At 72.4% G+C, this 230,686-nt stretch carries 194 protein-coding genes, 1 tRNA gene and 1 pseudogene (1 of these 196 only partly in view); 103 read left to right on the top strand and 93 right to left on the bottom strand.

Translation table 11 applies throughout. The features are described 5' to 3' along the window. Window positions 1-227: 227 nt before the first annotated feature. Complete coding sequence (locus tag DQ392_RS20735; RefSeq protein ID WP_114017142.1) at window positions 228-860, bottom strand: TIGR03085 family metal-binding protein; 633 nt, start codon at window positions 858-860, stop codon at window positions 228-230. Window positions 861-954: 94 nt separating this feature from the next. Between DQ392_RS20735 and hisI the strand changes: the two genes are divergently transcribed. The 18 genes from hisI to DQ392_RS20650 all read left to right on the top strand — a co-directional run bounded on the left by hisI (window position 955) and on the right by DQ392_RS20650 (window position 17,898). Continuing rightward, complete coding sequence (hisI, locus tag DQ392_RS20730) at window positions 955-1,311, top strand: phosphoribosyl-AMP cyclohydrolase (RefSeq protein ID WP_114017141.1); 357 nt, start codon at window positions 955-957, stop codon at window positions 1,309-1,311. 37 nt (window positions 1,312-1,348) lie between these two features. Further along, window positions 1,349-2,866 carry an anthranilate synthase component I gene (locus DQ392_RS20725; protein ID WP_114017140.1) on the top strand — a complete coding sequence of 506 codons (1,518 nt, stop codon included), beginning with the start codon at window positions 1,349-1,351 and terminating at the stop codon, window positions 2,864-2,866. Continuing rightward, the gene (locus DQ392_RS20720; RefSeq protein WP_114017139.1) at window positions 2,863-3,624 is read left to right on the top strand and encodes a TIGR02234 family membrane protein; all 762 of its coding nucleotides are present in this window, start codon (window positions 2,863-2,865) and stop codon (window positions 3,622-3,624) included. The genes DQ392_RS20725 and DQ392_RS20720 overlap by 4 nt, the downstream gene beginning before the upstream one ends. 153 nt (window positions 3,625-3,777) lie before the next feature. Continuing rightward, window positions 3,778-4,062 (top strand): HGxxPAAW family protein, encoded by a 285-nt coding sequence (locus DQ392_RS20715; protein ID WP_114017138.1) that lies wholly within the window; start codon window positions 3,778-3,780, stop codon window positions 4,060-4,062. 23 nt (window positions 4,063-4,085) lie between these two features. Beyond that, complete coding sequence (locus DQ392_RS20710) at window positions 4,086-4,505, top strand: DUF2752 domain-containing protein (RefSeq protein ID WP_245981711.1); 420 nt, start codon at window positions 4,086-4,088, stop codon at window positions 4,503-4,505. A gap of 223 nt (window positions 4,506-4,728) precedes the next feature. Then, window positions 4,729-5,538 (top strand): indole-3-glycerol phosphate synthase TrpC, encoded by an 810-nt coding sequence (trpC, locus tag DQ392_RS20705; protein WP_114017137.1) that lies wholly within the window; start codon window positions 4,729-4,731, stop codon window positions 5,536-5,538. 4 nt (window positions 5,539-5,542) lie between these two features. After that, window positions 5,543-5,695 carry a tryptophan biosynthesis modulator TrpM gene (gene trpM / locus DQ392_RS36235; RefSeq protein ID WP_369126522.1) on the top strand — a complete coding sequence of 51 codons (153 nt, stop codon included), beginning with the start codon at window positions 5,543-5,545 and terminating at the stop codon, window positions 5,693-5,695. Between the two features lie 91 nt (window positions 5,696-5,786). Beyond that, a complete protein-coding gene (gene trpB / locus DQ392_RS20700) occupies window positions 5,787-7,025 on the top strand; it encodes a tryptophan synthase subunit beta (protein ID WP_114017136.1) in 1,239 nt (412 codons plus the stop codon). Continuing rightward, the gene (trpA, locus tag DQ392_RS20695; protein WP_114017135.1) at window positions 7,022-7,834 is read left to right on the top strand and encodes a tryptophan synthase subunit alpha; all 813 of its coding nucleotides are present in this window, start codon (window positions 7,022-7,024) and stop codon (window positions 7,832-7,834) included. Before trpB ends, trpA begins: the two co-directional genes overlap by 4 nt. A gap of 352 nt (window positions 7,835-8,186) precedes the next feature. Next, window positions 8,187-8,918, top strand: a complete 732-nt coding sequence (locus DQ392_RS20690) for a DsbA family protein (protein ID WP_114017134.1) — start codon at window positions 8,187-8,189, stop codon at window positions 8,916-8,918. A gap of 96 nt (window positions 8,919-9,014) precedes the next feature. Next, complete coding sequence (gene lgt, locus DQ392_RS20685) at window positions 9,015-10,067, top strand: prolipoprotein diacylglyceryl transferase (protein WP_245981709.1); 1,053 nt, start codon at window positions 9,015-9,017, stop codon at window positions 10,065-10,067. Between the two features lie 108 nt (window positions 10,068-10,175). Beyond that, window positions 10,176-13,259, top strand: coding sequence for a Na+/H+ antiporter subunit A (locus DQ392_RS20680; protein WP_114017133.1), 3,084 nt, complete (start codon window positions 10,176-10,178; stop codon window positions 13,257-13,259). Then, complete coding sequence (locus DQ392_RS20675) at window positions 13,256-13,888, top strand: Na(+)/H(+) antiporter subunit C (RefSeq protein ID WP_114017132.1); 633 nt, start codon at window positions 13,256-13,258, stop codon at window positions 13,886-13,888. Before DQ392_RS20680 ends, DQ392_RS20675 begins: the two co-directional genes overlap by 4 nt. A 130-nt stretch (window positions 13,889-14,018) precedes the next feature. Next, window positions 14,019-15,680, top strand: coding sequence for a Na+/H+ antiporter subunit D (locus DQ392_RS20670; protein WP_181856522.1), 1,662 nt, complete (start codon window positions 14,019-14,021; stop codon window positions 15,678-15,680). Continuing rightward, on the top strand, window positions 15,680-16,264 hold the full coding sequence (locus DQ392_RS20665) for a Na+/H+ antiporter subunit E (protein ID WP_114017130.1): 585 nt from the start codon (window positions 15,680-15,682) through the stop codon (window positions 16,262-16,264). The genes DQ392_RS20670 and DQ392_RS20665 overlap by 1 nt, the downstream gene beginning before the upstream one ends. Continuing rightward, window positions 16,261-16,677: an MrpF/PhaF family protein gene (locus DQ392_RS20660; protein ID WP_114017320.1), complete on the top strand. Its 417-nt coding sequence runs from the start codon at window positions 16,261-16,263 to the stop codon at window positions 16,675-16,677. Before DQ392_RS20665 ends, DQ392_RS20660 begins: the two co-directional genes overlap by 4 nt. Beyond that, a complete protein-coding gene (mnhG, locus tag DQ392_RS20655; RefSeq protein ID WP_114017129.1) occupies window positions 16,674-17,051 on the top strand; it encodes a monovalent cation/H(+) antiporter subunit G in 378 nt (125 codons plus the stop codon). The genes DQ392_RS20660 and mnhG overlap by 4 nt, the downstream gene beginning before the upstream one ends. 115 nt (window positions 17,052-17,166) lie before the next feature. After that, a complete protein-coding gene (locus tag DQ392_RS20650; RefSeq protein ID WP_114017128.1) occupies window positions 17,167-17,898 on the top strand; it encodes a VIT1/CCC1 transporter family protein in 732 nt (243 codons plus the stop codon). Window positions 17,899-17,929: 31 nt separating this feature from the next. Here DQ392_RS20650 and DQ392_RS20645 read toward each other — a convergent pair whose 3' ends face one another. The 10 genes from DQ392_RS20645 to DQ392_RS20600 all read right to left on the bottom strand — a co-directional run bounded on the left by DQ392_RS20645 (window position 17,930) and on the right by DQ392_RS20600 (window position 29,638). Continuing rightward, entirely contained in the window at window positions 17,930-18,814 is an 885-nt protein-coding gene (locus DQ392_RS20645) for an HpcH/HpaI aldolase/citrate lyase family protein (RefSeq protein ID WP_425470572.1), read from the bottom strand. Between the two features lie 20 nt (window positions 18,815-18,834). Next, window positions 18,835-20,109: a CaiB/BaiF CoA transferase family protein gene (locus DQ392_RS20640; protein WP_114017127.1), complete on the bottom strand. Its 1,275-nt coding sequence runs from the start codon at window positions 20,107-20,109 to the stop codon at window positions 18,835-18,837. After that, window positions 20,106-21,596 (bottom strand): ADP-ribosylglycohydrolase family protein, encoded by a 1,491-nt coding sequence (locus DQ392_RS20635; protein WP_114017126.1) that lies wholly within the window; start codon window positions 21,594-21,596, stop codon window positions 20,106-20,108. Before DQ392_RS20635 ends, DQ392_RS20640 begins: the two co-directional genes overlap by 4 nt. Next, window positions 21,593-22,765 carry an ADP-ribosylglycohydrolase family protein gene (locus tag DQ392_RS20630; protein WP_114017125.1) on the bottom strand — a complete coding sequence of 391 codons (1,173 nt, stop codon included), beginning with the start codon at window positions 22,763-22,765 and terminating at the stop codon, window positions 21,593-21,595. The genes DQ392_RS20635 and DQ392_RS20630 overlap by 4 nt, the downstream gene beginning before the upstream one ends. Beyond that, the gene (locus DQ392_RS20625) at window positions 22,762-24,000 is read right to left on the bottom strand and encodes an ADP-ribosylglycohydrolase family protein (protein WP_114017124.1); all 1,239 of its coding nucleotides are present in this window, start codon (window positions 23,998-24,000) and stop codon (window positions 22,762-22,764) included. The genes DQ392_RS20630 and DQ392_RS20625 overlap by 4 nt, the downstream gene beginning before the upstream one ends. Next, the gene (locus DQ392_RS20620) at window positions 23,997-24,992 is read right to left on the bottom strand and encodes an ADP-ribosylglycohydrolase family protein (protein ID WP_245981742.1); all 996 of its coding nucleotides are present in this window, start codon (window positions 24,990-24,992) and stop codon (window positions 23,997-23,999) included. The genes DQ392_RS20625 and DQ392_RS20620 overlap by 4 nt, the downstream gene beginning before the upstream one ends. 317 nt (window positions 24,993-25,309) lie before the next feature. Continuing rightward, on the bottom strand, window positions 25,310-26,659 hold the full coding sequence (locus tag DQ392_RS20615) for an ABC transporter substrate-binding protein (protein WP_114017122.1): 1,350 nt from the start codon (window positions 26,657-26,659) through the stop codon (window positions 25,310-25,312). Further along, window positions 26,659-27,564, bottom strand: a complete 906-nt coding sequence (locus DQ392_RS20610; protein ID WP_114017121.1) for a carbohydrate ABC transporter permease — start codon at window positions 27,562-27,564, stop codon at window positions 26,659-26,661. The genes DQ392_RS20615 and DQ392_RS20610 overlap by 1 nt, the downstream gene beginning before the upstream one ends. Further along, window positions 27,561-28,559 carry a carbohydrate ABC transporter permease gene (locus DQ392_RS20605; protein WP_114017120.1) on the bottom strand — a complete coding sequence of 333 codons (999 nt, stop codon included), beginning with the start codon at window positions 28,557-28,559 and terminating at the stop codon, window positions 27,561-27,563. The genes DQ392_RS20610 and DQ392_RS20605 overlap by 4 nt, the downstream gene beginning before the upstream one ends. Beyond that, the gene (locus DQ392_RS20600) at window positions 28,556-29,638 is read right to left on the bottom strand and encodes a LacI family DNA-binding transcriptional regulator (RefSeq protein ID WP_114017119.1); all 1,083 of its coding nucleotides are present in this window, start codon (window positions 29,636-29,638) and stop codon (window positions 28,556-28,558) included. The genes DQ392_RS20605 and DQ392_RS20600 overlap by 4 nt, the downstream gene beginning before the upstream one ends. 310 nt (window positions 29,639-29,948) lie before the next feature. Here DQ392_RS20600 and DQ392_RS20595 point away from each other — a divergent pair, with 310 nt between their 5' ends. The 4 genes from DQ392_RS20595 (at window position 29,949) to DQ392_RS20580 (ending at window position 39,196) form a co-directional block, all read left to right on the top strand. Beyond that, window positions 29,949-31,256 carry a cytochrome P450 gene (locus DQ392_RS20595; protein WP_425470563.1) on the top strand — a complete coding sequence of 436 codons (1,308 nt, stop codon included), beginning with the start codon at window positions 29,949-29,951 and terminating at the stop codon, window positions 31,254-31,256. Beyond that, a complete protein-coding gene (locus tag DQ392_RS20590) occupies window positions 31,256-32,581 on the top strand; it encodes a cytochrome P450 family protein (protein WP_114017117.1) in 1,326 nt (441 codons plus the stop codon). Before DQ392_RS20595 ends, DQ392_RS20590 begins: the two co-directional genes overlap by 1 nt. 539 nt (window positions 32,582-33,120) lie before the next feature. Next, on the top strand, window positions 33,121-37,737 hold the full coding sequence (gltB, locus tag DQ392_RS20585; RefSeq protein WP_114017116.1) for a glutamate synthase large subunit: 4,617 nt from the start codon (window positions 33,121-33,123) through the stop codon (window positions 37,735-37,737). Continuing rightward, a complete protein-coding gene (locus DQ392_RS20580; RefSeq protein WP_114017115.1) occupies window positions 37,730-39,196 on the top strand; it encodes a glutamate synthase subunit beta in 1,467 nt (488 codons plus the stop codon). Before gltB ends, DQ392_RS20580 begins: the two co-directional genes overlap by 8 nt. A gap of 118 nt (window positions 39,197-39,314) precedes the next feature. Here DQ392_RS20580 and DQ392_RS35365 read toward each other — a convergent pair whose 3' ends face one another. From DQ392_RS35365 to DQ392_RS20555, 6 genes are all read right to left on the bottom strand, one after another. Further along, entirely contained in the window at window positions 39,315-39,920 is a 606-nt protein-coding gene (locus tag DQ392_RS35365; RefSeq protein WP_245981708.1) for a hypothetical protein, read from the bottom strand. Between the two features lie 9 nt (window positions 39,921-39,929). Then, a complete protein-coding gene (locus DQ392_RS35360) occupies window positions 39,930-40,388 on the bottom strand; it encodes a hypothetical protein (RefSeq protein WP_245981706.1) in 459 nt (152 codons plus the stop codon). Next, window positions 40,376-41,029: a hypothetical protein gene (locus DQ392_RS20570; protein WP_114017114.1), complete on the bottom strand. Its 654-nt coding sequence runs from the start codon at window positions 41,027-41,029 to the stop codon at window positions 40,376-40,378. The genes DQ392_RS35360 and DQ392_RS20570 overlap by 13 nt, the downstream gene beginning before the upstream one ends. A gap of 103 nt (window positions 41,030-41,132) precedes the next feature. Further along, the gene (locus DQ392_RS20565; RefSeq protein WP_114017113.1) at window positions 41,133-42,194 is read right to left on the bottom strand and encodes a hypothetical protein; all 1,062 of its coding nucleotides are present in this window, start codon (window positions 42,192-42,194) and stop codon (window positions 41,133-41,135) included. After that, window positions 42,182-42,835, bottom strand: coding sequence for a hypothetical protein (locus tag DQ392_RS20560; RefSeq protein WP_114017112.1), 654 nt, complete (start codon window positions 42,833-42,835; stop codon window positions 42,182-42,184). Before DQ392_RS20560 ends, DQ392_RS20565 begins: the two co-directional genes overlap by 13 nt. An 84-nt stretch (window positions 42,836-42,919) precedes the next feature. Then, window positions 42,920-43,507, bottom strand: a complete 588-nt coding sequence (locus DQ392_RS20555) for a MarR family winged helix-turn-helix transcriptional regulator (RefSeq protein WP_114017111.1) — start codon at window positions 43,505-43,507, stop codon at window positions 42,920-42,922. A gap of 66 nt (window positions 43,508-43,573) precedes the next feature. Between DQ392_RS20555 and DQ392_RS20550 the strand changes: the two genes are divergently transcribed. Further along, window positions 43,574-44,302: an SDR family NAD(P)-dependent oxidoreductase gene (locus DQ392_RS20550; RefSeq protein ID WP_114017110.1), complete on the top strand. Its 729-nt coding sequence runs from the start codon at window positions 43,574-43,576 to the stop codon at window positions 44,300-44,302. A 290-nt stretch (window positions 44,303-44,592) separates the two neighbouring features. Here DQ392_RS20550 and DQ392_RS20545 read toward each other — a convergent pair. Together DQ392_RS20545 and DQ392_RS20540 are read right to left on the bottom strand one after the other, a co-directional pair. Then, window positions 44,593-44,910, bottom strand: a pseudogene (locus tag DQ392_RS20545) (TetR-like C-terminal domain-containing protein); the annotation flags it as partial. Between the two features lie 124 nt (window positions 44,911-45,034). Beyond that, on the bottom strand, window positions 45,035-45,649 hold the full coding sequence (locus DQ392_RS20540; RefSeq protein ID WP_114017108.1) for an HD domain-containing protein: 615 nt from the start codon (window positions 45,647-45,649) through the stop codon (window positions 45,035-45,037). A 179-nt stretch (window positions 45,650-45,828) separates the two neighbouring features. On the opposite strand from DQ392_RS20540, the gene DQ392_RS20535 reads away from it, so the two are divergent. Further along, the gene (locus DQ392_RS20535) at window positions 45,829-46,296 is read left to right on the top strand and encodes a hypothetical protein (protein ID WP_114017107.1); all 468 of its coding nucleotides are present in this window, start codon (window positions 45,829-45,831) and stop codon (window positions 46,294-46,296) included. 35 nt (window positions 46,297-46,331) lie between these two features. Here DQ392_RS20535 and DQ392_RS20530 read toward each other — a convergent pair whose 3' ends face one another. The 9 genes from DQ392_RS20530 to DQ392_RS20490 all read right to left on the bottom strand — a co-directional run bounded on the left by DQ392_RS20530 (window position 46,332) and on the right by DQ392_RS20490 (window position 55,820). Continuing rightward, entirely contained in the window at window positions 46,332-47,333 is a 1,002-nt protein-coding gene (locus DQ392_RS20530; protein ID WP_114017106.1) for a proline racemase family protein, read from the bottom strand. Further along, a complete protein-coding gene (locus DQ392_RS20525) occupies window positions 47,333-48,274 on the bottom strand; it encodes a dihydrodipicolinate synthase family protein (protein ID WP_114017105.1) in 942 nt (313 codons plus the stop codon). The genes DQ392_RS20530 and DQ392_RS20525 overlap by 1 nt, the downstream gene beginning before the upstream one ends. Next, window positions 48,271-49,857, bottom strand: coding sequence for an FAD-dependent oxidoreductase (locus DQ392_RS20520; RefSeq protein WP_114017318.1), 1,587 nt, complete (start codon window positions 49,855-49,857; stop codon window positions 48,271-48,273). The genes DQ392_RS20525 and DQ392_RS20520 overlap by 4 nt, the downstream gene beginning before the upstream one ends. A 2-nt stretch (window positions 49,858-49,859) precedes the next feature. Beyond that, window positions 49,860-50,207 carry a (2Fe-2S)-binding protein gene (locus tag DQ392_RS20515; RefSeq protein ID WP_114017104.1) on the bottom strand — a complete coding sequence of 116 codons (348 nt, stop codon included), beginning with the start codon at window positions 50,205-50,207 and terminating at the stop codon, window positions 49,860-49,862. Further along, the gene (locus tag DQ392_RS20510; RefSeq protein ID WP_114017103.1) at window positions 50,204-51,409 is read right to left on the bottom strand and encodes an NAD(P)/FAD-dependent oxidoreductase; all 1,206 of its coding nucleotides are present in this window, start codon (window positions 51,407-51,409) and stop codon (window positions 50,204-50,206) included. The genes DQ392_RS20515 and DQ392_RS20510 overlap by 4 nt, the downstream gene beginning before the upstream one ends. Window positions 51,410-51,568: 159 nt before the next feature. Then, a complete protein-coding gene (locus DQ392_RS20505) occupies window positions 51,569-52,201 on the bottom strand; it encodes a helix-turn-helix domain-containing protein (RefSeq protein WP_220182649.1) in 633 nt (210 codons plus the stop codon). Between the two features lie 157 nt (window positions 52,202-52,358). Next, window positions 52,359-54,467, bottom strand: coding sequence for an ABC transporter permease (locus DQ392_RS20500; protein WP_114017101.1), 2,109 nt, complete (start codon window positions 54,465-54,467; stop codon window positions 52,359-52,361). Next, window positions 54,464-55,333: a molybdate ABC transporter substrate-binding protein gene (gene modA / locus DQ392_RS20495; RefSeq protein WP_114017100.1), complete on the bottom strand. Its 870-nt coding sequence runs from the start codon at window positions 55,331-55,333 to the stop codon at window positions 54,464-54,466. Before modA ends, DQ392_RS20500 begins: the two co-directional genes overlap by 4 nt. 91 nt (window positions 55,334-55,424) lie before the next feature. Then, window positions 55,425-55,820, bottom strand: a complete 396-nt coding sequence (locus DQ392_RS20490) for a TOBE domain-containing protein (RefSeq protein ID WP_114017099.1) — start codon at window positions 55,818-55,820, stop codon at window positions 55,425-55,427. A gap of 327 nt (window positions 55,821-56,147) precedes the next feature. Here DQ392_RS20490 and DQ392_RS20485 point away from each other — a divergent pair, with 327 nt between their 5' ends. From DQ392_RS20485 to DQ392_RS20460, 7 genes are all read left to right on the top strand, one after another. Beyond that, window positions 56,148-56,957 (top strand): SAM-dependent methyltransferase, encoded by an 810-nt coding sequence (locus DQ392_RS20485; protein ID WP_114017098.1) that lies wholly within the window; start codon window positions 56,148-56,150, stop codon window positions 56,955-56,957. A gap of 83 nt (window positions 56,958-57,040) precedes the next feature. Further along, the gene (locus DQ392_RS20480) at window positions 57,041-57,961 is read left to right on the top strand and encodes a pentapeptide repeat-containing protein (RefSeq protein WP_342774965.1); all 921 of its coding nucleotides are present in this window, start codon (window positions 57,041-57,043) and stop codon (window positions 57,959-57,961) included. Between the two features lie 281 nt (window positions 57,962-58,242). Continuing rightward, window positions 58,243-59,262 carry a thiopeptide-type bacteriocin biosynthesis protein gene (locus DQ392_RS20475; protein WP_114017096.1) on the top strand — a complete coding sequence of 340 codons (1,020 nt, stop codon included), beginning with the start codon at window positions 58,243-58,245 and terminating at the stop codon, window positions 59,260-59,262. After that, window positions 59,237-62,338, top strand: a complete 3,102-nt coding sequence (locus DQ392_RS35885; RefSeq protein WP_114017095.1) for a lantibiotic dehydratase — start codon at window positions 59,237-59,239, stop codon at window positions 62,336-62,338. The genes DQ392_RS20475 and DQ392_RS35885 overlap by 26 nt, the downstream gene beginning before the upstream one ends. 19 nt (window positions 62,339-62,357) lie before the next feature. Further along, window positions 62,358-62,519 carry a hypothetical protein gene (locus DQ392_RS34515; RefSeq protein WP_181856501.1) on the top strand — a complete coding sequence of 54 codons (162 nt, stop codon included), beginning with the start codon at window positions 62,358-62,360 and terminating at the stop codon, window positions 62,517-62,519. A 296-nt stretch (window positions 62,520-62,815) separates the two neighbouring features. Next, a complete protein-coding gene (locus tag DQ392_RS20465; protein WP_245981703.1) occupies window positions 62,816-64,345 on the top strand; it encodes a lanthionine synthetase LanC family protein in 1,530 nt (509 codons plus the stop codon). A gap of 120 nt (window positions 64,346-64,465) precedes the next feature. Continuing rightward, the gene (locus tag DQ392_RS20460) at window positions 64,466-65,440 is read left to right on the top strand and encodes an urea transporter (RefSeq protein ID WP_114017094.1); all 975 of its coding nucleotides are present in this window, start codon (window positions 64,466-64,468) and stop codon (window positions 65,438-65,440) included. Window positions 65,441-65,463: 23 nt separating this feature from the next. On the opposite strand, the gene DQ392_RS20455 is transcribed toward DQ392_RS20460, so the two are convergent. Together DQ392_RS20455 and DQ392_RS20450 are read right to left on the bottom strand one after the other, a co-directional pair. After that, a complete protein-coding gene (locus DQ392_RS20455; protein WP_114017093.1) occupies window positions 65,464-66,414 on the bottom strand; it encodes an ornithine cyclodeaminase family protein in 951 nt (316 codons plus the stop codon). A gap of 85 nt (window positions 66,415-66,499) precedes the next feature. Continuing rightward, on the bottom strand, window positions 66,500-67,192 hold the full coding sequence (locus DQ392_RS20450; protein WP_114017092.1) for a FadR/GntR family transcriptional regulator: 693 nt from the start codon (window positions 67,190-67,192) through the stop codon (window positions 66,500-66,502). 261 nt (window positions 67,193-67,453) lie between these two features. On the opposite strand from DQ392_RS20450, the gene DQ392_RS20445 reads away from it, so the two are divergent. The 8 genes from DQ392_RS20445 to DQ392_RS20410 all read left to right on the top strand — a co-directional run bounded on the left by DQ392_RS20445 (window position 67,454) and on the right by DQ392_RS20410 (window position 77,255). Continuing rightward, the gene (locus DQ392_RS20445) at window positions 67,454-68,776 is read left to right on the top strand and encodes an aminotransferase class V-fold PLP-dependent enzyme (RefSeq protein ID WP_114017091.1); all 1,323 of its coding nucleotides are present in this window, start codon (window positions 67,454-67,456) and stop codon (window positions 68,774-68,776) included. 11 nt (window positions 68,777-68,787) lie between these two features. Continuing rightward, window positions 68,788-70,338 (top strand): APC family permease, encoded by a 1,551-nt coding sequence (locus DQ392_RS20440; RefSeq protein ID WP_114017090.1) that lies wholly within the window; start codon window positions 68,788-68,790, stop codon window positions 70,336-70,338. Between the two features lie 81 nt (window positions 70,339-70,419). Next, window positions 70,420-71,343 carry an NADP-dependent oxidoreductase gene (locus DQ392_RS20435; protein WP_114017316.1) on the top strand — a complete coding sequence of 308 codons (924 nt, stop codon included), beginning with the start codon at window positions 70,420-70,422 and terminating at the stop codon, window positions 71,341-71,343. Between the two features lie 147 nt (window positions 71,344-71,490). After that, the gene (locus DQ392_RS20430; RefSeq protein WP_114017089.1) at window positions 71,491-72,087 is read left to right on the top strand and encodes a TetR/AcrR family transcriptional regulator; all 597 of its coding nucleotides are present in this window, start codon (window positions 71,491-71,493) and stop codon (window positions 72,085-72,087) included. Between the two features lie 121 nt (window positions 72,088-72,208). After that, window positions 72,209-74,509: an MMPL family transporter gene (locus DQ392_RS20425; RefSeq protein ID WP_114017088.1), complete on the top strand. Its 2,301-nt coding sequence runs from the start codon at window positions 72,209-72,211 to the stop codon at window positions 74,507-74,509. 94 nt (window positions 74,510-74,603) lie between these two features. Then, window positions 74,604-75,464 (top strand): hypothetical protein, encoded by an 861-nt coding sequence (locus tag DQ392_RS20420; protein WP_114017087.1) that lies wholly within the window; start codon window positions 74,604-74,606, stop codon window positions 75,462-75,464. 108 nt (window positions 75,465-75,572) lie between these two features. Next, window positions 75,573-76,034, top strand: a complete 462-nt coding sequence (locus DQ392_RS20415) for a hypothetical protein (protein WP_114017086.1) — start codon at window positions 75,573-75,575, stop codon at window positions 76,032-76,034. Between the two features lie 33 nt (window positions 76,035-76,067). Beyond that, window positions 76,068-77,255 (top strand): glutathionylspermidine synthase family protein, encoded by a 1,188-nt coding sequence (locus DQ392_RS20410; protein WP_114017085.1) that lies wholly within the window; start codon window positions 76,068-76,070, stop codon window positions 77,253-77,255. Between the two features lie 141 nt (window positions 77,256-77,396). Here DQ392_RS20410 and DQ392_RS20405 read toward each other — a convergent pair whose 3' ends face one another. The 3 genes from DQ392_RS20405 to DQ392_RS20395 form a co-directional block, all read right to left on the bottom strand. Next, window positions 77,397-77,861 (bottom strand): PPOX class F420-dependent oxidoreductase, encoded by a 465-nt coding sequence (locus DQ392_RS20405; RefSeq protein WP_114017084.1) that lies wholly within the window; start codon window positions 77,859-77,861, stop codon window positions 77,397-77,399. Window positions 77,862-77,922: 61 nt separating this feature from the next. After that, on the bottom strand, window positions 77,923-78,813 hold the full coding sequence (locus DQ392_RS20400) for a zinc ribbon domain-containing protein (protein ID WP_114017083.1): 891 nt from the start codon (window positions 78,811-78,813) through the stop codon (window positions 77,923-77,925). Window positions 78,814-78,840: 27 nt separating this feature from the next. Then, on the bottom strand, window positions 78,841-81,282 hold the full coding sequence (locus tag DQ392_RS20395; RefSeq protein WP_147266554.1) for an ATP-binding SpoIIE family protein phosphatase: 2,442 nt from the start codon (window positions 81,280-81,282) through the stop codon (window positions 78,841-78,843). Between the two features lie 292 nt (window positions 81,283-81,574). Between DQ392_RS20395 and DQ392_RS20390 the strand changes: the two genes are divergently transcribed. Next, window positions 81,575-84,700: an endo-alpha-N-acetylgalactosaminidase family protein gene (locus DQ392_RS20390; protein ID WP_114017081.1), complete on the top strand. Its 3,126-nt coding sequence runs from the start codon at window positions 81,575-81,577 to the stop codon at window positions 84,698-84,700. Between the two features lie 113 nt (window positions 84,701-84,813). Further along, window positions 84,814-85,713, top strand: a complete 900-nt coding sequence (locus tag DQ392_RS20385; RefSeq protein ID WP_114017315.1) for a helix-turn-helix domain-containing protein — start codon at window positions 84,814-84,816, stop codon at window positions 85,711-85,713. Window positions 85,714-85,788: 75 nt separating this feature from the next. Here DQ392_RS20385 and DQ392_RS20380 read toward each other — a convergent pair whose 3' ends face one another. The 4 genes from DQ392_RS20380 to DQ392_RS20365 all read right to left on the bottom strand — a co-directional run bounded on the left by DQ392_RS20380 (window position 85,789) and on the right by DQ392_RS20365 (window position 90,503). Then, window positions 85,789-86,754 (bottom strand): PfkB family carbohydrate kinase, encoded by a 966-nt coding sequence (locus tag DQ392_RS20380; protein WP_114017080.1) that lies wholly within the window; start codon window positions 86,752-86,754, stop codon window positions 85,789-85,791. Next, the gene (locus tag DQ392_RS20375; RefSeq protein WP_245981701.1) at window positions 86,751-88,307 is read right to left on the bottom strand and encodes a purine-cytosine permease family protein; all 1,557 of its coding nucleotides are present in this window, start codon (window positions 88,305-88,307) and stop codon (window positions 86,751-86,753) included. The genes DQ392_RS20380 and DQ392_RS20375 overlap by 4 nt, the downstream gene beginning before the upstream one ends. Window positions 88,308-88,598: 291 nt before the next feature. Continuing rightward, window positions 88,599-89,648: an ADP-ribosylglycohydrolase family protein gene (locus tag DQ392_RS20370; protein ID WP_114017079.1), complete on the bottom strand. Its 1,050-nt coding sequence runs from the start codon at window positions 89,646-89,648 to the stop codon at window positions 88,599-88,601. A 138-nt stretch (window positions 89,649-89,786) separates the two neighbouring features. Next, window positions 89,787-90,503, bottom strand: a complete 717-nt coding sequence (locus DQ392_RS20365) for a GntR family transcriptional regulator (protein WP_114017078.1) — start codon at window positions 90,501-90,503, stop codon at window positions 89,787-89,789. A 136-nt stretch (window positions 90,504-90,639) separates the two neighbouring features. Here DQ392_RS20365 and DQ392_RS20360 point away from each other — a divergent pair, with 136 nt between their 5' ends. Next, a complete protein-coding gene (locus tag DQ392_RS20360; protein ID WP_114017077.1) occupies window positions 90,640-90,993 on the top strand; it encodes a chorismate mutase in 354 nt (117 codons plus the stop codon). Window positions 90,994-91,008: 15 nt separating this feature from the next. Here the strand turns inward: DQ392_RS20360 and DQ392_RS20355 are convergent, their stop codons facing one another. The 8 genes from DQ392_RS20355 to DQ392_RS20320 all read right to left on the bottom strand — a co-directional run bounded on the left by DQ392_RS20355 (window position 91,009) and on the right by DQ392_RS20320 (window position 100,394). Next, a complete protein-coding gene (locus DQ392_RS20355) occupies window positions 91,009-91,200 on the bottom strand; it encodes a hypothetical protein (protein WP_114017076.1) in 192 nt (63 codons plus the stop codon). A gap of 54 nt (window positions 91,201-91,254) precedes the next feature. Beyond that, window positions 91,255-92,682 carry a pyruvate kinase gene (gene pyk, locus DQ392_RS20350; RefSeq protein WP_114017075.1) on the bottom strand — a complete coding sequence of 476 codons (1,428 nt, stop codon included), beginning with the start codon at window positions 92,680-92,682 and terminating at the stop codon, window positions 91,255-91,257. Between the two features lie 152 nt (window positions 92,683-92,834). Continuing rightward, window positions 92,835-93,626 carry an SIMPL domain-containing protein gene (locus DQ392_RS20345; protein ID WP_114017074.1) on the bottom strand — a complete coding sequence of 264 codons (792 nt, stop codon included), beginning with the start codon at window positions 93,624-93,626 and terminating at the stop codon, window positions 92,835-92,837. After that, a complete protein-coding gene (locus DQ392_RS20340) occupies window positions 93,623-95,044 on the bottom strand; it encodes a lysine N(6)-hydroxylase/L-ornithine N(5)-oxygenase family protein (protein ID WP_245981700.1) in 1,422 nt (473 codons plus the stop codon). Before DQ392_RS20340 ends, DQ392_RS20345 begins: the two co-directional genes overlap by 4 nt. Then, window positions 95,041-96,585, bottom strand: coding sequence for a pyridoxal phosphate-dependent decarboxylase family protein (locus tag DQ392_RS20335; RefSeq protein ID WP_114017073.1), 1,545 nt, complete (start codon window positions 96,583-96,585; stop codon window positions 95,041-95,043). The genes DQ392_RS20340 and DQ392_RS20335 overlap by 4 nt, the downstream gene beginning before the upstream one ends. A 189-nt stretch (window positions 96,586-96,774) precedes the next feature. Beyond that, complete coding sequence (pepN, locus tag DQ392_RS20330; protein WP_114017313.1) at window positions 96,775-99,378, bottom strand: aminopeptidase N; 2,604 nt, start codon at window positions 99,376-99,378, stop codon at window positions 96,775-96,777. Between the two features lie 43 nt (window positions 99,379-99,421). After that, window positions 99,422-100,225, bottom strand: coding sequence for a helix-turn-helix domain-containing protein (locus DQ392_RS20325; RefSeq protein ID WP_114017072.1), 804 nt, complete (start codon window positions 100,223-100,225; stop codon window positions 99,422-99,424). Between the two features lie 85 nt (window positions 100,226-100,310). Then, a tRNA-Leu gene (locus tag DQ392_RS20320) sits at window positions 100,311-100,394 on the bottom strand. Between the two features lie 101 nt (window positions 100,395-100,495). On the opposite strand from DQ392_RS20320, the gene DQ392_RS20315 reads away from it, so the two are divergent. Then, on the top strand, window positions 100,496-101,179 hold the full coding sequence (locus DQ392_RS20315; protein ID WP_245981698.1) for an ANTAR domain-containing response regulator: 684 nt from the start codon (window positions 100,496-100,498) through the stop codon (window positions 101,177-101,179). 92 nt (window positions 101,180-101,271) lie between these two features. Here the strand turns inward: DQ392_RS20315 and DQ392_RS20310 are convergent, their stop codons facing one another. From DQ392_RS20310 to DQ392_RS20280, 7 genes are all read right to left on the bottom strand, one after another. Continuing rightward, a complete protein-coding gene (locus DQ392_RS20310; RefSeq protein ID WP_114017071.1) occupies window positions 101,272-101,988 on the bottom strand; it encodes an ABC transporter ATP-binding protein in 717 nt (238 codons plus the stop codon). After that, on the bottom strand, window positions 101,985-102,944 hold the full coding sequence (locus tag DQ392_RS20305) for an ABC transporter ATP-binding protein (RefSeq protein WP_245981696.1): 960 nt from the start codon (window positions 102,942-102,944) through the stop codon (window positions 101,985-101,987). The genes DQ392_RS20310 and DQ392_RS20305 overlap by 4 nt, the downstream gene beginning before the upstream one ends. Window positions 102,945-102,951: 7 nt before the next feature. Then, a complete protein-coding gene (locus DQ392_RS20300; RefSeq protein WP_114017070.1) occupies window positions 102,952-104,817 on the bottom strand; it encodes a branched-chain amino acid ABC transporter permease in 1,866 nt (621 codons plus the stop codon). A 5-nt stretch (window positions 104,818-104,822) separates the two neighbouring features. After that, complete coding sequence (locus DQ392_RS20295; protein WP_114017069.1) at window positions 104,823-105,752, bottom strand: branched-chain amino acid ABC transporter permease; 930 nt, start codon at window positions 105,750-105,752, stop codon at window positions 104,823-104,825. Window positions 105,753-105,854: 102 nt separating this feature from the next. Then, on the bottom strand, window positions 105,855-107,099 hold the full coding sequence (locus tag DQ392_RS20290) for a branched-chain amino acid ABC transporter substrate-binding protein (protein WP_114017068.1): 1,245 nt from the start codon (window positions 107,097-107,099) through the stop codon (window positions 105,855-105,857). A 653-nt stretch (window positions 107,100-107,752) separates the two neighbouring features. Then, a complete protein-coding gene (locus tag DQ392_RS20285; RefSeq protein WP_114017067.1) occupies window positions 107,753-108,205 on the bottom strand; it encodes a PaaI family thioesterase in 453 nt (150 codons plus the stop codon). A gap of 83 nt (window positions 108,206-108,288) precedes the next feature. Then, window positions 108,289-110,571, bottom strand: coding sequence for an FdhF/YdeP family oxidoreductase (locus tag DQ392_RS20280; protein WP_114017066.1), 2,283 nt, complete (start codon window positions 110,569-110,571; stop codon window positions 108,289-108,291). A gap of 88 nt (window positions 110,572-110,659) precedes the next feature. Between DQ392_RS20280 and polA the strand changes: the two genes are divergently transcribed. The 4 genes from polA to pgfA all read left to right on the top strand — a co-directional run bounded on the left by polA (window position 110,660) and on the right by pgfA (window position 116,769). Then, entirely contained in the window at window positions 110,660-113,401 is a 2,742-nt protein-coding gene (gene polA / locus DQ392_RS20275; RefSeq protein WP_114017065.1) for a DNA polymerase I, read from the top strand. A 247-nt stretch (window positions 113,402-113,648) separates the two neighbouring features. Next, window positions 113,649-115,367 (top strand): lytic transglycosylase domain-containing protein, encoded by a 1,719-nt coding sequence (locus DQ392_RS20270; RefSeq protein WP_114017064.1) that lies wholly within the window; start codon window positions 113,649-113,651, stop codon window positions 115,365-115,367. A 150-nt stretch (window positions 115,368-115,517) separates the two neighbouring features. Then, complete coding sequence (locus DQ392_RS20265; protein WP_114017063.1) at window positions 115,518-115,652, top strand: SPW_0924 family protein; 135 nt, start codon at window positions 115,518-115,520, stop codon at window positions 115,650-115,652. Window positions 115,653-115,665: 13 nt separating this feature from the next. Then, a complete protein-coding gene (pgfA, locus tag DQ392_RS20260) occupies window positions 115,666-116,769 on the top strand; it encodes a cell envelope lipid trafficking protein PgfA (protein ID WP_114017062.1) in 1,104 nt (367 codons plus the stop codon). Window positions 116,770-116,800: 31 nt separating this feature from the next. On the opposite strand, the gene hrpB is transcribed toward pgfA, so the two are convergent. Next, window positions 116,801-119,347, bottom strand: coding sequence for an ATP-dependent helicase HrpB (gene hrpB / locus DQ392_RS20255; protein ID WP_114017061.1), 2,547 nt, complete (start codon window positions 119,345-119,347; stop codon window positions 116,801-116,803). Window positions 119,348-119,407: 60 nt separating this feature from the next. Next, complete coding sequence (locus DQ392_RS20250) at window positions 119,408-120,340, bottom strand: class I SAM-dependent methyltransferase (RefSeq protein WP_181856500.1); 933 nt, start codon at window positions 120,338-120,340, stop codon at window positions 119,408-119,410. Between the two features lie 379 nt (window positions 120,341-120,719). On the opposite strand from DQ392_RS20250, the gene rpsA reads away from it, so the two are divergent. From rpsA to DQ392_RS20230, 4 genes are all read left to right on the top strand, one after another. After that, window positions 120,720-122,234 carry a 30S ribosomal protein S1 gene (gene rpsA / locus DQ392_RS20245; protein ID WP_114017060.1) on the top strand — a complete coding sequence of 505 codons (1,515 nt, stop codon included), beginning with the start codon at window positions 120,720-120,722 and terminating at the stop codon, window positions 122,232-122,234. Window positions 122,235-122,662: 428 nt separating this feature from the next. Beyond that, entirely contained in the window at window positions 122,663-123,643 is a 981-nt protein-coding gene (locus DQ392_RS20240) for a proteasome assembly chaperone family protein (RefSeq protein WP_114017059.1), read from the top strand. Window positions 123,644-123,681: 38 nt separating this feature from the next. Then, window positions 123,682-124,329: a dephospho-CoA kinase gene (gene coaE, locus DQ392_RS20235; RefSeq protein ID WP_114017058.1), complete on the top strand. Its 648-nt coding sequence runs from the start codon at window positions 123,682-123,684 to the stop codon at window positions 124,327-124,329. 124 nt (window positions 124,330-124,453) lie between these two features. After that, on the top strand, window positions 124,454-124,852 hold the full coding sequence (locus tag DQ392_RS20230; protein WP_114017057.1) for a tetratricopeptide repeat protein: 399 nt from the start codon (window positions 124,454-124,456) through the stop codon (window positions 124,850-124,852). A gap of 407 nt (window positions 124,853-125,259) precedes the next feature. Here DQ392_RS20230 and DQ392_RS20220 read toward each other — a convergent pair whose 3' ends face one another. After that, window positions 125,260-126,594: an amidase family protein gene (locus DQ392_RS20220; RefSeq protein WP_114017055.1), complete on the bottom strand. Its 1,335-nt coding sequence runs from the start codon at window positions 126,592-126,594 to the stop codon at window positions 125,260-125,262. Between the two features lie 114 nt (window positions 126,595-126,708). On the opposite strand from DQ392_RS20220, the gene DQ392_RS20215 reads away from it, so the two are divergent. Next, window positions 126,709-127,110, top strand: coding sequence for a hypothetical protein (locus DQ392_RS20215; RefSeq protein ID WP_114017054.1), 402 nt, complete (start codon window positions 126,709-126,711; stop codon window positions 127,108-127,110). Window positions 127,111-127,116: 6 nt separating this feature from the next. On the opposite strand, the gene DQ392_RS20210 is transcribed toward DQ392_RS20215, so the two are convergent. Further along, window positions 127,117-127,938 carry an endonuclease/exonuclease/phosphatase family protein gene (locus tag DQ392_RS20210; RefSeq protein ID WP_114017053.1) on the bottom strand — a complete coding sequence of 274 codons (822 nt, stop codon included), beginning with the start codon at window positions 127,936-127,938 and terminating at the stop codon, window positions 127,117-127,119. Window positions 127,939-128,162: 224 nt separating this feature from the next. On the opposite strand from DQ392_RS20210, the gene DQ392_RS20205 reads away from it, so the two are divergent. After that, complete coding sequence (locus tag DQ392_RS20205) at window positions 128,163-131,243, top strand: DEAD/DEAH box helicase (protein WP_245981694.1); 3,081 nt, start codon at window positions 128,163-128,165, stop codon at window positions 131,241-131,243. 110 nt (window positions 131,244-131,353) lie between these two features. Then, window positions 131,354-133,255: an SWIM zinc finger family protein gene (locus DQ392_RS34840; protein ID WP_245981692.1), complete on the top strand. Its 1,902-nt coding sequence runs from the start codon at window positions 131,354-131,356 to the stop codon at window positions 133,253-133,255. 7 nt (window positions 133,256-133,262) lie between these two features. Here the strand turns inward: DQ392_RS34840 and DQ392_RS20195 are convergent, their stop codons facing one another. After that, window positions 133,263-134,378: an NAD(P)/FAD-dependent oxidoreductase gene (locus tag DQ392_RS20195; RefSeq protein ID WP_114017051.1), complete on the bottom strand. Its 1,116-nt coding sequence runs from the start codon at window positions 134,376-134,378 to the stop codon at window positions 133,263-133,265. A gap of 80 nt (window positions 134,379-134,458) precedes the next feature. On the opposite strand from DQ392_RS20195, the gene DQ392_RS20190 reads away from it, so the two are divergent. From DQ392_RS20190 to DQ392_RS20175, 4 genes are all read left to right on the top strand, one after another. Further along, the gene (locus DQ392_RS20190; protein WP_114017050.1) at window positions 134,459-135,049 is read left to right on the top strand and encodes a helix-turn-helix domain-containing protein; all 591 of its coding nucleotides are present in this window, start codon (window positions 134,459-134,461) and stop codon (window positions 135,047-135,049) included. A gap of 64 nt (window positions 135,050-135,113) precedes the next feature. After that, the gene (locus DQ392_RS20185) at window positions 135,114-135,830 is read left to right on the top strand and encodes a GOLPH3/VPS74 family protein (protein ID WP_114017049.1); all 717 of its coding nucleotides are present in this window, start codon (window positions 135,114-135,116) and stop codon (window positions 135,828-135,830) included. 346 nt (window positions 135,831-136,176) lie between these two features. Further along, complete coding sequence (locus tag DQ392_RS20180; RefSeq protein ID WP_114017048.1) at window positions 136,177-136,914, top strand: hypothetical protein; 738 nt, start codon at window positions 136,177-136,179, stop codon at window positions 136,912-136,914. Window positions 136,915-137,377: 463 nt separating this feature from the next. Next, complete coding sequence (locus DQ392_RS20175) at window positions 137,378-138,160, top strand: PIG-L deacetylase family protein (RefSeq protein WP_114017047.1); 783 nt, start codon at window positions 137,378-137,380, stop codon at window positions 138,158-138,160. Window positions 138,161-138,272: 112 nt separating this feature from the next. On the opposite strand, the gene DQ392_RS20170 is transcribed toward DQ392_RS20175, so the two are convergent. From DQ392_RS20170 to DQ392_RS20160, 3 genes are all read right to left on the bottom strand, one after another. Next, window positions 138,273-139,646: an MFS transporter gene (locus DQ392_RS20170; protein ID WP_245981736.1), complete on the bottom strand. Its 1,374-nt coding sequence runs from the start codon at window positions 139,644-139,646 to the stop codon at window positions 138,273-138,275. A 232-nt stretch (window positions 139,647-139,878) separates the two neighbouring features. Then, complete coding sequence (locus tag DQ392_RS20165) at window positions 139,879-140,502, bottom strand: methylated-DNA--[protein]-cysteine S-methyltransferase (protein WP_114017046.1); 624 nt, start codon at window positions 140,500-140,502, stop codon at window positions 139,879-139,881. A gap of 307 nt (window positions 140,503-140,809) precedes the next feature. Then, window positions 140,810-141,793 (bottom strand): glycerophosphodiester phosphodiesterase, encoded by a 984-nt coding sequence (locus tag DQ392_RS20160; protein WP_114017045.1) that lies wholly within the window; start codon window positions 141,791-141,793, stop codon window positions 140,810-140,812. Window positions 141,794-141,998: 205 nt separating this feature from the next. Between DQ392_RS20160 and uvrB the strand changes: the two genes are divergently transcribed. The 4 genes from uvrB to DQ392_RS20140 all read left to right on the top strand — a co-directional run bounded on the left by uvrB (window position 141,999) and on the right by DQ392_RS20140 (window position 148,224). Further along, window positions 141,999-144,122, top strand: coding sequence for an excinuclease ABC subunit UvrB (uvrB, locus tag DQ392_RS20155; protein ID WP_114017044.1), 2,124 nt, complete (start codon window positions 141,999-142,001; stop codon window positions 144,120-144,122). 173 nt (window positions 144,123-144,295) lie between these two features. Next, window positions 144,296-144,874: a TerD family protein gene (locus tag DQ392_RS20150; RefSeq protein WP_114017043.1), complete on the top strand. Its 579-nt coding sequence runs from the start codon at window positions 144,296-144,298 to the stop codon at window positions 144,872-144,874. A gap of 55 nt (window positions 144,875-144,929) precedes the next feature. Then, window positions 144,930-146,930: a TerD family protein gene (locus tag DQ392_RS20145; RefSeq protein ID WP_114017042.1), complete on the top strand. Its 2,001-nt coding sequence runs from the start codon at window positions 144,930-144,932 to the stop codon at window positions 146,928-146,930. 256 nt (window positions 146,931-147,186) lie between these two features. Next, window positions 147,187-148,224 (top strand): TerC family protein, encoded by a 1,038-nt coding sequence (locus DQ392_RS20140; protein WP_114017041.1) that lies wholly within the window; start codon window positions 147,187-147,189, stop codon window positions 148,222-148,224. 100 nt (window positions 148,225-148,324) lie between these two features. Here DQ392_RS20140 and DQ392_RS20135 read toward each other — a convergent pair whose 3' ends face one another. Further along, the gene (locus DQ392_RS20135) at window positions 148,325-151,591 is read right to left on the bottom strand and encodes a phosphodiester glycosidase family protein (RefSeq protein ID WP_114017309.1); all 3,267 of its coding nucleotides are present in this window, start codon (window positions 151,589-151,591) and stop codon (window positions 148,325-148,327) included. 654 nt (window positions 151,592-152,245) lie between these two features. On the opposite strand from DQ392_RS20135, the gene DQ392_RS20130 reads away from it, so the two are divergent. Further along, complete coding sequence (locus tag DQ392_RS20130) at window positions 152,246-153,742, top strand: sugar porter family MFS transporter (protein ID WP_114017040.1); 1,497 nt, start codon at window positions 152,246-152,248, stop codon at window positions 153,740-153,742. Between the two features lie 3 nt (window positions 153,743-153,745). Here the strand turns inward: DQ392_RS20130 and DQ392_RS20125 are convergent, their stop codons facing one another. Then, window positions 153,746-154,180, bottom strand: a complete 435-nt coding sequence (locus tag DQ392_RS20125; protein ID WP_181856499.1) for a Rieske (2Fe-2S) protein — start codon at window positions 154,178-154,180, stop codon at window positions 153,746-153,748. A 187-nt stretch (window positions 154,181-154,367) separates the two neighbouring features. Between DQ392_RS20125 and DQ392_RS20120 the strand changes: the two genes are divergently transcribed. Both DQ392_RS20120 and DQ392_RS20115 read left to right on the top strand, forming a co-directional pair. Beyond that, window positions 154,368-155,195 carry an alpha/beta fold hydrolase gene (locus DQ392_RS20120; protein WP_245981690.1) on the top strand — a complete coding sequence of 276 codons (828 nt, stop codon included), beginning with the start codon at window positions 154,368-154,370 and terminating at the stop codon, window positions 155,193-155,195. Window positions 155,196-155,204: 9 nt separating this feature from the next. After that, on the top strand, window positions 155,205-156,104 hold the full coding sequence (locus tag DQ392_RS20115) for a helix-turn-helix domain-containing protein (RefSeq protein ID WP_245981688.1): 900 nt from the start codon (window positions 155,205-155,207) through the stop codon (window positions 156,102-156,104). 924 nt (window positions 156,105-157,028) lie between these two features. Here the strand turns inward: DQ392_RS20115 and uvrA are convergent. Continuing rightward, complete coding sequence (gene uvrA, locus DQ392_RS20110; RefSeq protein WP_114017039.1) at window positions 157,029-160,094, bottom strand: excinuclease ABC subunit UvrA; 3,066 nt, start codon at window positions 160,092-160,094, stop codon at window positions 157,029-157,031. Window positions 160,095-160,301: 207 nt separating this feature from the next. Between uvrA and DQ392_RS20105 the strand changes: the two genes are divergently transcribed. From DQ392_RS20105 to pgi, 12 genes are all read left to right on the top strand, one after another. Then, on the top strand, window positions 160,302-161,003 hold the full coding sequence (locus DQ392_RS20105; RefSeq protein WP_114017038.1) for a maleylpyruvate isomerase family mycothiol-dependent enzyme: 702 nt from the start codon (window positions 160,302-160,304) through the stop codon (window positions 161,001-161,003). Window positions 161,004-161,013: 10 nt separating this feature from the next. After that, the gene (locus DQ392_RS20100) at window positions 161,014-161,670 is read left to right on the top strand and encodes an MBL fold metallo-hydrolase (RefSeq protein ID WP_114017037.1); all 657 of its coding nucleotides are present in this window, start codon (window positions 161,014-161,016) and stop codon (window positions 161,668-161,670) included. Window positions 161,671-161,796: 126 nt separating this feature from the next. Then, window positions 161,797-163,920, top strand: coding sequence for an excinuclease ABC subunit UvrC (gene uvrC, locus DQ392_RS20095; RefSeq protein ID WP_114017036.1), 2,124 nt, complete (start codon window positions 161,797-161,799; stop codon window positions 163,918-163,920). A 110-nt stretch (window positions 163,921-164,030) separates the two neighbouring features. Beyond that, window positions 164,031-164,975 carry an RNase adapter RapZ gene (gene rapZ, locus DQ392_RS20090; RefSeq protein ID WP_114017305.1) on the top strand — a complete coding sequence of 315 codons (945 nt, stop codon included), beginning with the start codon at window positions 164,031-164,033 and terminating at the stop codon, window positions 164,973-164,975. Between the two features lie 5 nt (window positions 164,976-164,980). Then, window positions 164,981-166,006, top strand: coding sequence for a gluconeogenesis factor YvcK family protein (locus DQ392_RS20085; protein WP_114017035.1), 1,026 nt, complete (start codon window positions 164,981-164,983; stop codon window positions 166,004-166,006). Further along, window positions 165,997-166,974, top strand: coding sequence for a DNA-binding protein WhiA (gene whiA / locus DQ392_RS20080; protein ID WP_027736604.1), 978 nt, complete (start codon window positions 165,997-165,999; stop codon window positions 166,972-166,974). Before DQ392_RS20085 ends, whiA begins: the two co-directional genes overlap by 10 nt. Window positions 166,975-167,233: 259 nt before the next feature. Beyond that, window positions 167,234-168,238 (top strand): type I glyceraldehyde-3-phosphate dehydrogenase, encoded by a 1,005-nt coding sequence (gap, locus tag DQ392_RS20075; RefSeq protein WP_114017034.1) that lies wholly within the window; start codon window positions 167,234-167,236, stop codon window positions 168,236-168,238. A gap of 118 nt (window positions 168,239-168,356) precedes the next feature. Beyond that, window positions 168,357-169,589: a phosphoglycerate kinase gene (locus DQ392_RS20070; RefSeq protein ID WP_114017033.1), complete on the top strand. Its 1,233-nt coding sequence runs from the start codon at window positions 168,357-168,359 to the stop codon at window positions 169,587-169,589. Window positions 169,590-169,685: 96 nt separating this feature from the next. Beyond that, complete coding sequence (tpiA, locus tag DQ392_RS20065; protein WP_114017032.1) at window positions 169,686-170,462, top strand: triose-phosphate isomerase; 777 nt, start codon at window positions 169,686-169,688, stop codon at window positions 170,460-170,462. A gap of 209 nt (window positions 170,463-170,671) precedes the next feature. Next, complete coding sequence (gene secG, locus DQ392_RS20060) at window positions 170,672-170,905, top strand: preprotein translocase subunit SecG (RefSeq protein WP_181856498.1); 234 nt, start codon at window positions 170,672-170,674, stop codon at window positions 170,903-170,905. Between the two features lie 209 nt (window positions 170,906-171,114). After that, a complete protein-coding gene (locus DQ392_RS20055; protein ID WP_114017031.1) occupies window positions 171,115-171,450 on the top strand; it encodes an RNA polymerase-binding protein RbpA in 336 nt (111 codons plus the stop codon). Window positions 171,451-171,651: 201 nt separating this feature from the next. Next, entirely contained in the window at window positions 171,652-173,307 is a 1,656-nt protein-coding gene (gene pgi, locus DQ392_RS20050; RefSeq protein WP_114017030.1) for a glucose-6-phosphate isomerase, read from the top strand. Between the two features lie 474 nt (window positions 173,308-173,781). Here pgi and DQ392_RS20045 read toward each other — a convergent pair whose 3' ends face one another. The 6 genes from DQ392_RS20045 to tkt all read right to left on the bottom strand — a co-directional run bounded on the left by DQ392_RS20045 (window position 173,782) and on the right by tkt (window position 181,252). After that, on the bottom strand, window positions 173,782-174,204 hold the full coding sequence (locus DQ392_RS20045) for a hypothetical protein (RefSeq protein WP_147266553.1): 423 nt from the start codon (window positions 174,202-174,204) through the stop codon (window positions 173,782-173,784). A gap of 243 nt (window positions 174,205-174,447) precedes the next feature. Next, window positions 174,448-175,224 carry a 6-phosphogluconolactonase gene (pgl, locus tag DQ392_RS20040; RefSeq protein ID WP_114017028.1) on the bottom strand — a complete coding sequence of 259 codons (777 nt, stop codon included), beginning with the start codon at window positions 175,222-175,224 and terminating at the stop codon, window positions 174,448-174,450. Then, window positions 175,221-176,399 carry a glucose-6-phosphate dehydrogenase assembly protein OpcA gene (gene opcA / locus DQ392_RS20035; RefSeq protein ID WP_114017303.1) on the bottom strand — a complete coding sequence of 393 codons (1,179 nt, stop codon included), beginning with the start codon at window positions 176,397-176,399 and terminating at the stop codon, window positions 175,221-175,223. The genes pgl and opcA overlap by 4 nt, the downstream gene beginning before the upstream one ends. Continuing rightward, window positions 176,396-177,931, bottom strand: coding sequence for a glucose-6-phosphate dehydrogenase (zwf, locus tag DQ392_RS20030; protein ID WP_114017027.1), 1,536 nt, complete (start codon window positions 177,929-177,931; stop codon window positions 176,396-176,398). The genes opcA and zwf overlap by 4 nt, the downstream gene beginning before the upstream one ends. A gap of 5 nt (window positions 177,932-177,936) precedes the next feature. Further along, window positions 177,937-179,055 (bottom strand): transaldolase, encoded by a 1,119-nt coding sequence (gene tal / locus DQ392_RS20025; protein WP_114017026.1) that lies wholly within the window; start codon window positions 179,053-179,055, stop codon window positions 177,937-177,939. Window positions 179,056-179,176: 121 nt separating this feature from the next. After that, window positions 179,177-181,252 (bottom strand): transketolase, encoded by a 2,076-nt coding sequence (tkt, locus tag DQ392_RS20020; RefSeq protein WP_114017025.1) that lies wholly within the window; start codon window positions 181,250-181,252, stop codon window positions 179,177-179,179. Window positions 181,253-181,727: 475 nt separating this feature from the next. Between tkt and DQ392_RS20015 the strand changes: the two genes are divergently transcribed. Then, window positions 181,728-182,687, top strand: coding sequence for a heme o synthase (locus DQ392_RS20015; RefSeq protein ID WP_114017024.1), 960 nt, complete (start codon window positions 181,728-181,730; stop codon window positions 182,685-182,687). 242 nt (window positions 182,688-182,929) lie between these two features. Here the strand turns inward: DQ392_RS20015 and DQ392_RS20010 are convergent, their stop codons facing one another. The 4 genes from DQ392_RS20010 to DQ392_RS19995 all read right to left on the bottom strand — a co-directional run bounded on the left by DQ392_RS20010 (window position 182,930) and on the right by DQ392_RS19995 (window position 186,174). Beyond that, window positions 182,930-183,247, bottom strand: coding sequence for a hypothetical protein (locus tag DQ392_RS20010; RefSeq protein WP_114017023.1), 318 nt, complete (start codon window positions 183,245-183,247; stop codon window positions 182,930-182,932). Between the two features lie 107 nt (window positions 183,248-183,354). After that, window positions 183,355-184,386, bottom strand: coding sequence for a COX15/CtaA family protein (locus DQ392_RS20005; protein WP_114017022.1), 1,032 nt, complete (start codon window positions 184,384-184,386; stop codon window positions 183,355-183,357). Between the two features lie 85 nt (window positions 184,387-184,471). Then, a complete protein-coding gene (locus tag DQ392_RS20000) occupies window positions 184,472-185,188 on the bottom strand; it encodes an ABC transporter permease (RefSeq protein ID WP_245981734.1) in 717 nt (238 codons plus the stop codon). Between the two features lie 59 nt (window positions 185,189-185,247). After that, on the bottom strand, window positions 185,248-186,174 hold the full coding sequence (locus DQ392_RS19995; RefSeq protein ID WP_114017020.1) for an ABC transporter ATP-binding protein: 927 nt from the start codon (window positions 186,172-186,174) through the stop codon (window positions 185,248-185,250). Window positions 186,175-186,347: 173 nt separating this feature from the next. Here DQ392_RS19995 and DQ392_RS19990 point away from each other — a divergent pair, with 173 nt between their 5' ends. The 13 genes from DQ392_RS19990 to DQ392_RS19930 all read left to right on the top strand — a co-directional run bounded on the left by DQ392_RS19990 (window position 186,348) and on the right by DQ392_RS19930 (window position 196,733). Then, entirely contained in the window at window positions 186,348-187,304 is a 957-nt protein-coding gene (locus DQ392_RS19990) for a helix-turn-helix transcriptional regulator (RefSeq protein WP_114017019.1), read from the top strand. Then, the gene (sufB, locus tag DQ392_RS19985) at window positions 187,301-188,722 is read left to right on the top strand and encodes a Fe-S cluster assembly protein SufB (RefSeq protein WP_114017018.1); all 1,422 of its coding nucleotides are present in this window, start codon (window positions 187,301-187,303) and stop codon (window positions 188,720-188,722) included. Before DQ392_RS19990 ends, sufB begins: the two co-directional genes overlap by 4 nt. Before the next feature lie 138 nt (window positions 188,723-188,860). Next, on the top strand, window positions 188,861-190,042 hold the full coding sequence (gene sufD / locus DQ392_RS19980; protein ID WP_114017017.1) for a Fe-S cluster assembly protein SufD: 1,182 nt from the start codon (window positions 188,861-188,863) through the stop codon (window positions 190,040-190,042). Beyond that, window positions 190,039-190,377 carry a non-heme iron oxygenase ferredoxin subunit gene (locus DQ392_RS19975; protein ID WP_114017016.1) on the top strand — a complete coding sequence of 113 codons (339 nt, stop codon included), beginning with the start codon at window positions 190,039-190,041 and terminating at the stop codon, window positions 190,375-190,377. The genes sufD and DQ392_RS19975 overlap by 4 nt, the downstream gene beginning before the upstream one ends. Window positions 190,378-190,384: 7 nt before the next feature. Beyond that, window positions 190,385-191,149, top strand: coding sequence for a Fe-S cluster assembly ATPase SufC (sufC, locus tag DQ392_RS19970; protein ID WP_114017015.1), 765 nt, complete (start codon window positions 190,385-190,387; stop codon window positions 191,147-191,149). Continuing rightward, window positions 191,146-192,402, top strand: coding sequence for a cysteine desulfurase (locus DQ392_RS19965; RefSeq protein WP_114017014.1), 1,257 nt, complete (start codon window positions 191,146-191,148; stop codon window positions 192,400-192,402). Before sufC ends, DQ392_RS19965 begins: the two co-directional genes overlap by 4 nt. A gap of 9 nt (window positions 192,403-192,411) precedes the next feature. Then, on the top strand, window positions 192,412-192,888 hold the full coding sequence (gene sufU / locus DQ392_RS19960; protein ID WP_114017013.1) for a Fe-S cluster assembly sulfur transfer protein SufU: 477 nt from the start codon (window positions 192,412-192,414) through the stop codon (window positions 192,886-192,888). Continuing rightward, window positions 192,885-193,214, top strand: a complete 330-nt coding sequence (locus DQ392_RS19955; protein WP_027736579.1) for a metal-sulfur cluster assembly factor — start codon at window positions 192,885-192,887, stop codon at window positions 193,212-193,214. The genes sufU and DQ392_RS19955 overlap by 4 nt, the downstream gene beginning before the upstream one ends. Window positions 193,215-193,273: 59 nt before the next feature. Further along, window positions 193,274-193,648 (top strand): VOC family protein, encoded by a 375-nt coding sequence (locus tag DQ392_RS19950; RefSeq protein WP_114017012.1) that lies wholly within the window; start codon window positions 193,274-193,276, stop codon window positions 193,646-193,648. A gap of 121 nt (window positions 193,649-193,769) precedes the next feature. After that, complete coding sequence (locus DQ392_RS19945) at window positions 193,770-194,090, top strand: DMT family transporter (RefSeq protein WP_114017011.1); 321 nt, start codon at window positions 193,770-193,772, stop codon at window positions 194,088-194,090. Beyond that, window positions 194,090-194,644 (top strand): TetR/AcrR family transcriptional regulator, encoded by a 555-nt coding sequence (locus tag DQ392_RS19940; protein WP_181856497.1) that lies wholly within the window; start codon window positions 194,090-194,092, stop codon window positions 194,642-194,644. The genes DQ392_RS19945 and DQ392_RS19940 overlap by 1 nt, the downstream gene beginning before the upstream one ends. Before the next feature lie 54 nt (window positions 194,645-194,698). Then, window positions 194,699-195,688: a 2,3,4,5-tetrahydropyridine-2,6-dicarboxylate N-succinyltransferase gene (gene dapD, locus DQ392_RS19935; RefSeq protein ID WP_114017009.1), complete on the top strand. Its 990-nt coding sequence runs from the start codon at window positions 194,699-194,701 to the stop codon at window positions 195,686-195,688. A 67-nt stretch (window positions 195,689-195,755) separates the two neighbouring features. Next, the gene (locus DQ392_RS19930; RefSeq protein ID WP_114017008.1) at window positions 195,756-196,733 is read left to right on the top strand and encodes an EI24 domain-containing protein; all 978 of its coding nucleotides are present in this window, start codon (window positions 195,756-195,758) and stop codon (window positions 196,731-196,733) included. A 33-nt stretch (window positions 196,734-196,766) separates the two neighbouring features. Here the strand turns inward: DQ392_RS19930 and DQ392_RS19925 are convergent, their stop codons facing one another. Continuing rightward, window positions 196,767-198,611, bottom strand: coding sequence for an endonuclease/exonuclease/phosphatase family protein (locus DQ392_RS19925; RefSeq protein WP_114017302.1), 1,845 nt, complete (start codon window positions 198,609-198,611; stop codon window positions 196,767-196,769). Between the two features lie 434 nt (window positions 198,612-199,045). Here DQ392_RS19925 and DQ392_RS19920 point away from each other — a divergent pair, with 434 nt between their 5' ends. The 3 genes from DQ392_RS19920 to DQ392_RS19910 all read left to right on the top strand — a co-directional run bounded on the left by DQ392_RS19920 (window position 199,046) and on the right by DQ392_RS19910 (window position 204,171). Beyond that, window positions 199,046-200,626 carry a hypothetical protein gene (locus DQ392_RS19920; RefSeq protein WP_114017007.1) on the top strand — a complete coding sequence of 527 codons (1,581 nt, stop codon included), beginning with the start codon at window positions 199,046-199,048 and terminating at the stop codon, window positions 200,624-200,626. A 534-nt stretch (window positions 200,627-201,160) separates the two neighbouring features. Then, the gene (locus DQ392_RS19915) at window positions 201,161-202,435 is read left to right on the top strand and encodes a YeeE/YedE family protein (RefSeq protein WP_114017006.1); all 1,275 of its coding nucleotides are present in this window, start codon (window positions 201,161-201,163) and stop codon (window positions 202,433-202,435) included. A gap of 203 nt (window positions 202,436-202,638) precedes the next feature. Continuing rightward, a complete protein-coding gene (locus tag DQ392_RS19910; protein WP_114017301.1) occupies window positions 202,639-204,171 on the top strand; it encodes an MFS transporter in 1,533 nt (510 codons plus the stop codon). Here the strand turns inward: DQ392_RS19910 and DQ392_RS19905 are convergent. Together DQ392_RS19905 and DQ392_RS19900 are read right to left on the bottom strand one after the other, a co-directional pair. Beyond that, complete coding sequence (locus DQ392_RS19905; protein WP_114017005.1) at window positions 204,155-204,736, bottom strand: DUF1648 domain-containing protein; 582 nt, start codon at window positions 204,734-204,736, stop codon at window positions 204,155-204,157. The genes DQ392_RS19910 and DQ392_RS19905 overlap by 17 nt on opposite strands. A 55-nt stretch (window positions 204,737-204,791) precedes the next feature. Next, on the bottom strand, window positions 204,792-205,007 hold the full coding sequence (locus tag DQ392_RS19900; protein WP_114017004.1) for a hypothetical protein: 216 nt from the start codon (window positions 205,005-205,007) through the stop codon (window positions 204,792-204,794). A gap of 437 nt (window positions 205,008-205,444) precedes the next feature. On the opposite strand from DQ392_RS19900, the gene DQ392_RS19890 reads away from it, so the two are divergent. Both DQ392_RS19890 and DQ392_RS19885 read left to right on the top strand, forming a co-directional pair. Next, window positions 205,445-205,813, top strand: a complete 369-nt coding sequence (locus DQ392_RS19890; protein WP_114017002.1) for a hypothetical protein — start codon at window positions 205,445-205,447, stop codon at window positions 205,811-205,813. A gap of 123 nt (window positions 205,814-205,936) precedes the next feature. Then, complete coding sequence (locus DQ392_RS19885; RefSeq protein WP_114017001.1) at window positions 205,937-206,329, top strand: DUF2267 domain-containing protein; 393 nt, start codon at window positions 205,937-205,939, stop codon at window positions 206,327-206,329. Here DQ392_RS19885 and DQ392_RS19880 read toward each other — a convergent pair. After that, window positions 206,326-206,919, bottom strand: coding sequence for a TetR/AcrR family transcriptional regulator (locus DQ392_RS19880; protein ID WP_114017000.1), 594 nt, complete (start codon window positions 206,917-206,919; stop codon window positions 206,326-206,328). The two genes, DQ392_RS19885 and DQ392_RS19880, sit on opposite strands and share 4 nt — an antisense overlap. Before the next feature lie 188 nt (window positions 206,920-207,107). Between DQ392_RS19880 and DQ392_RS19875 the strand changes: the two genes are divergently transcribed. Next, window positions 207,108-208,325: a TerD family protein gene (locus DQ392_RS19875; RefSeq protein ID WP_147266557.1), complete on the top strand. Its 1,218-nt coding sequence runs from the start codon at window positions 207,108-207,110 to the stop codon at window positions 208,323-208,325. A gap of 130 nt (window positions 208,326-208,455) precedes the next feature. Here DQ392_RS19875 and DQ392_RS35345 read toward each other — a convergent pair whose 3' ends face one another. From DQ392_RS35345 to DQ392_RS19845, 7 genes are all read right to left on the bottom strand, one after another. Then, on the bottom strand, window positions 208,456-208,890 hold the full coding sequence (locus DQ392_RS35345; protein ID WP_245981687.1) for an SSI family serine proteinase inhibitor: 435 nt from the start codon (window positions 208,888-208,890) through the stop codon (window positions 208,456-208,458). Between the two features lie 207 nt (window positions 208,891-209,097). Further along, complete coding sequence (locus tag DQ392_RS36395) at window positions 209,098-209,175, bottom strand: hypothetical protein (protein ID WP_469818005.1); 78 nt, start codon at window positions 209,173-209,175, stop codon at window positions 209,098-209,100. A gap of 161 nt (window positions 209,176-209,336) precedes the next feature. Further along, window positions 209,337-209,600 (bottom strand): GlsB/YeaQ/YmgE family stress response membrane protein, encoded by a 264-nt coding sequence (locus DQ392_RS19865; RefSeq protein ID WP_245981732.1) that lies wholly within the window; start codon window positions 209,598-209,600, stop codon window positions 209,337-209,339. A 551-nt stretch (window positions 209,601-210,151) separates the two neighbouring features. Further along, window positions 210,152-210,862 (bottom strand): cation efflux transmembrane domain-containing protein, encoded by a 711-nt coding sequence (locus tag DQ392_RS19860; protein WP_114016998.1) that lies wholly within the window; start codon window positions 210,860-210,862, stop codon window positions 210,152-210,154. Then, window positions 210,863-211,198 carry an ArsR/SmtB family transcription factor gene (locus DQ392_RS19855; RefSeq protein WP_114016997.1) on the bottom strand — a complete coding sequence of 112 codons (336 nt, stop codon included), beginning with the start codon at window positions 211,196-211,198 and terminating at the stop codon, window positions 210,863-210,865. 75 nt (window positions 211,199-211,273) lie between these two features. Beyond that, window positions 211,274-212,746 (bottom strand): penicillin-binding transpeptidase domain-containing protein, encoded by a 1,473-nt coding sequence (locus DQ392_RS19850; protein WP_114016996.1) that lies wholly within the window; start codon window positions 212,744-212,746, stop codon window positions 211,274-211,276. A gap of 152 nt (window positions 212,747-212,898) precedes the next feature. Further along, window positions 212,899-214,482 (bottom strand): MFS transporter, encoded by a 1,584-nt coding sequence (locus DQ392_RS19845; protein ID WP_114016995.1) that lies wholly within the window; start codon window positions 214,480-214,482, stop codon window positions 212,899-212,901. A gap of 129 nt (window positions 214,483-214,611) precedes the next feature. Between DQ392_RS19845 and DQ392_RS19840 the strand changes: the two genes are divergently transcribed. Then, window positions 214,612-215,448, top strand: a complete 837-nt coding sequence (locus DQ392_RS19840) for a YihY/virulence factor BrkB family protein (RefSeq protein ID WP_114016994.1) — start codon at window positions 214,612-214,614, stop codon at window positions 215,446-215,448. A gap of 70 nt (window positions 215,449-215,518) precedes the next feature. Here DQ392_RS19840 and DQ392_RS19835 read toward each other — a convergent pair whose 3' ends face one another. The 4 genes from DQ392_RS19835 to DQ392_RS19820 all read right to left on the bottom strand — a co-directional run bounded on the left by DQ392_RS19835 (window position 215,519) and on the right by DQ392_RS19820 (window position 219,465). Continuing rightward, window positions 215,519-216,199 carry a response regulator transcription factor gene (locus DQ392_RS19835; protein ID WP_114016993.1) on the bottom strand — a complete coding sequence of 227 codons (681 nt, stop codon included), beginning with the start codon at window positions 216,197-216,199 and terminating at the stop codon, window positions 215,519-215,521. After that, a complete protein-coding gene (locus DQ392_RS19830; RefSeq protein WP_114016992.1) occupies window positions 216,196-217,515 on the bottom strand; it encodes a sensor histidine kinase in 1,320 nt (439 codons plus the stop codon). Before DQ392_RS19830 ends, DQ392_RS19835 begins: the two co-directional genes overlap by 4 nt. A gap of 56 nt (window positions 217,516-217,571) precedes the next feature. Next, window positions 217,572-218,531: a hypothetical protein gene (locus tag DQ392_RS19825; protein ID WP_114016991.1), complete on the bottom strand. Its 960-nt coding sequence runs from the start codon at window positions 218,529-218,531 to the stop codon at window positions 217,572-217,574. A 163-nt stretch (window positions 218,532-218,694) separates the two neighbouring features. Beyond that, entirely contained in the window at window positions 218,695-219,465 is a 771-nt protein-coding gene (locus DQ392_RS19820) for an IclR family transcriptional regulator (RefSeq protein ID WP_114016990.1), read from the bottom strand. A 179-nt stretch (window positions 219,466-219,644) separates the two neighbouring features. Between DQ392_RS19820 and DQ392_RS19815 the strand changes: the two genes are divergently transcribed. Then, entirely contained in the window at window positions 219,645-221,180 is a 1,536-nt protein-coding gene (locus tag DQ392_RS19815) for an aldehyde dehydrogenase (NADP(+)) (protein ID WP_245981685.1), read from the top strand. A 73-nt stretch (window positions 221,181-221,253) separates the two neighbouring features. Beyond that, a complete protein-coding gene (locus DQ392_RS19810; protein ID WP_114017298.1) occupies window positions 221,254-222,318 on the top strand; it encodes an aminotransferase class V-fold PLP-dependent enzyme in 1,065 nt (354 codons plus the stop codon). A 114-nt stretch (window positions 222,319-222,432) separates the two neighbouring features. Here DQ392_RS19810 and thpD read toward each other — a convergent pair whose 3' ends face one another. From thpD to ectA, 4 genes are all read right to left on the bottom strand, one after another. Then, window positions 222,433-223,332 (bottom strand): ectoine hydroxylase, encoded by a 900-nt coding sequence (thpD, locus tag DQ392_RS19805; protein WP_114016988.1) that lies wholly within the window; start codon window positions 223,330-223,332, stop codon window positions 222,433-222,435. A 136-nt stretch (window positions 223,333-223,468) separates the two neighbouring features. Beyond that, window positions 223,469-223,873 (bottom strand): ectoine synthase, encoded by a 405-nt coding sequence (locus DQ392_RS19800; protein ID WP_114016987.1) that lies wholly within the window; start codon window positions 223,871-223,873, stop codon window positions 223,469-223,471. A 78-nt stretch (window positions 223,874-223,951) separates the two neighbouring features. After that, complete coding sequence (gene ectB / locus DQ392_RS19795) at window positions 223,952-225,220, bottom strand: diaminobutyrate--2-oxoglutarate transaminase (protein WP_114016986.1); 1,269 nt, start codon at window positions 225,218-225,220, stop codon at window positions 223,952-223,954. Between the two features lie 94 nt (window positions 225,221-225,314). Continuing rightward, on the bottom strand, window positions 225,315-225,830 hold the full coding sequence (gene ectA / locus DQ392_RS19790) for a diaminobutyrate acetyltransferase (RefSeq protein ID WP_114016985.1): 516 nt from the start codon (window positions 225,828-225,830) through the stop codon (window positions 225,315-225,317). Window positions 225,831-226,364: 534 nt separating this feature from the next. Here ectA and DQ392_RS19785 point away from each other — a divergent pair. From DQ392_RS19785 to DQ392_RS19775, 3 genes are all read left to right on the top strand, one after another. Then, window positions 226,365-227,465, top strand: coding sequence for an amidohydrolase family protein (locus DQ392_RS19785; RefSeq protein ID WP_114016984.1), 1,101 nt, complete (start codon window positions 226,365-226,367; stop codon window positions 227,463-227,465). A 60-nt stretch (window positions 227,466-227,525) separates the two neighbouring features. Beyond that, complete coding sequence (locus DQ392_RS19780) at window positions 227,526-229,295, top strand: carboxyl transferase domain-containing protein (protein WP_245981683.1); 1,770 nt, start codon at window positions 227,526-227,528, stop codon at window positions 229,293-229,295. A gap of 218 nt (window positions 229,296-229,513) precedes the next feature. Beyond that, window positions 229,514-229,921, top strand: a complete 408-nt coding sequence (locus tag DQ392_RS19775) for a DnaJ family domain-containing protein (protein ID WP_114016983.1) — start codon at window positions 229,514-229,516, stop codon at window positions 229,919-229,921. A 10-nt stretch (window positions 229,922-229,931) separates the two neighbouring features. On the opposite strand, the gene DQ392_RS19770 is transcribed toward DQ392_RS19775, so the two are convergent. After that, on the bottom strand, window positions 229,932-230,686 hold the 3' end of the coding sequence (locus DQ392_RS19770) for an MOSC domain-containing protein (RefSeq protein ID WP_114016982.1). It continues 1,012 nt past the right edge of the window; only the last 755 of its 1,767 coding nucleotides appear in the window; its start codon lies off the right edge, out of view; the stop codon is at window positions 229,932-229,934.

The raw sequence follows: 230,686 nt of genomic DNA, 5'->3' as shown, positions 1-230,686 counted from the left end.
GGAGCGCCAGGTCGGCGACGGCCGCGCGCGACGCCCGCCCGACGGGCGGCCGCCGCGCCGCCGGCGACACCGGTGAGCAGGGCTCTGCGGGAGGGGAGGCGCCGGGAGAGAGGAGAAGGTGAGGAGGCCGGGCCTCCGCACTCCGGGGCCACGGCCGCCCCTCCTCCATCAGGGGGGAGGCCCTGAACCCTCCCTGCCCCGGCTCTGGTTCGGCCCTCCGGCCCGTGTCACATGCCCAGCTTCGCCTGGCGCAGGCGGTCGACGGCCTCCTTCTCGCCGTCCAGTTCGACGTCGGCGTGCTCCTGGCGGCCCGAGGCGAGCAGCAGCAGCTCCGAGGGGGCCCCCACACCCGTGACGACGGGGGTGCCGCGGTGGGCGACGGCGGTCTGCCCGTTCGGCCGCCGCAGCACGAGACCGACGGGGGACTTGCGGCCGTACATCCGCGCCGCGGTCTCCAGGCGGCGCCACAGCGCGTCCTCGAAGACGGAGTCCAGCTCGCGCGGCGCCCAGTCGGGCTGCGCGCGGCGGATGTCCTCGGTGTGGAGGAAGAACTCCACCGTGTTCGCCGCCTCGTCCACCTGCTTGAGGGCGAAGGGCGACATCCGCGGCGGTCCGGTGCGGATGAGCTGGATCAGTTCGTCGTAAGGCTTCGCGGCGAACTCGGCCTGCACCCGTTCGAGTCGGGCGGCGAGCGGCTTGATCAGCAGGCCGCCCGCGGCGTCGCTGCGGCGCTCCCGCACGACGACGTGCGCCGCCAGGTCGCGGGTCTGCCAGCCCTCGCACAGGGTGGGGGCCTCGGGGCCGTGCGTCTCCAACAGATCGGCGAAAAGGAGTCGTTCTCGCTTCGCATGGGTCGACATGCCCGCCAGGGTACGGCGGGCACGCGGTGAGTGCCCGGCTGTGCGCGAGGTGTGTCCGCGGCCGCTGCCGCGCGGAGTGCGGGACAATGGGTCCATGTCCCAGCGCAGCTCCCTCGACCCCGCCGTCGCCGCCCGCCTCAAGCGCAACGCGGACGGCCTCCTCCCCGCGATCGCCCAGCAGTACGACACCGGGGAGGTGCTGATGCTGGGGTGGATGGACGACGAGGCGCTCCACCGCACCCTGACCTCGGGGCGTGCCACCTACTGGAGCCGCAGCAGGCAGGAGTACTGGGTCAAGGGCGACACCTCGGGCCACGTGCAGCGGGTCAGGTCCGTCGCGCTGGACTGCGACGCCGACACCGTCCTGCTCAAGGTCGACCAGGCCGGTGCCGCCTGCCACACCGGCGAGCGGACGTGCTTCGACGCCGATGTGCTGCTGTCCCACGGCTGAACGGGAGGCGCCGCGCCTCCCAGTAGGGTGAGGGGCCATGACGGCGCCCGACCTCGAAACGTTCCGCAGGCTCGCCAAGGACCGGCGGGTCATCCCCGTGACCCGCCGCGTGCTGGCCGACGGCGACACCCCCATCGCCCTGTACCGCAAGCTGGCCGCCGAGCGCCCCGGCACCTTCCTGCTGGAGTCCGCCGAGAACAACAGGACCTGGTCGCGGTACTCCTTCGTGGGCGTGCGCAGCGACGCCGCGCTGACCGTGCGGGACGGCCAGGCGCACTGGCGTGGCACCCCGCCGGTGGGGGTGCCCGTCGACGGCGACCCGCTGGCGGCGCTGCGGGCGACAGTGGAGACCCTGCACACCCCGCGCGACCTGCACGAGAGCGGGGATCTCCCGCCGTTCACCGGCGGCATGGTCGGCTACCTCGGCTACGACATCGTCCAGCGGCTGGAAAAGGTGGGCCACCACCCCGACACCATCGACGACCTCGACCTGCCCGAGCTGACGATGCTGCTCACCTCGGACCTGGCCGTGCTCGACCACCGCGACGGCACGGTTTTGCTGATCGCCAACGCGATCAACCACAACGACCTCGACACCGGGGTCGAGGAGGCGCACGCCGACGCCGTCCGGCGGCTGGACGCGATGGCCGCCGACCTCGCCCGCCCGGCACAGGTCGCCCCCGTCTCCCTCCCGCCGTCCGCGTCCCCCGACGCCGACGCCAGGTCGGGCGGCGCCACCTACCGGGCCTGGGTCGAGGACATCAAGGAGCGCATCCGCGGCGGCGAGGCGTTCCAGGTGGTGCCCTCGCAGCGCTTCGAGACCCGCTGCGGTGCGAGCGCGCTGGACGTCTACCGGGTGCTGCGGGCCACCAACCCGAGCCCGTACATGTACCTCCTGCGCTTCGACGGCTTCGACATCGTCGGCTCCAGCCCCGAGGCGCTGGTCAAGGTCGAGGACGGGCACGCGATGATGCACCCCATCGCGGGCACGCGCCCGCGCGGCGCCACCCCGGGCGAGGACACCGCGCTGGCGGACGAGCTGCTGGCCGACCCCAAGGAGCGGGCCGAGCACCTGATGCTGGTGGACCTGGGCCGCAACGACCTGGGGCGGGTGTGCGAGCCCGGCAGCGTCGAGGTCGTCGACTTCATGTCGATCGAGCGCTACAGCCACGTCATGCACATCGTCTCCACCGTCACGGGGCAACTCGCCCAGGGCCGTACGGCGTTCGACGCGCTGACCGCCTGCTTCCCCGCCGGCACCCTGTCGGGGGCGCCGAAACCGCGGGCGCTGCGGATCATCGAGGAACTGGAGCCGACCAGGCGCGGGGTCTACGGCGGATGTGTCGGATATCTCGACTTCGCCGGCGACTCCGACACCGCCATCGCCATCCGCACCGCGCTGCTGCGCGACGGGGTGGCGTACGTGCAGGCGGGCGCGGGTGTCGTCGCCGACTCCGACCCGGCGGCCGAGGACACCGAGTGCGCCAACAAGGCCGCGGCCGTGCTGAGGGCGGTCCGAACGGCCGAACGGCTCGGGGGTAGCGTGGAAGGGTGACTTCTCCATCCCCCGCTCCGGACGCCGAGACGGACCCGGCCGCCGAGGCCGACACCGGCACCCCGGCCGCCGAGGCCGACTCCGGCACCGGTGCCCCGGCCTCCAAGGGCGAGGCCGACGCCGGAACCGCGGCCCACGACGCCGGTGGCGCGCGCTCCCGCGCGCCCCGCCTCGCGCTCGCGGTGGCGCTGCTGTGCGGCGCGGTGGGCGCCGCGCTCGCGCTGGTCGCCGCGGGGCAGACGTGGAGCGAGTCGCGCGCCGCGTTCGCGCAGGGCACGGTGCCCGTCAGCGCCGAGGGCAGCGACGTCACGGGTCTGCCCAGCGCGCTCGCCCTGGTCGGCCTCGCCGCGCTCGTCGCCGTCTTCGCCGTACGCCGCCTGGGGCGCTACCTCGTCGCCGCGCTGCTCACCGTCTGCGGCGCTGCCGTCATGGCCGCCGCGCTGCTGGGCGCCGACGACACCGGGCCGCTGACCGAGCAGGCGGCCAAGACCAGCGGCCTGACGGACAGCGGGATCGGCGCCGTCGACGTCACCGCCTGGCCGTACGTCTCGGCAGCGGGTGGCGCGCTGCTGCTGCTCGCCGGCCTGCTGGCCCTGCGCTACGGGCGGACCTGGCCCTCCATGTCGGGCAGCGCCCGCTACGAGCGCGTGCCGCTGCGGCAGCGGGCCACACGCGCGCAGCGGGTCGACCCCGACCGTCCCGAGGACCTGTGGAAGGCCCTGGACCGCGGCGAGGACCCCACGCACGGCACCGCCTGAACCGCGGGCACCGGAAGGCGCGTGCGGACGCCCGGTGAGCCCCGCGTGGCCCGCACGGGCGACCCCCGTGCTGTCGCCGGGGCGGGGAAGGGGGAGAATGAGCAGGCAACGGGCCGGGTGGCCCTCTCTCACGTTGTGACTCAAGGAGTATTCATGGCGCACAGCCACGGACACACCCCGGCCGCCTGGACCGGCGTGCTCATCGCCTTCGTCGGTTTCTGCGTCGGCTCGGTCTTCACGGTGATGGCGCAGCCGGCCGGTGTGATCGCCGGGCTGGCCCTTCTCCTGCTGGCCGCCGTGGTCGGCGGCGTCATGAGCGCGATGGGGCTGGGTCAGGGGAAGTCGAAGGGCATGAACGCCGAGCAGGCCCGGGCGCACAAGCAGCAGCACGACGAGGCTCGCAGGACGCACGAGCCCCACGCCAAGGCGCACTCCTGAGGCAACGGCAGTACGCCGCGACGGTGCGGCACCGCCTGACCGGCGCGGTGCCGCGGCTGGCCGCGCCCCTCGGCTCCCTCGCCGCGGTGGGCGCGGCCTTCGTGTACGTGGCCGCCGTCGACCCGAACCAGCCGGGGCACTACCCGGCCTGCCCCTTCCTGGCCGTCACCGGGCTCTACTGCCCCGCCTGCGGCGGGCTGCGCAGCGCCCACGCCGTCGCCCACGGTGACGTGGTCACCGCGCTGGGCGCGAACGCGGCAGCCGTGCTCCTCTTCGCCGTCCTCGCCCTCGGCTGGCTGTACTGGACGATCAGGGCCGCCGGGGCGCGCTCCTTCGCCCTCCCGGTGCGGCCCCGGGTGTGGCACGCCTGGGCGGCGGGGGTGCTGCTGGCGGCGTTCACGGTTGTCCGGAACACGCCCCTGGGGACGGCGCTGACTCCGTGAGCCGCAGCGGCCCGCTGTGGCCTGTGGTGACGAGTGGTGACGAGACCGTCACCCGCAATACGTGCCGCGCCCTCGATTTGTCCGCTATGTGGGATTCGGTGCAACCGGATGCGAGACCTCCGTCCACCGGCGGATACCATCGCAGTGCCCCACCTGACCACCCTCCGCCGCCGGCGAGGGGGCTCGTCAGCCAGCCAAACCCAGCCAGCAAGGAGGTCGCTCGGTGAGTGTGCTCAACGAGATCATCGAAGGCGTACGTGAGGACCTCGCCGAGCGGCAGGCGCGCGTCAGCCTCGACGAGCTCAAAGAGCGTGCCGCCCGAGCGCCCCAGGCCAAGGACGGGCTCGCCGCACTCAAGGGCGACAGCGTCCGGGTGATCTGCGAGGTCAAGCGCTCCAGCCCCTCCAAGGGCGCGCTCGCCGCCATCGCCGACCCCGCCGGGCTCGCCGCCGACTACGAGGCGGGCGGCGCGGCCGTCATCTCCGTCCTCACCGAACGCCGCCGCTTCGGCGGCTCACTCGCCGACCTCGAGGCCGTCCGCGCCCGCGTGGACATCCCCGTACTGCGCAAGGACTTCGTCTTCTCCTCCTACCAGCTGTGGGAGGCCCGCGCGCACGGCGCCGACGTCATCCTGCTGATCGTCGCCGCACTCGAACAGGAAGCCCTCGTATCCCTCATCGAGCGCGCCGAGTCCATCGGGCTCACGCCGCTGGTCGAGGTCCACGACGAGGAGGAGACCGAACGGGCCCTCGACGCCGGAGCCAAGATCATCGGCGTCAACGCGCGCAACCTCAAGACCCTGGAGGTCGACCGGGGCAACTTCACCCGCATCGCCCCGGAGATCCCCGACCACGTCGTCAAGGTCGCCGAGTCCGGCGTGCGCGGCCCCCACGACCTGATCGCCTACGCGAACGAGGGCGCCGACGCCGTGCTGGTGGGGGAGTCCCTGGTGACCGGCAAGGACCCCAGGACCGCCGTCTCCGACCTGGTCGCGGCCGGCGCGCACCCGGCCCTGAGGCACGGCAGGGGCTGAGACCGTGACCGCCTCCGTCTCCCTGTGCTCCCTCGCGCTGGCGCGCGGATGCAGGCCGCGCGGCTGCCGTGCCCCCGCGCGGCGGGTGAGGGGGCGTTCGGTGCGGTATCACATCGGCTGCGAGCCCGGTGTGATCCGCGGCCGCCGATGGCGCTGACCTCTCCCCGCTCTCTCCCCCGGACTCCGTCCGGGGGAGAGAGCGGGGTCGGTGAACTCAGCGACAGCCCACATCAAGGAGCACCATCGGCATGCCATCCGACTACTTCGTTCCGGACCCGGAGGGGCTGAGTCCCAACATCTCGGGCTACTTCGGCGCGTTCGGCGGAAAGTTCATCCCCGAGGCCCTCGTCGCCGCCGTCGACGAGGTGGCAGCGGAGTACGAGAAGGCGAAGGCGGACCCTGCCTTCGCCGCCGAGCTCGACGAGCTGCTCGTCGACTACACGGGCCGCCCCAGCGCCCTGACCGAGGCCAAGCGGTTCGCCGAACACGCGGGCGGCGCCCGGGTGTTCCTCAAGCGCGAGGACCTCAACCACACCGGCTCCCACAAGATCAACAACGTGCTCGGCCAGGCGCTGCTCACCAAGCGCATGGGCAAGCCCCGGGTGATCGCCGAGACCGGCGCGGGCCAGCACGGGGTGGCCACCGCCACCGCGTGTGCCCTCTTCGGGCTCGAGTGCACCATCTACATGGGGGAGATCGACACCGAGCGCCAGGCGCTGAACGTCGCCCGCATGCGGATGCTCGGCGCCGAGGTCGTGCCCGTCACCTCGGGCAGCCGCACCCTCAAGGACGCCATCAACGAGGCGTTCCGCGACTGGGTGGCGAACGTGGACCGCACCCACTACCTCTTCGGCACCGTCGCCGGCCCGCACCCCTTCCCGCAGATCGTCCGCGACTTCCACCGCGTCATCGGCGTCGAGGCGCGCCGCCAGATCCTTCAGCGCACCGGACGACTGCCGGACGCCGTCGCGGCCTGCGTGGGCGGCGGCTCCAACGCGATCGGCCTCTTCCACGCGTTCCTGCCCGACACCGACGTGCGGATCGTCGGCTTCGAGGCGGCCGGGCACGGCGTCGACTCCGGCGAGCACGCCGCCACCCTGACGGCGGGCGAGCCCGGCATCCTGCACGGTTCGCGCTCCTACGTCCTCCAGGACGACGAGGGGCAGATCACCGAGCCCTACTCGATCTCCGCAGGGCTCGACTACCCGGGCATCGGCCCCGAGCACGCCTACCTCAAGGACAGCGGGCGCGGCGAGTACCGTCCCGTCACCGACGAGGCGGCGATGCGCGCACTGCGGCTGCTCTCGGAGACCGAGGGCATCATCCCGGCGATCGAGAGCGCGCACGCACTCGCGGGCGCCCTCGACCTGGGCCGGGAGCTGGGCCCCGAGTCCACCGTCTTGGTGAACCTCTCCGGACGCGGCGACAAGGACATGGACACGGCCGCGCGCTACTTCGGCCTCTACGACGGGGAGGACCAGGCATGAGCAGCGGGAACATCGCACTGCTGGATCAGACCCTGGCGCGCGCGAAGGCCGAGAACCGAGCCGCGCTCGTCGGCTACCTGCCCGCCGGATTCCCCACCGTCGAGGGCTCCATCGCGGCCTGCACGGCGCTCCTGGAGAGCGGCTGCGACGTCGTCGAGGTCGGGCTGCCGCACAGCGACCCCGTCATGGACGGGCCCGTCATCCAGACGGCCGACACCATCGCCCTCCAGGGCGGCGTGAAGATCGCGGACGTGATCCGCACCGTCCGCGAGGCACACGCCGCCACCGGCAAGCCGGTCTTGATCATGACCTATTGGAACCCCGTCGACCGGTACGGTCTCGAGCGCTTCGCCGAGGAACTGGCAGCCGCGGGAGGCGCCGGGTGCATCCTGCCCGACCTGCCCGTCGAGGAGTCCGACGGCTGGCGCAAGGCCGCCGAGCGGGCCGGCCTCGCGACGGTCTTCGTCGTCGCCCCCAGCAGCCGCGACGCGCGCCTCGCCCGGATCACCGAGGCAGGCACCGGCTTCGTCTACGCGGCGTCCCTGATGGGCGTCACCGGCACGCGTGAGTCCGTGGGCGCCGACGCCCAGGACTTGGTCTCCCGCGTCCGTACCGCCGCCGACCTGCCGGTCTGCGTCGGCCTGGGCGTCTCCACCCCCGCGCAGGCCGCGGAGGTCGCGACCTTCGCCGACGGTGTGATCGTGGGCTCGGCGTTCGTCAAACTCCTCCTGGCCGCGGACGACCTGGAATCGGGGCTCGCGGACGTCCGCGAGCTGGCGACCTCCCTCGCCGAGGGCGTCCGCCGCTGATCCGCCACGAGTGGCGGACGTGCGCCATGTGCGTCTGCCACTCGTGCCCTGGCCCCTGACGGCATGGTCTTCCCCTTCTGTCGTGAGGGTGCTCTCGGCCGTGGTTGGGGCGCTCCGCCCCCAAACCCCCGGGGCCTCGCCGGCCGGGCGTTGGGGCGGCTCCGCCCCCCAACTGCCCCCCGCTACGGGGGCTCCGCCCCCCCCTAGGAGCCCCCGTAGGGAGAAAGTGCTCCCTTCCATAGCGAGAGACGGCCCGGCGACTTCGTGGAGGGGGCGGGGCAACCCTCTATCTTTCGGGTGAAGTCATCACGTCGGCCCCCCGCCACCGGCGGAACCCCTCGTTGGGCCCCACGTGACTCACAACAAGACCTCGGCCCGCGACCGCTTGCGGGCCGAACAGCAGCGACACAAGACCTCCGAGAAGCGCCGCCGCACCGTCAAGGTCGCCGCGGCGGTGATCGGCGCGCTGGCGGTCGCCACGGGCGTCGGGGCGACCGTCGCCACCCAGACCGGCGGCGACGGGGAGGGCAGCAGCCAGTCCGCGAAGCCGATCACCGTGGGCGACAAGGGCGCGCCGGCCGAACTCACCGTCTACGAGGACTTCCGCTGTCCGGCGTGCGGGCAGTTCGAGAACACCTACCGCAGCACGATCAGGAGCTTGGAGAAGGCGGGCAAGCTGAGGGCCGAGTACCACCTGGTGGCGCTGATCGACAAGAACATGGGCGGCCGCGGCTCCCAGGAGGCGGCCAACGCGGCGGCCTGCGCCAGGGACCGGGGGAAGTTCGAGGCGTACCACGACGTGCTCTACCGCAACCAGCCGGCGGAGCAGGACGACGCGTTCGCGAGTACGAAGCACCTGATCCGGTTGGCGAAGAAGGTCGAGGGGCTGGTCTCTCCGGCGTTCGAGGACTGCGTGACCTCGGGGGAGCACGACGCGTGGGTGAACCGTTCCAGCGAGAGCTTCGGCGCGTCGGGCCATCAGGGGACGCCCACGGTTCTGCTGGACGGCAAGAACGTCTACGCCGACCAGTCGAACCCGCTGACACCGCGGAAGCTGAGGAAGATGGTGGAGCAGAAGGGCTAGCGAGGCTGCCGGCTCCGCTCCGCTGCGGCCGTTATGCAGCCGTTGTGCGGCCTGATTGCCCGGGGCGCCGCCGGGCACGGTAGCGTCGGGTGCGCCATGGAGACCCTTGCCTTTATCCCCAGTCCATCGGCCGGCGAGATCCATCTCGGGCCGATTCCGCTGCGCGGTTACGCGCTCTGCATCATCGTCGGCGTCTTCCTCGCCGTCTGGCTCGGTGGGCGCCGGTGGGTCGCTCGGGGCGGGCGGCCGGGGACGGTCGCCGACATCGCCGTGTGGGCCGTGCCGTTCGGCCTGGTCGGCGGCCGGCTCTACCACGTCGTCACCGACTACCAGCTCTACTTCGGTGAGGGCCGCAACCCGGTGGACGCCTTCCGCATCTGGGACGGCGGCCTGGGGATCTGGGGTGCGATCGCGCTGGGCGCGCTGGGCGCGTGGATCGGCTGCCGCCGTCGCGGTATTCCGCTGCCCGCCTACGCGGACGCCGTGGCGCCCGGCATCGTGCTGGCGCAGGCGCTGGGCCGCTGGGGCAACTGGTTCAACCAGGAGCTGTTCGGGCGGCCGACCGACCTGCCCTGGGCGTTGGAGATCGATCCGGCGCACCGTCCCGTCGACACCCCCGACATGGCGACGTACCACCCGACGTTCCTCTACGAGTCGCTGTGGTGCGTCGGTGTGGCGCTCGTGGTGATCTGGGCGGACCGGCGGTTCAAGCTGGGGCACGGCAGGGCGTTCGCGCTGTACGTCGCCGCCTACACCGTGGGGCGTTTCTGGATCGAGTACATGCGGGTGGACGACGCCCACCACGTGCTGGGCATGCGGCTCAACAACTGGACGGCGATCGTCGTCTTCCTCGCCGCGGCCGCCTACATCGCCGTCTCGGCGAAGAAGCGGCCGGGCCGCGAGACCGTCGTCGAGCCGGTCGAACCGGGGGACGGGGAGGACGGCGGAGGCGCCGCGGGCGACGCGTCGCGGGACGGTCAGGCGGAGGGCGCCCGCGAGCAGGACGCCCCGGCCGAGGACGCCACTGCCAAGAGCGCCTCGGCCAAGGACGCCGCTGATGAGGACGCCGACGGGCTCGACGAGACCGGCACGGCCGAGAGCGCCGCCGACAAGACGGCCGGCAAGACAGCCGACAAGCCGAAGGCCTGAGGCACCCGGCCCGGCGCGCCAAAGCCGCCTCCGTAGCGCGCGGCCACCCGGCGTGCACCGCAGGGCCGCCTGTCCGAATTGCATGGTTATGTATGCAATTCTCTGTGCGTGCTGTGGTTGATCGTCGTCCACTTCGCCGTCGCGTGCTGCGCCGGGCCACTGGTGCGGTGGCTGGGGCCGCGCGCCTTCCTCGCGCTCGCGGCGGCACCCGCGAGCGCGGCCGTGTGGGCGGCGGTGCACTACGGCGACGTCTCCGGCGGAGAGGCGCTCAGCGAGCACACCGCCTGGGTTCCCTCCCTCGGCCTCGACATCGCGCTGCGGTGCGACCCGCTCGCCCTGGAGATGGTGCTGGTCGCCGGCGGCGTCGGCGCCCTGGTGATGGTCTACTGCGCGGGCTACTTCAGCTCCTACGCGCCGCGGCTGGGCTCCTTCGCCGGAGCCCTCACCGCGTTCGCCGGGGCCATGCTCGGGCTGATCCTGGCCGACGACCTGATCCTGCTGTACGTGCTGTGGGAGCTGACCAGCGTCTTCTCCTTCCTGCTCATCGGCCACGACTCCGCACGCAGGACCAACAGGCGCGCCGCGCTACAGGCGCTGCTGGTCACCACGGTCGGCGGTCTTGTGATGCTCGTCGGGTTCCTGATGCTGGGGCACGCCGCAGGCACCTACCGGATCTCGCGGCTGGTGGCGGACCCGCCAGGCGGCGGGGCGCTCGTCTCGGGCGGCCTGGTGCTCGTCCTGGTGGGGGCGCTGTCGAAGAGCGCGGTGTGGCCGTTCAGCTTCTGGCTGCCGGGGGCGATGGCCGCGCCCACGCCGGTGTCCGCCTATCTGCACGCGGCCGCCATGGTCAAGGCGGGCGTCTATCTGATCGCGCGGCTCGCCCCGGGATTCGCCGACGTGGTGCCCTGGCGGGCGCTGGTGCTCGTGCTGGGCAGCGTGACGATGCTGATCGGCGGCTGGCGGGCGCTGCGCGAGACGGACCTGAAGCGGCTGCTGGCCTTCGGCACCGTCAGCCAACTGGGCTTCCTCACCCTGCTGGTCGGTGACGGCGACCGGAACGCCGAGCTGGCCGGCACCGCGATGATCCTGGCGCACGCGCTGTTCAAGGCGCCGCTCTTCCTCGTCGTCGGCGCCATCGACCACCACACGGGAACCCGCGACATCGACCGGCTCTCCGGGCTGGGCCGCGCCCTGCCCGTGCTGTGCGGTGTCGCGGTGACGGCCGGGCTGTCGATGGCAGCGCTGCCACCGCTGCTGGGGTTCGCCGCGAAGGAGGCGGCCGTCTCCGCGCTGCTGCACGGCGGCGCCGCGCACGCCTGGACCCTGGCGGCCGTGATCGCCGGGTCGGCGCTGACCACCGCCTACACGCTGCGCTTCCTGTGGGGCGCCTTCGCCACCAAGGGCGGCTCCCCGCCGCTGCAACCGGTCACCGTCGAGAAGGGCACCAGGACCTCGCTGCCGCTGCTCGCGCCGCCCCTGCTGTGCGCGCTGGCCGGGCTCGCGCTCGGGCCCGCGGCGGCGTGGATCGACCCGCTGCTGGGCCGGTACGCCGACAACCTGCCCAGCGAGGGCGCCCCCTACCACCTGGCGCTGTGGCACGGCCTCGGTCCCGCGCTGGGGCTCTCGGCGCTGGCCTGGGTGCTGGGCGTGGCGCTCTTCCGGGCCGGACGGCCGCTCGCGGACCTGGGCGACAGGATCTCCCAGGTCGACGGCGACCAGGTGTTCGCCCGCGCGCTGTGGGGTCTCGAAAGGCTCTCCCTCCAGGCCACCGGCGCCGTGCAGCGCGGCTCGCTCCCCGTCTACCTGGGCACCATCCTCGTCGTCCTGCTCGGCTTCGAAGGCGCGCAGCTGCTGGCCGACGGGCCGTGGCGGCAGTCGGAGGGGCTGCGCTGGTACGACTCCGTCCCGCAGCTCGTCGTGGCTGTCGGGGTCTGCGGCGTGGCGGTGCTCTGCGTCATCGCGCGGCAGCGGATGAAGGCGGCCGTGCTGGCGGGCGTCACCGGGTACGGGGCAGGGCTGCTGTACGTGCTGCACGGCGCGCCCGACCTGGCGCTGACGCAGTTCGCCGTCGAGACGGTGTCGCTGACGGTGTTCGTGCTGGTGCTGCGCAGGCTCCCGGCCCGCTTCCCCGACGGCCACCGGACCTGGCGGGTGCGGCGAGGCGTCCAGCTGATGATCTCCGTGGCCGCCGGCGGGCTCGTCGCCGGGCTCATCCACCTCTCCCTCGCGGCCAGGACGGGACCGCCCTCCGGCCCCGCGCTGCTGAGCGCGACCGCGCACGAGGACGTCAAGAACGTGGTGGCGACCACCCTGGTGGACCTGCGGGCCTGGGACACCATGGGCGAGTCCGCCGTGCTCGCGGTCGCCGCCGTCGGCGTCACCAGCCTGGTCTACCTGCGCCGCCGCGCCCGGGTGCCCGTCGCCCAGCCGGTGCCGGGATCCGAGGGCCCCGGCGGCGGACCCGCGCCCTCGGCCCCCGTCGCGGGCCCGGGCAGACCGTCCGTCGGCCCGCTGCGCACCCCGGGCTCCGCGAGCGTCGCGCTCGACCAGTCGGCCGCGGCCTCGGGCACGTCCGGCGCGGACAAGCCGGCGGCGGGCCGCTGGGACGCGTGGAAGCAGCCGGTCAGGGCCGGTGCGCGACCGTCCCGGGGCTCGCCCGTCGCCCCGCGCCGCACCTGGCTGGCGGCCAGCTCCACTCTCGCCCCGGAGGGGCGCTCGGTGATGTTCGAGGTGGTGGCCAGGCTGGTCTTCCACCCGATCCTGGTGCTCTCCCTCTACCTGCTCTTCTCCGCCGAGAACCTGCCGGGCGGCGGCTTCACCGCCGGGCTCGTCGCCGGGCTCGCGCTGGCCGTGCGGTACCTGGCGGGCGGGCGTCTGGAGCTGGCGGCCGCGGCACCCGTGGACCCGGGTTTCCTGCTCGGGCTGGGGCTGCTGCTGGTCACCGGCACGGGTCTCGCGGGCATCTGGCTGGGCGGCAGCGTGCTGCAAGCGGGCAAGGTGACCGGCGCGTTCTGGCCGGTGGGCCACTTCCACGCCGCCAGCCCCGTCCTCTTCGACACCGGCGTCTACCTGCTCGTCCTCGGCGTCGTCCTGGACGTGCTGCGCAGCCTCGGGTCCGAGATCGACCGCCGCATGGAGCGCGAGCGCGCCCGCCGCGAGGCGGACCGACCCTCGAAGGAGAGCGGATCATGACGGGGACGCTCGCCCTGGTGTGCTGCGGCGGTGTGCTGTTCGCCTCGGGTACGGCGCTGCTGATGGCCCGTCCGCTCACCCGCATCCTGCTCGGCATCGTGCTGATCGGCAACGGGGTCAACATCCTGGTCCTGGCCACCTCGGGGGCCGCGGGCCGCGCCGCGCTGCTGTATCCGGAATCGGATCCCGGCCGGATGGCCGACCCGCTGCCGCAGGCGTTCATCCTCACCGCCATCGTCATCACCCTCGCCGTCACGGCCTTCCTGGTGACCATGGCCTACCGCTCGTGGCAGCACTCGGGCAACGACGACGTCCCCGACGACATCGAGGACATCCGCGTCGTACGCCGCGCCACCTACGCGGAGGAGCGCGAGCGGTTGCGCGCCGCCTACCGCAAGCGCCGCCACGAGTACCGCGCGCTGGCCCGCGGCGAGGAGGAGCGGGAGGCCCGCGAGCACAGCGCCTACCAGCGGCTGGGCACCGCCCGCGACCGCTACCGGGAGATGCGCAGGCGCGCCCGCGCCGACGCCCGCGTCTTCCGCGCACGCCAGGCCCGCGCCGAGGAGACGGCCGAGGAGATCGAAGGGGAGGACGACCCGTGGCAGACCATCCTGGGCGCCGACCGGTGAGCGCCGAGCGGCGCCCGGAAAGCGCCGGCGCCGCCGCTCGGGGCGCCGCCGCATGGGGCGAAGGCGGCGGCGCCGGCGCGGAGGGCGGGCGGTGAGCGGCGGGGGCGAGCCGTCCCATGCGGCGGCCGTGATGTCGGCGCTGGTGCCGTTGCCGGTGATCCTGCCGCTGTGCGCTGCCGGGCTGAAGCTGGCGATCGGGGCGCGCCTGGAGCGGTTGCAGCGGTTCATCAGCGCCGGCGTGCTGGCCGCGGTGCTCGTCGTCTCGCTGGTGCTGCTGGTGGCCGCCGACCGGCACGGGCCGCAGGTGATGTTCGCGGGCGGGTGGGCGCCGCCGGTGGGCATCGTGCTGGTCGCCGACCGGCTCTCCGCGCTGATGCTGGTCATCTCCTCAGCGGTGACGCTGTGCGTGCTCGTCTACTCCGTGGGCCAGGGCATGGCCGACAACGACGAGGTCACGCCGCTGTCCGTCTTCCACCCCTCCTACCTGGTGCTGGTCGCCGGGGTCTCGGACACGTTCCTGGCGGGGGACCTGTTCAACCTGTACGTCGGCTTCGAGCTGATGCTGACCGCCAGCTACGTGCTGATGACCATCGGCGGCACTCTGTCGCGGATCCGTGCGGGCGCCACGTACGCGGTCGTCTCGCTGCTGTCGTCCATGCTGTTCCTGGCCGCCGTCGCCATGGTCTACGCGGCCACGGGCACCGTCACCATGGCGCGACTGCCCGCGCGGCTGGACGCGTTGCCCGACGGGGTCGGCATGCTCATCCAGATCGCCCTGCTGGGGGTGTTCGCCATCAAGGCCGCCGTCTTCCCGATGGCCGCCTGGCTGCCCGACTCCTACCCGACGGCCCCCGCCCCGGTGACGGCCGTCTTCGCCGGGCTGCTGACCAAGGTGGGCGTCTACGCCATACTCCGCACCCAGACCCTGCTCTTCCCCGGGCACCGCATCGGCGACGTCCTGATGGTGCTCGCGCTGCTGTCGCTGCTCGTCGGCATCCTCGGGGCCGTCGCACAGACCGACCTCAAGCGGCTGCTGTCCTTCACTCTCATCAGCCACATGGGCTACATGGTCTTCGGGATCGGCCTGGCCACCCGCGGCGGCATCTCAGGGGCCGTCTTCTACGTCGCCCACCACATCACCGTGCAGACCACCCTCTTCCTCGTGGCCGGGCTGGTCGAACGCCGCAGCGGCACGACCGACCTGCAAAGCCTCGGCGGTCTGGCACGGCTCTCCCCGCTGCTGGGCGTGATGTTCTTCATCCCCGCGATGAACCTGGCCGGCATCCCGCCGCTCTCCGGCTTCCTCGGCAAGCTCGGGCTGCTGCGCGCCGGGATCGACGACGGGGGAGCGCTCGCCTATCTGCTGGTCGCCGGGGGCACGGCCACCAGCCTGCTCACCCTGTACGCGCTCGCAAAAGCCTGGAACCTGGCCTTCTGGCGCGCCCCCACACCCGAGATGTGCGCCGCCGGAACGGTGCTGGAGGACACCGAGGCGGACAGCGACGACGACGAGGAGGCCACCTCCGGCCAGGGCACGCGCACCACGGGGCCGCGCGCGGTCCTGGACCGGTGGGAGCCGGCACCGGTGCGGCGCCGGGGCGCGGCCACGTTCGGCGGCCAGGAGATCACCACCAGCGCCACGCTGCCGCTGAGCATGACCGTCGCCACCGTCGCCCTGGTGCTCTTCGGGCTCGCCTTCACCGTCCTCGCCGGCCCCCTGTTCTCCCTGACCGACCGCGCCGCCGGCGAACTCATCGCGCGGACCCCCTACGTGGAGGCGGTGACCCGCTGATGACCTCACCCCAGCGACTGCCCGAGGCCAGCAGGCTGCGCGCCACCCAGTGGCCCATGGTGCTCGGCCTGACCCTGCTGTGGATGCTGCTGTGGGGCACCCCGACGCCCGCCAACATCGTGACCGGGGTGCTCGTCGCGCTCTTCGTGGTGCTGGTCTTCCCGCTGCCGCCGATCGAGAAGCAGGCGCGCCCGCACCCGCTGGGCATCGTGCGCTTCACCGCGCGCTTCGCGCTGGACCTCGTCGTCTCCAGCTGGCGCGTCAACCGCTACCTCCTCGCCCCCAGCCGCCCGCGCTGCGCCGTCCTCGGCGTCACGATGCGCTGCCCCGGCGACCTGATGCTGACGGTGACCGCCGTCTGCGTCACCGCGGTGCCAGGCAGCACCGTGCTGGAGGTGGACCGCCGCTCTGGCACCCTCTACCTCCACGTGATGGGCGGCGAGCTGGAGGAGGAGCGGGACCGTGCCCGGCGCGACGCGCTGCGCCTGGAGACCCGCGTCGTGCGGGCGTTCGGCACCCGCGCCGACATCGACGCGATCCGCGCCTCCGAGAGCGCGCAGGAGCTGTTCGGGCGGTGGCGATGACCGCGGCAACGGCACACGAGGTGGTCGCCACAGTGATCGCGGGGCTGTTGCTGGCCGCCGGGCTGATGGTGACCCTGCGCATGGTCCTGGGCCCCTCCACGCTGGACCGCGCGGTCGCCCTCGACGCGCTGGTGGCCGTCGTCATGGCCGGTATCGGCCTCCAGACGGCCGTCCGCGGCAACGCCTTCTACCTGCCCGTCCTGCTGGTGCTCTCCTTCCTCGGCTTCACGGGTTCTGTCGGCGTCGCCCGCTTCATGGCGCTGCGGGACGAGGCGGGAACCGGTGACGTGGACGAGAGCCAGGACACGGGCGAGGAGGGCAACGGCGAGGGGGACAACGGCGGGGCAGGTGAGGCCGGGCCGGCCGGGGAGACCGGGCCGCGGCCCGGCCGGGGGTCCGGTGATCCGCGGTGACCTGGACCGCCGTGGCGGACGTCGCGGGCGCCGTGTGCCTGCTGGCGGGCGGCGTGCTCTGCCTCCTGGCCGGCGTCGGACTGCTGCGACTGCCCGACGTGCTCACCCGGATCCACGCCGCGACCAAGCCGCAGTCCTTCGGCCTGCTGCTCGTGCTCGTCGGCTCGGGCCTGTGGCTGCGCAGCCTGGTCGACCTGGGCATTCTCCTGCTCGTCGGCCTCTTCCAACTGGCGACCTCCCCGGTGGCCGCCCACATGGTCGGCCGCGCCGCCTACCGGACGGGCCGCATGGACAGCGAGGACGTCGTGCTCGACGAGCTGGAGGAGGCACTGCAACGGGCCGCCACCGAGGACGAGGGGGAAAACCGCAGGTGAGCGGGGTAAGTACGGCCTTCCTTGCTGGCAGCCCGGCCGGTTTCGTGCCTACTCTTCGAACGTCAGCGCACGGAGGACGTAACGCACCGCTCAGCGTGAAGGAGCCGTACCGGCCATGTCCGAAGCCGGAGTCTCAGACCCGACACACGTCGCCCACCGCGACAACCACACCCACCGCGACGTCAACGGAGGCTGGCTGCGCCCCGCCGTCTTCGGCGCGATGGACGGTCTGGTCTCCAACCTGGGTCTGATGACCGGCGTGGCAGGGAGCTCGGCCGCACCGCAGACCATCGTCATCTCCGGCCTCGCGGGCCTGGCGGCCGGTGCCTTCTCGATGGCCGCGGGCGAGTACACCTCCGTCGCCTCCCAGCGGGAGCTCGTCCAGGCCGAACTGGAGGTCGAACGCAGGGAGCTGCGGCGCAGCCCCGGCGAGGAGATCAGGGAGCTCGCCGCGCTGTACGAGGCGCGCGGCGTGGACGGCGACCTGGCGTTCCAGGTGGCCGAGCAGCTGCACCGCGACCCGGAACAGGCGCTGGAGATACACGCGCGGGAGGAGCTGGGCGTCGACCCCGCCGACCTGCCCTCGCCGACCGTCGCCGCGGTCTCCTCCTTCTTCTCCTTCTCGCTGGGAGCCGTACTGCCCGTGCTCCCGTACCTGTTCGGCACCACCGCGCTGTGGCCCGCCGTCGTGCTGGCCCTGGTGGGCCTGTTCGCCTGCGGCGCCCTCGTCGCACGGGTCACCGCACGCCCCTGGTGGTTCAGCGGCCTGCGCCAGCTCGGCCTCGGTGCCGCCGCCGCGGGCGTCACCTACGGCCTGGGCGTACTGTTCGGGGTCGCGGTCGGCTGACGCGGCCCCCGCCCGCCGGGCCCGGTTCACCTCAGCGGACCCCGCCCCCGGGCGAGCCGCAGGACCTGCGGGCCAGCGCGAGCGTGCGCCGCGCGCCCGCGACCACCGCCGCGTCGACGAAACGGCCGTCCGCCAGCGCGAGGGCGCCCGCCTCCTCCTCGGCGGCCGACACGATCTCCTCCGCCGCCTCGACCTGGGCGGACGTGGGGCGGTATGCGGCCTCGATGACGGGGAGCTGGCGCGGATGGATGGCGGTACGGCCCAGGAAGCCGAGCGCGCGGCCCTCGGCGCAGTCGCGGGCCAGGCCCTCGGTGTCCCGGACGTCGGGGTAGACCGACTGCGGCGGCGGCGCAAGACCGGCGGCGCGTGCGGCGACGACCGCCCGGCCCCGCGCGTAGCCGAGCCCGCCCGGTCCGACACCCAGGTCGGCCCGCAGATCGGCCTCGCCGAGCGCCAGGCCCCGCACCGCGCCGTGCCCCGTGGCGATCTCGAAGGCGCGCTCGATGCCGAGCGCGGACTCCAACAGGGGGTACAGCGGCGGTGTGTGCGTGCCGTTGCGGGCCCATCCGGCCGTGCGCCGCAGGTCGTCCGGGCCCGTCACCTTCGGCAGCCGCAGCCCTGCCAGCCCCGGCAGGGGGGCGAGCGTGCGGATGTCGTCCGCGCCCAGCGGCCCGTCCAGCGCGTTGACCCGCACGTGGACGGGCACGGGCCCTGGCGGACCCTGCGCCAGCAGTTCGGCGGTGGCCGCGCGCGCGTACGCCTTCCGCTCCGGCGCGACGGCGTCCTCCAGGTCGACGAGCACCACGTCGGCGCCCGAACGCAGCGCCTTGGCGACGACCTCGGGCCGGTCACCGGGTACGTAGAGCCAGGTGAGCCAGGTCAAGAAGGTGTCAGCGGCCGGGTGCGAGCGGCCCACAGCGGCCGGCGACGAGGCGTTCACCGCACCACACCCGCCTCGCGCAGCGCCGCTATCTCCTCCTCGCTCAGGCCGACGCCGCCGAGCACGGCGTCGGTGTCGGCGCCGTGCCGCCGCCCCGCCCAGCGGATCGCGCCGGGTGTCTCCGACAGCCGGAAGAGGACGTTCTGCATCCTGAGCGTCCCGAGTTCGTCGTCCTCGACGCTGGTGACCGAGTCGAGAGCCCGGTACTGCGGGTCGGCCATCACGTCGCGCACGTCGTAGACGGGCGCGACGGCCGCCTGGGCCTGCTCGAAGGCGCTCACGACCTCGTCCCTGCTATGGCGGGCTATCCAGCCGCCGACCGCCTCGTCCAGCTCGGCGGCGTGCTCGGCGCGCCCGGCCCCCGTCGCGAACCAGGGCTCCTGGAGGAACTCGGGCCGCCCCACCAGCCGCAGCACGCGCTCGGCCACGGACTGCGCTGAGGTGGAGACGGCCACCCAGCGGCCGTCGGCCGTGCGGTAGGTGTTGCGCGGCGCGTTGTTGGCCGAACGGTTGCCGGTGCGCGGCTGGACGTAGCCGAGCTGGTCGTACCAGAGCGGCTGCGGCCCCAGCACCGTCAGCATCGGCTCGATGATGGCCATGTCCACCACCTGGCCGCGCCCGGTGTGCGCGCGTCCCGCCAGTGCCGTCATCACGGCGTACGCCGTCGAGAGCGCCGCGATGGAGTCGGCGAGCCCGAACGGCGGCAGCGTCGGCGGCCCGTCGGGTTCGCCGGTGACGGCGGCGAACCCGCTCATCGCCTCGGCGAGGGTGCCGAACCCGGGCCGCTGCGCGTACGGGCCGCGCTGCCCGAATCCGGTCACCCGCGCCAGCACGAGACGCGGATTGGCCTCGGACAGCGCCTCCCAGCCCAGGCCCCACCGCTCCAGGGTGCCGGGGCGGAAGTTCTCGATGACCACGTCGGCGTCAGCGGCGAGCTTGAGCAGGACCTCACGCCCCTGGGGAGAGGACAGGTCGAGCGTGACCGTCCGCTTGTTGCGGCCCAGCAGCTTCCACCACAGGCCGACCCCGTCCTTGCTGGGGCCGTGCCCCCGCGACGGGTCCGGCTTGCGCGGGTGCTCCACCTTGACGACCTCCGCGCCGAAGTCGCCGAGCATGGTCGCGGCGAGAGGTCCCGCGAAGAGCGTGGCGAGGTCGAGCACGCGCAGGCCGCGCAGCGGGGCGGCCGCCCCGGGCGAAGGGGCTGGAGGCGAAGGGGTCCCGGACTCGGCAGGCTCGTGCGAAGTGGTCGCGTGCGAGCGGGTCTCGTTCATGGCGTGGCGTCTCCTGTGGCGTCGCGGGACGAGGGGGACGAGGGGGACGAGGGGGCGGTGGCGGCGAGCGCGCGGGTACGGGCCGCCAGCGCGTCGAAGCCGATGCCGTCCATGCCGCCCACGCTCGTCGCCAGGCGGTTCTTCAGCGGGGCCGTCCAGCGGGCGGGGAGGGCCGCGGGCGCTCCGGCGAGCAGCCCCGTCAGGGAACCGGCGCTCGCGCCGTTGGAGTCGGTGTCCCAGCCGCCGGAGACCACCCGGCAGACGGCGCCTTCGAAGTCGCCCCGCGCGTGGGTCAGCGCGGCGGCGAGCAGCGCCGCGTTGGGCAGCACGTGGACCCAGTGGTGGTCCCCGTAGGCGGCGTGCAGCCCGTCCACCACGTGCGCGAAACCCGCGGGGGAGTCGTCGGGCGCCTCGCGCGCCGCGGCGATGCCCGTGCGGACGGCGGTCGCGTACCGCGAAGCGGGCGGGACGACGGACAGCCCCGCCTCCAGGCACCCCTCCGCCGTCGCCCCGTCGCCGAGGCCCGCCGCGTGGGCGAGCGCCGCGGCGGCGAACATGGCCCCGTAGACGCCGTTCGCCGTATGGGTCAGCGTGGCGTCCCGCCACGCCGCCTCGGCCGCGGCACCCGGGTCGCCCGGGTGGGTCCAGCCGAAGACGTCGGCGCGGATCTGCGCTCCGATCCACTCGCGGAACGGGTTGCGGTACGCGCCCGTGAGCGGCGGCTCGACGCCGGCCAGCAGGTTGCGGTACGCCACCCGCTCGGCCGTGAACGTGCGCCCCGCCGGCAGTTCGTCCAGCCACAGCCGCGCCACGTCGCCTGTGGTGAAGCCGTGCCCGTACCGCTCCAGCAGCACCACCCCGAGCAGCGGATAGTTGAGGTCGTCGTCCTCGGGCGCCCCGTCGATGTTCTCGGCGAGCGACGTCGCGGCGGAGCGGCGGTTCCACGGGTGTGCCGCGGCCGTCGCGGCGTCGAGGCCGCGCTCGGTGAACCAGCCGGACAGCGGCCAGTTGCCGGTGGCCCCGGCCAGCGCCCTGATGCCCTCCAGGGTCACCTTCTCCACCGGCTTGCCCAGCACGCATCCGGCCGCACGGCCCAGCCAGGCGGCGTGCAGCCGTTCCGCGTACCCGCCGCGCACCTGGTGGCGTCGGGCGGGCCAGCCCGGGCAGGCGGCGCGGATCGCGTCGAGACCGGTCGGCTCGTACGCGGCGGCGGGCGCCTCGATCCCGGCGAGCTCGTCCAGCAACTCCCCGGCGAGCGCGCGCAGTCGACGGGAGGCCGGCTCGGGGGAAGCGCCGGCCCTGGCGGGGGCGAGGCCGCCGCCCGCCTCGCGCCACCGCCGCTCCACGTCCGAGGCGTCCCGGCCGTCCTGCGCCGCCTGCCGCAGCTCGTGCCCGACCAGGTCCTCGGGCTGCACCCAGGTCAGCCGGACCAGCGGCTCCCCGCGGCCGGGTGCCACCGTCGCCCTGTCACCGTGCCCGGGCGTCATCGTGCACCCGCCAGCGCCTCGAACGCCGCCTCGTGCGCGCGCCGCCGCTCCACGTCGCGCGCGTACACGTCGCGCGCCACGGCGGCCAGTGACAGCGCGGGGGAGCGCAGGTCCAGCTTGCTGGCCGCGGTGATCTCCTCGCTCCACTCGGCGGGGACGGCCGCCTCGCCGTGCAGGGCGCCGACCAGAGCGCCGCTCATGGAGGCGATGGAGTCGCAGTCGCGGCCGTAGTTGACGGAGCCGAGGACGGTGGCGCGGTAGTCGCCGCCGCCCACCAGCAGCATGCCCATCGCGATCGGCAACTCCTCGATGGCGTGCAGCCGGGACGGACGGCGGGCGCCCAGCGAGGGGCTGCGGTACTCGGCGCCCACGGTGTCGAACGGGGCGACGGCCTCGCGCAGCGGCGCCAGCGCCGCCTCCCAGTCGTCGTACCCGGCGGCCGTCTCGCTCACGGCCTCGAGGGCGGCCCGGGTGCCGTCCTTGGCGAGCCGCAGCGCCTCGGCGACGACGGATTCCGGCGTGGCGCCGGGCCGGAACGCGGCGGCCACGGCGGCGGCGAACACCCCTGCGGCCTCCCGCCCGTACGAGGACTGGTGGGCGCCGGCCACATCGAGCGCCTCCGCGTAGGCGGCGTCCGGGTTGCCCGCGTTGACCGCGCCGACCGGCGCCATGTACATCGCGGCTCCGCAGTTGACGATGTTGCCGACGCCCGCCTCGCGCGGGTCGACGTGCCCGTAGTGGATCCGCGCGACCAGCCACTTCTCGGCCAGGAAGATCCGCTGCAACAGCAGCGCCTCGGCTTCCAGTTCGGGTATCCAGCGGGGCTCGCCGATCAGGTCGGGCACCAGGTGGTCGGCCACGGCGTAGGCGTCCAGATGGTCGCGGACCTTCTCGTAGACGCGGACGAGGGCGTGCGTCATGAGAGTGTCGTCGGTGACGTGCCCGTCACCCTTGTGGTACGGGGCGATGGGGCGGGCGGTGCGCCAGGCGTCCTTGTGGAACGGCTCGACGATGCCGCGGACGCGGCCGCCGTGCCGCTCGGCGATCGCCGCGGGCGACCAGCCCTCGACGGGTCCGCCGAGCGCGTCACCGACAGCGGCGCCGACCAGGCAGCCCACGGTCCGTTCGGTGAGGGAGAGCGTCGCGGCGGGTGCGGTGGGGGAGCTCATGGCTTCTGGGGTCCTTCCGGGGCGTGGGCTGGACGGGCGGTGACCGCACGGCGGTCGGTGGGCGCCGGGTGGTGCGCGGCCAGCCGGCCCGCCGTCTCCACCAGGTCGGCGCCCGCGAACTGGGGCAGCGCGCAGCCGGACAGCCTGCGGCAGCTCTCGCGCCACGAGGCGGGCACCGCGCGCGCCCCGCCGAGCGCGCCGGCCAGGGCCCCGGTCAGCGCGGGCGCCGAGTCGGCGACCCGGGACAGGCACACGGCGGCCGGTACCGCCTCGCTCAGCCGGCCCCGGGCCGCGGTCGCCACCGCGAGCGCCACGGGCACCGTCTCGGCGGCGGCGATGCCGTAGCTGTAGACGTGGTCGACGATCTCGTGCTCCAACACGGGGACCAGCGCGAACGCGCTGCCCGGCAGCCCGGCGCTCTCCTTGAGCGCCGCGTGCGCCAGCCGCAGGGCCGCCAGCGTGTTGCGGCGGATCTCGGTGCCGTCGGGGAGCTGGTCGAGCGCGGCCGCGACGCAGGCGTCCGTCTCGCCGCCCGCCAGCGCGACCGCGACGGCGGCGGCCATCGCACGGGCGCCGTGCACGCCGTCGTCGTCCTGGGTGTAGCGGGCGTCGAACTCGGCGAGACGGGCCGCCGCGGCGGGGTCGCCCGGGTGGACGACGGCCAGCACGGCGGCGCGCCCGCAGGCGGCGTCGTCGAAGTAGTGCGGATTGTCGTGCCCGGTCGCCGGGGGCCGCAGCCCGGCGGCGAGGTTGCCGAGACCCGCCCGTACGGAGATGCGGGCGCGCAGCGGGATCTGCGCCGACTCGATCTCCTCGGCCCGCTCGGCCGCCGCCGCCACCTCGTCGGCCAGCGCGTTCCACGCCAGGGTCAGCGCGGCGCGCACCCGCTGGTCGGGTGCCAGGTCGCTGTGCGCCGCCGGGTCGGCGGACAGCACGGCGTACGCGGTGAAGGCGGCCCACTCGGCGTCGTCGGAGGGGCCGAGACGCAGCGGTTCCGGCGGCTGGTTGAGCGCGATGGGCACCGGCAGGGTGGTGGTGGCGTTCTGTTCGGCGAAGGTGTCCAGCTCGCGGGTCAGCCTGCGGGTCCAGTCCGGCAGCCGGGCGGCGCGGTGCCGCCCCGAGGGCCAGCCCGCTGCGTCCCCCGCGGCCAGCCCCAGCAGCAGCCCCTCGATCCTGGCCGCGCCGTCGTCGCCGGACAGGTCTGCTCTCGTGGGCGCGGCGGTGGTGGTGCTCATGAGGCGTCCCGCGCCGCGTCGGAGTCGGCGGGCAGCGCTTCGGCGGCGGCCACGAGCCGGTCGGCGATATCGCGTACGTGCCGCCCCGCCATGGCGGGCAGGCAGCTGCCCCGTACGGGACGGATCGCGGACGACCACCGCTCGGGGATCGCCGCCTGTCCGCGCAGCGCACCGGCGAGCGCGCCGGCGACGGCTGCCGTGGTGTCGGCGTCGCGGCCCATGTTGACGGCGGTGAGCACCGCGTGGGTGAAGTCGCCGCGCGCCGCGGTGAACGCGCCGAACGCGAGCCCGATCGCCTCGGGTGCCAGATCCGTCCACGGATAGCCGCCGATGACGACGGACGAGCGCACGGCGCGCTCGACGCTCAGCCGCGTCGCGTCGGGCCGCAGTGGCGCACGGCGCGCGGCCGAGACGGCACGTTGGAGGGAGCGGGAGGTCCAGGAGTTCTCCGGGATCACCGACAGCGCGGCCTGCACGGCGGCGCCGGGGCTGTCGCTCACCATGGCCGCCGCGACACCCGCGGCCACCGCACGGCCGCCGTAGATGCCCTCGCCCTCGTGGCTGACGGTGCCGTCGATGGCCACCAGCCGTGCGGCTTCGGCGGGCCGCCCCGCGGCGAACACCCCGAACGGCGCGGCCCGCATGGCCAGTCCGTCGCTCCAGGCGTGCCGGTGCTGCGCCGAGATGGGCGCCGCCAGGCCCCTGCGCAGGTTCTCCAGCGTGCCGCGCTCGCTGAAGCCCGCACCGCGGAAGGAGCCCTCGTCCAGGTCGGCGATCCACCGGTGCCAGGCCGCCTCCACGTGCTCCACGGTGAGCGCGGAGCCGTGCTCGGCGAGCAGCAGCCCGGAGAAGAGGGCGTACTCGGTGTCGTCCGTGCCGGCCGGATCGTCGCTGACGAACCCCTCGATGCGGCCCCACCTTTCGCGGATCTGCGACGGTTTCATGTTCTCGGCGGGGGCTCCGAGCGCGTCCCCCACGGCGAGCCCCACCATCGCGCCCCTGGCGCGGTCGGTCGGTGAGGGGGACAGGGCGCGAGGAGCGAGCGGCAGGGAGGGGGCGGGCGCGGAGGAGGGGGCGGGCGAGGGAGCGGAGGACGCGGATCGTGCGGGCGGTGCTGCGGCCGACAGCTCGGCGCTCATGCGGAGCTCTTTCTGTGCGGTTTTCCGTGCCGTGCGCTGGGGCGCACTCTCTCCGCCGCGACGGCGGAGAACCGGGGGCACCTGGCGGCCTGCGGCCGGTCCTGGTGCGGGTCAGGCGGCGGGTGAGGGCGGGGGTCGGGCCGTCGCGTGCTCTTCCCGCCGCACCTGGGTCATCGCTGGTAGCGGTCGAGGATCAGGTTGCCGTCGTCGACCAGCGCGTCACGCAGCGCCTCCAGGCCGGTGTCGGCTCTGTAGTAGCGCTGGAAGGCGGGGGTGGCGACCTTGTCGGCCCACTCCGCGTAGCCGCGCACGCCGAGCGTCGGCGAGGGCCGCAGGGTGCGGGCGATCCGGGCGCCCGTGCGCCAGCCGTCCTCGCGCCGGTTGATCTCGGGGTCCGTGAGGGCCTCCTTCGCGGTGGGCAGCAGCCAGTCGCCCTTGGCGAGCGCTGCCTGGTGCTCGGGGGTGGTCATGTAGGCGACGAAGTCGGCGGCGGCCTTCTTGTGCTCGCTCTCCTGCGCCACCGAGAGGGTCTGCGGGACGACGCCTTGCGCGTTCTCGCCCTCGCGCTGACCGCGCGGCAGCGGCAGCACGGTCCACTCGAAGCCGTCCGGGGCCTGTTGCTGCACCTGCTGGCGGAAGGAGAAGTTGAGCGGCACCATCGCGTAGCGCCCGGCGAAGAAGCCGGGCAGTGTGTCGGAGCCGCCCATGCCGAGCCCGCTGCGCGGCGCGGTGCGGTCCTTGTTGACCTGGCGGTGGATGAGCTCGCTGACGGCCGCGTCGCGCTCGGCGAACCGCACGGTGTTCTTGGTGCCGTCGCCGGTCCGCTCGCGGGTGAAGAGGCGTCCGCCGGTGGACAGTGAGAGGTTGACGGACTGTTTGACCGGCTCCTTCATCGGCCACACAGTGCCGTACCGCTCGGGTTTGCCGTTGCCGTCCTCGTCGCGGGTCAGCTTCTTCGCGGCCTGCTCGAACTCCTGCCACGTCCAGGGGTGGCGCGCCGTCGGTATCCGCACGCCGGAGCGCTCCAGCAGTTTCTTGTCGGCGACGAGCACCTTGGGTTCCTGGAGGAACGGCACGCCGTAGACGCGTCCGCCGTTCATCGTCACGGCGTCCCAGCCGGCCTGCGGGATGGCGGCGCGGGACTTCTTCGGCAGGTAGTCGCGCAGGTCGGCCAGGTAGCCGCCGTAGGCGAAGTCGGTCAGGTCGCTGGCGTCGTCGTGGATGACGTCGGGCGCCTCGCCGCCCTCGAAGGAGGTCAGCAGCTGGTCGTGGACGGTGTCCCAGGCGCCCTGCACGTAGCGGACCTTCACCTTCTCGTGGGTCCTGTTCCACCGCGCGACCAGCTTCTTGTTCGCGGCGACGGACTCCTTCTGCCAGGCGAGGCTGTAGTAGTCCAGGGTGACGGTGCCCTCGCCCTCGCCCTCGCCGCCGCCCGCGCAGGAGGTGAGCAGGGCGCAGGCCAGCAGGGCCGCGGTCGCGGCGCGGACGGTCGCGCGCGTACCCCTCGGTGCGCGGCGCATCAGCCCTTCACCGCCCCGGCCAGCATCCCGGAGGCCAGCCGCCGCTGGAGCAGGGCGAAGAAGAGCAGGCTGGGGATCGTCGCGAGCACCGAGGCGGCGGCCAGCGGGCCCAGGTCGGCGACGCCCTCGTCGCCGAGGAAGCGGGTGAGGATGACGGACATCGTCTGGGTCTCCGGGGACTTGAGCAAAACGAGGGCGAAGAAGAACTCGTTCCAGGCGGTGACGAAGGAGAACATCAGCGTCGCCACGAGGCCGGGCGCCAGCAGGGGCAGCACGACACTGCGCAGGATGCGCGGCCTGCTCGCCCCGTCCACCGCGGCGGCCTCCTCCAGCGAGACGGGCACCGCCTTGACGTAGCCCTGGAGCATCCACAGCGAGAACGGCAGGTTCCAGACGACGTAGACGATGATCAGCCCGCCGAGAGAGTTGACCAGGTGCAGGTTCTTCAGGACGAGGAAGAGCGGGATGATCACCAGCACGAACGGGAACATCTGGCTGACCAGCACCCACCCGTTGGCGGCCGTGCTCACCCGGGAGCGGTGGCGCACCAGGGCGTAGGCGGCGGGCACGGCGAGCGCCACGGAGACGAGGGTGGCGCCGCCCGCCACGATCAGGCTGTTGAGCGCCGAGCGGGCCAGCGGCTGGGCCTCGAAGGCGGCGCGGAAGTTCTCCAGCGTGGGATGGCGCGGCAGCCACGTCGGGTCGATCCTGCCCAGCTCCTGCGGTGACTTGAAGGAGGTGGAGACCAGCCACACCAGGGGGAAGGCGAGGAAGACGAGGTAGCACAGGAGCCCGGCGTACTGTCCGGTGCGGCCCGCGAGCCGAAGGGTGCGCCGCCGCCCGTGTCCCTCGGAAGGCGCGCTCGTGCGCGCGGTCGGCGCTCCGGCGCTGCTCGTGGCGCTCATATGGCGTCCTCCTTGAGGCGCTTGCGCAAAAACACCGTGAGGAACACGGCGACGACGGCGATCATCACGACGCCCATCGCGGCGGCGTAGCCGAACTGGCCGTACGTGAAGGCCTCCTCGTAGGCGAAGAGCATCGGCAGCCGCGTCTGGCCGCCCGGCCCGCCCTGGGTGAGCACGTAGACCAGGCCGAAGGAGTTGAAGTTCCAGATGAAGTTCAGCGCGGTCATCGCCACCGCCACCGGCTTGAGCGCGGGCCAGGTCACCGAGGTGAACCGCCGCCACACCCCGGCGCCGTCCAGCTGCGCGGCCTCCGTCAGCTCGTGGGGCACGTTCTGCAGCCCGGCCAGCAGCACGACGGTGGTCTGCGGCATGCCCGCCCACACGCCGACGAGGATGACGGCGGGCAGCGCGAGGGAGAGGTTCGTCAGCCAGTCGACGTTTTCACCGATAAGCCCGAGCTGCCGCAGCGTCTTGTTGAGGATGCCGGCGTCCTGGTGGTAGACGAGCCGCCACATGATGCCGACCACGACCTCCGGCATCGCCCAGGGCACCAGCGCCAGCGTGCGGGCCAGCCAGCGGAAGCGCAGGTTCTGGTTGAGCAGCAGCGCCAGCCCCAGCGCCAGCACCAGTTGCAGCGCGGTGACGGCCACCGCCCACACCAGGCCGATGCGGAACGAGTCCCAGAACAGCGAGTCCAGGCGCAGGTCGGCGAAGTTGGTGGCGCCGATGAAGTCGGTCTCCACGGTCCGCCCGAACTGGGCGTCGGTGAAGGAGAGCGAGATGGCGTACAGCAGCGGTCCCACGCTCAGCACCAGGATCGGCAGCAGCGCGGGCAGCAGCAGGAACCAGGCGCCGTGGTCGAGTCCGAGGAGGCGCTTGCGGGCCGCGGGGGTGCGTGGCGGCGGGGTACCGCGCCCGCCCCTCCCGCCGCTCCGGGCCGCGGGGAGGGCGCCTGTCGTCTCGTCGCCGAGCGACGCGGGGGAGGCCGTGCTCACCGGGCACCGCCTCTCGCCGTGGTCGCGGGAGCGGACGGGGCCGACGAGGCGCGGACGACCAGCCGGGGCGCCGTGGTCACGCGCCGCGCCGCGCCGGCGCGTGGCGCTTCGGGGCCGGGGCCCGGCCGTTCGTCGGGGGTGTCGGACAGCCGCTCCAGCAGCATGCGCGCCGCGGCCCTGCCGCGCTCCTCGGAGCCGAGGTCCACGCTGCTCAGCGGCGGCCAGCAGGCGCGGGCGAGGTCGCTGTCGTCCATGCCGACGACGGCCATCTCCTCGGGTATGCGCAGGCCCCGCTCGTGTGCGGCCTGCGCAGCGCCGAGGGCGAGCTGGTCGTTGGCGCAGAAGACGGCGTCGGGGGCCGCGCCCGCGTCGAGCAGGTCGTGCAGCGCCTCGCGTCCGGCGCCCAGCCCGAAGGAGGTGGCGCGCTCCAGCTCCGGATCCGGCACGATGCCGCCCTCGGCGAGCGCCTTGAGGTAGCCCTGGCGGCGGTTGTGGCCCGGCACCGTGTCGAGGGGGCCGTTGACGAACGCGATCCGCCGCCTGCCGCTCTCGACAAGGTGGGTGACGGCCAGCCGGGCGCCGAGCACCGAGTCGGCCTGCACCGCGTCGACCGGCACACCCCGGGGCAGCGAGCCGATCACGACCACGGGTCCGGCCGCCGCCGTCAGCACCTCCACGTGCTCGGGGGTGATGCGGATCGGGCACAGGATCAGCCCGTCACTCGTGCGGTCCCCGAGGCTGCGCACCACGGCGAGTTCGTCCTCGATCACCGCATCGGTGGAGTGCAGCAGCAGCCGGTACCCGGCGGCCCGGGTGACGGCCTGGATCTGGCGGACCATCGCCACGTAGACGGGGTTGCCGATGTCCTGCATGGCGAACGTCAACTGCTTGGTGCGCCCGCCCTTGAGGGACTGGGCCACCGCGTTGGGCACGTAGCCGAGCTCGGCCGCGGCCCGCTCGACCCGCCGTACGGTCTCGGGGCGCGCTCCCACGCCGTTGAGGACGCGGGAGACGGAGGCGATCGAGACGCCGGCGCGCTCCGCGATCGACACGACGGTCGGTGGTCCGCCGTCAGACATCACTTCGTCCCCTTCGCGATGGAGGTCCGCCGGAGATTCCGCCGGAGTGTCCGATGAGGCAGCCGCCACGCGGGCTGTAAACCTTTACAGCGGCTGAAAACGTTTACAGATACTGGGTGCGCCCTCCCCTCCTGTCAAGGGGTCGAGCACCTCCGGATGTTCGCGGGGCGACCTGTGGAGAGGAGTGGAGAGAACGAGGAGACGCGGATCGTCAAGAACCGCCTCCCGCTGATCGGGAACGTGTCTAAGGTGTGCAGGAAGTGACACGTGCAGACACCAAGTGCCGCCGCTCACAGGGGAATCAGCGACCATGACCAGTCAGCCCCGGCCCGCCCGGAGCGCCTCCGCACACACCGCGGACAGGTGCCCCGCAGACACTCGGAACGCCACCGCGGCCCCACCGGGCGCGGTCCCCCTCATGGGGCCCAGGTTCCACACCGACCTGGAGGCCCTCCACCGGGACATGCGCCGCGACCACGGCCCCGTCGTCCCCGTGACCCTCCCCGGCGGCGTCCCCGCCTGGCTCGTCATCGGCTACCGCGAACTCCTCCGCGTCACCGGCGACCCGCTGCTCTTCCCCCGCGACCAGGGCCTGTGGAACCAGTGGCCCAACGTGCCCGAGGACTGGCCACTGCGCCCGATGATCGGCACCCCCCAGCCCTCGGTCTACTTCACCGTCGGCGAGGAGCACCGCCGCCACCTCGCGATGGTCCAGGACGCGCTCGAGAGCGTCGACCACATCGAACTGCGCCGCAGCACCGAGGAGATCGCCGACCGGCTCATCGACGGCTTCTGCGGCACGGGCGAAGCCGAGATCATCTCCGCCTACGCCCGGCCGCTCACCATCCTCGCCCTGGCCCGCGTCCTCGGCTTCCCCGACTCCGAAGGACCCGCGCTCATCCGCTCGCTCAGCGACATGTGCGACGGCGGACCCGACGCGCTCACAGGGTTCCAGGACGCGCTCGCCGCGATGAGCCGGCTCGTCGAACGCGCCCACCACCAGACCGGCGCCGACATGATCTCCGCGATGACGGCACACCCCGCGCCCTTCACCGACGAGGAGTACGTCCTCAACCTGATGGCGCTCACCTCTGCCGGATTCCTGCCGACGTCCGACTGGCTCGGCAACTCGGTGCGCCTCATGCTCACCGACGACCGCTTCGCCGCCTCGCTGACCGGCGGCCGCCACAGCATCCCCGAGGCCATGAACGAGGTGCTGTGGGAGGACACCCCCACCCAGATCCTCGCCGGCCGCTGGGCCGCCCGCGACACCCGGCTGGCCGGGCGCCACATCGCCAGGGGCGACATGCTGCTGCTCGGCCTGGCGGGCGCCAACGCCGACCCCGACGCCCACACCCCGCACGCCGCCGACGGGCTCCGCAACAACAACTTCGCCCACTTCGCCTTCAGCCACGGCGAGTACCAGTGCCCCTTCCCCGCCCAGGAGATCGCCGAAATCCTCGCCCGCACCGGTATCGAGGTGCTCCTCGACAGGCTGCCCGGGATCGAACTCGCCGTCCCGGCCCAGGCGCTGGCGCGCCGCCCCTCGCCCTTCCTGCGCGGCATGACGGTGCTCCCCGTCAGGTTCGAGACCACCCCGCCCCACGGAGGACACTGATGTACCCACAGCCCACGGCCGGGAGCTCCCTCGCCGAGGCGCCCGAGGACCGCTGCCCCGCCCACGGCCCCGCGGCGCCCGCGCAGGACACGCCCGCGAGCTGCCCCCTGGAGATCGACCCGCTCGTCGGCGGCCTCGCCGAGGAGACCGAGGCGCTGCGGACCGCGGGACCCGTGGCCCGGATCGCTCTCATGGGCGCCGAGGCGTGGACGATCACCACCCACGCCGAGGCCCGCAAGCTGCTCACCGACAGCCGGCTCGTCAAGGACATCGGGCGCTGGAACCTGTGGCGCAGCGGCCGCGTCGACCACACCTGGCCGCTCATCGGCATGGTCGACGCCGGCCGCTCCATGTTCACCGTCGACGGCGCCGAACACCGCCGCCTGCGGGTGAAGACGGCGCAGGCCCTCACCCCGCGCCGGCTTGAGGCCAACAGGGGCGTGATCGAGGGGATCACCGCCGCGCTCCTGGACCGGATGGCCGAGCGCGGCCCCGAGGAGACCGTCGATCTGAAGGCGGACTTCGCGCAGCCGCTGCCCATGTCGGTCGTCTGCTCCCTGATGGGCGTCGACCCCGCTCTCGAACCCCGGCTGCACGAGCTCTACGAGGCCTTCTTCTCGCTGCTGACCCCGCAGGACGAGCGCCTCGCGGTCATCGAGGAGCTCGACGGGCTGTACCACGACATGGTCCGCGCCAAGACCGCGGCCCCCGGTGACGACCTCACCAGCGCCCTCGTCCTCGCCGACGAGGGCGGCGAACCGCTCACGCCCGAGGAGGTGCGCGGCAACCTCGAAGCCATGGTCGCCGCGGGACACGAGACGACCGTGACCCTCATCCTGTGCGCCGTGCGGGCCCTGCTCACCCATCCGGAGCAGCTGCGGCTCGTGCTCGACGGCGAGGTCGGCTGGGACGCGGTCATCGAGGAGACGCTGCGCTGGGAGTCGCCCTCCACGCACCTGCTCATGCGGTTCGCGACCGAGGACATCGAGGTCGCCGGCACGGTCATCGAGGAGGGCGAGGGCGTCGTCATGTCCTACCGCGCCATCGGCCGGGACCGCGCGCAGCACGGGGACGACGCCGACCGCTTCGACCTGCGCAGGGCGGCCGGCGGGCCGGTGCGGCACCTGGCCTTCGGACACGGGCCGCACATCTGTCCGGGCGCCGCGCTCTCCCGGCTGGAGGCGTCGATCGCCCTCCCCGCGCTGTTCGGCCGGTTCCCGGCGCTGCGGCTCGCCGTCCCGGCCGAGCGGATCCGCAACCGTCCGGTACTCAGCCAGAACGAACTGGAGGCGCTGCCGGTGGTCCTGGGCGCCGCCGCCCGCTGACCCCGGCCGAGCCCTTCCCTTCCGCCGCTTCCTCCCCGTTTCTCACGCCCGCTCCCGGACCCCGCCCGCCCTCCGGGCCTCGCCGGCGCTCCCGGGCCCCCGCCTTCCCCTCCGGGCACCGGCGGCCTCCCGGGTGTCCACCCCTCCGGGCCCCGGCAGCCGGGCGGACCGGCACACCGGTCCGCCCGGCTGCCGGCAGGCCGTGGGCCAGGTCACAGCGTCGGGCGGGCCTTCCGGGGCATGATCCGCGTGTTACCCGGCGGTTTCATTTCGTGTGGCCCCGGGCAGTAGTCCGTAACGCCGCCGGCAACGACGCGGGTGGTGGACAAGCTGTTCCTCACCCGGGGTCACCACCTTCGACCCCGCCCCCTCCGTGCGGGTCCCACGAGGACAGGCCGCCCGCGTCCGCATCGCGAGACGCGGCTTCCACTTTCCGGGAAATCGGCCACCCTGTAGCCTGCTCGAAAATTCTTCTGCCACAAGAGGGCCAACGTCGTCCCTCGGTATGTACCACTGCCACGAGACGACGGGAGCTGCCGATGCGTGCTGTGCCGACAGCGGATTGGGCCGCCCACCGCCCTGCCAAGCAGGGCATGTACGACCCCCGATACGAGCACGACGCCTGCGGTGTCGGCTTCGTGGCGACCCTGACCGGCGAGGCCGACCACGACCTCGTCGAACAGGCGCTGACCGTCCTGCGCAACCTCGAACACCGCGGTGCCACGGGGTCCGACCCCGACACCGGCGACGGGGCCGGCATCCTCCTCCAGATCCCCGACGCCTTCCTGCGCGAGAACGTCCCCTTCGCCCTGCCCGAGCCCGGGTCCTACGCCGTCGGCATCGGCTTCCTGCCGCACGAGGACGAGGACGCCGAAGCCACCTCGGCAGCCGTCTCACAGATCGAGACACTGGCGTCCGAAGAGGGCCTGACGGTGCTCGGCTGGCGCGACGTGCCCGTCGCACCCGAGCTGCTGGGCCCCGGCGCCCGCGCCACCATGCCGACCTTCCGCCAGCTGTTCGTCGCCGCAGCGGACGGCGGACGCGAGGGCATCGCACTCGACCGGCTCGCCTTCGTGCTGCGCAAGCGCGCCGAACGCGAGGCCGGCGTCTACTTCCCCTCGCTGTCAGCGCGCACCCTCGTCTACAAGGGCATGCTGACCACCGGACAGCTCGAGCCGTTCTTCCCCGACCTGTCCGACCGCCGCTTCGCCACCGCCATCGCGCTGGTCCACTCGCGCTTCTCCACCAACACCTTCCCGAGCTGGCCGCTGGCCCACCCCTACCGGTTCGTCGCCCACAACGGCGAGATCAACACCGTGCAGGGCAACCGCAACTGGATGCGGGCCCGCGAGTCGCAGCTGGCCTCGGGGCTGTTCGGCGACCACGAGACGCTGGAGCGGATCTTCCCGATCAACACCCCGGGCGCCTCCGACTCGGCCACCTTCGACGAGGTGCTCGAACTGCTGCACCTCGGCGGCCGTTCGCTGCCGCACTCGGTGCTGATGATGGTGCCCGAGGCCTGGGAGTCCGCCGAGTCCCAGGACTCCATGGATTCCGCCCGCCGCGCCTTCTACCAGTACCACTCCACGATGATGGAGCCCTGGGACGGCCCCGCCTGCGTCACCTTCACCGACGGCACCCAGGTCGGAGCCGTTCTCGACCGCAACGGGCTGCGTCCAGGGCGCTACTGGGTCACCGACGACGGCCTCGTCGTCCTGGCCTCCGAGGTCGGCGTCCTGGACGTCGACCCCGCCAAGGTCGTCCGCAAGGGCCGCCTCCAGCCGGGACGGATGTTCCTCGTGGACACCGCGGAGCGGCGCATCATCGAGGACGACGAGATCAAGGCCCAGCTCGCCGCCGAACACCCCTACCAGGAGTGGCTGGACGCGGGCCTCATCGACCTCGCGGAGCTGCCCGAGCGCGAACACGTCGTGCACACCCACGCCTCGGTCACCCGCCGCCAGCAGACCTTCGGGTACACCGAGGAGGAGCTGCGGGTCCTCCTCGCGCCGATGGCGCGCACCGGCGCCGAACCGATCGGCTCCATGGGCACCGATGCGCCCATCGCCGCGCTCTCCGAGCGGCCCCGGCTGATCTTCGACTACTTCACCCAACTGTTCGCGCAGGTCACCAACCCGCCGCTGGACGCCATCCGCGAGGAGCTGGTCACCTCGCTGCACTCGCCGCTGGGCGCCCAGGGCAACCTGCTGGAGCCGAGCGCCGCCTCCTGTCGCAGCGTCACGCTGCCCTTCCCCGTCATCGACAACGACGAGCTCGCCAAGCTCATCCACATCAACGCCGACGGCGACATGCCGGGCTTCAAGTCCGCCACGCTCTCCGGGCTCTACCGTGTCGCCGAAGGAGGGGACGGCCTCGCGGCCCGGATCGAGCAGATCTGTGTGGAGGCCGACGAGGCGATCGAGTCGGGAGCCCGGCTCATCGTGCTGTCCGACCGGCACTCGGACGCCGAGCACGCGCCGATCCCGTCGCTGCTGCTCACCTCCGCCGTACACCACCACCTCATCCGCACCAAGCAGCGCACCCAGGTCGGGCTGCTGGTCGAGGCCGGTGACGTGCGCGAGGTCCACCACATCGCCCTGCTCATCGGCTACGGCGCGGCCGCGGTCAACCCCTACCTGGCCATGGAGTCGGTCGAGGACCTCGTCCGCGCCGGCACCTTCCTGCCGGGCACCGGGGGAGAGCTCGCGCCCGAGCAGGCCATCCGCAACCTGATCCACGCGCTGGGCAAGGGCGTGCTGAAGGCGATGTCCAAGATGGGCATCTCCACCGTCGCCTCCTACCGCGGCGCGCAGGTCTTCGAGGCGGTCGGCCTGGACGAGGCGTTCGTCGACCGCTACTTCCACGGCACCACCACCAAGGTCGGCGGCGCAGGACTCGACGTCGTCGCCCAGGAGGTCGCGGCCCGGCACGTCAAGGCCTACCCCGTCTCCGGCATCGCCCCGGCCCACCGCGCCCTCGACATCGGCGGCGAGTACCAGTGGCGCCGCGAGGGCGAGCCGCACCTGTTCGACCCCGACACGGTCTTCCGCCTCCAGCACTCCACCCGACAGCGCCGCTACGACATCTTCAAGCAGTACACCCAGCGCGTCGACGAGCAGTCCGAGCGCCTGATGACGCTCCGCGGCCTCTTCTCCTTCAAGGGCGAGCGGTCCTCGATCCCCGTCGAGGAGGTCGAGCCCGCGAGCGAGATCGTCAAGCGGTTCTCCACCGGCGCCATGTCCTACGGTTCCATCTCGCAGGAGGCGCACGAGACGCTCGCCATCGCCATGAACCAGCTCGGCGGCAAGTCCAACACCGGCGAGGGCGGCGAAGACCCCGAGCGGCTGTACGACCCGGCGCGGCGCTCCGCCATCAAGCAGGTGGCCTCCGGACGCTTCGGGGTCACGAGCGAGTACCTCGTCAACGCCGACGACATCCAGATCAAGATGGCCCAGGGCGCCAAGCCCGGCGAGGGCGGCCAGCTGCCGGGACACAAGGTCTACCCGTGGGTGGCCAGGACCCGGCACTCCACGCCCGGCGTCGGCCTCATCTCGCCGCCGCCGCACCACGACATCTACTCCATCGAGGATCTCGCCCAGCTCATCCACGACCTGAAGAACGCCAACCCGGCGGCCCGCATCCACGTGAAGCTGGTCTCCGAGGTCGGCGTCGGCACCGTCGCGGCGGGCGTGTCCAAGGCACACGCGGACGTCGTCCTGGTCTCCGGGCACGACGGCGGCACCGGCGCCTCCCCGCTCACCTCGCTCAAGCACGCGGGCGGCCCCTGGGAGCTGGGCCTGGCCGAGACCCAGCAGACCCTCCTGCTCAACGGGTTGCGCGACCGGATCGTCGTACAGACCGACGGCCAGCTCAAGACGGGCCGCGACGTCGTGATCGCCGCACTCCTCGGCGCGGAGGAGTTCGGCTTCGCCACCGCGCCGCTGGTCGTCTCGGGATGCGTCATGATGCGCGTCTGCCACCTCGACACCTGCCCGGTCGGCATCGCCACCCAGAACCCCGCGCTGCGCGAGCGCTACAGCGGCAAGGCCGAGTACGTCGTCAACTTCTTCCAGTTCATCGCCGAAGAGGTCCGCGAACTCCTCGCCGAACTCGGCTTCCGCACCCTCGACGAGGCCATCGGCCACGCCGAACTCCTCGACACCTCCCGCGCCGTGGACCACTGGAAGGCACGCGGCCTCGACCTGGCCCCGCTCCTGCACGTCCCCGAACTGCCCGAAGGCGCCGTCCGCCACCACGCCACCCCCCAGGACCACGCGCTGGAGAAGGCGCTCGACAACCAGCTGATCAAGCTGGCCGCCGACGCGCTGGAGGCCGACACCGCCGAGAACGCGCAGCCGGTACGCGCCCAGGTCGCGATCCGCAACGTCAACCGGACCGTCGGCACCATGCTGGGACACGAGGTCACCAGGAAGTTCGGCGGCGCGGGACTGCCAGACGACACCGTCGACATCACCTTCACGGGATCGGCGGGACAGTCCTTCGGCGCCTTCCTCCCGCGCGGCATCACCCTGCGTCTCGAGGGGGACGCCAACGACTACGTCGGCAAGGGCCTCTCCGGCGGCCGCGTGATCGTCCGTCCCGACCGGGCCGCCGACCACCTGGCCGAGTACTCCGCCATCGCCGGCAACACCCTCGCCTACGGCGCCACCGGCGGCGAGCTCTTCCTCCGCGGCCGGGTCGGCGAACGCTTCTGTGTCCGCAACTCCGGTGCGCTGGTCGTCTCCGAGGGCGTGGGCGACCACGGCTGCGAGTACATGACCGGCGGCGCTGCCGTCGTCCTGGGCCCCACGGGACGCAACTTCGGCGCCGGCATGTCCGGCGGCGCCGCCTACGTCATCGACCTCCACCTCGGACACGTCAACGCGGGAGTGCGCGGAGCGGTCGAGGACCTGACCGACGAGGACAGGAAGTGGCTGCACGAGGTCGTGCGCCGCCACCAGGAGGAGACCGGCTCCACCGTCGCCGCCGGGCTCCTCGCCGACTGGGACGGGCCGAAGGGAGCGGCAGGCCGCTTCCGCAAGGTCCTCCCCGCCACCTACAAGGCCGTGCTCGCCGCCAAGGACGCCGCCGAGCGAGCGGGTCTCTCCGAGACCGAGACCCACGAGAAGATGATGGAGGCGGCGACCCATGGCTGACCCCAAGGGCTTCCTGACCACCGACCGCGAGGTCGCACAGTCCCGGCCCGTCGACGAGCGGGTCAAGGACTGGAACGAGGTCTACGTCCCCGGCTCCCTGCTGCCCATCATCAGCAAGCAGGCCGGACGCTGCATGGACTGCGGCATCCCCTTCTGCCACAACGGCTGCCCCCTGGGCAACCTGATCCCCGAGTGGAACGACTACGCCTACCGCGGCGACTGGACGGCGGCCTCCGAACGCCTGCACGCCACCAACAACTTCCCCGAGTTCACCGGACGGCTCTGTCCCGCCCCCTGCGAGTCGGCGTGCGTGCTGGGCATCAACCAGCCGCCCGTCACCATCAAGAACGTCGAGGTCTCCATCGTCGACAAGGCGTGGGAGAGCGGCGGCGTCGCCCCGCAGCCGCCCGAGCGGCTCTCCGGCAAGACGGTCGCCGTCATCGGCTCGGGCCCCTCGGGGCTGGCCGCGGCCCAGCAGCTCACCCGCGCGGGACACACCGTCGTCGTCTACGAGCGCGCCGACCGCCTCGGGGGCCTCCTGCGCTACGGCATCCCCGAGTTCAAGATGGAGAAGCGGCACATCAACCGCCGCATCGAGCAGATGCGCGCCGAGGGCACCAAGTTCCGCACCGGTGTCGAGATCGGCCGCGACCTCGACGCGAAGAAGCTGCGCAAGCGGTACGACGCGGTGGTCGTCGCGGCCGGCGCCACCACGGCCCGCGACCTGCCCGTCCCCGGCCGGGAACTGAACGGCGTCCACCAGGCGATGGAGTACCTGCCGCTGTCCAACAAGGTGCAGGAGGGCGACTACGTCGACTCCCCCCTCAGCGCGGAGGGCAAGCACGTCGTCGTCATCGGCGGCGGCGACACCGGTGCCGACTGCGTCGGGACCGCGCACCGCCAGGGCGCCGCCTCCGTCACCCAGCTGGAGATCATGCCCAAGCCGGGCGAGGAGCGGGACCCGGCCCGCCAGCCGTGGCCGACCTTCCCCCTGCTCTACAAGGTGACCTCCGCGCACGAGGAGGGCGGAGAGCGGGTCTACTCCGTCAACACCACCCACTTCGAGGGGGACGAGGACGGCAACGTCCAATGGCTCCACCTGGTCGAGGTCGAGATGGTCGACGGCAAGCTGGAACCCAAGCCGGGCACCGAACGCAGGATCCCCGCCCAACTGGTCACCCTCGCCATGGGCTTCACCGGCGTCGACCGGGAGAACGGCCTGGTCGAACAGTTCGGCGTCGACCTCGACGCGCGCGGCAACATCGCGCGCGACGACTCCTACGCCACCAACGTCCCCGGCGTCTACGTCGCCGGGGACGCCGGCCGCGGCCAGTCCCTCATCGTGTGGGCCATCGCGGAGGGCCGCTCCGCCGCGAAGGCCGTCGACCGCCACCTGACGGGCACCGCCAGCACCCTGCACGCCCCCATCCGCCCCACGGACCGCTCCTTGACCGTCTGAGGTCCCCGAACCTCCGGAACCTCCGTACAAGGACGTACGGATACCGCGGCGCCTGCCAGTCCCCGACCGGGTCACGGCAGGCGCCGCGGCGTGTTCCGTGTGCGCGTCGTCGAAGTCCTCAGTCGCGCACGATCGACTGGATTTCCTTGACGGTGAGGTCTTCGGTGGTGCTGAAGGTGCCTGCCGGCAGTGTGGCGCCGCTTCCGTCGGATCCCTTCCAGGAGATCTCCCAGGTGAGGGTGGCCTTGAGGGGGTAGGTGCCGTTTTTGCTGGTGGCGCGGAGATAGCGGACGCCGCAGGGTGGTGTCTGATCCTTCTTCCCCGCGGAGTAGGGCTCTCCGAGCTTGCAGGTGCCCGAGCCGGGGTAGGTTTTGGCGTCTTCGGTGCCGGGTTCGAGGGTGAGGGAGACGGGTTTGGCGGTGGTGGTGGCGGAGATGGCGGGATTCTCCAGCGAGGCCGTCACGCTGACCTTCTTGAACCTCTTCTTGTCGGCCCACACCCAGGTGTCGAGGTTGACCGTCTGCTTGCCCTTGGGGTTCAGCGATATTGCGGTGCGCGGAATGGGCAGCCGCTCGTACGCGTACTCGGCCAGCACTTTGGGGCTGACGGCGAGAGGAACGCCTTTCGGGGTTTCACCATCCGGCACCCAGTACGCGTGCTGGCTGCACTTGTACGCATCCGGATCGTCAGCGCGGTCGGGGTTCCTCACCCCTTCCCAGAACATGCCCTCGCCCTATTTGTCGATGTTGTAGTCCTCGTACTTGTCCGTCTGGTAGTAGTCCTCGTAGAGACCGACCACCTGGTTGGACACCGCGTCCGCGGCATCCTGGTTGCTCTCCTCGAGATCGTCGAAGATCGTCTCCGGCTTCTTCTTCTTCGGCTTCCGCTTCTCGGGCTTCGCGCTCTCGATCTTCTCCTTGAGCTCCTTCGGCGACGTCTTCGGCTCGTACCAGCACGCCGGCGGCTCCCAGTCGGAGTTCTGCGGAGTCAGTTCGACGGTGTCCTTACCGGTGTCGCCGCCACCGGTGATCTGCACGCGGGAGACCTCGGTGACGATGTCCCCGCGGTCGGTGTCACCGGAAGCCTTGCTCGTGCCCGTGCCCTTGGGGTCCGCTTGCGTGGGCCAGGAAGCTGCGAAGAGCAGGCCAGTGGCGACGACTGCAACTGAACTTCTCCGGATCAGTCCATGCATTTCTCGGCCTTCGCGGTCTCGGATCCCGACATCGCCTGCCAGACACCGTCCTTGTTGCGCTCCAGGATGAGTTTGCTGAAGATGTAGTTCACGTCGCCCCCGTGGTTCGGCGCGAGTTCCCCGCTTTTGAGATCCTTGTTCTTCGCCTTGCTCTCGTCGGCGCAGAAGCTCACTTCCGCGAGAGTGTCGCTTTTCAGCTCGACCTTCTGGTCGTAGTAGCGGGTGACTCCCGCCCAGCCTTGATTCTCTTTGATGGCGTCAAGGATGTACTTGTTCGCCGCGATCAGAGACTCGCCCTTGGAGTACTTCTTCACCAAAGCGGTGTCCTTGCGCGTGGTGACCACCCTGTCGATGGAGTTGATCCGCCGCCGGTTGTCCGCCAGGACCTCCCGCTTCCTCGGGTCGTCCGTCTTGGCGTCCTCGAAGATGTTCTTGGCGTCCTTCGCCAGCTTGATCTCCGAGTCCTCGGGCTCCGGGGGAGCGGAACTCTTCGACGCCGGGGCGGACTTCGAGGGCTTGTTGTCGCCCGCGCCCTTGATCTCGTCCTGGGAGCCGTCGTCGTCGCTTCCGCATGCTCCCAACAGCAGGGCCGCGGCAACGGCTCCTGCGGTCCACATCGCTGTACTCGCCTGCTTGTTCATACGCAACGAATCTCTCAGCTCTCTGCCCGCAGTTCGGTCACCCGAAGTTACTACAGTGGAAATAGGGGTGACGGGGGTCAAACGATTGTTTCCGTGGGAGTTCTCAGTCGCGCACGATCGACTGGATTTCCTTGACGGTGAGGTCTTCGGTGGTGCTGAAGGTGCCTGCCGGCAGTGTGGCGCCGCTTCCGTCGGATCCCTTCCAGGAGATCTCCCAGGTGAGGGTGGCCTTGAGGGGGTAGGTGCCGTTCTTGCTGGTGGCGCGGAGATAGCGGACGCCGCAGGGTGGTGTCTGATCCTTCTTCCCCGCGGAGTAGGGCTCTCCGAGCTTGCAGGTGCCCGAGCCGGGGTAGGTTTTGGCGTCTTCGGTGCCGGGTTCGAGGGTGAGTGAGACGGGTTTGGCGGTGGTGGTGGCGGAGATGGCGGGATTCTCCAGCGAGGCCGTCACGCTGACCTTCTTGAACCTCTTCTTGTCGGCCCACACCCAGGTGTCGAGGTTGACCGTCTGCTTGCCCTTGGGGTTCAGCGATATTGCGGTGCGTGGAATGGGCAGTTCTTCGTAGGCGTATTGTGCGAGCACCTCAGGGGTGACGGCGAGGGGGATGTTCTCCGGCGTCTGGCCCTTGTCCACCCAGTGAGCGTGTTGGCTGCACTCGTCTGCTGCGGGGTCGTCCTTCCGGTTCGGGTTCTTCACTCCCTCCCAGAACATGCCCTCGCCTTGTTTGTCGATGTTGTAGTTTTTGTACTTGTCGGTCTGGTAGTAATCCTCGTAGATGTTGGTGATCTGGCCGCGGACGGCGTCTGCGATCTTCAGCGGATCGATGTTCCCGGTGAGCGGTCCTTCGCCCCCGCCCTTCTTTCTTTCCTTGGGCTTCAAGCCCTCGATTTTCTCTTTTAGTTGCTTGGGGGTGGTCTTGGGTTCGTACCAGCAGGCAGGGGGCTCCCAGTTGGAGTTCTGTGAGGTCAGCTTGACGGTGTCGTTGTTTGTGGCGCCGTGCCTACCGGATATCTTGACCCGGGAGACTTCGGCGATTATGTCAGTATTCTTCACGGAGCCGGCGCTCTGGCTTCTGCGTCTCTTCTCTGCCTGCGCGGGGCTTCCCATCGAGATGAGTACTCCGATGGCCAAGGAGAGAGCAACCGTCGCGCTCGTTACTCTTCGCATTCCTTTGCCTCCTGTTTCCTCTTGCTCGAATATGCCTGCCAGATTCCGTTCTTGTTCTGCTCTACACGGTTGGTCTCCAGCGTGTCCCTCTTTTTGCCGGAGTCGTAGTGATCGAGCTTTCCGGTTTTCAGGTTCTTGTCGTTGGCCTTCGAATCGTCGACGCAGTAGGTGATCTGTGCTTTGGTATCGCTGAAGAACTCGACGCGGTGATTATAGTAGCGGGTCACCCCGGCCCAGCTGTATTTGTCGTCGGCATAAGCGGTGATGTACTCACTGGCTGCGACGAACGCCTGACGCTTCGCATAGTTTTTCAGGTCGTCAACGTTCTTTCCGGTGGTGATGATCCGGTCCGTCAGGTTGATACGTCGCCGGTTGTCCGCCAGGGCCTCGTCCTTCTTCGGATCCCCCGTCTCCATGTCCTCGAACACGTTCTTGGCGTCCTTGGCCAATTTGTACCGCGGCGCATCATCGGGTGAGGGCTCCGAACTCTTGCTCGGCTCGGCGGACTTCGAGGGCTTGTTGTCGCCCGCGCCCTTGATCTCGTCCTGGGAGCCGTCGTCGTCGCTTCCGCATGCTCCCAACAGCAGGGCCGCGGCAACGGCTCCTGCGGTCCACATCGCTGTACTCGCCTGCTTGTTCATACGCAACGAATCTCTCAGCTCTCTGCCCGCAGTTCGGTCACCCGAAGTTACTACAGTGCATGAAGGGTCGACAGGCTTCGGGGTTCAGTCGGGTTCGCCCACCTGTGTCAGCCGGTGGTCGTCCAGGCGCTGTTGGACATCTCGCAGCAGAACACGCAGAAGGCCGGCCAGTTGGTTCTGCTGTTCGGGCGCGAGCCCGCTCACCAGGTCGGCCTCGCGGGTGAGGACCTGGTCGACGGTGGTTTCGACCAGGGCGTGCCCGGCGTCGGTCAGTTCGACGAGGACGGAGCGGCGGCGGCCCTCGCCGGGGCGGCGGGTGACGAGCCCCTCGCGTTCGGCGCGGGCGACGCGTTGGGAGACGGCGCCCGCGGTGATCATCGAGCGGTCGGCGAGCTCACGTGTGGTGAGCGTGTACGGCTCGCCCGCGCGCCGCAACATGCTGAGCAGGTCGAGGGTGGCGGTGTCGACGCCGGCGCGGGCGAGCACCCGGCGGCGGTCGTCGCCGAACAGTTTGGCCAGGCGCCACAGCGGGGTGACGATCCCGATGGAGGAGACGGGGGTGCCGGGGCGTTCGCGCCGCCAGGCGGCGGCGATGGCCTCGACGGGGTTGTCGGGCGCGTGGGGGTCGTCGCGCTGTGCAGAGGTGGTGGTGTCGGGGTTCTCGCTTGCCATGGGTCCTCCCCGCAGTGTTACGTTTAGGGCTAAATTTAGGACTGAACGATCAGTGGAGGACACTGTATGGCACGGGACATCCTGGTGACCGGGGGCGCGACGGGTATCGGGCTCGCCGTCGCGCGGCACTTCGCCGAAAGCGGGGAGAAGGTCGTCGTCACGGGGCGCAGGCAGGCGCCGCTGGAGGCGGCGGCAGCGGAGATCGGGGCGCGCGCCTTGGTCTGCGACCACACCGACCCCCGCGCGGTGGCCCGGCTACAGGGCGAGTTGCCTGACCGGCTCGACGTGCTCGTCAACAACGCGGGCGGCAACACCGACTTCGACGCTGAGGCGGACGAAGCCCTCGGCGAGCTGGAGGCGTTCGCGCGCGACTTCCGCGCCAACCTGGACGCGAACCTGCTCAGCGCGGCGCTGACCACCAGGGCCGTCGAGGGCCGGCTGGCCGCGGGGGGTGCGGTCGTCAGTATCGGGTCGATCGCAGCGGACAAGGGTTCGGGCGCCTACGGGGCGGCGAAGGCCGGGCTGGCCTCGTGGAATCTGGGCCTGGCCCGGCAGGTGGGGGCGCGTGACATCACGGCGAACCTCGTGGCGCCCGGCTACATCGCCGACACCGAGTTCTTCCGCGACAAGCTGACCGCCGAGCGCAGGGACGCCCTCGTGGCCGCCACCGCACTGGGCCGCCCCGGGGCGCCGGGAGACATCGCGGGGGCCGTCGCGTTCCTGGCCTCTCCCGCGGCGCGTGACATCACGGCGCAGGTCCTCCATGTCAACGGCGGCGAGCGCGGCACCCGCTGAGCCCGCGGGGCCGGGCTCCCGCCCGGAGGTCGCCGACGGACGGCGGCGGTCCCCGCACATGGCCCGCAGCCGCACATCGCGTGAGCCGCACGTCGCGTGAGCCGCACGTCGCGTGAGCCGCACGTCGCGTGCGGGTCTCACCGCGCGGGTGGACCTCACATGCCGCGCAGCGCCACGTGGCGTGCGGACCCCACGTCGTGCAGGTCTCACCTGGCGCCCGGTCTCACCTGGCGCGCAGACCCCGCATGACGTGCGGCTCTCACCTCGCGCGCAGACGTGGCGGGCAGGACTCACCTCGCGCGCAGGCCCCGGTCGGCGAAGGCGGTCAGCCACTCGAAGCTCTCGTCGACGTCGGCGCTGCGCTGGAAGCCGTCCGCCGCCTGAAGAGTGGCGAAGCCGTGGCAGAGGCTGCGGAGCATGCGCAGGGCGTGGTCCACGTCGGACTCCGCGATCGCGTAGCCGCGCAGGACCGCCATGAACGCGGCGAGCAGCCGCCGGCCCGCGGTGGCCAGCGGGTCGTCGGGGTCGGAGGGTTCCACGCCGATCGTCGCGGCGTACCGCCCGGGGTGTTCCAGGACGAAGGCGCGGAAGGCGCGGAAGGCGCCGGCCGCGACCACTGCCGTCGGGTCCAGCCCTGCCCTGGGCACGGGCGGTGTCCGCGTGGAGGAAGGTGAGCAGCGCGGACGGAAACAGGGGCCCCGGTTCCACAGGGATCACCTCGCTCGCCGGCGGTTACGGGGCCAGCAGGCCCCGGGCGACCGCCGCTTCCCTGACCTCCTCGTACAGCGCCGTCAGTGTCGGGCTGACGCCCACCCTGGGCAGCTGGAGCCGGTCGAGCGCGGCGGCGTCGGCGTCCACGTCCGCCCAGCCCTGGCCGGTCAGCAGGCGCATCAGCGCGGGGTTGAGCCGGTCCACGCCGCGCACCAGCCGGGCCTCGGGCGTGGCACCCTCCTCGTACTCCCGCCACAGCGCCAGCAGTTCCGGACCGAGTGGTGCGGGGAGTGTGCCGAGGCGGTCGCGGGCGGCCGCCTCCTCCGCGCGGGCCTTGCGGGCGAGGGCTTCCTCGCCGCCGCGCGCGGTCTGCCAAGCGGACGGGTCGCCGGTGTCGATCTCGACCAGGTCGTGGAGCAGACACAGCTTGAGCATGCGCCCCAGGTCCAGCGCGGCCCCGCTCTCCCGCTCGAACTCGGTGTGCAGCACCCAGCACACCATCGCCAGGTGCCAGGAGTGTTCGGCCACGGACTCGCGGCGCTCGGGAGCCGCGTTGTTGTGCCGTTCCACCTCGCGCAGGCGCGCGGTGTGGGAGATGAAGTCGAAGAGCTCGCGAAGACGCGTCTCGTTGCCCATGGCACGGCGACCTTAGCGGACGCCGCCGGGGGCGTGGGACGCGGCCGCCGTATACCCCTGCGCCCGCCGCCGACGGGTGGTGGCCGCGCGAGAGCACGGTCAGGGGCGGAACGCCGCGCGCCGGTGCGGGCCCGGGTTCGGTGTCGCGCGGTCTCGTCGGGCTGAGTAGGTTGTGCCGTATGAACGCGCGGCGGAACGAGACGGAAGAGGCCCTGGCCTCTTGGGCCGAGGAGTGCCAGGCGAACGCCGCCCGCCTCGCGGACATGCTGGGGGTGCCCGCAGCGGACTACCGGGCCGATCCGCTGGCCGCGCTTCCCGCGTGGGAGGACTACGTGTCCCGGCTGCCGCTCACCGACTTCGGGGAGTCGGACCGGGTGACGCTCCACACCGACCTGGTCTCGTTCCTGGCGGACTTCATGGTGCGGGCCAAGGGCGCGCACTGGGAGGCCACGCCCGACGCGTCCGCGCCGGGCGGCCACCGGTACGTGCTGACGGCCATGGGGCTCGACGGCCGGGTCCGCCACTGCGACCCGTTCGCCGTCGTCCACCAGGTGAGCAGCAAGCTGCCTCTCGACGCCACCCGCGTGCTCGCCACGGCGGAGCTCGCCCTGGGCCTGTCCCGCCCCGAGCGGGACACCGCCCACTGACCCGTTCAGCGGCGCCCGCGGGGCGCGGCCCGGGCCTACAGCACGAAGCCGTGGGGAAACGGATCGCGCGGATCCAGCAGGTAGTTCGCCGTGCCGGTGATCCACGCGCGGCCGGAGAACTCGGGCACCACCCCGGGCACCCCGCCGACCTCGACGGTCTCGAGCAGCTGCCCCACGAAGCGGGTGCCGATGAACGACTCGTTCACGAACTCGGTGCGCAGCGGCAGCTCGCCGCGTGCGTGCAGCTGCGCCATCCGCGCCGAGGTACCCGTCCCGCAGGGGGAGCGGTCGAACCAGCCCGGGTGGATCGCCATCGCGTTGCGCGAGTGCCGCCCGGTCGAGCCCGGCGCGAGGAACTGCACGTGTTTGCAGCCGCCGATGGCGGGGTCCACCGGATGCGCGGGAGGGTTCTGCTCGTTGACGGCCCGCATCACCGACAGGCCGGCGGCGAGGATCTCGTCCTTGCGCGCGCGGTCGAACGGAAGGCCGATCCGGTCGAGTTCGACGAGGGCGTAGAAGTTGCCGCCGTAGGCCATGTCGTAGCGGACCTCGCCGAGGCCGGGAACGGTGACGGAGGCGTCCAGTTCCAGCGCGAACGCGTCCACGTTCCGCAGGGTGACCTTCTCGGCCGCCCCGTCCCGTACGGTGACCCGGGCCTCGACCAGCCCCGCCGGGGTGTCGAGCCGCACCCGTGTCTCCGGCTCGGTCACCTCGACCATGCCCGTCTCCACCAGCACGGTCGCCACCCCGATGGTGCCGTGCCCGCACATCGGCAGGAAGCCGCTGACCTCCACGTAGACCACGCCCCAGTCGGCGTCGGGGCGGGTCGGCGGCTGGAGCAGTGCACCGCTCATCGCCGGGTGCCCGCGCGGCTCGTCCACCAGGAACCTGCGCAGCCCGTCCAGGTGCCGCACGGCGTGGCCGCGGCGCTCGGCCATCGTCGCGCCCGGCAGGGGCGGCACCCCGCCGGTGACGACCCGGGTGGGCATGCCCTCGGTGTGCGAGTCGACGGCGCTGAGCGTGCGCACCGAGCGCATCAGGCGGCCGCCCGCTCGTCGAGGGCGGCGATCGCACGCGCCATGTCGGCCTCCACCTGGGCGCGCAGGCCGGGTACCAGCGGGCCGCGCGGCGGACGGCAGGGGCCGCCGAACCTGCCGACCTGCTCCATGCCCAGCTTGATCGCCTGGACGAACTCGGTACGCGAGTCCCACCGGAACGCGGCCACCAGCGGCTCGTACAGGGCCCGGGCCTCGGCGAGCCGCCCGGCGGTCGCCAGCTCGAAAAGGCGGGCGGACTCGGCGGGGAAGACGTTGGGGAACCCGGCGAACCAGCCGCTCGCGCCCATCAGCAGGCTCTCCAGCACCACGTCGTCGGCCCCGCTGATCACCTCAAGGCCGGTGCCGGCGGTCCGCTCCCTGATCTCCAGCACCCGGCGCACGTCACCGGAGAACTCCTTGACGGCCACCACGTTGTCGATCTGCGCGGCCTCCGCGATCAGGTCGGGGGTGAGGTCCACCTTGGTGTCGAGGGGGTTGTTGTAGATCATCACCGGCAGCCCGACGGAGGCCACCTCCGTGAAATGTGCCAGGATTTCGCCCTTGTTGGCGCGGTACATCGTCGGCGGCAGGCACAGCACCCCGTCCGCGCCGTCCTCCGCGGCGGCCTCGGCCCAGTGCCGGGCCTGGTGCGACCCGACGCCGTGCACGCCGACCACCACCGTGCCGGACCCGCCCACCGCCTCGACGGCGGTGCGCGCCACCGTACGGCGCTCCTGGTCCGTCAGCGACGAGTACTCGCCCAGCGAACCGTTGGGCCCCACGCCGTGGCAGCCGCGCTCCACCAGCCACCGGCAGTGCTCGGCGTACCTGTCGTAGTCGACGGCGAGCCCGGCGGGGGCCGCCGCGTCCTCGCGGTACGGCAGCGCGGTGGCCACTACGACACCGCCGAGACCACGGGGCGGCTGCTTGCTGTCGCTCATGAACTGCTCTCCTCTTCGGGACGGCGACCTGGATCGGTCAGCGGGGCGGACGGAGCGGCCAGTTCGCCGAGCCGGACGGGCTGGGCGATCGGTCTGCGGTGCGGGTCGGCCCGCGGCAGCCCCTCGGCCGGCCTCTCCGGGGCGTCCCCGAGGAACCGCCGGCGCAGTTCGGCGACCGTCGGCCCGCAGATCCGGCCCTGGCAGGGGCCGAGCCCCGCGCGGGTGTTCAGCTTGGCGACCCGCGAAGCGGACCCGGCCTCGGTGGCGAAAGCGGCACACAGCGAGCCGTAGTCGGTCTCCTCGCAGCGGCACACCACGGTCTGCGGCCGCAGCCAGCCCGGCCACGCGGCACCGATCGGGTGGGCGCGGGCGAGCCGTTCGGCGAACGCCCGCCCCTGGTCGCGGCTTCGCCGCAGCGCCCGCAGCGCCCGTCGCCTCCCCGGATCCCGTGGCGTGCTCCCGCCGGTGGCGGCGGACCACCCGGCGACGGCACCCTCGGCCCGCGCGGACGGAGCCCCGGCGATGCCGGTGATCTCACCGGCGGCGAACACCCAGGGCACGCTGGTGCGCTGCTGCTCGTCGACGCGTACGAACGCGCCAAGGGAGCCGGACCGACCGCTCTTGCGGGCGTCGTCCGCCCCACCGTCGCCCGCCGGGCCGCAGCGCGGTGCGGGGCGCTCGTCCAGTGCGCATCCCGCGGCGAGCGGCAACTCCAGCTGGGGGCTGAAGCCGTGGCTGACACACACGGTGTCCACGGCGAGCGTGCGCCGCGTACCGTCGAGAACCGACCAGTCGGCGCGCAGCCGTGCCGTGACGACCTCCTCCACCCGGCCGTCCCCGCGTGCCTCGACCACGGCCCGGCCCGTCCGGTACGGCACCCGGTGGCGGGCCAGCACGGCGGCGTGGCCGGCCAGCTCCACCGCCTTGCCCGCCTGCGCGGCCAGCTCCCACGGGCGGCGCCCCCAGCCGCGCGCCGTCGTCGCCGCGGTGTTGGCCTCCAGCACCTCGAGCACGCGGGAGCCGACGTCCAGCAAAGAGGCCGCCACCGGAAGGAGGAAGGGGCCGGAGCCCGCGACCACCACCCGCTCACCGACCGCCACCCGCTCCCCCTTGGCCAGCGCCTGCGCGGCGCCCGCCGTGCAGACACCCGGCAACTGCCAGCCGGGGAACGGCAGGACGCGGTCGTGAGCGCCCACGGCCAGCACGAGGGCGTCCACGTCGAGAGTGTGCCGGGTGCGCCCGGCGCCGTCCGCCGGGCCCGCGCACAGCAGGTGCAGCCGGGGCGGGCCCTCGTGCTCCGGCTGCGGCTGCTCCAGCGCCCACACCGAGGTCCGCGGCAGCCACGTGCACCGGGGGTGTGCCAGCACCCGGCGGCGCCGCCGCTCGAACGCCCGCCACCCGTGCTGGAGACGGACTGGCCGCTGGGGGCCGTACGTCTCGGGCACCGTGCGGTGGTACTGGCCGCCGGGCTCCTCGGCGGCGTCGATCAGCGTCACCCGCGCCCCCGCCGCCAGCGCCGCGTGCGCCGCGGAGAGCCCGGCGGGTCCCGCGCCGACGACCGCGACGCGACGTGCGGCGGGCACGGTCACCGCTCCTCCCGGGCCGTGCGACCGGGCCCGTCGGCGTCCCCGTGCCCGGCGCGGGAGTGGGTGGTGACCTCGTCGCCGTCGACGGCCCGCCGGCGGCAGGCCCGCACGTCGGGCTCGCCGTTGACCGTGACCAGGCAGTCGAAGCAGACCCCGATGCCGCAGAAGAGACCGCGCGGGGCACCGGAGGGGGCCCGGCGCCACGAGGTCCTGCCGGACGCGAGCATGAGCCCTGCCAGCGTCTGCCCCGCGATGCCGTCGGCCGGTACGCCGTCGACGGTGACGCGCAGCGGCCGGTCCCTGCGGCCCGTGGCGTCGCGCTGTGCGGGTACGAGTCGAGGGCTCATGTCGTCTCCTGCTGCTGGTACTGGCGGGGTCGGAGCACGGCCGGGCGGTCCACCCGGAACGCGGCGGCGTCCACCGGGGGCGGCTCGCCCCGCACGAGGTGGAGCAGGAGCCGCCCGGTGCCCACCGACAGCCCGATGCCGGCGCCTTCGTGGCCGCTCGCGTGCCACAGGCCCGGCAGCCGGGGATCGGCTCCGATGACGGGGAGGTGGTCTGCCACGTACGGCCGGAAGCCGCCGTAGGCGCGCATCACCGGCACCCGGGCGAGCGAGGGGAAGAGCCGCAGTGCCTTGGCGGCGACGGCCGAGAGCACCTCGGGCCGCAGCCGGTCGTCGAAGCCGACGCGGCGCCGCGAGGAGCCGATCAGCAGGCTGCCCGCGCGGGTCGACTCGACCACGGCGGAGGTCTGTGACTCCTCCTCGCCGCTGCCGACGGAGCCCACGTAGTCGGCGTCGTAGACCTTGTGGAAGACGGTGGGCGGCTGCGGCGTCGTCACCAGGACGTCGCCGCGCCGGGGCTCGACGCCGACGGGTGCGCCGAGCCGGGCGGCGAGCGCGCCGGACCAGGGGCCGGCGGCGTTGACGAACAGGTCGGCCTCCAGCAGCCCGTGGGTGGTGCGCACGCCGGTGAGCCTGCCGCCGCGGACGACCCCCGAGCACACCTCCTCGCCGCCGCGCAGCGCCGCGCCCGCGGCGAGCGCGTCCGTCAGCAGCGCGGTGGCCGCGCCCGCCGGCTGCACCTGCGCGTCCTCGCCGTAGTGGACGGCGGCGGTGTGCTCGCGGGTGACGTACGGCTCCGCCTCCCGCAGCGCTTCGGGCGCCAGGGGCTCGGCCCGCACACCGGCGGAGCGCTGGCTGTCGGCGAACCGTGCGAGTGCGTGGGCTCCGGCGCTCGTCGTCGCGACCACGATGCCGCCCTTGGGGTCCCACTCGGCGGCCTGGGCGGCCCGGTGTCCCTCCGCCGACCGTTCGGCGACCTGCGTCAGCACGGTGGGCCACAGTTCGCGGGAGAGCTGGGCGAGCGCGAGTTCGGGTCCTGGACCCTTGTCCGAGACGAGTACGTTGCCCTCGCCGTGCGAGGTGGTCGCCGCGGCGGGGCCGCCCCGGTCGACGACGGTCACCGCGGCTCCGGCCAGGGCGAGTTCGCGAGCGCAGGCCGCACCGATGATCCCGGCACCGAGCACCACGGCCCGCGTTCCGTTCATCGAACCTCCTCGTTCGGTAAAGCGAACGAGAGGGACGGTATTCCCGGCGTACAGGGGTGTCAACGGCCACGGCGGAGCGCCTTTATGGGGAGTGCCGCCGGATGCCGTCGCGTGCCGCCGCACGCCTCCGCGTGCCACCCCGAGCGTCCTGGGGCGCCCTCACGCCTCGGTGTGCGGTGCGCACCCGCCCGCGACGGGGTGCGGAGCGTCCGGAGGCAGTCGCTGGTCCGCGCGGTACTGGAGGAGCAGAACCGAGCGCACGGTGCCGTCCAGCGCCGTGTAGCCGTGCGGCAGCGTGGCGTCGAAGCCGACGTAGTCGCCAGGGCCCAGCTCCACGTCGTGGCCCTCCACGCGTACCCCGAGCCGCCCGGCCTGCACGATGGTGTGCTCCACCCCCACATGGCCCAGCGAGTCCCGCCGCTCACCCGCCCGCACCTGCTGGTCGTACACCTCGAAGACGCCCCCGCCCGACTCGATCCGCTGCAACGGGCGCAGGTCCACGCCCTCGCCGCTGAGCACCTCCACCTCCTGGGCCCGCACCACCCGCAGACCGGCGGGCGGCCGCGCGTCCAGCAGGTCGGAGATGGGCACCTCCAGGACGCGGGAGAGACTGAAGACCGTCTCGATGGTGGGGTTCCCCGTGCCGGACTCCAGCTGCGACAGCGTCGCCTTGCCGATCTTCGAGCGCCGCGACAGCTCCGAGATCGACAGCCCCCGCTGGGCCCGCGCCCGCTTCAGGTTGAGCGCCAGCATGCCCCGGATCGATCTCTCCGCCGCTTCAGGACCGCTCACGGCCCCTCCCTTCCCTGTGGTCTTCCACGCGCCCAACGTTCGCTTCACAGAACGCTGTAGGGGCGTGGGGCCATTATCCCGAACGGGCAGGGGACCGGGTGCCGGCGGGACGCGGCGCCCTCGGCACGGGCGCTCGGCCTGCCGAGCGGCGGCGGGGTCACCGTTCGACGAGGGTGATCTCCGTGGCCTTGATGCCCGCGAAGACCGCCGCGCCGTCCTCCAGCCCCAGCTCGGCCACGGCGTCGGCGGTGACCTCGGCGACCAGGTCGGGGCGGCCCGTACACGTCACGAGGACCCGCATCCTGCTGCCGACCGCCGTGACCTCCCGCACCGTGCCCGCCCAGACGTTGCGCGGACTGCCCTGCGGGCGCTCCCGGTGCAGCGCGACCGCCTCCGGCGCGATGACCGCCAGCACCTGCGTCCCCTCCGCGACGGGGTCGGCGACCACCAGGCTGCCGCCGTCCTCCAGGACCAGCGAGCCGTCCCGCGCGGCCGTGCCCGCCAGTGCGTTGCGGCCCAGCATCCGCGCGACCCACGGTGAGCGGGGGTGGCGCGCCACCTCGGCAGGCGGCGCGTCCTGCAAGGCACGGCCGTCCTCCAGCACCAGCACCCGGTCGGCCAGCGACACGGCCTCCACCGGATCGTGGGTCACCAGCAGGCAGACCCCGCCGAAGTGCCCCAGGTGGCCGCGGAGCGTGTGGCGTACGTGCGCGCGCGTCGTCTGGTCGAGCGCGGCCAGCGGCTCGTCGAGCAGCAGCAGCCTCGGCCGCGCCGCCAGCGCGCGGGCCAGCGCCACCCGCCCCGCCTGACCGCCGGACAGCTGCGCGGGCCTGCGGTGCGCCAGGTGGCCGACCTCCAGCCGCTCCAGCCACTGAAGGGCCAGGCGGCGCGCCTCACCGCGGCGCACCCCCGCGGCGCGCAACCCGTAAGCGGTGTTCGCCAGCGCGCTCAGGTGCGGGAAGAGCGCTCCGTCCTGCGGCACCCACGCCACACCCCGCCGGTGCGGGGGCAGCGCGCCGACCTCGGTGCCGCCCAGGGCGAGGTCGGCGTGCGCGCGGGGGGTCAGCCCGAGCAGTGCGCGCAGCAGCGTCGTCTTGCCCGCGCCGTTCGGGCCGACGACGGCGACCGTGGTGCCGGGCGCGGCGTCCAGCGTGAGCCGGGTGAAACCGCCGAGCCGCGCGTGCAGGTCCCAGCGGTCGGTGTCGGTGTCGGTGTCGGTGTCGGCGTCGGAAGGAGAGACGTGGGCGACCGTGGCGTCGGACTCCCCGGGGGCGGCGGACACTTCCGGGGTGCCGGTGCCGGTGCCGGTGCCGGTGCCGGTGCTGGTGCCGCTGGTGGTGTGCGGGGCTTCGGGGTCGGTGGCGGGCTCGGGGCCCTCCGCGCCGCGTGTCCAGCGGTCGCGGAGGCGCGAGAGACCCCCCGCGCCACCACCCGCCTTTCCGCCGCGGGTGCGCGAGGCGCCCGCCCCGCCCGCCCACCGGCCGCGCAGCGAGAACAGCACGGCCATGGCGATGACGAGCAGCAGCAGCGAGACGGACGTCGCCGCCTCCGGCTGGTCCTGGAGCAGCAGATACACCTGGAGCGGCAGCGTCTGCGTCGTCCCCGGCAGATTCCCCGCGAAGGTGATCGTCGCGCCGAACTCGCCCAGCGCCCGCGCCCAGGTGAGCGCGGCGCCCGCGGCCAGTCCCGGGGCCACGAGCGGCAGCGTCACCGTGAAGAACACCCGCACCGGAGACGCGCCCAGCGAGGCCGCCGTCTCCTCGTAGGAGGGCCGCAGCCCCGCCAGCGTCCCCTCCAGACTGATCACCAGGAACGGCATCGCCACGAACGTCGCCGCCACCACCGCGCCCGAGGTGTGGAAGGGCAGCACGACACCGAACGTGTCCTCCAGCCACGGGCCCAGCAGCCCGCGCCGCCCGAAGCCCAGCAGCAGGGCCACACCACCCACGGTCGGCGGCAGGACCATCGGCAGCAGGACCAGCGACCGCACCAGCGCCTTGCCGGGGAAGTCGATCCGAGCCAGCAGCCAGGCCAGCGGTACGCCCAGCAGGAGGGAGAGCGCCAGGGCACCGCCGGACACCAGCAGCGACAGCTTCACCGCCTCGGTGACACCCTCGCTGCCCAGGTGCGTGCCCAGCTCCGCCCACTGCGTCCGCACCAGGATGCCGAGCAGCGGCACCAGCAGGAACGCGACCGCCAGCACCGCGGGCAGCCCCAGCGCGAGGGGCGCGCGGGGACGCCCCGCGGGGTTGCGCGTACGGGTCACGGCTTCTGGAAGCCCGCCTCGCGCAGCAGCTTCTGCGCCGCGGGGGTCTTCAGCCACTTCACGAAGGCCGCCGCCTCCTTGCGGTGCTGGGATCCCTTGAGCGTGGCGGCCGGGTACGAGGCGATCGCGTTCTGACCGTCGGGGACCTTGACGGCGTCCACCTTCTTCGGCGCCGTCGCCGCGTCCGTCTGGTAGACGATGCCGGCGTCGGCCTCGCCCAGCTCCACCTTGCTCAGCACCTGGCGGACGTTGGTCTCCCGCGAGACCGGTTCGACCTTGAGCTTCTGGGCGTCCAGCACCTGCTTGCTGTAGCGCCCGACGGGGACCTCGGGCGCGGCCAGCACCACCTTCAGCTTCTTGTCGGTGAGATCCCGCAGGGACTCGACCTTCTTCGGGTTGCCCTCGCCGGTGGCGATGACGAGCCGGTTCTTCGCGATGACATCCGGCGTGCCCGTCTCGTCGCTGAGCCCTTCCATGGTCGTGGTGTCGGCCGTGACCAGCGCGTCGGCCGGCGCCCCCTGCTCGACCTGGGCGGCCAACTGCTGGGACCCGGCGAAGGAGAAGGTCACCTTCGTGTCCGGGTGATCCTTCTCGTACGCCTTCCCCGCGGCCTTGAACACGTCGGTCAGGGAGGACGCCGCGAGCACGGTCAGCTCGGTCCTGTCGCCCTCGCCCGCCTCGTCGCCCTTGCCGTCGCCGCCACCACCGCAGGCGGTGAGCGGAACCAGCACGGCGACGGCGGCGAGCGCGGCGAGGGAGCGGCGGTGCGTCGGGAGCGAGCGGGGGAACGAGGGTGACGCGAGCGGCGAGGAGGGAGACGAAGGCGGCGAGGAGGGCGAAGGCGTCGACGACGAGGGCGAGGACATGCGGTGGGTCTCCAGATGGGGCGGGCGGACGGGACGGGGGCGACGCCGGGGGCGTCGGAATGTCGGGACGCGGGGACGCGGGGCGGCGGGCCTACGGCGTGTCGATGTGCACGTTGGTCGACTTGACGCGGGCCGTGGCCTGCACGCCGACCTCCAGGCCCAGCTCCTCGACGGCCTCCCGCGTCAGCAGGGAGACCAGCCGGTGCGGGCCCGCCTGGATCTCGACCTGCGCCGCCACGTCACCGAGTCTGACGGCGGTCACGATGCCGGCGAACGCGTTGCGGGCCGTGGTGTAGGGGACGTCGTCCTCGTCGGCGGCGTGCCGGCCGAGCTCGACGGAGAAGGCGGCCAGATCCCGTCCGTCGATCAGACGGCGCCCGCTCTCGTCGCGGTGCGTGGTGACGCGGCCCGCGTCCGCCCAGCGCCGCGCCGTGTCCGGGCTGACGCCGAGCAGCCGGGCTGCCTGGCCGATGGTGTACGACTGCATGTGCGTCAACGTATGGCTCATAACCTCGCATATGCAATGCGAATGGCTTCTCTCTATAGCATGTGCCAATCATGCTTGGAGGAATCCCCAAGCCGGCTGAAGTCGTGCACCGGGCGGGCGACTTCGCCCGGCGCGTCCGCCCGGGCCGGTTTCCCGGCGCCCCACGGCGGTGCGGCCGCCTCGCGCGCGGTCGTGCCCGGCGGTACGTCGCCGCCCTAGACTCTTCGGGCGGCCCTGGACTCCACGAGCGGTCCTGGATCCTTCGAGCGGTCCTAGGGCGCGGGTCGGTCCGAAAGGCGCGGGTGAGGAACGGAGAGGACACGGCACGTGAGCGAGAGCAGCGGTCCCGAGGGCGCCGAGACGCCGGTCGCCGATGTCGCGCACAACGCCAGGGTGTGGAACTACTGGCTGGGCGGCAAGGACTACTACGCCATCGACCAGCAGGTCGGCGACCACGTCACCAGCATGTACCCCAGCATCCGCGAGGTGGCGCGCGCGGACCGGGCCTTCCTCGGCCACGTGGTGCGGTATCTGGCGGGGGAGGCGGGCATCCGCCAGTTCCTCGACATCGGCACCGGACTGCCCACCGTCGAGAACACGCATCAAGTGGCCCAGCGGGTCGCCCCGTCCTCGCGGATCGTCTACGTCGACAACGACCCCACCGTCCTCATCCACGCCCGTGCCCTGCTCACCAGCTCCGAGGAAGGCGCGACCGACTACATCGACGCCGACGCGCACCACCCGAGCGCCATCGTCGACGCCGCGGCCGACACCCTCGACTTCGTCGACCCCGTGGCCGTCATAATGCTGGGCATCCTCAACTTCATCGCCGACACCGACGAGGCCTCCCGCATCGTCGACACGCTGATGGCGGCTGTCCCCTCCGGCAGCTACCTCGTGCTCACCCACCCCACGCTGGAGCTGGGCGGCGAGGCCAACGAGGAGGCCATGCGGTTCTGGAACGAGAACGCCACGCCACCGATCACGGCCCGCGACCGCGCCGAGGTGGCCGGTTTCTTCCGCGGGCTCGAACTGCTGCCCCCCGGCATCATCTCCTGCTCCCGCTGGCGCCCCGGGCACGCGGCCGACGACGAGAAGACCGTCGCCCAGTTCGGCGCGGTCGCCCGCAAGCCCTGAATCCGGCTCCCGCACGGGCCCCGGCCCGCCGCCCGGGAGAGGGCGACACCGCACCGGCCGACGAGCCCGGTTAGCTTGGACGGGTGAGCGAGAGCGAAGGCCCGGAGCGGATGGAACGGCTGAGGGCCGACTGTGAGCGGTGCGCGGGGCTGTGCTGTGTGGCGCTGCCGTTCGCGAAGTCGGCCGACTTCGCGGCCGACAAACCGGCGGGAAAGCGGTGCGGGAACCTGACCGAAGAGAACCGGTGCTCGATCCACGCGCGGCTGCGCGTCAGCGGCTTCACCGGGTGCTCGGTCTTCGACTGCTACGGAGCGGGGCAGCGGGTGACGGCCCGCGAGGGAACGGTGTCCGGGCCGCGGCTGTTCGCGGTCTTCCGGGTGACGCGGCAGCTGCACGAGCTGCTGTGGCTGCTCACCGAGGCGGCGCGGGGCGGTCGCTGCCCGGAGGCCGAAGCGCGGGCGGCCGAGCTGGACGCGCTGATCGACGGCGACGTGGCCGCCCTGCTCGCCGCCGATGTCGAGGCGTGGCGGGCGCGGGTCGGGCCGGTTCTGGAGCAGGTCAGCGAGCGGGCGCGTGCGGGGCTCGGCGGGCGGGACCTGCGCCGCGGCGACCTGACGGGCAAGCAGCTGCGGAAGGCGCGGTTGCGCGGTGCCACGCTGCGGGGCGCGCTGCTGCTCGCGGCGGACCTGCGCGGAGCGGATCTGCGCCAGGTCGACTTCCTCGGCGCCGACCTGCGCGACGCCGATCTGCGGGGTGCCGACCTGTCCGGGGCGCTCTTCCTCACGCAGCCCCAACTGAACGCGGCCCACGGGGACTCGGCCACCCGCCTCCCCGACACGCTGGCCCGCCCCGGGCACTGGCAGGACCACGTCTCGCCCGTGCCCGCGCCCGCCCGGCAGGTGCGGGGTACCGCACGGGCGAAGGACAGCCGCGACGGTGGCGCCCGCGCGCGTGGCGGCCGCTCCCGTGGGGCGGGGAAGGGCGGCCGCGGCCGAGGCCGGTGACGCGACTGGCCGCGGCGGGCGGGGGCCGAAAGGCGGCCCTCGCGGTGCCAGGAACGCTGTTGCGTGGCCGAAGACACCGGTCCTCTCTCGTGTGAAGGCTCCGGCCTTCCGCGAACGCACCGGCGCACAACCGCCGTTCATATGAAGAATTCGGTTTCCTTGTTCGCTCACGGCAAAGCAGGGAAGTTCCCCTTTGGGACGTGATTGCGGTAACGCAATCACTGCGAAGGGGGGCGGAATTGCCGGAGGTTTCCCATCGGTGGCGCTCACCGTACGCATTCGTGGACCGCTTCAAGGAGGCGGGTACGCGGGGTCGCACCGTCGCGGCCGCGGGAGCCGCGGGGTTCACCGCGGGCCTCGCGGCGGCGCGCCGCGCCGCGCGGGAAACAGCGGTCCGTGGCGCGCCGCGCACCGGCGCCTGGGTGCAGCTCAACCTGACCCCCGAGCGCGACTCCCACGGCCGCGCGCTCTGTTACGCGGAACTCGCCGCGCTCGCCGACGCGTTTCTCACCGAGGAGCGGGCGCGGAATTTCTTCTTCATGCACAAGGCCCCGGGAATCCGCGCGCGTTTCCAGGCCGCGGAGCCCGGGGAAGCCGCCGCGTTGCGTGCCGCCCTGCTGCGCCGTACCGACCGGTGGGAGGGGCTTCGGCGGCGCCCGGTGTGCGCGGTGTACGAACCCGAGCACTACCTCTTCGGCGGCCCCGCCTCGATGGCGTACGTGCACGACCTGTTCACCCTCGACTCCCTGGCCTGGCTCGACCACCACGTCGACCACCCGGAAGGCGCGGCGCCCTCGGTCGGCTGGCGGCAGTCGCTGCTGATGCTGCGGGAGGTCTTCGACGGGCTCGGGATCGTCGGATGGGAGCACCGGGGTGTCTGGGACGCGGTCGCCCGCCAGACGGGCCGCCGCCTCCGGGACGCGGCCGCGGCCGTCGACCCGGCGGCCCGCGAGCGGGCGGCCGCGGGCATCGTCGCCTACTGGCGGACGCCCCGCGACGAGGCACTGCGCGCCTTTCCCGAGGACCGCAGGGACGCCTTGGCCCGGCACGCGGAGGCGGCGCACCGGGCGGCCGTGCGCTGGCGTGACGGCCACTTCGAGGCGGGAGGCGCGTCGCACGGCGCGGCCGGAGAGGGGTGCGAGGCGGGTGAGGCCACCGTCGGTCCCCGTACGGCGGCCGCCTGTCTCACCGTCTTCCACTGGAACCGCGGGCTGCTGTCCCTGGCCCGCCAGAGCCTCCTGACGGAAGCGCTGCTGCACGAGGGGAGGGCCGCGCATGCCACCTCGGCAGCGGCACACTGATCCGGCCCGCGCGACCCCCGGCCCCCGGCACAGCCCCCACGCGTCACCCGACCACACCCCGGCGCGCGACAGCGCGTCCGCGCCCCTCGGTGCCGCGGCGCTGCTGCGGCTCGCCGGTGTTCCCGGCGCGGTCTGGGCCGGCGCCGGGAGCCCCGCCCTCTTCGCGCAGGCCGACGAACTGGCGGACAGGCGGGCGCGGCTGGTCGCGCGGGCCCGCGCGCTGAGCGTGCGGACCGGCGAGGAGGTCGTACCGCACGAGGATCTGACGACGGGGGACCGGCGGGCCGTGCTGGCGTTGCGCCGCCGGCTGCACGCGGGGGACGCGCCGGCCACCGACAGCGGCGAAGGCGGGACCGCTCGTCTCCCCGACCCCACCGGCCCCGCGGCGGACGACGACGCCCTCCTCGACCGCATCGCCGCGCTACGGCCCGCCCTCGGACGCGACTTGCGGGCGCTGGCGGCCGACGCGGCCGGGCTCCGCACCGCGTACGGCGGCTTCGGGCGTGCCGTCGCCGCCGAGCGGGACAGGGTGAGCGCGATGCTGCTGGAGGCGGCCCGCTCGCAGCCCGTGCTGCGGAGCTTCGTCGAGGGAGCCGCACCCCGTGTCGTGGCAGACCTGGAACGGCGCGCGGCGGCGGGCGAGCTCTGGGAGAGCAAGCGGCAGCGCAAGGGCGTCGGATACCTGTGGCGTGCGCTGGGCCGGGCCGCCGCCAAGACCACTCCGCGCGACTGGGCGGGGCAGCTCGCCGTGGTGCCCGTGGCCGGGCGGCGACCGGTATCCGCCTCGCCGTCGCGCCGCCCCCTCGTGGCGGGGGGCCCGACGGGGTCTTTGCCCGCCGCTGACCCGCTGCCAGGCCCGTTCGCACCCGGCACCTCCCCGGAATGCCAGCCGAGCGGTCCCGCGGTAGCGCTGCTGCCGGAGTTCTGCCCAGGGCCGCAGCTCGTCGCCGCGCGCAGGACCGAGAACGTGCACCGGCTGTGGTGCCTGCTACGCGACCTCGACCTGTCCGCCGCCGCACCGCACCTGCTCCTCACGCCCGCTCCGCTGCACCGCGCCACCGGCGAACCCGGCCTGGGGCACCTGCACTTCTCCGTCGTCGACCCGGACACGGGCGGGGGCGGCCGGCTGCGGCGGCTCTCGCTGCGGCGTACACCGGCGCTGGAGGCGGTGATGCGGCTGCTCGCCGCCACACCCCGCACGGTGGGGTCGCTGGAGGCCGCGCTCGGCCCGCCGTCCTCCCAGCCCGCACTGCGCGCTTTCCTGGCCCACCTGCACACACTGGGCATCCTCCAGGTGTGTGCCGCGCCCCGGGCCCGCCGCCTGCCGTGGACGGAGCACAGGCCCGGCCTGCCCGTACCGCTGGCCGGCGGCCTGGCCCGCGGCTCCTTCCTGGACTCCTACCGCCGGGTCACCTCCTCCCGGCCCGACGTCACCTCGTCCCGGCCCGAGGCCACCGACCCCCGCCCCGAAGTCACTGACCCGCGCCCCGAAGCCACCGCCCCGTACCCCGACGTGACCGACCCGCGCGACGACGGCACCGATCCCCGCGCGGAGGTGCCGGACACCGCCGCGCGGACCGTCGCGGACGGGCTCGCGCTCGCGCGGCGCGTGGCCGAGCTGTGCGAGGCGAACCGCGGCAGGGGCGAGAAGCGCCAGGAGGTGGCGGAGGCCGTGGGCCTGGGTGCCGAGCCCGTTTCCGCCGTACGTCTCCTGGAGGCCGACCACGCGGACGGCCGGCCCGCCGCCCCGCGCACCCGCGGCCGGTACGCCTGCTGGGAGCCCGCGCACACCTCCGACTCCGGATACGCCAGGCTGCTGGCGTACCTCGGCGCGCGGCTCGACGAGGAGCAGGTCGACGTGGACGCCGCACTCCTGGACGAGGTCGGGGCGCCGCCGGTGCCTGCGGTGCTTCAGACCTGGCCCGTCGACTGTCTGCTGCGGCCACTGCCCCGCGCCCGCGCCCGCCGCGGAGGGCCACGCGGGCAGCGCGGGCTCGACGTGGCCGAACACCCCGGCACCTTGGCCGTGTTGGAGTCGGCGTCGCCCGCGGGCGTCCTGGACGCCCGCTTCGCCGAGGCGCTGGGGGAGCTGTACGGCGGCAGCCCCGCCGCCGGATACCCCAACCCGGCCGGCTACCGGGACTTCCTCGCGGCCTTCGAGCGGCGCGCCGGTGTGCGCTTCGTCGAGGTGCTGGTCCCGCCGCTGACCGAAGCGGCGGCCAACGCGGTACGCCGCCCCGTCTCCACCAGCTGGTGTACGGGGGACTCCAACACTCCGCTGTACTACGGCAACTCGGCCGATCCCCGCCCGGCGGCCGGCGGCGGGGGCGTCACACCGCTTCCTTCCGTCCGTCACCTCCCTCTCGACCGGGTCACCCTGCGGGTCGCGGGCGGCGCACTCGTCGCCGAGGCCGACGGGGTACGGGTACTGCCCGTCCACCACGCCACCCGCACCCCGGCCCCGCCGTACGACCGGCTGCTGCCGCTGCTGACGGGGGCCGGGCATCCGGCCACCCGGCGCATGGTGCGGTTGGACGGGCTGGCCGGGGCGTTCCCCCGGGCCCGGCACGTGCCCCGGCTGACGGTCGGCGGGCTCCTCGTCGTCAGCCCCGCGCAGTGGCGGATCGCGCGCGCCGCACTGTGGCGCCTGACGGACAGCGAAGCCGACAAGGTGGCGGCACTCGCCGCGCTGCGGCGGGCGGCCGGACTGCCCAGGTTCGGCTACCTGCGGGCGCACCCGCACACCAAGCCGCTGCCCGTCGACCTCGCGGCCCTGCCCGCCTTGCAGGCAGTCGAGCGGCTCTGCCAGGCAGAACCCGGCCAGGACCTGGTGTTCGAGGAGGCGCTGCCGTCACCGGACGAGCCGCCCGCTTCAGGCAGCGCCCAGGTGCCGGCAGCCGACGGCTCCTCCGGCGCGACGGCGGCCCAGCTGCTGGTCCGGCTGCCCCACGACGGCACGGCCGAACACCTCGCCGCACGCGCTCACGCCGCCTGGTGCGGCGCCATCGACCTCCCCGGCGTCCCGCCCTCCTCCAACGGTGGCGGGACGCCGGGGCGGACACCACATCCGCAGTGAGAGACAAAGGAGAGTCACCATGCCAGTGATGACCGAAGCGCCCGAGCTCGACCTCGACAGCCTCATCGACGACCTCGACACCCGGATCAGTTCGACGACCGAGCTGCCCGAGACGCAGCTCGACACCGCCGGCTGTAGCGGTCTGTGCACGGTGCTCGTCTGCACCGTCATCGTCTGCTGATCCCGCTCAGCGGGTGAGCCGCCCGGCCGGCGCGGACCGGCCGGGCGGCTCACCCACCCCTCCCGAAGTCCCTCCCGACGGCCCTGGTCGCGGCAGTTCAGGCACCCGTGCGGGCGGGGCGCCGCACCCGTTCGCCGTCGCGGGCCCGCCCGCCCTCCTGGCGTGCGCTCGATCCCCGGCTCCTCGCCGAAGCGGCACGAACCCGAGCGAGCACGCACGCGAATCCGGACGGCACGCACGCGAACCCGGACGAGGACGACCCGAAACAGCACCACTTTGAAGGGGGTACGAACGGCATGTCCCAGCAAGCACTCACACCCGACACGGCGGCACGGAGGCTGGCCCTGCGGCTCGCTGTCGCGACGCTCGGCCAGTGGACGGACCGGGCCAGACGCGCGGCGGCGCAGCGGCCCCCCGACCGGGTGCGGCGGCACACCGACGTGGCCGGGACCGCCGACCCGGCCCGGCGGTCCGCACAAGCCGTCCCGGCCGCGGACGCGGCCCGTCAGCCCGGGCACGCGGCACGGCACTCCGCCGGGGACCGGCCCGCCGAGGCGGCGGGACGGGTCCGCCCCGCCGACGGGGCGCGCAGGTCCACCGCACACGCGGGCTCCGGCCCCTCGACGCCCGCCATCGCCTCCGTCGACCACCCGGGCGACCCCGGCGTCCCCGTCCTGGCGCGGCTGGTGGCCGCCATGGGAGACGCCGAGGCCGCGGCGGTCGCGGCGCGCGCGGCCGCCGTGTGGGCCCGGGACGCCGGGCGCGGGCCCGGCCACCGCGGGCTGTTCGACGGCGGGCTCGCCGGGACGCTCGTCGGGCTGCGCCAGTGCGCCGTCCTGCATCCCGCACTGCACCCGGTGGCCGACCGGCTCAGGGACCGGCTCCTCGACCACCCGGCGCGGCCCTCCGCAGGCGGCGCGGAGCCGCCCGGCCGTCCGCGGGGTGCTCCCGAGCGGTACGGGGCGGTCACGTTTCCCGACTACGACCTGATTCTCGGCCCCTCCGGCGTGCTCCTGGCGCTGACCGCCGACGGGCACGAGGCGAGGGGCACGGCAGGGGAGGCGGAGTACGGTCCTGCCGCCTGCGCGGCGTACCTCTCCTCCGCCGCGCGGCTCGCCGCCCTGTGCGACGGCGCCGAGTTGCCGGGGCTGCGCGCGCACTACCCCGCGCACCCGGTACTGGGCTGGCTGCACGGGCGGATCAACACGGGCATGGGGCACGGAGTCGCGGGTGTCACCGCCGCGCTCACCGCCGCCGTACGGCAGGTGGGTCCGCGCCCGGAACTGGCCTCCGCGCTGCGGAACACGAGCCGATGGCTGATGAAGGAGTCGTTCGACGACGCGCGTGACATCCGTACCTGGACGGGCTGCGGTCTCGACGGGCAGGCACGGCCGCCGGGGGCGCACGCGCGTCAGGCATGGTGCTACGGGACACCAGGCGTCTCCTGGGCCCTGTGGGACGCGGCCGACGCGCTCGGCGACCCGGTGGGCGCGGCCTGGGCGGCCGCCGCCTTCCACACGCTCGCCGACGGCTACCACGAGGGCTTCCACCTCTTCGGCGACCACCCGGGGGACCGGCTCGGGCTCTGCCACGGGGCGGCCGGGGTGCTGGCAGTGGCCGACGCGATGCGGCGGCACGGGCGGCTGCCTGCGGCCGCGGCCCTGCGGGAGAGGCTGCTGAGGCACTTCGTCGCGCAGGAGGACGAGTTGTGGTCGCTCGCGGGGGAGCGGTGCGGTCTGCTCGGTGGCGCGGGGGGCGCGCTCGCCGCGGTGCTCACCGCCACGGGCGGCAACCGGGGATGGCTGTCCTGCGCGGGGCTGCGCTGAGCGGCCTTCGTGCGTTTCCGGCGGCTGCCGCACGCGACGCCGCCACCGCCCTTCTCCGGGCTCTGGGAGCCTTGAGGGCCCGGACACGGGCGGAGCCCGGGACGGATGTACGTTACATGTATGAGTCGTTCCGTCGCGTGGGACCTGCCCGAGCCGAGCGGGGCACGGCGGCAGCCGGTGCGTTTCGGCTACGAGGTGCTGCGCGGGATCGCGCAGGTGGACTTCATGCCCAACGCGGCGTGCGGCCTCTTCTTCGTCGCCGCGCTGTTCGCCGCGGGCTGGCGGTACGGCCTCGCCGGACTGCTGGGCACGGCACTGGGCACGGCCACCGCGCACGCGCTGGGTGTCGACCGGGAGCGGACGGCCGCAGGACTCGAAGGGTTCAACGGCTGCCTCGTGGCGGTGGCGTTCGCGGTTTTCCTCGGGCCTGGCCACGCCTCGACGTGGCTGATGGCGGCGGGGGGAGCGGTCGTCGCGTCCGTGCTCACCGCCGCGCTGGTCAACCTGCTGCGTCCGTGGTCCATACCGACGTTCACGCTGCCGTTCTGCCTCGTGGCCGGCGTCGTGACCGTGGCGGCGCCCGGCTTCCAACGGGTGTGGCACGAGGGGTCGTCGCTCTCGGCGCTGCCGCGCTCGGCGTCCGGTGACGCGTCGTTGGGGCTGGGCGACGCCGCACACGCGGTCCTCGCCAACGTCGGCCAGATCTTCCTGATGCCGCAGTGGTACGTGGGGCTGCTCTTCCTCGCGGGGATCTTCGTCGCCGACTGGTTCGCGGGACTGACCGCCTGCCTCGGCAGCGTGGTCGGCACCGCCACCTCCTGGGCGCTGGGCGCGCCCGCCTCCGACGTGGCCGAGGGGCTGCTCGGATACAATGCGGTCCTGGTGGCGATGGCGCTGGGCGCCGTCTTCCTCGAACGCGGCGTGGCCGCGCTGGTGTACGGCGTCGTCGGGGCCGTGGCCTCGACCGTGCTGACCGTGGCGGTCACCTCCTTCTTCGCCCCGTTCGGCGGGCACACCCTCACCTGGCCGTACGTTTTGACCACGCTCTTCTTCCTCGCCGCCGTACCGTCCTTCCCCCGGCTGCGCCGCGCCTGATCCGGCTGCGCCGCGCCTGACCTTCACGCGGGTCCTGACACCGCCGCTGCCGCGACCACCAGGTCCTGCCAGGCCATGCCCGTGCCCTTGAAGACGCGTGGCCCGCCGTCCGCGAGGGGGTGGCGGCCGCACACGACGTCGGCGAGAGGCACCAGCGACGCGGCGCTCAACGCGCCCTCCTGGACGGGGATCACGATGTCCCCGGCCTCCCTGAGCGCGGTCGCCGCGTCCTCGACCACCACCGTGCCCGAGGTGAGCGTGCGGGTGTCCAGCTCGCGGGCACCGGGGTCGTGGGAGCCCATGGCGACGACCGCCGCGTGCGCCGGCAGAGCGCGGCCGTCGAACAGCGGGGCGGTGGACGAGGTGCAGCAGGCGATCAGATCGGCGTCCGCCACGGCGTCGGGCGCCGCGGCCGAGGCGGTCATGCCGACCTCCTCGCAGCGCTCCGCGAACCGGGCCACCCGCTGCGGATCGCGCCCGACGACCTGCACCGCGCTCAGCGGCCGCACCTGGTGCAGGGCGACGGCGTGCGCGAACGCCTGCGGCCCCGTACCGAAGACCACCAGCCGTCCCGCGTCCGGTGCCGCCAGGTGGTCGGCCGCCAGCGCGGAGACCGCCGAGGTGCGCAGGAGGGTGAGGGCCTCCCCGTCGAGCAGGGCGGTGGGCCGCAGCGTCGTCGCGTCCATGAGCAGATAGGCGCCCGAGATCCTCGGCAGACCGCGCGCCGGGTTGCCCGGCACGACCCCGGCGATCTTCACCCCCGCGTGCTCCCCGTACTCGGCGGGCATCAACAGGAGTTGCCCCGTGCTGGTGGGCACGCGGGAGCGGGGAGGCGTCGCGGCGACGTCCAGCCCGGCCCGCAGCGCCGCGCGGAGCGCCTCGACGGCCTCGCCCACGGGGAGCGCGCGGGCGAGGGCTGCGGAGTCGACGACGCGGAGGGCGTCGTCGCAGTGGCTGCCGGTCTCTCGCGGCACGGTGCTGCCCCCTACGGCGGTGGGTGGTCGTTCATCCGAGCCTCCCACGGCGGGGCCGGGTCCCGCGCGCCACCGCGCGCGGACCTCAGCGACCCGAGCCGGGGGTGGGACGCAGGCGGCGCAGCCAGCGTTCCGTCTGGGACAGGTGGGCGCTGGCCGCGGCCGCCGCCGCCTGGGGGTCGCGGGCGGCGAGCGCGGCGATGAGGGCTTCGTGGCCGAGGTCGCTGGCGGTCCGCAGGGCGTCCGTCTCCTCGGTGCCGTAGACGCTGTAGTGGCGGCCGCGGGAGCGGAGGATGTCGCACAGAGCGGCGAGTGTGTCGTTGCCGCTCGCCGCGCACAGGGTGGCGTGGAACTCGCGGTCGAGGTCGTGGAGTTCGTCGTCGTCCTCGGTCACGGACAGCCGCGCGTGGAGTGCGCGCAGCCGGTCGACGACGCCGTCCTCGGCGCGGGCGGCCGCCAGGGCCGCCGCGTGGGACTCCAGGCCGCGGCGTACGTCGTACAGCTCCAGCAGCCCGTCCAGCGGCAGCACGTCGACCGTGGCGGCGAATCCCGCGAGCATCTGCGCGGGCAGCAGCGCGGAGACGTACGTGCCGGAGCCGTGCCGGGACTCCAGCATCCCGAGGGCGGCCAGTGAGCGGACGGCCTCACGCAGGGAGCCGCGCGAGACGCCGAGGCGGGAGCAGAGTTCGGGTTCGGGGGGCAGCTGCTGGCCCGGGGTCAGTTCGCCGCTGCCGAGCATGGCGCGCAGTCCGCGCGCCGCCGTGTCCGTCGCCGCCATGTCGCCCGTTCCGCTCCCGTCCCGTTCCCGTTCCGCCGTCGTGCCCGCGCACGTCCGTGGGCCCGGCGTGCCGCCGCAGCAACGATGACACACCCCCGGGCAGCAACGTGACACACGCGGGTCATCTGATGACTCCTCGTCGAGCCGTCGGGTCAGGGAGTGAAATTTACTCGTCCACCCCTGTCGGACAAGGGCATTGCCGTCTACCGTCCCGGAGAACGTCAGCAAGTCATCAGACAACTCTGCGAGGCCGTTCTGCGTATGACCCCCTCCACCGAACCCGGCCAGGGCGCCGGGCACCCGTTCGAGGACTGGGCACTGGACCCGGCCGTCCGCCACCTGAACCACGGCTCCTACGGCGCGGTGCCGCGCGCGGCGCTCGCGGCGCAGCAGGCCCTGCGGACGGAGATGGACGCGGGGCCCGACCCGTGGTTCCGCGGCCTGCCCGAGCGGGTGGCGCACGCCCGCACGCACATCGCCCGCTACTTGCGCACCCCGCCCGAGGACCTGGCGCTGGTGGCGAACGCCAGCGCGGGCGTCAGCGCCGTGCTGGGCAGCATCACGCTGCCGCCGGAGACCGAGGTGCTGCTGACCGACCACGCCTACGGCGCCGTCGTCTGGGCGGTCGAACGCGCCGCACGCCGTGCCGGGGCGCGCGTCCGCACGGTGCACCTGCCGCTGGGCGCCACGGCTGAGGAGATCACCGCACGGGTGGGGGCGGCACTGGCCGCCGGGCCCGTCTCCCTCCTCGTCGTCGACCAGATCACCTCGGCGACCGCCCGCCTGTTCCCGGTCGCCGACCTGGTGGGTGTCGCCCACAGCGCGGGTGCCCGCGTGCTGGTGGACGGCGCCCACGGCCCCGGCATGCTCGCCGACCCCCTCGCGCACGCGGGCGAAGCCGACTACTGGGTGGGCAACCTGCACAAGTGGCCCTGCACCCCGCGCGGCACGGGCGCCCTGGTGGCGCGGGGCCCCCTCGCCCAGGAGCTGTACCCCGTCGTCGACTCCTGGGGCGCGCCCGAGCCGTTCCCCCAGCGGTTCGACCACCAGGGCACCGCGGACCTCACCGCCTGGCTCGCGGCCCCCGCGGCGCTGGAGTTCATCGAACGCCGCTACGGCTGGGACGCCGCCCGCGCGCGGATGACGCAACTGGCCGACGCGGCACAGCACACGCTCGCCGCGGCACTGGGCCGCACCGAGGCGCCGGCCGAACTGGCCGCCTGCGCCGCGCCCGCCATGCGGCTGGTGCCGCTGCCCGCGGGGCTGGCCGCCGACCAGGAGGCGGCGCACGCGCTCCAGCGCCGCATCTCCGCCCGCACCGGCTGCGACGTCGCCTGCACCACCTGGAACGGCCGAGGCTTCCTGCGGCTGTCCGCGCACCTGTACAACGACGCCGCCGACTACGCCCACCTGGCCGAACAGCTGCCCGCCTGCCTCGCGGAGTGCCGGGCAGACACGGAGACCACCGCCCACCCGGACGCACCCGGCGCCCACCCGGAGGCGCCCGGCGTCCGGGCGGCCGACGCCGCACACGGGGACGCCCACGCGGACGCGTCAGGCGCCGGCGTGGACGCCCAGGCATAGGAGAGGGACGCGTGCGCACCAAATCGATCGAAGCGACACTGCGGGACGCCGAGCGCCCCGCCACCCGGCTGAACCGCACGCTGGGGCCGCTCCAGCTGACGATGATGGGCATCGGCGTCACCATCGGCGGCGGCATCTTCGTTCTGACCGGCACCGCGGCAGCCAACTACGCCGGACCCGCCATCGCCCTCTCCTTCGCGCTGGGCGCCTTCGTCTCGGGGCTGGTGGCCCTGTGCTACATGGAGTTCGCCAGCACGGTGCCGGTCGCGGGCAGCGCCTACACGTTCGCTTACGTGTCACTGGGTGAGCCGATCGCCTGGCTGATCGGCTGGGACCTCATCCTCGACATGACGATGGGAGCCGGCGCGGTCGCCGCCGGATGGTCCCAGTACGTCACCGACTTCCTGGCCACCTTCGGGATACGGCTCCCGGAGGCCATAGCCGGACCCGAGGCGGCCGTCAACGTGCCCGCGGTCGCCGTCATCCTCGTGCTCACCGCGATCCTGGCCGCCGGCGTGCGCACCACCTCACGCCTCAACACGGCCATGACACTGGTCAAGTTGGCGGCCATCGTGCTCTTCCTGGTCGTCGGCGTCTCCCACGTCGACCCGGACAACTGGGCGCCGTTCGTGCCCGAGTCCCGTCCCGCGGGAGCCGAGGGCGGCTTCTGGGAGCAGCCGCTGCTGGGCTGGGCCGGGATCAGTACGAACGCCACCTTCGGCTTCGCCGGAATCCTCACCGGAGCCGCCATCGTGTTCGGCTCGTACTCCGGCTTCGACATCATGGCCAGCAGCGCGGAGGAGGCCAAGCGCCCGCAGCGCACCCTGCCGATCGCGCTGATGGCCACGGTCGCCGCCTGCGCCACCCTCTACGTCGCCGTCTCGCTGGTCGTCACCGGGATGCGGCCCTACGCCCAACTGGACAACGCCGCCCCGGTGACGGGGGCGCTCCAGGCCGCGGGTGAGGACTGGGCGGTGCGGGTCGTCGGCGTCGGCGCCATCTGCGGGCTGACGACCGTCGTCATGATCATGCTGCTGGGGCAGAGCCGGGTCTTCCTCGCCATGAGCCGCGACCGGCTGCTGCCCGGCTGGTTCGCGCGGGTCCACCCGGTCACCCGCAGCCCGCGCCGGATCACCTGGACGCTCGGCTGCATGGTGGCCCTGATGACGGCACTGCTGCCCATCCAGGACCTCGCGGAACTCGGCAACATCGGGATGCTCACCTCGTTCATCGCCGTGTGCGTGGGCGTGATCTACCTCCGGCGCCGCCGCCCCGACCTGCCCCGCGCTTTCCGTACGCCGTGGGTCCCGGTGCTTCCCCTGGTGGCGCTGGCCCTGTGCCTGGTCCTGGTGGGCAGCCTGCCGCTGATCACCTGGGCGCGCTTCCTGGCGTGGATGGCGGTGGGGGTCCTGATCTACCTGCTGTGGGGACGCCGCAACAGCCGGGTGGCGACCGGCGCAGCGGAGACGCCCGGCGGCACGGGGACGAGTCTCCCCGACCCGGCCGACCCTGTGACGGACTCGGTGGCGGGGGAGGGGGCGAGCCGGGAGCCAGGTCGGTGACGGCGAGCGAGCGGGCATGGCGAGCCCCCGCGCGGGGAACGCGGGCGGACTGAGCCACCCAGAGGAAAGCAGGTGTCCGCCATGCCCGAGGCCATCGCCTTCGCCACCTACGGGGATCCCGAGGTCCTCCAGCCGACCGGTATCGACGTCCCCGAGCCCGACCCCGACCAGGTGCGGATCGCGGTGCGGGCCGTGGGCGTCAACCCGCTGGACTGGAAGATCCGGAGCGGCGCCATGGTCACCGCCATGCCCGTCACGCTGCCGCACATCCCCGGGCTGGAGTTCGCCGGCACGGTCGAGTCGGTGGGCGACGGCGTCGGCGACCTGGCGGCGGGTGACGAGGTCTTCGGCCGCGCACCCAGCGCGTACGCCTCGCTCCTGCTGGCCGACACCGCGCGGCTGCGGCGGCGGCCCGACGACCTGGACGTGCGGCGGGCCGCCGGGTTGCCGGTCGCGGCGGAGGCCGCCCACCGGGCCCTCACCGAACTTCAGGTCGCGGCGGGGGAGACCGTGCTGGTCCACGGCGCGGGTGGGGCCGTGGGCAACCTCGCGGTGCAGTTCGCGCTGGAGAGCGGCGCACACGTGGTCGGCACGGCAGGTGAGCGGGAGCGGGAGCGGCTGACGCGCCTGGGAGCCACGCAGGTGACGTACGGGAACGGCTGGGCCGACCGGGTGCGGGCCGCCGCCCCCGGCGGGGTCGCCGCCGTGCTGGACGCCTCGGGCGCGGACGTGCTGGGGGAGTCCGTGCGGCTGGTGGGCGGCCCGGCGCGGGTGCTGACGCTGGCCGATCCGCAGGCGGCGCAGTCGCTCGGCGTGCGCTTCTCCTCGGGGGCCGCCGACGAGGAGCGCACCGGTGAGGCCCTCGACCGGGTGCTGGCCCTGCACCGGCGCGGCACGCTCGACGTGCCGCTGCACGAGCCGATCCCCCTCGCCGGGGCCGCGCGGGCACACCGCGCCGGTGAGGCGGGCGGCCTGGACGGCAAGCTGGTGCTGACGGTGCGGTGAACCGCCCGACCGGCTCGGCTCGGTGATCGGGCCGAGCCGGTCGAGGCGACCGGCACGCACCCCTCATCGAAACGTTTCCGTTTCGCTCGCCGGTGCCGTATGGTCAGTAGCAGTACGAAACCGTTTCGTACTGCTGGAGGTGCCGGAATGACGTCCGTGGCAGCGACGCGGCGCAGCAGAATCACTCCGGAGCGCGAGGCGGAGCTCTACGGCGCCGTGCTCCAACTGCTGCGCGAGGTGGGGTACGACGCGCTCACCATGGACGCCGTCGCCACCGCTACGCACTCCAGCAAGGCCACCCTCTACCGGCAGTGGGGCAGCAAGCCCGAGCTCGTCGCCCGCGCGCTCAAGCACGGGAGACCTGGCGCCGCGCGAGGTGTCGCCGACACGGGCTCGCTGCGCGGTGACCTCAGGGACGCCATCGTGCACGCGTTCGACGACTGCCGGATCGAACAGGACGCCGCGCTCATGCGCGGTGTGGGCCGCGCGGCCCACGACAGCCCCGAGCTGCTCAGAGCCCTGCGCGAGCTGCTGATCGAACCGAGCATCGCCGACCTGCACGTGATGCTCGACCGGGCGGTGGAGCGGGGCGAGATCCGCTCCGACAACCCCGCTCTCGATTTCGTGCCGCACATGCTCGTCGGCGCGCTGATCAGCCGCGAACTGATCGAAGGACTCGCGGCAACCCAGGACTTCCTGGCCACCTACCTCGACGCCGTCGTGCTGCCCGCACTGCGCGCCTGAAGCCGGCACACCCCCTCTCCTTCCTCTCTCCACCAGCTCCACCCGCACCCAGGGCCCCGCGCGTCCAGCGACGTGCGCGCCGGCGCCTCGCGGGTCCCTCATCACCTCTGGAGTTCCACCCGTGGCAACCTTCCTCTCCCGCCTGGGGCGGCTCGCCTTCCGGCGGCGCGGCATCGTCGTGCTGCTGTGGGTGGCGTTGCTCGCGATAGCGGGGGCGGGCGCCGCCAGCGCGCCGCCCGCCGCCTCCACCTCCTTCTCGATTCCGGGCACCGAGGCCCAGAAGGCCTTCGACCTGCTGGACCAGCGCTTCCCCGGTGCCAACGCCGACGGCGCCACCGCGCGCGTCGTCTTCGACGCACCCAAGGGCGAGAAGATCACCGACCCGGCCAACAAGGCCGCGGTCCAGGACGCCGTCGCCGCGCTGAAGTCCGGGTCCGACGAGGTGGCCAGGGTCATCGACCCGTTCACCGGCAAGGCCGTCAGCAAGGACGGCGAGACCGCCTACATCTCGGTCAACTACAAGGTCAGCTCGATGGAGCTGTCCGACGACACCCGCGACGCGCTCGAGAAGACCGGTGAGCAGGCGCGGGACGGCGGCATGACGGTGGAGATCGGCGGTGACGCGCTGAGCACCATCCCGACGACGGGCGCCGGCGAGGTCATCGGCGTGGTGGTCGCCGCCGTCGTCCTGGTCGTCACCTTCGGCTCGCTGGTCGCCGCCGGACTTCCGCTGCTGACCGCGCTGATCGGCGTGGGCATCGGTGTCTCCACGATCACCGCGCTCGCCAGTGTGATGGACCTGGGCTCCACCACCTCCATTCTGGCCATGATGATCGGCCTGGCGGTCGGCATCGACTACGCGCTGTTCGTCGTCTCCCGCTACCGCGCCGAACTCCACGAGGGCCGCGCGCGGGAGGAGGCCGCGGGGCGGGCCGTCGGCACGGCGGGCTCCGCGGTGGTCTTCGCCGGTCTGACGGTCATCATCGCGCTGGTCGGGCTGGCGGTCGTCAACATCCCGATGCTCACCAAGATGGGCGTCGCGGCGGCCGGAACCGTCGCCATCGCCGTGCTGGTGGCCCTCACGCTGATCCCCGCTTTGCTGGGCTTCGCCGGGAGCCGCATCGTCGGCCGCAAGGCACGCAAGCAGGCACGCGAGCAGGCAGGGGAGGCCGGCGTACAGGCCGCGCAGACCGCGCAGGCAGCCGACCCGGGGGAGCAGGCCGGGAAGCCGCCGGCCAGGGAGCCTGCCGGCACCCGCTGGGCGCGGTTCGTCCAGCGGCGCCCCGTCGCCGTGCTGCTGGCCGGCGTGGTGGGCCTCGGCGTGATCGCCCTGCCGGCCACCTCCCTCGAACTCGGCCTGCCCGACGACGGGTCGAAGCCGACGGACACCACCCAGCGCAAGGCCTACGACCTGCTGTCGGACGGCTTCGGGCCCGGCTTCAACGGCCCCCTGATGACCGTGATAGACGCCCGGGGCAGCGACGATCCCAAGGCCGCCGTCGACCACACCGTGCGGGAGCTGTCCCGGCTGGACGGCATCGCGGGGGTGGCCGAGCCGCAGTTCAACAAGGCGGGCGACACGGCGATGGTCACCGTCGTCCCCGACTCGCACCCGTCCTCGACGCAGACCCAGGACCTGGTGCACGACATCCGCGACACGGGTGCCGAACTGAGCCCCAAGACGGGCGCCGACGTCCTGGTCACCGGGTCGACGGCGATGAACATCGACGTCTCGCAGAAGCTGAACGACGCGCTGCTGCCCTACCTGGCGCTGGTGGTCGGCCTGGCGTTCCTGCTGCTGATGGTCGTCTTCCGCTCCGTGCTGGTGCCGTTGAAGGCCGCGCTGGGCTTCCTGCTGTCCGTCGTCGCCGCGCTCGGCGCCGTGGTCGCGGTCTTCCAGTGGGGCTGGCTCGGCGGACTGTTCGGCGTGGAGCAGACAGGCCCGGTCATGTCGATGATGCCGATCTTCATGGTGGGTGTGGTCTTCGGCCTCGCGATGGACTACGAGGTCTTCCTGGTGACCCGGATGCGGGAGGCCTATGCCCACGGGGAGTCGGCGCGGGAGGCGGTGGTGACCGGGTTCCGGCACGGCGCGCGGGTCGTCACCGCGGCCGCCGTCATCATGATCGCCGTCTTCTCCGGGTTCATCGGCTCCAGCGACTCGATGGTGAAGATGATCGGTTTCGGCCTCGCCGTGGCCGTCTTCTTCGACGCGTTCGTCGTCCGCATGGCGCTGGTGCCCGCCGTCCTCAACCTGCTGGACCGGCGCGCCTGGTGGCTGCCGCGCTGGCTCGCCAGGGTCCTGCCCACCGTCGACGTCGAGGGCGAGAAGCTCCGCGACGACCCCGGCGCCGCCGCGCTGCCGGGCCAGGGCGGCGCGAGCCCCCGCGACGAGGAGGCGGAGCCCGCCACGCGGAGGTGAGCGGTCGCCTTCCCCCGGCGTGACGGGGGCGGAACCGGGCCGGACGCGGCCCGATTCCGCCCCCGTTCGCGGTGCGGGGGGCCAGGATGGACCCATGGATGTGGCCGATCTCGTTCTCCGGTACGTCGAGGCCGTGGTCTGGCCCGTGGTGACGCTCGTGGTCGCCTGGTGCCTGCGCGACTACCTGCGCGAGGCGTTCGCGCGGATGACGCGGATCGAGACCCCCGCCGGGGCCATCGAGTTTGAGGCGGAGGCCCGGCAACTGCGCGAACTCGCCGAGCAGATGGACCGGCAGACCCCCGATGCGCAGACACCCCCACCAGGACCCGCACCGTACGGGATCCCTCCGGCCACCTGGCCGTACCAGCAGCCTCCCCCAGCAGGGGACTCGTACCAGCAGGCTCCGTCCCCCGCATACCCTTCCCCCTACCAGCAGCCCCTGCCGCCGGGGGGCTCGTACCCGCCCCGGCAGCCCCCGGCCCCCCGTCCCTCTCCGGGACCCGGCCACGACGGCGCGTCGCGGCGGGAACCGGCGCAGGAAACGGTGCCGGTGCCGGTTCCGGCGGCGGACACGACCGGCTACGGGAGCCCGCGGTACCCGCAGCCGTCGCCGCCCACGGCGGGCGAGCTCCCGGCGGCGGCGGACTTCCGGGACTCCTGGGCGATCGTCGACGCCTCGCCCGTCGGGGCGTTGGCGGCGGCCTGGGCGGCGCTGAGCGCGGGACTCGACGCCGTACTGCCGCGGCTGCCCGATCCGCGTGCCGACCGCGGGTCTCCCGCGCTGCTGCGGCAGCGGCTGGACCTCGCCGGCGTCGCGCCCGGGGCCCTCGCCGTCTACGACGGCCTGCGCCGCCTGCGCGACGCGGCGGTCGACGACGGCGCTCCCGTCAGTGCAAGCGCCGCACGCCACTTCCTCGCCGGATGCGAACGCGTACTCGGTCAAGTGCGCAGGTAGCGGCCGTACCGGACGAGCGGGACGGGAGGAGGCGGGGGACCGGGCACGGCGCGGGGCACGGACTATGGTGGGCGCGTCGTGTCGATTCAGTCGTACGTAGGGGGACCCATGACCGTCATACCGGACGCGCACAGCGCCGAAGAGAACACACCGGCGCCGACCGCGCACAACAGCGCGGCCCGGGGCAAGCGGCGCAAGCTGCGCTCCTCGACCGTGGTGCTCGGCAGCATGGGTGCCCTCGCGGTGGCCTTGTCCGGATACACCTCGGAGCCCGACAAGCGCTGCGTCGACCCCGACAGTTACGACGCCGTGCGCGGCTACCGCATCCTGCCGCCGAGCCAGTGCGAGACCTCGGCGGCCACGCGGCAGGCGGCCTTCCCCGCCGCCGCGGAAGGCCGCACCGCCGAAGGGGTGGGCACGGCCTGGTACTACGGCGGTCGCGAGAAGGACGAGCGGGCGAAGGACGGCACCTTCGTCCACGCCGCGGCCGTCGAGCGGGCCGGCTTCGGCTGCGACGACGATGACGACGGGTACGGCAGCAGCAGCAGCGGTGGCGGGTACGGCGGCTGAACCGGGCGCGCGGCGCACGACGAGAGGGCCGGCATGGACCGCCACACCATCACCCCTCGTCCCGGCTGGCGGGAGACCGTCGAGGAACAGGGCTGCATCTATCCGCTGACGCGGTACCCCGACGGCTCCTTCCGCCCCTACTGGGACGAGAGCGCCTACTACTCCTTCACGCTGCCCGAGGTCGAAGCCCTCGAGGAGGTCGTCGAGGAACTCCACGCCATGTGTCTGCGGGCAGCCGCGTACATCGTCGAGGAGAACAGGTTCGCCGACCTGGGCATCACACAGCCGGCGCTGGTCGACCGGGTCGCCGAGGCCTGGCGGCGGCGCGACGAGGTGCCCAGCCTCTACGGCAGGTTCGACCTGCGCTACGACGGGCGGGGCGAGCCCGCCAAGCTGCTGGAGTACAACGCGGACACGCCGACCTCGCTGGTGGAGGCCGCCTCCCCGCAGTGGTTCTGGATGGAGGAGCGCTTCCCCGGAGCCGACCAGTGGAACTCCCTGCACGAGCGGCTCGTCGAGGTCTGGAAGAAGCAGGCGGCGCTGCTGCCGCCGGGCGCACCCGTCCACTTCGCCCACTCGGCCCGCGACGAGCTGGGCGAGGACCTGATGACCGTCGCCTACCTCCAGGAGACGGCCGAACAGGCCGGCCTGGAGACGGTGGCGATACCGGTGGAGGAGATCGGCTGGGACCGGCTCTCGGGCCGGTTCGTCGACCAGCGGCTGAAGTTCGTCCGGGCCTGCTTCAAGCTCTACCCGTGGGAGTGGCTGGCCTCCGACCGGTTCGGCCGCCACGTGCTGGAGACCCTCGACAACGGGGGCGGCACCGGCACGACTCTGTGGATCGAGCCGGCCTGGAAGATGCTGCTGTCCAACAAGGCGCTCCTGGCGATCCTGTGGGAGCTGTATCCCGGCCACCCGAACCTGCTGCCGGCCTACCTGGACGGTCCGCGGGGACTGGCCGGCACGTCCGGCTGGGCGGCCAAGCCCCTGCTGGGCCGCGAGGGCGCGGGCGTCACGCTGCACGAGCCCGGCAGCGCTTTGTCGGTGCGGGACGAACCGTGCTGCTACCAGGCGCTGTGCCCGCTGCCCGCGTTCGACGGCAACCGCACGGTGCTCGGCACCTGGGTCGTCGACGGCGAGGCCGCGGGGCTCGGCATCCGCGAGTCGGCGGGGCCGGTGACGGACGAGTACGCGCGCTTCGTGCCGCACATCATCCGCTGAGACGGGGCCGGCTCCGCCGAGACGGGGCCGGACCCGCTGAGACGGGGCCGGCGGTGCCCGTCGGTCCTTGAGACGGCGGGCCCCGTTCAGCCGCGGGCCCCGGCCTTCCGCGGCCTTCCCCGGCCGGTTCGCCGCCCGTGGTCAGCCGGCGAGCCGGGCGGGGAACCCGCCCGTGGCGATCGGCCCCCACTGCCGGGGAGTCACCCGGATCAGCGACTTGCCCTGCTCGCGCATGGCCGCGCGGTACTCGTCCCAGTCCGGGTGCTCGCCCGAGATCGCCCGGTAGTACTCGACCAGCGGCTCCAGGGCCTCCGGCAGGTCCAGCACCTCGGCGTCGCCGTCGACCTGCACCCACGGCCCGTTCCACTCGTCCGAGAGCACCAGGACGCTCACCCGGGCCTCGCGGCGCGCGTTGCGGGTCTTGGCGCGCTCCGGGTAGGTCGAGACGACGATCCGTCCCGCCGCGTCCACCCCGCACGTGAGCGGCGAAGCCTGCGGCGCCCCGTCCTTGCGCCGCGTCAGCAGGATCGCCCGGTGGCGGGGCCGCACGAACTCCAGCAGCCCGTCGAGATCGACCTGTGTGGTGGTGGCAACGGAAGGACTCATACCCCCGAACCTACGCCATGCGGACCCTCCGCCGAGAGTTTTCAGACCCCGCCGGATCACCTCACGTGTCGCACGTCCACACCGCGCCGCACAGGCCGCACCGCGCCCGCACCCGCCCCCGCGCGGGCACCCGCAACCGCACCCGGCAGGTGGGGCAGGGGAAGGACACCCGCACACCGGAGCCGTCGGCCTCGAAGGCGTACCCGCCGCCGTCCGGGCCGCCGCCCGGCTCCCCGCGCCGCCGCTCGCGCACGTACCGGCGCCGCTCCCACCACGGCGCAGCCGCCAGTGGCGGTACCGCCTCGTCGCGTTCGGCCAGCGCGCGCCCTCGCACGTACGCCTCGTAGGCCTGCGGGCTGGTGAACCAGACGGCGGGGTCCTCACCGCACAGCCGTGCCCGCTTGGCGAGGACGTAGCCGAACTCCTCGGGTGTGAGGTAGCCCAGCTTCTGGGAGGTGAGGGCGTCCTGCCGGAAGGCGTCCAGCAGCAGCCATCCCGCGCCGAGATAGGTGGCGGCAGTGTCGGTGAGGATCTCGTTGTCGCGGGTGCCGGGGAAGGCGAGGCCGAGGCGGTGCAGCCACACATGGGTGACCTCGTGGGCGAGGGCCGCGCCGATGTCGCCGCGGTGCCGCTTGAAGCGGTCGTTGAGTTCCACGAAGTACTCCGGCCCCGCGCTCAGTTCGACGTTCGCGGCGTGCGTCATCTCGCGGAAGGAGACGATGACCCGCGCCGCCGGCAGCCGCAGGTGCCCGACCATCACACCGGCGACGCGCTGCACCCCCGGATACAGGTCGTCGGTGTCGGAGAAGGCGACGTCGCCGGGTGCGACGCTCAGGCCGAAGCCGCGCACACCGTCGGCGGACAGCCGCCGGTAGAGCGCCGTGATCGCCGCGCGCACCGTCTCCAGGTGCGGGAAGCCGCGCTCGACGCGGTCGGCCACCGAACCACTCATCGCACACCCCCAGCGCGCGGCCCGTGGTCACGATAGCGCGAGCGGGCCGCCTGCGGCCCGGCCGTCTCCCAGCTCCTGTTCGGTCCAGATCGTCTTGCCGCGGTCGCCGTAGCGGCTGCCCCAGCGGTGGGCGAGCTGGGCGACCAGGAAGAGCCCGCGGCCGCCCTCGTCCGTGGTCAGGGCGCGGCGCAGCCGTGGCTGGGTGTTGCTGGGGTCGGAGACCTCGCACACCAGGACGTGGTCGCGGATCAGGCGCAGGCTGACAGGACCGCCCGCGTAGCGGATGGCGTTGGTGACCAGTTCGCTGACGATGAGTTCGGTGGTGAACGACTCCTCCACAAGACCCCACGCCTCCAATTGGGCGCTCACGTCCTCGCGGGCGGCCTGGACGGCGGCCGGATCGGCGGGGTACTCCCAGGAGGCGGTGTCGGTCCCGGGCACGGCCCTGGTGCGGGCAAGCAGCACGGTGACGTCGTCGTCGGGGTGCTCCGCGCTCGGGTGGCGGCGGATCAACTCGGCGCTGACCTGGTCGAGCGGCTTGTGGGCGTCCTCGGCGCGCAGCCCGGGGGCCGGGCGGCAGAGCTTCTCCAGGTCCTCCAGCAGCCTGGCCATGCCGGCTTCCGGGTCGTGGCCGACCAGCCCGTCCGTGTAGAGGGCGAGCACGCTGCCCGGCGGCAGCCGCACGCTGGTCACCTCGAACGGATTGTCGCCGACGCCCAGCAGCGGCCCCGGCGTCAGGTCCAGGAAGCTGACCGTGCCGTCGGGCAGGACCACGGCGGGCGGCGGGTGTCCCGCGCTGGCCATCCTGCACTCCTGGCTGACCGGGTCGTAGACGGCGAACAGGCACGAGGCGCCGACGCTGTCGGGGTGGTCGGCCTCGGCCTTCATCCGCTGCACGAGGTCGTCCAGGCAGGTCAGCAGCTCCTCGGGCGGCAGGTCGAGATCGGCGAGGGTCTGCACGGCGGTGCGGGCCCGCGCCATGGTCGCGGTCGCCTGGAGCCCGTGGCCGATGACGTCGCCGACGACCAGCGCGATCCGCAGCGAGGACAGGGGGAAGGCGTCGAACCAGTCGCCGCCCACGCTGGCGCCGCCGCCGGCCGGCAGGTAGGAGCCCGCCGTCTCGGCCGCCGAGCTCTCGGTGGCAGCGGGCGGCAGGAGGCTGCGTTGCAGGACGAGCGCGGTGCGGTGCTCGCGGGTGTACCGGAAGGCGTTGTCCAGCGCCCCGGCCGTCCGGTGGCACATGTCCTGGAGAAACCGCACGTCGTCGTAGTCGAACGGCTTGGGGTCCCGCGTGCGGTACACCTGGACGTAGCCGAAGAAGCGGCCGCCGTGGTAGAGCGGGCAGCCCAGCGAGTCCCGCATCCCCTCGGGCACCAGCCGCGCGATCAGTTCCGGATCGTGGTCCAGGATCTCCCGCGCCGTCCCCGGGCCCGCGGCGAGCACCTCCCCGACGATCTTCCCGGCGGTCTGCGGGCCCTCGGGGGTGTTCGGCACTGCCTCGCCGACCTGCACCAGCGCGCCCGGCCACTGTCCGTCCGCGGCCTTCACCGCGACCCTCCGCGCCGCCGAGGCCTCCTGCCCCGGGTAGCCGAGCGGTGGATCGCGGCCCTGCAACACGTCATCGGGGAAGTCGACGCTGGCCAGGTCGCCGAGGTCGGGGACCAGCACCTGGGCCAGGTCGCGGGCGCTGTGCACCACGTCCAGGGAGGAGCCGAGGTGGAAGGCGCGCTCGTAGGCCTTGCCGAGGCGGCGGCGGGCGCGCTGCCGCGGGGTGACCTCGCGCGCGGTGACGACGACACCGAGCGGCTCGCCGAGCGGCCCGTCCACCCGCAGGCAGGTGAGGAAGAGCCCCACCTCCGAGCCGGGCGGCCCCAGCCCGTACTCGGAGGCGGCGACGACCGTCCCGCTCTCCGCGACCTGCGCCAACGCCTCCCGCGCGACGCCGTCCCCCTCGACGCTGGGCAGCCTGGTCAGCCAGTCGTCCGCCGCTCCCTCGGGCCGCAGCTCCTCGAACGCGGCGTTGGTGCGCACCACCTGTAGCCCCATGTCGAACTGGGCCACGGGCACCCGCTCCTGTTCGAGCAGGGCGCGGACCAGCGTCGGACCTGGCGCGGGACCCGGGCCCACGTCCTCGGGCACGGCCACCGCCAGCGTCCCCGGCGCCCCGTCGGCCGCCAGCAGCCGTACGGTCACCGGGACGAGATGCCCGGCCCTGTGGCGCAGCCGCAGCCTGCGGGTGGCCTCCGCCTCCCGGGAGCCGGCCGCGGCGTGCGGCCCGACCAGGGTGGGCGCGTCGGTGGCGACCAGGTCACGCCCCGGGGTGCCGGTGACCTCCTCGCCGCTCCAGCCCAGCAGCCGCCCCGCTGCCTGTGACCACCAGGTGATACGTCCGTCCTCGTCCACCAGGGCGGCCGCGACGCCGTCGAAGCCGGGACCCTCGTCCGGGGACTCCTGGGCGGGAGGCTCCACGTCACTCCTTAGTGATCGGCCGGGCGCGGACGGTCGCACGCCGGAGACCAGGTTCCTCAGCGTCTCCCAGCAGCATGCACCCGCACGCGCCGCGGGGCACCTCCAGCCGCCCGGAACGTTCCCGCCACCCGCCGGCAGCGCCCGTCACCCCGCCCCCGTGCGGGGGCCGCGCCGCGGACTCGTGACGCAAGTCCAACAACCTCCCCACGCTTGTCCATGGGCAAGCTTGCACGAGGTCACCAAGGGTGGGTCGGCGAAGACCGGTGGCGGACCCGAGTGGAGGAGCACAACCATGACGAGCGGCGAAGCGAGCGCGGGCGTCACCCGCAGAGCGGTGGTGGCGGCGGGCGCCGTGGCGGGGGCCGGCACGGCGCTGGGCACCATCGCGGTGGCCCCGGCCCGCGCGGACGCGAAGAAGAAGCCCGCGACGCACACCCTGCGCACGCCCGACCTCGACGTGCGCGTCGATACGGCCTTTCCCCGCATCGTCGACTACACCGACCGCGCGACGGGCACCACCCTGCACGCCCAGGCGGAGGCCGTCACGACGCTCCTGGTCGACGGCGAGGAACACACCCCCGAGGTGACCAGCACACCCGGCGGCGACCGGATCACCTACACCCTCACCCTTCAGACCGGCACCGCGCTCACCGTCCGCATCGAGGCCGAGGGCCGCCGCGTCCACTGGCGCGTCACCCGCGTGGCGGAAGCCCCGGAAGGGCGGGTGGGCACCCTCGAACTCCCCGGGCTCGCCTTCTTGTCGATGCGCTCCGACCAGCAGCCTGACCCCGTCGTCCACACGGCCCGCGTCGAACTCGATAAGGCCGAGAGCGGCGACACCCTCATCGAGCTGACCGGCGAGACCGCCACCGACGACGCACCGGTCGGCTGCGCCTACGCCGTCGTGGCGACGGGCGAGCTGGCCGCGGCGATCGAGACGAACACCAGCTACGACAAGCCGTCCGAGACCGAGGGCGCCGACTGGGACAACGGGCGCCTGTGGCGGCAGACCGTCGCGGTGGGCGACGCCCGCAGCACCCGGCTGACCTGCGGCCAGTGGACGCACCGCGCCGCGACCGCCGCAGCGGACCAGACCGAGCCGCTGCCCTACGTCACCGTCGTCGTCACCGGCGACCGCAACGGTGACGGCGTCGCCGACTGGCAGGACGCGGCCATCGCGATGCGCGAGATCATGATCGACCCGCTCGGCGCGGACGAACAGCACCTGCGGGTGATCCCGCACATCCCGTTCAACTTCGCCAGCCTGGCCACCAACCCGTTCCTGAGCACGCTCGACCACGTCAAGCGCATCCACCTGGCCACCGACGGGCTGCGCCAGTTCACCCTCCTCAAGGGCTACCAGTCCGAGGGCCACGACTCGGCGCACCCGGACTACGCGGGCAACTACAACCACCGCGCGGGCGGCCTGGCCGACCTCAACACCCTGCTGCGCAAGGGCAGGAAGTGGAACACCGACTTCGCGGTCCACGTCAACGTCACCGAGTCCTACCCGGTGGCCCACGCCTTCTCCGAGAAGCTCGTCGACAAGAACAACGAGCAGTGGGACTGGCTCGACCAGTCCTACCGCATCGACCAGCGCCGCGACCTGGTCTCCGGGGACGTCATCGCCCGCTTCAAGAACCTGCGCGACGACACCGACAAGGGGCTGACCTCCCTCTACATCGACGTCTTCCGCGAATCGGGGTGGACCTCGGACCGGCTCCAGCGCGCCTTCCGCGACCAGGGCTGGAACGTGGCCACCGAGTGGGGCCACGGCTTCGAGCGCTCGGCGCTGTGGTCGCACTGGGCCACGGAGACCGACTACGGCGCCGACACCTCGCGCGGCATCAACTCCCGCCTCATCCGCTTCATCCGCAACCACCAGAAGGACGTGTTCGCCGACAAGTGGCCCACCCTGCTGGGCGCGGCCCGTATGGGCAACTACGAGGGCTGGCGCGGCAAGACCGACTGGCACGCCTTCTACAAGCTGATCTGGACGCACAGCCTCCCCGCCAAATACCTCCAGGCCAGGCCGATCCGCTCCTGGTCCGAGCACGAGATCACCTTCGAGGGCGAGGAGGCCACCGCCGTCACCGACACCGGCGGCAAGCGCCGTATCACCACCGACGGACGGCAGGTCTACGACGACGGCGTCTACCTGCTGCCGTGGGAGCCGCGCAAGGCCACGGAACCGGCCAAGCTCTACCACTACAACCCGGGCGGCGGCCGCACCACCTGGCGGCTGCCCGCGGGCTGGAAGCACACCCGCACGGTCCACGTGTACCCGCTGACCTGGCGCGGGCGGGGCGAACCCGTCGAAGCCACCGTCTCGGGCGGCCGGGTCACCCTGGACGCCGAGGCCGGGGTGCCCTACGTCGTCCACCGCAGGCCGGCCCCCGCCCAGCCGAAGCCGCACTGGGGCGAGGGCACCCCCCTGACCGACCCCGGCTTCCACTCCGGCGGCCTGGCGGCCTGGACGGTCACGGGAAAGGCCAAGGTCGAGGTCAGCGAGCGCGGTGACCCCGAACTCCTCCTCGCACCCGGCGGCGAGGCGTCCGTCAGCCAGCGCATGTCCCGCCTCGAACCCGGCACCTACGCCGCCTCCGTCCAGGTACAGGTCGGCGACGAGGCGGGGGAGCGGCGCCGCGCCGCGCTCACCGTGCGCACCGCCGACGGCGTCACCGCCGAGAACTGGACGGACACCTCCACCGCCACCAACCAGGTCGCCGCCGACCTCAAGCAGGGCACCCGCTTCCAGCGGATGACGACCTGGTTCACGGTGCCCGAAGGCGGCGGTCCGGTCACTCTCGCCCTGACGGCGGGGAAGGGCGAGGTACCGGTCCGCTTCGACCACGTACGCGTCGTCGCCGGCACCCCTCCCCAGGCTGCGCGGCAAGGCGCCTCCGAGCGGCACACGACCCTGGCGCGGGAGGACTTCGAGCACGTGCCGCAGGGCTGGGGCCCGTTCGTCAAGGGCGACGCGGGGGGCTCCACCGACCCGCGCACCCACATCGCCCAGCGGCACGCCCCCTACACGCAGCGCGGCTGGAACGGCAAGGCCATCGACGACGTGATCGACGGGAGCGAGTCCCTCAAGTCCCGCGGTGAGAACACCGGGCTCGTCTACCGCACCGTCCCCCACACCGTCCGCTTCGAGGCGGGAAAGACCTACCGGGTCTCCTTCCGGTACGAGAACGAGAAGGAGGACCAGTACGCGTGGATCACCGGCGTGGACACCCCCGGTGCCAAGGAACTCCAGCGCGAGCCGCTGCCGGTCGCCACTCGCCCCGCCACGCTCACCTACGAGTTCACCGCCCCCGGGGAGGGACAGGCATGGGTCGGGCTGCGCAAGGTCGGCGACGACGGCAAGGCCGAGTTCGCGCTGGACACCTTCACCGTCAGCGAGGTGACCGACTGACCGCCCCCGTCTCCCCCCACGACCGGTGACCGGCCAGGGGCGACCACCGTACGCTGCTCCCTGAGCGAGTGAGGGGAGCGCGTGCGGTGACCGAGCACCGGTACCAGTCCTGGATGCGGTACTTCACCCCCGGGCCCGTTCACCACCGACTCGGCCTGGTCTGCCTCGGCGTCGGGATGCAGCACGGCGCGCTGCCCCCCGTGGGACCGCGCGTCCTCGACCACCACGTCGCCATCGTCATCAGCGCGGGGCGCGGCTGGTGCGACATCCCCGGCACCGCCGAGGGGCGCAAGGATCCCGGGGGCCACCGCCACGACGTGGTGGCCCCCGCGCTGCTGTGGATCACCCCGGGGGTGCCGCACCACTTCGGCGCCGACCCCGAGGAGGGCTGGGACGAGAGCTTCGTCGACTTCACGGGCTCCGCCCTGACCGCCTACACCGAACTGGGCTGCATCGAACCCGGCCGCCCCCTCGTCCCCCTCAGCGACGCCGGACCCGCCCGCGCCGCCATCGCCCGTGTCGCCCGCGCCGCCCGCCCCGGCAACCCGCTGCTGGAGATCGAGGCCGCCGCGGCCGTCCACGAACTCCTCGTCGCGCTGCGCCGCTCCCGCGCCGACACCACCGCAGACGGCGCACCCGTCCTCCAGGCCCTGGCCCGCGACGCCTTCCTGCCCCTGTCGGTCGCCGAACACGCCGCCCGCCACGGCATGACCGCCGCCGAACTGCGCACCGCCGTACGCCGCAGCGCCGGATGCAGCCCCAAGGACTACCTCCTGGGCATCCGTCTGGGCCGCGCCAAGGAACTGCTGGCCGGCACCGACCTGCCCGTCTCCACGGTCGCCCGCCGCGTCGGCTACGACGACCCCGCCTACTTCTCCCGCCTGTTCACCCGCCGCGTCGGCGCCCCCCCCGTCCACTTCCGCGCCACCCAGTCCCGCACCGTCCCCGGCGGCTACGCCTCCCACGTCCCCGACCCCGACCATCCACCGATGCTCCCGCGGATCGGCTCCTGACCGGCCGCCCCGTGCCTGCGCCTGACCCGGCCCCCGCGTGATGGGCGGCCGGCCCACGCCCGTCGGGGCCCGGCGTCAGGAGCGGTCGGTCAGCACCGCGGTCAGCGGATCGTCCGCGTCCAGCAGGGCGGCGACCTCGGCTGCGGTGGGCCCGGTGGCCGGGCCCCGACGGGTGACGGCCACGGACGCCGCCACGTTCGCGCCGCGGGCCGCGTCCAGCGGCCCCGCACCCCGCCCGAGCAGGGCGAGGAACGCGCCGACGTGCGCGTCACCCGCCCCGTTGCTGTCCACGGCTGCCACCGGACGGCCCGGCACGTGGACGGCGCCGCCGTCGCCCGTCACCAGCCGGCAGCCGTCCGCGTCACCGCGCACCAGCACCCCCGCTCCGGGACGCAGCCTCCCCGCCAGCTCCTCGGCGGCCGCGGCGTCGTCCCCGAGGCCGGTCAGCAGCCGCGCCTCCCTGCGGTTGCAGCTGAGCCAGTCCACCCGGGCCAGGACCCGCGCCAGCCGCGCCGGGTCGATGTCCGCGACGAGCGGACCCGGATCCAGGCACAGGGTGACGCCCTCGGGCAGCGCGGCGGCGAACGCGGCCAGCCGCTCGGCCGCACCCGCCGGCACCAGCCCGTAGCCGGACAGCTGGACGAGGTCGCCGGGGCGCGGCGCCTCGGCCACCGCCCTGATCTGGTCCTCGCTCAACTCCCCCTCGACGCCCGTCGACGTCACGAACGTGCGCTCGCCCTCGGAGTCCACCAGGGCGACGCAGAAGCCGGTGTCCCGGTCGGTGCGGGCGGGCAGCAGCGCGGTGACGCCCTCCGAGGCGAGAGCCTCGCGCACCAGGTCACCGAGCGGGCCTGTGCCGTGGCCGCCCCCGTACACGGCGGGCAGCCCCATGCGGCGGGCCGCGGACAGCACGTTGAAGCCGCCGCCCGCGGTCTGCACGGAGTGCGTGGCGAGCACGTCGCCGCCCCGCTCGGGCAGGTGCGGCACGCGCAGCACCATGTCGACGAGCACACTTCCGGCGAGGATCAGCCGCGCGGTCATCGCTTCGCTCCCTGCTCGGGGGCCTCGGCGCGCTCGGCGCCCTGCCCGGTGGCCTCGGCGGGCTTCGCGCCCTGCCCGGGAAGATGCGCCGCCTCGGAGTCCAGGGCGCTCCTCGCGGCCTCGGCGCGCACCGCCCGGTCCAGGGGGTGCAGCAGGCTGTAGACCACGGCCGCGACGACGAAGGTCACCACCCAGCCGAGCCCGTTGGTGCCCAGCCAGCTGTGCGCGAGCGGCCCGGAGAACCACACGTCGGTGTCGCTGGTCTTCGCCTCGGTCAGCAGCAGCCCCACCACGATCGCCACGGCCCACGCCGTACAGGCCGACCAGGCGAACCCCCCGTCGTACCAGTAGCGCCCCGAGCGCCCCGGCTTCATCAGCGCGTCCGCGTCGTAGGAGCGGCGGCGCAGCATGTCGACGGCGAAGACGCCCACCCACGCGGTGATGGGCACCGCCAGCAGCGTCAGGAAGGTGGTGAAGGGACCGTAGAAGTCGCCCGCGACCAGCATGAAGTAGATGCCGCCCGCGAAGGTGAGCACGATGTCCAGGCCGACGGCGACCGTGCGCCTGGCGCGGACCCCGAGCGTGACGAGAGTGAGCCCCGCCGAGTACACCGACAGGTGGTTGGAGAGCAGCAGCCCGCCGAAAGCGGCGATCAGATAGGGCACCGACATCCACGACGGCAGCATCGCGTCGATGGCGGCCACCGGGTCGGAGGCGGCGGCCAGCGAGGTGTCACCGGCCGACAGCAGCGAACCCAACGAGATCAGCAGCACCAAAGGGATGCCCGCGCCCCACGCGGAGGCCAGCACGAGCCGCCCGCCCGGTATGGCACGCGGCAGGTAACGGGCGTAGTCGGCGCCCGCGTTGGCCCAGCCGATCCCGGTGCCCGCGGCGATCGTCCCGACACCCGCGACGACGGCGCTCAGCGGCGCGGCGGGCGCGTGCACCACCTTCGCCCAGTCGACGGTCGCCACCAAGAACGCCATGACCAGCAGGTTCAGCAGCCCGAACACGTAGGTGGCCCACTTGTTGATCCACATGATGGTGGCGTGGCCCAGCCCGCTGATGAGCAGCGTGCAGGCGATGAAGACCAGCAGGCACACCACCGTGAGCACCGTGTTGTGCGGGGCGCCGAAGACGATCGCCAGCAGGGAGAGCAGCGCGTAGGCGGCGGTGGTGGTGTTGACCGTCTCCCAGCCCACCCGGCTGATCCAGGTCACCAGCGTAGGGCCGGTGTTGCCGCGCCGCCCGAAAACCGCCCGGGAGAGCGTCAGGGCGGGAGCACCGCCGCGCTTGCCCGCGATGCTCAGGGCGCCCACCAGCGCGAACGAGCCGAACGCGCCGATCACCGCGACGAGGACCGCCTGCCAGATGTTCAGCCCGCGGAACGCGACCAGCGTCGCGCCGAGCGGCAGTCCCAGCAGCGAGATGTTCGCGGCGAACCAGGTCCAGAACATCTGGCCCGCGTGGCCGTGCCGTTCCGTGTCCGGCACCGGCTCGATGCCACGGGTCTCCACGGCGCCGACCAGCTCACTCCTCTTCGAGTCAGCCATGGCCACCTCCTTGTGAGGCGAGAGGCGGGGAGCGGTGCTCCCCGCGGACGGGGGGAGAGGACCTCTCCGCCGAGAGGTCCCCTTCAGGGAGGGCGGGCCGGTGTGTGCGGCCCGCTCGGGCACGGCCGTCACCACCGGCCCCGGGGAACGCGCCTTCGCCAACGCGTCCGTGTCGACGCCGTCGTCGCGTCCGGTCCGAAGACCGGCCGTCATGCCCGGTCCGAAGCTCGGCCTTGCCGTGCGTCGCAGGACGGCGCGGGGCCGTGCCGCGGCGCACTGCGGAGGCGCCGCTCAGGCGGCGCCTCCACCCGCGGGCGGAGGCGTGCCGCGCAGCTCCAGCAGCCGGGCCGCGAGCGGGTCCATGTCCAGCCCGTTGACGGTGCGCAGCGTCTCCACCGCGCGGGAGGGCAGTGCGCTCAGGCCGGCCACCGCGCCGGAGACGGCACCGGCCAGTGCACCGATGGTGTCGCAGTCGCCGCCCAGGTTGGCGGCCAGCACGCAGGCCCGCCACGGGTCGTCGCCGGCCAGGGTGAGCACCGCGAAGGCCGCGGGCACCGACTCCTGGCTGGCGACGCTGGTGCCGATCAGTGAACCGATCACCTCGACGGCCTCGTCCTCGGGCACCCCGGCCACCGTGCGCCGCGCCCAGCGGATGCGGGTCGCGATGTCGGCGCCCGCCGCCCAGTGGCCGCGCCGGGCACCCGCCGCGGCGGCGGTCTCGGCCGCGTCCATGGCCTCGTCGAGCGTCGCGCCGTCCACCGCGCTGCTGACCGCGGCGGCGACGGCCGCCGCCGCCGCGATCCCGAGCGTGGTGTCGTGGGTGACCTGGCAGGACTCCACGACCCGGTCGAGGAACGTCTCGAAGGGCCGCAGGGGGAAGGCCACGCCGACGGGGGTGACGCGCATGGCCGCGCCGTTGGTCGTCCCCGACCTGCCGGCCTCGGCGACCGGTACCCCGCGCGTGACCGCGTCCAGCGCCGCCTTCGTGGAGGGCCCGAGCAGGTCCAAGGATCCCTTGGCCTTCATCTGCGCCTCCCACGCCAGCAGGGCGCGGGCGAACCCCTCCGGGTCGATGTGGCCTTTGCCGTCGGCCAGCAGCCGGCCCACGAGGAGGGCCTGGTCGGTGTCGTCGGTGATGCTCCCGGCGGGCAGCCCCGCCGCCACCGGGTTGTCGGGCGGGCCCGCCTCGAAGCCGGTGACCTCCCCGAAGCGGGCCGTGATCGCGGGGCGGGACATGATCTGGGTGGGCATACCGAGCGCGTCTCCGAGGGCGAGCCCCCACAGGGCGCCCAGTGCGCGGTCGGTGGCGGGGTGGAGCGGTGGGGGCGGGGGGTGGTGCATGAGGGGCCGCTGTCCTTCTCGGTCGTGCTGTGTCTGTCGTGCCGTGTCGGTGATGCCATGTCCTTGGTCGGGCCGCCTTCGTCGGGGCCGCCTTCGTGGCGGGCTGCCGTCGTCGGGGCTGTCGTGGGAGCTGTGGGGTCAGTGGGGTTCGCCGAAGCTGGTGCGCAGTTCGAACCGTGCGGGGTCCAGCAGGCTGACCACGTGTTCGAGGACGGCTCCCGCGGGGGCGCGCCCGATGCGGGTGACCCGCAGGAACGAGGTGCCTTCGGGCCGCTGCAACTGGGCCGCGTCGGCCGCGTCCAGCGGTACGGCGGTGGCCCGCTGCTCTCCCGAGGCGACCACGAGACCGACCGCGGCCAGGGTCGCGGTCAGCGACCCGTCGACGAGACCGGTGCGCGGCACCTCCTCCAGCCCGGGGGCGAGCGGCACGCGGCTGCGTTCGAGGGAGACCCGCGCGCCGTCCGCGAGGGAGCGCATCCGGTCGACGGCGAGGAACCTGTCGGATGCCAGGCCGAGTTCCGCGCCGAGGGCGCGGTCGCGTACGGCCTCCAGGCGCAGCACCGTCGTCGAAGGCGTGACGCCGCCCTGTTCGGTCAGCGCCTGTTTCCAGCCGTGCCGGTTGTCCAGCGGGGCGCCGTCGAAGCTGACGAAGGAGCCGATGCCGGGGTGGGTGCGCACCAGGCCCTCGTCGGCGAGGGAACGCAGGGCGGCCCGCACTGTCGAGCGGCTCACGGAGAACCGTTCGGTCAGCGCGTGCTCGCCCGGCAGCCGGCTCCCGTCCGGCAGGGTGCCGCGCCTGATCTCCCGGCTCAGGATGCGGGCCACCCGGTGATGCTTGTGCGCCTGTTCGGACATGTCCGCAGCGTAGACGTACCTGTCCGAACCTGTCTGTTCCGTGGGTCACACCGCCCCGCACACGGCCCCTGTCCACCACCTGGGACGTAAGGGCCGGGGCGCGCAGCGCGAGGGTCGCGCCGGTTAAGCTCGGGCGATGAGCAGCAGCGAGATCGAGCAGGCCGAGGCGTCCGTGCGGGCGGAGCTGGACGCGTTGCGGGACAGCATCGACAACATCGATGCAGCCGTCGTGCACATGCTCGCCGAGCGTTTCAAGTGCACGCAGCGCGTCGGCAGGCTCAAGGCCGACCACCACCTGCCCCCCGCCGACCCGGCCCGCGAGTCCCGCCAGATCGAGCGGCTGCGCGGCCTGGCCAAGGACGCCAAACTCGACCCGGCCTTCGCCGAGAAGCTGCTCACCTTCATCATCGCGGAGGTCATCCGCCACCACGAGCAGATCGCCGACGGCGTCCCGCCCGGCGGAAGAGGGAACGCCGCGGGAAGGGACTGAGCCCGCGCGGGCCCGTCAGGGGCTCGATTCGGGCGGCGGGGCGAACGGCCCGGTGTGCGTGAGCGCCAGCAGCCCGATGACGACGGCCCCGACCCAGAACAGGACGATCAAAAAGCGCCCCGTCGGGTTCTGCCAGTTGAGGACGTGGCGGTTCTGCCGGAAGTCCCTCCTGGGGCTGCGCTTGAACAGCGGCTCGTTCGGATCCATGCGCCCGACCCTACGCCGGACGGGGCGCGGCCCCGCCGCGGCCGGGGACCGCCCTCAGCAGTCCTCCTCGCCCAGGCGGTGCACCCGCACCAGGTTCGTCGAGCCGGGGACGCCGGGCGGGGAGCCCGCGGTGATGATGACCAGGTCGCCGCGCTCGCACCGGCCCAGCTTCAGCAGCATCTCGTCGACCTGGTCGACCATCTCGTCCGTGGACTGCACCGTGGGGCCGAGGAAGGTCTCCACGCCCCAGGTCAGGTTGAGCTGCGAGCAGGTCGCCCGGTCGGGCGTGAACGCCAGCACGGGGATGGGGGAGCGGTAGCGGGACAGCCGGCGCACCGTGTCACCGGACTGCGTGAAGGCCACCAGATACTTCGCACCGAGGAAGTCGCCCATCTCGGCGGCGGCACGGGCCACCGCGCCGCCCTGGGTGCGCGGCTTGCTGCTCTCGGTCAGCGGCGGCAGACCCTTGGCGAGCATCTCCTCCTCCGCCGCCTCCACGATCCGGCCCATCGTGCGCACCGTCTCCGTCGGATACTTGCCCACGCTCGTCTCACCGGACAGCATCACGGCGTCGGTGCCGTCCATCACCGCGTTGGCCACGTCGGAGGCCTCGGCGCGCGTCGGGCGGGAGGCGTCGATCATCGAGTCCAGCATCTGGGTGGCGACGATGACCGGCTTGGCGTTCCGCCTGCACAGCTTCACCGCCCGCTTCTGCACCAGCGGCACCTGCTCCAGCGGCATCTCCACGCCCAGGTCGCCGCGCGCGACCATGATGCCGTCGAAGGCGTCGACGATCGACTCCAGGTTCGCCACCGCCTGCGGCTTCTCCACCTTGGCGAGGACGGGCAGCCACCGGCCCTCCTCGGCCATGACCCGGTGCACGTCCTTGATGTCGTGCCCGCTGCGCACGAACGAGAGCGCGATCATGTCGGCGCCCGTCCGCAGCGCCCAGCGCAGATCCTCCACGTCCTTGTCGGAGAGCGCGGGAACCGAGACGGCGACGCCCGGCAGGTTGAGCCCCTTGTGGTCGGAGACCATGCCGCCCTCGACGACCAGCGTGTGCACGACCGTGCCCTCCACGCGGGTGACCTCCAAAGTGACGCGGCCGTCGTCCACCAGGATGCGCTCCCCGGCGGTCACGTCGGCGGCCAGCCCCTCGTAGGTCGTACCGCACACCGAGCGGTCGCCCTCGACCTCCTCGACGGTGATGGCGAACTCGTCACCCCGTTCAAGGAGTACAGGCCCTTCCCGGAAACGGCCCAGCCGGATCTTCGGACCTTGAAGGTCCGCCAGCACCCCCACACTCCGCTGCGTCTCCTCCGAGGCCGCGCGCACCCGGTGGTAGCGCTCCTCGTGCTCGGCGTGCGTTCCGTGGCTCATGTTGAACCGGGCGACGTCCATTCCCGCCTCCACGAGCGTCTTGATCTGCTCGTACGAGTCGGTCGACGGTCCCAAGGTGCTGACGATCTTTGCTCGGCGCATGGTTCGAGCCTACGAGTTACCGGCGCGTACAGAACCGTCGCCCGGCAATTGTCCAACCGGCCTTTACCGAAAGGACATTGATCCTCGAAGACAACTAATAAATTGCGCGGGCGCTCGCTCTGATGAGCGCCCCGAATACGCTCCCCGTCTCGTCAGTCGAGACGCGGCACACTCATCACGAAACGCGCGTTCACCTGCGCCCGCACCGTCTGCCGCTGCGGCTCCAGATCCAGCTCGGGCGGCGGCCCCGCCGGCCCCCCGTACCCACGGAAGGAGGCTCCCGGCGCCGCCGGCATCTGCGGCGCCGCGTTCTCCGCACCCAGATCCGCCAGCTCCACCAGCGCCACCAGGCCCGCGCCCACCGCCTCCGCGTACTCCCGCGCCCGCGTCACCGCCTCCCGCACCGCCTGCTGCCGCGCCTCACGATGCGCGGGCGAGTCCCGCCACAGCCCCCACCACGGGCCCTCCACCTGCGTCAGCTCCAGATCCCCCAGCCGCGACGTCAGCTCACCCAGCACCGTGAAATCCGTGACCGTCGCATTCAGCCGCACCCGCCCGTGATAGGCGTGCACCCGCTCCCTGCGGCTCTTGTCGCTCAGCTGCGGCTGCACACTGAACGTGCCCGTCGACAGCTTCTCCACCGCGTCGCCGTACCCCCGCACCAGCTCCAGCGCCCGCGTGTTGCGCCGCGTCAGATCCTCCAGCGCCGTCCGCCGGTCGGTGCCGCGCGCCGAAACCGTCACGTCGATACGCGCGTACTCCGGATCGAACTCCAAACTCGCCTCCCCGCGCACCGCGACCCGCGGCGCCTCCGGCGTGCCGTACGGAACGGCCGGCGCATCCCCCCAACCGGCGGCCCGGCCACCCAGGCCGCCCCCACCCTGCGCGGAACCGGACGACGACGGGGAGTCGGGCGGCAACTGGCCACCGGATATCTCAGTCATACGCCCACTGTGGCAGACCGCCCCGCCGCACCCGCCCCCGAACGGCCACCGCGCAACCCGAACGTCGTGAACGCCGTACGCCGCGGCAGGGGATAACACTCCCGGCCCGTCAACGCGTTGAGGATCACCGCACTGCGATACGCCGCCAGCCCCAGGTCCGGCGCGCCCACCCCGTGCGTGTGCCGCTCCGCGTTCTGCACGAACACCGAACCCGTCACCACCGGGTCCAGCACCAGCCTGAACTCCTCGTCCACCAGCGGCCGCCCCGCGGCGTCACGCCGCAGATACGGCTGAAGCGCCCCCAGCAGCCCGTCCGCCGGACGCTCCGCGTACCCCGTCGCCAACACCACCGCGTCCGTCGTCAGATACGCACCCTCACCCTGCTCCGCGTGGTCGAGACGCAACCGCAACCGCCCCCCACCAGGACCCTCCACCGCACCCACCCGCACCCCCGGCGTGAGCACCGCGTCCGGCCAGCCGCCGTCCAGCGCCAGCGCCCGGCGGTAGAGCTCGTCGTGCACCGCCGCCAACGTCTCCACGTCCACCGCCTTGTGCAACTGCCACTGCCGCGGCAACAGCCCCTCGCGCACCCGCTCGGACAAACCGTGGAAATAGCGGGTGTAATCCGGGGTGAAATGCTCCAGACCCAGCTTGCTGTACTCCATCGGCGCGAAACCCGCACTGCGCGTCAACCAGTGCAGCCCCTCACGCCCCACCGGACGCCGCCGCAACAGATCCAAGAACACCTCGGCACCCGACTGGCCCGAACCGACCACCGTCACATGCTCCGCCGCGACCAACTCCTCCCGGTGCGCCAGATACTCCGCCGAGTGATACACCGGCACCGCCGCGTCCTCCACCTGCGGCCGCAAGCCCTTCGGCACCTGCGGAGCCGTACCGATGCCCAACACCAGATTCCGCGCGAACGACCTGCCCAGCGCCGCCGCCTCACCCCGGGCGTCCAACTGCGTGAAATCGACCTCGAACAGCCCCCGCCCCGCATCCCAGCGCACCGCGTCCACCTGGTGCCCGAAATACAGCCCCGGAACGTTCTCGCTCACCCACCGGCAGTACGCGTCGTACTCCGCGCGCTCGATGTGGAACCGCTCCGCGAAATAGAAAGGGAACAACCGCTCCCGCTCCCGCAGAAAACGCAGAAACGACCACACGCTCGCCGGATCCGCCAACGTCACCAAATCGGCCAGGAACGGCACCTGGAGCGTCGCCCCCTCGATCAGCAGCCCCGGATGCCAGCGGAAGGACGACCGCTGCTCGTAGAAAGCCGCCCGCAGCCCCGGCACCCCGTCACCCAGTGCCGCCAACGAGAGATTGAACGGGCCGACACCCACCCCCGCCACATCCAGCGGCTCCGGCTCCCCCGCGCCCGCCACCCGCCGCGCCTGCTCCACGCCCCTCACGCGTCCGCCCCCTCCACCACGGTCCCCTCCGCCGCGGCCTCCTCCACCAGCTTCACCAACGCCGCCAGATCACTCGGCGCCACCAGCGGATTGAGCAACGTCACCTTCCACCACAGCCCGCCCCCCAGCGAAGCCCGGCCCAGCACCGCCTGCCCGCGCTCCAGCAGCCGCCTGCGCACCCCGGCCACCAGCGCGTCGTCCCCGCCCACCGGACGGAAGACCACCGTCGTAAGCGAAGGGCGCGCGTACAACTCGAACCCCTCCGTGCACGCCACCAGGTCCGCCAGCTCCACCGCCGCCGCACACGTGCGCTCCACCAGCCGCGCCATCCCCGAACGGCCCAGAGCCCGCAGCGTCACCGCCACCTTCAACACATCAGGACGGCGCGTCGTACGCAGCGAACGCCCCAGCAGATCCGGCAGCCCCGCCTCCGTGTCGTCATCCGCGTTGAGGTAGTCCGCACAGTGCTCCAGCGGACGCAGCGCCGCCCCGTCGGGAACCGCGAAGAACCCCGCCGCCACCGGCTGCCAGCCCAACTTGTGCAGATCGAACGAGACACTGTCCGCCCACCGCAGCCCGGCCAGCCGCCCCCGCAGCCGCTCACTGAACAACAGCGGCCCCCCGTACGCCGCGTCCACGTGCACCCGCGCCCCGTGACCGCGCGCCACCCCGACCAGCTCCGCCAGCGGATCGAGGTCACCGGTGTCCGTCGTCCCCGCCGTCGCGACGACCAGCGCGGGCGCCCCCTCCAGCCCGTCCAGCGCCACCCGGAGCGCCGCAGGCTCCAGCACCCCACGCGGCGTCGGCACCACCAAAGGCGGCGCCAGACCCAGCAGCCACGCCGAACGGTGCACACTGTGATGCGCGTTCGCCCCGCACACCACCCGCACCTCCCCGCCGGCGGCCCCAGCCGCCTGGCGAGCCAGCAGCAGCCCCAGCTGATTCGCCTCCGTACCACCGGTCGTCACCAGCGCGTCCGCACCCGCGTACGCGTCAGTGCCGGCACCCGCGCCCGGGCCGCAAGACGAACCGGTATCCGCCTCCGCACCGCCCGTGCCCGGAAACACCAGCCGCGCCAGCTCCCGGCACACCAGCGCCTCCACCGTCGAGGCAGCCGGAGCCTGATCCCACGAATCCAGCGACGGATTCAGCGCACTGGCCGCCACATCGGCCGCCGCCGCCACCGCCAGCGGCGGGCAGTGCAGATGCGCCGCACACAACGGCTCCGCCGGATCGGCCGCCCCCGCCGCCACCGCACCCACCAGCGCGTCCAGCGCCGCCTCCGCACCCGAACCCACCTCGGGCAGCACCGCGCCGGCCGCCTCCCGCACCCGCCAGGACACCTCGCGCGGCCCGCCCGCGGGCAACGGACCCCCGCGCTCCACGGCACCCCGCTCCAGCGCCGCCAGCACCGTCCCCAGCAGCGGACGGAGCGCGGCGGGCCCGCCGCCACCACCCGCCAGCAGACCGGCGTCCGCCTCACCGCCCACCTCGGCGCCGTAAGCGGTCTCGTGCAGGCCATCGACGGTGAACGCAGACATAGGGCACGGCTCTTTCGTTCGGTACACGGCGGCCGCCGAACTCACCGGCGACCACGCTTGGTTAGGCGTACCTAACCTACGTGCCGCCCGCTCCCACACCCCACGATCCGCGGCCTACTTCCCCCGAAGGTGGTAGCCCCGCACCCGGCTCTCGGCCCCCGGTCCTCCGTGCCCCGCGGCCCCGCGTCCTCACCCCACAGCCGTACGCACCCCCAACGCCCGCCGCAGGTCGTCCAGCTGATCCTCCAGCCGACGCCGCAACGCCGGCAGCATCTCCCGCCGCGTCAGACACTCCTCGCCCAGACTCAGCGTCTCCTCGTCCACGAACGCCGCAGGAAACGCGTACCGCCCCGCCACCTCGGCCAGCGCCGGCCCGCGCCGCTCCGCCAACGGCACCACCTCGGCGAAGTACCGCCCGGGATAGCCCGCCAGCAACCCCGCCTGCTCCGGCTGCCAGAAACCCTGCGCCGTCGCCGTGAACAGATAGTTCGACAGCGCGCCACCAGAACCGAACATCGCCTCCCAGGCCGCCTCCTTCGCCGCCGCGTCCGGCAGCGCCGCCCGGCACCGCGCGGCCGCCTCCTCACCCCGCGCACCCGCGTCCGCCGCCCGCGCCTCCTCGATCTGAGCCACACCCACCGCACCGAGCACCGACAACCGCAACAGCAACCGCCACCGCAACTCCACATCCAGCACCGGGCCGCCAGGCACCTCACCCGCCGCCCACCACGCCGACAACTCCCCCGGCGACGTCGCACAGTCGATGAAGTACCGCGCCGCCGTCAACCGCAGCCCCGCACCACCACCCGCCCCCGAGGACCCGTCCGCGCCCCCGCGCGCATCCGTGCCCGAAAGCGCGTCCGTGCCCGAAAGCGCGTCCGTGCTCGCGGACGCGCCGGACGTGGCCGAGAGCAGATCACGGCACAACTGAGACAGCAGCCCCAACGCCTCGCCGCGCTCCCCACCCGTCAGAAAACGGTCCGCCGCGTGCCCCCGCGCGAACGCCAACACCCCCTGCACCACCGCGTTGTCCGTCTCGAACGGCAGATGCTCCCGCGCCGTCCGCACGTACTCCAACGGCCCCAACTCCGCGTCCCGCACCATGTCACGCGCCGCGTTCCACACCACCGCACGCGACAACTGCCCCGGCAGCCCCGACAGCGCCCCGCGCACCGAACCCCACGACACCGGATCGAGACGCACCTTCGCATACGTGAAATCCAGGTCATTGACCAGCACCAGATCCGGGCGCGGCCCCTCCAACGTCATCGTCAACCGGCCACCGTCCCCGGGCACGTCCCGCACCAGCCGCTCCCGCAGAACCAACCGCGACTCATCCGCCGGCGCCCTGTCGTACAGCCCCACCGCGAGCCGGTGCGGACGGCGCCCCACATGCTCCACGTCCACATACCACCGCCGGTCCTCCGACTCACCCACCCGCGGCACCAGCGTGTCCACCCCCGTCGTCCGCAACCAGCACTCCGCCCACCCCCGCACATCCCGCTCCGAGGCACGCGCCAGCGAATCGAGGAAATCCCCCAACGTCGCGTTCGAGAACCGGTGCCGGGCGAAATGGTCGTTGATACCCGCCAGGAAATCCCGCTCACCCAGCCACACCACCAGCTGACGCAGCGCCGAAGCACCCTTCGCGTACGAGATCCCGTCGAAATTGCTCCGCGCCGACGCGGTGTCCGGCACCCCCTCCGGATCCGGCGCCACCGGATGCGTCGAAGGACGCTCGTCCGCGTCGTACCCCCAGCTCTTGCGCGCCACCGCGAAATCCGTCCACGTGTCCGTGAACCGCGTCGCCTCGCTCAGCACCTGGTACCCCATGTACTCCGCGAACGACTCGTTCAGCCAGATGTCGTCCCACCAGCGCAACGTCACCAGATCGCCGAACCACATGTGCGCCATCTCGTGCGCGATCACCATGCCGCGCGTCTGCCGCTCCGTGTCCGTGACCGCCGACCGGTGGATGAACTCGTCCCGGAACGTCACCAGACCCGGATTCTCCATCGCCCCCGAGTTGAACTCCGGCACGAACGCCTGATCGTAGGAGTCGAACGGATACGGCTCGTCGAACAACTCGTGGTACCGGTCGAAACAGCGCCGCGTGATCTCCAGCAGCTCCGCCGCGTCCGCCTCCAGATACGGCCCCAGCGACCTGCGCACGTGCAGACCGAACGGCAGCCCCGCGTGCTCCGTGCGCACCGAGTGGAAAGGACCCGCCGCCACCGCCATCAGATACGTACTGATCGGCGGCGTCGGCGCACACTCCCACCGCCCGCCCTCCCCCGTACGGGCCGCCACCCCGTTCCCCAGCACTGTCCACCCCTCGGGCGCCGTCACCGACACCTCGAACGACGCCTTGAGATCCGGCTGGTCGAAACACGCGAACACCAGCGGCGCGTCCGTCATGCAGCACATCGTGTAGACGTACGCGTTGCCGTCCTCCGGATCCGTGAACCGGTGCATGCCCTCACCCAGCCGCGAATACGGCATCAACGCCTCGACCCGCAACTCGTGCTCCCCGGCAGCCAGGCCACGCAGCGGCAACCGCCCCTCGGCCGGCTCGCCCGGATCGAGCGCCCGCCCGTCGAGCTCGGCCCCCACCAGCCGCGTGGGCCGCACCTCCACGAAGGTGTCCACCCCCGCCTCCAGCACGGTGAACCGCACCACGGTCGTGGACCCGAACACCTCCTCCCCTCGCGTCAGATCCAGATCCACCCCGTACCGCTCGACCCTGACCGCCCGAGCCCGGCTCTCCGCTTCCGCACGCGTCAACACGACCATGCGCGCCATAGTGCCCCAGACACGACCTGTGGGCACGGGTGCGTCAGTACTTGGGGCCGATGCGCGCGTCCATGAGGGCGACGGAGGCGCGGCGGGCGACGGAGATGTTGTACGGCACCGTGCCCCGCCTGGTGACCTTCCACTCGACGCCGACCTGGTCGAGGGTGCGGCAGTAGAGCGCTCTGATGTCCTCGGAGACGTTGGTGAAGAAGTACCGCGGATACTCGTACCGCTTCCGCTGCCCGGCGACCATGCGGGTGGTCCAGTTGGTGATGCGGCAGCCGTCGGAGTGGACCAGGCCGCGAAGGAGCTCCCAGGGGTGGGCGTCGACGATCTCCTGCTGCCAGCGGGCCAGGAGGATCGGGCGCTCGTGCTTCCTGCCGGATCCGTGCTGAGGGAAGAGGCACCACAGGTGTTGGGAGTACACCTTCACGTTGTGGCAGCCGGTCCTCCTGACCCGGCATACGGAGTTGTGGGGGAACACCTGGCGCATCGCCTTTTCGCACTCCGCCATGAGGCCGGGCCAGGCGTCGCCGCAGGCCACCATGAGACTGGGCACCCTGTGCGCGGAGTACCGGATGATGTGGCCGTCGCCGAGGTAGAGGCCGAGGAGGTAGGCGTAGGCCTGCTTGTCGAAGCTCCGGCCCTCACAGCGTGGGCACGCGCGGCGCCGGCCGTCACGGCCGGGGTGCGGTGTGATGACTCCCTGGCGTAACCGCTCCCGGTGCAGCCAGTAGCCGACGGTTCCGTAGGGGACCTGAAGCCGCTCGGCTATCCGGCGGTTGGACATCCCGCTCCGCCGCAGTTCGATGACTTGTGCCCTTTTCGCAGAGTCGTGCGCTCGCATGTGGGCAGCATCACGCCAGCTGCTCCGGGCAGGGACGAAAACAGGGCTCCGGTCACTCGTACGAGTGACCGGAGCCCTGTTGCGGTGCCGGGTGCGGGATTCGAACCCGCACGCCCTTTCGGGCAATCCCTTTTGAGGGGATCATGTCTGCCCGTTCCATCAACCCGGCTAGGTGACCGACTGACCGACGAACCGAGCATACCCCGTCACCGTTGCCGGGTGGGAATGGGTAAAGTCGAGGGCCCCACCTGTGCGGAAACGAGGAGCCCAGTGAGCGCCGCGGACGTCCCCGAGTCTGAGAGTGTCCAGAGTGCAGAGCCCGTGGAGGCTGCTGCCGAGGCGAGTGGCGGCGCGCACGTGCCTCCGGCGACGCGGCGGGTCGTGATCGCGGAGGACGAGGCCCTGATCCGGATGGATCTCAAGGAGATGCTCGAGGAGGAGGGCTACACCGTCGTCGGCGAGGCCGGCGACGGGCAGCGGGCCGTGGATCTGGCCCGCGAGCACCAGCCCGACCTGTGCATTCTCGATGTGAAGATGCCGGTACTCGACGGCATCTCCGCGGCGGAGAAGATCGCCGAGGAGAGCATCGCGCCGGTTTTGATGCTGACCGCGTTCTCCCAGCGTGAGCTGGTCGAGCGGGCCCGCGACGCGGGTGCCATGGCCTACCTGGTGAAGCCGTTCAGCAAGAGCGACGTGGTACCGGCCATCGAGATGGCGGTCTCGCGGTTCACGGAGCTGCGGGAGCTGGAGAAGGAGGTCGCGGACCTCGCCCAGCGGCTGGAGACGCGGAAGCTGGTGGACCGGGCCAAGAGCGTGTTGCAGACGCAGTACGGGCTGACGGAGCCGGCGGCGTTCCGCTGGATCCAGAAGACGTCGATGGACCGCAGGCTGTCGATGCAGCAGGTCGCGGAGGCGGTCATCGCGGACGGTGAGGAACGCAAGAAGCAGCGGTAGCAGCGGCGGCGGTGGCGCTCGCGGGCTGAGGGGGCGCCCGGCAGGCGCCCCCTCAGCCCGTGGTGGCGTTCGGATCGGGCCGGTGGCCGCGCTCAGTCCTCGCCGAGGTACGCCTTGCGTACCGATTCGTCGTGCAGCAGTTCCTCTCCGGTGCCGGAGAGGGTGATGCTGCCGATCTCCATCACGTGTCCGTGGTCGGCGAGGGAGAGCGCTGCCTGGGCGTTCTGTTCGACGAGCAGGATGGTGGTGCCGGCGGATTTGAGTTCGCTGATGGTGGCCATGATCTTCTGCATCATGATCGGTGAGAGGCCCATGGAGGGTTCGTCGAGCATGAGCAGTTTGGGGCGCGACATCAGCGCGCGGCCCATGGCGAGCATCTGTTGTTCGCCGCCTGAGAGGGTGCCGGCGGCTTGGCGGCGGCGTTCTCCGAGGATGGGGAAGCGTTCGTAGGCGCTGTCGATGTCGCGGGCGATGCCGTCGGTGTCCTTGCGGAGGAAGGCGCCGAGCTGGAGGTTCTCCTCGATGCTGAGGCGGGGGAAGATGCGTCGGCCTTCGGGGGAGTGGGCCAGCCCCATGGAGACGATCTTGTGCGCGCCGACTCCGTTGAGTACCTGTCCCTCGAAGGTGATCTTCCCGGCGAGGGGTTTGAGCAGTCCTGAGAGGGTGCGCAGGGTGGTGGTTTTGCCTGCGCCGTTGGTGCCGATGAGGGTGACGACCTCGCCGGCTTCGACGGAGAACGAGATGCCTTTGACGGCTTCGATCTTGCCGTAGGCGACGCGCAGGTCCTCGACTTCGAGCAGGGCCATCAGTCTGCCTTCCCTTCCGGGGCGTCCGCCGGCTGGTCGGCTCGTGCGGCCTGCGCCGTGGTCGCCGCCTCGGCCTCTTCGGCCGCGCGGGCCTCGGCCTCTTCCGCCGCGCGGACTTCGGCTGCTTCCGCTTCGCCGGGTTCTCCTTCGAAGGGGGTGCCGAGGTAGGCGGCGATCACGCGGTCGTCGTTCTGGACGACGTCCGGGGTGCCTTCGAGGAGTTTCTGGCCCTGGACGAGGACGGCGACGCGGTCGCAGAGGTTGAAGATGAACCGCATGTCGTGCTCGATGACGAGGACGGCGGTGCCCTGTTCGCGGATGGCGAGGACGAGTTCGCGGGTGGCGGTGGTCTCGACGGCGGTCATGCCCGCGGTGGGTTCGTCGAGGAGGAGCAGTCCTGGTTCGCTGGCGAGGGCGCGGGCGATCTCCAGTTTGCGTTGTTCGCCGTAGGGGAGGTTGCGGGCGAGGTGGTCGCGTTTGTCGGCGAGACCTGTGAAGTGGAGCAGTTCCATGGCGCGGTCTTCGGAGTGGCGTTCGGCGCGCCGGAAGCGGGGGCCGCGGACGAGGGCGGAGAAGAGGCCCTCGTGGGTGCGGGTGTGGCGGCCGACGAGGACGTTTTCCAGGACGGTCATGTTGGCGAAGAGCCGGATGTTCTGGAAGGTGCGGGCGATGCCTGCCTGGGTGACGAGGTGGGAGCGGTGGGGCAGGACGGTGCCTTTGTAGCTGACGGTTCCCTCGGTGGGGATGTAGAGGCCGGTGAGGCAGTTGAAGAAGGTGGTCTTGCCGGCGCCGTTGGGGCCGATGAGGCCGACGATCTCTCCTGCGCGCACGCTGAGGTTCACGTCGCGGACGGCGGTCAGGCCGCCGAAGCGCATGGTGACGCCGGAGGCGTCGAGGACGGCGCTGCCTGCGTCGCGGGGTGCGGGGTTCTCGGCTGCCGTGGTGGTGGGTGTCGTCATGGGATCCTCACGCCTCCGTCTTGCCGATGCCGGGCAGGCCGGGGGTCGTCTGTGCGGTGGCGTCGGGGACGTCGAGTTGTCCCGTCTCGTGGAACTCCAGTTGCTTGCGCCGGTCGGCGATGAGGCCTTCGGGCCTGAAGCGCATCAGCAGGACGAGGGCGATGCCGAAGAGGAGCAGTTGGTAGTCGGCCATGAACTGGAGTTTGGCCGGGATGAGGTAGAGGAGGGCGGCGCCGATGAGGGGTCCGCTGACGGTGCCCATGCCGCCGAGGATGACGGCGATGAGGAGGAAGGCGGAGTTGGGTGGCGCGGTGTGGACGAACTTGTAGGACTCGGGGTTGACGGAGAACTCGACGTGGGCGAGGACGGTGCCGGCCATGCCGGCGAGGGTGGCGCCGAGGGCGAAGGCCATGAGTTTGAGCCGGAAGGCGTTGACGCCCATGGCGCGTGCCGCGGTCTCGTCCTCGCGGATGGCGATCCAGGCGCGGCCGATGCGGGAGTTGTCGGAGCGCCGGAAGATGGTGACGACGACGGCGGTGAACAGCAGCATCAGCAGGTAGTAGTTGGCGAATCGGCCGAGTTCGAAGCCGAGGAGGGTGTGGGGTTCGCCGAGGTTGAAGCCGAAGATCTCCAGGTCGGGGATGTTGGGGATGCCGTTGGGGCCGTTGGTGATGTTGGGGCCTGAGTCGCCGTCGAGGTTCTGTACGGAGATGCGGAAGATCTCTCCGAAGCCGAGGGTGACGATGGCGAGGTAGTCGCCGTGCAGGCGCAGGGAGGGGAAGCCGATGACGAGGCCGAAGACGAGAGCGACGGCGGCGCCGATGAGGACGGCGGCCCAGAAGGGTACGTGGATGCCGAGCGCGGAGGTCTCGGCTCCGGAGACGAGTGCCGCGGTGTAGGCGCCGACGCCGAGGAAGGCGACGTATCCGAGGTCGAGGATGCCGGCGAGGCCGACGACCATGTTGAGGCCGAGTGCGACGGTGGCGAAGATCAGTACGCTGACGGCGATGTTGGTGTAGGCCTCGTTGCTCTGGGTGATGGGGAAGAGCAGGGCGGCGACGAAGGTGGCGGCGAGGGTGACGCCGCGGTGTTTGGCGGTCAGCGCGGTCAGCCTGCGGGGCAGTCCGGTGCGCTGGAGGGCGGGGAAGCCGAAGGCGGAGATCATCAGGAAGCCGATGAACGGGGGGCCGCCGTCCGCTTCGATGCCGTAGGCGAAGACGTAGAGGCCCAGCGCGCAGGAGGCGCAGATCACGAGGATCTCGGCCCACTCGGGCAGGGGCGCGGGCCGTCCTGGCGCGGGTGCTTTGAGCGCGTGGGTGAGGCGCGCCCACGGCCCGGGCTCGCGGGCGTCGCCGGTTTCGGGGGTGAGGTCGGCGGGGAGTGCGAGGGCTCCGATGACGGCGAGGAGGGTGCCGGCGGCGCCGATCCACATGCCGGGTTCGAGGTTGACGAGGCCGCCGAGTTCGACGGCGATGGCGCCTGCGGTGTACCAGGTGACGGCGAGTGAGGCGAGGGCCATCAGCAGCAGGGCGCTGTGTTTGCCGCCGGGGGTGAGCCAGCGCAGTCCGCGTACGCCTGCGGAGGCGAGCAGGAGGGCGGCGGTCAGGACGGCGGCGACGAGGGTGAGGAGTTGGAGTCCTGCCGGGTAGAGGGCGATGGTGAGGTCGCCGGGGAACTCGGCGGTCCAGGTCCAGGGGAGCATGGTGGAGACGAAGGCGGTGACCGCTCCGGCGCCGACGAGCACCTGGCCGTTCCTGCGGCTGGCGTGCGGGTCAGCGCCGAGGGGGAGGGGCCCTCGGACCGTGGGGGAGTGGTGCGCCGGGGTGGCTGCTCGCGCGGTGTGCGCGCTGGTGTCGGTGTGGTGTGTCGTCATGGGTATCAGGCCCGATCCGCGAGGCGTTCGCCGAGGATTCCCTGGGGTCGCAGGAGGAGGACGAGGATGAGCAGCACGAAGGCCCACACGTCCTTCCACGAGCCGCCGCCGAACTGTTCGAGTCCTGGGACGTTGCCGATGTAGGCGGTGGCCAGGGCTTCGGCGACGCCGAGGACGAGGCCGCCGACCATGGCGCCGTAGATGTTGCCGATGCCGCCGAGGACGGCGGCGGTGAAGGCCTTGAGTCCGGCGATGAAGCCCATGCGGAAGTTGACCTCGCCGGTTTTGAAGCCCTGTGCGATGGCGGCGACGGCGGCGAACGCGGCGCCGATGGCGAAGGCCATCACGATGATGCGGTCGGTGTTGATGCCCATCAGCTTGGCCGTGTCGGGGTCCTGGGAGGTGGCCTGCATGGCGCGTCCTGTGCGTGTCTTGGCGACGAACAGGCCGAGGGCGAGCATGCACACGGGCGCGGAGATGAAGATGAACAGGTCCTCGCGGGAGAGGGTGACGAAGCCGAGGTCGATGTCGCCGCCGCCGATCTGCGGGAAGGGCCGGGCCTTCTTGGCGTTCGGGTAGAAGGCCCAGATGGCCTGCTGGAGTGCGAGGGAGAGGCCGATCGCGGTGATCAGCGGGGAGAGCCGGGGGCCGCCGCGCAGGGGCCGGTAGGCGAAGCGTTCGGCTCCCACGGCGACGAGTACGGCGCATACGACGCCGAGCAGGATCATCAGGGGGAGGGCGAGGGCCATGCCCGTTCCGTCGGGCAGCCACAGGTAGGCGGTCAGCGCGCCGAAGCCGCCGATCATGAATATCTCGCCGTGGGCGAAGTTGATGAGCTGGACGATGCCGTAGACCATCGTGTACCCGATCGCGATGAGGCCGTACAACGCGCCGAGTGCGAGTCCGTTCGCCAGCTGATCCGGCAGACCGTGCACCGGGGGACTCCTTGGGTGTGTCAGATACGGCTGCGCGGGGGCGCGTCCGAGCGTCCCCGCGCAGCCGTCGTTCGCTGAAAGGTGGGGCGGTGCGGGGTCCGGTCAGCTCTCCTTGAAGGTGCCGGTCTGCACGGGTTCGTGCTTGCCGCTCTTGACCTCGTAGACGGACAGCTGCTTGTTGGTGGTGTCGCCGTAACCGTCGAAGCCGACCTGTCCGGTCACGCCGTCGAACGTGACGTCCTGCATGGCTTCGGTGACCTGCTTGCGGGCGTCGTCCATGCTGTCGGGCAGCTTGCCGTCGTTCTTGTCCACGACGGCCTTGACGGCGAGGATGACCGCCCTGGTGCTGTCGTAGGCGTAGCCGCCGTAGGCTTCGTAGGGCAGCTTGTAGCCGGCCTTCTTGTAGTTCTGCATGAACGTCTTGGCGGTGTCGAGGCTCTCCAGGGGCGCGCCGACGGAGGTGGCGAGGTCGCCCTCGACGTTCTTCTTGCCGAGCTTGGTGTACTCCTCGCTGTAGAGGGCGTCACCGCCGACGACCAGTGCCTTGGAGCCGGCCTTGCTGATCTGGGCGCTGAGCGGGGCGCCTGCCGGGTACTCGCCGCCGTAGTAGACGAAGTCGGCCTTGGACTTGGCGACCTTGGTGGCGACGGCGGAGAAGTCGCGGTCGTCGGGGTTGATGTGGTCGGTGCCCACGACCTTGCCGCCGAGTTTCTTGAACTCGTCGGTGAAGGTGCCCGCCAGTCCGGCGCCGTAGGTCTTCTTGTCGTCGATGATGTACGCCTTTTTGAACTTGCGCTTGTCGAACAGGTACTGGGCGGCGTACGGGCCCTGGACCGCGTCGGTGGCGCAGGTGCGGTAGTAGGTGTCGAAGAGCCGCTTCTTCTTGCCCTTCTGCCAGTCGGGGCCCTGGGTGAGCTCGGGCGCCGTGTTGGCGGGGGAGACCTGCACCATGTCCGCGTTGCCGAAGACCTTCTGCATGGACTGGCCGACGTGCGAGTTGAGGGGGCCGACGGCGCCGATGACCTCGTCGTCGCCGACGAACTTGGTGGCGTTCTGCTGCCCTGTGCCGGCCTGGCCCTGGTCGTCCAGCGCCTGGATCTTGAAGGTGACGCCGTCGACCTCGTTGTCCTTGTTGGCGATCTTGACCGCGAGTTCGCTGGAGTTCTTGATGCCCTGTCCGAGCGCGGACAGGTCGCCGGTCAGCGGTGCGTCGAGCCCGATGACGACGGTGGTCTTGTCCCCACCCTCGCCACCCCCGCTCTTGTCGTCGCGCGAGCCGCACGCGGACAGGGTGAGAGCTCCCACCGTGACGGTGGTGGTGAGTATGAGCAAGGAACGGTGACGCACGATCAGTCCTTTCCCCGAGGCGCGGCCCTCGTGGCATGGGTGCGTGAGTGGCCGTGTCGCGCGCCGGGCCGTACGGGGTACAGATCGGTGCTGTGTCATGCACGCCCGGCGGCGCGGTGACTGGCGGTGACTCTAAGGCGAGGCTGTGAAGACGGGCAGAGGTCCAGTCGATGATGTGACTTTCTTGTTATCACCGTCACGGAACCAGCAGCTCGCCAACTGATCTTCGCTCAACTCTCCGTGTGTGACGGGAAGATGGCGGACACGTTTCGCGGCCCGAAGCCGCAGTTGGCTCGGGCAGTCGCCAGTCGGGGTCCGAAAGAGGGTCCGCATACCGTACGCGGCACGCGCGTGAGTGCCCGCGCAAAGCCGCGTTCGCGGATCATGTGAAGGTCACGGCACGGACGCGTCACGCACCGTGACGTAGAGAGGGGGCCGGGGGCTGCCCTCGCGCCGCAGAGGACTCATGGACGCGCCCCGAAGGGGCGCGGGGAACTGCTCCCCCAGCCTTCGGCCGGGAGGTGCCCCCACCAGCCACGACCCACCGGCAGCCCGTGCACCGCGGCAAGTGGCACCCCCGGCGCCGGAACACGGTCGGCGGGGACAAGCCGGCCCGCCCCGCGCAGGGGGAGGCAAGACGCGCGGGACAGCTCTCAGGCGTCCCGCAGCAGACACGTGAGCCGCGCGGAGCACACGCGCCGCCCCTGCTCGTCCGAGACGGCGATCTCGTAGCTGGTCATGGTGCGGCCCCGGTGGACGGGGGTGGCCACCCCCGTCACCAGCCCGGCGCGCGGGCCCCGGTGGTGGGTGCAGTTCAGGTCGACTCCCACGGCGGCCTTGCCGGGGCCGCCGTGCAGCATGGCGCCCACCGACCCGAGCGTCTCGGCCAGCACCGCGGAGGCGCCGCCGTGCAGCAGCCCGTACGGCTGGGTGTTGCCCTCCACGGGCAGCGTGCCGACGACCCGCTCGGGGGAGGCCTCCACGACCTCCAGGCCCATGCGCTCGCCCAGCGCCCCGGCGGAGAACAGCGCCGGGAGGTCGAGGCCGGAACCCTCCCACTGGTCCAGGATCTCCTGGGGGAACTCGGTGGTGGTCCGCTCGCCCATGCGCCGCTGCTCCGTTCACGTGTCGCCCGACCGGCCGGCGGGGGGAGTGGACCGGCCGGTCCGAGCCTATGCCCCCTGGGGGCTCACTCGGCCGCGGAGGGAGTGAGACTGATCACGACGGACTTGCTGGCGGGGGTGTTGCTGACGTCGGCGGTGGCGTCCAGCGGGACGAGTACGTTCGTCTCGGGGTAGTAGGCGGCGGCGCAGCCGGGCGCCGTCGGGTAGTGGACGACGCGGAAGCCGCGCGCCACCCGCTCCCGCCCGTCGCCCCACTCGCTGCGCAGGTCGGCGTACGCGCCGTCGGCGAGCCCGAGCGCCTCGGCGTCCTCGGGCCGTACCAGCACCACGCGGCGGCCGTTTTTGATGCCGCGGTAGCGGTCGTCGAGGCCGTAGACGGTGGTGTTGTACTGGTCGTGCGAGCGGAGCGTCTGCAACAGCAGCCGGCCCTCGGGCACCCGGGGGTACTCGACGGGCGCGGCGGTGAAGTTCGCCTTGCCGGTGGCGGTGGGGAAGCGCCGCTCGTCGCGCGGCGCGTGCGGCAGCGCGAAACCTCCGGGCCGGGCGACGCGCGCGTTGAAGTCCTCGAAGCCGGGGATCACGCGGGAGATGCGGTCGCGGATCAGCCCGTAGTCCCCCTCGAACTCCTCCCACGGGGTGGCCGACCCGGCGCCGAGCGTGGCGCGCGCCAGGCGGGCCACGATGGCGGGCTCGGACAGCAGTTGGGGGCTCGCGGGGGCCAGCCGTCCGCGGGAGGCGTGCACCATGCCCATGGAGTCCTCCACGGTCACGCACTGGTCTCCGCCGCGCTGGGTGTCGCGTTCCGTGCGGCCCAGCGTGGGCAGGATCAGCGCCCGCGCGCCGGTCACGCAGTGGGAGCGGTTGAGCTTGGTGGAGACGTGCACGGTCAGCCGGGCCCGCCGCATCGCGTCCTCGGTGACCTGCGTGTCGGGGGAGGCGGCCACGAAGTTGCCGCCCATCGCCACGAACACCTTCGCCTGCCCGTCGCGCATCGCCCGGATGGCCCGAACGACGTCGAGGCCGTGCTCGCGCGGCGGTGCGAAGCCGAACTCGCGCTCCAGCGCGTCCAGGAAGTCGGGCGCGGGCCGCTCGAAGATGCCCATCGTGCGGTCGCCCTGCACGTTGCTGTGGCCGCGCACGGGGCACACGCCCGCACCGGGGCGGCCGATGTTCCCGCGCAGCAGCAGGAAGTTGACCACCTCGCGGATGGTGGGCACCGAGTGCTTGTGCTGGGTGAGCCCCATGGCCCAGCACACCACGGTGCGGCGCGAGGCCAACACCATCTCCAGGGCGCGCTCGATCTCGGCGTGCTCGAGTCCTGTGGCGGCCGCGGTCTCGTCCCGGTCGGTGGCCAGGGCGGCCTTCGCGAACTCCTCGAAGCCGTGCGTGTGCGCGGCGACGAATGCCTCGTCGAGCGCTCCCTCCCGTTCCAGGAGCATGCGGTTCAGCGCGCGGAAGAGCGCCTGGTCGCCGCCGAGGCGGATCTGCAGGAACAGGTCGGTGAGCGGGGTGCCGCCCGCGGCCAGTCCCTTGGGGGTCTGCGGGTTCTTGAACCGCTCCATCCCGGCCTCGGGCAGCGGATTCACCGTGATGATCTTCGCGCCGCCCGCCTTGGCCTTCTCCAGCGCAGAGAGCATCCGGGGATGGTTGGTCCCGGGATTCTGCCCGGCGACGATGATCAGGTCCGCCTTGTACAGGTCCTCCAGCAGGACGCTGCCCTTGCCGACGCCGAGCGTCTCGGTCAGCGCGGAGCCGGACGATTCGTGGCACATGTTGGAGCAGTCGGGCAGGTTGTTCGTACCGAACTCGCGGGCGAAGAGCTGGTACAGGAACGCGGCCTCGTTGCTGGTGCGCCCCGAGGTGTAGAAAACCGCCTCATCGGGTGACGAAAGGCCGCGCAGTTCCTCGGCGATCAGGTCGAAGGCCGCCTCCCAGCCGATCGGCTCGTAGTGCTCACCGCCCTCGGGCAGGAACATCGGCTCGGTCAGCCGGCCCTGCTGCCCCAGCCAGTACCCGGACCGCTCGGCGAGGTCGGCGACCGGGTGCGCGGCGAAGAACGCGCGGGTGACCCGGCGGGTGGTCGCCTCCTCGGCGACCGCCTTGGCGCCGTTCTCGCAGAACTCCGCCGTATGCCGTTGGTCACCCTCGGGCCACGCGCACCCCGGGCAGTCGAATCCGTCCTTCTGGTTGACGCGCAGCAGCGTCAGCGCGGTCCGCCTCACCCCCATCTGCTGCCGCGCCATCCGCAGCGAGTGCCCGACGGCGGGCAGCCCGGCCGCCGCCTGTGCGGGTGCCCCCACCTGGGGCGCGTCCTGAACGGGATCACTGGAGGGAGCCTTACGCGTCATAACACCTGATGGTGCCACCGCACCGGGGCCGGCAGCCACACACCGGCGTGCTCCGCCGTTGTCACAGGCGCATGCGAGGATCGGTCCCGTGGCTAAGAAGGCAGCGAAGACGGCACAGGCGGCGACCGGGCTGGCGAAGGACGGCGAGGCACAGCCTCGCCTGATGCTCATGGACGGGCACTCCCTCGCGTACCGCGCGTTCTACGCGCTTCCCGCGGAAAACTTCAACACGACCACGGGGCAGCCCACCAACGCGATCTACGGGTTCGCGTCGATGCTGGCGAACACGCTGCGCGACGAGGCGCCCACGCACTTCGCCGTCGCCTTCGACGTCTCGCGCAAGACCTGGCGTTCGGCGGAGTTCTCGGAGTACAAGGCGAACAGGTCCAAGAGCCCGGACGAGTTCAAGGGCCAGGTGGAGCTGATCGGCGAGCTGCTGGACGCCATGAAGGTGCGCCGCTACGCGATCGACGGCTACGAGGCGGACGACGTGATCGCCACGCTCGCCACCGCGGCCGAGGCCGCGGGCTTCCAGGTGTCGATCGTCACGGGCGACCGTGACACCTTCCAGCTCGTCAGCGACAAGGTCACGGTGCTCTACCCCACCAAGGGCGTCTCCGAGCTGACGCGCTACACGCCGGAGAAGGTGGCCGAGAAGTACGGCCTCACGCCCGGGCAGTATCCGGACTTCGCGGCGCTGCGCGGCGACCCCTCGGACAACCTGCCGGGCATCCCGGGCGTCGGCGAGAAGACGGCGACGAAGTGGATCACGCAGTTCGGCTCCCTCGCCGAGCTGGCCGAGCGGGTGGACGAGGTCAAGGGCAAGGCGGGCGACAACCTCCGCTCGCACCTGGAGTCCGTGCTGCTCAACCGCCGGCTGACCGAGCTGGTCCGCGACGTTCCGCTGCCGGACGGCCCTGAGGACCTGACCCGCGTCGCCTACGACAGGGACGCGCTGGCCGTCATCCTGGACGCGCTGGAGTTCCGCCACCAAAACTTCCGCGACCGCCTCTTCGCCGCCGACCCGGGCGCCGCCGCCGAGGAGGAGGAGCCCGCCTCGGCGGACGGCATCGAGCTGGACGGCACCGTCGCCGAGGCAGACGCCCTCGCCCCGTGGCTGGAGCGGCACGGCGCGGCCACGCTCGGTGTCGCGACGGTGGACGTGTGGCAGCAGGGCAGCGGCAGCGTGAGCGAGATCGCGTTGGCCACGGGCGCGGGGCCGGCCGTCTGGTTCGACCCGGCCGAGCTGACCGAGGGCGACGAGCAGGCGTTCGCGGCCTGGCTGGCCGACGCGGACAGGCTGAAGGTGATGCACGACGCGAAGGCCCTGATGCGGGTCTTCGCCGACCACGGCTGGTCCGTGGCCGGGGTGTGGATGGACACCGCGCTGGCCGCCTACCTGGACAAGCCGGGCCGCCGCTCCTTCGCCCTGGACGCGCTGTCGGTGGAGTACCTGGGCCGCGAGCTGGGCCCGACGGCCGAGTCGGACGGCCAGCTGGCGCTGGGGGTGGACGAGCGGGCCGAGGCCGACGCCCTGATGGTCAAGGCGCGCACGGTGCTGGATCTGGGCGTCGCCTTCGAGGTCAGGCTGGACCAGGTGGGCGCCGCCGACCTGCTGCGGGATCTGGAGCTGCCGACCTCGAGGGTGCTGGCCCGGATGGAGCGCGCGGGCATCGCCGCGGACCGCGAGTGGCTGCGGGGCCTGGAGCAGCAGTTCGCCGACGCCGTGCAGCACGCGGTCGGCGAGGCGCACGCCTCGGTGGGGCACGAGTTCAACCTGGGCTCGCCCAAGCAGCTCCAGGAGGTCCTCTTCGGTGAGCTGGGGCTGCCCAAGACGAAGAAGACCAAGACGGGTTACACCACGGACGCGGACGCGCTGGCCTGGCTCGCGGCCCAGACCGAGCACGAGCTGCCGGTGCTCATGCTGCGCTACCGCGAGCAGCAGAAGCTGCGCACCACGGTCGAGGGCCTGATCAAGACGATCGCGCCCGACGGCCGGATCCACACCACCTTCAACCAGACCGTGGCCGCCACGGGCCGGCTCTCCTCCACGGACCCGAATCTGCAGAACATCCCGGTGCGCACGGACGAGGGCCGGGCCATCCGCCGCGGCTTCCGTGTCGGCGAGGGCTTCGAGTCGCTGATGACGGCCGACTACAGCCAGATCGAGCTGCGTGTGATGGCACACCTGTCCGAGGACGCGGGGCTGATCGAGGCCTTCACCTCGGGTGAGGACCTGCACACGACGGTCGCGGCGCAGGTCTTCGGCGTCGGCAAGGACGCCGTCGACGCGGAGATGCGGCGCAAGATCAAGGCGATGTCCTACGGGCTGGCGTACGGGCTCTCCGCGTTCGGGCTCTCGCAGCAGTTGGGCATCACCCCGGACGAGGCGCGGGGGCTGATGGACACCTACTTCGAACGCTTCGGCGGGGTGCGGGACTACCTGCGCCGTACCGTCGAGGAGGCCCGCGCCACCGGCTACACCCACACGATCATGGGCCGCCGCCGCTATCTGCCGGACCTGACCAGCGACCAGCGGCAGCGCCGCGAGATGGCCGAGCGGATGGCGCTCAACGCCCCGATCCAGGGCACGGCCGCCGACATCGTGAAGGTCGCCATGCTCAAGGTCGACGCGGCCCTGCGCAACGCCGAGCTGCGCTCGCGGATGCTGCTCCAGGTGCACGACGAGATCGTTGTGGAGATCGCGCCGGGGGAGCGGGAGCAGGTGGAGAAGCTGGTGCGCTCCGAGATGGCGTCCGCTGTTGCGCTGCGCGCGCCGCTGGACGTGTCCGTCGGCGTCGGCCAGGACTGGGAGTCGGCCGCGCACTGACGCCGCGGGCCTCGCGGGGGACGTCGCGGGCTTCGCGGGGCCCGGGGCGGCGGACGAACCAGGGGCCGCCTCCGGCGCGTTGGGGACGCGTCCGGCGAACGGTGAGGAAACCGGCGGTGAACCGGCCGCGAAGACGGTACGGAAGCTCCACAAGTGGCCGCTGACCGCTGACTTGTGGGCTACCGTGCCGTAAGGTCGCCGTGATGTGGGTGATTGCGTCCAAAGGGGAGAGGACGGGGACGGCTCTATGGCGCGATACCGGGGCAGGCACGCCGCGCAGCAGAAGGCCGGGAAGGCGCCGGGACACCGGCGCCGCTTCAGGCTGAGCAGCGCCAGATACCGCAGAGGTCTGGGGGGTACGGCGATCGCCGCCGTCGTCATGGCGGCGCTGACCGCTTCCCAGGCCCCCGGCGTGGAGCTCGGCGGTGACCACGGCAAGGGACGTTCGGACGCCGCGGGCGACCGCACGCCGGGCGACGACAGCTACGAGACGCAGCTGCCGCCGCTGGAGTCGCCCCACCCGCCCGACGGCGCGGACCCCGGCGGTTCGTCGGACGAGTCGGGCATCCCCGCCTCGGTGCTCAAGGCCTACAAGAACGCCGCCAAGTCGCTCGCCTCGCGCACGCCGGGGTGCGGTCTGCGCTGGGAACTCCTCGCGGGGATAGGCAAGGTGGAGTCGGGCCAGGCGCGCGGCGGCGCCGTCGACAAGGACGGCACCACGCTGCGGCCCATCCTCGGCCCCGTGCTCAACGGCGCCGGTTTCGCCAACATCAAGGACACCGACGGCGGCCGTTGGGACGGGGATACGACCTATGACCGTGCGGTCGGTCCGATGCAGTTCATCCCCTCCACGTGGGGCCGCTGGGGCGCCGACGGCAACGGCGACGGGCGCAAGGACCCCAACAACGTGTACGACGCGGCGCTGGCCGCCGGCCAGTACTTGTGCGCGGACGGCCGTGACCTGTCGGCCAAGGCGGATCTGGACCGCGCGATTCTCAGCTACAACAACTCCGACGAGTACCTGCGTACCGTCCTGGCCTGGTTCGAGTACTACCGCGAGGGCACCCACTCGGTGCCGGACGGCGAAGGAGGGCTGCTGCCGACCTCTCCGGGGCTCGGCGAGTCCGGCGGCGGCCCCGGCAAGGGCGGCTCCCCGTCAGGGCCCGGCAAGGGCACGTCGCCCTCCAAGCCCGGCAAACCCGGCAAACCGAGTGATCCGGGCAAGCCCGGCAATCCCGGCGGTGGCGACGACCACAACGGGGGCGACGACGGCGATGACGGCGGGACGCCGTCCCCCGACCCGACGGCGCCCGACGCCATCGTGGCGGACGGCACCAAGAGCTTCTCCGCGGTCGCGGGCGAGGAGTTCGCCAAGAGCCCGCGAGTGAAGGTCGAGACCTCCAAGGGCAAGGGCGTCAAGGGTGTGAAGGTCGACTTCGCGATCGACGGCGCCACCGAGGCGTCCTTCGGCGGCGGTGCCAAGAAGGTGACCGTCGCCACCGGCGCGGGCGGCGTCGCGCAGGCCCCCGCGCTCGTCGCCGGCGCCAAGGCCGGCTCGTTCACCGTCCACGCCTCGGTTCCGGGCAAGAAGCTGGGCACCGTCGACTTCACGGCCGAGGTGACGGCGGCGAAGGCCGACAAGCTGGAGCGCACCAGCGAGGTCGTACTGACGGCGCCCAAGAACGGTGACTTCGTGGTTCCGGTCGAGGTCAAGGCCACCCGCAAGGGCAAGCCGGTCGCGGACACGGCGGTGACGGCGACGCTCCAGGACTCGGAGAAGGGGCCCTACTTCACGAAGGACGAAGAGGGCCACCCGGTGCGCACCCCGGTGAAGCTGACGACGAACGAGGACGGCGTCGTCAAGGTCGAGGGACTCGCCGCGGACGACAAGCCGGGTGACTACACCCTGACTCTCACCGCCGACGGCGGCGCCACGACGAAGGTGACGCTCACGATCACGGGCTGAGCCGGCACTCCTCCTGCGGCGCGCCCCGGTGCTCGGCACCGGGGCGCGCCGCACTGTTCCCATCGCCCACGGGCGTTGCTACGGTGCGAGCTCTCACCTGACGAGGTGTCAGCTTTGCCTCGCCGCCGGCCACCCCACCGGGAGGTGGACATGCGTGCTCTCATCGCCGCCGGGATCGGACTGGTGGCCGCCCTCGCACTCGTCTTCGCGATCACGGCGAGGGGCGCCCCACCCGGCGAAACCTCGAAAGAGCCCCTGCACACCACCGTCCCCGAGCACCCGTAGGCAGGGAGGCAGCATGCGCCGCAGAGCGAGCCTTGTCCTGCTGGCCTTCGCGGTCTTTTTCGCCGCGCTCTCGCCGCTCATCCGCTGGTACGCCTTCCCGCGGCTGGCGAAGATTCCGCCCAGCCAGTACCAGTCCATGGTTTTGGAGGCGAAGAACGCGACCCTCCTCGACTACGCCACCATGCAGTCGAAGAAGGTGCCCAAGGTCAGCATCGTGCAGACCCTCAAGGGCGACGTGGAGGCCGCCGGGAAGGTGAAGGACCGCACAGGGCGCGACGTCGTCGTGTGGGACACGCTCAGCTACGTCGCCGACGACAAGGGCAAGATGGTCTCCGGCATCCCGGAGCGGTACGTCTTCGACGCCCACTCCCAAGAGCCCGTGCACACCGGGGGCGAGCACGTCGACCACGACACGGTGCGCCGCGAGGGCATCGAGTACAAGTGGCCGTTCCTGGTCGAGAAGCGCGACTACGAGTACTTCGACTTCCAGACCCGCACTTCCGCGCCCATCCACTACAAGGGCACCCGCACCGTGCACGGCCTTCAGACCTACTACTTCGAGCAGACCATCCCCTGGACGAAGGTGCAGGTCCCCAGGGCACTGCCGCTGGGAGCCACCCCCGAGACGGTCGAACAGATCGGTCTTGAGCGCTGGTACACCACCAAGAGGATGTTCTGGGTCGACCCCGTCACGGGGGCGCCGGTGGACGGGCAGGAGATCCACAAGGAGGAGATGCGCTGGAAGGACCAGCCGGACAAGAAACCCCTCACGGCGTTCGCCGGGCACGTGAAGATGCGCCCCGACTTCCAGGCCGAGACCGTCGACCTGGTCACCTCCCAGCGCCGGCTCGTACTCGCCCTGACGACCTACCTGCCCTGGGGCTTCCTCGTGCTGGGCGGTGCGCTGCTGGCCCTCTCCCTCACCCTGGAGGCACGCGCCCGCGGGCGCGGCTCGGCGGACGGTGCGAAGGCCGCCGGCGGCGGGGGCGACGACAGCGGCCCGGGCGGCGGTGGCGGTGGCGACGGCGGCGCGGACGGTGGGGGCCCCGGCGGCACCCTCGGTGCCGAGGAGGGCGCGGTCACCGTCCGCGGGCAGCCCGAAGGCGCGGGCAGGTAGCCCGAGTCGCCGCCGCCACTGCCAGGCGGCCTCACGACGCCGGGCCGCGGGCTCTGGTGTGCCGGGTGGGTTCCGCCGTGGCGGGGTCCAGCGGCCACGGGTGCCTGGGGTAGCGCCCGCGCAGCTCGGCCCGCACGCTCCGGTAGCCCTCCGCCCAGAAGGAGGCCAGGTCGGCCGTGACGGCGGCCGGGCGTCCCGCGGGAGAGAGCAGATGGACGAGCAGCGGTACCCGCCCGTCCGCCACGCGGGGCGTGACGCGTGCGCCGAACATCTCCTGGAGCTTGACCGCCAGCACCGGCTGCTCGGGCTCGTAGTCGACACGGATCCGGGATCCGGAGGGCACCTCGATCCGCTCCGGCGCCAGCTCGTCGAGGCGCGCCGCCTGGCCACTGGACCACGGCAGCAGCCCCGACAGGACGTCGCGCGCCTCCACCCGGGCCAGGTCGGCCCGGGAGAGCACATGGCCGAGCCACTCGTCGGCCCGTGCCAGCAGCGCCTCGTCCGAGACGTCGGGCCACGGCTCGCCCAGCGTGCGGTGGAGGAAGCCGATCCTGCGGCGCAGCGCTCGCGCGCTCGGCGACCACCGCAGCAGCCCGGGCCCGTGCTGCCGCAGCCCCTCCAGCGCCGCCTCGCGCAGCAGCGCGCCCGGCGGGTTCCGCAGTGGCCGGACGGCCAGCTGGACCGCGCCCAGCGATTCCACCTCGCGGGCCACCACGTCGCCGCCCTGTCCCTGCGGCCCCGCGGCGGGATCCCAGCGCACCTCCTCGCGCACCTCGTGCAGGGCGCCCGCCGCACCGAGGGCTGTCGGCTCGTCGACGGCCGCCGCCAGCCGGATCCGTGCCGAGGCGGACCCCGCGGGGCGGTCCGCGACGGCGACGGCCAGCCACGGCGCGCCCCCCAGCCGGCTGCCGGCGGCCGGCTCGGCCCGCGTCCCGCCGGTCATCAGATAGGAGCCCTGCCGCTGTGCCCGGCCGATCCGCTCGGGCTGCGCGAGCGCGACGACCGTGCCGACCCCCGCCTCGTCCGTCAGCCCCTCCGGGCGCGGCACCTCCTCGCCCAGCAGCGCTCGCAGCCGCCGCACCTCGGCGTTCCACCGCGCACCGTACGGATCGGCCCTGCCCGCCGTACGGGCCCGCCGCAGCGCCTGAGCCGCGTCGTCCCCGTAGGCGCGCGGCACCTCCTCGCTCAACAGCGCCACCGTCTCGCTCGCCAGTTCGCTGCCCACGACGGCGGCGCCGTCCAGCAGGGCGCGGGCCAGCCGGGGGTGCACGCCGGTACGGGCCATCCGCCGCCCCCGCGCCGTCACCCGCGAGCCCCCTTCCACGGCGCCGACGGCGCGCAACGTCTCGTGGGCCGCGCGCATCGCCCCCGCAGGCGGGGGATCGAGCAGCGCCAGCCCCCGCGCGTCGGGCTCTCCCCAGCAGGCTGCTTGAAGCGCGAAGGCCGTCAGATCGGCGACGGTGATCTCCGGCGACGGCTCCCGCGGCCGCCCCGCCTCCTCGGCCGCCGCCCAGCACGCGTAGGCGACCCCCGGCGCCTGGCGTCCAGCGCGGCCGCGCCGCTGCTGCACCCCGGCGCGCGAGACCCGCACCGTGGTCAGCGACGTCAGGCCGCGCGCGTGGTCCGTACGGGGCTCACGGGCGAGCCCCGCGTCCACCACCACGCGCACGCCGGGCACCGTCAGGCTCGACTCCGCCACCGACGTCGCCAGGATCACCCGGCGCTCACCGTCCGCACCCGCGTCCCCGCTGCCGCGCAGCACCTCGTCCTGCGTCCGTGCGGGCGCCCGCCCGTGCAGCTGGAACACCCGTGCGTCCACCCGCTCCAGCAGAGCCGCCACCCGACCGATCTCCCCCACGCCCGGCAGGAAGCACAGCACGTCGCCCCGGGGGACCTCCTCCAGCGCGCGGCGGACCGTCGCCGCCACGTGGCGCAGCAGCGCCGGGTCCACCCACGTGCCGTGCGCGGGCCGCACCTGAGCGGGCGGCGGCGCGTACCGCACCTCCACCGGGTGGCTCGTCCCCCGTCCGGGTACGACAGGAGCGGACAGCAGCCGCGCCCACGCCGCACTGTCCTGCGTCGCCGACGCGGCGATCACCCGCAGTTCGGGGCGGAGCGCGGCACGCACGTCCAGCAGGAAAGCCAGCGCCGTGTCCGCGTCCAGGTGCCGCTCGTGGCACTCGTCCATCACGACGACGTCCACGCCGGGCAGCTCCTGGTCCCGTTGGAGACGTTGCAGCAGCACGCCCGTCGTGACGACCTCCACCCGGGTACGCGGCCCCACCCGGCGCTCGCCCCGCACCGTGAAGCCCACGCTCTCGCCGGGACGCTCGTCCAGCAGCCACGCCATCCGGCGCGCCGCCGACCGCGCGGCCATCCGGCGCGGCTCCGCGACCAGCACGCTTCGGGCGGGCGCCCCGTCGTCGAGGAGCCCCGCCAGGGCAAGGGGGAGCAGCGTCGTCTTGCCGGTGCCAGGCGGCGCGTGCACCACGGCCGAGCCGTGTGTATCGAGGGCCTCGCGCAGCCGCGGCAGGGCTTCGGCGATGGGAAGCTGAGCCAAGAGGGAGTCACGGAGCACCGGGCGATTGTCCCCGTCTCCTGACCCGGGCTTGAGCCTGGGGGAAAGTACCGGGGCCCCTCACACGCGGGTGCACACGAAGATCGCCGTACCCGGCACCAGCCGTCCCCGCAGGGGAGACCATCCGCCCCACACCTGCTGGTTCCACTCGGGCCACTCGGGCTCGACCAGGTCGTCGAGCCGGAAACCCGCGCCGACCAGGTCCCGCACCCGGTCTCCCAGCGTCCGGTGGTGCTCGGCGTACACGGTGTGTCCGCCCGCGTCCTGCTCCACGTACGGCGTCCGGTCGAAGTAGGAGTTCACGATGGTCAGCCCCTCGGGGCCCGGCTCGTCCGCCAGGGTCCAGCGCAGCGGGTGGGTCAGCGAGAAGACCCACCGCCCACCGGGCCGGAGCACCCGCGCCACCTGGGCGAAGACCCGTTCGGGGTCGGCCACGAACGGGAGCGCCCCGAAGGCGGAACAGGCCAGGTCGAAGGAGCCGTCCGCGAAGGGCAGGGCCCGGGCGTCCGCTTCGACCAGCGGGAACGCGGCGTCGCCGCCCTGCCCGGCGCCGATCCGCAGGGCGTGCTGGAGCTGCCGGTGGGAGAGGTCGAGGGCGACGGGCCTGGCGCCCTGGTCCGCCAGCCACCGCGAGCACTGGGCGGCACCCGCGCCGACCTCCAGCACCCTGAGGCCCCGCAGCTGCTCGGCGGGCCCGAGCAGGCGCGCTTCCGCCTCGTCGAGCCCCTCGGGGCCCCAGACGAAGCGGGCGTCCCCGAGGAAGTCGCCGTGGTCGTTCTGGTACTCGTCCGCGTTGCGGTCCCACCATCCGCGGTTGGCCCGGCTGCTCTCGCGGCCGCCGGCGGGCCGCCGCACCGCCTCGGCGTCGTCGTCGGGAGAGCCGCCGGTGCCGGGGGCGTCGAGGGGGCCGCGCGGGCCGAGGTGGTCACCGTCCGTCATCGCCGGGCCACCCGAGGGGTGGACGTCGCCGTCCACCTCGTGCTTTTGTTCCATCGCACCTGTAGTCGTACCCTTCGTCGAAGCGCGCCGCCGAGCGCCGCGGGGGTCCGCCGGGTGGTCCGCCGGACACCGCGGGAGCGGGTCGTACGGGGTCATCTGCCCCTCTGTCGAGGCGAGTTCTGCCGGAAATGGCGCCTTCCGTCCCAGGTGTGCTCTTTCGCGCATTGACCATGCCCAGCGGCCCCCGTATGCTACAAGTTGCGCTGCGGGCCTGCGTGCCTCGGACGGAGCAGGCCGCGCTCGCATCTGTTGTATGTCCCCTCGGGTTTCCGGCTTATCTGGCTGTCCGGCTGACTTGCATGCGGTGCGATCAAAGGGCTCTCGGCGTAGCAGTACCTACGACTTCATGTCCGTACCGGAGACCCTTTCCCACATGACGAGCAGCACCGAGACTTCCGCCACCAGCCCGCAGGTTGCGGTCAACGACATCGGTTCCGAGGAAGCCTTCCTCGCCGCGATCGACGAGACGATCAAGTACTTCAACGACGGCGACATCGTCGACGGCGTCATCGTGAAGGTCGACCGGGACGAGGTCCTGCTCGACATCGGTTACAAGACCGAAGGTGTCATCCCTTCCCGAGAGCTGTCGATCAAGCACGACGTCGACCCCAACGAGGTCGTCGCCGTCGGTGACGAGATCGAGGCCCTCGTTCTCCAGAAGGAGGACAAGGAAGGCCGCCTGATCCTCTCGAAGAAGCGCGCCCAGTACGAGCGCGCCTGGGGCACCATCGAGAAGATCAAGGAAGAGGACGGCATCGTCACCGGTACCGTCATCGAGGTCGTCAAGGGCGGCCTCATCCTCGACATCGGCCTGCGCGGCTTCCTCCCGGCCTCCCTGGTCGAGATGCGCCGCGTCCGCGACCTCCAGCCGTACGTCGGCAAGGAGCTCGAGGCCAAGATCATCGAGCTGGACAAGAACCGCAACAACGTGGTTCTCTCCCGCCGCGCCTGGCTGGAGCAGACCCAGAGCGAGGTCCGCCAGACCTTCCTCACCACCCTCCAGAAGGGCCAGGTGCGCTCCGGCGTCGTCTCCTCCATCGTCAACTTCGGCGCCTTCGTCGACCTGGGCGGCGTGGACGGTCTGGTCCACGTCTCCGAGCTGTCCTGGAAGCACATCGACCACCCCTCCGAGGTCGTCGAGGTCGGCCAGGAGGTCACGGTCGAGGTCCTGGACGTCGACATGGACCGCGAGCGCGTCTCCCTGTCGCTCAAGGCGACCCAGGAAGACCCGTGGCAGCAGTTCGCCCGGACCCACCAGATCGGCCAGGTCGTGCCCGGCAAGGTCACCAAGCTGGTGCCGTTCGGTGCGTTCGTCCGCGTCGACGAGGGCATCGAGGGTCTGGTCCACATCTCCGAGCTGGCCGAGCGCCACGTGGAGATCCCGGAGCAGGTCGTCCAGGTCAACGACGAGATCTTCGTCAAGGTCATCGACATCGACCTGGAGCGCCGCCGCATCAGCCTCTCGCTGAAGCAGGCCAACGAGGCCTTCGGTGCGGACCCGACCGCGGTCGAGTTCGACCCGACCCTCTACGGCATGGCCGCGTCCTACGACGACCAGGGCAACTACATCTACCCCGAGGGCTTCGACCCCGAGACCAACGACTGGCTCGAGGGCTACGAGAAGCAGCGCGAGGAGTGGGAGAACCAGTACGCGGTCGCCCAGTCCCGCTTCGAGGCGCACCAGGCCCAGGTCATCAAGTCCCGCGAGGCCGACGAGCAGGCGGCGGCCGAGGGCGCCACTGGCGGCGGCCAGGGCGGCGGCCAGGGTGGTGGCCAGAGCGGCGGCGGCTCGTACTCCTCGGAGGGTTCCGACGAGGACTCGGGCGCGCTGGCCTCCGACGAGGCGCTGGCGGCTCTCCGCGAGAAGCTGGCGGGTGGCCAGAGCTGAGCCCTTCTCCCGGCCCCGCTGCCGGGAGGTGCCTCCGGCCGCCGGGGTGACCCGGCAACCGCTGAGGTGATCAGCCGACACGAGGCCCGCATCCCCTACGGGATGCGGGCCTCGCTGCGTCTTCCGCGCCTGCCGCCGTGTCGCCGGCCCAGCGGACGGTGCCCACCCCTGACGGGCCGCGCACGGAGGCGGTACGGCTGATTTGGGTGGCCGCCGGCATGCCGGACCTTCGGGTGGACGTGCGCGGCACCAGAAGTGGCCGGGCCTGCCGCGCCTGAGTGGCCGGGTCTGAGACGGGGCTCGGCGGCGAGGTCGCGAGGCGCGGCCTCCCGGCGCCCCCACCCGAGCGCGCCGCGTGCGACGAGCGTGCCGCCGGGCCGAGGCGCGCGTGCGGGAATGCGGGAAGGCGGGGCGGCGTTGTCGGAGGTATGCGAATGGAGCGGGAATCCTTGTACGCGTGGGATCAGGCCGGGCTCGACGCCGTGGACGCGGTGATCGGGGAGCCCGACAGCGCCGGACTCGTGATGCTGTACCACTTCGAGGGCTTCATGGACGCCGGTGACACCGGCGAACAGCTCGTGGAGCAGTTGCTGGAGACCCGGCCGTACGTCACGGTCGCCCGCTTCGACGTGGACCGCCTCATCGACTACCGGGCGCGGCGCCCGATGATGACGTTCCGCAATGACAGCTGGGTGTCCTACGAGACGCCCCGCCTGGAACTGCGGCTGATGCGGGACGCGACGGACGCGCCGTTCCTGCTGCTTTCCGGTCCTGAACCGGACAACGAGTGGGAGGGGTTCACCGAGGCCGTCCGCGAGATCGTCGAGCGGGTCAGGGCGCGGCTGTCCGTGACGTTCCACGGCATCCCGATGGGCGTCCCCCACACCCGCCCCGTCGGCCTGACGCCCCACGGCAACCGCACCGAACTGGTGCCCGCGCAGCGCTCCGTCTTCGAAGAGGCCCAGGTGCCCGGCAGTGCGGCCGCACTGATCGAGCTGCGGCTGTCGGAGAGCGGGCACGGCGTCCTCGGCGTCGCCGCGCACGTCCCCCACTACATCGCCCGCTCCCGGTATCCGGACGCGGCGCTCGTCGTCGCCGAGGCGATCACCTCCGCGACCGGCCTGGTCCTGCCCGAGACGGCGCACGCGCTGCGCACGGAGGCACTGCGGACGCAGAACGAGATCGAGCGGCAGCTCGCGGAGGGGGACGAGGAACTCGTCTCGGTGGTCCGCGGCCTGGAGCAGCAGTACGACGCCGTGGCGGGCGCGGAGACCCGTGGCAACCTGGTGGCCGAACCCGTGGAGCTGCCCTCGGCCGACGAACTCGGCGCCGTTTTCGAGAAGTTCCTCGCCGACCGCGAGAGCGAGCAGGGCCGCGGGCAGGGCCCGGACAGCGGCGACCGGGACTGACCGGGCCGGCCGCCGCCGCACCGTATAGCGTGACCCGCATGCTGAAGGTGGGTCTGACGGGCGGAATCGGAGCGGGCAAGAGCGAGGTGTCGCGGCTGCTCGCCGCGCACGGCGCCGTCATCGTGGACGCCGACCGGATCGCGCGGGAGGTCGTGGAGCCCGGCACACCCGGTCTCGCGGCGGTCGTCGCCGAGTTCGGCGAGGAGGTGCTCACCCCCGAAGGCAGCCTCGACCGGGCACGCCTCGGCTCCCTCGTCTTTGCGGATCCTGACCGCCTCGCCGCGCTGAACGCCCTCGTGCACCCCGCGGTGGGTGAGCGCTCGGCGCAGTTGGAGCGGGAGGCGGCCGAGGCGGATCCGCAGGCGATCGTCGTCCACGACGTGCCGCTGCTGACCGAGAACGGACTCGCGCCGCTCTACGACCGTGTGGTGGTCGTGGACGCGTCCCCCGAGACACAGCTGGACCGGCTCGTGCGGCTGCGCGGCATGGCCGAGGAGGAGGCCAGGGCCCGTATGGCGGCACAGGCCGGCCGGGAACAGCGGCTGGCCGTCGCGGACATCGTGATCGACAACGACGGCCCGCTGGAGGGGCTGGCGCCCCGGGTGCGGGAGGTGTGGGAACAGCTGCGGGAGGCCGGCCGGCGCCGGCCCGACGCCGGCTCCAGCCCGGGTTCCGGCTCCGTTTGAGCGACGGGTTGCGGCCCTCTGCCCGGCCGCGGCCGGGTGGCCGGGGCACCGGCGCGCGTCGCGGGAATGGACGCGGTCGATCCGGCGTTGTGCTCTGCCGGAACCCGAAGGAGAGGGCAGTGCTGTGACGAGCCCCGAGACGAACCTCATCCAGTTCCGTGCCGCGGAGCAGCTGCTGGAAGCGCGCGACCCGCGCGGCGCGGTCGACCTCCTCGACGGTGTGATCGAAGAGCACCCCGAACACCTGGGTGCGCGGCTGCTGCGCGCCCGCGCGTACTTCCTGGCCGCCCGCCTCAGGTCGGCCGAGCAGGAGTTCCAGTGGGTGCTGGAGCGCGAGCCCGACAACGCGTTCGCGCACTTCGCGCTCGCCCGCACCCTCCAGCGGGGGGCGCGGGATCAGGAGGCCCGCGCGCACTTCAAGCTGGCCGCCGCGCTCAACCCGCGGCCCGACTTCGTGGAGGCGGCCGGCTTCGACGACTTCGCGCCTCCCGAGCCGGGCTCGACGGAGGATCTCGGCAACTGAGGCCGCGCGGGCGAGAGCGCTCGGGCCGGGTGTCCGGCGCTTCCGCGCGGCCCATCGCGCACTGCACGCCCGGCGTGCGCGCCCCGTGCGCCACCCGTTCGTGTGGTCCCGCGCCAGTGGGCGAGCGCGGCGAGGTCGTCTCCGCGCGGCCCGCGCCGGGGTCCACGTGGTGGAGGAGCGCGGCGCCGGGGTGCGCGGCGACGAACCGGTGTTCCTTCGCCGTCACCGCGCCGTCCACCCAGGCGAAGGGCCTTCTGGCCGCTGACGCCACCACGTGCCGCGTCTTGAACAACAGCCCGTCCACCTCGGGCAGTTCCAGCCGCCGACGCGCCGCGAAGGGGTTGAGGGGCCCGTCGACAGGGAGCATCAGCAGCGGACGTGCCGCCGGCGCGGACGCGTCTCGTCCGTCACACCAGACCCTCCCTCTCGGCCGCGGCCGCCACGGCGAGGAGGTCGGCCTCCCTGCCGTGCGGCGCCACCAATTGCAGTCCGACCGGCGCGCCGTCCGCCATCCGTCCGGCCGGGATGCTCAGCGCGGGGTGCCCCGTGACGTTGAAGGCCCAGGTGAGCGCGACGCTCAGGGCCGCCCCCGGCCCCTCGTGCCCGTGGGGCGGCCCCGGCGTGGTGGGCGTGGCGAGCACGTCCACCTCCGCGAAGACGCCCTCCAGCGCGCGGGCGAGAGCGGACGCGGTACGCGCCGCCGCAGCGGACACACCGTTCGTACGGGCCGCAGGGCGGTCCGTACAGGCTGTACGGGAGGCACGGTCCGAACGGGCGCCAACGCGCGCACGAGAGGTCACGGGGGAGGGACGCATCGCGTCCGGGGCGCGCATCTCCCGCCAGCACTGTGCGGGATCGGGCAGCAGGACGGTGACGGCAGGGCGCGGGGCGGTGATCCGCGCCCTCGTCAGAGCCTCCAGGAGCCCGTGCGCCGCGTCCGCCACCTCGTCCTCGGTGTCCGCGAAACCGAGCGTCGCGGACCATGCCGTCCGGACGGGGCGCGAGGGTGTCGTACACGTCGGCGGGACGGTTCCGGTGCTTGAGCCGACGCCGTTGCCGCTCTCTTGGAGCGCTGCGACGTAGGCGGCGGCGTCACGAGCCGTACGGGCCAGCGGGCCGGGCGCGCTGCGGACCGTGCGGCCCTGTGCGGGCGCGAGGCCGCCCGTCGTCTTCAGCCCGATGACGGCGCACCAGGCGGCCGGGATACGGACGGACCCCGCGCCGTCGCTTCCCGTGGCGAGCGGCACCATGCGGGCGGCGACGGCCGCCGCCGAACCCGCGGAGGAACCGCCGGGGCTCCACCGGGGACCGAGGGGGTTGCGCGTGGGGCCGCGTTCGGTGGCGCCCCAGGTCTGCCACTCGGTGCCGGGGCCCGGCGTGGCGGTCGCGCCGACGGGCACACAGCCCGCGGCCATCAGCCGGGCGAGCCGTGGCGAGGTCACCCGCTGCGTGTTCTTCACGCCCAGCGGGACTCCGGCGAGCGGCAGCCGCGCGCCCGCGCGGACAGCCCGGTCGACCTCGGCGGCGCGTTCGGCGGCCCACGCGGGCCACGTCTCGGTGAAGGCGCGGACCGTCCCGTCGGACGCGGCGATCCGCGCCAGCGCGACCTCGGCGACCTCCCTGGCGGTCAGACGCCCTTCCGACACCCCGGCGGCGATCTCGCACGCGCTCAGGCCGGCGTACGCGTCCGTGTCGAGCCCCGCCGGAGTCCGGCGGCTTCCCCGGTCCCCGTCCCCGTCCATGAGGGAGACGGTACAAGCGGGAGACGGTGCGGGCAGGAGACTGTGCGAGCGGGAACCGGTACAACCGCGAGGCGGGATGGCACGGTGTCGGTGGCGGCATCTACCGTATGGCGTATGGACATTGACGCCGCGCTCACTCTGGCCACGACCGCCGCCTCAGTCGCCGCGGGCAGCGCCGCGGGCGCGGCCGGGCAGTCGGCATGGGAGTCGCTCCTCGCCCTCGCACGGCGCGTGGGCGGCCGCCGTCCCGACGGGGCCCCGGCGCCTGACGAGGGCGGTCTCGCGGCGGTCGACCCCTCCGACGAGGCGCAGGTCCGCGTGCTGACCAGCTGGCTCGGCGAGCAGGCCCGTGCCGACGAGGAGTTCGCCGCCCTCCTGCGCGGGTGGGCGGAACGGCACGCCCCCGTGCTGCGGGCCGAGCGCTCCGAGGTCCACAACACCGTCTCGGGAACGGCGCAGGTGAGCGGGCCCGTGATTCAGGCGCGCGACATCCACGGCGGCATCAACCTCGGCTGAGGGACGTCAATCCGCCCAGGCACCGGGCGGGTGGTCCGGTGGAACGAGATCGGCGACGAGCCCGTAGTGGTCGCTCACCTGCACCCCGTCCACCGGTTCGACCATGACGCGTCGGCATCCGGAGACGTGCAGCGTGGGGCCGTGCGGCCCGCAGCCGACCAGGATGTAGTCGAGGCGCCGCTCCCCCGCCTCCGGCATGTCGCCGCGGCGGACGAGCGGATTCTCGGGGGTGAACGTCGGCCCCGGCTCGGGTGCCCCGTCGGGGCGCGCGCTCGCCCACACGTCCTGGTAGCAGGCGCTCGTCCCGTCCAGTGACTGGAAGCCCCGCAGGAACCGGATGCTCGCCGCGTCGGGCGTGGCGTCGAAGTCGCCCAGGAGCAGCGTGTGCCGCGCGGAGTACTCGTCGGCCATCTCCGCGACGAGCCGGGCGGTGACCAGCGCCTGCTGTTCGCGCTCCAGTTCCCACCCGTAGGGCCAGCTCGGCTTGTGGTGCCCCACGAGCAGCGGACCGAACGGTTCGGGCAATGGCAACAGCGCGGTCACGACGCCGCACCACTCGGTGCGCGCCGTGCGGTCCGAGACGGCGAGCGGGTCGGCCGTGACGGCGGCGAACGGTGTGCGCGCCGCGAGCACCGCTCCGACGCCGTCCGAGCCGTACCGGGGGTGGGGCAGAACGTGCCACCCGTCGTCGGCGAGCGCGGCCACATCGGCACGGGTGACCTCCTGGAGCGCCAGCACGTCAGGGGCCAGTCCGGCCAGCTCGCGGGCCAGCACAGCCCTTCGGCCGACGCCGTCGGCGTACTCGGGCGCCAGCACGTTCATGGTCATCACCCGCACGGGACGAAACGCTACCCCCACCGGCACGGTGTCGACCGCCGTACTGCTCCGACCTGGGATTCCCTTGATCACGGGAGGGGTTGTCAGTGGCCGCTCCTAGACTCGTCCGCGAGTTGAGGGTGGTGTGTGCGGTGAGTGCGGAAGCGGTGGCGCGTACGGGGTCGGAAACGCGTGAGGGGTCGGCGAGCGGTGCGGATCTTCTACGGTGCGCCGCGGTGTTCCTGCCGGGGGAGGTGCCACGGCAGGGGCGCGTGGCGTTCTGGGCGGTCGACGGGGGTGAGCTGCCCGAGGTGGGCGAGCCGGCGGAGCTGACGGTGCTGCGGCCCGACGCGGAGGAGGTCAGGCCGCACGCGGTGGCGGCCCGCCTGATGGGGGTGGGAGAGGCGCTGCCCGTCCTGATGAGGGCGCGTACCGCCGGGCGGGCACACCCGGCCGCCGCCTGCTGGGGCGCCGCCGCGTTGCAGGGCATGCGGCTGGTGGCCCGGGGGCGTCTGGTGCCGGGCCTGGGGGAGGGCGGCACGGACGTGTGGCGGGCGGGACCGCTGGACGAGGAGGACGTGACGCATCTGCGCGCCGTGGCCGCCGCGATGCCCCCTCAGGCGCACGCGGTACCGGTGGAGCCGGGCTCCGTCCGACCGGGTCCGGGCGCGTCCGGTCGGGCGGCGCCCGGGCCGCTGCGGGTGCCGGAGCCGGAAGGGCTGGTGCGTGCCTTCCTGGACGCGGTGGCCGACGTGCTGCCCCGTACGCCGGCCGGCCCCGCGGCGGCGGGCTCCGCCTTCGCCGCGAGGGAGCCGCAGCGGCTCGCGGAGCGTTACCCGCGGCTGCGCCAGTGGGCCGCCGAGGTGGCGGCCGGCACCGAGGCCGGAATCCGGATCTCCCTCCGTCTCGACCTCTCGGCCGACCGCCTCTTCGACGGCGGCCCGGACGAGCCCCCCGCTCCCGCGCCTCCGCGTACGTACGGGGAAGGGGAGGTGGTGCCGGCGGCAGCCGACGGAGGGGCCCTCGGCGGTGGCACCTCCGTCGGCGGGGCCTCCGGGGAGGACGGTCCTCCCCGGTCCGACCCCTACGTCGCCGCTGCCGTCGTGCAGGCGGCGAGCATCGCGGACGCCCTGCTGGTCGCGGACGTGGGCGCGCTGTGGCGGGGCGAGGCGGAGTATCTGGGCCCCCGCGCCCGCGTGGACACCGTCCTGGCCATCCGGCGTGCGGCCCGCGTCTGGCCGCCGCTGGGACGGCTGTTGGAGCGGCCGACACCGGACGTGCTGCCGCTGACGGAGCCGGAGCTGGAGGATCTGCTGGGCCGCGCGGCACGCGACCTGGCCGCGGCGGACGTGGCCGTGCACTGGCCGCGCACGCTGGTGCGCGAGCTGCTCAGCGCGACGGCGGTCGTCCGCCCGGGCCCGCAGGCCCCGGGCACGGCGGCGGACGGTTTCGGCTTCTTCAAGGAAGAGCAACTGCTGGAGTTCCGCTGGCAGATCGCCCTGGGGGGAGAGCCGCTCACCGACGGTGAGATGGACGAGCTGGCGGAATCCCACCGCCCCCTGGTGCGGCTGCGGGACCAGTGGGTGCTGGTGGATCCGGAGCTGGTCCGCAAGGCACGCAAGCGGCACCTCGGGCTGCTCTCGCCCGGGGACGCGCTCGCGGTCGCGCTCTCGGGAGAGGCCGAGGTCGACGGCGAGCAGGTCACGGCGGTTCCCGAGGGCGCGTTGGCCGCGCTGCGCGACCGTCTCGACGAGGCGGCGCGCGGGACGGCGGGCCCTCCGGGAGTCCGGAGCGACCCGGGTGTGACCGCGCCCGCACGGCTGAACGCCGTGCTGCGCGGCTATCAGCTCCAGGGACTCGCCTGGCTGGAGCTGATGACGTCGCTGAGGCTGGGCGGCTGCCTCGCCGACGACATGGGTCTGGGCAAGACCGTCACCCTCATCGCGCTCCACCTGCGCCGTGCGGAGCGCGGCGAGGCGACGCCGACACTGGTCGTCTGCCCCGCGTCGCTGCTGGGCAACTGGCAGCGGGAGCTGGCCAGGTTCGCACCGGACGTGCCCGTCAGGCGCTACCACGGTCCCGGACGCACCCTCGACGGGCTCGACGAGGGGGAGGGCGGGTTCGTCCTGACGACCTACGGCACCCTGCGCGGCAGCGCCGAGCGCCTCGCGGCCCTGAGGTGGGGACTGGTCGTCGCGGACGAGGCGCAGCACGTCAAGAACGCGTACTCCGCGACCGCCCGCGCCCTGCGCACCCTCCCCGCCGCCGCGCGCGTCGCCCTCACCGGCACGCCGGTGGAGAACAACCTCTCCGAGCTGTGGGCGCTGCTCGACTGGACGACGCCGGGGCTGCTCGGCCCCCTCAAGACGTTCCGCGCCCGCCACGCGCGAGCGGTCGAGAGCGGTGAGGACCCGGAGGCGACGGAACGGCTGGCCCGGCTCGTGAGGCCCTTCCTGTTGCGCCGCCGGAAGTCCGACCCCGGCATCGTCCCCGAGCTGCCGCCCAAGACGGAGACGGACCACACGGTCGAGCTGACCCGCGAGCAGGCGTCGCTGTACGAGGCGGTGGTGCGCGAGACGATGGCCCGTATCGAGGCGGCCGAGGGCATGGAGCGGCGCGGCCTGGTGATGAAGCTGCTGACCTCACTCAAGCAGATCTGCAACCACCCGGCGCAGTACCTGCGGGAGGGCACCGGGAGAAGTGCGGCCGCTCGTCTTCCGAGCAGCTCCGCCGGCGGGCCCGCGCCGCGCCTCCCGGCCCGGTCGGGTGCTCCCGGCAGCGGCCTCACCCGCTCGGGAAAGCTGGGCCTGCTGGACGAACTGCTGGCCACGATTTTGGCGGAGGGCGGTTCGGTACTGGTGTTCACGCAGTACGTGGCAATGGCACGGCTGTTGGAGGCGCACCTGGCCCAACGGCGCATCGGCGCGCAGCTGCTGCACGGGGGCACGTCCGTCGCCCGACGGGAGGAGATGGTGGACGCCTTCCAGGCCGGGGAGGCACCCGTCTTCCTGCTCTCCCTCAAAGCGGCGGGCACCGGTCTGAACCTGACGCGGGCAGGGCACGTCATCCACTACGACCGCTGGTGGAACCCCGCCGTCGAGGAACAGGCGACCGACCGCGCCTACCGCATCGGCCAGACCCAGCCCGTGCAGGTCCACCGCCTGGTGACGTCGGGCACTGTGGAGGACCGCATCGCCCAGCTCCTCGACGCCAAGCGGCAGTTGGCCGATGCCGTACTCAGCGGGGGCGAGGCGGCGCTGACGGAGCTGACGGACGCACAACTCGCCGACCTGGTGTCACTGCGGAGGCGGTCGTGAAGGGGTTCGCGGAAGGGGGAGGGGCGGCACGGGCCGGGGCAGGGACCGGAGCTGGCGCGGAACGGGACGGTGAGAGGTACCCGTTGCCGCGGGACGCCAGTGCGTACGGCTTGCTGGGCGGAGCGTGGGTCAGGGCGGTCCAGGCCGCGGCGGGCGACAGCGCGGGCGATGTGGCCCGGCTGGCGCGGGGGCGTGCCTACGCGCACGAGGGCGGGGTGTTCACGGTGCGGGTGGGGCCCGGCCGGGTCTCCGCGTACGTCAGCGGCAGCCGCCCGCGCCCCTACCGCGCCCAATGGCGCCTGCCTCCGCTGTCGGAGCGGGGGTGGCACACCTTCCTGGAGACGCTCGCGTCCCGGCCCGCGCACGTGGCCGCCGTGCTGGACGGTGCGATACCGCCGCAGGCCCTCGCCGAGGCCGCCTTGGCCGGCGCCCGGCTGCTGCCGGAGCCGGGCGATCTGACCCCGGTGTGCAGCTGCCCTGACCAGGGCTCCCCCTGCAAACACGCCGCCGCCCTCGGCTACGAGGCGGGCCGCCTCCTGGACGGCGACCCGGAGCTGCTGTTCCGCCTGCGCGGTCGCAGTGCGCAGGCCGTACGGGAAGAACTCCTCAAGCAAGCCACGGCGCACGAGGCCACCGTCCTGTGGGGTCGTCTCCCGGACCGGGGCCCAGGCCCCGGTCCGGCCCAGAGCTACGGACCGCTCCCCGTCGGTCAGAAGCCGCCTGGGGCAGCGGTGGCGGACGCGGAGGGCGAGCCTCCGGGCGGACGGCTGGAGTCGGCCGGAGGACCGGAGCCGGGTGGTGGCCCGGAGCCCGGGCCGGGTCCGGTGGGCGATGCCGCTCCGGTGGGTGATCCCGGACCGCCGGCCGAGCTGGGATGGCCGGAACGGCTGGTGCCCGAGCCGGGAGTGGGGCAGGCGGCCGACGGTGGCGCAGGGAGTGAGGCTGTTCGCCCCGGGGGCGCGATCCCCGCGCCGGGCTCACCCGAGTCGGGCTCACCCGAGTCGGGCTCCGCCGTGCCGGATCCCGCCGTGCCGGGCTCCGCCGTACCGGATCCCGCCGTACCGGGCTCCGCCGTACCGGGCTCGACCGGGTCGGGCTCCGGCGGGGTGCGCTCTGTCGAGGGGGAGAGGGTCGAGGGGCCCAAGGGGGGCCTCTCGGGGGCGGACACCGTTGAGGGAAGCACGCCCGGTGCCACCGCTCTGGGTGCCTCCGTCGCGGGTGGCACCGGCGCTCCTGGTAGCTCCGGCGCCATGGGTACCGTGCTCGCCCGGGAGGTCTTCGCGACATCCGTGCGGCCTCCCTTGCCGCCCCTCCTGCCTCCGCCGGACGAGGCGGACGAGCCGCGGGCGGTGTATCCGGAGCTGGCGGGTGCGCCCAGCGCGGACGCCCTCGCGTTCATGGCAGTGGACGCGGCGACTCGCGCCCGGCAAGCCCTCGACACGGCCGGTGAGGAGTCCGCCGACGAGCAGCCCGGGTCGGGCCCGCCCCCGGACCCGTTGCCGGAGCTGTCGCTGTGGCACGACACCATCCGGCTCGCCGCCACCCATCCGCGGCTCACCGGCCGTCGTACCCTTTCGCCGCTGTTCGCCGCGCTTGCCCGGACGGCGGGGCGCGAGGTGCTGGAGTTGGCCCGTGCCGCGGCGGCCTGGCGGCAGGGCGGGCAGACCGGGCTCGAGGTGCTGGACACCGTCTGGGACCCGCCCGCGGGCCCTTTCGACCGGGGCCGCAGTGCCCTCGCCGCTCTGGGCATCGCCATGACCATCCACCGCAACCGCCTCACCCACACCTCCCGGCCTGTCCAACTGCGGTACGGCAAGGACGGCCGCTGGTATCCGTACCGCGCGGAACCCGCCGGCGGCTCGGCGGCGAGCAGAACACCCGAAGCGGAGGCTCAGGACGCCCTCGCAGGGGCAGGGGCAGGGGCAGGGGCAGAGGCGGAGGCGGAGTGGTGGCCCGAGGGAACTGCCGCTTTCGATCCCGTACGGGCGCTGACGGGCCTGCGGGAGCGGTGACGTCCTCTCACACCGCGTCCGCCGAGCCCACCCTGTCCGCCGGGTCCACCGCGCTCGCCGCGTCCACCACATCCGCCACCTCCTTCGCGTTCACCCCGTCCACCGCGTCGTCCGCGTTCGTGTGGCCGCGTGCGGCTGCGACGGCTCGGTCGGTCTCCTCCTGGATGAGATCGGCGTTGATCTGAGCGGCCGCCGCGGCACCGGCTGCCGCCGCGGCACCGACCTGGGCGGCCAGATCGGTGACGTTGCCCGCGACCCACAGGCCCGGCACCTCGGTGCGTCCGGTCGCGTCGCCCGGTACGTACTCGCCCATGGGGTGCTCGGCGGTGCGCAGGCCGAGAGCGGCGAGGAATCCGGCTCTGGCCACCAGCCGTGAGGCGACGGCGACGGTGTCGCGGTCGATCACCGCGCCGTCGGCCAGCCGGATCCCCGACAGCCGGCCCTCGGTGATCCGCAGGCCCGTCACCTCTCCCTCGACCACACGGATGCCCCGGGCGGCGAGCTGTTCGGACTGCTCCTCGGTGGGCGGCGGCATGGTGTGCGAGAACAGGGTGACGTCCGCGCTCCACTGGCGGAGCAGCAGCGCCTGGTGCACCGCCATCGGGCCGTTGGCCAGCACCCCGATGGCACGGTCGCGGACTTCCCAGCCGTGGCAGTACGGGCAGTGCACCACGTCACGGCCCCAGCGCTCGCGCAGCCCCGGCACCTGCGGCAGTTCGTCCACCACGCCGGTGGTGAGCAGCAGCCGTCGGGCGTGGACGGTGCGGCTGTCACTCAGCGCCACCTCGAAGCCGTCCCGGGTGCGGATGGCCGCGCACACCTCGCCGGGGACCACGTGTCCGCCGTAGTGGCGCACTTCTCGCCGGCCGCGTGCGAGGAGTTCGGCCGGGCTCATCCCCTCTCTGGCCAGGAGCCCGTGCACGGCGTCGGCCGGGGCGTTGCGTGGCTGTCCTGCGTCGAGCACGGCCACCGAGCGCCGGGCCCTGGCCAGCATGAGCGCTCCGTTGAGCCCCGCGGCACCGCCGCCGACCACCACGACGTCGTAGCTGTCGGCGAGCGGGACGCTCGGATCGTTCAGCTCGCCGGACACCGCGTTCAGTCCCTGGTTCTGTTCTTCGGCCATCGGTGACCACCTCCACGGGAACCGTGCACGCGGACCCGCCATAACAGCAAGCATGCTTGCTGTTATGGCAATCTGTGTCCATGGACGACGACCTCGATCACGCACTCGACGCGGTGGGCCCCAGGCTTCGTGCACTGCGCAAGCAGCGCGAGACCACGCTGGCCGAGCTGTCGGCGACGACCGGCATCTCGGTGAGCACCCTCTCCCGGCTGGAGTCCGGGTCCCGCCGCCCCACCCTCGAACTGCTGCTCCCCCTGGCGCGGGCTCACGGCGTCTCCCTCGACGAGCTGGTCGACGCCCCACCCACCGGCGATCCGCGCATCAACCTGCGCCCGGTCACCGCCCACGGCATGACCATGCTGCCGCTCACCCGCAAGGCAGGCGGCATCCAGGCATACAAGCTGGTGCTCCCCGGAGCCGAAAAGCCGAAACAGCCCGACCCGCAGACCCACGAGGGCTACGAGTGGCTGTACATCCTCAACGGCCGGCTCCGCCTCGTTCTGGGCGAACACGATCTGGTGCTCGCCTCCGGGGAGGCAGCCGAGTTCGACACCCGTGTGCCGCACTGGTTCGACGCGGCCGGCCCCCAACCAGTCGAGTTCCTCAGCCTCTTCGGCAGACAGGGCGAACGCGTCCACCTCCGCGCCCGCTCCAGGCCGGCCTCGACGTGACGCATCCCCGGATCGGCAGGGGGCGGAGCCTAGGGTGGAGGGCGACCGCCCACCAGGGAGGAACATGTCCGGCTTCCTGCCCCAGCCTCTGCCCCAACCCCTGTCACTGCCCGAGGAGTTCGTCCTGCTGTCCCACCTCCCTTCGGGGAAGGTGCACGGTTCCACCCGGGCGGCCTTCGGCTGCGCCGCGGCCGAACTCGGCGAACTCACCCTGCGGTACAAGATCCTCCCCCGCCCCTGGAAGACCACCGTGCGCGGCGTTCCGGCCCACGTGACGCACCGTGCCGGGATCGAACTGCTCGACACCACCGCCACCGGACTGGCGTGGGCCGACGAGGTGCTGGCCGAGCTCAGCCGCTTTCCCGTCACCGACGAGCAGCGCATCGGCGTCCGGCAGTGGCTCAAGCAGCGCCGACACGCGTTTCCGCTGCACAGGGCGGCGCTCATGGAGCGCGGTGTACTCGGCGAGCGGTCCGGTTTCCTCGGGGGAAAACGCCGCGCTCCCGACCAGACGACCCGCCACGCGCTGATCACACAGCTCCGGGCGATCGGCTCGGGGCAGTGCCCCGTGGACGCGCACGGGCTGTTCCTGTGCGATCTGATCCGCGCCGTCGGGCTGCACCGAACGCTGCGAGTCCCCATGGGCATGCGCACGACGCCGTACCGCAGCCGCGGCCCCGGCTCGGCGGAGTCCGTTCCCGAGGAGCTGCGCCACGCCAGTTCGGCGCTCGCCGGCATGGTCCCGAGCCACGACGTTCACACGGGCTCGCGCTGGGCGTGAGCCGGGGACCGTCACCGTCCCGCGCGGCCGTCACCGCCCGGCCGGTTCAGCGTGATGGCCGACTGTGACGACTGTCACCGGTCGAGCGGCCCGGTACGAAGCGCCGAGGCGGACAGGCCGCCTCAACTCCTGCCGCCGCAGGGGGCATTACGCGGATCCGTACGCGGTTCGGCGCGTGGCCGCTACCGCTCCGGGGCCCCGTCCCGCGCCCGGAAGTGAGCCCCGCCCGTCCCCGGTACCGCCCTGCGGCGGCCCCGGACAGGAGAGTTGTCAGATTCGCCGAGTACTCTGCGCCGAACAAAACAGCGCCGTCCACACCACGGCGAACCGAGCGAGGAGTGGTCCGATGGCCTTTCGCAAGGCGACGATGAAGAAGCAGGTGGCCGAGGCCATCGCCCAACAGGCGCCGGGAGACCAGCCGCTGGTCTCGGTCGGCACCGTCGCCGGCCCGACCCCGTGGCTCAGCGTCGGGTTCCTGGGCCTGATCGGCCAGTTCCTGATCAAGTACTACTTCATCACGGTCACCGAGCAGGCGTTGCTCTTCCACCGGATGTCCCGCTTCTCGCAGCGGCCGAAGGAGATCGTGCACGCGATCCCCCGCGAGCAGGCCCACACCCTCTTCGGCGAGATCCAGCTCAACCCGCTGTGGAGCTTCTACTACATGGCGCTGCCGGGTGAGGCCAAGCAGGTCCGGATCAACGTGCACCGCATGTGGCGCAGCGAGCTGGAGCAGTTGCTCGCCATCGTCAACGGCGCGGCGGGGCCCCAGGGGTACGCCCAGCCGCAGCAGGGATACGCGCCGCCGCAGCAGCAGGGGTACGCGCCGCAGCAGCAGGCGGTCCCGCAGGCCCCGCCGCAGGGGCAGCAGTACGCTCAGCCGCAGCAGGCACCCGGCGGCTACCAGCAGTCCCAGGCGCCCCAGCAGCAGCCCGGCCCCTACTACGGCGCCCCGCAGAACCCGGCCGCCCCGGCCGCCCCGGCCGCCCCGCCGCAGCAGCCCCCGCAGCCCGGCCCCTACTACGGCAACCCCGGCCAGCAGCAGGGCGGCGCTCCCGTCGACCCCCGCAGCAACCCTTATGGGTGAAGGGCCGACGGCGTCCCCCGGCGCCGCGACGACCGAGGTGGACCGCGGTCGGCCGGCCCCGTGCGCATGACCTACGCGCCGCCGCCCGACGCGGAAAGGCCGGTTCGGGGCCGACCGTCCGCTCACCCTGACCCCGCAACCGGCCGCACAGCGGCCCCAGGAAGCCGACCACGAGACTGACATCCGTCGCACGTCCGCGCACCGGCGCCCGTCGGACCTTCGCGCACCGGCGGCCACCGGACACCCGGAAACCCGCGTCCGCCGGCGGGCCCGCGTCCGGCAGACGTGAGTCCTTTGTGGGAAGTCCGGAGCCGGACTTCCCACGACGAGCGGGGTAGGCCGCACGGCGGACCCCGCTGGGCCGAAAGGCCGAACCCTCCGAGGCGGGGAACAGCGTGGCCGCGCAGGGGCGTTGAGCTGGTGACCGGCGCCAACGGGGGCGCGGTGACGGAAGGTGGGGCTGATGACGGCCACAGCACAGACAGCGGAGGAACACGGGGCCGCCCCTCGGCTCGCCGCGATGCCGGAGGACTGGTCGCGGGCGCTCGCGGTCGTCGCGCACCCGGACGATCTGGAGTACGGGGTGGCGTCCGCCGTCGCCGAGTGGACGGCGAGCGGCAAGGAGGTCACATACGTGCTGGCCACACGGGGCGAGGCGGGTATCGACACCCTGGAGCCGGCCGAGGCGGCTCGCGTCCGCGAGGCGGAGCAGCGCGCCAGTGCGGCCGTCGTCGGTGTCACGGAGGTGGAGTTCCTCGGCCACCGGGACGGTGTGCTGGAGGAGGGCCCGGCGCTGCGCCGCGACATCGCCGCGGCGATCCGCAGGCACCGGCCCGAACTGGTCGTCACGCTCAACCACTACGACACCTGGGGCGACGCTCCCGGCAGCCCCTGGAACACGCCGGATCACCGCGCGCTGGGCCGCGCCGTCCTCGACGCCGTGGGTGACGCGGGCAACCGGTGGATCTTCACCGACCAGCTGGAACTGGACGGTGTCCTGCCGTGGCCCGGCGTGCGGTGGGTGGCCGTCGCCGCCGCGCCGACCGTGACCCACGCTGCCGCGGTGGGGGAGGAGGCCGCCCGCAAGGGTCTCGCCTCCCTGCTGGAACACCGCGCCTACATCGAGGCCCTCACCGACGAGGACCCCGAGGCGTACGCGCGCTCGATCGTCCACGGCGGTCTGGACCAGTACGCCCAGCGCAACGGGGGCCGGCGCGCGGTCGCCTTCGAGCTCCACCCCCGCTGACCCCTCCCGCCGCTGACGAACGCGACCTCCGCTGACGGCTCGCCCCAGCGGAGCGCCGTCCCGCACAGCCGGCGCTCCGCTGTGCAGAACCCGTCAGCGGGCGTCGCGGAACTCAGCTTCCCGGCTGTCGGCGCCGCACGGCCGCGAGGGCGAGCGCCGCGACGGGCACGAGCAGCGCGGCGGCCATGACATTGAGCCAGCCGTAGCCCGCCTGCGCCACGACCAGTCCTGAGAGGGCACCACCGGCGCCCGCCGCCGCGTTCATGATCGTGTCCGAGAAGCCCTGAACGGCGGCTCGGGCGTGCTGGGGCACCGCGTCGGTCAGCAGCGCCGAGCCCGACACCAACCCCGCCGACCAGCCCAGACCCAGCAGGAAGAGCCCCGCGGCGGATTGCGCGTGGTTGGCGCCCGCCGTTCCGGCCAGCGCCGTCGCGCAGGCCAGCAGCGCGACACCCACCAGGATGACGCTGAGGCGGCCGACGCGGTCCGCGAGCCAGCCCATCACGGGGGAGAAGGCGTACATGCCGGCGATGTGCCCGCTGATGACGAGCCCGATCAGATCGACTCCGGCGCCGTGCCCACCGAGGTCGACGGGGGTCATCACCATCACGGACACCATCACGGTGTGCGAGCCCGCGATGGCCGCCAGAGCCACGCGGGCCCGGGACGAGCCCCGCACGGCGGTCAGGCCGGCTCGCAGCGACCGTTCGTCCCCGCTGCCGCCGTCCCCGCCGCCGTGCCGCTCCTCCCGGCCGCGTCTCAGCCCCTCCCGGCCGCGTCTCAGCCCCTCCCGGCCGGGTGCCAGCCCCTCCGGGGAGGGGGCCGGCTCCTCCCGGGCCTGTGCCGGCCTCTCCTCCTCACGTGCGAGCGCGCGTGCCGTCAGCAGCGGATCGGGGCGCAGCATCAGGTGCAGCACCCCTCCGGCCACCAGGAAGGCTGCGGTACCCCACAAGAACGGTCCGGCCGCCTGCGGCAGTCCCAGCGCGGCGACGCCGGCTCCGGCGGGCCCCGCGATGTTCGGTCCCAGGACGGCGCCGACGGTGGTGGCCCACACCACCGTCGAGATGGCACGCGCACGGTGCTGCGGCTGAGCGAGATCGGCTGCCGCGAAGCGTGCCTGGAGGTTCGCGACGTTGCTCGCCCCGAAGGCCGCCATGCCCACCAGCAGCAGGGGGAAGGTGCGCAGGGTGGCTGCCACCACCACCGTCACCCCGCCCGCGGCGGCCACCGCGTACGCCGTCGCGAGCCCGGCGCGCCGGCCCCGCCGGGCCATCAGCGCGGCGAACGGCAGTGACAGCAGTGCCGTTCCGATGACCGATGAGGTGGACGCCAGCCCCGCGACGGCTTCCGAGCCGCCGATCTGCTCGGCCAGCACCGCTGCCAGGGCGACGGCAGTGGCGTTGCCGAGCCCCCCGAGGATCTGGCTGACGACGAGCGCCGTGCGCACCCGCCGCCGCACCGCTTCCAGCCCGGTGCCGTCGAGCAGGCCGCCTTTCGTGTGACCGGCCCCCGGCGCGCCGACGGCTGTCACCTCCGCTTCTTCCGCCTCGTCAGCACCGTCGGCCGTTTCGCGTATGTCTGTCACACGGCGCAGTCTCGCAGTGCTCCGGCTTGCCCACCACGGACTTGCGGCCGAATCTCGAACGTGCGTACGTCGGATGGGTGTGTGGCGATGGTGGTGCGCCCCAGCTGTGCGGGGAGGCGCTGTCGGCGATGGCTCAGAACAGCGGCTGAGGAAGGATGCCTTCCAGCGCGAGGAGGCTGCGCTTGGTCTCCAGGCCGCCGCCGAAACCGCCTATCGCCCCGGAGCTTTCCAGCACCCGGTGGCAGGGCACCACGACAGGCAGCGGGTTGGCGCCCATGGCCAGGCCGACGGCGCGGGCAGCGCCCCCGTCGCCGACCCGCAGGGCGAGGTCCTGGTAGCCCACGGTGGTCCCGTACGGCACGCCGGCCGCGAGCTCGCGCAGCACCCGCTCGTGGAAGCCGCCGGTCAACGACCAGTCCAGCGGGACGGTGAAGGGGCCGGTAGCGCCGTCGAAGTAGCGGTCGAGCTCGGTGACGGCCGTGGCGAGGTGGGCGTCGGCGGCGGGGGAGCGCCCTGCGGTGCCCAGCCGCCCCGACAGACGGGTCAGCGCCTTCTCCAGTGTGCGGCCTTCCGCATGGAAGACGACGTTGACCAGGCCCTTGTCGGTGGCTGCGAGCAGCAGCGGCCCGATGGGGGTCTCCCGCACCGCCCGGGCCGAGGCGGTGGCCGGAGCCCCGGATGCCGTGGCCGCCGACGCGTTCCGCCCCGCCTGCCCGTCCGGCGCCCCGCCGGGCGGCTCCACCGTGGTGTCAGTCATACGGACACCCTAGAACCGCCCACTGACACTCCCCGGCCCCCGCCGACAGCCTCCGCCCGGCACCCGGAGGCCGCAGAGGCCCGGGAGCCGCCGAGCCGCCGGTCCCAGGGCTGGAGTCACGAGCCCCGTACGCCCCACGGGCCCCGTACGCCACGGGCTCGTATCCCGTACGCCGTGGGCCCGGGACGCCGGGCGACCGCCACCGGGAGCCCGGCCCGGCTCCACCGGATGTCCGGGCGGGCCCGGCGCGGGACAGCCGGGTCGGCCCGTCCGACGCCGGCCCGGCGGGCGTCTCACCGACGGTGGCTCAGCTCGTGGGGGTGGCGGCCTTCGCCACGGCGTCGCTGACCACGTCGGGCTTGTTGGAGATGATGCCGTCCACCCCGGCGTCGGCGACCTTGCGGGCGGTCTCGGCGTCGTTCACGGTCCAGGTGAACACCTCCAGCCGCTTGTGGTGGGGGCCCTTGAGCGCGTGGACGGCGTCCACGTACTTCTTGGTGGCGTCCGCCGAGGTGGGGTTGATCTGGTCGGCGAACTTCGCGTAGTCCTTCAGTTCGTTCGTCTTGGGCGTGCCCAGGAAGCCCGTCTTCACGTCCGGGTTCTGCTGGTGCACCTTGGTGATCGCGTTCTTGTCGAAGCTCTGGACGATGAGCTTGCTCTTGGTGTGCTGTCGGTCGAGCCACCCCTCGGTCCGCAGCTCGCCGAGGGTCTGCCGCTCGATGTCGGGGTAGAGCTCGGGCGACTTCAGCTCCAGCAGGAGGTCCTGTCCGTTGCGGGTGATGCGGTCCAGGTACTCCGCCAGGGTCGGGATGCGCTCGCCTTTGAACTCGCTGCCGAACCAGCTGCCCGCGTCGAGCGTCTTGATCTCCTTGAGGGTGAAGTCGGTGACGTTCCAGGGGCTGCGGTCCGGGAAGCGGTCCTCGACGTCGGTGGTGCGGGAGAGCGTGGTGTCGTGGATGACGACCAGCTTTCCGTCCTTGGTGCGCTGCACGTCGTTCTCGACCCAGCCGATGCCCATCTCGTGTGCCTTGTCGACGGCGGCCAGAGTGTTCTCCGGCGCGTAACCGGATGCTCCTCTGTGCGCCACCGTCAGCGGTGAGTGGTGGGGTTTCCTGCTCTCCGCCGGCGAGGGAGCATCGGACTGCGGCGAGGCGGCGGAGTCTACGACAGGCTCCGGCGTCTGTCTTGCCGACCGCTCGGTGGCCGTGGCGGCCGGAGCGGCGGTGAGGAAGAGCGCGCTCATACCCAGCAGCGCGCCTGTGGCGGCAGCGGTCAGCGGGCGTATCGACATGCGGGACTCCTCGCTTGTGCCTGCACGGACTGCGGAAACAGTTCCCGATGCGCAATACAAACAAGCGGGGACAAAGTGGCGTAGAGCTGAACGAGCCGTGCACAAGGCCGTGACCTGCGATGAAAGAAATTGGCAGCTATCTGCCAGTGGGGGGTAGTTTGCGAGCCCGGGGCGGGTGTCAGTGCCGAGTCGTACGGTGGTGAGCATGCGGCCCAACACCGAGATCGAACGCAAGGTGGCGCCCTTCGAGGTCGTCAGCCCCTATCAGCCCAGCGGCGACCAGCCGACCGCCATCGCGGAGCTCGCACAGCGTGTGACCGGCGGTGAGAAGGACGTGGTCCTGCTGGGTGCGACGGGTACGGGCAAGTCGGCGACCACCGCGTGGATGATCGAGAAGCTCCAGCGTCCGACCCTGGTGATGGCGCCGAACAAGACCCTGGCGGCGCAGCTCGCCAACGAGTTCCGCGAGCTGCTGCCGAACAACGCGGTCGAGTACTTCGTCTCGTACTACGACTACTACCAGCCGGAGGCCTACGTCCCGCAGACGGACACCTACATCGAGAAGGACTCCTCGATCAACGAGGAGGTCGAACGGCTGCGCCATAGTGCCACGAACTCGCTGCTCACCCGCCGTGACGTCGTCGTGGTCGCCTCCGTCTCCTGCATCTACGGCCTGGGCACCCCGCAGGAGTACGTGGACCGCATGGTGAAGCTGAAGGTCGGGGACGAGTTCGACCGGGACGAGCTGCTGCGCCGCTTCGTGGACGTCCAGTACACGCGCAACGACATGTCGTTCACCCGCGGCACCTTCCGGGTCCGCGGGGACACGATCGAGATCTTCCCGGTCTACGAGGAGCTGGCCGTCCGCATCGAGATGTTCGGTGACGAGGTCGAGGCCCTCTCCACGCTCCACCCGGTCACCGGCGAGGTGATCTCGGACGATCAGGAGCTGTACGTCTTCCCCGCCTCGCACTACGTGGCGGGCCCGGAGCGCATGGAGCGCGCCATCACGGCCATCGAGGCGGAGCTGGCCGAGACGCTGACGTCGATGGAGAAGCAGGGCAAGCTGCTGGAGGCGCAGCGGCTGCGGATGCGCACGACGTACGACATCGAGATGATGCGCCAGATCGGCACCTGCTCGGGGATCGAGAACTACTCGCGGCACATCGACGGCCGCGACCCGGGCTCGGCCCCGCACACCCTGCTGGACTACTTCCCCGACGACTTCCTCCTGGTTATCGACGAGTCGCACCAGACGGTCCCGCAGATCGGCGCCATGTACGAGGGCGACGCGGCGCGTAAGCGCACCCTGATCGACCACGGTTTCCGGCTGCCCTCAGCGCTGGACAACCGCCCGCTGAAGTGGGAGGAGTTTTTGGGGCGTATCGGCCAGACGGTGTACCTGTCGGCGACCCCCGGCCCCTACGAGCTGGCCCGCTCCGACGGATACGTGGAACAGGTCATCCGTCCGACCGGCCTGATCGATCCCGAGGTCGTCGTGAAGCCGACCGAGGGGCAGATCGACGATCTGGTGCACGAGATCCGCACGCGCGAGGAGCGCGACGAGCGGGTGCTGGTCACCACTCTCACCAAGAAGATGGCCGAGGACCTGACGGACTACTTCCTGGAGCTGGGCATCCAGGTCCGCTACCTGCACAGCGACGTGGACACGTTGCGCCGTATCGAGCTGCTGCGGGAGCTGCGTTCCGGCGAGTACGACGTCCTGGTGGGCATCAACCTGCTCCGTGAGGGCCTCGACCTGCCCGAGGTCTCCCTGGTGGCCATTCTCGACGCCGACAAGGAAGGCTTCCTGCGCTCGGGCACGTCCCTCATCCAGACGATCGGCCGTGCGGCGCGCAACGTCTCGGGGCAGGTCCACATGTACGCGGACCAGGTCACCCCCGGTATGCGGCGGGCCATCGACGAGACCAACCGGCGCCGTGAGAAGCAGATGGCCTACAACGAGGAGCACGGCATCGACCCCGAGCCGCTCCGCAAGAAGATCGGTGACATCGTCGCGGACATCGCCCGCGAGGAGATCGACACCGAGGCGCTCCTGGACACCGGCTACCGCCAGCGGGACGAGACGGGCAAGGGCGGCAAGGCCGCGAAGGGCAAGGCGCCCACCCCGGCGAAGAGCAAGCGGGCCAAGGAGGCGGAGCTGACCGACCGTCCGGCGGCCGAGCTCGCTCAGACCATCGAGGAGCTGACCGAGCGGATGCGGTCCGCCGCGGCCGAGTTGCAGTTCGAGGTGGCGGCGCGGCTGCGCGACGAGGTCGGCGAGCTGAAGAAGGAGCTCCGTCAGATGAAGGAAGTGGGGCTCAAATAGCGCGCGTGTCCCGCTGCTCCTCCGACGACCCGCGGGACACCCGCCGAGTGTTGCAAGACCGACACAAGAAGCGGGCGGCCACCCGGCCTGTCAGTGCTCTTGCGTAGGGTTCTGTGCCTGGTGGCCGCCGCTCGTGCGGCGGCCCCTGTTCACAGGTCAGAGAGGGGACGCACGTGACGGTCAACTTGTCCAAGGGCCAGGCGATCAGCCTGCAGAAGAGCGACGGGGGCACGCTCACCGCGGTGCGCATGGGGCTGGGCTGGCAGGCCGCGCAGCGCCGGGGGTTGTTCGGCAAGCGCACCAAGGAGATCGACCTCGACGCCTCGGCGGTGCTGTTCGCCGACAAGCAGCCCGTCGACGTGGTCTTCTTCCGTCACCTGGTCAGCGACGACGGCTCGGTCAAGCACACCGGTGACAACCTGGTGGGCGGCGCGGGCCAGGGCGGCGACGACGAGGCGATCATGGTCGACCTCCAGCGCGTTCCGGTCCACATCGACCAGATCGTCTTCACGGTCAACTCCTTCACCGGACAGACCTTCGCCGAGGTGGAGAACGCGTTCTGCCGCCTCATCGACGAGACCACGGGCCAGGAGATGGCCCGCTACACCCTCACCGGCGGCGGCCAGTACACCGCACAGATCATGGCGAAGGTGCACCGGCAGGGCAACGGCTGGCAGATGACCGCCCTCGGCGACCCGGCCAACGGCCGCACCTTCCAGGACCTGATGCCGGCGATCCTGCCGAAGCTGTGAGCGCGGGTCCGGTCCTGTCGCGGGTGTGACGAGCCACTGGGGGAGAGGCACGGGGATGACGGCGGAGCTGGTCCGGGGGCAGAACCATCCCCTGCCCGGGAGCCGGGTGGAGATCCGGGTGACGGCGGACACGCCCGTCATCGCGGGGGCGACGTTCAACGACGAGGACGGCCGGATGCGCGACGCCGGGTGGATCGCCCATCCGGCCGAACCGCACCTGCCGGGCGTGGAGGTCTCCCGGCAGGCCGCGGCCGTCCACCGGCTCGCCGTCGACCTGGCGGCCGTGCCCGGGGACGTCCGCCGGGTCAACATCCTGCTGGCCCTGCCGGCCCGCACGGGCGGGCCGGCCCGGTTCGCCGGGCTGGCCGCCCCCTGCTTCGCGGTCACGGGGCTGGACGGGCAGGAGATCGCCGGATACGAGGTGACGGGGCTGTCCGCCGAATCCGCCGTGGTCGCTCTGGAGCTGTACCTGCGCGCGGGGGCGTGGAAGGTGCGGGCGGTCGGGCAGGGCTATGCGGACGGTCTCGCCGCGATGCTCGCCGACCAGGGCTTGTCCGACGCGCGTGGCCTCGCGGACACCATCGACGAGGCCGTGGCCGCCGGAACGGCCCGCTCCGTGGCGCCTCCGCCGCAGCAGCCTGCCCGTCGCCCCGGAGCCGTGGGTGGAGAGAGCGCAGACGCCGGACGGGCGGCGAGCACGGGCGGGCCCCTCGGTGAGCAGCCCGCCGCCACCGCGGACCAGCCGGCGGCCCCTGCCCGGGACGGAGCCCCCGTGGCGGGCGGTAGCGGTCCGGTCGACTACCGGCATCCGCGGCGGGCGGCCGCCACGCCACCCGCCGGGCGGCAGCCCTCCCCGCAGCCGGCGGTGCCGGCCGCACGGCCACAGCCCGCCGCGGCCCCGCAGGGCGGGCCCGGCCAGGACACGGGGCCCGTCGCGGGCGACGCACCCGGATGGTCGATGGAGGAGCGCCTCCACAACCAGGTGTGGGGCATGTTCGAGGACCTGGCCCGCACGGTCGCGGCCTACCGCTCCGCCGTCGACTTCGCCGACACCCGGATGGAGCGCGAGCTCGAAGCGGTGCTCGGCGATCCCCGCGCCCGCGTCAGCCCCGCCGCCGACGCGGCCCGCGCCGAGGCGCGCGCCAGGCACGGCGCACTCGTCGAGCAGGCCCGCACCGTGCTGGAGCGGGACATCGCCCAGCTGGAGGCGGAGGCCGAGGTGGTCGAGCCCGCGCTGCCGCCCGCGCTGGCCCGCTGGGACAACCCGGTCTGGCAGGCATACGAGCCGCCGGCCGAGCGGCCGATGTCCCTGCGCGTGGGCGATCTGAGCCTGGCCGAGAGCGGCGGACTGCGCATCCCGCTGCTGGTGCGGCTGCCGCTGGAGCGCGGACTGTGGATCGACAGCGGGCGGCCGCGCGGGAGCGAGGCGGGCCCGGCTGACCAGGACGAGCTGCGGCGCCTGGCGGGGCGGACGGCCACGGTGCTGGCGGCCCACCTCGTCGCCGTCCACCCGGCCGGCCAGCTGACGCTCCACGTCATCGACCCGGCCGGTTCGGCGGCCACCGCGCTGCTCCCGCTGGTCGAGTCGGGTGCGCTGCGCGATCCGCCGGCCGCGGGCGCCTCCGGGCTGGCGCGCACGCTGGAGCGGCTGACCCAGCGGGTGGATCTGGTGCAGATGGCCGTGCGCAGCGGAGCCACCGACGCGCTTCCGCCGGACCTGGACGTGGCGGACCAGCTGCTGGTCGTCCACGACTTCCCGCACGGCTTCGACGACCGCACCGTCAACCAGCTGCGCTACCTCGCCGACGAGGGCCCCTCGGTCGGCGTGGGTCTGATGATGGTCGCCGACCGGGACGAGGCGCGCGGGTACGGCCCCGTGCTCGACCCGCTGTGGCGGTCGCTGCTGCGGCTGACACCGGTGCCGGACGACCACCTCGCCGACCCGTGGGTGGGCCACGCGTGGACGTACGAGCCGCCGGTGGTGCCGGACGGCAGCCAGGTCCTTCCGCAGGTGCTGCGCCGCGTCGTGGCGGCCCGCCGGTCGGCGGGGGGCTGAGCACTCCGCTCGTCTTCTTCCGGGCCTGACCGCTGCGCCGGCGGTCAGGGCGGGCCCTCGCGACCCAGGACTTTACCTTTTCATGGGGTTGCTTTACTCTTTCTTGCAACGGAGGGGAGTATTCCCAGCCACGCGGCGACCCCGTCAGTACGGGCCGGTCAGGGACGGTCCCGGGGCGCTGGCCCGGTCGCTGTGGGCGCGGTCCCGGGTGGAAGAGACCTCCGGCCCATGCTCGAATGCAAGCCGGAGGAATTTCATGGACGTATCCATGACCACTTGGGCGCTGACCATCGTGGGCCTGTGCGCCCTCATCGCCGTCGACTTCTTCATAGGCGGCCGCAAGCCGCACGAGGTCTCCCTCAAGGAGGCCGGGATCTGGACCACGGTCTGGATCGTCCTCGCCGCGCTCTTCGGACTCGGCATCTTCCTGTTCGGCGGAGGCCAGGCCTCGGGTGAGTTCTTCGCCGGATTCATCACGGAGAAGTCCCTCAGCGTCGACAACCTCTTCGTCTTCGTCCTGATCATGGCGAAGTTCGCGGTGCCGTCGATCTACCAGCAGCGGGTCCTGATGGTCGGCGTCCTGATCGCGCTGGTGCTCCGCGGCATCTTCATCGCGGCCGGTGCGGCCATCATCTCGACGTTCTCCTGGGTCTTCTTCATCTTCGGCGCCTTCCTCATCTGGACGGCCTGGAAGCTCATCCAGGAAGCCCGCTCCGACGAGGAGGACGAGGAGTTCGAGGAGAACAGGCTGCTCAAGACCGTCGAGCGCCGCTTCCCCTCCACGGACAAGTACCACGGCACCAAGCTGACGATCGTCGAGAACGGCAAGCGGCTGATGACGCCGATGCTGATCGTGATGCTCGCGATCGGCACGACGGACGTGCTCTTCGCGCTGGACTCCATCCCGGCGATCTTCGGCCTCACTCAGGACCCGTACATCGTCTTCACCGCCAACGCGTTCGCCCTGATGGGGCTGCGCCAGCTGTACTTCCTCATCGGGGGCCTGCTGAAGAAGCTGGTCCACCTCTCCTACGGGCTCTCGGTGATCCTCGGCTTCATCGGCGTCAAGCTGGTGCTGCACGCCCTCCACGAGACCGGGGTGCACGTCCCGGAGATCAGCATCCCGGTCTCCCTGGGTGTCATCTGCGCCGTGCTGATCGTCACCACCATCACCTCACTGATGGCCTCCAAGAAGCAGGCACCGGCCGAGGACGCCGCCGCTGGGGACGAGACTCGCACCACCAGGAAGGGGCAGGACGCCGACGCCGAGCACCGGGCCGACGTCGACTCCTGACAACCGACCTCCCGGCTTCGCCCCGTCACTCCTTCCGGTAGGGGGCGGGGCCGGGAGTCTCCCAGGTTCGCTGAGCGGCGGACGGCGGCCCGGTGACCGTTCAGCGGGCGACCGTCACCTTCCGCGCGGCACGCTCCCCGTTCACGAGCACCGAAAGAGTGACCGTGCCGGGTCTCTTGCCGGTCAGGGCGCCGCTGCGGGGGTCGTAGGTCACCACGCAGCGCCCCCGGGGCACCTGCCCCTGTACGCACAGTCCCGGTGACCCCGGCCAGTCCGCGCTCACCGGCCAGCCGACAGGCACCCGGCGAGTGACCGGTCCGCTGCTCTGTTCGACGGTGGCCGACGCCGCCGCCTCGCCGCCCACTGTGAGCCGTGCCGGTGCCTCGAGCGTCAGCCCGTCCACGTGGGCGCGGGTCTGGGCCGCGATCCAGTCGCCGTCCCGCCCGGGGCGCCCTTCGTCCACGCCCAGCAGCGACCAGCCGGTGAAACCGCCCGCGTCCGGCGGGGCGGCGGGCGCCTTGCCGGCGTTTCCGTTCACGAGGTAGGGCACACCGTCCACCCGCGAGGCGTCGAAGGCCCCGACGTGTCCCGCCACCAGGACCGCACCCTTTCCCGAGCGGGCGCGGAAGTCGGCGAGCCAGTCCTCCAGCAGACCGGCCTCCATCCGGTCGGTGAGCTGACTGGCCTTCTGCGGTGTCGGGTCGCGCGGCGGCACGTGCTGGAGGACGGCGACCGAGGTGACGCCGCGATCCCGCGCCGCGTCGTCCAGCTGCTGCCGCAGCGCACGGAACTGCGCGTATCCGCCGCCCCGCACCGTCAGCGAGGAGGTGTCCAGGGTGATGAACCTCGTCCCCTTGTGGTCGAAGGCACGGTGTGCCGGGCCGAACTCCTCGACGAAGTTGTCGATCGAGCCCCCCATCACCTCGTGGTTCCCCGGCACGTAGTACCAGTCGACGGCGTCGCCCAGCTCCTCCTCCAGCAGCCTGCGGGCGAACCGCAGATCCTCGGGCGACCCCTCGTCCACCAGGTCGCCGTTGACGACGACGAAGTCGGGCCGGGCCGCACGGATCTCCCGAAGCGTGCGCCGGGCCTGCCGCACCGCCTCACTGTCCGGGTCCCGCGCCACGAACTGTGCGTCGGACATCACCGCGAACCGCCAGTCCCGCCCGGCCACGTCCGAGGCGGTGGAGATCAACGGATCGTGCGGACGCCCTGCGGACGGCAGATCCACATCCGGCGGGGTGCGGGCCACCAACTCGTCCAGCACCACCTCGCCCTTGTACTGGGCCGTCGGCCGCGTCTCGGCCAGATAGAGACGGTGCAGCTTCAGCGGGTACGCCACCCCTTCGGGTACCTCGAAGGTGACCTGACGCCAGCCCCGCCAGTCCACCAGAGGGCCGCGCAGCACCTGGTCGGTGCCCGTGGCGTCCTTGAGATGGAGGGAAGGCCAGGCGCCGGAGCCGTCGCCTTCGACCCACAGGGTGAAGCTGCGCGGCTGGCCGGGTACCGCGCGGTCGGCGGGCGGGTTGGCGTAGGCGGCACGCGTGGCCGTCGACCCGGTGAAGTCGTAGCTCAGCTTCAGCCCGCCTCCCTCCTTGCCCGACGGCTCGGGGGCCACGGAGCCTTCCGCGCGGGCCGCGCTGAACGTCCACGCGGAGGCGTCCTCGAAGTCGGCGACTTTCTGCTCGCGGAGTCCCACGGTGACGGCCAGGCGGGTCGTGTGTCCGTCGACCGTGACCGTCACGGTCCCCGCCGCCGATTCCTGCCCGGCCCGCGCCTTGACGGTGAACGCACCGGTCGCGGCGTCCTCGTCCGGGGCGATTGAGAAGAGCGAACGGTCGTACGACAGCCGTGCGTCGGCGGGCTCGACGGGGGCGCTGTTGCCGTCGGCGTCGTAGCCGACCAGCCCGAAGGAGGCCGCCGCCTCGCTGTCGGCCAGCCCGACCCGGTCCGTGGTGGGCCGGACGCGGTCCAACTCCCCGAGCACACGCAGCTTCGTGGACCCTTTCGCCGCGCCCCGCCGCGCGGTGACCGTCGTGCTGCCGTCCCGGTGTGCGTGGAAGACTCCTCGCGTGTCGACCCGTCCCACGCCGGGCCGCGACGCGTGCCAGGCGGGCCGAAGCGAGCCGGTGGCGGGGCCGTACGTCTCGTCGTAGCCTGCTGCGCTCAGCCGCCGGGTCAGACCGCGGAAGACCCGGTCGGGGTGGCCACCCGGCACGGTGTCGGCCGTCGGCGCCTCCTGAGGATCGATGGCGGTCTCCACCCAGAAGCCGGCCAGCCGCCCCGAGCCGGCGGGGGCGGTCAACGCCAGTCCGTTGGGCACCTCGCGCTCCTCCCCGTCCGACGGCGCGTTCTCCAGTTGGAGCCCGCGCCCGCCCGGCTCCCGGGCCAGCAGCGTGGAGGAGCCGCCGCCGTCGAGGTTGAGGGCGTTGTAGGCGCCCAGTTCCTTCATCATCCGGGCCAGCTCGGTCAGCGTCACGCCGCCTGAGCCCTGTTGGCGGCCGTCCACCGTCAGGACGTGCATGGTGCTCCCGTCCTTGGAGAACCCGACCGCCGTGCGCGGCGCCGCCGTGTTGTTCGGTCTGCCCTCCCAGTCCTGCGGTTTCCCGTCCACGACCAGCAGCCCTCGCCCGCCCACCGCGGTCCGTGGCAGGGGCGACCCGTCCGCCGTGCGCACGTGGTACTCCACCGCGACCGGATCGCCCGTGCCCAGCGCCGCCAGCCGTTCGGCGCCGTCGCCCCTGCCGAGGAGGACGGTCACCCCCTGCGGGATGTCACCCTTTCCGGCCTTCTGCGCGACGGAGGTGACCTCGCCGTCCTCGACGGTCACCTCCGTCACCTCCGACTCCTGATCGACCGCCAGCGCCCGGTCGGCCTCCCCCCAGCGGGAGTCGTACAGGCCGATACCGTCCTCCGACACGTTCGCCGCGTCCCGGCCGTCGAGGGGGGCGGTACCACCCGGAAGGGTGACAGTGCCCTCGAAGTACAGGTCCAGGATGCGGCCTGCGGCCCCGGGACCGACGCCGACCGCCTCCGACGTGCCAGGGGCGGGGGAGTGGGCCGGCTCGCCGTCGCGGATGCCGGGACCGAGGGGGGCGCCCGTCTCGTTGATGTCGAAGAAGTCCCCGTTGATCGCGGCCACCGTCCGGCGCCCCTTGCCGGGATCGTGCGCCTTCGCGAGGTCGCCGACGGTCCGGCGGTCGGAGACCCTGCCCGTGGACAGGTAGTCCGCACCGGCGCTCCGGCCGCCGCCGCCCAGATCCAGGGAGAGCGCATCGGCCCGCAGCCACTTGTCCGGCTCCAACCGGGAGAAGGAGGTGAGCTCGGCACCGGGTGCGAGGGGGCGGGTCGTACGGGAGAGCTCCATGCCCCCGTCCGAGCCGCCTGTGCCGTCGGCGCTCCCCGTGCTGTTGGCGCCGCCGGTGCCGGTGGTGGCGGCCGGGAGCGCGGCGCTCCGGAGCGTCGGACCTCCGGGTGTGCTCGGTGTCTCCGCCAGTGCCGCCCCGGCGGGCAGCAGGCCCGTCAGCAGGGCGGAGACGGCCACTGCCGCGGGCAGCGCCGCCCCCAGACGGCCTCGGCGTCTTCGGGCACTCACGCTCCCTGTCTTCGAGCCCCGGATGCCCCGGGCGCGGCGTGTGCGTGTCGTGGACCTGCTTGCGCGTGCGTGGACTCGTCTCACAACGTCCCCCACAGACAACGGTTTTCTCGGCACTTTCTGCGCACAGTGCGGCACAGGGTCCCAAGACGGACCGGTCTACACCAGAGGGCGGGAGCGAAGTCGGGGGAAACATCGCCCCGTTGGAGGCACACACGACGTGACGGGCGGGGAAACAGCCGAGTTGTGCTCGAACCGCCCCGCGCCGGTGAGCAAACATGACTCGAAAGAGCTATTTCCGAACAGGATTCCGCAGGTCCGGCCCGATTGCCGTTGACAACTGCGTGAAACCAGCGGAAACCTTGCAGGAACACGCACCGCGCCGCATGCCGTTTGGTCTCTCAGACACCGCCGAAGGACCGCACCATGGCAACACCGAGCATCGCCCCACCGCCCCCCTCACCCAGCTACCGCACAGGCCGTCTGATCGTGGCGACCGGCGCCGTCGTCGGCGTCGTCTACGGCTACGACACCGGCTCCATCTCCGGCGCCCTGGTCTTCCTGAGCAAGGACTTCGGACTGAACGCGAGCGCGTCAGGGTTCGTCAACAGCATCCTGGTGCTCGGCAACATCCTGGGCGCCCTGATCGCAGGCCGCCTGTCCGACGCGCTCGGCCGCAAGCCCACGATGGTCATCGTCGCCGCCGCGTACGCCGTCTTCTCGGCGCTCTCCGCGCTCTCGCCCACCGTCGTCGTCCTCGACCTGGTGCGCTTCCTGCTCGGCGTCACCATCGGGGTCTCCATCGTGGCCGCACCGCTGTTCATCGCCGAATCGACGCCGGCCCGGCTACGGGGCGCGGCCGTCGCCGGCTACCAGGTCGCCTGCGTCGCCGGCATCACCCTGACCTACTTCGTCAACTGGGGCCTCTCCGACGGCGGACACTGGCGGATCATGCTCGGACTGGCCGCGATCCCCTCTGCGCTCGTCATCATCCCGCTGCTCCGGCTCCCCGACAGTCCACGCTGGTACCTCCTCAAGGGCCGGGTGGACGAGGCGGCCCGCGTTATGGCCACGACCGACCCTGACGTGGACCCGGTCGCCGAGAGCGCCGCAATCCAGCGCGAGCTGGAGGCCGAGCGCGGCGGCCGCGGGGGCTCCCTCGCCCGCATGGTCCGCCGGCCCTTCCTCCGGGCGACCGTCTTCGTGGTCGGCATGGGCTTCTTCTGCCAGATCACCGGCATCAACGCCGTGACCTACTACAGCCCCCAGATCTTCGAGACGCTCGGCTTCCACGGCGACGGACAGAACTTCCTGCTGCCGGCGATCGTCGAACTGATCTCCCTGGTCGCCACCGTGCTAGCCCTCTTCGTCGTCGACCGGATCGGCCGCCGTGTCGTCCTGCTCTCCGGGATCGGCACCATGCTGGCCACGCTCGTCGTGCTGGCCGTGGTCTTCGGCACCCACTCCCTCAGCGGCGCCGGCATCTGGATCGGCTTCGGCGCCATCGCGCTGTTCACCGCCGCCTTCAACTTCGGCTTCGGCGCCCTCATCTGGGTGTACGCGTCCGAGGCGTTCCCCGCGCGACTGCGCTCGCTGGGCGCCTCCGTGATGCTCACGGCCGACCTCGCGGCGAACTTCCTGGTCGCCCAGTTCTTCCCGTCGGTGCTGGAGGAGCTCGGCGCTACGTGGGCCTTCGGCGGGTTCGCCGTCCTGGTGCTGATCGCGCTCGCCTTCATGGCCCGGATGGCACCGGAGACCAAGGGCAGGCAGCTGGAGGAGATCCGCGGCTACTGGCAAAACGGCGGCCGCTGGCCTGACGACGCACCGCCCGGTTCACTCGAAGGAGGAGGGCTCAGCCCCGGCGGCAGCGCCGCCGCACTGGGCACGGGTATCGCCACCTCCGGCGAGCAGCCGCGCCCCTGAGCGTCAGCTCTCCGGGCCCGCCACCAGCTTGCCGTCCCGCACCTTCACCGGCACCGAGGGCAGCGCCTCGGTGGCCGGGCCGTGAGCGACCTTGCCCGTGTCGACGTGGAACCGGCTCCCGTGCAGCGGGCAGACGGCGACATCGCCGTCGACCTCGCCCAGCAGGCTGCCCTGGTGGGTGCACACGGCGCTGAACCCCTTGAAGTCGCCCTTCCCGGGCTGGGAGACCAGCATCTTCTGCTCGGGATACAACTTGGCACCCCCCACGGGCACCGCCTCGGCCTCGCCCAGGTCGACGGGCTTTTCGGGACCCTCCGCGTCGTCGGAGCCGGCGCCGCCGCACGCGGCGGCCGTCAATCCCAGCGCTGCCAGCGCGGCGCCGCACAGCACGGTGCGGCGCGTGGCCGGTGATTCCTCACTCGTCGTCACGCGCCGCACTCTACGTCCTCATCTGTCCGTTCCGGACACCGGCCCGAAGCGGGCACGCGGTCGCTCGGCCCGCGCCGGTGCCTGCTCGGTGCTTGCTCGGTGCTTGCTCAGTGCCCACCCGCTGCTCGCTCGGTGCGGACTCCGCGGCGACATTCGTACAAGACAGGCGAGCGGCGGCCTCCCCATCATGAACCGCATGAGCGGATACGGTGAGCAGGCGCACGGTATGCATGTGGTCCACGACGGGGCGCCGGAAGCGCCGCCCCTGTTGCTCGTCCACGGCTCGGGGGCCTCGGGCGGCACATGGAGCCCGATGCTCCGCGCGCTGGCCGACCGCCGTCATGTCATCCGTGTCGACCTCCCCGGCTGCGGCCAGTCCCCACCCGCGCCGTCCTACGACGTGCCCGTGCAAGCGGCCCGGCTGGCGGGCATGCTCGACGACCTCGGCCTGCGTCACGTCGCCGCGGCCGGGCACTCCAGCGGCGGCTACGTCATCACCGCGCTCGCCGAGCACCGTCCCGACCTGGTGGGTTCGCTCACGCTGATCAGCACAGGCCCGAGCCCCGATGCGCTCCTTCCGCAGCCGGCCGTCCTCCGGGCGCTGCTGGGCCCGCCGTTCGGGCCGCTGCTGTGGCCGATGCGCTCCAACGCGTGGATCCGCAGGGGGATCAGGGCGACGACCGCGCGCCCGGTGGACGTCCCTGACGACCTGGTCGCAGGGGTAGGGGCCATCACCTACCGGGCCTTCCGGAAGATAGCGAGCCGGAACACCGCGTACCTCGCCGAACGGAGCGTGCCCGAGCGTCTCGCCGCACTCGAAGTGCCCAAGCTGGTGATCTTCGGCACCGCGGACCCGCGCTGGGAGCCGTCATCGGCACACCAGTACGACACGGTGCCCGGCACCCGGGTCGAGCTGCTGCCCGGTGTCGGACACGTGCCCCTGCTCGAAGCGCCTGAGGCGACCAGCGAACTCCTGCTCGGCTTCACGGCGGCGGACGCTGACACGCAGCCCGTGCTGCCCTAGGTTCGTTCCATGCCGTGGACCGGGATGTCAGCCGGGGCACCGACCGGGACGCTCGACTGGACGCTGTGGGACGTCGCCGTTCCGGCCCCGCCGTGCCGGCTGCGGGGAATCAGCATGGCCGGTTTCCGCCCCCGTGTTCCCGCACCCGCGGACATCACCATGATCGCGCACCACTCCGTCACTCTGCTCTTCGACCTGAGCGACGGAGCGGACCTCGCCCACGACGCCCGCGGCCGGTACGGACGCGGCAGCGTCGCCGTCGGACTCCTCCCCGGCGACTTCCGGGCGAGTGGCCGGGCGGGCGAGGTACTCCAGATCCGGCTCGAGCCGGTCGCGGCGGCTGCTCTGCTCGGGGCTCCGGCCGACCTGAGCGGGGAGGCGGTGCCCTTGGAGGACGTATGGGGCCGCGACGCCGCGCAGGCCGAGGACCGCCTGCGCGCCGCCGGAACGTGGGGCGAACGGTTCACCGCGGCGCGGGACATCCTCACCCGACGGCTGACAGAGCTGACACGGCCGGATACCCGCCCGCCGGTCGACCAGGAGGTCGCCCACGCCTGGCGGCGGACGCTCGGCAGCCGGGGGAGGGTGCGCGTCGGCAGCCTGGCGGACGAGGTCGGCTGGAGCCGCAAACGCCTGTCGGCCCGCTTCAGCTCCCAGCTCGGCATCGCGCCCAAGCGCGCCGCCCGACTGGTGCGCTTCGACCACGCCGCCCACCTGCTCGCGGCGGGCCGCACCGCGGCCGGTGTCGCCACCGAGAGCGGCTACGTCGACCAGCCCCACCTCCACCGGGACGTCAAGGAGTTCACCGGACTCACGCCCGCGGCCGTGGCCACCGCGCCATGGCTCGCGATCGACGACCTCGCATGGCCCGCTTCCCCACCGCCCGCCCCGATGCACCAGCGGCCCTGAACCCGGACGAACCGCATACCGCGGCGCACCCGCCTGACCGCTACGCGGCGCGCCCTGTGCGGGCACGACACGCGGGGAAGTCGACCTGCCCCCCGCATGTGGTCCGGCGCCCGCCGCGCCCCGCCCTGACGTCGGCCACGGCACCGCTGGACCGGTTCGCCGTACTGGCCTGGGGCGGGCTCTGGCCCGGGCAGGCGCGACCCCACCCGGATCCGGGCCCGAGCCCGGAGTTGGTACCTGGGTCCGGTCCTGGTCCCGGCCCGGGCCTGACGCTGGTGCGCCTGACGTCGGCCGGTCCGGGCGTTGGTCCGGCTCGGGCACTGGCCTGGGATCCGGCTCAGGCCCGGGACTGGCGCTGTTCGGTCCCGGCCTGGCACCGGGACCGGCGCTGGTCGGCACCTGACCCGCCCGGGCGCCGGACTGAGCCCGGGTTCGGCACTGGGCCGGACCCGGCACCGCCCGGGCCTGGCGCCGGCCCGGACAAGGCGCTGGTCGGCCCGGGAATCGATCCGGCTCGGGCACGGCCGGGGCCCGGCCCCGATCCGGCCCCGGCCCAGACGTGACTCTGGCGCCACGATCGGATAGACGCCGGACGCCGGACGCCGGACGCCGGACGCCGGACGCCGCTCGACCCGGGCAGACGGGCTCGGTCGCGGGCCCGCTCGGCTCGGAGGTCTGGCCCGGTCGCGGGGCCAGCCCGGCACCCGACGGGCCCGGCCGCTCGGGGCCTGGCCGACCCGGCCGGCTACCGGGGTCTGCTCGGTCGCGGACCAGCTCGGCACCCGGGGGTCCGGCCCGCTCAGGGCCGGGCCGGACCGGCTCAGTCGCGGACGAGCTCGGCACCCCGGCCCCGGGCTGGCCCGGGGGCCCGGCCCAGGTGGGCGGCGGCCCGCCCCGTTCGGGGCCGGGCCGCGCCCGGCCCCGTCAGCGCTTGCGCGCCGCCGCCTTCGTGCCCGCCGACTTCTTGGCGGCTGCGGCCGTCTTCTTGGCGGGCCCCTTCGGCGCTGCCGCCTCCCTCGCCGCTGCCGTCTTCTTCGTCGCGGAGGACTTCTTCCCGGCGGGAGCCTTCCCACCGGAAGCACCGGAAGCACCGGAAGTGGCGCGACTCTTCTTGCGCGTCGCCGGCAGAGCCGGCGACGCGTCGCTGACGCGCTCTCCGAGCATGTCCCGCAGGAACTTGCCGGTGTGGCTGGCGGGCTCGGCCGCGACCTGTTCGGGGGTTCCTTCGGCGACGAGCATGCCACCGCCGTTGCCGCCCTCGGGGCCCAGGTCCACGACCCAGTCGGCCGTCTTGATCACGTCGAGGTTGTGCTCGATGACCATGACGGAGTTGCCCTTGTCGACCAGGCCTTCCAGCACGCTGATCAGTTTCCTGATGTCCTCGAAGTGGAGGCCGGTCGTCGGCTCGTCCAGGACGTAGACGGTCCGGCCCGTGGAGCGCCGCTGGAGCTCGCTCGCGAGCTTCACCCGCTGCGCCTCACCACCCGAAAGAGTGGGCGCGGACTGTCCGAGCCTGACGTATCCGAGCCCGACGTCGTTGAGTGTCCTCAGGTGCCGGGCGATGCCGGGTACCGCCTCGAAGAAGTCCAGGGCCTGCTCGATCGGCATGTCCAGGACCTCGGCGATGTTCTTGCCCTTGTAGTGGACCTCCAGGGTCTCCCTGTTGTAGCGCGCGCCGTGGCAGACCTCGCAGGGCACGTACACGTCGGGCAGGAAGTTCATCTCGATCTTGATGGTGCCGTCGCCCGCGCAGTTCTCGCAGCGGCCGCCCTTGACGTTGAAGGAGAAGCGGCCCTGCTGGTAGCCGCGGACCTTCGCCTCCGTCGTCTCGGCGAACAGCTTGCGTACGTGGTCGAACACTCCGGTGTAGGTGGCCGGGTTGGAGCGCGGGGTGCGGCCGATGGGGGACTGGTCGACGTGGACGACCTTGTCGACCAGGTCGTCGCCCTCGACGCGCGTGTGGCGGCCCGGCACCGTACGGGCGCCGTGCAGTTCACGGGCCAGGTGGGTGTAGAGGATGTCGTTGACCAGCGTCGACTTTCCGGAGCCCGACACCCCGGTGACGGCGGTGAAGACGCCCAGCGGGAAGGAGACGTCGACGTCGCGCAGGTTGTTCTCCCGCGCGCCGCGCACCGTCAGCTGCCGTGCCGGGTCGATGGGGCGGCGGACCTGCGGGGTGGGGATCTCCCGGCGGCCTGAGAGGTACTCGCCGGTCAGGGACTCCTCGTTGTCCAGCAGTTCCTTCAACGGGCCGCTGTGGACGACCTTGCCGCCGTGCTCGCCCGCGCCGGGGCCGATGTCCACGACCCAGTCGGATGCCTTGATCGTGTCCTCGTCGTGCTCGACGACGATCAGCGTGTTGCCCAGATCGCGCAGGCGTACCAGGGTCTCGATCAGGCGGTGGTTGTCGCGTTGGTGCAGGCCGATGGACGGCTCGTCCAGCACGTAGAGCACGCCGACGAGTCCCGAGCCGATCTGGGTGGCCAGCCGGATGCGCTGGGCCTCGCCGCCGGAGAGGGTGCCCGCGGCGCGGTTGAGGGTCAGGTAGTCGAGGCCGACGTCGACGAGGAAGCGCAGCCGCTCGTTGACCTCCTTGAGTACCCGCTCGGCGATCTTCTTGTCGCGGCCTGAGAGCGTCATTTCGCGCAGGAAGTCGGCGCACTCGGTGATCGACATCGCGGAGACCTCCGCGATGGACTTGCCCTGGAGGGTGACCGCCAGGATCAGCGGCTTGAGCCGGGTGCCCTCGCAGGCGGGGCAGTTCACTTCGCGCATGTAGCCCTCGAAGCGTTCCCTGCTGCTGTCGGTCTCGGCCTCGGAGTGCCGCCGCTTGACGAAGGGGACGACGCCCTCGAAGGCGGTGGTGTAGGCGCGTTCGCGTCCGTACCTGTTGCGGTAGCGGACCTCGACCTGTGTCTTGTGGCCGTACAGCAGCGCCTTCTTGGCGCGCGCGGGCAGGCCCGCCCAGGGGATGTCCGTACGGAAGCCGAGCGCGTCGGCCAGTGCGCCGATCAGCCGCCCGAAGTACTCCCGGGTGTGCCCGTGTGACCAGGGGTGCAGGGCGCCCTCGTCCAGCGACTTGTCCTCGTCGGGGACGATCAGCTCGGGGTCGACCTCCATGCGGGTGCCGATGCCGGTGCACTCCTGGCAGGCGCCGAAGGGGGAGTTGAAGGAGAAGGAGCGCGGCTCCAGTTCCTCGAACGACAGGTCGTCGTAGGGGCAGTACAGGTGCTCGGAGTACATCCGTTCACGCTGCGGGTCGTCCGGCTCCAGGTCGACGAAGTCGAGGATGACCATGCCGCCGGAGAGCCCGAGCGCGGTCTCGACCGAGTCGGTCAGCCGGCGCTTGGCTGTGGCCTTGACGGTGAGGCGGTCCACGACCACCTCGATCGTGTGCTTCTCCTGCTTCTTGAGCTGGGGCGGCTCGGAGAGCTGGATCGTCTCCCCGTCGACGCGGGCGCGGCTGTACCCCTTGGTCTGGAGTTCGTTGAAGAGGTCCACGAACTCGCCCTTGCGCTCGCGCACCAGCGGGGAGAGCACCTGGAAGCGGCTGCCCTCCTCCAGGCCGAGCACCTTGTCGACGATGGCCTGCGGCGACTGGCGGGCGATGGGGCGGCCGCAGACGGGGCAGTGGGGCTTGCCGACCCGGGCGTAGAGCAGGCGGAGGTAGTCGTAGACCTCCGTGATGGTGCCCACGGTCGAGCGGGGGTTGCGCGAGGTCGACTTCTGGTCGATGGAGACCGCGGGGGAGAGGCCCTCGATGAAGTCGACGTCGGGTTTGTCCATCTGCCCGAGGAACTGCCGGGCGTAGGCGGACAGCGACTCCACGTAACGCCGCTGGCCCTCGGCGAAGATGGTGTCGAAGGCGAGCGAGGACTTCCCCGAGCCCGACAGTCCCGTGAAGACGATGAGCGAGTCACGGGGGAGGTCTATCGAGACGTTCTTGAGGTTGTGCTCGCGAGCGCCACGGACGAGAAGACGGTCGGCCACGCCTGTTGGCACCTTTCATGTGGGAAGGGGGGCCCGCAGCGGAGCGGGGGTCCCCGACCAAGAGTAGGACGGCGCCGCCCGGAGTGTCGTGCGCTTCGGGTGCGGGAGCCTCGCTCGACCATATAGCACGTTCATTCGAATTGCGGGCGGCCTCGCCACCTCCGTGCCGTCTTCCACACGAACGAGTGGTCGCACTAGCTTTGGATCATGACCACGCCTGCGCACGACGCCGAACTCGTACGGACCGCGACCGGGCAGCTGCTGAGCGCCACCGTCAAGCTGGATCCCCCCGAGGTCACCGAGCCCTCCCAGCTGCCGGGCTGGACCCGCGCCCACGTGCTCGCCCACCTCGCCCGCAACGCCGACGCCCTCGTCAACGTGCTCGCGGGCGAGCCGATGTACGCGAGCGCCGAAGCCCGCGACGCCGACATCGAGGAGGGCGCGCGCCGCTCCCTCGACGAGCTCGTCGACGACGTGCGCGCCGGCGCCTCCCGCCTGGAGAGCGCCTTCGCCGCGCTCGGCGACGACGACTGGAACCGGACCGTCACCCTCCGCAACGGTGTGACCGATCTCGCCTCCTCCCTCCCGTTCCGCCGCTGGATCGAGGTCGAACTGCACCACGTCGACCTCGGCATCGGCTACACGCTCCAGGACCTTCCCGGCACCTTCGTGGACCGCGAGCTGACCAACATGGCGCACCGCTTCCACGAGCACCCCGACATCCCCGTCGCCCTGGAACTGCGCGCGGAGGACGGCAGGACCTGGCGCACAGGCGCGAAGACGGAGGGCCCCGAGGGGCCGCTGGTGGTGGTGGGCAGCTCCGTAGCGCTGGTGGGCTGGCTCACGGGCCGGACGACCGGCAGCGGCCTGTCGGCGAGGGGCCCTTTGCCGATGCTGCCGTCCCTTTAGGGTGAGGCCCATGCCATACACCGGAACGGTCCAGGTCGGCGGCCCCGCGGACGTGCACGAGCTGCGGGACCTGATGATCTCCAAGGTCGCCGTCGGCCCGATGGACAACAACGCCTACCTGCTGCGCTGCCGGGCCACAGGACAGCAGCTGCTGATCGACGCCGCCAACGACGCGGGCACCCTCATGGAGCTCATCGGCGGCGACGGCATCGCCTCCGTCGTGACCACCCACCGGCACGGCGACCACTGGCAGGCGCTCGCCGAGGTGGTGGACGCGACGGGTGCGCGCACGTACGCGGGACGGTACGACGCCGAGGGCATCCCCGTGCCCACCGACGTCCCCGTCGAGGACGGGGACACCCTGCGGGTCGGCGAGGTGGAGCTGACGGCGCGGCATCTGGTCGGGCACACCCCGGGGTCGATCGCGCTGGTCTACGACGACCCGCACGGCCATCCGCACCTGTTCACCGGCGACTGCCTCTTCCCCGGCGGGGTGGGCAACACCTTCGGTGACGCCGCGAACTTCGTCCGCCTCCTCGACGACGTCGAGCACAAGCTGTTCGGTCAACTGCCCGACGAGACCTGGGTCTACCCGGGCCACGGCAGCGACACCACCCTCGGCGCCGAGCGCCCGCGGCTGCGGGAGTGGCGCGAGCGGGGCTGGTAGGACGAGCGGCTGGTGGGAGACGCGCTCACGCGTCCCGCGGCCGCCGCGCGACCCGCCTGTCGGGCGTGCGGCCGCGGGACGCGCGCCCGATGATCGCCGTCACCCCTCCCCAGTAGGGTGTGACGTATGGCAGACCCCTCCACCTACCGCCCGAAACCGGGAGAGATCCCCGACTCGCCCGGGGTCTACCGCTTCCGCGACGAACACCGCAGGGTGATCTACGTCGGCAAGGCCAAGAGCCTCCGCCAGCGGCTGAACAACTACTTCCAGGACCTCGCGGGCCTCCACCCGCGCACCCGCACGATGGTGACGACGGCCGCCTCGGTGGAGTGGACGGTGGTGGGCACCGAGGTGGAGGCGCTCCAGCTCGAGTACACCTGGATCCAGGAGTTCGCACCCCGCTTCAACGTCAAGTACCGCGACGACAAGAGCTATCCGTCCCTCGCGGTGACGATGAACGAGGAGTTCCCCCGCGTCCAGGTGATGCGCGGCCCCAAGAAGAAGGGCGTGCGCTACTTCGGCCCCTACGGCCAGGCCTGGGCGATCCGCGAGACGGTCGACCTGATGCTGCGCGTCTTCCCCGTGCGCACCTGCTCGGCCGGGGTCTTCAAGCGCTCGGCGCAGATCGGCCGGCCCTGCCTGCTGGGCTACATCGGCAAGTGCTCGGCCCCGTGCGTCGGCCGCGTCTCACCCGAGGAGCACCGCGAACTCGCCGAGGAGTTCTGCGACTTCATGGCGGGCCACACGGGCTCGTACCTGCGCCGCCTGGAGGGGCGGATGCAGGAGGCGGCCGAGGAGATGGAGTACGAGCAGGCCGCCCGGCTGCGCGATGACATCGACGCGCTCAAGCGGGCCATGGAGAAGAACGCGGTGGTGCTCACCGACGCCACCGACGCCGACCTGATCGCCGTCGCGGAGGACGAGCTCGAGGCCGCCCTCCAGATCTTCCATGTGCGCGGCGGCCGGGTGCGCGGTCAGCGCGGCTGGGTCACCGACAAGGTGGAGGCGGTCGGCACCCCGGAGCTGGTCGAGCACGCGCTCCAGCAGCTGTACGGAGCGGAGCAGGGCGACGCGTCCGAGGGCGGCGGCAGCGGAGGCGTCCCCAAGGAGGTGCTGGTCCCGGCGTTGCCGGAGCCCCAGGAGCCGATAGCGCAGTGGCTGACCGGACGCCGGGGCGCCCAGGTGAGCCTGCGCGTTCCGCAGCGCGGCGACAAGCGGGCCCTGATGGAGACGGTCAAGCGCAACGCCGAGCACGCCCTCGTGCTGCACAAGACGAAGCGGGCCTCCGACCTGACCACCCGCTCGCGCGCCCTGGAGGAGATCGCCGACGCGCTGGAGCTGGATTCCGCGCCGCTGCGCATCGAGTGTTTCGACATCTCGCACCTCCAGGGCGACGACGTGGTGGCCTCCATGGTCGTCTTCGAGGACGGCCTCGCCCGCAAGAGCGAGTACCGCCGCTTCCAGATCAAGTCCTTCGCGGGACAGGACGACGTGCGCGCCATGCACGAGGTGATCAGCCGCCGGTTCCGCCGCTACCTGGTCGAGAAGCAGAAGACCGGGGAGTGGCCCGAGGAGGAGCTGGGCGGCGAGCTGGAGGCGGGCCCGGAGGGCGGCTCCCCTGACCCGCGGCCCGGATCCGAACCCGTGCACGAGTCCGTACCCGAGCTCTCTCCCCAGCTGTCGCCGGAGCCCGCGCCCGAGCACGGCGCGTCGGCCCAGGGCGCCGTCAGGGACGAGGAGGGCCGCCCCAAGAAGTTCGCCTACCCGCCGCAGCTCGTGGTCGTCGACGGCGGCCAGCCGCAGGTCGCGGCGGCGAAGGCGGCGCTGGAGGAGCTGGGGATCGACGACGTGGCGGTCTGCGGGCTGGCCAAGCGGCTGGAGGAGGTGTGGGTGCCAGGCGACAGCGACCCGGTGGTGCTGCCCCGCTCCAGCGAGGGGCTCTATCTGCTCCAGCGGGTGCGGGACGAGGCCCACCGCTTCGCGATCCGCTATCAGCGGGGCAAGCGCGGCAAGCGGCTCCGCAGCAGCCCGCTGGACGCCGTCCAGGGGCTGGGGGAGACCCGGAAGAAGGCGCTGCTCAAGCACTTCGGCTCGGTCAAGAAGCTGCGGGCGGCCCGCGTGGAGGAGATCTCCCAGGTGCCCGGCATCGGCCGCAAGACGGCCGAGACGGTCGCCGCAGCCCTCGCCCAGGGCGCGCCCGCGGGCCCGGTGGTGAATACCGCGACCGGTGAGATCGTTGAAGAGGAGTGAGTGAACGGCGCCGGATCGACGTGCGTGCGAACGGCGCCGGACGGTTGGTGGAGCCGGGGGCGCCGGTGCCGCCGCACCGCACGAAGATCGACATTTCGGGGGATGACAGCATGAGCGCGGAACGTGAGCAGCGCGGAGACGGAGCAGTGGTGAGTACGCTCAAGCCGGCGCAGCCGGAGGAGGCGGCGGGCGCGACGATCCCGGAGTTGGTGATCATCTCGGGGATGTCGGGCGCGGGCCGCAGCACCGCGGCCAAGTGCCTGGAGGATCTGGGCTGGTTCGTCGTCGACAACCTGCCGCCCGAGCTGATCCCGACGATGGTCGAGCTGGGCGCCAGGTCGCAGGGGAACGTGGCCAGGATCGCCGTCGTCGTGGACGTACGCGGCCGTAACTTCTTCGACAACCTCAAGGGCTCGCTCGCCGACCTGGCGACCTACAACGTCGCCCGCCGCATCGTCTACCTGGAGGCCTCCGACGAGGCCCTGGTCCGCCGCTTCGAGTCCGTGCGCCGCCCGCACCCGTTGCAGGGCGACGGGCGCATCGTGGACGGCATCGCCGCCGAGCGCGACCTGCTGCGCGAGCTGCGCGGTGACGCCGACCTGGTGATCGACACCTCCAGCCTGAACGTGCACGAGCTGCGCGCCAAGCTGGACGCCCAGTTCGCGGGCGAGGAGGAGCCCGAGCTGCGGGCCACCGTCATGTCGTTCGGCTACAAGTACGGCCTGCCCGTGGACGCCGACCTCGTCGTCGACTGCCGCTTTCTGCCCAACCCGCACTGGGTCCCCGAGCTGCGCCCCTACACGGGCACCAGCGAGGAGGTCTCCAACTACGTCTTCAACCAGCCGGGCGCCAAGGAGTTCCTGGACCGTTACACGGAGCTGCTGCAACTGATCGCCGCCGGCTACCGCAGGGAGGGCAAGCGGTATGTGACCGTCGCCGTCGGGTGCACCGGCGGCAAGCACCGCAGCGTCGCCATGTCCGAGAAGCTGGCACGCAGGCTCTCCGACGGCGGCGTGGAGACGGTGGTCGTCCACCGTGACATGGGGCGTGAGTGACGCCCATGGCCCGTAGGAGCCTGAGGCATCTGGCCGGGCCGCGCGGCGCACTGCGCGGCTTCACTTCCAAGCAGCCCAAGGTGGTCGCGCTCGGCGGCGGCATGGGCCTGTCGGCGTCGCTGACGGCGCTGCGCCGCATCACCGGGGACCTGACCGCCGTGGTCACCGTCGCCGACGACGGCGGCTCCAGCGGGCGGCTCCGCGACGAGCTGGGGGTGCTGCCACCCGGTGACCTGCGCAAGGCGCTGGCCGCGCTGTGCGGAGACGACGAGTGGGGCCGCACCTGGGCGCAGGTGATCCAGCACCGCTTCGAGAGCAGGGGCGAGCTGCACGAACACGCGGTCGGCAATCTGCTGATCGTCGCACTGTGGGAGCAGCTGGGCGATCACGTGCAGGCGCTGGACCTGGTCGGCAAGCTGCTGGGCGCGCACGGCCGGGTGCTGCCGATGTCGGCGGTGCCGCTGGAGCTGCGCGCGAGCGTGCGCGGGCACGATCCGGCGCACCCCGAGGATCTTTCCACCGTCCGCGGCCAGGCCACTGTGGCGCTCACCCGCGGCGAGGTCCAGGAGGTCCATCTGGTCCCCGCCGACCCGCCCGCGGTGCCGGAGGCCGTGCAGGCGGTCCTTGACGCCGACTGGGTGGTGCTGGGCCCCGGCTCCTGGTTCTCCTCCGTCATCCCGCATCTGCTGGTGCCCGAGCTGCTGGAGGCGCTGACCGAGACGAAGGCCCGCAAGGTCCTCTCACTCAACCTCGCTCCGCAACCGGGAGAAACGGACGGTTTTTCCCCGCAGCGTCATTTGGAGGTTTTGGGGCGACACGCCCCTAAACTCACCTTCGACGTGGTGCTGGCCGACCAGGATGCCGTGCCCGACCAGGATTCCCTCAGCGAGGCCGCCGATCAGCTCGGCGGGAAGGTCGAGCTGGCACCCGTGGCGGCAGCTGGGGGAGCTCCCCGGCACGACCCGGAGCTGCTGGCCGCCGCGTACGACCGTATTTTTCGGATGCATGGAAGGATCGGCCCATGGCGATGACGCCTGCGGTGAAGGACGAGATCTCCCGGCTGCCCGTCACCCGCACCTGCTGCCGGAAGTCGGAGGTCTCGTCGATCCTGCGCTTCGCTGGTGGGCTGCACCTGGTGAGCGGGCGGATCGTGATCGAGGCGGAGCTGGACACGGGCATCGCCGCCCGCCGGCTGCGCAAGGACATCCTGGAGATCTTCGGGCACTCCTCCGACCTGGTGGTGATGGCCCCCAGCGGCCTGCGGCGCAACAGCCGGTACGTCGTACGGGTGGTCGCCGGCGGCGATCAGCTCGCCCGGCAGACCGGCCTGGTCGACGGGCGCGGCCGGCCCATCCGCGGCCTGCCCCCGCAGGTGGTCTCGGGGGCCACCTGCGACGCCGAGGCCGCCTGGCGGGGCGCGTTCCTGGCGCACGGTTCGCTCACCGAGCCGGGGCGCAGCTCGTCCCTGGAGGTCACCTGCCCGGGCCCGGAGGCGGCACTGGCCCTGGTCGGCGCGGCCCGCCGGCTCCAGATCGCCGCCAAGGCGCGCGAGGTGCGCGGTGTGGACCGCGTCGTCGTCCGTGACGGTGACGCCATCGGCGCGCTGTTGACGCGGCTGGGCGCGCACGAGTCGGTGCTGGCGTGGGAGGAGCGGCGGATGCGCCGCGAGGTGCGCGCCACCGCCAACCGGCTGGCCAACTTCGACGACGCCAACCTGCGCCGCTCGGCCCGCGCCGCCGTCGCCGCGGGCGCCAGGGTGCAGCGCGCTCTGGAGATCCTGGGCGACGAGGTGCCCGAGCACCTGGCCGCCGCCGGGCGGCTGCGGATGGAGCACAAGCAGGCCTCGCTGGAGGAGCTGGGCGCGCTGGCCGACCCGCCGCTGACCAAGGACGCCGTGGCGGGCCGCATCCGCCGGTTGCTGGCCATGGCGGACAAGCGTGCGCAGGACCTCGGAATTGCGGGTACCGAGTCCAATCTGACCGAGGAAATGGTCGGCTGAAAGGCCGGATAAACGCTTCTCAGGAGAGCAGTGGAACGCTCGTCTGATGAGCGGGGAAATGCCGCTCCCGCGAGCGTGGAATTACTTGTCCGACGAGCGGGAAAACGCTCGCCTGAGCGGCGAGTTCGAGCGGCTGCCCGGCCCGCCCGGCCGATGTGGGACCCGCCCCGATGGAGAGGTAGGGTCGGACTCGGTCGGGGACATCCAAACAGCACTCGCCGGTGTCTCGTACCGGCGTACCTAGCGAGGAGATCGGTTCGTGACGATCCGCGTAGGCATCAACGGCTTTGGCCGTATCGGTCGTAACTACTTCCGCGCGCTGCTGAACCAGGGTGCGGACATCGAGATCGTCGGTGTCAACGACCTGACCGACAATGCCACCCTGGTCCACCTGCTCAAGTACGACAGCGTTCTCGGCCGCCTCCCTTACGAGGTCAGCCACACCGAGGACACCATCACCGTCGGTAAGCAGACCTTCAAGACGATGGCCGAGAAGGACCCGGCGAAGCTCCCCTGGGGCGAGCTGGGCGCCGACATCGTCGTCGAGTCCACCGGCATCTTCACCAAGCGCGACGACGCCGCCAAGCACCTGGAGGCGGGCGCGAAGAAGGTCCTCATCTCGGCTCCGGCCAAGCAGGAGGACATCACCATCGTCATGGGCGTCAACCAGGACAAGTACGACGCCGCCGAGCACAACGTGATCTCCAACGCCTCCTGCACCACCAACTGTGTGGCGCCGATGGCGAAGGTCATGGACGAGAACTTCGGCATCGAGCGCGGTCTGATGACCACGGTGCACGCCTACACCAACGACCAGCGCATCCTGGACTTCCCGCACAAGGACCTGCGCCGCGCCCGGGCCGCCGCCGAGAACATCATTCCGACCACCACCGGTGCCGCCAAGGCCACCGCGCTGGTCCTCCCGCAGCTCAAGGGCCGCCTCGACGGCATCGCCATGCGCGTCCCGGTCCCCACGGGTTCCGTCACCGACCTGGTGCTCGACCTCAAGCGCGAGACCACCAAGGACGAGGTCAACGCCGCCTTCAAGAAGGCCGCCGAGGGCCAGCTGCAAGGCATCGTCGAGTACACCGAGGACCAGATCGTCTCCTCGGACATCGTCAACCAGCCGCCGTCCTGCACCTTCGACGCCTCCCTCACGATGGTCGACGGCAACCAGGCCAAGATCATCGGCTGGTATGACAACGAGTGGGGCTACTCCAACCGTCTGGTCGACCTCACCAGCTACGTCGGCTCCCAGCTCTGAGTCCGGGCGGCCGCGCATGAACGACAGGGCTCGTGCCCCGCGCACGAGCCCTGTCCCATGCCGCGTCCGACCGGTGCACACCCCTTGCACCCCCCGACTGGAGCCACAGGAGCCAGCCATGAAGACGATCGACGAACTCGTCGCCGACGGCGTGAGCGGCAAGCGGGTCTTCGTCCGCGCCGACCTCAACGTCCCGCTCGACGGCGACACCATCACCGACGACGGCCGCATCCGCGCGGCCGTGCCCACGATCACGAAGCTCGCCGAGAACGGCGCGCGGGTGGTCGTGGCCTCGCACCTGGGCCGCCCCAAGGGCGCCCCTGACCCGCAGTTCTCGCTGGCGCCCGTCGCGCGACGGCTCGGCGAACTCCTCGGCAAGCAGGTCGCGTTCGCGACCGACACGGTGGGCGACAGTGCGAAGGCCACCGTCGGCGAGAGCGCCGACGGCGGGGTCACGCTGCTGGAGAACCTCCGCTTCAACGCCGGCGAGACGAGCAAGGACGACGCCGAGCGCGGCGCTTTCGCCGACGAGCTGGCCGCGCTGGCCGACGCCTACGTGGGTGACGGCTTCGGCGCCGTGCACCGCAAGCACGCCTCGGTCTACGACCTGCCGGCCCGCCTGCCGCACGCCGCCGGGTACCTGATCGCCACCGAGGTCGGCGTCCTCAAGAAGCTGACCGAGGACGTCCGGCGGCCCTACGTCGTCGTCCTGGGCGGCGCCAAGGTCTCCGACAAGCTCGGCGTCATCGACCACCTGCTCGGCAAGGCCGACCGGCTGCTGATCGGCGGCGGTATGGCGTACACCTTCCTGGCGGCCAAGGGCTACGAGGTCGGCGAGTCGCTCCTCCAGGAGGACCAGATCCCCGCGGTCAAGGGCTACCTGGAGCGCGCCGAGCAGCTGGGCGTGGAGTTCGTGCTGCCGGTCGACGTGGTGGCAGCGGCCGAGTTCCCCGACCTGAAGACCAAGGCACCGGCCGACCCGACGGTGGTCGCCGCGGACGCGATCCCCGCCGACCTGGAGGGCCTGGACATCGGCCCCGAGAGCCGTAAGCTCTACGCCGCGAAGCTCGCCGACGCGGCCACGGTCTTCTGGAACGGTCCGATGGGCGTCTTCGAGCACCCTGACTTCGCCGACGGCACGAAGGCCGTCGCCCAGGGCCTGCTCGACGCCGCCTCCTCTTCGGAGGGGAACGGGGCCTTCACCGTCGTGGGCGGCGGCGACAGCGCCGCCGCGGTCCGTCAGCTGGGCTTCGACGAGAACGCGTTCGGACACATCTCGACCGGCGGCGGCGCCAGCCTCGAATACCTCGAGGGCAAGACGCTCCCTGGGCTGGCCGCACTGGAGGACTGACGCCGTGAGCGTCGCACGCGCGGCTGCCGGGCCGCGGACAACCACGAAACTCGCACTGCGCCGCGTGGGCGGAGAAGCGAACACGACAGGAGGGGCATGGCTACCCGCACCCCGCTGATGGCGGGCAACTGGAAGATGAACCTCAACCACCTGGAGGCCATCGCCCACGTCCAGAAGCTCGCCTTCGCGCTCACGGACAAGGACTACGAGGCCGTGGAGGTCGCGGTGCTGCCGCCCTTCACCGACCTGCGCTCCGTGCAGACGCTGGTCGACGGCGACAAGCTGCGGATCAAGTACGGCGCGCAGGACGTCTCCGCGCACGACTCCGGTGCCTACACCGGTGAGGTCTCGGGGCCGCTGCTGGCGAAGCTCAACTGCACCTTCGTCACCATCGGCCACTCCGAGCGCCGCCAGTACCACGGCGAGGACGAGCCGGTCGTCAACGCCAAGGTCAAGGCCGCCCTCAAGCACGGCCTGACCCCGATCATGTGCGTCGGCGAAGAGCTGTCCGTCCGCGAGGCGGGCAACCACGTCTCCCACACCCTCGCCCAGGTCGACGGCGGGCTCAAGGACGTCTCCGCCGAGTCCGTGGCCGGGCTGGTCATCGCCTACGAGCCCGTCTGGGCCATTGGCACGGGCAAGGTCTGCGGCGAGGAGGACGCGCAGGAGGTCTGCGGCGCGATCCGGCAGCGGATCGGTGAGCTGTACGACGAGGAGACGGCCCAGCGGGTCCGCATCCAGTACGGCGGCTCCGTGAAGTCCGGCAACGTCGCCAAGATCATGGCGCAGCCCGACATCGACGGCGCCCTCGTCGGCGGTGCCTCCCTGGACGCGGAGGAGTTCGTCAAGATCATCCGCTTCCGCGACCAGTGAGACCTTCCGCGACCGGCGAGGCCCTTCCGGGACCGGTGAGGTCCCTTCGCGGCAGGTGCCCGACCCCGCACCGGGGCGCGCTCCTGTGCAGCGTGTGACGAGGGGCGCTCGCCCGTCGTAGGCTTACGGGGCCGGGGCACACGCACCGGCCCCGTAAGCACTTTGTAACCGAAAGTGTTCAGCGACGATCCGAGAGAGTTGGTCCAGCCGTGGTCATGGGGTTCTCTATCGCCCTCATCGTCTTCAGCGCGCTGCTGCTGCTGCTGGTGCTGATGCACAAGGGCAAGGGCGGCGGCCTCTCCGACATGTTCGGCGGCGGCATGCAGTCCTCCGTCGGCGGTTCGTCGGTCGCCGAGCGCAACCTCGACCGGATCACGGTCGTCGTCGGCCTGCTGTGGTTCGCCGTCATCGTCGTGCTCGGCCTGCTGATGAAGTTCAAGTGAGGCCCTCGTCCGACTGATCGCCAGTTGACGCCTGCACAACGGCTGACAGAGCCTCGCACCCCCTGCCTATCATGAGGGCTCGCGTCCGGTACCGACGCAGTAACTCCGGTCACCGGGCGCGCGTTGGGCCCTACGTACACTAGGGCGCCCGCAGCGGAGCGCGCGCATGGACCGCTGCTCCGTAGCACCGTGAGGCAGGAGTTACGACCGTGGCAAGTGGCAACGCGATCCGGGGCAGCCGGGTCGGAGCGGGGCCGATGGGCGAGGCCGAGCGAGGCGAGTCCGCGCCCCGCCTTCGCATCTCCTTCTGGTGCTCCAACGGGCACGAGACCCAGCCGAGCTTCGCCAGCGACGCGGACATCCCGGAGACCTGGGACTGCCCGCGCTGCGGTTTCCCCGCAGGCAAGGACCAGGACAACCCCCCGGACCCGCCGCGTACGGAGCCGTACAAGACTCATCTCGCCTACGTGCGGGAGCGGCGCAGCGACGCGGACGGCGAGGCGATTCTCGCCGAGGCGCTCGCCAAGCTCCGCGGGGAGATCTGAGCGCGCAGCCCGCCTCACAGCCCGCACCTCCGGGCCGCAGCGCGCCATCCGGCAGCCCACAGCCTCCGCACGACACCCGCACAGCACCGAACGATGGACGGCTCGGCCGCACACCGCCCCTGCGGTCCGCGGCCGAGCCGTCCATCGTCTAGGTTGGGGAGCGGCGGGGATCATTACGAGACGAATGGGCTGATTTCGCTGATGAACGCTGAAGGCCGCACCCAACTCGACCAGATGCCCGAGTGGCGCGCGTTGTCCCAGCACCGCGAGGAGTTCGGCCAGACGCACCTGCGGCGGCTGTTCGACGACGACCCTCAGCGCGCCGGACGCTACACCGTGCGGGTCGGTGATCTCTACATCGACTACTCCAAGCACCTGGTCACCGACGAGACGCTGCGCCTGCTGCGACAGCTCGCCGAGGCGGCGGGCGTCGCACCGCTGCGCGACGCCATGTTCGAGGGCGAGAAGATCAACGTCACCGAGGACCGCGCTGTCCTGCACACGGCGCTGCGCACCCCGGAATCGGCCACCGTGCGCACGGACGGGGAGAACGTTTCCCCCAAGGTGCACCAAGTCCTCATCCGCATGGGCACCTTCGCCACCAAGGTGCGCGAGGGGCACTGGACCGGCCACACCGGAAAGCGCATCAAGAACGTCGTCAACATCGGTATCGGCGGCTCCGACCTCGGCCCGAAGATGGCCTACGAGGCGCTGCGCCCCTACGCGCGACGCGACATGACCTTCCGCTTCGTCTCCAACGTCGACGGCGCCGACCTGCACGAGGCGGTCCGCGACCTCGACCCGGCCGAGACGCTGTTCATCGTCGCCTCCAAGACCTTCACCACGATCGAGACGATCACCAACGCGAAGGCAGCGCGCGCCTGGCTGCTCGGCGCGTTCGACGGCGACCCCTCGGCCGTGGCCAAGCACTTCGTCGCCGTTTCCACCAACGCGGAGAAGGTCTCCGAATTCGGCATCAACACCGACAACATGTTCGAGTTCTGGGACTGGGTCGGCGGCCGCTACTCCTACGACTCCGCCATCGGCCTCTCCCTCATGGTCGCCATCGGCCCCGAGTGCTTCGGCGACATGCTCGCCGGCTTCCACCTCATGGACGAGCACTTCCGCACCGCGCCCTTCGAGTCCAACGCGCCGCTGCTGCTCGGCCTGCTCGGCATCTGGTACGGCAACTTCCACGACGCCCAGTCGCACGCCGTACTGCCCTACAGCCACTACCTGTCCCAGTTCACCGCCTACCTGCAGCAGCTGGACATGGAGTCCAACGGCAAGTCCACCACCCGCGGCGGCGACCCCGTGCACTGGCAGACCGGGCCCGTCGTCTGGGGCACGCCCGGCACCAACGGCCAGCACGCCTACTACCAGCTGCTGCACCAGGGCACCAAGATGATCCCCGCCGACCTCATCGGCTTCGCCGACCCCATCGCCGAACTCGGCGACCTGCGCGATCAGCACGACCTCCTCATGGCCAACCTCTTCGCCCAGGGCCAGGCGCTCGCCTTCGGCAAGACCGCCGACGAGGTACGCGCCGAAGGCACCCCCGAAGCCCAGGTGCCGCACCGCACCTTCCCCGGCAACCGCCCCAGCACCACCATCCTCGCCTCGGCGCTGACCCCGTCCGTCCTCGGCCAACTCGTCGCCCTGTACGAACACAAGGTCTTCGTCCAGGGCGCCATCTGGGACATCGACTCCTTCGACCAGTGGGGCGTCGAACTCGGCAAGGTCCTCGCCAAGCGCCTGGAACCCGCCCTCACCGAAGGAGCGGACGTGCCAGGGCTCGACGCCTCGACCACCACACTGGTCGAGCGCTACCGCTCCCTGCGGGGGCGCACAGCCTGAGGGCGCGCGCGTCGGAGTGCGTGCCGTGCCGCTGCGCGCACCCGTCGCACAGCCGAACACGCTGCCTGGAGGGGCGGAGACCGGTGAGATCTCCGCCCTTCCCGCCTGCCCACCGGTCACTCGATCGAGTGGCGGCCCGGAGTGAGCCTCGACTACGCGACGATCCTCAACAGCGACCTCGGCCTCCTGCGTACCGCCGCCCGCGCCTGGCAGGCCATAGGAGACCGCTACGCCACCCTCCACGGCACCTACCGCGACCACGCGGCCGCAGCCGCCTCCGCACAGAACCGGCACGGCGCGGCGGCCACCGCCTACCGCACGCACACCCGCACCACACTGGAGGAGTTCGCGAGCGCCCGCGACGAGGCCCGCGCGGTCGGCAAACTGCTCGACGAGGCATACGAAACCCTCCACGAGCACCGGCAACGCCTGGAGCGCCTGCGCGACCAGGCGCGGGACGCCGGAATGACGGTCTCACCCACCGGCCGCCGCACGGTTGACCCCGCCCGCACCACCACCGACCAGGACCCCGCCACCCGCCGGCACGCCGAAACCGAGTGGACCGAGCGCATCGCCCGCGCCGTCCAGAACACCCAGGGCGCCGACCGCAACCTGCGGCTCGCCCTCCAGACAGACCCCGCCGACGACGGCCGCGGCCTCCCCGACGGCTTCAACGGCGCCCTGCCCGGTGACGCGGGCACCGCCCACGCCCGCCGCGCCACCACGCTCTACGAGAAGCTCGCGCGCGGCGACACCCTCACCTCCTCCGAACTCCAGGACCTCGCCTTCCTCCAGCGCCAGAACGCCGACGACCCCGAGTACGCGCGCACATTGCTGGCCGCCCTCGGCCCCCAGGGCACCATGCGAGCAGCACACCGGCTGAGCCCGCTCGCACACCAGCCTGGCACTCGTATTCGTCGCCGTTGGATGCGGCGGGCCCGTACGCGAGTATCGACTACCGCAGACCCTCTGCGGGCTGAAGGTTCCGCGCACCTTGTACAGCCCGGTGTTTCGACCCGGCGAGGGAGTCAGCGCGGAGAAAGAGGGCCCATGGGGTGCAGGCGGCCATGGCAGAGGTGGAGCAGAAGTTGCCGTGCGAGGGGGAGGGGGACAGGGGGTAGGGCCCCTGTCCCCCGGGGCTCATGTGGTGGCGGGAAGGCGGGAGGCGGCGGCTTCGTCGAGCAGCCAAAGGGTGCGGGAACGCCCGCACACCGCCGCGGCGGGCGCCTGAAGTTCGCCGGAGCCCGCAAGGGCGCAGGCGACCGCTCCGGCTTTGTCCTCCCCCGCCGCCAGCAGCCATACCTCTCGTGCCGCCCGGATGGCGGGCAGTGTGAGGGAGAGGCGGGTGGGTGGCGGTTTGGGCGCGCCGTGGACGCCGACGACCGTCCGTTCCGTTTCCCGGAGTGCGGGGTGTTCGGGGAAGAGGGACGCGACGTGGGTGTCGGGTCCGACGCCGAGGAGGAGCACGTCGAAGGCGGGGACGCGCTCGGCGGAGTCGGGCCCTGCCGCGGCGGCGAGTTCGGTGGCGTAGGCCTCCGCCGCGGCTTCGGGGTCGCCGGCGTACGGCCCGTCGGAGGGCGGCATCACGTGGACGCGTGCGGGGTCGAGCGGCGCGGTGTCGAGGAGGACTTCGCGGGCCTGTGTGTGGTTGCGTTCGGGGTCGTTCTCGGGGAGGAACCGTTCGTCGCCCCACCACAGGTCGAGCCGTGACCAGTCGATGCGGTCGCGGTCGCCGGAGGCGGCGACCGCGGCGAGCAGTGCGTTGCCGTTGCGGCCTCCGGTGAGGACGGCGGAGGCGGTGCCGTGTGCGGCTTGGGCGTCGGCGATGCGCGTGATGAGGCGCGCGGCTGTGGCCTGGGCGAGTTCGTCCTTGTCGCGGTGGATGAGGATTTCGCGTCCGGTGGCTGCCGCGTTCACTTCTGGCCCTTCTTCGCCGCCCGGGTCTTCGACGGTGACGGTGAGGTGGCCTTCTTCTTCGCCGGCGCGGGGGAGGCGGCGGTGGGCCGTTCGGTGGCTCCGGTGCCCGGGGAGGCCGGAGCGCTGGCCGCGGCCTCCTCGGAGGTCGCACCCGGTGCCGCCTGTGCCTCGGCATCCGTCACGCCGGAGGCCTCCGCAGGTGCGGGGGCGGGTGAGGCGGGTGTGGGGTGCGCAGGGTCGGGGCCCGAGATCTTGTTGACTCCGAAGCGGACGGCTTCGGCGTACGCCTCGTCGGGGTCGAGCCGCCGCAGTTCCTCGGCGAGGAGTTCGGCGGTGGTGCGCCGCTGGAGGGCGACGTGGCGGTCGGGCTGGCCGGGGACGGCGAGTTCGGCGAGGGCGCCGTCGGCGCGGTCGAGGCAGATCTGGCCGTCTACGGTCTCCAGCCGTACGCCGGTGATGCCGGGGCCTTCGGAGATGCGGCGTTCGACGGGGACGCGGAGGCGTTCGGCGAGCCAGAGGGCGAGGAGTTCGCTGGAGGGGTTGTACTCCTCGCCTTCGACGACTGCCGAGTCGATGGTGGCCAGTTTCTGGTCCAGCGAGGCGGCGAGCATGCTGCGCCAGGGGGTGACGCGGGTCCAGGACAGGTCGGTGTCGCCGGGCGCGTAGGTGCTCGCGCGCATGCTGAGCGCGCCGACGGGGTCCTCCGTGGCGGCGGCGTCGGTGATGCGCCGCTGTGCGAGTTTGCCGAGGGCGTCCTCGGCCGGGTTGGGGGGCGCGTCCTCGGGCCACCACACGACCACGGGGGCGTCCGGCAGCAGGAGCGGCAGGACGACGCTGTGGGAGTGCGAGGCCAGTTCTCCGTGCAGCCGCAGGATGACCGTTTCGCCGGAGCCCGCCTCGCCCACGTCGGCGCCGACGCGGACCTCGGCGTCGAGCCGGTGGCGCGCCCGGTCGCGGGGGGAGCGTCCGGGGCGTCGGACGACGACGAGGATGCGGGAGGGGTGTTCCTTGGAGGCGCCGCTGGCGGCCTTGAGCGCGTCGTAGTGGTTGCCTTCGTCGGTGACGATGACGAGGGTGAGCACCATGCCCATGGCAGGCGAGCCGAGGGAGCGGCGCGCCTTGACCAGCTCGGTGTTGATGCGGCTGGACGTGGTGTCCGTGAGGTCGATGTTCATGGCCGCCGCCAAATCCGTCCGTCGCGTGCGAGCATCTCGTCGGCGCTCTGGGGCCCCCAGGTGCCGGCGGGGTACTGCTCGGGCTTGCCGTGTGTGTCCCAGTACTCCTCGACGGGGTCGAGGATCTCCCAGGAGCGTTCGACTTCCTGGTGCCGGGGGAAGAGGTTCGCGTCGCCCAGCAGGACGTCGAGGATGAGCCGTTCGTACGCCTCGGGGCTGGACTCGGTGAAGGATTCGCCGTAGGCGAAGTCCATCGTGACGTCGCGGATCTCCATCTGGGTGCCGGGCACCTTCGAGCCGAACCTGATGGTGACGCCTTCGTCGGGCTGGACGCGGATGACGAGGGCGTTCTCCCCCAGTTCCTGGGTGTCGGTGGTGTCGAAGGGCGAGTGGGGGGCGCGTTGGAAGACGACGGCGATCTCGGTGACGCGGCGGCCGAGTCGCTTGCCGGTGCGCAGGTAGAACGGGACGCCCGCCCAGCGGCGGTTGTCGATCGCCAGTTTGATGGCGGCGTAGGTGTCGGTCTTGGACTGGGGGTCGATGCCCTCTTCGTCCAGGTATCCGGGCACCTTCTCGCCGCCTTGCCAGCCGGCCGCGTACTGGCCGCGCACCGTGTGCTTGCCCAGGTCCTTCGGCAGCCGTACCGAGTTGAGGACCTTGAGTTTCTCGGTGACGAGCGCCTTGGCGTCGAAGGAGGTGGGTTCCTCCATGGCGGTCAGGGCGAGGAGCTGGAGGAGGTGGTTTTGGATGACGTCGCGCGCGGAGCCGATGCCGTCGTAGTAGCCGGCGCGTCCGCCGATGCCGATGTCCTCGGCCATGGTGATCTGCACGTGGTCGACGTAGCTGCGGTTCCACAGCGGTTCGAACATCGTGTTGGCGAAGCGGAGGGCCAGGATGTTCTGGACCGTCTCCTTGCCGAGGTAGTGGTCGATCCGGAAGACCGAGCTGGCCCGGAAGACCTCGTGGATGACGGAGTTCAGCTCCTGGGCCGACTTCAGGTCGTGCCCGAAGGGCTTCTCGATGACGGCGCGGCGCCAGGATCCTGGCCCCACGTCGGAGAGGCCGTGCTTCTTGAGCTGGGAGACGACCGTGGGGAAGAACTTGGGCGGTACCGACAGGTAGAAGGCGAAGTTGCCACCGGTGCCGCGGGACTTGTCGAGTTCCTCGATGGTGGCCCGCAGGGTTTCGAAAGCCTCGTCGTCGTGGAATTCGCCGGGGACGAAGCGCATGCCCTGGGCGAGCTGCTGCCAGACCTCCTCGCGGAAGGTGGTCCGGGAGTGTTCCTTGACCGCGTCGTGGACGACCTGGGCGAAGTCCTCGTCCTCCCAGTCGCGGCGTGCGAAGCCGATGAGGGAGAAGCCGGGTGGCAGGAGTCCGCGGTTGGCGAGGTCGTAGACCGCGGGCATCAGCTTCTTCCGGGACAGATCGCCCGTGACACCGAAGATGACCAGGCCCGACGGCCCCGCGATACGCGGGAGCCGCCGGTCCTGAGCGTCACGCAGCGGGTTGTCCGTACCGCTGACGTTGCTCAATTCGCTTACGCCTCCTTCGGCGCGAGGCGCTGCAGTTCGGCCTCCGTGGACGTGAGCAGGTCCTTCCAGGAGTCCTCGAACTTCTGCACGCCCTCGTCCTCGAGCACCTTGACGACGTCGTCGTAGGAGATGCCCAGCTTGGCGAGGCCGTCGAGGACGGCCTGCGCGTCCTCGTAGGTGCCGCGGACCGCGTCGCCCTCGTTGTCGCCGTGGTCGCCGACGGCCTTGAGGGTGGCCTCCGGCATGGTGTTGACCGTGTTGGGGGCCACCAGTTGGGTCACGTACAGGGTGTCGGACAGCTGCGGGTCCTTCACGCCGGTGGACGCCCACAGGGGGCGCTGCTGGTTGGCGCCGGCCCTCTCCAGGGCCTGCCAGCGGTCGGAGGCGACGACCTGCTCGTACTCCCGGTAGGCCAGTCGGGCGTTGGCGATGGCCGACTTGCTCTTGAGAGCCTTGGCCTCGTCGGTGTCGAGCGCGGCGAGCCGCTTGTCGACCTCGGTGTCCACGCGGGAGACGAAGAAGGACGCCACGGAGTGGATGTCGGACAGGTCGAGGCCCAGGCTCTTGGCCTTCTCCAGGCCCGCCATGTAGGCGTCCATGACCGCCCGGTACCGCTCCAGCGAGAAGATCAGCGTGACGTTGACGCTGATGCCCTTGCCGATCGTCTCGGTGATGGCGGGGAGACCGGCCTCGGTAGCCGGAATCTTGATGAAGGTGTTGGGCCGGTCGACCAGCCAGGCCAGCTGGCGGGCCTCGGCGACCGTCGCCTTGGTGTTGTGGGCCAGCCGCGGGTCGACCTCGATGGAGACCCGGCCGTCCTTGCCGCCGGTCGCGTCGTAGACCGGACGCATCACGTCGGCGGCGTCGCGGACGTCCGCCGTGGTGATCATGCGGACGGCCTCCTCGACGGAGACGCGGCGGGCGGCCAGGTCGGAGACCTGCTGCTCGTAGCCGTCACCTGCCGAGATGGCCTTCTGGAAGATGGTCGGGTTGGTCGTCACGCCGACCACGTGGTGCTCGTCGATCAGCTCGCCGAGGTCGCCCGACGTGATGCGCTTGCGCGACAGGTCGTCCAGCCAGATCGCGACGCCTTCGTCGGTAAGGCGCTTCAGTGCGTCTGTCATGGGATTCGCATCTCCTGTGCTTGTTGGCTTTTCGTTGTGTCGGGGCCCCCGGGTGGTCGCTCAGGTGAGCGACCACCCGGGGGGCACGTCCCGGACGGGGTCCGGGGGAGTCCTCGGCGGTTCAGCGGGACGCTGCCTGTAGCGACTCCTTGGCCGCCAGCTCCACGGCGTCCGCGGTGAAACCGAACTCCTTGAAGAGCACCTTCCCGTCGGCTGAGGCGCCGAAGTGCTCCAGCGACACGATGCGGCCCGCTTCGCCGACGTACCGGTGCCAGGTCAGCCCGATGCCCGCCTCGACGGCGACGCGCGCCTTGAGGTCGGGGGGCAGGACGCTGTCGCGGTAGGACTGCTCCTGCTCCTGGAACCACTCCAGGCACGGCATCGAGACAACCCGCGTCGGAATGGACTGCTCCTGCAACTGCTCGCGCGCCTTGACGGCGAGCTGCACCTCGGAGCCCGTGGCCATCAGGACGACCTGCGGGTGGCCGCCTTCCGCCTCGAACAGCACGTAACCGCCCTTGGCCGCGGCCGGGTCGGGCTCGTAGGTCGGCACGCCCTGCCGGGTGAGGGCCAGCCCGTGCGGTGCGGGCTTGCTGCTGTGGCGGCGCAGGATCTCCGCCCACGCCTCGGCGGTCTCGTTGGCGTCCGCCGGACGGACGACGTTGAGCCCGGGAATGGCGCGCAGTGCGCTCAGGTGCTCGACCGGCTGGTGCGTGGGGCCGTCCTCGCCCAGGCCGATGGAGTCGTGCGTCCACACGTAGGTGACGGGCGCCTGCATCAGCGCGGCGAGCCGGACGGCGGGGCGCATGTAGTCGGAGAAGACCAGGAACGTGCCGCCGTAGACGCGCGTGTTGCCGTGCAGCGCGATGCCGTTCATCGTCGAGCCCATCGCGTGCTCGCGAATGCCCCAGTGGACCGTACGCCCGTACGGGTCGGCGCCGGGCAGCGGATTGCCCTCGGGCAGGAAGGACGTCTGCGCGAACGTCGTGTTGTTCGAGCCGGCCAGGTCGGCGGAGCCACCCCACAGCTCGGGGATGACGGGGCCGAGCGCCTTGAGTACGCTGCCGGACGCCTTGCGGGTGGCCACCGACTCGCCCGCGGGGAAGACGGGCAGCGCCTTCTCCCAGCCCTCGGGCAGCCGGCCCTCGCGGATCCGGTCGAACTCGGTGGCGCGCTGCGGGTTGGCCTCGCGCCAGGCGGCCATCCGCTTGTCCCACTCGGCCTGCATCTCGCGGCCGCGGTCGCTGGCCGCGCGGACGTGCGCGAAGACCTCGTCGGAGATGAAGAAGTCCTTGTCCGGGTCGAAGCCCAGCACGCGCTTGGTGGCGGCGACCTCGTCGTCGCCCAGTGCCGAGCCGTGGGCAGCCTCGGTGTTCTGTGCGTTGGGAGCAGGCCAGGCGATGATGGAGCGCATCGCGATGAAGGAGGGGCGCTCGGTTTCGGCCTGCGCCGCCTTGAGGGCCTTGTAGAGCCCCTCCGGGTCGAGGTCGCCGTCCTCCTTCTGCTCGACGCGCTGCACGTGCCAGCCGTAGGCCTCGTACCGGCGCGGCGTGTCCTCGGAGAAAGCGGTCGCGGTGTCGCCCTCGATCGAGATGTGGTTGTCGTCCCACAGCACGATCAGGTTGCCCAGCCGCTGGTGGCCCGCGAGCGAGGAAGCCTCGGCCGAGACGCCCTCCTCCAGGTCGCCGTCGCTGGCGATCACCCAGACGTTGTGGTCGAACGGGGATTCGCCCGCTGCCGCGTCGGGGTCGAAGAGGCCGCGCTCGTAGCGGGCGGCCATCGCCATGCCGACCGCGTTGGCGACGCCCTGGCCCAGCGGGCCCGTCGTCGTCTCCACACCCACGGTGTGGCCGTGCTCGGGGTGGCCGGGCGTGCGGCTGCCCCAGGTGCGGAACGACTTGAGGTCGTCCATCTCCAGGCCGTAACCGGCCAGGAAGAGCTGGATGTACTGCGTGAGGCTCGAGTGCCCCGCGGAGAGGACGAAGCGGTCGCGGCCGGTCCAGTCCGGGTCGGTCGGATCGTGGCGCATCAGCTTCTGGTAGAGCAGGTACGCGACGGGCGCCAGGCTCATGGCCGTACCGGGATGGCCGTTACCGACCTTCTGCACGGCATCCATGGCCAGGACTCGAACCGTGTCCACGGCCTGCTGGTCCAGGTCGGTCCACTCAAAGTCTGTGGTGGTCGGCTTGGTGCTCACCCTGCGTCAGGGCTCCTCTCCACATGTTCGATGGCCGGTGTGTGCGCTCACCGGGCGGTGTCGAGCGTACCGTTGCCGGGACGTGCGACTTTTCGACAGGTCACTGTGCGGTCGCCACCTCGTCCCCGGCCGACATTCACCAGAACGTGGGAGAGATATGTGCTATTCCCACCGATTGGCTGCCCGGGGCGCCGCGGCACCCGCTTCCAGGCTGACGTCTGTTCCCCCGATTCGCCCGTCGAACACGGCCCATCCGCGCTCGGATCTGCCCGCCCCGCTGACCTCCGGGAACGCTCCGCGCCCCGCGGGCCGCCGACGCGCCCGTGCTGACCACCCACGACGGGGGCCAACACGGGCGACCCCCATGACGGGCGAGGTATGGCAGGCGTCTAAAGTGGCGTGGTACGCGCGAGCTTGACCCGGGCCTGCACCTTATTCCTGCTGTGTGCCCGTGACGTCGGCTCGCTGGTTCCTAATGAGTCGATCAGGGGTGTCCGTGACGGCCGTCGAATCCCGTCCCGCGGGGACGCTGGAGCCCAGCGGTCACCGGCCGCTCGGCGCCCGCGTGAAGGCGTTCATCGAGCTGACCAAGCCGCGGATCATCGAGCTGCTTCTCATGACCACGATCCCGGTCATGTTCCTGGCGGCTCAGGGCGTGCCCGACCTCCGGCTCGTGGTGATCACCTGCCTCGGTGGTTATCTCTCTGCGGGCGGCGCCAACGCGCTGAACATGTACATCGACCGCGACATCGACGCGCTCATGCACCGCACCGAGCGCCGTCCGCTGGTCACCGGCATGGTCAAGCCGTGGGAGTGCCTGGTCTTCGGCATCAGCCTCGCGGTGGCCTCCACCCTGATGTTCGGCCTGCTGGTCAACTGGCTCTCGGCCGCCCTGTCGTTGGGCGCTCTCCTCTTCTACGTCGTCGTCTACACGATGCTTCTCAAGCGGCGTACGTCGCAGAACATCGTCTGGGGCGGCATCGCCGGCTGCCTGCCCGTCTTCATCGGCTGGTCCGCCGTCACGAACGAGGTGAGCTGGGCCGCCGTCATCCTCTTCCTGGTGATGTTCTTCTGGACGCCGCCGCACTACTGGCCGCTGTCCATGAAGGTCAAGGAGGACTACCAGCGGGTCGGCGTACCGATGCTGCCCGCCATCGCCAGCAACGTCACCGTGGCCACCCAGATCGTCGTCTACAGCTGGATCATGGTGCTGGTGTCCCTGCTGCTGTGGCCGCTGGGGTACGTCGGCTGGTTCTACCCTCTGGTGGCGGTACTGGCCGGCGGACTGTGGCTCTGGGAGGCGCACGCCCTGCGCGCCCGCGCCCGCGCGGGCCTGACCGGCGCCAAGCTCAAGGAGATGCGCCTCTTCCACTGGTCGATCACCTACGTGTCGCTCGTCTTCGCCGCCGTGGCCATCGACCCGTTCCTGCGCTGAGGCCCCCTCGTCCGCGCGAGGACGGCTCGTACGGTGCCTCGCGCCCCTCGCGCCGCCGCGCGCACGCTTCTGCGCGCCGGCGCCCCCACGCCACACCTCACGCGAATGGCTCCCTCCCGTCAGTCGGGAGGGAGCCATTCGCGTCACGACGCTCCGCGGCGGCACAGCGGTGGTGTTCCGGAGAGCCGACGGCGCCCCTGGCCCGCGCCCGCGGGCCAGGGGCGTGTCCCGGGAGGCCGCTCCTACCGGTTGGCGGGGCCGCCCACCTGGATGCCGGCCATGCGCTGCCACTCGTAGGGGCCCGTGCGCATGTGCTCGGCCATCTCGCCGTCGAAGCTCTCCTTGAGCGTGGCACCGGCCGCCTGCACGGCCTCCTCGGCCGCCTCCTTCGAGGGCGCCATCAGATCGCCCCAGGTGCCGTCCGAGCTCACCAGCGAGATGCGGAAACCCCGCTGGCCCACGTAGGCGATCTGGGCTTCGGCGCTGCCGCCGTGCCGCTTCGCGAACCCGCTGATCTGCTTGGCGAGCCGGCCCGCCTGCTTGCTGCTGTCTGCTGCCATGAGGCAGATGCTACCGGCGGGTAGCGGCGGGGGCGAGAGGGCGGGGACGACGGCGTCGGCGTGCGGCCGGGCCACACCCCGGGCGCGCCGGGAGAGGCGGGGCGTCGTCAGGGGCCCGCGGTCGCCGCCGGCGCGCCCGCGGGCTGCGGGGTCGCCTCGGCGGCGGCGGGGGCCGGGCCCGGCTCCGGTTCCGGCGCGGTGGCCGCGAGCGGCGCCCGCTCGCGCGTCGACAGCACCACCCGCAGGACGCCGATCCACACCAGCGTCGAGCCCAGCAGGTGCACGCCGACCAGCACCTCGGGGAGGTCGGTGACGTACTGCACGTATCCGATGACGCCCTGGGCGAGCAGAATGACGATCAGATTGCGTGCGGTGCTCCGCGGGCCCTTTGGGGCGTCCATGACGCGGAGGCCGGCGTACAGCAGCACCGCCAGCGCCACCACGATCCAGGCCAGCGCCGCGTGGCTCTGCGTCGCCAGTTCCACGGCGACCGGCATGCGCTTCACGTCGCTGCTGTCGCCCGCGTGCGGCCCGGCGCCCGTCACGACCGTGCCGGCGACGAGGAGGCAGGCGGAGAAGAAGGTCAAAACGTAGGTGAGCTTCCTGACCGGGCTGCCCACCAGCGGGCGGGGCGGTGCCCCGCCCTCGCGGGTGCGCAACCAGGTGAGCGTCGTGACCGTCAGGAGTGCCATCGCCGCCAGGAAGTGGCCGGCCACCACGAACGGGTTCAGCTTCACCCACACGGTGATGCCGCCGACGACGCCGTTGCTCATCACGACCCAGAACTGCGACCACGCGAGCCGGCTCAGCCCCTTGCGGGCGGGCTTCATCGACCGTACGGCGATGATGGTCCAGCCGACGGCGGCCGAGACCACCCACGTCATCATGCGGTTGCCGAACTCGATGGCGCCGTGGACGCCCATCGCCGAGGTGGCGGTGAGGCTGTCGTCGCTGCACTTGGGCCAGGTGTCGCACCCGAGCCCCGAGCCGGTGAGCCGCACGGCCCCGCCGGTCACCACGATGAGAATGCTCATCAGCAGCGCGGTGAGGGCCGCCCGCCGCACGGTACGGGGCGAGGGGGTCCAGCGCGCGGCGATGTACGCGATGGGGTTACGTACGACTTCGAGCAGATTCGGCACGGAGCCATCGTAGAGCGCCGCTTGTGCGCGCTTTCACGAGGGGTGCCGGGTGCCGGCGCGCGCCCCCGACCGGCGCGGCGGCCTGTCACTCCCACTTGAAGAAGCGGGCCGCCGCGCCCAGCCCCACCACGGCCCACACCGCCAGGACCGCCAGGTCGCCCCAGGGCATCCCGGACCCCTGCTGGAGCACGTCGCGCAGCCCGTCGGAGAGAGCGGAGATCGGCAGCAGATTCAGAGCGCTCTGCGCCGCCTCGGGGAACTTGTCCAGCGGGACGATCACGCCCCCGCCGACCAGCAGCAGGATGAAGACGAGGTTCGCCCCCGCCAGCGTCGCCTCCGCCTTGAGCGTGCCCGCCATCAGCAGGCCGAGCCCCGAGAAGGCGGCCGTGCCCAGCAGCAGCAGAAGCAGCACGGTGGCCGGGTTGCCGTGCGGCGACCAGCCCAGGGCGAGCGCCACCACGCTCAGCAGCAGCACCTGGAGGGCCTCGATGACCAGGACGGAGCAGGTCTTGGCCGTCATCAGCCCCCAGCGGGGCAGCGGAGAGGCGCCGAGCCGTTTCAGCACGCCGTAGCGGCGCTCGAAGCCGGTGGAGATGGCCTGCCCGGTGAAGGCGGTCGACAGGACGGCCAGGCCGAGGATGCCGGGGGCGAGGAAGTCCACCCGCGAGCCCTTGCCGGTGTCGACGATGTCCACGGCGCTGAAGAGCACCAGCAGCAGGGTCGGGATGATGACGGTCAGCAGCAGTTGTTCGCCGTTGCGCAACTGTGTCCGCGTCTCCAGCCACGCCTGCGCGCGCACCATGCGCGGCAGCGGCGCGGCACCCGGCTCCGGCGCGTACGTACCGGCGGCGGCACGCCCGCTCACGAGCGCAGCTCCTTCCCGGTCAGCTCCATGAAGACGTCCTCCAGTGTTCTGCGCTCCACCGAGATGCGGTCCGGCAGTACGCCGTTCTGGGCGCACCAGGAGGTGACGGTGGCGAGCAGCTGGGGGTCGACCGTTCCGGTCAGGCGGTAGCTGCCCGGGTGGAGCTCGACCGCGTCGGTGCCCGCGGGGAGGGCCTTGAGCAGGGAGGTGAGGTCGAGTCCCGGGCGCCCCGCGAAGCGGAGGGTGTTCTCGGCGCCGCCCTTGCACAGGACGTCGGGCGCGCCCTGGGCGACGACCTTGCCGCCGTCGACGATGGCGACCTCGTCCGAAAGCTCCTCGGCCTCCTCCATGTGGTGGGTGGTCAGCAGCACGGTGACGCCGTCGGCGCGCAGGGCGCGCACGAGGTCCCAGGTGGCGTGGCGGGCCTGCGGGTCGAGCCCGGCGGTGGGCTCGTCCAGGAAGACCAGTTCGGGCCGTCCGACCAGGGCGAGGGCCAGTGCGAGGCGCTGCTGCTGGCCGCCGGACAGCCGGCGGTAGGGCGTGCGGCCGCAGCCGCCCAGGCCGAGGCGGTCGACGAGCGCGGGCACGTCCAGGGGGTGGGCGTGGAGGGTGGCCATGTGGCGCAGGGTCTCCTCGGCGCGCGCGGTGGGGTAGATGCCGCCGCTTTGCAACATGACCCCGATCCGGGGCCGCAGCTCGCTCCCCTGGGTGACGGGGTCGAGCCCGAGCACCCGGACGGTGCCGCCGTCCGGACGGCGGTAGCCCTCGCAGGTCTCGACGGTGGTCGTCTTGCCCGCGCCGTTGGGGCCCAGGAAGGCGGTGACGGTGCCGCGCTCGACGGTCAGGTCGAGTCCGTCGACGGCGGTCTTGTCGCCGTACCGCTTCACCAGCCCCGCGACCTGGAGCGCCGCTGCACTTTGCATGGACGCAGTCTAAGGAGCGGTCACGGGCGCCCCGCCCGGGGGTTTGCGGGTTAGGTACGCCTTACGTGACGCACCCCATCGCGACTGGTCACAGGCGGCGCTTGCCGCGCTCCGGCGAATTAAGCAACAATGACGTTGTGAAAAAGAGGGACGAGGCTCGGGAGGACCGACCGATGGCCGCAGCGGCCACCGGCGAGGCCGCCGTGTCCGGCTCCTCCGCATCGCAGACGACGCACACGGTACGGGCGAGCGAGGCGGGCGTGCCCCCGCGGCCGGCCCGGGTCCCGCAGCCGGTGCAGCCCGCCCCCGCGCCCCAGTCGGCGCAGGACGAGCAGCCCGGCACGCGGAACAAGGTCGCCCGTTCCCTTCTCGACCACGGTCCGTCGACCGCGGCCGAGGTGGCGCTGCGCCTGGAGCTGACGCAGGCGGCCGTCCGCCGGCACCTCGACGCGCTCACAGGTGAGGGCGTCGTGGAGGCCCGGGCGAAGCGGGTCTACGGCTCGCGGGGCAGAGGGCGGCCCGCCAAGGTGTTCGCCCTCACCGACTGCGGCCGGGACGCCTTCGATCAGGCGTACGACGAACTCGCCGCCGACGCGCTGCGCTGGATCGCCCAGCAGGCGGGCGGCGGAGAGGTCGGGGAGGCGGCGGTCGCCGCCTTCGCGCGGGCCCGCGTCGAGGCGCAGGCCGAGAAGTACCACGCGGCGCTCGCCGGAGTGCCCCCCGAGGATCGGGCGCGGGCGCTGGCACGCGCCCTGTCCGAGGACGGGTACGCTGCCACGGCGCGGGAGGCCCCCGCGCAGGCGGGCGAGCAGCTGTGCCAGCACCACTGCCCGGTGGCGCATACGGCCGAGCAGTTCCCCCAGCTGTGCGAGGCGGAGACGGAGGTCTTCTCCCGCCTGCTCGGCACGCACGTCCAGCGTCTGGCGACCATCGCGCACGGCGACGGGGTGTGTACGACCTTCGTCCCGGGGGCACAGCCGAAGACCGCGGCGCAGAAGCACCCGCCGCGGCCGCAGGCCCAAGGACCACCGCAGACCTCAGCACCACCCACCACCGCGATACCGCCCAAGACCAGCAAGACCAGCAGCACCGCCACCCATGCGAACGAGGCCGGGAGGAACCCCGCATGACTGCTCCTACGGAGACTGCTCACCCTGAGCTCGAGGGGCTGGGCAAGTACGAGTACGGCTGGGCCGACTCCGACGCCGCGGGCGCCGCCGCCAAGCGCGGCCTCTCCGAGCATGTCGTCCGCGACATCTCGGAGAAGAAGAACGAGCCCGACTGGATGCTCAAGCTCCGCCTCAAGGGCCACAAGCTCTTCGAGAAGAAGCCGATGCCGAACTGGGGCTCGGACCTGTCGGGCATCGACTTCGACAACATCAAGTACTTCGTCCGGTCCACCGAGAAGCAGGCCCAGTCCTGGGAGGACCTGCCCGAGGACATCAAGAACACCTACGACAAGCTCGGCATCCCGGAGGCGGAGAAGCAGCGCCTGGTCGCCGGTGTCGCCGCGCAGTACGAGTCGGAGGTCGTCTACCACCAGATCCGCGAGGACCTGGAGAAGCAGGGCGTCCTCTTCCTGGACACGGACACGGCGCTGCGTGAGCACCCCGAGCTGTTCCAGGAGCACTTCGGCACCGTCATCCCGGCCGGCGACAACAAGTTCGCCGCGCTGAACACGGCGGTGTGGTCCGGCGGCTCCTTCATCTACGTCCCGCCGGGCGTGCACGTCGACATCCCGCTCCAGGCCTACTTCCGGATCAACACGGAGAACATGGGCCAGTTCGAGCGGACGCTGATCATCGTCGACGAGGACGCCTACGTGCACTACGTCGAGGGCTGCACCGCGCCGATCTACGACTCGGACTCGCTGCACTCGGCCGTCGTGGAGATCATCGTCAAGAAGGGCGGCCGCTGCCGCTACACGACGATCCAGAACTGGTCGAACAACGTCTACAACCTGGTCACCAAGCGCGCCGTGGCCTACGAGGGCGCGACCATGGAGTGGGTCGACGGCAACCTCGGCTCCAAGGTGACGATGAAGTACCCGGCGGTCTACCTCATGGGTGAGCACGCCAAGGGTGAGACGCTGTCCGTCGCCTTCGCCGGCGAGGGCCAGCACCAGGACGCGGGCGCCAAGATGGTCCACATGGCCCCGCGTACGTCCTCCAACATCGTCTCCAAGTCGGTGGCGCGCAGCGGCGGCCGCACCTCCTACCGCGGTCTCATCGAGATCGGCGAGGGCGCCGAGGGCTCCAAGTCCAACGTGCTGTGCGACGCGCTGCTGGTCGACACGGTCTCGCGCTCGGACACCTACCCTTACGTCGATGTCCGCGAGGACGACGTGACGATGGGCCACGAGGCGACGGTCTCCAAGGTCAGCGACGACCAGCTCTTCTACCTGATGAGCCGCGGTCTGGCCGAGGACGAGGCCATGGCGATGATCGTGCGCGGCTTCGTCGAGCCGATCGCCAAGGAGCTGCCGATGGAGTACGCGCTGGAGCTGAACCGGCTGATCGAGCTGCAGATGGAAGGCGCGGTGGGCTAGTGCCGCCCCGGCACCGAGCCGGACGTTCCTCTCCGGCCCGTCGCGTACGCGGCCGGATCCTCGCCGCCGCGGCCGAGCGCCGCGGCGGCCGGGGAGAGTTCCTGGACTTGACCCAAGAAAGCGAGCAACACGACAGCCATGGCTGAGGCCCAGACAATCCCCGGTGGGTCCAACACCTCCGGATCCATCGCGGTGGCCGCAGAGTCCACCACCGCCACGAGGATGAGCGCCCCGCCGTCCTTCGACGTGGCGGACTTCCCCGTGCCGCACGGTCGCGAGGAGGAGTGGCGCTTCACTCCGCTGGACCGGCTCAAGGGCCTGCACGACGGCTCGGCGCAGGCGTCGGGCGGCATCAAGATCGACGTGTCGGCGCCCGACGGCGTCACCGTCGAGGCCGTCGGGCGCGACGACGAGCGCGTCGGCCGGGCCGGCAAGCCGGTGGACCGGGTGGCGGCCCAGGCGTTCTCCTCCTTCGAGAAGGCGTCCGTCATCTCGGTGCCCAAGGACGCGGTGCTGACCGATCCGGTGCGGGTGAGCCTGCACGGCGAGGGCGGCGTGTCCTACGGGCACACGGTCTTCGACGTCGGCGCCTTCGCCGAGGTTGTCATCGTCATCGACCACACGGGTGACGCGGTGCGCTCGGCCAACGTCGAGTTCGTCCTCGGCGACGGCGCGAAGGTGACCGTGGTCTCGGTGCAGGACTGGGACGACACCGCCGTGCACTGCTCGCAGCACAACGCGCTGGTCGGCCGCGACGCGACGTTCAAGTCCGTCGTGGTCACCTTCGGCGGCGACGTGGTGCGGCTCAACCCGCGCGTGACCTACGCGGGCCCCGGCGGTGAGGCCGAGCTGTACGGGCTGTACTTCACCGACGCGGGCCAGCACCAGGAGCACCGCCTGCTGGTCGACCACGACACGCCGAACTGCCGCAGCAACGTCGCCTACAAGGGCGCGCTCCAGGGCGAGGACGCGCACGCGGTGTGGATCGGTGACGTGCTCATCCAGGCGGACGCCGTCGGCACCGACACCTACGAGCTCAACCGGAACCTGGTGCTGACCGACGGTTCCCGCGTCGACTCGGTGCCGAACCTGGAGATCGAGACCGGCGAGATCGTCGGCGCCGGACACGCCTCGGCGACCGGCCGTTTCGAGGACGAGCAGCTGTTCTACCTGATGGCGCGGGGCATCTCCGAGCAGGAGGCCCGCCGCCTGGTGGTGCGCGGCTTCTTCGCCGAGCTCGTGCAGCAGGTCGGCCTCCCGGACGTGGAGGAGCGGCTCCTCGCCAAGATCGAGGCCGAGCTGGAGGCGTCCGTCTCATGAGCGAGGAAGGCTTCGCACGTGTCGCCTCGCTCGGCGAGCTGGAGGAGGACACCCCGCTGCGGGTGGAGCTGGGCGGCGTCCCGGTCTCCGTCGTCCGCACCGACGGCGAGGTCTTCGCCATCAACGACATCTGCTCGCACGCGAACGTGTCGTTGTCCGAGGGTGACGTGGAGGACTGCATGATCGAGTGCTGGCTGCACGGCTCGCGCTTCGACCTGCGGACCGGCAAGCCCTCCGGTCTGCCCGCCACCCGTCCCGTGCCCGTGTACCCCGTAAAGATCGAAGGAGACGGCCCCGATGCGGCAGTGCTCGTCTCCGTCACACAGGAGTCCTGAAGCCCCCATGGCAACGCTTGAGATCAACGACCTGCACGTCTCCGTCGAGACCGAGGGCGGCCCGAACGAGATCCTGCGCGGCGTCGACCTGACCGTGAAGCAGGGTGAGACGCACGCGATCATGGGCCCCAACGGCTCCGGCAAGTCCACCCTGGCCTACTCGCTGGCGGGCCACCCGAAGTACACGATCACCGGCGGCTCGGTGAAGCTCGACGGCGAGGACGTCCTGGAGATGTCCGTCGACGAGCGCGCCCGCGCCGGTGTCTTCCTCGCCATGCAGTACCCGGTCGAGGTCCCCGGTGTCTCCGTCTCCAACTTCCTGCGCACCTCCGCCACCGCCATCCGCGGTGAGGCCCCCAAGCTGCGGACGTGGGTCAAGGAGGTCAAGGAGGCCATGGAGCGGCTCTCCATCGACCCGAAGTTCGCCGAGCGCAACGTGAACGAGGGCTTCTCCGGCGGTGAGAAGAAGCGCCACGAGATCCTCCAGCTGGAGCTGCTGAAGCCGAAGATCGCGATCCTCGACGAGACCGACTCCGGGCTCGACGTGGACGCGCTGCGCATCGTCTCCGAGGGCGTCAACCGCGTCCGCGAGTCGGGCGAGGTCGGCACCCTGCTGATCACGCACTACACCCGCATCCTCCGCTACATCAAGCCCGACCACGTGCACGTGTTCGCCAAGGGCCGGATCGCCGAGTCCGGCGGTCCCGAGCTGGCCGACAAGCTGGAGGAAGAGGGCTACGAGCAGTACGTGAAGGGTGGTGCCACTGCGTGACACAGCTCCCGGGCCTGCTGGACACCGAGGCCATCCGTAAGGACTTCCCCGTCCTGGACCGCCGGGTGCACGACGGGCAGAGGCTCGTCTACCTGGACAACGCCGCGACCTCGCAGAAGCCGACCCAGGTGCTCGACGCGCTGGCCGACTACTACGAGAAGCACAACGCCAACGTCCACCGTGGCGTGCACGTGCTCGCGGAGGAGGCGACGGCGCTGTACGAGGGCGCGCGCGACAAGGTCGCCGCGTTCGTCAACGCGCCCAGCCGCGATGAGGTGATCTTCACCAAGAACGCCTCGGAGTCGCTGAACCTGGTGGCGAACATGCTCGGCTGGGCCGACGAGCCCTACCGTGTGGAGCGGGACACCGAGATCGTCATCACGGAGATGGAGCACCACTCCAACATCGTCCCGTGGCAGCTGCTCTCGCAGCGTACGGGCGCGAAGCTGAAGTGGTTCGGGCTCACCGACGAGGGGCGTCTTGACCTGGCCGGGGTCGAGGAGCTGATCACGGAGCAGACCAAGGTGGTCGCGCTCACGCTCGTCTCCAACATCATGGGCACCTTCAACCCCGTCGAGGACATCGTGCGGCGGGCGCAGGAGGTGGGCGCTCTGGTGGTGGTGGACGCCTCCCAGGCGGCGCCGCACATGGTGCTGGACGTGCAGGCGCTCCAGGCCGACTTCGTGGCCTTCACCGGGCACAAGATGTGCGGCCCGACCGGCATCGGCGTGCTGTGGGGCCGCCAGGAGCTGCTCAACGACCTGCCGCCCTTCCTGGGCGGCGGGGAGATGATCGAGACCGTCACGATGCACTCCTCGACGTACGCTCCGGCGCCGCACAAGTTCGAGGCGGGCACCCCGCCGGTCGCCCAGGCCGTCGGGCTGGGTGCCGCGGTGGACTACCTGTCGGCGATCGGGATGGACCGCATCCACCAGCACGAGCAGGCGCTGACGGAGTACGCGGTGCGCCGGCTCAGGGAGATCCCGGACCTGCGGATCATCGGCCCTGCCACGGCCGAGGACCGCGGTGCGACGATCTCCTTCACGCTCGGTGACATCCACCCGCACGACGTGGGCCAGGTGCTGGACGAGCAGGGCATCGCCGTGCGGGTCGGGCACCACTGCGCCCGCCCGGTCTGCCTGCGGTACGGAATTCCCGCGACGACGCGAGCGTCGTTCTATCTGTACTCCACGCCCGCCGAGGTGGACGCCCTGGCGGACGGCCTGGAGCACGTACGGAACTTCTTCGCTTAGGGGCTGTCGGTGAAGCTGGACTCGATGTACCAGGAAGTGATCCTGGACCACTACAAGAACCCGCACGGGCGTGGGCTGCGCGAGGGCGACGCCGAGGTGCACCACGTCAATCCGACGTGCGGCGACGAGATCACCTTGCGGGTGCGGTACGACGGCGACAGGATCGAGGACGTGTCGTACGACGGCCAGGGCTGCTCCATCAGCCAGGCCAGCGCCTCGGTGCTCAACGAGCTGCTGGTCGGCAAGGAGCTGTCCGAGGCCCGCAGCATCCAGGAGAAGTTTCTGGAGCTGATGCAGTCCAGGGGCCAGCTGGAGCCGGACGAGCACATGGAGGACCTGCTGGAGGACGCCGTGGCGTTCGCCGGGGTCTCGAAGTACCCGGCGCGGGTGAAGTGCGCGCTGCTGAGCTGGATGGCTTGGAAGGACGCGACGGCGCAGGCGCTGGGGACGACCGAAGCCGACTCGGCCAAGGAGAAGACGGCATGACCGAGATGACCACCAAGCCCGCGAGCGAGGAAGAGGTCCGCGAGGCGCTCATGGACGTCGTCGACCCGGAGCTGGGCATCGACGTCGTCAACCTCGGCCTGATCTACGGGATCCACGTCGATGACGCGAACAGCGCGACCATCGACATGACGCTCACCTCGGCGGCCTGTCCGCTGACCGACGTCATCGAGGACCAGGCGCAGTCCGCCACCGAGGGCATCGTCAACGAGCTCAAGATCAATTGGGTGTGGATGCCCCCGTGGGGCCCGGACAAGATCACCGACGACGGCCGCGAGCAGCTGCGGGCGCTGGGCTTCAACGTCTGAGCGCGCGCGTCGCCGGAAAACCGTTCGAAAGGGCCGTGCCCGCCAGGGGAACCTGGGGCATGGCCCTTTCGCTGCATCATCTCGTCGTCGACGCCCACGACCTGCCCGCGCTCGCCCGGTTCTGGTGCCGGGTGCTGGAGTGGCGGGTGCTCTCCGAGAAGGAGCGGGAGGTGATCATCGGCCCTTCCGCCGAGGCCGGCACGGGGATCTGCTTCATGCCCGTCACGGACGCCAAGAGCGTCAAGAACCGCCTCCATTTCGACCTCGCGCCCGACGACCAGGAAGCGGAGGTCGCCAGGCTGCTGGCGCTGGGCGCCCGGCGCCTCGACATCGGCCAGGGCGGGGGCAGGAGCTGGGTCGTGCTCCAGGATCCCGAGGGCAACGAGTTCTGCGTCCTCAAGCCGCGCCGGAACCTCATCGCCTTCGCGGACTGAGCCACGCCGCCCGCGCCCCCCGGTGGACCGAGCCACCTCGCCGGCCCGCCCCGGCGGGCCGGACCACGCTGTCGAGCCCTCTTGCGTACGCTCGTACGCATCGTTGTGTACGCTCGTACGCATGGTCTACGTGACGCTCGCGGGAGCGATCCTCGCCGAGGTGCTGGGAACGACGGCGATGAAGTACAGCGACGGCTTCAGCAAGCTGGTGCCCTCGCTGATCACCGCCGCCGGATACGTGGTGGCGTTCGTGCTGCTGTCGCGCACCCTCAAGACGATGTCCGTCGGAACGGCGTACGCCATCTGGTCGGGCGCGGGCACCGCGGTCATCGCCCTGATCGGCATGGTCTTCATCGGCGAGTCCGTCACCGCCGCGAAGATCCTCGGCCTGCTGCTGGTGATCTGCGGGGTGGTCGTCCTGAACCTGGGAGGGACCCATTGATGGCGCGCCGGTACGACCCCGAGCGCAGGCAGCGCATCATCGACGCGGCCATCCGCATCGTGGAACTGAAGGGGATGGCGGCGCTGAGCCACCGCACGGTCGCCGCGGAGGCGGACGTCCCGCTCGGCTCGACCACCTACCACTTCGCCAGCCTGGACGACCTGCTGCTCGCAGCGCTGGAGCAGGTCAACTGCGAGCCGCAGACCGCCATCGAGAGCTGGGGCGACGACCTGTCCGAGGGCGTCCCCCTGGCGGACGGGCTGACACGGGTGCTGGAGGAGTACGCCTCCGGCGGGCGCGGCCGCATCCGGCTGGAGTACGAGCTGTACCTCGCGGCGCTGCGGCGCCCGCTGCTCCAGCCGGTGGCCGCCGCCTGGCTGGACGACATGGTGCGGGTGCTCTCCCGGCACACCGCCGACCTGGCGACGGCCCGCGCCCTGGTCGCGCTCATCGACGGACTGCTGCTCCAGTTCCTGCTCACCGACCGGCCCTTCGACCGGGACGAGGTACGCGGAGCGCTCGCCAGAGTGCTCGGCGACCCGGACGACCTGTGACCGTCACGCGGACCGGTTCGTCATCCCGTGCGCACTCCGGATAGCGTTCCTGACATGACCGAAGCACCCAATCCCCGCACCACAGGGGCCGTCGCCGCCGGCCTCGCCACGGTCGCCGCCGACGGGACCGTACTGGACACCTGGTTCCCGCGCCCGGAGCTCGTCGCCGAGCCCGGGCCCGCGGGCAGCGAACGGCTGAGCGCCGAGCGCGCCGCCCAGCTCCTCGGCGAGAGCGCGCCGCAGGCCCTCGGCGAGGACCCCCGCCGCGGCGTCGAGATCGTGGCCGTCCGTACGGTCATCTCCTCGCTGGACGAGAAGCCGCTGGACGCGCACGACGTCTACCTGCGGCTGCACCTGCTCAGCCACCGCCTCGTGCGGCCGCACGGGCTGAGCCTGGAGGGACAGTTCGCCCACCTGGCCAACGTGGCCTGGACGAACATCGGCCCCGTCCCGGTGGACAGGGTCGAGCAGGTGCGGCTCGCCGCCCGCGCCTCCGGCACCCACCTGGCTGTCACCAGCGTGGACAAGTTCCCGCGCATGACCGACTACGTCGTCCCCAAGGGCGTACGGATCGGCGACGCCGACCGTGTCCGGCTCGGCGCCCACCTGGCCGAGGGCACCACCGTCATGCACGAGGGCTTCTGCAACTTCAACGCGGGCACCCTGGGCACCTCCATGGTGGAGGGCCGCATCAGCGCCGGCGTCGTCCTCGGTGACGGCACCGACCTGGGCGGCGGCGCGTCGATCATGGGCACCCTCTCCGGCGGCGGCAAGCAGATCGTCTCCGTCGGCGAGCGCTGCCTGATCGGCGCCGAGGCCGGGCTCGGCATCGCGCTGGGTGACGACTGCGTCATCGAGGCGGGCCTCTACGTCACCGCGGGTACCCGGATCACGCTGCCGGACGGCGAGGTCGTCAAGGCGCTGGAGCTGTCCGGCGCCGACAACCTGCTCTTCCGCCGCAATTCCCAGACCGGCACCGTCGAGGCCCTTCAGCGCAGCGGCTCGTGGGGTGGCCTCAACGAGGCGCTCCACAGTCACAACTGAGCAGCGATCGCGAGGACTGGGTAACAGCCTCCTCATGCGCATGCCCGCAGGCCGTAGGCTTGCGGGCATGCGCGATCTTGGGGCCGGGCTGCGGTATCTGGGGCAGGGACAGCGGTGGGTACTCACCCGGGGACGGTGGTTCGGGTTCGGGCTGCTGCCCGCGCTGATCACGCTCGTGCTCTACGCCGCCGTGCTCACCGCGCTCGGCTTCTACGCCGACGACATCGCCGCCTGGGCCACGCCTTTCGCCGACGACTGGGGCTCGGTGGGGCGGATGCTGACGCGCGGCGCCTTCGCCGTCATGCTGTGGCTGGCGGTGCTCATGCTGGCCGTGGTGACGTTCGCCGCCGTCGCCCTGCTGATCGGTGACCCCTTCTACGAGAAGCTGTCGGAGAAGGTCGAGGAGAGCGAGGGCGGGCTGCCGGAGGGCGCCGTCGAGCAGCCTCTGTGGCGCGAGCTGTGGACCTCGCTCACCGACAGTCTCTACGTGCTCTCCCGCACCCTGGTGTTCACCGTCCCGCTCTTCGCACTCGGCTTCATCCCGGTGGCCGGCCAGACCGTCATCCCCGTACTCGGTTTCTGCGTCTCCGGCTTCTTCCTCGCCCTGGAGCTCACCTCGGTCGCGATGCAGCGCCGGGGCATCCCCGTGCGGGAGCGGCTGCGCATGATGCGGGGCCGCAAGGCGCTCGCCCTCGGTTTCGGCGTCCCTCTCGCGCTCGCCTTCCTGGTGCCGCTGCTGGCCGTCCCGCTGATGCCGGGCGCCGTCGCCGGCGCGACGCTGCTGGTGCGGGACCTGACGGGTACGGGCACAGCCGCGGACGGGGACGCGGACGCGGGCGCGCCGGGGAACCGGTACGGGGCCCAGGGCTCCCAGGCGCCGCCCCGGCCCGCCGCACCGCACGTCCAGCAGCCGCCACCGGCCCAGCCGGGCCCGTATGCCCAGCCGGGCCCGTACGCCCAGCCGCCCGGCGGCCCGTACGCCCAGCCGCCCGGCGGCCCGTACGCCCAGCCCCCCGGTCCCTACCCCCAGCAGCCGCCGCGCTGAGGCGGGGCCGTACCGGATCGGGGCCTTACGGGATCAGTGGCGCCTGATGCGGACCACCGACGGGTCGTGGTCGCTGATCTGATCGGCGAACTCGGCGTTGATGTGGACGATGTCGTACTCGGGTCGGCCGGCGCCGGGGCTGGTGAGCAGGTGGTCCAGCGTCTGGGAGTTGCCGTTGAAGACGTAGCCGTAGCGCTCGTCCTCGGGCAGCCGGTTCATGGGACTGGTGAGGGCGTGACCTGAGCGCAGGGCGTCCAGCGTCGGCGAGAAGGGGAAGTCGTTGAAGTCTCCGCCCGCGACGACGACGGCGTCGCGGTCGCGTGCTCGGATGTCCCGTACGAAGGCGTTCAGCAGCCTGCCCTGTTCCACGCGCTGCGGCTCCGAGTGCCGGGCGGGCGGCTGGAACCGGCCCTCCATCGGCTGGTCGCCCTCCAGGTCGCCGCCGCCCTTGGAGCTGAAGTGGTTGGCGACCACGAACACCGTGCGGCCCCGGAAGCGGAACTCGCCGGCCAGCGGCTTGCGGCTGGCCTTCCAGGCCGGATCCTGCGGCGCGATGCGTCCCGGCGAGGCGGACAGCGCGGGCTCGCCGCCCTCGTCGACCACCCGCACGGGCGTCGTCGCGTCCCCGCCGGGGCGGTCGGTGAAGGAGACCCGCTCGGGGTTGTAGAGGAAGGCGACGCGTATGTTGCCGCCGGGCTGGCCCCCGTCCGCCTGGTCGACCGGGTCTGTCTGGCGCCACTCGTAGGACGGGCCGCCCGCCTTCTCGATGGCCTCGGTGAGCATCGCCAGGGTGCGGTCCGCGCTGACCGTGCCGTCGTCCTCGGGGCCCGTGTCGTCCTGCACCTCCTCGACGGTGACGATGTCGGGCGAGGAGAGGTTGGTGACCAGCCCGTCGGCGAGGCGCCGGAACTTGGCGGGCTCCGACGCGGGGGAGAGGTTCTCCACGTTGTAGGTGGCCACCGCCAGCTCGTCGGGCCGCTGTCCGCGCGTGCGCTCGCGCTCCAGGTGGTGGTCGCGGTGAGAGCCGAGCGTGGTGGCGCGCAGCGTGTAGCCGCCGAACTGGTCGTAGTCGAGCGGGCCTTCGGTGGTGCCGCGCAGCTCGTCGCCGACGTTCGCCTGGGGGAAGGGGTGCTCCTGAAGCGGCAGGAGCGAGGAGACCTTCACGCGTGCGCCGTTCTGGTCCTCGTACGAGCCGTAGAGGGTGCCGCCCTGCGGAGTCGGGTTCTGGTGCCGGTCGGTGGTCACCCACAGGTCGTGGTAGGGGGAGGTGGGCCCCGTGACCTGGGCGTCGCGGACGGCGACGCGCATGCCCTCCAGCGCCTCGTAGCGGTCCAGTGCGTACCGGTCGGGCCGCAGGCGGAGGTTCTCGATGCTGTCCCCGCCGGCGTCGGGCGCGTAGGCCGCGGGCACCGAGCGCGGGGTGAGCCGGAAGGCGGCCGGCAGCTCGCCCTCGCCCCGGTTCCCGCGCTCGCCCGCCGCCTTCCAGGTGGCGTCCGTCAGCTCGGTGACCGACTGGCCGCCCGCCTCCTCGCCGCCCGGGTAGTACTCGCCGACCCGGCCCGCCACGCGCAGGCTGTCGCCGACCGAGACGCCGGGGCTCTCCTCGCCGGTGTGGACGAAGAGGCCCTCGCTGGTCGCCGGGTTCCGGTCCGGGTGCGGGTCCTGCATCCAAAAGCCGCGTGCGGACCCGAAGTCGCGCACCCCGGTGACGATTCCGGGCACGTCGGCGACGTGCCGGCCTGCCAGCGGGGACACTCTGGTGGTGCCCTGGATGTCGTGGATCCGGGGTGCGGGGGCCGCGCCGTCGCCCGGTACGGCCGCGGAGGCCGGAAGCGCGGGGAGCGTGAGCAGCGCGGCGCAGACGGCGGCGACGGTCAGCGTCGCGGTCCTGGCCGACCGCGAGGAGGCTCGCGACGAGCCCTGGCCGGAGCCTGAGCCGGACGTGCGGGGCGCGGTGGCGGGGGTGCGGGACGTGGATCCGATGGCGGTACGGGACGGCACGGAGAGCCTCCGGGGGCGTGGGGGACGTACGGAACAAGGACGTACGGGCGTGGTGGGGGAGTACGGGAGCGGTGCGGAGTACGTGGGTGCTGGGAGACGTCGGATCGGGCTACTCGCGCGGCATTGTCAACGCGCGTAAAGCATGGCGGGCGAACGGCAGTTGTCAAGGTCGTGACAGGGCGGCGAGCGGCCGCGCCACGCCTCCGTTGCGTGCCCGGTGCACGATTCGGGCACGGGTGGACAGAACCCGTCTACGCTGGGTCCTCGCACCGTCCGGCAACCTGTAGGACTCGTAGGAGATGAACCCGCACATGACCGGTGACGACCGTCCCACCCTGCCGCCTGTACGGCTGCCCTCCGATGCCGAACTGGCACGGGACGCACTGGCCGCACCGCTGCTCGCCCGTGCCGTGGAACTCACCCGCTGGGCGCGCCGCGGCGGCCCTGAGGGGGCGGGGGTTCCGGTCGGGGCCGGCGGCGAACTCCTGTCCGAGCAACTGAAGGAGGCCGCCGCGCACCTGGGTCTCGGCGGCGAGGAGGAGGCACCGGCACTGGCGGCCGACGCCTGGAACTTCGCCGTGGACACCGGACTCCTCGTCATCGAGGAGGACCAGGAGGGCGAGGCGGACCCGGCGGCCGACGACGGGAATCCGAGCAGCGACGAACCCGTGGGCCTGGCCACGCCCGAGGCCGAACTCGGGGGCCTGACCGGTGACCCTGACGAGGCCATGCCGGCGCCCGCCGACATCCTGGAGCTGTGGCTGGGCGGCCTGGAGACCGTGCTCGCCGACGCCGCTACGCCCAGCTTCGAGGAGCTGCTCGGCGGTATCGAGGGAGCGGTCGGCGAAGACGGCGAGATCAACACCGACGCCATCGACCTCGACGCCATGGACTGGGACCCGGAGGAGGAGGGCGAAGCCCTCGACAGCGCGCTCGGCAACCTCTATCTGCTCACGGCCACCGAACCCGCGGTCGCCGCGGGCTCAATGGTCCCGCTCCCCGTGCTGGCCGCCTCCATGATCGTCCCCGAGGACATGGACGAGCCCACCGACGAGGTGCTCGAAGAGGTCTCCACGGCGATGATGCGGCTCGACGAGCAGTTCCGCATGCTGGAGCCGACGGGGCTGGTCGAGTACCGCCCGGTCGACGAAGCGCTCACCCAGGAGGCGGCCGAGGACGAAGAGGCCGCGGCCGCAGAGGAGTTGGGCGGCGACCTCGACGAGGAGGACGTCTCCCGTTACGGGATGGTGCGGCTGACCCCGCTGGGGCTGCACGGTGTACGGGCCCGCATGCGGGAGGCCGGTATGGAGGTGCCCGCCGTCGGCGACCTCGCGGACGCCGGGGCGGACCGGCTGCTGGCCACCCTGCCCGTCTACACCGAGGACAACGCGCGCAGCGAGATCGAGGGCTGGTTCGCGGCGCGGGAGAAGGAGGGGACGCTGGGCGCGGCCCGCGAACTCCTCGCCGCCGCCCGCGGCACCGACGAGGCCGCACCCGTCCGCCGGCTCACCTGCCAGCAGGCGCTCTCCCTGGCCGGGCCGGAGGCCGAGCCCGCCCTTCGCGAGGTGCTGGAGGACCGGGAACTGGGCGGCCTGGCCCGGGTCTGGCTCGCCGAGCGGGGCGCGACGGACGTGCCGCAGCCCGACGAGGAGATGGTCTTCTGGCTGACCGTCGACACCATCGCCGCGCAGGTCGCCACCGCGGGGGAGCCGGAAGAACTCCGCGAGCTCGTCCGCGACCTGGTGGACCAGCACGCGGGATTCTTCGACAAGGCGTGGCGGGTCGAGCACCCGGCGACCGGGGACGTGCTGGAGACGATGGGCAGGGTGCACCCCGACAAGCACGCGGCCAAGGCGGCCAGGAAGGCCGCCTTCAAGGCCCGCTCGCGCTGAGGTTTCCTCACGGGGTGTGTGCCGGCTTGTGCTGGTGGCGCGCCTGCGTTGCGGCGCGCCTGCCTTGTGCCGCGCCGCGTTGAGGAGGCGGCCGCGCCGGGGGAGCGGCGCGGTGTTCCCGCTGTGGTCGGTTGCGGCTTCCGTGCCGGGTGCGCGTGCGTGGTGGCTGGTCGCGCGGTTCCGCGCGCCCCTTCGGGCGCCACACTCCGGGGCGCTCGTCTCATGGGGTGTCTCGGCTCGCGAGACGCGGTGCTGTACGGGCGGCGACTTCCTTTACTGTTTCCCCCATGTTCGGACCAGCGTGCCTGTTGGCGCTCGCGCTCACGCTCTTCGCGGCCACCGCGTGGAGCGTGGACGACGCGCTCTGTCGCCGCACCCGTCGCTGACGGCGCACGCGCAGCCCTCCGTACCCGCGCGAGTCCAGGTCGCGTCTCATGTCGCGAGACGCGCGAGGTGGACGTCCGGGAACGAGACGGCGTCGGCGCTCCCGTCCCCTCCCGTCCCCGCCCTCCCCGTACGCGCACGGAGACCCTTGTGACAACCGCTCCTCCCTCCGCCCGGACGACCGCGCTGCTGACGCCCGCGCCGACCCGGCTGCCCGCGCCTGAGGCACCCGCCGCGCCGGCCGTGCGGCGGCTGCCGCTCGTCATCGCACTGGTGCTCGGCCTGGGGCTGACCGGCTACGTGTGGGCCGCGCACGGCACCAAGCCGGGCGTCCTGCTGCTCCTCGGCCTCGGCCTCGGCGTCGGCCTCTTCCACTCCCGCTTCGGCTTCACCTCCGCCTGGCGGCAGTTGATCGCCGTCGGCAACGGCACGGGCCTGCGGGCCCACGCCCTCCTGCTCGGAACGACCGCCACCCTGTTCGCCTTGATCATCGGCACCGGAACGGGCCTGTTCGGGGCGGCTCCCGCCCCCAGCGCCGGACCGATCGGCGTGGGGCTGCTGCTGGGCGCCTTCCTCTTCGCCGTCGGCATGCAGCTCGGCGGCGCGTGCGCCTCGGGGACCCTCTTCGCCGTCGGATCGGGGCAGAGCACCATCGTGCTGACGCTGGGCGGCTTCGTCGTCGGCTCGACGCTCGCCGCCTGGCAGTACGGGCTGTGGAGCGACCTGCCCGCCGTCGATCCGGTGCTCTTCTCCGACCATCTCGGCTGGGCGGGATCCCTGGCGGTGACGCTGGTGCTGCTTGGGCTCGTGGTGCTGGTCTCGCGCCGGGTGCAGGCGCGCCGCAACCCGCCGCCCGTGGGCGTGCCGCCGTCCGCGCGCGGTGGTCTGCTCCGCGTCGTGCGCGGCTCCTGGCCGCTGGCCGCCGGAGCGCTGGTCCTCGCCGTCCTGGGCGCTGCCGTGCTGCTCGTCTCCGGTGGCGCGTGGGGTGTGACCAGCGCGTTCGCCCTGTGGGGCGCCAAGGTCGTGGGGGCGCTCGGCGGCTCGCCCGAGAGCTGGGCGTACTGGCGGCAGCCCGGAAACGCCGAGGCCCTGGCAGGGCCGGTGCTCGCCGACAAGACCAGCCTCACCGACATCGGCATCATGATCGGCGCCGCCGTGGCCGCGGCCACGGGCGGCGTGTGGACCTGGCACAGGGGCGTCGCCTGGCGCACGGCCGGAGCCGCGGTGCTCGGCGGCATCCTGATGGGCGTCGGCGCACGTATGGCGGGCGGCTGCAACATCGGCGCGTACCTCGCCGGGATCGCCTCGGGTAGCCTGCACGGTTGGCTCTGGGGTGCCGCCGCGCTGGTCGGTACCTGGGTGGGGCTGCGGTTGCGCCCGTACGTCGGACTCGCGAACCCGAAGCCCGGCGACGGCGTCTGCTGAGCGGCGCCCCGCCGTCCGCTTCGGCCCCCCTGACGACGAGGTCCCGCGCGCACACGTGTCCGCACACCCCCGCCGAAGTGCGGGGGGCGTGTGTGCGTGCGGCGAGTCCGGCAACCCGGTTCCGTGATCCGCTACGGCCTTTCCGTACGATCGAGCAGATCCCGCCTATTCGGCCATACGGAACAAAGGGTGTGAATGCCGACGTGACAGAGAGCCCCAAGCGACCATCGGGGGGCAAAGCGGCGGCGGCTCGGCAGGTACCGCGCGCGGTCGCCGAGCTGCCCCGCCAGGTGCGCGACGAGCTGGTGCGCAGACTGCGCCGTAAGGGCCGACCCTTCACCAAGGACGACGTGCAGGTCGTCGAGGAGCCGATGCTCAAGCGGGCGGTGACGGCCTCCGCCCTCGGCAACTGCATGGAGTGGTTCGACTTCGGCGTCTACAGCTACCTGGCCGCCACGATCGGCAAGGTCTTCTACCCGGGGGCCTCCGACTCGGCGCAGCTGCTCGCCTCGTTCGCCACCTTCGCCGCCGCCTTCGTCGTCCGCCCGCTCGGAGGGCTCTTCTTCGGGCCGCTCGGCGACAAGCTGGGCCGCCAGAAGGTGCTGGCCGCGACCATGATCCTGATGGCGTTCGGCACCTTCCTGATCGGGTTCATCCCCAGCTACGCCACCATCGGGATCGCCGCGCCGATCCTGCTGCTGGTCGCCCGCATGTTGCAGGGCTTCTCGACGGGCGGCGAGTACGGCGGTGCGACCACCTTCATCGCCGAGTTCTCGCCCGATCGCCGACGCGGCTTCCTCGGCAGCTTCCTCGACTTCGGGACGTTCACCGGCTACGCGCTCGGCTCGGTCCTCGTCACCGGGCTGAACTTCGCCCTCAGCGACGCGCAGATGCTCTCCTGGGGCTGGCGCATCCCGTTCCTGATCGCGGGGCCGCTGGGCCTGATCGGCCTCTACATGCGGCTCAAGCTGGAGGAGTCCCCCGCCTTCCAGCAGCAGCTGGACGAACACGACCAGAAGGTCGCGGCCCAGGAGACCAACCGGCGCGAGTTCCGCACCATCCTGCGCAAGCACTGGGAGCCGCTGCTGATCTGCGTCGGCCTGGTGCTGCTCTACAACGTGACCAACTACATGGTCACCGGCTACCTGCCGACCTACCAGACGGAAGTTTTGGGACGCTCGGGGACCACCTCCGACGTGCTCGTGCTGGTCGGCATGGTCTGGGTGGTGGTGCTGATCACCTTCGTCGGACGGCTGAGCGACCGCGTCGGCCGCCGCCCGGTCTACCGGTGGGCGGCGATCGGCCAGATCGTGCTGGCCGTCCCCTCCTTCCTGCTGATCCGCTCGGGCGGCTGGCTGCTGCCCGCGCTCGGTGTGCTCATCCTGGCGACGCTGCTCGCCGGGTTCGCGGCCCCCTCGGCCGCCACGCTGCCCGCGCTCTTCCCCACGAGCGTGCGCTACGCCGCCATGGGCATCGGGTTCAACTTCTCCGTCGCCGCCTTCGGCGGAACGACACCGCTGTTCACCGAGAGCCTCGTCAGCGCCACGGACAACAACCTGATCCCCGGCCTCTATCTGATCGTGAGCGGGCTGATCGGACTGCTCGCCGTCCGCTTCCTGCCGGAGAGCGCCGGTGTGCCGCTGCACGGCTCGCAGCCCATGGTCAGCAACGAGGAGGAGGCCAGGGAGCTGATCTCCACCAGCCAGCAGTTGCAGACGCTCAGCCGTCGGCGCTAGACCGCCCGCCGCCGCTGCTCCGCGCCCCACGCCCCCGGTCCCGCAGCGCCGTCACCAGCACGGCAAGGGTGCCGAGGGCGATGGGCAGCAGCGTGAGAACGAGCGTCGAGGTGGCGGAGCCCTCGGCCTCCTGCTGCGGTGTGGTGCTCCACATCACCCGGCACGTCGCCAGCAGCCCCAGCCCCACGCAGAACGCGAGGAAGAGCTGGGCCCTGGCGACCTGCCGGGCGCCCTCGGCCGTGCTCGGCCGGTTGACGAGGCCCACGGTGCGCCTGTGCGGCGGCAACGCGGACTCGGGTGTGATGCGCACGGTCAGCAGCGTCGTCGCGGACATCACCACGAGGACGCCGAGGTGCACGAACACGGGGACGAAGGCGCTGCCGACCGACTTGTCCGCGTACGTGTCGACGCCGTCGCCGCCGAAGTGCTGCGGCACCCTCGCGGGCAGATCCGGGTAGACCAGCACGCCCCACACCGTCAGTACGGCCAGCACCACTACCCCCGGAACCAGCCACAGCCACGGGAACCGCGCTTCCGCACCCGTGTCCTCCCCCTGCCCAGCCATGCTTCCCCTCCCCACGCACCGCCCTCACGGGCCCGGTGTCCCGTCCGAGCGGTGTTCATTCCGGCTCGCGGCCCCAGACCAGGTGGTTGCCGCCCTGCCACTCGATTATCGCTTCGTCGTACAGATCGACAGTAGCGACATCCAGCCCGGCACGGCGCAGATATTCGATCAGATCGGTCAGCCCGTAGGCGGTGCCCAGCGTCTCGCCGCGCGCACTCACCTGGCGGCCGCCGGCGGGGGAGGGCGGATGGACGACGATGACCGCACTCATACCCTCCAGGTTGCGCCCGCGCCTCGCGTCACGCACCTCGGCCCGGCGGGGCGCCGTCCTCGACTGCGGGTGCGTGACAACTGCGTGTGCCCGGCGCCGACCAGGACCCTTCCGGGGCGGCTCCTCAAGACGCCGCGGGCGGGCGGGGAAGGCCGGCCCCGGTCGACGGCTGCCTGGCCGCCACCTGTCGGTGCGGACGGTGGCAGGCGTCGAGTCGGAGGACCGGCAGCTCCCGAGGGGCGTTTTCGATCGCGGTGATGCGGCCGTAGACGGCTACGGGGTGTAGGTCCGCCTCCGCGAAGGACGCCAAGAGGCGCGGCACCGAGAACGCGAACGGCACGAAGACGCGGCTGGGAGGGGCTGCCGCACGGCTCCGCGCGGCAGCCGCTCCTCCGCACACCGATCATGTCGCCCGTGTCCGGGGAACACGGTGACGCATGACTCTTCAGCACCCCTCGGACCGAGGCGGGGGGCAGCGCGACCGCTTCGCACGCCTCGCAGAGACCGCGTCGAACCTGACCAGTTCTCCGGTGTTCTTCCTGCTGTGCCTGTTCCTGATCGTCGGTATGGTCATCGTCCACCTGGTGCATCTGCCGGTGCCCTGGCTGATCTTCGCCGGCGACGTACTGACCTCCGTCAACCTCCTCATGCTGGCTCTGCTGAAGAACTCGGAACGACGTGCCGAGGCCGCTCTCCAGCGAAAGCTGGATGCCATTGCGGCGGCGCTGCTGGAGTCGCAGGAGGGCGAGTCGCACCAGGCACGGGATTCCCTGCGTCAGGCGATCCGACTCGAGGAGGAGCTGTGAGCCGGCGACTTTGCTCTCCCGCGGCCGCCGCGCCCGCGGCGGCACGAGACGCCGATGCATAGGACGAGCGCGCGGGGGAAACCGGAGCGTCCAGCAACCGATATCGAACGATTGAGATGTTTCATGCGCGACGACGAGTTCTTGGCACTGGTGCGTGACCAGGGCGGCTACCGGGACCAGGACGAGACCAGGAAGGTCACGGAGGCCGTCCTGGGGGTGCTGGCCGCACGCATCACCGCCGACGAAGCTCAGGATCTGGCCGACCAGATGCCCACACCGCTGGATCGACCGTTGCGAGGCAGCGGAGCCGACGCGGAGGCCGGGGGCGAGGCATTCGGTGTCGAGGAGTTCTACCGGCGCGTCGCGGAGCGGACCTCGTCGAGGACGGAGGACGCACGGACGCACACGGCGGCGGTCCTCTCCGCTCTCCCGCAGGCGGTGTCAGCGGGACAGGTGCGTCACGTCGTCACGCAACTTCCCGAGGACTTCGCCGCCCTCTTCACCCCCGAGGGCTAGCTCGCTCGGTCGAGGGCCTGCTCGGCCAGGGAGCGGGCGCGGGCCACCGGGTCGTCGACCAGCGCGAGACCGCGCAGCACCGTCGCGCCCTCGTGCAGCAGCGTCAGCTCGTCGGCCAGCCTTCCGGGGTCGGCCGCGCCCGCCTCGACCGCCAGATCGTAGAGGCAGCCGCGCAGCCACAGCTTCTGGTCGGTGATGATCCGACGGCCCGGGTGCGCCGGGTCGGGCAGCTCCGCCGCGGCGTTGACGAAACCGCAGCCGCGCGGGTTGTGGCGCCGCGTCCACTCCGCGAGCGCGTCGAAGGTGGCCAGCAGCCTGGCCCGCGGCCCTGCGGACCCGGCGTGCTCCTCCAGCCACCCCGTGAGCCAGGAGCGCCAGCGCAGGTCGCGCTCGCGCAGATACGCGGCGATCAGCGCGTCCTTGCCGCCGAACCTGTCGTAGAGCGTCTTCTTGGTGGTCCCCGCCTCTTTCGCGATCAGGTCGACGCCGACAGCCGTGATGCCCCGCTCGTAGAAGAGCGTGCTCGCCGCCTCCAGGACCTTGCGGGCCCCCGGGGTCAGCTCCCCCGCCTCGGCCGTTCCCGTCCCCACTGCCCCACGGCTCCCTTCCCGGATCGAACCGGCCCCGTCCGCTGTGGCGTCCCGCCCTCCGGTAAACCGTCCGGTCTACCGTCACCCACTGTACGCCCGCGCCGCCCCACGCCCGCGGCCGCACCGGAACGGGCCCTCGGCAAAGGAACCGCAAAGCGGGGCCGGTCGTTACCTTCGGCATGACCGCAATGACTCCCGGCGCCAACCTTCCGCTGACCGCGCAGCGCGTGGCGGTGGACGTGACCGCCCCCACGAAGCTCGACGTCTCGGCGCTGCTGCTGAGCCCCCAGGGCAAGGTGCGTTCGGACGAGGACTTCGTCTTCTACAACCAGCCGACCGCGCCCGGCGTGACCCACAGCAGCGGCGCCGCCGACACCATCACGGTGGAGACCGGTGCCGTCCCCGCCGAGATCGACAAGGTCGTCGTCACCGCGAGCCTCGACGCGGGCGCCACCTTCGCGGGTACGGAGCCCACCGCCACGGTTCGCGACGCCGCGAGCGGCGCCGTGCTCGCCACCTTCACCCCGCCGCAGCTCGGCTCCGAGACGGCGTTGCTGGTGGTCGAGCTCTACCGCAGGAACGACGCCTGGAAGGTCCGCGCGGTCGGCCAGGGGTACGCGAACGGGCTGGGCGGCATCGCCACCGACTTCGGGGTGAACGTGGAGGAGCCCGCCGCCCAGGCCGCTCCCACCGCTCCGCCCGCGCCGACGGCCCCGCCCGCGGCGCCCGCCCCGTCCGCACCGCCCGCGCCCGCGGCTCCCTCCGCGCCGGCGGCTCCCTCGGCTCCCCCTGCCGCCCCCGCGGGCGCGGCAGGGGGAGGGAAGATCAATTTGGACAAGGGCCGGGTCAGCCTGGAGAAGAACCAGACGGTCTCCCTGGTCAAGGGGGGACAGCCGCTGCGCTCCTCGGTGCGTATGGGCCTCGGCTGGGAGCCCGTCTTCCGCGCGGGCAGGCGGGCCAAGGACATCGACCTCGACGCCTCGGTCATCGCCTACGACGCCAACCGCAAGAAGATCGACGCCTGCTACTTCGGCAAGCTCGCCATCCTCGGAGGTGTCATCCAGCACTCGGGCGACAACCTCACGGGCGAGGGCGCGGGGGACGACGAGGTGATCACCGTCCACCTCGGCGACCTGCCGCCCGAGGTGACCGGCCTGGTCTTCACCGTGAACTCCTTCTCGGGGCAGAAGTTCACGGATGTCGCCAAGGCCTACTGCCGCCTTCTCGACGGCGCCGGCGGTGAGCTCGTCCGCTTCGACCTGACGCACTCCGAGCCCCGCACCGGGGTGCTGATGGCCAAGTTCGTCCGCCAGTTCTCGGGGGAGTGGGACATGACGGCGCTGGGCGAGTTCGTCGACTCGCGCACGGTGCGGGGCATGATCAAACCGGGCGGCGCCGCGCTGTAGGCCCGGCGGCGGGGCGTGGGGCGGTCTCCGGCGACGCGGACCCGCCCCGGCCCCCGGCCCGGACACCCGGCCCCCGGTCACCAGGCCCGGTTCCGGCCCGGTGAGGTCCGAGGAGTCCGCGCGGGCGGAGTCAGAAGTCGAAGACGGGGCCCGTCGCGCTGTGCATGGTGCAGAGGTTGGGGAACGTCTTCTTCCAGGTGACGCGCTCCCCGCGGTGCCTGCCCTCGGCGGAGACCGTCACCGGGTCGTACTCCATCGTGCACGGCCCCGTGGCGTCCGGGAGCGTGTCGAGGTCGCCCCCGGCCCGGTCGAGCGCGGTGCACGCTTCGGCGGCCTTGGGGTGGCGGCCGTGCCAAGTGGGCTCGCAGACGAGCCGGACTCCGCGCATCCAGGTGTCCTCACTCCCCGAGATGGTCAAGAAGAGCCCCGGGCGGACGGTGGAGGCGGAGTCGGAGGGGCGGGCCGCGGTCTGCGCGGTCGCGGTCTGCGTGCCGAGCAGGGGGAAGGCGGCGGCGGTGACGGCAGCGGCGGCAACGAGGTGCCGGGCAAGGGTTCGAGTGCTCACACCCTCACAACGAGACGCGGCCACGCGAAGATGCGGGGCAACTCCGTTTCGTTCGCGCCCAGTTGAAAAGCCTCGGGGGCGGGTCTGCAAGCGTGGGCCGGCAACGTGAAGGGCCCGCAGGTGAGAGACCCGGCAGTGTGGGGCGGGAAAGCGAGGGCTCCCCGCGCGCGGGCCCCGCGGACGGGGACGGCACGCGGGGAGCCGCGCTCAGGACTGGGGCCTGCGGCCGTGGTTGGCCGCGTTGTTACGGCGGGCCTTCTTCTTGCGCCGACGCTTGGACGACATGGCGCCTCCTTTCCGCGGAGCGGTTGGTTTCCTCCGCGTTTCTACCACTTCCGCCGCCCGGTGTCAGAGGGCGGCCCCGGCGCCCGGACGCCGACGGGGCCTCGGCGGTACGGGTGGCCCGGCGGTGCGGGATGACCCCGCGGCCCGGGTGGCCCGTGGAGTCAACGGCGTTCGCGGGAGTGGCCGAAGAGGAGACGGTAGACGATCAGTAGGACGAGGGAGCCGGCGATGGAGGCCACCCACAGGCTGGGGTCCACCACGTTGTTGGCCACGGGCCGGTCCAGGAACGTCGCGGAGAGCCAGCCGCCGATGAAGGCGCCCGCGATGCCGATCAGCACCGTCCCCACGACACCGCCCGGATCGCGGCCCGGCAGCAGGATCTTGGCGATCGTCCCGGCGACGAGGCCCAGGACGATCCAGCTCATCACGCCCGAGTGCAGCAGATCGGACAGTGCGTCCGAGAGGGCGTTCGACTCCGAGTCGCCCCCGTCGGCGAGCAGGGTCCAGGAGCTGAGCGGCGTGGCGGGCATGGAAGGGCCTCCCCGAGATCGATCGTTGCGGCCCCATCATGCCCTGTCCCGCCGAAGGAGAGTCCGGTGGTACTGCCCGCTCCCGGAAGTCGCAGGGTTTCTTGTCGACGACTCGGCGGTACTGGGCAGGGGCCGTGCTTTGGACGGCGGATGCGGGCGTCACGGGCTGTTCAGCTCGGCAGCCCGTAGCTGCGGCGCAGAAGGTGGTCGAAGAGGTTCCGCGGTGTCAGAGTCTTGACGAGCGGGACCCGTCTGCCCTCCGGTCCGGCGCCGTACCGGCTACGCGGTCGGGACATTCGCGCGGTCTTGCAGATCAAGACTGCGGCTCGGCGGGGGTCTTCCCCGTTCTGGCGAGCTGGGAGATCCGCATGGCGCTCACGTGCTCGACGCTGACCCTTCGACCCGGCCCGAAGGGTCAGCGGTGGGCGGCCGGCGGGGCCGGCGGCTCAGCAGCAGGCGCAGCCCACCGCGCAGCCGCATCCGCCGGTTTCTGCCGGGGCGGGGGTGCGGCCGGCGGATTCGGTCGGGACGCAGCAGCCCTTGCCCTGCCAGGTCTCGCGGCCTTCCTTGACGGCGATGGCGGCGATGACCAGGGCGGCGACCGGGTCGGCCCAACCCCAGCCGAACAGCCAGTTGGCCAGCAGGCCCAGCAGCAGAACGGCGGAGAGGTAGGTGCACAGCAGAGTCTGTTTGGAGTCGGCGACGGCGGTGGCCGAGCCCAACTCCCGTCCGGCCAGGCGCTGGGCGGCGGAGAGGAAGGGCATGATCGCCAGGGAGAGGGCGGCGAGCGCGATGCCGGCCAGGGAGCGGTCGGCCTCGCCGCTGCCGGTCAGCGTGCGGACGGCGTCGGCGGTGACATAGAGGGCGAGGGTGAAGAAGGACAGCGCGATGATGCGCAGGGCGGTCTTCTCGCGAGCCTCGCGGGTGGTGTGGTCGCGGGCGGAGAACTGCCAGGCGACCGCGGCGGCGGAGGAGACCTCGATGACGGAGTCGAGCCCGAAGCCGATCAGGGCGCTGGAGGAGGCGGCGTTCCCCGCGGCGAGCGCGATGACGGCCTCGACGACGTTGTAGGTGAGGGTGGCGGCGACCAGCAGGCGTATGCGCCGGGTGAGCGTGTCGCGGCGGGAGGGGCTGGGGCCGGGGGATCTCGCGGTCATTCAGCAGCAGCCCTTCTCGTCGGCGTCCGGGCAGGTGCGGTCGGCCTCAACGGCCACTACGGCGGTGCGCAGGTCGTCGAGCGCGTGGCCGAGGCGTTCGTCGGCGAGTTCGTAGCGGGTGCGCCGCCCGTCGGGGACCGCGACGACCAGGCCGCAGTCCCGCAGGCAGGCCAGGTGGTTCGACAGCCGGGTCCGGGAGATCTCCAAAGCGTCGGCGAGGTCGGCCGGGTAGGCCGGGGCCTGGCGCAGGGCGAGCAGGATGCGGCAGCGGATGGGGTCGGCCAGGGCGCGGCCGAACCGCGCCAGCACGTCGATGTCGGCGGCGAGTGTCAGCATGCTCCCACAGTACATGGTTTCCTGAATTCAGGAAACCATGTACTGTGGGCCCCGCGCCGGGCGCCGGCCCGCTGCTCACCGCAGTGCGGCCTTCATCATCTTCTTCGCGATCGGGGCCGCCAGGCCGTTGCCGCTGACCTCGGCGCGAGCGGCGTCCGAGTCCTCGACCACGACCGCCACCGCGACCTTCTTGCCGCTGTCCGTCCTGGCGTAGGAGGTGAACCAGGCATACGGGGTGCCGCTGTTGTCGACGCCGTGCTGCGCCGTTCCTGTCTTGCCGCCGACCGTCACGCCGTCGATCCGGGCGTTGCTGCCCGTGCCCTTGTCGACCACCGTCTGCATCGCCGACCTGAGCTGGGCCGCGGAATCCTGGCTCATCACCCGGTGCGAGTCCGGGTCCTCGTACGACTGGAGCGTGTGGCCCGAGGCGTCCTGCACCTGGGAGACCATGTGCGGGTCGACCAGCTCACCGCCGTGCGCGATGGCCTGCGAGACCATCGTCATCTGGAGCGGTGTCGCGGTGACCTCGAACTGGCCGATGCCCGTGAGGCCAGTCTGCGCGTCGTCCATCTTCTCCGGGTAGTTGGAGGTGGCCGCACGGACGGGCACGTCCTGCTTCTCGTCGTTGAAGCCGAACTTCTCGGCCTGCGCGCGGACCTTCTTCTCCCCGAGGTCGGTCGCCAGTTTCGCGAAGACGTTGTTGCACGAGTAGCGCAGCGCCGTCCGCAGGGTGGCGTCCTCGCAGGGCGCCGCCCTGTTCTCGTTGTGCAGGACCGTCGAGGTGCCCTTGAGGGTGTACGGGTCGGGGCTGTCGGTGTGCTGGTCGACGGAGGAGTACAGCCCGTTCTCCAGCGCCGCGGCCGCCACCACCAGCTTGAACGTGGACCCGGGCGGCACGGCCTGGCGCAGCGCCCGGTTCAGCGTGGGCTTGTCGTCGTTCTTGTCGTTGCCGCCGCGCGCGGTCAGCTTCTGCCAGGCCGCGTCGTCGTCCTCGCCGCTGCCGCTGAAGCTCGACGGGTCGTAGGAGGGGGTGCTGACGACGCCGAGGAGCTCGCCGCTGTCGGGGTCGACGGCGACGGCGGCGCCCTTCTTGTCGCCCAGCGCCTCGGAGCCGGCGCGCTGCACCTCGGGGTCGATGGTGGTGAGCACGTTGCCCGGCTCCGCCTGCTCGCCGGTCAGCATGTCCAGGGGGCTCTTGAGGCGGTCGTCCGTGCCGTTGAGCACGTCCTGGTAGATGCCCTCCAGCTGGGTGGCCCCGCGCACCTGGGAGGAGAAGCCGGTGACGGGCGCGTAGCGGGCGCCGTCGGTGTAGGTGCGCTTGTAGTGCAGGTCACCGCCGCCCTCCGCGCGCTTGGAGCCGGTCACGGGCTTGCCGCCCACGATGATGTCCCCGAACGGCTGTGCGTACTCCTCGATGGTGTTCCGCCGGTTCTGGTCGTCGTCCGCGAGCGCTTCCCCGTTCACCATCTGCACCCAGGTCACCCGCAGCAGCAGGGCCATCACCAGGAGCAGTGTGACGGTGGCCGCACGCCTGATTGTCCTGTTCATCCCGCACGAGAACGCGTGCGCCGAGGCTCCGGGTTCCCGCGAACAGCTCTTCTCAGGACATTCTCATCTCGTCGCGGCGCCTTCGTCCGCGACCCCGATGGGGACAACGTCGAGGCCGTCTGCCATCGGCCGTAGGCCGCGGCGGGCCTCTTTCAGGCGGGGCGGCCGCTCGTGCGCAGGTTGGCGGTGGAGGCGGCGGCGGTGGCGACGTCGCGGGGGTAGGTGCGCAGGGCGAGGACCCCGATGAGGGCGGCGGCCAGCAGGGGGAGCAGCGAGAGGAAGAGGGTGTACTCCAGGGTGTGCCTGCCCGTGAAGACGTGGTCGGCGATGTAACCGAGCAGGGCGGGGGCCATGGCCTCGCTCAGCGTGCGCAGCACGGTACGGGCGCCCTCGGCCGTGCCCCACAGCATGTGCGGCATGATGTCCAGCCGCGCCGCGTCCAGCGGCGGGTTCACCGCGCCGAGGAACGCCGTGCCGCACAGCAGCAGCGGCAGCGCCACCGCCAGCGACGTGGTGTGCAGGGCGGGCGCCACCAGCAGCGGCACGGCCAGCAGGCACACGACGGGCACCAGGACGCGGGCCTCGACCCGTCCGCGCTCCAGCAGCCGGTCGGCGGCCCGTCCGCCGACCAGCACCCCGCACACGCCGCCCGCGCCGACCACCAGGACGAGGGAACTGGCCACCGACGTGCTCACCCCGTACTGGTCGGTGGTGAAGACGGTCGCGAAGGCGCGGAGCCCGGAGAAGAAGAAGTAGCCGAGCGCCGAGGCGACGATCAGCACGAGATTGGTGGGGATCCGCACCACGTACACCAGGGTGCGCCACGGCGGCAGGGAGCGCGGGTCGGTGTGGAGCACGAACCGTGCGTCGGGCTCCGCCACGACCCGCGCCCGTGTCCGACCGACCCGCTCGCCGTCCCCGCCCTGCCCTCCGTCCCCGCTCCGCCCGCCCTGCCCGTCCGTGCCCGTGCCGGCTCTCGCACCGGCGCCCGCACCGGCGCCCGTGCCGGCTCTCGTGCCGGAGTCGGCGTCGGGGCCCGCGCCGGGGCCTCTGGCGGCGCGCGCGTCCTCGTCCGCGCCCCCGCGCCCGGTGACGTCCGCCTCCTGGGACCTGAGGTCCTTCTGCTCCCCGCGCGGCGGCTCGGGCAGCCGGAGCAGGGCCCACACGAGGGCCACCGTGGGCAGCGTGAGCCACCAGAACGCGTACCGCCATCCCAGTGCGCTTCCGATCACCCCCGAGACGGTGAAGCCCAGTGCAGTGCCCAGGAGTTCCCCGCCGACCACGAAACCGAGCATTCTGGCGCGCTGCCGGGCCGGGAAGTAGTCGCCGACCAGCGAGTTGACGGCCGGCCCCGAGCTGGCGGTGACCGCGCCGAGGACCGCACGGGAGACCAGCAGCCACAGGTAGGACATGGCCGCGCCTGCCATGATCATCGCCAGCCCCCACAGCGTCGCGGTGAGCGCCAGCAACCGGGTGCGGCTCACCCGGTCGGTCAGCAGGCCGAACGGCACGGTGAAGGCGGCACCGACGAAGGCGACCACGGACACCAGCAGTCCGATCGCGGCGTAGCCGATGCCGAAGGCGTTGCCCAGCGGACCCGCCATCGCCGAGACGGTGCCCTTGTCCGCGCCGTCCAGCGCGAGCACCGACGCCATCGTCAGCACGGCACGCGCCGAGGCCCGGTCACCGAAAAGGCGTTCCGTCCGGTGGCGGAGACCGCGGGGCGTGAAAGGCACGTTCCTTCCTATGTCACCGAAGGGGCCTTACCGAAACGGCGCGCCGTCGCGCACCGGCGGGCGGCGTGGCTGGCGGTTTGCCCGGCCTTTCCGTTGGGATAATGACGGGCCGTTGATGGAGGTGCGGGCGTGTTCGGGCGGTGGCCGACCTGGAAACAGCGTGTCGAGCAGTCCCTTGGCGGACGTCTGTGGCAGCACGGCACCGATTTCGAGCTCATGCGCAGGGCGATGGCGTTCGGCATGCTCGGTTTCGTCTCGATGGTGCCGCTGCTGATCGTGGTGGCGGCGCTGGACCCCGTCCACCACGCGGGGTTCGAGCAGTGGATCGTCAACGGAATGGGCCTGGACAACCCGACGGCGGCCCGCGCCGTGCACCGCCTCTTCTCCGCCCCGCAACAGGTCATCAGCACCACCAGTGTCCTCAGCGCGGTACTGCTGGGCGTTTTCGGGCTGAGTTTCGCGGCCAGTGTGCAGAGCAGTTACGAATTGATCTGGACACTTCCGCCGGGACGCTGGCACAAATTGTGGCGGCAGGGCGTGTGGCTCGCGGCGATCACCGCTTTTCTCTTCGCCGAGGTGGAAAGCGAGGCGGTACTGCGGCAGGGCACGGCCCAGGTCACCGCACGGGTTCTTCTGACGGTCCTTTTCGGGGTGCTGTTCTTCTGGTGGGGGCAGTACCTGCTTCTGAGCAGCCGGATCCGGTGGGCCGCGCTCTTTCCCGGCGCGGTGGCCACCATGGTGGGCCTGGGGGGACTGCGGGTGTTCTCCTCCCTCGTCTTCTCGCCGCTCATCGTCAGCAGCACGAAGACGAACGGTCCGGCAGGCACTCTGCTCATCGTGCAGTCCTGGCTCATCGGCGTGGGCTTCGTGGTCCTCGGCGGGCCGCTCGCCGGCCACAACTTCCACGTGTGGCGCGTCCACCGTCGCGGGCGCGTGGCCGCAGCGCGGGAGGAGGGGGGCGGGTGACCTGCCGGGCCGCACGGCGCGCCACCGCGACGACCGGGTGCAGCCGTATCCGGCCGTCCTCGGCCGGCCCTCAGCCGGGCTCGTCCGACAGGCCCTCGTGCGGGGTGACGACCCCGTGCTCGTACGCCAGGATCACCGCCTGAGTGCGGTCGCGGGCGCCCAGCTTCGCCAGGACGGCGGCGACGTGCGTCTTGGCCGTCGCCGGGCCGACGGTGAAGTGCTCCGCGATCTGCCCGTTCGTCAGCCCTCTGGCCATCAGCCGCAGCACCGCCGCCTCCCGGTCGGTCAGCCGGGCGGTGAGCGCCTCCGCGCGGCGGCCTCGCGCGTGGTGGGCCGCCAGGGTGCGTACCGCGGCGGGAAACAGCAGCGAGTCACCCGTGGCCACCATGCGCACGCCCATCACCAGTTCCTCGGCCGTCGCGCGCTTGAGCAGGAAACCGTGGGCGCCCGCGCGCAGCGCGTCGTAGACGTACGCGTCGTTCTCGAAGGTCGTCAGCACCAGGATGCGCGGTGACCCCTCGCCGGTGTCCGTCAGGCGTTCGGTGGCGCGGATGCCGTCGACGCGCGGCATCCGCACGTCCATCAGGACGACGTCGGGGCGGAGCGCGCGGACGGCACCGATCGCCTCGTCGCCGTCCGTCGCCTCGCCCACCACCTCGATCCCCGGCTCGCTCGCCAGGATGGCGCGCAGCGCCGTGCGGACGAGACGCTCGTCGTCGACGAGGACCACCCGCAGGGGTGCGGCCGTCATGTGGTGACCTCTTCCGTCCGGGGAGTCAGCGGCAGCCGGGCCGTCAGCCGCCACGTTCCGGCCTCGTCGCGCGCGTCCGCCGTACCGCCCAGCAGCGCCGCGCGCTCGGCGATCCCCGCGAGTCCGCGCCCGCCGCCACGGCGCGCAGGGCGCTCGGCGTGCACCTGGTTCGTCAGGGCGAGAGCCAACACGGCACCGCAAGGGGCGCGTTGCGTGGCCACTCGGACGTGCACGGCGGTGCCCGGCGCGTGCCGCAGCGCGTTGTTCAGCCCTTCCTGCACCACACGGAACGCCTCGGCCGAGACCCGCCGCTCCAGCAGGTCGAGAGGGCCCACGGCCGCGTCGACCGACAGGTCGACCACCGTGCCGGTGGCGCGGGTGCGGGCCAGCAGCCCGTCCAGACCCGAGGCGAGCGTGGGACCGCCCGCCTCACCGCGCTGCTCGCCGAGGCGGCCGTCCCGCAAGACGCCCAGCACGGTGTCCAGTTCCGCGACGGCCCCCCGGCTGGTCTCCTCGATCGCGGCCAGCGCCTCCCGTACGAACACCGGGTCCGCCTCCAGTACCCGGCGTGCGGCGCCCGCCTGGAGCGCCACGGCGCTCAGCGCGTGGCCGACGGAGTCGTGCAGGTCGCGTGCCAGCCGGTTGCGGGCCGCGAGATCGGCGGCACGGGCCTCGGCGGCGGCCAGCCGGTCGGCCGGGGCAGGCCCCAGCAGCAGGGGAGCACAGCGCGCCAGCAGCGCACCCGCGCCGTACACCACGGCCACCAGTCCGGCCAGCAGCGCCGCGCCGGCGGCCGGAGCCGTCCACAGCGCGTCGCCCGCGTGGTGCCACGGCCACAGCCACCGCTTGCCGCGCAGCGCCGGCACGAGGGGGAAGGCCAGCAGGACGGCGGCCATGGGCGGCACGGCCAGCGAAGCGCCGCTCACCAGCGCGCCGAGGCCCGCGTGCAGGGTGAACCACGCGGCCGAGCGGCGCCGCGCCGCCCACGAGCCCGCCGGCCCCTGGGCCAGCGCGGCGGCTGGCACGCCGCACAGGGTGCGGGCCGCGGCCGACTCCAGTGCCCGTACGAGGGGGAGCAGCCCGGCGATCGCGACCAGCGGCAGCGACAGTGCGTACGCCAGGAAGTGGGGGGCGAGCTGCGCCCCCAGCACCCTGCCGGCGGACGGCCTGACGACCCCCATCCCGACCACCGTCAGCAGGAAGAAGGGCATCAGCAGCGCGCCGCCCTGTAGCAGGTGCACCCAGCGCAACCCCAGCTTCCGCACCGCGCCCCGGACCCGCGGCCCCGTACCCGTTGCGGCCCGCGTTTCTCCCATGTGCCGCTGCACCTCCCCTGCCCGCGCCCCGTCACCCGCGCCCGCCTGCCGCACCGTCACACGGGGGCCGGCGAGGGCGGCAACGCGTGGGCGCGGCGGCGGACGGCCCGTGTCATCACCGCCGCGAGGGCGAGCCCCGCCAGTGTCTGGCAAGCGTAGGCGAGCTCCAGCATGCCGTCCGCCTGCTGGCCCACACGACGTCCTGCGCCGGACAGCGCGCCGACGAGCAGCCAGCCGCCCCAGCACGCCAGTACGGCTGAGCCGATCCAGGCCGCGGTCAGTGTCGGCCACAGCGGGGCCCGCGAGGTCCGCGCTCCGCTCTCCGAGCGGAGCAGCGTCCCCACCGCCACGACGGCGACCACCGCGTACATCGCGAAGGTGGCGTCGGTGATCCGGTTGTCACCGCCGTGACCGACCGCGTCGCGCGCGTGCACCACCGCGGTCGGGACCGCCAGCAGCACGGCCGCGGCGAAGGTGCGGGAGGACGGCCGGTCCGCCGCGGGGCGCGGACGCGTCCCGTCGGGCCGGAGCGGGGAGCGCAAGAGCGCGCCCCAGCGCTCGCGCACGTACAGGGCGAACAGGGTGCCCAGGCCGAGGGCCTGCACGGTGAAGCCGGTGTAGACCAGCGTCCACACCCAGCCGGCCAGGACCTCCTGCGGGCCGGCGTCGCCGTGCCCGTCGGCTCCTCCCGTCAGCGCGCTCTGGGCGGCCTGGAGCGGGAAGGCCACCGCGATCGGTCCCAGGAGTCCCCCGGCGCACCACAGGGGGAGGGCGAGCAGCCCGCCGGGGAGCCGGCGGCCCCAGGGGCGGGTGAGGGCGAGGGCCAGCAGGACGACCACGCAGTCCATGGCGACGGTCAGCGCGTTGAGTACCCACAGCGTGGCGCCTCCGTCGAGCAGGAGGCTGCCGCGGGGGATGCCGGTGCGCCCGCCGGTCAGCCAGATCACCTTGAGGGTGAGGTACGGCAGGCACGCGGCGACGGTCAGTGCGACGAGGACGGTTCTGGCTCTCTCCATGCCCTTCACTGTTCCTGGCCGGTGCCGGGGGAACGTCCTGCTGGACGACGAACCGGCTCCGCCGCACGGCGGAGCCGCCGTCCTCCCCGCGGGCCGCAGGTGTGCGGACGCAGCCGTCACCTCGTACGGGCGGTAGCGGCAGTCGTAGCCGTAGCCATAGCCGTCAGAGCGTGCGGGCGGCCTGCATCAGTTGATCCCGCGCGTCGAACAGCGCGCTCTTCACCGCCTGTTCGTGCGCCGGTGTCAGCCGGGCCACCGGAACAGAGCAGCTGATCGCGTCGCGGGCGGGGGAGCGGTAGGGCACGGCGATGCCGAAACAGCGCAGGCCCAGGGTGTTCTCCTCCCGGTCGATCGCGTAGCCCTGCTCGCGCACCAGCCGCAGCTCCTCCAGCAGTTCTTCCGGGTCGGTGAGGGTGTTGTCGGTGACGCGCGCTAGGCGTGCGGGCAGCAGCGTGCGCACCTCCGCGTCCGTGTGGGTGGCCAGCAGCGCCTTGCCGAGCGAGGTGGAGTGCGCGGGGAGCCGCCGTCCGGCCCGGGAGAAGGGGCGCAGGTGGTGCTGCGAGGCCCTGGTCGCGAGGTAGACGACGTCGGTGCCGTCCAGCCGGGCCAGGTGGATGGTCTCGGTGGTCTGTGCGGCGAGCCTGTCGAGGGTGGGTTTCGCGGCCGCCACCACCTCGTCGCCGTCCAGGTAGGAGGTGCCCACCAGCAGGGCGCGGACGCCGATCCCGTAGCGGGTGCCCGTCGCGTCGGCCTCCACCCAGCCGAGGTCGACGAGTGTGCGCAGCAGCATGTAGAGGCTCGACTTGGGGTAGCCGAGTGCTTCCTGGACGCCGGCGAGCGTGTGCATGCCCGGGCGGCCGGCGAAGAACTCCAGCAGTTGCACCGTCCGGACGGCTGACTTGACCTGCGCGCTCCCCGCCTCGGTAGCGGACATCGACCTTGACCCCTTAGTTCAGGCGGACCTACAGTCCCGAAGGGTATTCACCTACAGGGACGTTGTTCAGAATACCGAACAAGATGGCCTGTCTGAGCGCGGATCCGCGGGACCGGTCCGGCGGAACGGACGACGGCACGGGCGCATCCGCGGAACGCGAAGGGACACAGGTGGCCGCAGTGGCAGGAGCAGTACCGGTCTGGAGCGTCGACCCCCGCACCGGGAACCAGCGGGAGCGCGTCGCGGAGGAGGCCACCGCGGCCGACGTAGACGCCGCCGTGCGGGCGGCACGCGACGCGCTGCCCTCGCTCGCCGACCGCGGCGCGCGGGCGGCCTTCCTGCGGACCGCGGCCGCGCACCTGGAGGCCGACGGCGAGCGCATCGTGGCGACCGCCGACGCCGAGAGCGCGCTCGGCGCGCCCCGGCTCACCGGCGAACTCGCCCGCACCACGGGGCAGCTGCGCGCCTTCGCCGACGAGGTCGAGGACGGCGACCACCTCGGCGTCGTCATCGACCACGCCGATCCCTCGCGCACCCCGCCGCAGCCCGACCTGCGCCGCTACAAGCTGCCGCTCGGGGTCGTCGCCGTCTACGCCGCCTCCAACTTCCCGCTCGCCTTCTCCGTCCCCGGAGGCGACACCGCCAGCGCCCTCGCGGCCGGCTGCCCCGTCGTCGTCAAGGCGCACCCCGACCACCCCGCGACCTCTCAACTGTGCGCCGCCGCGCTGCGTTCGGCCGCGGTCGAGGCGGGTCTCGCGCCGGACGTCGTCTCGGTGGTGCACGGATTCGACGCCGGCGTCGAACTGGTGCGCCACCCGTTGGTCTCCGCCGCCGGGTTCACCGGATCGGTACGCGGCGGACGCGCCCTCTTCGACGCCGCGTCCTCCCGCCCCGTGCCCATCCCCTTCCACGGCGAACTCGGCTCCCTCAACCCCGTCGTCCTCACCCCCTCCGCCGTCGCCGAACGCGCCGAACAGCTCGGCCAGGGGCTCGGCGGCTCCGTGACACTGGGCACCGGACAGTTCTGCGTCAAGCCCGGACTCGTCCTCGTCCCCGAAGGCCCCGACGGCGACCGGACGCTCGACGCGCTCGCCGCGACGCTGCGCGATACCGCGCCCGGACATCTGCTCGACGCGCGGATGCGGGACGCCTTCCTCGACGGTGTCCGCGCACGGGCTGCCCTCGCCAAGGTGTCGGCTCCTGTCGAGGCCGGAGCGGGCGCGGAGGGGACGGGACGCACCGTGCGGCCCGGCGTGCTCACCCTCGCCGCACGCGACCTGGACGAGGGGCACGCACTGCTGTGGGAGGAGTGCTTCGGGCCCGTGACCGTCGCCGTGCGCTACGGCGACGAGTCGGACATCGAGGCCGTGCTCGCCCGGGTGACCGGGTCGCTCACCGCCACCGTGCACCTCGGCACCGAGGAGGCCGCGCAGGAAGGGGGCACCGCCGCCGCCCTGCTCGCCCGGCTCACCGCCCTCGCGGGGCGGGTGGTGGTGAACGGGTGGCCCACCGGGGTGGCCGTCGCGCCCGCCCAGCACCACGGAGGGCCCTACCCGGCCACGACCTCCACCTCCACCTCCGTGGGCGCCACCGCCGTCGAACGCTGGCTGCGGCCCGTCGCCTACCAGGACACCCCTGAAGCGCTGCTGCCACGGGAACTGCGGGACGGGAACCCGCTGGGACTGCCGCGGCGGGTGGACGGCACCCGGGAGTGAGGCAGCGGGCGGGCCGGGAAGCCGGGGAAACAACCCGGTGGACCCGGCCTCCGCGCCCGGCGAGACTGGGCGGATGGATGAACGCCTGCTTGCCGCCGAGTTCGCGCCCGAGGTCTGCTACCTCAACACCGCCTCCCACGGTCTGCTCCCCGCCCGCACGGTTGCGGCGGTCGCACAAGCCGCCACGCGTATGGCTGCGGGCCACATCGACCAGGCCGCGTACTACGCCGAGGCGGACGCGGCGCGCGGGGCGTTCGCGCGCCTCGTGGGCACGACGCCCGACCGCGTGGCGGCGGGCAGCGCGGTCTCCACGCACGTCGGGCTGATAGCGGCCTCGCTCCCTGCCGGCGCGCGGGTCCTCGCGCCCGAGAACGAGTTCTCCTCCGTCGTGAACCCCTTCACCGTCCGTGAGGACGTCCAGTTGCGGACCGTTCCGCTCGAGGCGCTGGCCGACGCGGTGGACGACACGACGACGCTGGTGGCGTTGAGCGCGGTGCAGTCGGTCGACGGAAGGATCGCCGATCTGCCGGCGGTCAGGGAGGCCGCACGCGCCGCCGGTGCCCGCGTGATGCTGGACGTGACGCAGGCGGCGGGCTGGCTGCCACTGTCGGCCGACGACTACGACTACGTGGTGTGCGGCGCCTACAAGTGGCTGCTCTGCCCGCGGGGCACCTCGTTCCTGGTCGTCTCACGCCAGGCGCAGGAGGCGGGGGCGCTGCGGCCGCTGCACGCCGGATGGGTCGCGGGGGCCTCGCCGTGGGACGACTGCTACGGGCCCGTCGCCCGGCTCGCGCCGCACGCGCGGGCGTACGAACAGCCGGTGCCGTTCCTGTCGTACGTGGGGGCCGCGCGGTCGCTGGCGCTGATCGAGGAGCTCGGCGGGCCCGAGGCCATCGGCGCGCACGACCGGGCGCTCGCGGCGCGGTTCCGCGCAGGGGTCGCCGAGTTGGACGGCGGGTACGCACCGGTGCCGGGGGACTCGGCGGTCGTCGCCGTGCCGGGGCTCGGTCATGCCGCGGAGCGGCTGGCGGCCGAGGGGGTGTCACTCTCGGTCCGTGAGGGCAATCTGCGCGCCGGCTTCCACCTGTACAACACCGGGGACGACGTGGACCGGCTGCTGGGGCTGCTGAAGGGCTGAGCGCGGCACCGGCGCACCGGTGGTGGGCCGGGGAGCGCCGCCCCGTGCGGGGGCTCGGCGAAGGGGCGGGACCGTGCACTGTCCCGCCCCGACGTCAGCGGGCCGCCTGCCGGGTCACTTCACGGGCGTGAAGTCCCGGGCCCCGATGAACTCGGGGCGGCGGACGGGCGCGGCGAAGGGCTCCACCGCCTCGTTCTCGACGCTGTTGAAGACGATGAACACGTTGCTCCGCGGGTAGGGAGTGATGTTGTCACCGCTTCCGTGCATGCAGTTGCAGTCGAACCAGGTCGCCGAGCCGGCCTTGCCGGTGAACAGTTTGATGCCGTGCGCGTCGGCGAACTTGGTCAGGGACTCGTCGGACGGAATCCCCGCGTCCTGCATCTGCAGCGACTTCTTGTAGTTGTCCTTCGGCGTCTCGCCCGCGCAGCCGAGGAAGGTCTTGTGCGACCCCGGCATGATCATCAAGCCGCCGTTGGTGTCGTAGTTCTCCGTCAGTGCGATCGAGACCGACACGGTCCGCATGTTCGCCAGACCGTCCTCCGCGTGCCAGGTCTCGAAGTCGGAGTGCCAGTAGAAGCCCGTGGCCCCGAAGCCCGGCTTGACGTTGATCCGGGACTGGTGGACGTAGACGTCCGAGCCCAGGATCTGCCGTGCCCTGCCCACGATGCGCGGGTCCCGCACCAACTGGGCGAAGACCTCGCTGATCTTGTGCACCTCGAACACGGTCCGGATCTCCGACGACTTCGGCTCGACGATCGAGCGTTCGTCCGCGCGGATCTCCGAATCCGAGGTGAGCCGTTCCAGTTCCGCGCGCAGCGTCTCCACCTCGTCGGAGGTGATGAGCTGGTCGATGGCGAGGAACCCGTCCCGCTCGAAGCCCGCCAGGTCCGTGGCCTCGATGGGCCCCGGAGTACCCGGTTCGGACCACACGACGGGGTCCATCCGCGGAGTGGCCACCTCGGTGGCTCCACGGGTCGGGTACAGGTCGGCGGTGCGCTCGGGTGCGGTGGTCATGGTGGTGCCTTCCTCTCCTCTCGTACGGCCCTGTTCTCAGGCGAAACGGTCCGGACGGCCTCCCCGTGGTGCCGGGAGGCCGTCCGGCCGACGTGGACCGGCGAACGGTCCCCTTTTCGCGGCGGGAGCTTGGTGCTCAGCTCTCGTCCGGCTCGGTGAGCAGCGGGTAGACGCCGTTCTCGTCGTGGTCCTCACGGCCGGTGACCGGCGGGTTGAAGACGCACACGCAGCGGAAGTCGGTCTTCGGGCGCATCGTGTGCTTCTCGTGCCCGTTGAGCAGGTACATCGTGCCGGGAGAGATCCAGTGCTTCTCGCCGGTCTCGTCGTTGGTCAGTTCCGCCTCGCCCTCGACGCAGAGCACGGCCTCGATGTGGTTGGCGTACCACATCGACGTCTCCGTCCCCGCGTAGAGGATCGTCTCGTGCAGGGAGAAGCCCACCTTTTCCTTCGCCAGGACGATGCGCTTGCTCTCCCAAGTGCCCGACTGTGACTTGATGTGACGGTCGGTGTTCTCGATGTCCTTGAATGAACGGACTATCACGTCTGATGGTGCCTTTCTCTGTGTGTATCACGGAAGAGGCCCGTCCCGGTTGTGCCGGGACGGGCCGCGTCCGGGGGGTCAGACCGTCTCGCGTACGGCTCGCGCGAGGATGCGCAGCCCCTCGTCCAGTTCCTCGGGGGTGATGGTCAGTGAGGGCAGCAGCTTGACGACCTCGCTCTGCGGGCCCGAGGTCTCGATGAGCAGCCCCAGCTCGAAGGCGCGACGGGCCACGGCGTTCGCCCGGCTCTTGTTGTGGAACTCCAGGCCCCACACCAGGCCGCGGCCGCGGTGGTCGGCGACCTCACCGGCGTGTTCCTCGGCGATGGCCTTGAGCGCCGCCTCGACCTGCTCACCGCGCGAGAGCGTCTGCTTCTCCATCTGTCCGTCGGCCCAGTAGGTCTGTAGCGCGGCGGTCGCGGTGACGAAGGCGGGGTTGTTGCCGCGGAAGGTGCCGTTGTGCTCGCCCGGCTCCCAGATGTCCAGCTCCGGCTTGAACAGGGTGAGCGCCAGCGGCATCCCGTACCCGCCGATGGACTTCGACAGCGTGATGATGTCCGGCTTGATGCCCGCCTCCTCGAACGAGAAGAAGGCGCCGGTGCGGCCGCAGCCCATCTGGATGTCGTCGACGATCAGCAGCATGTCGTGCCGCTCGCACAGCTCGGAGAGCGCCTTGAGCCACTCGGCGCGGGCGACGTTGATGCCGCCCTCGCCCTGCACGGTCTCCACGATCACGGCGGCCGGCTTGTTCAGCCCCGAGCCCTGGTCCTCCAGCAGCCGCTCGAACCAGACGAAGTCCTCGGTGGTGCCGTTGAGGTAGTCGTCGAACGGCATCGGTGTGCCGTGCACCAGCGGGATACCGGCGCCCGCGCGCTTGAACGCGTTGCCGGTCACGGCCAGCGAGCCGAGCGACATTCCGTGGAAGGCGTTGGTGAACGAGACGATCGACTCGCGGCCCTTGACCTTGCGGGCCAGCTTCAGCGCCGCTTCCACGGCGTTGGTGCCCGTCGGGCCGGGGAACATCACCTTGTGGTCGAGGCCGCGCGGCTGGAGGATCACCTCCTGGAAGGTCTCCAGGAAGGAGCGCTTGGCCGAGGTGGACATGTCCAGCCCGTGCACGACGCCGTCGCGCTCCAGGTAGTCCAGAAGGGCCCGTTTGAGAACCGGGTTGTTGTGGCCGTAGTTGAGGGTGCCCGCTCCGGCGAAGAAGTCGAGGTAGGTGTGGCCGTCCTCGTCGTACATGTGCGCGCCCTGCGCCCGGTCGAAGATGGTCGGCCAGCCACGGCAGTAGCTGCGCACCTCCGACTCCACGGTTTCGAAGACGCTGAGGTCCGGCTGGGTGATGGTCACAGCTTGCTCCTGGGGAGTGAGTCGCGGGGGAAGGAAAGTCTGTCGGTAGGGCGGGCCGGCGACGGGCCTACCCGCTCTGGCCTGGCCGTATACGTCAGCGCTTCGATGCGCCGGGAAACGCGACCGGACCGATCCGGTAGCCCACCTCGGGCTCGTGGCCGTCCTCGGGGAAGAGGGCGGCGTCGAACAGCACGTCCTTGGCGACCGCTGCCGAGTGGCGCTGCGCGTAGGAGGTGAACAGCCGGTTGGAGGGGGTGTTGTCGGGGGTGACCGTGGTCTCGATGCTGTCGATGCCGCACTCCTCGGCGGCACGGAGTGTCAGTCCGTCCAGCATCGCGGCCGCGAGCCCGCGGCCGCGGGCTGCCTCGTCGACGGCCACCTGCCAGATCAGCAGGGTGCGCGGCGCCTCGGGCCGGACGTAGCCGGTGATGAAGCCGACCGGTTCACCCGCTCCGTCGCGGGCGACGACCGAGGTGGCGGCGAAGTCGCGGCACCACAGCAGGTAGCTGTAGGAGGAGTTGAGATCGAGGGTCTTCGAGTCGCGGGCGATGCGCCAGATCGCGGCTCCGTCGTCCACACGCGGTGTGTCGAGCTTCAGTCCCTCCGGCATTTCCAGAAAGTCTCTGTGGGCACGTGCATGGTCTGCTTGTGCGGCGGTCATGCGAATTCAATTTACCGAGCAGAATCCGAAAGTGCACGGGGGTCAGGGGTTACCCGAGGGGGGTGCTTCATGTTATCGCGCGCGGGCGTGCGGGCGCGCTGCCTCGCCGTTCACGCCCCCTTTTTGGTGCGCTATGTCGGGATATAGCAGCCGACCTGTGGAGTACGTCACAGTGCGATAACGGTAGGGAGAGTGGCCCGGAATACGTGCTTCGGCACCAGCGAAATCTTTGCGTTTGAGACCGGGGAAAGCGGGCAGAAGAAGACGGGAACCTGTACGCGAAAAGACGCCGGTATTGCATCGTAAACCGGGGAGCAAGCACCTGTCTCCGTTTTCCGCGATGTCGCTCCGTGGTCCCTTCCCGGCTTCTCCCCGGCCCCCTTCCGTTCCCGATGAGCCGCGCGCCGCGCGGGGAATCCGCACCGGACCGGCCGCCCTGGGCACCCTGGACACCCGCGTACCGGCCACTCGTACAGTGCCGCCATGAGCGAGCGCGCGAGTCTGCACATCAAGGGGCGGGTACTGGTCGGGCCCGAGGACGTACGAGAGCAGATGTGGGTGGTGGACGGGCGCCTCACCTACGAACGGCCACCGGTGGCCCCCGGTGCCACCGAGCCGACCACCCTGAACGGCTGGGTACTGCCCGGGCTCGTGGACGCCCACTGCCACGTCGGGCTCGACGCGCACGGCCCCGTCGACGACTCCACCAGCGAGAAGCAGGCGCTCACCGACCGCGAGGCCGGCGCGCTGCTGCTCCGCGACGCCGGCTCGCCCTCCGACACGCGCTGGATCGACCACCGCGACGACCTGCCCCGCATCATCCGCGCCGGGCGGCACATCGCCCGCACCCGCCGCTACATCCGCAACTACGCGCACGAGATCGAACCCGGCGACCTGGCCGCCTACGTACGCCGCGAGGCCCGGCGCGGGGACGGCTGGGTCAAGATCGTCGGCGACTGGATCGACAGGGAAGAGGGCGACCTCACCGCCTGCTGGCCGCGCTGGGCCATCGAGGAGGCCATCGAAGCGGCCCACCAGGAGGGCGCCCGCGTCACCGCACACTGCTTCGCCGAGGACTCGCTGCGCGACCTGGTGGAGGCGGGCATCGACTGCGTCGAGCACGCCACCGGGCTCACCGAGGAGACCGTCCCGCTCTTCGCCGAGCGCGGCGTCGCCATCGTGCCCACCCTCGTCAACATCGCCACCTTTCCCGCCCTCGCCGACGGCGGGGAGCAGAAGTTCCCCCGCTGGTCGGCCCACATGCGTCAGCTGCACGCCCGCCGCTACGAGACCGTGCGCGCCGCCTGGGACGCCGGCATCCCCGTCTTCACCGGAACCGACGCGGGCGGCTCCCTCGCACACGGGCTCGTCGGCCAGGAGGTCGCCGAACTCGTCAGGGCCGGTATCCCCGCCCGCGACGCGCTGGCCGCCGCCACCTGGACGGCCCGCGACTGGCTGGGCAGGGCCGGGCTGACCGAGGGGGCCCCCGCCGACTTCGTCGTCTACGACACCGATCCGCGCGCGGACGTCCGCGTCCTGGACACGCCGCGCCACGTGGTGCTCAGGGGTCGGGTGGTGCGCTGAGGCACGCCCTCGGCGAGGTGCCGTGCTGACAAGCGGCACCCGGTGCCGCACGCTGGACGCATGAGCCCCATGGCACCCGGTGACAGCGCACCGGACGAGGGCGGCGACGCCGGCGCGCCGCGCGACACGCACGCCCCCGAGCGCCGCGGCCCCTCCCAGACCGGCGCGCGAGCGCTGCTCGACCGGTTGACGGACGGCTTTCGCGAGTTCGGACCCGCGCCGACGCCTGCCTGCGCCACCGCGGGAGGCGGCCGGGGCCAGGGCGGGGAGGCCGCGTGGCGGGCCGCCGGGGAGCCGGTGGACGAAGGGCCGGTCGGCGATGAGCCGTCGGCTCTCCAGCCGACGAACGGGGAGTCGACGGACGCACAGTCGGCGGCCCGGGAGCCCGTGGACGGGCCGCTGGGGTGGCCCGGGTACGACCGGGCGAGGGCCCGGGCGCGCGAACGCACCGGGGAGGACGAGTCCGTGGTGTGCGGCACGGGCAGGATCGGCGGCACCGAAACCGTCCTCGTGTGCTTCGAGTTCGGCTACCTCGGCGGCTCGCTCGGGCAGCGCACCGGCGACCGCGTCGAGGCCGCCCACCGCCGGGCCCGGCAGCTGAGGCTGCCCGTCGTCACCCTCGTCGCCACCGGCGGCAGCCGCATGCAGGAGGGCATGCGCGCGCTCGTCCAGCTCCAGCGCGTGGCCCGGCAGACCGCGCTGACCCGCGCCGCCGGGCTGCCGCAGCTGGCCGTCGTCCGCGACCCGACGACCGGCGGAGGGTGGGCGACCCTCGCCGCGGGCGCCGACGTGGTCCTCGGCCTGCCCGGTGCACAGGCCGCATTCGCCGGATCACGCGTACGCCCCCGCGACGCCGACCCTGCCGCGTACACCGTGGAGGGCCAGCACGCGGCCGGGCACCTGGACCACATCGTCCCCGAAGCCGGACTCGCCCCCGTCCTCGCGCACTGGCTCACCCTGCTCACGGGCGGCGGCGCCCGGCCCGGTGACTCCGCCGGCCCCCGGGGAGCGGGTACCTCGCCTCCGGAGCCCGCGCCGGTGCCGTACGCCCTGCCGGCACCGCCCCCGCGCGGGACGCGGGCCGCTCCCCCCGCGGGCGAGGAGCGAGCCGGCGCGCGCCCCCGCCCGGACACACCGGAGCCGGTCGGCCCGCGCGGCACCGCGTCGGAGCCCCAAGCGGGCCCCGACGCGGGACGGCCCGGCGGACCGCCCGGCAGCGGCCCGGCGGCCGTCGCCCGGGCCCGCGCCGCCGAGCGCCCCCGGGCCCCCGCGTATCTCGACGCCTACTTCAGCAGCCGTACGGAGATCAGGGGCGACCGCTGCGGGGGCGTGGACCCGGGGGTCGTGTGCGGGTTCGGGTTGCACGAAGGCCGGGCCGTCGCCTACGCGGCCCAGTGCGGCACCCCCACCCGGCCCGCCGGCTACCGTACGGCCGCCCGTCTCGTCCGCCTGGCCTCCCGCCTCGGCGTCCCCGTCCTCACCCTCATCGACACCCCCGGCGCCGCCAACGGCCCCGACGACGAACGGGCGGGGGCCGGACCCGCGATAGCGGAGGTGTTCGGCGCGCTCGCGGAGGCCGCCGTACCGGTCACCTCCCTCCTGATCGGCGAGGGCGGCTCCGGCGGCGCCCTCGCCCTGGCCGCGCCCGGCCGGCTGTGGGTGACCCCCGACAGCTACTTCTCCGTCATCGCGCCCGAACTGGCCGCCGCCATCCTCAAGCGCGCCCCCGACCGGGTACCGGAGACGGCCGACGCCCTGCGCCTGCGCCCCCAGGACGCCGTGGACCTCGGGGTGGCGCGCGGCATCGTCCAGGTGTCCGACGGCCCGTGAGGACCGGTCACGGCGCCCGCGTCCCGGGTTCGCCGTCGCCCCCGCTCCCCTCCCACAGCCGTGGTGCCGCGCGCGGGCCGGACAGGGGGCCGGCCGACGGTGGCTTCGGTCGGGCGGTCCCACCGTCCGGGCCGCGCCGGTTCGCCGTCTGGAACCATGGAAGGTGACACCCGCTCCACGGCGACCGCCGGCAGGCAACCGGAAGCGAAGGACGCGCCATGACGGAACGCAAGCCCCCAGGAGTCAGCTTCGAGACGTGGGCCGACCGGCAGATCCGGGAGGCGGAGGAGCGCGGCGAGTTCGCGAACCTGCCAGGGGCGGGGAAGCCGCTGGCAGGCATCGACGCGCCCTACACCGAGCAGTGGTGGGTCGAGCGCAAGATGCGCGACGAGAACCTCTCCTACCTGCCGCCGTCCCTCGCGCTGCGCAGGGACGCGCAGGACGCCCGCGAGCGCGCGGCCGAGGCCCGTTCCGAGGCGGAGGTCCGCGCGATCCTCACTCAGATCAACGCCAGGATCGACGAAGCCGTCCGCACGCCCCTGGAGGGCCCGCCGCACCGGCTGGTGCCCTTCGACGTCGAGAGCGCGGTGCGGCAGTGGCGCTCCGCGCGCGGACGGACGCCGTAGCGGCGGCCGGTCACAGGTCGATGACCGTGTCGCTCGCCGGCACGGCGCTGCACAGCAGGGCCGTGCCCCGGTCGGGCGGCAGGGCAGGCGGCGAGGGGTAGACCACGTGCCCGTCCCGCAGCGGCTTGCTGCAACTGCGGCAGGCGCCTGCCCGGCAGCCGGAGGGGACGGTCAGCCCCTCGGACTCGGCCAGCTCCGCCAGCGTGCCGCTCTCCGGCCGCCACTTGGCCGTTCGCCCGGACGCGGCGAACCGGACGGTGAAGGGCCCCTCGGGAGTCTCCTCGGGTGCGGAGCCCGAGGCCCCGGGGGAGGCGAACACCTCCTGGTGGACGCGTGCGTCCGCCAGCCCGGCGGCCGCCAGCGCCTCCCGCGCGGCGGCGAGGAAGGGCGCGGGTCCGCACAGGAAGGCCGTGCTCGCGGGGTCGACGTCGTCGAGCACGGGCCGGCCCCGTACGGCGTCGAGGCGCTCGGCGTCGCGCGCGCCGGCACGGGTCAGGTGCAGCCGGGCGCGCGCGTGGGGCAGCCGCGCGGCGAGGTCCCGGACCTCGGGCCACAGGGCGAGGTCCGCGGGGCCGCGCGCCGTGTGCACGATCTCGACGCGGCGGTCGGGCTGTTCGTCCGCGCAGCCGCGCAGCAGCGCCGCTGTCTGGGTGACGCCGATGCCGGCGGAGGCCAGCAGCAGCGGCCTGGCGGAGTCGTCGTCCAGGACGGTGCGGCCGTAAGGACCGGAGACCGTCAGCAGGCTGCCGGGGTGGGCGTGCCGGT

It is taken from the genome of Streptomyces reniochalinae, assembly GCF_003323735.1.
Taxonomy (GTDB): Bacteria; Actinomycetota; Actinomycetes; order Streptomycetales; family Streptomycetaceae; genus Streptomyces; species Streptomyces reniochalinae.
The sequence above is the reverse complement of the archived record's forward strand: the minus strand, read 5'-3'. Positions and strand labels throughout refer to the sequence as shown.

Bases quoted from the DNA above. Each gene is read 5' to 3' on its own strand.
- DQ392_RS35360 (WP_245981706.1), bottom strand. From the start codon at position 40,388: ATGCATGGACTGATCCGGAGAAGTTCAGTTGCAGTCGTCGCCACTGGC.
- ectA (WP_114016985.1), bottom strand. From the start codon at position 225,830: ATGCCGGAGGGACTGAAGCTCGACACACCGCGTGTGGACGACGGAGCC.
- DQ392_RS19835 (WP_114016993.1), bottom strand. From the start codon at position 216,199: ATGACGGCCGCACCCCTGCGGGTGGTCCTCGTCGACGACGAGCGTCTC.
- DQ392_RS19890 (WP_114017002.1), top strand. From the start codon at position 205,445: ATGACTCTTCAGCACCCCTCGGACCGAGGCGGGGGGCAGCGCGACCGC.
- DQ392_RS20535 (WP_114017107.1), top strand. From the start codon at position 45,829: ATGAACGCGCGGCGGAACGAGACGGAAGAGGCCCTGGCCTCTTGGGCC.
- DQ392_RS20590 (WP_114017117.1), top strand. From the start codon at position 31,256: ATGTACCCACAGCCCACGGCCGGGAGCTCCCTCGCCGAGGCGCCCGAG.
- DQ392_RS20365 (WP_114017078.1), bottom strand. From the start codon at position 90,503: ATGTCCGAACAGGCGCACAAGCATCACCGGGTGGCCCGCATCCTGAGC.
- DQ392_RS20000 (WP_245981734.1), bottom strand. From the start codon at position 185,188: ATGGTGCGCGCGCAGGCGTGGCTGGAGACGCGGACACAGTTGCGCAAC.
- DQ392_RS20460 (WP_114017094.1), top strand. From the start codon at position 64,466: ATGAGTCGTTCCGTCGCGTGGGACCTGCCCGAGCCGAGCGGGGCACGG.
- DQ392_RS20410 (WP_114017085.1), top strand. From the start codon at position 76,068: ATGGACCGCCACACCATCACCCCTCGTCCCGGCTGGCGGGAGACCGTC.
- DQ392_RS19990 (WP_114017019.1), top strand. From the start codon at position 186,348: ATGGCCGCAGCGGCCACCGGCGAGGCCGCCGTGTCCGGCTCCTCCGCA.
- DQ392_RS19775 (WP_114016983.1), top strand. From the start codon at position 229,514: ATGACGGAACGCAAGCCCCCAGGAGTCAGCTTCGAGACGTGGGCCGAC.
- DQ392_RS20445 (WP_114017091.1), top strand. From the start codon at position 67,454: ATGACCCCCTCCACCGAACCCGGCCAGGGCGCCGGGCACCCGTTCGAG.
- DQ392_RS20160 (WP_114017045.1), bottom strand. From the start codon at position 141,793: ATGTCGATACGCCCGCTGACCGCTGCCGCCACAGGCGCGCTGCTGGGT.
- DQ392_RS20070 (WP_114017033.1), top strand. From the start codon at position 168,357: ATGAAGACGATCGACGAACTCGTCGCCGACGGCGTGAGCGGCAAGCGG.
- DQ392_RS19905 (WP_114017005.1), bottom strand. From the start codon at position 204,736: ATGGCTGGGCAGGGGGAGGACACGGGTGCGGAAGCGCGGTTCCCGTGG.
- DQ392_RS19830 (WP_114016992.1), bottom strand. From the start codon at position 217,515: ATGGGAGAAACGCGGGCCGCAACGGGTACGGGGCCGCGGGTCCGGGGC.
- DQ392_RS20165 (WP_114017046.1), bottom strand. From the start codon at position 140,502: ATGACTGACACCACGGTGGAGCCGCCCGGCGGGGCGCCGGACGGGCAG.
- tal (WP_114017026.1), bottom strand. From the start codon at position 179,055: ATGACAGACGCACTGAAGCGCCTTACCGACGAAGGCGTCGCGATCTGG.
- trpA (WP_114017135.1), top strand. From the start codon at position 7,022: ATGAGCAGCGGGAACATCGCACTGCTGGATCAGACCCTGGCGCGCGCG.
- DQ392_RS20240 (WP_114017059.1), top strand. From the start codon at position 122,663: ATGCGAATGGAGCGGGAATCCTTGTACGCGTGGGATCAGGCCGGGCTC.
- DQ392_RS20195 (WP_114017051.1), bottom strand. From the start codon at position 134,378: ATGGCCGAAGAACAGAACCAGGGACTGAACGCGGTGTCCGGCGAGCTG.
- DQ392_RS20630 (WP_114017125.1), bottom strand. From the start codon at position 22,765: ATGAGCTCCCCCACCGCACCCGCCGCGACGCTCTCCCTCACCGAACGG.
- DQ392_RS20570 (WP_114017114.1), bottom strand. From the start codon at position 41,029: ATGAACAAGCAGGCGAGTACAGCGATGTGGACCGCAGGAGCCGTTGCC.
- DQ392_RS35365 (WP_245981708.1), bottom strand. From the start codon at position 39,920: ATGTTCTGGGAAGGGGTGAGGAACCCCGACCGCGCTGACGATCCGGAT.
- DQ392_RS20660 (WP_114017320.1), top strand. From the start codon at position 16,261: ATGACCGCGGCAACGGCACACGAGGTGGTCGCCACAGTGATCGCGGGG.
- DQ392_RS19875 (WP_147266557.1), top strand. From the start codon at position 207,108: ATGACTCCCGGCGCCAACCTTCCGCTGACCGCGCAGCGCGTGGCGGTG.
- pgi (WP_114017030.1), top strand. From the start codon at position 171,652: ATGAACGCTGAAGGCCGCACCCAACTCGACCAGATGCCCGAGTGGCGC.
- dapD (WP_114017009.1), top strand. From the start codon at position 194,699: ATGACCGAAGCACCCAATCCCCGCACCACAGGGGCCGTCGCCGCCGGC.
- DQ392_RS35885 (WP_114017095.1), top strand. From the start codon at position 59,237: ATGCCACCTCGGCAGCGGCACACTGATCCGGCCCGCGCGACCCCCGGC.
- DQ392_RS20305 (WP_245981696.1), bottom strand. From the start codon at position 102,944: ATGACGACACCCACCACCACGGCAGCCGAGAACCCCGCACCCCGCGAC.
- DQ392_RS20215 (WP_114017054.1), top strand. From the start codon at position 126,709: ATGGACATTGACGCCGCGCTCACTCTGGCCACGACCGCCGCCTCAGTC.
- DQ392_RS20450 (WP_114017092.1), bottom strand. From the start codon at position 67,192: ATGGCGGCGACGGACACGGCGGCGCGCGGACTGCGCGCCATGCTCGGC.
- DQ392_RS20540 (WP_114017108.1), bottom strand. From the start codon at position 45,649: ATGGGCAACGAGACGCGTCTTCGCGAGCTCTTCGACTTCATCTCCCAC.
- DQ392_RS20180 (WP_114017048.1), top strand. From the start codon at position 136,177: ATGGCCTTTCGCAAGGCGACGATGAAGAAGCAGGTGGCCGAGGCCATC.
- DQ392_RS20185 (WP_114017049.1), top strand. From the start codon at position 135,114: ATGTCCGGCTTCCTGCCCCAGCCTCTGCCCCAACCCCTGTCACTGCCC.
- DQ392_RS19850 (WP_114016996.1), bottom strand. From the start codon at position 212,746: ATGAACAGGACAATCAGGCGTGCGGCCACCGTCACACTGCTCCTGGTG.
- opcA (WP_114017303.1), bottom strand. From the start codon at position 176,399: ATGAACATCGACCTCACGGACACCACGTCCAGCCGCATCAACACCGAG.
- DQ392_RS20265 (WP_114017063.1), top strand. From the start codon at position 115,518: ATGCGTGCTCTCATCGCCGCCGGGATCGGACTGGTGGCCGCCCTCGCA.
- DQ392_RS20010 (WP_114017023.1), bottom strand. From the start codon at position 183,247: ATGGCAGCAGACAGCAGCAAGCAGGCGGGCCGGCTCGCCAAGCAGATC.
- DQ392_RS20250 (WP_181856500.1), bottom strand. From the start codon at position 120,340: ATGGAACAAAAGCACGAGGTGGACGGCGACGTCCACCCCTCGGGTGGC.
- DQ392_RS36395 (WP_469818005.1), bottom strand. From the start codon at position 209,175: ATGTCGTCCAAGCGTCGGCGCAAGAAGAAGGCCCGCCGTAACAACGCG.
- DQ392_RS20420 (WP_114017087.1), top strand. From the start codon at position 74,604: ATGGATGTGGCCGATCTCGTTCTCCGGTACGTCGAGGCCGTGGTCTGG.
- DQ392_RS20725 (WP_114017140.1), top strand. From the start codon at position 1,349: ATGACGGCGCCCGACCTCGAAACGTTCCGCAGGCTCGCCAAGGACCGG.
- DQ392_RS20375 (WP_245981701.1), bottom strand. From the start codon at position 88,307: ATGGCTGACTCGAAGAGGAGTGAGCTGGTCGGCGCCGTGGAGACCCGT.
- DQ392_RS19940 (WP_181856497.1), top strand. From the start codon at position 194,090: ATGGCGCGCCGGTACGACCCCGAGCGCAGGCAGCGCATCATCGACGCG.
- DQ392_RS20175 (WP_114017047.1), top strand. From the start codon at position 137,378: ATGACGGCCACAGCACAGACAGCGGAGGAACACGGGGCCGCCCCTCGG.
- DQ392_RS20210 (WP_114017053.1), bottom strand. From the start codon at position 127,938: ATGACCATGAACGTGCTGGCGCCCGAGTACGCCGACGGCGTCGGCCGA.
- lgt (WP_245981709.1), top strand. From the start codon at position 9,015: ATGGAGACCCTTGCCTTTATCCCCAGTCCATCGGCCGGCGAGATCCAT.
- DQ392_RS20510 (WP_114017103.1), bottom strand. From the start codon at position 51,409: ATGAACGGAACGCGGGCCGTGGTGCTCGGTGCCGGGATCATCGGTGCG.
- DQ392_RS19865 (WP_245981732.1), bottom strand. From the start codon at position 209,600: ATGAGCTGGATCGTCCTGGGCCTCGTCGCCGGGACGATCGCCAAGATC.
- DQ392_RS20735 (WP_114017142.1), bottom strand. From the start codon at position 860: ATGTCGACCCATGCGAAGCGAGAACGACTCCTTTTCGCCGATCTGTTG.
- DQ392_RS20120 (WP_245981690.1), top strand. From the start codon at position 154,368: ATGAGCGGATACGGTGAGCAGGCGCACGGTATGCATGTGGTCCACGAC.
- pepN (WP_114017313.1), bottom strand. From the start codon at position 99,378: ATGGTCGTGTTGACGCGTGCGGAAGCGGAGAGCCGGGCTCGGGCGGTC.
- coaE (WP_114017058.1), top strand. From the start codon at position 123,682: ATGCTGAAGGTGGGTCTGACGGGCGGAATCGGAGCGGGCAAGAGCGAG.
- DQ392_RS20715 (WP_114017138.1), top strand. From the start codon at position 3,778: ATGGCGCACAGCCACGGACACACCCCGGCCGCCTGGACCGGCGTGCTC.
- DQ392_RS20115 (WP_245981688.1), top strand. From the start codon at position 155,205: ATGCCGTGGACCGGGATGTCAGCCGGGGCACCGACCGGGACGCTCGAC.
- sufC (WP_114017015.1), top strand. From the start codon at position 190,385: ATGGCAACGCTTGAGATCAACGACCTGCACGTCTCCGTCGAGACCGAG.
- pgfA (WP_114017062.1), top strand. From the start codon at position 115,666: ATGCGCCGCAGAGCGAGCCTTGTCCTGCTGGCCTTCGCGGTCTTTTTC.
- DQ392_RS19900 (WP_114017004.1), bottom strand. From the start codon at position 205,007: ATGAGTGCGGTCATCGTCGTCCATCCGCCCTCCCCCGCCGGCGGCCGC.
- DQ392_RS19950 (WP_114017012.1), top strand. From the start codon at position 193,274: ATGGCCCTTTCGCTGCATCATCTCGTCGTCGACGCCCACGACCTGCCC.
- DQ392_RS20390 (WP_114017081.1), top strand. From the start codon at position 81,575: ATGACGAGCGGCGAAGCGAGCGCGGGCGTCACCCGCAGAGCGGTGGTG.
- DQ392_RS20665 (WP_114017130.1), top strand. From the start codon at position 15,680: ATGACCTCACCCCAGCGACTGCCCGAGGCCAGCAGGCTGCGCGCCACC.
- DQ392_RS34515 (WP_181856501.1), top strand. From the start codon at position 62,358: ATGCCAGTGATGACCGAAGCGCCCGAGCTCGACCTCGACAGCCTCATC.
- DQ392_RS19930 (WP_114017008.1), top strand. From the start codon at position 195,756: ATGCGCGATCTTGGGGCCGGGCTGCGGTATCTGGGGCAGGGACAGCGG.
- DQ392_RS20385 (WP_114017315.1), top strand. From the start codon at position 84,814: ATGCGGTACTTCACCCCCGGGCCCGTTCACCACCGACTCGGCCTGGTC.
- DQ392_RS20490 (WP_114017099.1), bottom strand. From the start codon at position 55,820: ATGCAGTCGTACACCATCGGCCAGGCAGCCCGGCTGCTCGGCGTCAGC.
- DQ392_RS20515 (WP_114017104.1), bottom strand. From the start codon at position 50,207: ATGAGCCCTCGACTCGTACCCGCACAGCGCGACGCCACGGGCCGCAGG.
- DQ392_RS20625 (WP_114017124.1), bottom strand. From the start codon at position 24,000: ATGAGCACCACCACCGCCGCGCCCACGAGAGCAGACCTGTCCGGCGAC.
- DQ392_RS20465 (WP_245981703.1), top strand. From the start codon at position 62,816: ATGTCCCAGCAAGCACTCACACCCGACACGGCGGCACGGAGGCTGGCC.
- DQ392_RS20140 (WP_114017041.1), top strand. From the start codon at position 147,187: ATGGACGTATCCATGACCACTTGGGCGCTGACCATCGTGGGCCTGTGC.
- hisI (WP_114017141.1), top strand. From the start codon at position 955: ATGTCCCAGCGCAGCTCCCTCGACCCCGCCGTCGCCGCCCGCCTCAAG.
- pyk (WP_114017075.1), bottom strand. From the start codon at position 92,682: ATGCGCCGAGCAAAGATCGTCAGCACCTTGGGACCGTCGACCGACTCG.
- trpB (WP_114017136.1), top strand. From the start codon at position 5,787: ATGCCATCCGACTACTTCGTTCCGGACCCGGAGGGGCTGAGTCCCAAC.
- DQ392_RS20220 (WP_114017055.1), bottom strand. From the start codon at position 126,594: ATGGACGGGGACGGGGACCGGGGAAGCCGCCGGACTCCGGCGGGGCTC.
- sufD (WP_114017017.1), top strand. From the start codon at position 188,861: ATGGCTGAGGCCCAGACAATCCCCGGTGGGTCCAACACCTCCGGATCC.
- DQ392_RS19975 (WP_114017016.1), top strand. From the start codon at position 190,039: ATGAGCGAGGAAGGCTTCGCACGTGTCGCCTCGCTCGGCGAGCTGGAG.
- DQ392_RS20370 (WP_114017079.1), bottom strand. From the start codon at position 89,648: ATGCACCACCCCCCGCCCCCACCGCTCCACCCCGCCACCGACCGCGCA.
- DQ392_RS20615 (WP_114017122.1), bottom strand. From the start codon at position 26,659: ATGCGCCGCGCACCGAGGGGTACGCGCGCGACCGTCCGCGCCGCGACC.
- DQ392_RS20015 (WP_114017024.1), top strand. From the start codon at position 181,728: ATGAGTCGATCAGGGGTGTCCGTGACGGCCGTCGAATCCCGTCCCGCG.
- DQ392_RS20100 (WP_114017037.1), top strand. From the start codon at position 161,014: ATGCCATACACCGGAACGGTCCAGGTCGGCGGCCCCGCGGACGTGCAC.
- sufB (WP_114017018.1), top strand. From the start codon at position 187,301: ATGACTGCTCCTACGGAGACTGCTCACCCTGAGCTCGAGGGGCTGGGC.
- thpD (WP_114016988.1), bottom strand. From the start codon at position 223,332: ATGACCACCGCACCCGAGCGCACCGCCGACCTGTACCCGACCCGTGGA.
- DQ392_RS19855 (WP_114016997.1), bottom strand. From the start codon at position 211,198: ATGCTGACACTCGCCGCCGACATCGACGTGCTGGCGCGGTTCGGCCGC.
- DQ392_RS20285 (WP_114017067.1), bottom strand. From the start codon at position 108,205: ATGGGCGAGCGGACCACCACCGAGTTCCCCCAGGAGATCCTGGACCAG.
- DQ392_RS20145 (WP_114017042.1), top strand. From the start codon at position 144,930: ATGACGGCGGAGCTGGTCCGGGGGCAGAACCATCCCCTGCCCGGGAGC.
- uvrB (WP_114017044.1), top strand. From the start codon at position 141,999: ATGCGGCCCAACACCGAGATCGAACGCAAGGTGGCGCCCTTCGAGGTC.
- DQ392_RS20530 (WP_114017106.1), bottom strand. From the start codon at position 47,333: ATGCGCTCGGTGCGCACGCTCAGCGCCGTCGACTCGCACACCGAGGGC.
- DQ392_RS19810 (WP_114017298.1), top strand. From the start codon at position 221,254: ATGGATGAACGCCTGCTTGCCGCCGAGTTCGCGCCCGAGGTCTGCTAC.
- gltB (WP_114017116.1), top strand. From the start codon at position 33,121: ATGCGTGCTGTGCCGACAGCGGATTGGGCCGCCCACCGCCCTGCCAAG.
- DQ392_RS20670 (WP_181856522.1), top strand. From the start codon at position 14,019: ATGTCGGCGCTGGTGCCGTTGCCGGTGATCCTGCCGCTGTGCGCTGCC.
- DQ392_RS20280 (WP_114017066.1), bottom strand. From the start codon at position 110,571: ATGACGCGTAAGGCTCCCTCCAGTGATCCCGTTCAGGACGCGCCCCAG.
- DQ392_RS19945 (WP_114017011.1), top strand. From the start codon at position 193,770: ATGGTCTACGTGACGCTCGCGGGAGCGATCCTCGCCGAGGTGCTGGGA.
- DQ392_RS20650 (WP_114017128.1), top strand. From the start codon at position 17,167: ATGTCCGAAGCCGGAGTCTCAGACCCGACACACGTCGCCCACCGCGAC.
- DQ392_RS20550 (WP_114017110.1), top strand. From the start codon at position 43,574: ATGGCACGGGACATCCTGGTGACCGGGGGCGCGACGGGTATCGGGCTC.
- DQ392_RS20555 (WP_114017111.1), bottom strand. From the start codon at position 43,507: ATGGCAAGCGAGAACCCCGACACCACCACCTCTGCACAGCGCGACGAC.
- DQ392_RS20610 (WP_114017121.1), bottom strand. From the start codon at position 27,564: ATGAGCGCCACGAGCAGCGCCGGAGCGCCGACCGCGCGCACGAGCGCG.
- DQ392_RS20580 (WP_114017115.1), top strand. From the start codon at position 37,730: ATGGCTGACCCCAAGGGCTTCCTGACCACCGACCGCGAGGTCGCACAG.
- DQ392_RS20300 (WP_114017070.1), bottom strand. From the start codon at position 104,817: ATGACGACACACCACACCGACACCAGCGCGCACACCGCGCGAGCAGCC.
- DQ392_RS20560 (WP_114017112.1), bottom strand. From the start codon at position 42,835: ATGAACAAGCAGGCGAGTACAGCGATGTGGACCGCAGGAGCCGTTGCC.
- DQ392_RS20380 (WP_114017080.1), bottom strand. From the start codon at position 86,754: ATGACCGCGCGGCTGATCCTCGCCGGAAGTGTGCTCGTCGACATGGTG.
- DQ392_RS19920 (WP_114017007.1), top strand. From the start codon at position 199,046: ATGACCGGTGACGACCGTCCCACCCTGCCGCCTGTACGGCTGCCCTCC.
- rapZ (WP_114017305.1), top strand. From the start codon at position 164,031: ATGAGCGCGGAACGTGAGCAGCGCGGAGACGGAGCAGTGGTGAGTACG.
- DQ392_RS19995 (WP_114017020.1), bottom strand. From the start codon at position 186,174: ATGCAAAGTGCAGCGGCGCTCCAGGTCGCGGGGCTGGTGAAGCGGTAC.
- DQ392_RS20435 (WP_114017316.1), top strand. From the start codon at position 70,420: ATGCCCGAGGCCATCGCCTTCGCCACCTACGGGGATCCCGAGGTCCTC.
- DQ392_RS20130 (WP_114017040.1), top strand. From the start codon at position 152,246: ATGGCAACACCGAGCATCGCCCCACCGCCCCCCTCACCCAGCTACCGC.
- DQ392_RS20640 (WP_114017127.1), bottom strand. From the start codon at position 20,109: ATGAACGAGACCCGCTCGCACGCGACCACTTCGCACGAGCCTGCCGAG.
- DQ392_RS20360 (WP_114017077.1), top strand. From the start codon at position 90,640: ATGAGCAGCAGCGAGATCGAGCAGGCCGAGGCGTCCGTGCGGGCGGAG.
- DQ392_RS20190 (WP_114017050.1), top strand. From the start codon at position 134,459: ATGGACGACGACCTCGATCACGCACTCGACGCGGTGGGCCCCAGGCTT.
- DQ392_RS20345 (WP_114017074.1), bottom strand. From the start codon at position 93,626: ATGACTGAGATATCCGGTGGCCAGTTGCCGCCCGACTCCCCGTCGTCG.
- DQ392_RS20135 (WP_114017309.1), bottom strand. From the start codon at position 151,591: ATGGAGCTCTCCCGTACGACCCGCCCCCTCGCACCCGGTGCCGAGCTC.
- DQ392_RS19820 (WP_114016990.1), bottom strand. From the start codon at position 219,465: ATGTCCGCTACCGAGGCGGGGAGCGCGCAGGTCAAGTCAGCCGTCCGG.
- DQ392_RS20415 (WP_114017086.1), top strand. From the start codon at position 75,573: ATGACCGTCATACCGGACGCGCACAGCGCCGAAGAGAACACACCGGCG.
- DQ392_RS19885 (WP_114017001.1), top strand. From the start codon at position 205,937: ATGCGCGACGACGAGTTCTTGGCACTGGTGCGTGACCAGGGCGGCTAC.
- DQ392_RS20600 (WP_114017119.1), bottom strand. From the start codon at position 29,638: ATGTCTGACGGCGGACCACCGACCGTCGTGTCGATCGCGGAGCGCGCC.
- DQ392_RS20400 (WP_114017083.1), bottom strand. From the start codon at position 78,813: ATGAGTGGTTCGGTGGCCGACCGCGTCGAGCGCGGCTTCCCGCACCTG.
- rpsA (WP_114017060.1), top strand. From the start codon at position 120,720: ATGACGAGCAGCACCGAGACTTCCGCCACCAGCCCGCAGGTTGCGGTC.
- DQ392_RS19860 (WP_114016998.1), bottom strand. From the start codon at position 210,862: ATGACCGCGAGATCCCCCGGCCCCAGCCCCTCCCGCCGCGACACGCTC.
- uvrC (WP_114017036.1), top strand. From the start codon at position 161,797: ATGGCAGACCCCTCCACCTACCGCCCGAAACCGGGAGAGATCCCCGAC.
- modA (WP_114017100.1), bottom strand. From the start codon at position 55,333: ATGTCCTCGCCCTCGTCGTCGACGCCTTCGCCCTCCTCGCCGCCTTCG.
- DQ392_RS19825 (WP_114016991.1), bottom strand. From the start codon at position 218,531: ATGGAGAGAGCCAGAACCGTCCTCGTCGCACTGACCGTCGCCGCGTGC.
- DQ392_RS20620 (WP_245981742.1), bottom strand. From the start codon at position 24,992: ATGGTGGGGCTCGCCGTGGGGGACGCGCTCGGAGCCCCCGCCGAGAAC.
- DQ392_RS20355 (WP_114017076.1), bottom strand. From the start codon at position 91,200: ATGGATCCGAACGAGCCGCTGTTCAAGCGCAGCCCCAGGAGGGACTTC.
- DQ392_RS19955 (WP_027736579.1), top strand. From the start codon at position 192,885: ATGACCGAGATGACCACCAAGCCCGCGAGCGAGGAAGAGGTCCGCGAG.
- DQ392_RS20525 (WP_114017105.1), bottom strand. From the start codon at position 48,274: ATGAGCGACAGCAAGCAGCCGCCCCGTGGTCTCGGCGGTGTCGTAGTG.
- DQ392_RS20565 (WP_114017113.1), bottom strand. From the start codon at position 42,194: ATGCGAAGAGTAACGAGCGCGACGGTTGCTCTCTCCTTGGCCATCGGA.
- DQ392_RS19780 (WP_245981683.1), top strand. From the start codon at position 227,526: ATGAGCCCCATGGCACCCGGTGACAGCGCACCGGACGAGGGCGGCGAC.
- DQ392_RS20595 (WP_425470563.1), top strand. From the start codon at position 29,949: ATGACCAGTCAGCCCCGGCCCGCCCGGAGCGCCTCCGCACACACCGCG.
- DQ392_RS20405 (WP_114017084.1), bottom strand. From the start codon at position 77,861: ATGAGTCCTTCCGTTGCCACCACCACACAGGTCGATCTCGACGGGCTG.
- tpiA (WP_114017032.1), top strand. From the start codon at position 169,686: ATGGCTACCCGCACCCCGCTGATGGCGGGCAACTGGAAGATGAACCTC.
- DQ392_RS20430 (WP_114017089.1), top strand. From the start codon at position 71,491: ATGACGTCCGTGGCAGCGACGCGGCGCAGCAGAATCACTCCGGAGCGC.
- DQ392_RS19785 (WP_114016984.1), top strand. From the start codon at position 226,365: ATGAGCGAGCGCGCGAGTCTGCACATCAAGGGGCGGGTACTGGTCGGG.
- DQ392_RS20335 (WP_114017073.1), bottom strand. From the start codon at position 96,585: ATGTCTGCGTTCACCGTCGATGGCCTGCACGAGACCGCTTACGGCGCC.
- DQ392_RS20325 (WP_114017072.1), bottom strand. From the start codon at position 100,225: ATGCGAGCGCACGACTCTGCGAAAAGGGCACAAGTCATCGAACTGCGG.
- DQ392_RS20105 (WP_114017038.1), top strand. From the start codon at position 160,302: ATGACCACGCCTGCGCACGACGCCGAACTCGTACGGACCGCGACCGGG.
- DQ392_RS20085 (WP_114017035.1), top strand. From the start codon at position 164,981: ATGGCCCGTAGGAGCCTGAGGCATCTGGCCGGGCCGCGCGGCGCACTG.
- DQ392_RS20675 (WP_114017132.1), top strand. From the start codon at position 13,256: ATGACGGGGACGCTCGCCCTGGTGTGCTGCGGCGGTGTGCTGTTCGCC.
- DQ392_RS20635 (WP_114017126.1), bottom strand. From the start codon at position 21,596: ATGACGCCCGGGCACGGTGACAGGGCGACGGTGGCACCCGGCCGCGGG.
- whiA (WP_027736604.1), top strand. From the start codon at position 165,997: ATGGCGATGACGCCTGCGGTGAAGGACGAGATCTCCCGGCTGCCCGTC.
- DQ392_RS20270 (WP_114017064.1), top strand. From the start codon at position 113,649: ATGGCGCGATACCGGGGCAGGCACGCCGCGCAGCAGAAGGCCGGGAAG.